168 protein-coding genes, 3 tRNA genes, 2 rRNA genes, 1 other RNA gene and 1 pseudogene are annotated in these 169,986 nt (G+C 56.9%); 79 read left to right on the top strand and 96 right to left on the bottom strand.

Annotated features, from left to right (window positions below; all coding sequences use genetic code 11):
• The coding region (locus ET34_RS21415; RefSeq protein WP_236633801.1) for a gp53-like domain-containing protein at positions 1-359 on the top strand (359 nt) is incomplete at its 5' end.
• Positions 360-375: 16 nt separating this feature from the next.
• Positions 376-798 (top strand): tail fiber assembly protein, encoded by a 423-nt coding sequence (locus tag ET34_RS0101630; protein ID WP_031518907.1) that lies wholly within the window; start codon positions 376-378, stop codon positions 796-798.
• On the opposite strand, the gene ET34_RS0101635 is transcribed toward ET34_RS0101630, so the two are convergent.
• The 18 genes and pseudogenes from ET34_RS0101635 to ET34_RS0101720 all read right to left on the bottom strand — a co-directional run bounded on the left by ET34_RS0101635 (position 770) and on the right by ET34_RS0101720 (position 10,960).
• On the bottom strand, positions 770-1,378 hold the full coding sequence (locus ET34_RS0101635; protein ID WP_031518908.1) for a tail fiber assembly protein: 609 nt from the start codon (positions 1,376-1,378) through the stop codon (positions 770-772). The two genes, ET34_RS0101630 and ET34_RS0101635, sit on opposite strands and share 29 nt — an antisense overlap.
• Complete coding sequence (locus tag ET34_RS0101640) at positions 1,378-2,472, bottom strand: phage tail protein (protein WP_031518909.1); 1,095 nt, start codon at positions 2,470-2,472, stop codon at positions 1,378-1,380. The genes ET34_RS0101635 and ET34_RS0101640 overlap by 1 nt, the downstream gene beginning before the upstream one ends.
• Positions 2,469-3,080: a phage tail protein I gene (locus ET34_RS0101645; RefSeq protein WP_031518910.1), complete on the bottom strand. Its 612-nt coding sequence runs from the start codon at positions 3,078-3,080 to the stop codon at positions 2,469-2,471. The genes ET34_RS0101640 and ET34_RS0101645 overlap by 4 nt, the downstream gene beginning before the upstream one ends.
• Entirely contained in the window at positions 3,073-3,981 is a 909-nt protein-coding gene (locus ET34_RS0101650) for a baseplate assembly protein (protein ID WP_031518911.1), read from the bottom strand. Before ET34_RS0101650 ends, ET34_RS0101645 begins: the two co-directional genes overlap by 8 nt.
• 4 nt (positions 3,982-3,985) lie before the next feature.
• A complete protein-coding gene (locus ET34_RS0101655) occupies positions 3,986-4,333 on the bottom strand; it encodes a GPW/gp25 family protein (protein WP_031518912.1) in 348 nt (115 codons plus the stop codon).
• Entirely contained in the window at positions 4,330-4,971 is a 642-nt protein-coding gene (locus ET34_RS0101660) for a phage baseplate assembly protein V (protein WP_031518913.1), read from the bottom strand. The genes ET34_RS0101655 and ET34_RS0101660 overlap by 4 nt, the downstream gene beginning before the upstream one ends.
• Before the next feature lie 106 nt (positions 4,972-5,077).
• A complete protein-coding gene (locus ET34_RS0101665) occupies positions 5,078-5,554 on the bottom strand; it encodes a phage tail protein (protein ID WP_031518914.1) in 477 nt (158 codons plus the stop codon).
• Positions 5,538-5,807: an Rz1-like lysis system protein LysC gene (lysC, locus tag ET34_RS22860; protein WP_236633802.1), complete on the bottom strand. Its 270-nt coding sequence runs from the start codon at positions 5,805-5,807 to the stop codon at positions 5,538-5,540. Before lysC ends, ET34_RS0101665 begins: the two co-directional genes overlap by 17 nt.
• Positions 5,728-6,075 (bottom strand): annotated as a pseudogene (locus tag ET34_RS21420) (Rz-like lysis system protein LysB); the annotation flags it as partial. The gene lysC and the pseudogene ET34_RS21420, both read right to left, overlap by 80 nt.
• Positions 6,072-6,581 carry a lysozyme gene (locus ET34_RS0101680; protein WP_031518918.1) on the bottom strand — a complete coding sequence of 170 codons (510 nt, stop codon included), beginning with the start codon at positions 6,579-6,581 and terminating at the stop codon, positions 6,072-6,074. The pseudogene ET34_RS21420 and the gene ET34_RS0101680, both read right to left, overlap by 4 nt.
• A complete protein-coding gene (locus tag ET34_RS0101685; protein WP_031518920.1) occupies positions 6,565-6,780 on the bottom strand; it encodes an HP1 family phage holin in 216 nt (71 codons plus the stop codon). Before ET34_RS0101685 ends, ET34_RS0101680 begins: the two co-directional genes overlap by 17 nt.
• The gene (locus tag ET34_RS0101690) at positions 6,771-6,974 is read right to left on the bottom strand and encodes a tail protein X (protein WP_031518921.1); all 204 of its coding nucleotides are present in this window, start codon (positions 6,972-6,974) and stop codon (positions 6,771-6,773) included. The genes ET34_RS0101685 and ET34_RS0101690 overlap by 10 nt, the downstream gene beginning before the upstream one ends.
• A gap of 290 nt (positions 6,975-7,264) precedes the next feature.
• On the bottom strand, positions 7,265-7,456 hold the full coding sequence (locus ET34_RS0101695) for a hypothetical protein (RefSeq protein ID WP_031518923.1): 192 nt from the start codon (positions 7,454-7,456) through the stop codon (positions 7,265-7,267).
• 147 nt (positions 7,457-7,603) lie between these two features.
• Positions 7,604-9,829 carry a replication endonuclease gene (locus tag ET34_RS0101700; RefSeq protein WP_031518924.1) on the bottom strand — a complete coding sequence of 742 codons (2,226 nt, stop codon included), beginning with the start codon at positions 9,827-9,829 and terminating at the stop codon, positions 7,604-7,606.
• On the bottom strand, positions 9,826-10,050 hold the full coding sequence (locus ET34_RS0101705) for a TraR/DksA family transcriptional regulator (protein WP_031518926.1): 225 nt from the start codon (positions 10,048-10,050) through the stop codon (positions 9,826-9,828). The genes ET34_RS0101700 and ET34_RS0101705 overlap by 4 nt, the downstream gene beginning before the upstream one ends.
• Complete coding sequence (locus tag ET34_RS0101710) at positions 10,050-10,268, bottom strand: DUF2732 family protein (RefSeq protein WP_031518928.1); 219 nt, start codon at positions 10,266-10,268, stop codon at positions 10,050-10,052. Before ET34_RS0101710 ends, ET34_RS0101705 begins: the two co-directional genes overlap by 1 nt.
• A 76-nt stretch (positions 10,269-10,344) precedes the next feature.
• The gene (locus ET34_RS0101715) at positions 10,345-10,686 is read right to left on the bottom strand and encodes a DUF5347 domain-containing protein (RefSeq protein ID WP_031518930.1); all 342 of its coding nucleotides are present in this window, start codon (positions 10,684-10,686) and stop codon (positions 10,345-10,347) included.
• A gap of 49 nt (positions 10,687-10,735) precedes the next feature.
• A complete protein-coding gene (locus ET34_RS0101720) occupies positions 10,736-10,960 on the bottom strand; it encodes a hypothetical protein (RefSeq protein WP_031518931.1) in 225 nt (74 codons plus the stop codon).
• A 136-nt stretch (positions 10,961-11,096) separates the two neighbouring features.
• On the opposite strand from ET34_RS0101720, the gene ET34_RS0101725 reads away from it, so the two are divergent.
• Positions 11,097-11,681, top strand: coding sequence for a phage repressor protein CI (locus ET34_RS0101725; RefSeq protein WP_031518933.1), 585 nt, complete (start codon positions 11,097-11,099; stop codon positions 11,679-11,681).
• 218 nt (positions 11,682-11,899) lie between these two features.
• Here the strand turns inward: ET34_RS0101725 and ET34_RS0101730 are convergent, their stop codons facing one another.
• Positions 11,900-13,192 carry an MFS transporter gene (locus ET34_RS0101730; RefSeq protein ID WP_031518935.1) on the bottom strand — a complete coding sequence of 431 codons (1,293 nt, stop codon included), beginning with the start codon at positions 13,190-13,192 and terminating at the stop codon, positions 11,900-11,902.
• 188 nt (positions 13,193-13,380) lie between these two features.
• Positions 13,381-14,151: a siderophore-interacting protein gene (locus tag ET34_RS0101735; RefSeq protein WP_031518936.1), complete on the bottom strand. Its 771-nt coding sequence runs from the start codon at positions 14,149-14,151 to the stop codon at positions 13,381-13,383.
• A gap of 242 nt (positions 14,152-14,393) precedes the next feature.
• Between ET34_RS0101735 and ET34_RS0101740 the strand changes: the two genes are divergently transcribed.
• Positions 14,394-14,894: a PadR family transcriptional regulator gene (locus ET34_RS0101740; protein ID WP_031518938.1), complete on the top strand. Its 501-nt coding sequence runs from the start codon at positions 14,394-14,396 to the stop codon at positions 14,892-14,894.
• A 148-nt stretch (positions 14,895-15,042) separates the two neighbouring features.
• Here the strand turns inward: ET34_RS0101740 and ET34_RS0101745 are convergent, their stop codons facing one another.
• From ET34_RS0101745 to ET34_RS0101755, 3 genes are all read right to left on the bottom strand, one after another.
• A complete protein-coding gene (locus ET34_RS0101745; RefSeq protein ID WP_031518939.1) occupies positions 15,043-16,599 on the bottom strand; it encodes a methyl-accepting chemotaxis protein in 1,557 nt (518 codons plus the stop codon).
• A 438-nt stretch (positions 16,600-17,037) separates the two neighbouring features.
• Entirely contained in the window at positions 17,038-18,570 is a 1,533-nt protein-coding gene (locus tag ET34_RS0101750) for a methyl-accepting chemotaxis protein (protein WP_031518941.1), read from the bottom strand.
• A 191-nt stretch (positions 18,571-18,761) separates the two neighbouring features.
• Positions 18,762-19,643 carry a diguanylate cyclase gene (locus tag ET34_RS0101755; protein ID WP_051640438.1) on the bottom strand — a complete coding sequence of 294 codons (882 nt, stop codon included), beginning with the start codon at positions 19,641-19,643 and terminating at the stop codon, positions 18,762-18,764.
• Between the two features lie 402 nt (positions 19,644-20,045).
• Here ET34_RS0101755 and ygjG point away from each other — a divergent pair, with 402 nt between their 5' ends.
• Together ygjG and ET34_RS0101765 are read left to right on the top strand one after the other, a co-directional pair.
• The gene (gene ygjG, locus ET34_RS0101760; protein ID WP_169738107.1) at positions 20,046-21,437 is read left to right on the top strand and encodes a putrescine aminotransferase; all 1,392 of its coding nucleotides are present in this window, start codon (positions 20,046-20,048) and stop codon (positions 21,435-21,437) included.
• Between the two features lie 165 nt (positions 21,438-21,602).
• On the top strand, positions 21,603-23,621 hold the full coding sequence (locus tag ET34_RS0101765; RefSeq protein ID WP_031518947.1) for an NADPH-dependent 2,4-dienoyl-CoA reductase: 2,019 nt from the start codon (positions 21,603-21,605) through the stop codon (positions 23,619-23,621).
• Positions 23,622-23,761: 140 nt separating this feature from the next.
• Here the strand turns inward: ET34_RS0101765 and rlmG are convergent, their stop codons facing one another.
• Positions 23,762-24,892 carry a 23S rRNA (guanine(1835)-N(2))-methyltransferase RlmG gene (gene rlmG, locus ET34_RS0101770; protein ID WP_031518949.1) on the bottom strand — a complete coding sequence of 377 codons (1,131 nt, stop codon included), beginning with the start codon at positions 24,890-24,892 and terminating at the stop codon, positions 23,762-23,764.
• 82 nt (positions 24,893-24,974) lie between these two features.
• Between rlmG and ET34_RS0101775 the strand changes: the two genes are divergently transcribed.
• The 4 genes from ET34_RS0101775 (at position 24,975) to sstT (ending at position 29,502) form a co-directional block, all read left to right on the top strand.
• A complete protein-coding gene (locus ET34_RS0101775) occupies positions 24,975-25,487 on the top strand; it encodes a M48 metallopeptidase family protein (RefSeq protein WP_031518951.1) in 513 nt (170 codons plus the stop codon).
• Between the two features lie 102 nt (positions 25,488-25,589).
• Positions 25,590-26,588, top strand: coding sequence for a Gfo/Idh/MocA family protein (locus ET34_RS0101780; protein ID WP_031518952.1), 999 nt, complete (start codon positions 25,590-25,592; stop codon positions 26,586-26,588).
• Between the two features lie 414 nt (positions 26,589-27,002).
• Complete coding sequence (locus ET34_RS0101785) at positions 27,003-27,971, top strand: TerC family protein (protein WP_031518954.1); 969 nt, start codon at positions 27,003-27,005, stop codon at positions 27,969-27,971.
• Positions 27,972-28,254: 283 nt separating this feature from the next.
• Complete coding sequence (sstT, locus tag ET34_RS0101790; RefSeq protein ID WP_031518956.1) at positions 28,255-29,502, top strand: serine/threonine transporter SstT; 1,248 nt, start codon at positions 28,255-28,257, stop codon at positions 29,500-29,502.
• A 26-nt stretch (positions 29,503-29,528) separates the two neighbouring features.
• Here sstT and ET34_RS0101795 read toward each other — a convergent pair whose 3' ends face one another.
• The 3 genes from ET34_RS0101795 to uxaC all read right to left on the bottom strand — a co-directional run bounded on the left by ET34_RS0101795 (position 29,529) and on the right by uxaC (position 33,071).
• Positions 29,529-30,074 carry a YgjV family protein gene (locus ET34_RS0101795; RefSeq protein ID WP_031518958.1) on the bottom strand — a complete coding sequence of 182 codons (546 nt, stop codon included), beginning with the start codon at positions 30,072-30,074 and terminating at the stop codon, positions 29,529-29,531.
• Positions 30,075-30,150: 76 nt separating this feature from the next.
• The gene (locus tag ET34_RS0101800) at positions 30,151-31,638 is read right to left on the bottom strand and encodes a UxaA family hydrolase (protein WP_031518959.1); all 1,488 of its coding nucleotides are present in this window, start codon (positions 31,636-31,638) and stop codon (positions 30,151-30,153) included.
• A 20-nt stretch (positions 31,639-31,658) separates the two neighbouring features.
• Positions 31,659-33,071 (bottom strand): glucuronate isomerase, encoded by a 1,413-nt coding sequence (uxaC, locus tag ET34_RS0101805; RefSeq protein WP_031518961.1) that lies wholly within the window; start codon positions 33,069-33,071, stop codon positions 31,659-31,661.
• 492 nt (positions 33,072-33,563) lie between these two features.
• Here uxaC and ET34_RS0101815 point away from each other — a divergent pair, with 492 nt between their 5' ends.
• From ET34_RS0101815 to ET34_RS0101865, 11 genes are all read left to right on the top strand, one after another.
• Positions 33,564-34,865: an MFS transporter gene (locus tag ET34_RS0101815; protein ID WP_031518963.1), complete on the top strand. Its 1,302-nt coding sequence runs from the start codon at positions 33,564-33,566 to the stop codon at positions 34,863-34,865.
• A gap of 116 nt (positions 34,866-34,981) precedes the next feature.
• A complete protein-coding gene (gene exuR, locus ET34_RS0101820) occupies positions 34,982-35,758 on the top strand; it encodes a transcriptional regulator ExuR (RefSeq protein ID WP_031518964.1) in 777 nt (258 codons plus the stop codon).
• Positions 35,759-36,077: 319 nt separating this feature from the next.
• Entirely contained in the window at positions 36,078-36,740 is a 663-nt protein-coding gene (gene yqjA / locus ET34_RS0101825) for a DedA family general envelope maintenance protein YqjA (protein ID WP_031518966.1), read from the top strand.
• Positions 36,741-36,745: 5 nt separating this feature from the next.
• The gene (gene mzrA, locus ET34_RS0101830; protein ID WP_390901330.1) at positions 36,746-37,129 is read left to right on the top strand and encodes an EnvZ/OmpR regulon moderator MzrA; all 384 of its coding nucleotides are present in this window, start codon (positions 36,746-36,748) and stop codon (positions 37,127-37,129) included.
• 158 nt (positions 37,130-37,287) lie between these two features.
• Positions 37,288-37,656: a DUF1090 domain-containing protein gene (locus tag ET34_RS0101835; RefSeq protein ID WP_031518969.1), complete on the top strand. Its 369-nt coding sequence runs from the start codon at positions 37,288-37,290 to the stop codon at positions 37,654-37,656.
• A gap of 36 nt (positions 37,657-37,692) precedes the next feature.
• Positions 37,693-37,995, top strand: a complete 303-nt coding sequence (locus ET34_RS0101840) for an ElaB/YgaM/YqjD family protein (protein WP_031518970.1) — start codon at positions 37,693-37,695, stop codon at positions 37,993-37,995.
• Between the two features lies 1 nt (position 37,996).
• Positions 37,997-38,395 (top strand): phage holin family protein, encoded by a 399-nt coding sequence (locus ET34_RS0101845; RefSeq protein WP_031518972.1) that lies wholly within the window; start codon positions 37,997-37,999, stop codon positions 38,393-38,395.
• Positions 38,392-38,688 carry a YqjK-like family protein gene (locus tag ET34_RS0101850; protein WP_031518973.1) on the top strand — a complete coding sequence of 99 codons (297 nt, stop codon included), beginning with the start codon at positions 38,392-38,394 and terminating at the stop codon, positions 38,686-38,688. Before ET34_RS0101845 ends, ET34_RS0101850 begins: the two co-directional genes overlap by 4 nt.
• A gap of 232 nt (positions 38,689-38,920) precedes the next feature.
• Positions 38,921-39,313 (top strand): DoxX family protein, encoded by a 393-nt coding sequence (locus ET34_RS0101855; protein ID WP_031518975.1) that lies wholly within the window; start codon positions 38,921-38,923, stop codon positions 39,311-39,313.
• 70 nt (positions 39,314-39,383) lie between these two features.
• Positions 39,384-40,370, top strand: a complete 987-nt coding sequence (locus ET34_RS0101860; protein ID WP_031518981.1) for a glutathione S-transferase family protein — start codon at positions 39,384-39,386, stop codon at positions 40,368-40,370.
• A gap of 219 nt (positions 40,371-40,589) precedes the next feature.
• Complete coding sequence (locus ET34_RS0101865; RefSeq protein ID WP_031518982.1) at positions 40,590-40,979, top strand: DUF805 domain-containing protein; 390 nt, start codon at positions 40,590-40,592, stop codon at positions 40,977-40,979.
• 10 nt (positions 40,980-40,989) lie between these two features.
• Here the strand turns inward: ET34_RS0101865 and ET34_RS0101870 are convergent, their stop codons facing one another.
• Positions 40,990-41,886, bottom strand: a complete 897-nt coding sequence (locus ET34_RS0101870; protein ID WP_031518983.1) for a LysR family transcriptional regulator — start codon at positions 41,884-41,886, stop codon at positions 40,990-40,992.
• A gap of 104 nt (positions 41,887-41,990) precedes the next feature.
• Between ET34_RS0101870 and ET34_RS0101875 the strand changes: the two genes are divergently transcribed.
• The 3 genes from ET34_RS0101875 (at position 41,991) to ET34_RS0101885 (ending at position 43,747) form a co-directional block, all read left to right on the top strand.
• Positions 41,991-42,692 (top strand): pirin family protein, encoded by a 702-nt coding sequence (locus tag ET34_RS0101875; RefSeq protein ID WP_031518984.1) that lies wholly within the window; start codon positions 41,991-41,993, stop codon positions 42,690-42,692.
• Positions 42,693-42,758: 66 nt separating this feature from the next.
• A complete protein-coding gene (locus ET34_RS22735) occupies positions 42,759-42,905 on the top strand; it encodes a hypothetical protein (RefSeq protein ID WP_413783759.1) in 147 nt (48 codons plus the stop codon).
• A 305-nt stretch (positions 42,906-43,210) separates the two neighbouring features.
• A complete protein-coding gene (locus tag ET34_RS0101885; RefSeq protein WP_236633803.1) occupies positions 43,211-43,747 on the top strand; it encodes a fimbrial protein in 537 nt (178 codons plus the stop codon).
• A gap of 58 nt (positions 43,748-43,805) precedes the next feature.
• Here the strand turns inward: ET34_RS0101885 and rnpB are convergent.
• From rnpB to ET34_RS0101905, 5 genes are all read right to left on the bottom strand, one after another.
• An RNA gene (gene rnpB / locus ET34_RS21195) (RNase P RNA component class A) lies at positions 43,806-44,184 on the bottom strand.
• A 77-nt stretch (positions 44,185-44,261) separates the two neighbouring features.
• Positions 44,262-45,407, bottom strand: coding sequence for a glycerate 2-kinase (gene garK / locus ET34_RS0101890; protein ID WP_031518986.1), 1,146 nt, complete (start codon positions 45,405-45,407; stop codon positions 44,262-44,264).
• A gap of 64 nt (positions 45,408-45,471) precedes the next feature.
• The gene (gene garR, locus ET34_RS0101895) at positions 45,472-46,362 is read right to left on the bottom strand and encodes a 2-hydroxy-3-oxopropionate reductase (protein ID WP_031518987.1); all 891 of its coding nucleotides are present in this window, start codon (positions 46,360-46,362) and stop codon (positions 45,472-45,474) included.
• 32 nt (positions 46,363-46,394) lie between these two features.
• Complete coding sequence (gene garL / locus ET34_RS0101900) at positions 46,395-47,162, bottom strand: 2-dehydro-3-deoxyglucarate aldolase (RefSeq protein WP_031518988.1); 768 nt, start codon at positions 47,160-47,162, stop codon at positions 46,395-46,397.
• Positions 47,163-47,188: 26 nt separating this feature from the next.
• Complete coding sequence (locus ET34_RS0101905; RefSeq protein ID WP_031518989.1) at positions 47,189-48,520, bottom strand: MFS transporter; 1,332 nt, start codon at positions 48,518-48,520, stop codon at positions 47,189-47,191.
• Positions 48,521-48,913: 393 nt separating this feature from the next.
• Here ET34_RS0101905 and garD point away from each other — a divergent pair, with 393 nt between their 5' ends.
• A complete protein-coding gene (gene garD / locus ET34_RS0101910; RefSeq protein ID WP_031518991.1) occupies positions 48,914-50,485 on the top strand; it encodes a galactarate dehydratase in 1,572 nt (523 codons plus the stop codon).
• A gap of 180 nt (positions 50,486-50,665) precedes the next feature.
• Here garD and rsmI read toward each other — a convergent pair whose 3' ends face one another.
• Complete coding sequence (gene rsmI, locus ET34_RS0101915) at positions 50,666-51,529, bottom strand: 16S rRNA (cytidine(1402)-2'-O)-methyltransferase (RefSeq protein WP_031518996.1); 864 nt, start codon at positions 51,527-51,529, stop codon at positions 50,666-50,668.
• 63 nt (positions 51,530-51,592) lie between these two features.
• Between rsmI and ET34_RS0101920 the strand changes: the two genes are divergently transcribed.
• The 4 genes from ET34_RS0101920 (at position 51,593) to dolP (ending at position 55,302) form a co-directional block, all read left to right on the top strand.
• A complete protein-coding gene (locus ET34_RS0101920) occupies positions 51,593-53,650 on the top strand; it encodes a penicillin-binding protein activator (protein WP_031518998.1) in 2,058 nt (685 codons plus the stop codon).
• Complete coding sequence (locus ET34_RS21430) at positions 53,608-54,003, top strand: YraN family protein (protein ID WP_072001938.1); 396 nt, start codon at positions 53,608-53,610, stop codon at positions 54,001-54,003. Before ET34_RS0101920 ends, ET34_RS21430 begins: the two co-directional genes overlap by 43 nt.
• Positions 54,004-54,126: 123 nt before the next feature.
• Positions 54,127-54,717: a DnaA initiator-associating protein DiaA gene (gene diaA / locus ET34_RS0101930; RefSeq protein ID WP_031519000.1), complete on the top strand. Its 591-nt coding sequence runs from the start codon at positions 54,127-54,129 to the stop codon at positions 54,715-54,717.
• A 9-nt stretch (positions 54,718-54,726) separates the two neighbouring features.
• Positions 54,727-55,302 carry a division/outer membrane stress-associated lipid-binding lipoprotein gene (dolP, locus tag ET34_RS0101935; protein ID WP_031519001.1) on the top strand — a complete coding sequence of 192 codons (576 nt, stop codon included), beginning with the start codon at positions 54,727-54,729 and terminating at the stop codon, positions 55,300-55,302.
• Between the two features lie 39 nt (positions 55,303-55,341).
• Here the strand turns inward: dolP and ET34_RS0101940 are convergent, their stop codons facing one another.
• Both ET34_RS0101940 and ET34_RS0101945 read right to left on the bottom strand, forming a co-directional pair.
• On the bottom strand, positions 55,342-56,379 hold the full coding sequence (locus ET34_RS0101940) for a permease (protein ID WP_031519002.1): 1,038 nt from the start codon (positions 56,377-56,379) through the stop codon (positions 55,342-55,344).
• Positions 56,380-56,464: 85 nt separating this feature from the next.
• Entirely contained in the window at positions 56,465-57,115 is a 651-nt protein-coding gene (locus ET34_RS0101945) for an NAD-dependent epimerase/dehydratase family protein (RefSeq protein ID WP_031519003.1), read from the bottom strand.
• Between the two features lie 143 nt (positions 57,116-57,258).
• Here ET34_RS0101945 and ET34_RS0101950 point away from each other — a divergent pair, with 143 nt between their 5' ends.
• Positions 57,259-57,777, top strand: a complete 519-nt coding sequence (locus tag ET34_RS0101950; RefSeq protein WP_031519004.1) for a type 1 glutamine amidotransferase domain-containing protein — start codon at positions 57,259-57,261, stop codon at positions 57,775-57,777.
• On the opposite strand, the gene ET34_RS0101955 is transcribed toward ET34_RS0101950, so the two are convergent.
• The gene (locus ET34_RS0101955) at positions 57,757-58,203 is read right to left on the bottom strand and encodes a YhbP family protein (protein WP_031519005.1); all 447 of its coding nucleotides are present in this window, start codon (positions 58,201-58,203) and stop codon (positions 57,757-57,759) included. The genes ET34_RS0101950 and ET34_RS0101955 overlap by 21 nt on opposite strands.
• Positions 58,204-58,284: 81 nt before the next feature.
• Between ET34_RS0101955 and ET34_RS0101960 the strand changes: the two genes are divergently transcribed.
• The gene (locus ET34_RS0101960; protein WP_051640443.1) at positions 58,285-58,605 is read left to right on the top strand and encodes a GIY-YIG nuclease family protein; all 321 of its coding nucleotides are present in this window, start codon (positions 58,285-58,287) and stop codon (positions 58,603-58,605) included.
• On the opposite strand, the gene ET34_RS0101965 is transcribed toward ET34_RS0101960, so the two are convergent.
• Both ET34_RS0101965 and ubiT read right to left on the bottom strand, forming a co-directional pair.
• The gene (locus tag ET34_RS0101965; protein ID WP_031519007.1) at positions 58,592-59,095 is read right to left on the bottom strand and encodes a GNAT family N-acetyltransferase; all 504 of its coding nucleotides are present in this window, start codon (positions 59,093-59,095) and stop codon (positions 58,592-58,594) included. The genes ET34_RS0101960 and ET34_RS0101965 overlap by 14 nt on opposite strands.
• The gene (gene ubiT / locus ET34_RS0101970) at positions 59,089-59,613 is read right to left on the bottom strand and encodes a ubiquinone anaerobic biosynthesis accessory factor UbiT (RefSeq protein WP_031519008.1); all 525 of its coding nucleotides are present in this window, start codon (positions 59,611-59,613) and stop codon (positions 59,089-59,091) included. The genes ET34_RS0101965 and ubiT overlap by 7 nt, the downstream gene beginning before the upstream one ends.
• 250 nt (positions 59,614-59,863) lie before the next feature.
• On the opposite strand from ubiT, the gene ubiU reads away from it, so the two are divergent.
• From ubiU to ET34_RS0101985, 3 genes are all read left to right on the top strand, one after another.
• Positions 59,864-60,859 carry a ubiquinone anaerobic biosynthesis protein UbiU gene (ubiU, locus tag ET34_RS0101975; protein WP_031519009.1) on the top strand — a complete coding sequence of 332 codons (996 nt, stop codon included), beginning with the start codon at positions 59,864-59,866 and terminating at the stop codon, positions 60,857-60,859.
• A gap of 10 nt (positions 60,860-60,869) precedes the next feature.
• Positions 60,870-61,748, top strand: a complete 879-nt coding sequence (locus ET34_RS0101980) for a U32 family peptidase (protein WP_031519010.1) — start codon at positions 60,870-60,872, stop codon at positions 61,746-61,748.
• A gap of 180 nt (positions 61,749-61,928) precedes the next feature.
• Positions 61,929-62,939 (top strand): luciferase-like monooxygenase, encoded by a 1,011-nt coding sequence (locus ET34_RS0101985; RefSeq protein WP_031519011.1) that lies wholly within the window; start codon positions 61,929-61,931, stop codon positions 62,937-62,939.
• 58 nt (positions 62,940-62,997) lie between these two features.
• On the opposite strand, the gene mtr is transcribed toward ET34_RS0101985, so the two are convergent.
• From mtr to rlmE, 18 genes are all read right to left on the bottom strand, one after another.
• The gene (mtr, locus tag ET34_RS0101990; RefSeq protein ID WP_031519012.1) at positions 62,998-64,242 is read right to left on the bottom strand and encodes a tryptophan permease; all 1,245 of its coding nucleotides are present in this window, start codon (positions 64,240-64,242) and stop codon (positions 62,998-63,000) included.
• Between the two features lie 133 nt (positions 64,243-64,375).
• Positions 64,376-66,286 carry a DEAD/DEAH family ATP-dependent RNA helicase gene (locus ET34_RS0101995; protein WP_031519013.1) on the bottom strand — a complete coding sequence of 637 codons (1,911 nt, stop codon included), beginning with the start codon at positions 66,284-66,286 and terminating at the stop codon, positions 64,376-64,378.
• Positions 66,279-66,359 (bottom strand): protein YrbN, encoded by an 81-nt coding sequence (gene yrbN / locus ET34_RS22420; protein ID WP_097563900.1) that lies wholly within the window; start codon positions 66,357-66,359, stop codon positions 66,279-66,281. Before yrbN ends, ET34_RS0101995 begins: the two co-directional genes overlap by 8 nt.
• Before the next feature lie 103 nt (positions 66,360-66,462).
• The gene (nlpI, locus tag ET34_RS0102000) at positions 66,463-67,347 is read right to left on the bottom strand and encodes a lipoprotein NlpI (protein WP_031519014.1); all 885 of its coding nucleotides are present in this window, start codon (positions 67,345-67,347) and stop codon (positions 66,463-66,465) included.
• A 116-nt stretch (positions 67,348-67,463) separates the two neighbouring features.
• Positions 67,464-69,599, bottom strand: a complete 2,136-nt coding sequence (gene pnp, locus ET34_RS0102005; RefSeq protein WP_031519015.1) for a polyribonucleotide nucleotidyltransferase — start codon at positions 69,597-69,599, stop codon at positions 67,464-67,466.
• 244 nt (positions 69,600-69,843) lie between these two features.
• On the bottom strand, positions 69,844-70,113 hold the full coding sequence (rpsO, locus tag ET34_RS0102010) for a 30S ribosomal protein S15 (RefSeq protein WP_004385056.1): 270 nt from the start codon (positions 70,111-70,113) through the stop codon (positions 69,844-69,846).
• A 152-nt stretch (positions 70,114-70,265) separates the two neighbouring features.
• Positions 70,266-71,210, bottom strand: coding sequence for a tRNA pseudouridine(55) synthase TruB (truB, locus tag ET34_RS0102015; protein WP_031519017.1), 945 nt, complete (start codon positions 71,208-71,210; stop codon positions 70,266-70,268).
• Positions 71,210-71,611 (bottom strand): 30S ribosome-binding factor RbfA, encoded by a 402-nt coding sequence (gene rbfA, locus ET34_RS0102020; protein WP_031519018.1) that lies wholly within the window; start codon positions 71,609-71,611, stop codon positions 71,210-71,212. Before rbfA ends, truB begins: the two co-directional genes overlap by 1 nt.
• Positions 71,612-71,748: 137 nt before the next feature.
• On the bottom strand, positions 71,749-74,457 hold the full coding sequence (gene infB, locus ET34_RS0102025; RefSeq protein WP_031519020.1) for a translation initiation factor IF-2: 2,709 nt from the start codon (positions 74,455-74,457) through the stop codon (positions 71,749-71,751).
• Between the two features lie 24 nt (positions 74,458-74,481).
• The gene (gene nusA, locus ET34_RS0102030) at positions 74,482-75,969 is read right to left on the bottom strand and encodes a transcription termination factor NusA (protein ID WP_031519022.1); all 1,488 of its coding nucleotides are present in this window, start codon (positions 75,967-75,969) and stop codon (positions 74,482-74,484) included.
• A 27-nt stretch (positions 75,970-75,996) separates the two neighbouring features.
• Entirely contained in the window at positions 75,997-76,449 is a 453-nt protein-coding gene (gene rimP, locus ET34_RS0102035; protein ID WP_035890779.1) for a ribosome maturation factor RimP, read from the bottom strand.
• A gap of 212 nt (positions 76,450-76,661) precedes the next feature.
• A tRNA-Met gene (locus ET34_RS0102040) sits at positions 76,662-76,738 on the bottom strand.
• Positions 76,739-76,797: 59 nt separating this feature from the next.
• Positions 76,798-76,884: transfer RNA gene (locus ET34_RS0102045), tRNA-Leu, on the bottom strand.
• A 44-nt stretch (positions 76,885-76,928) separates the two neighbouring features.
• A complete protein-coding gene (gene secG / locus ET34_RS0102050) occupies positions 76,929-77,258 on the bottom strand; it encodes a preprotein translocase subunit SecG (protein ID WP_031519025.1) in 330 nt (109 codons plus the stop codon).
• Between the two features lie 226 nt (positions 77,259-77,484).
• Positions 77,485-78,822, bottom strand: a complete 1,338-nt coding sequence (glmM, locus tag ET34_RS0102055; protein ID WP_031519027.1) for a phosphoglucosamine mutase — start codon at positions 78,820-78,822, stop codon at positions 77,485-77,487.
• A complete protein-coding gene (folP, locus tag ET34_RS0102060) occupies positions 78,815-79,663 on the bottom strand; it encodes a dihydropteroate synthase (RefSeq protein ID WP_031519028.1) in 849 nt (282 codons plus the stop codon). Before folP ends, glmM begins: the two co-directional genes overlap by 8 nt.
• A gap of 94 nt (positions 79,664-79,757) precedes the next feature.
• Entirely contained in the window at positions 79,758-81,689 is a 1,932-nt protein-coding gene (gene ftsH, locus ET34_RS0102065; RefSeq protein WP_031519030.1) for an ATP-dependent zinc metalloprotease FtsH, read from the bottom strand.
• A 120-nt stretch (positions 81,690-81,809) separates the two neighbouring features.
• Positions 81,810-82,439, bottom strand: a complete 630-nt coding sequence (gene rlmE / locus ET34_RS0102070; protein ID WP_031519032.1) for a 23S rRNA (uridine(2552)-2'-O)-methyltransferase RlmE — start codon at positions 82,437-82,439, stop codon at positions 81,810-81,812.
• A gap of 122 nt (positions 82,440-82,561) precedes the next feature.
• Between rlmE and yhbY the strand changes: the two genes are divergently transcribed.
• Positions 82,562-82,855: a ribosome assembly RNA-binding protein YhbY gene (gene yhbY, locus ET34_RS0102075; protein WP_031519034.1), complete on the top strand. Its 294-nt coding sequence runs from the start codon at positions 82,562-82,564 to the stop codon at positions 82,853-82,855.
• Positions 82,856-83,029: 174 nt separating this feature from the next.
• Here the strand turns inward: yhbY and greA are convergent, their stop codons facing one another.
• Positions 83,030-83,506 carry a transcription elongation factor GreA gene (gene greA, locus ET34_RS0102080; protein ID WP_031519036.1) on the bottom strand — a complete coding sequence of 159 codons (477 nt, stop codon included), beginning with the start codon at positions 83,504-83,506 and terminating at the stop codon, positions 83,030-83,032.
• Positions 83,507-83,760: 254 nt separating this feature from the next.
• On the opposite strand from greA, the gene dacB reads away from it, so the two are divergent.
• Positions 83,761-85,194, top strand: coding sequence for a serine-type D-Ala-D-Ala carboxypeptidase (gene dacB / locus ET34_RS0102085; protein WP_031519037.1), 1,434 nt, complete (start codon positions 83,761-83,763; stop codon positions 85,192-85,194).
• A gap of 74 nt (positions 85,195-85,268) precedes the next feature.
• Here the strand turns inward: dacB and cgtA are convergent, their stop codons facing one another.
• The 4 genes from cgtA to rplU form a co-directional block, all read right to left on the bottom strand.
• A complete protein-coding gene (gene cgtA, locus ET34_RS0102090) occupies positions 85,269-86,441 on the bottom strand; it encodes an Obg family GTPase CgtA (protein WP_031519039.1) in 1,173 nt (390 codons plus the stop codon).
• 16 nt (positions 86,442-86,457) lie between these two features.
• Entirely contained in the window at positions 86,458-87,423 is a 966-nt protein-coding gene (locus ET34_RS0102095) for a DMT family transporter (RefSeq protein ID WP_031519040.1), read from the bottom strand.
• A 95-nt stretch (positions 87,424-87,518) separates the two neighbouring features.
• Complete coding sequence (gene rpmA / locus ET34_RS0102100; RefSeq protein ID WP_024549632.1) at positions 87,519-87,776, bottom strand: 50S ribosomal protein L27; 258 nt, start codon at positions 87,774-87,776, stop codon at positions 87,519-87,521.
• Positions 87,777-87,794: 18 nt separating this feature from the next.
• A complete protein-coding gene (gene rplU / locus ET34_RS0102105) occupies positions 87,795-88,106 on the bottom strand; it encodes a 50S ribosomal protein L21 (RefSeq protein WP_031519042.1) in 312 nt (103 codons plus the stop codon).
• 257 nt (positions 88,107-88,363) lie between these two features.
• Between rplU and ispB the strand changes: the two genes are divergently transcribed.
• Together ispB and sfsB are read left to right on the top strand one after the other, a co-directional pair.
• Positions 88,364-89,335 carry an octaprenyl diphosphate synthase gene (gene ispB, locus ET34_RS0102110; protein WP_031519044.1) on the top strand — a complete coding sequence of 324 codons (972 nt, stop codon included), beginning with the start codon at positions 88,364-88,366 and terminating at the stop codon, positions 89,333-89,335.
• Positions 89,336-89,569: 234 nt separating this feature from the next.
• Entirely contained in the window at positions 89,570-89,833 is a 264-nt protein-coding gene (gene sfsB, locus ET34_RS0102115) for a DNA-binding transcriptional regulator SfsB (protein WP_031519046.1), read from the top strand.
• Positions 89,834-89,902: 69 nt separating this feature from the next.
• Here the strand turns inward: sfsB and murA are convergent, their stop codons facing one another.
• From murA to mlaF, 7 genes are all read right to left on the bottom strand, one after another.
• On the bottom strand, positions 89,903-91,162 hold the full coding sequence (murA, locus tag ET34_RS0102120) for a UDP-N-acetylglucosamine 1-carboxyvinyltransferase (protein WP_031519047.1): 1,260 nt from the start codon (positions 91,160-91,162) through the stop codon (positions 89,903-89,905).
• Between the two features lie 54 nt (positions 91,163-91,216).
• A complete protein-coding gene (gene ibaG / locus ET34_RS0102125) occupies positions 91,217-91,471 on the bottom strand; it encodes a BolA family iron metabolism protein IbaG (RefSeq protein WP_024549637.1) in 255 nt (84 codons plus the stop codon).
• A gap of 126 nt (positions 91,472-91,597) precedes the next feature.
• Positions 91,598-91,900: a lipid asymmetry maintenance protein MlaB gene (gene mlaB, locus ET34_RS0102130; RefSeq protein WP_031519049.1), complete on the bottom strand. Its 303-nt coding sequence runs from the start codon at positions 91,898-91,900 to the stop codon at positions 91,598-91,600.
• On the bottom strand, positions 91,900-92,532 hold the full coding sequence (mlaC, locus tag ET34_RS0102135) for a phospholipid-binding protein MlaC (protein WP_031519051.1): 633 nt from the start codon (positions 92,530-92,532) through the stop codon (positions 91,900-91,902). The genes mlaB and mlaC overlap by 1 nt, the downstream gene beginning before the upstream one ends.
• A 17-nt stretch (positions 92,533-92,549) precedes the next feature.
• Positions 92,550-93,101: an outer membrane lipid asymmetry maintenance protein MlaD gene (gene mlaD / locus ET34_RS0102140; protein WP_035890781.1), complete on the bottom strand. Its 552-nt coding sequence runs from the start codon at positions 93,099-93,101 to the stop codon at positions 92,550-92,552.
• Positions 93,102-93,105: 4 nt separating this feature from the next.
• Complete coding sequence (gene mlaE / locus ET34_RS0102145) at positions 93,106-93,888, bottom strand: lipid asymmetry maintenance ABC transporter permease subunit MlaE (RefSeq protein WP_031519054.1); 783 nt, start codon at positions 93,886-93,888, stop codon at positions 93,106-93,108.
• Positions 93,889-93,895: 7 nt separating this feature from the next.
• Positions 93,896-94,711, bottom strand: coding sequence for a phospholipid ABC transporter ATP-binding protein MlaF (gene mlaF / locus ET34_RS0102150; RefSeq protein ID WP_031519055.1), 816 nt, complete (start codon positions 94,709-94,711; stop codon positions 93,896-93,898).
• 222 nt (positions 94,712-94,933) lie between these two features.
• On the opposite strand from mlaF, the gene ET34_RS0102155 reads away from it, so the two are divergent.
• The 12 genes from ET34_RS0102155 (at position 94,934) to yrbL (ending at position 103,803) form a co-directional block, all read left to right on the top strand.
• Positions 94,934-95,911: a calcium/sodium antiporter gene (locus tag ET34_RS0102155; RefSeq protein WP_031519057.1), complete on the top strand. Its 978-nt coding sequence runs from the start codon at positions 94,934-94,936 to the stop codon at positions 95,909-95,911.
• 14 nt (positions 95,912-95,925) lie between these two features.
• The gene (gene kdsD / locus ET34_RS0102160) at positions 95,926-96,912 is read left to right on the top strand and encodes an arabinose-5-phosphate isomerase KdsD (RefSeq protein ID WP_031519058.1); all 987 of its coding nucleotides are present in this window, start codon (positions 95,926-95,928) and stop codon (positions 96,910-96,912) included.
• Between the two features lie 16 nt (positions 96,913-96,928).
• On the top strand, positions 96,929-97,495 hold the full coding sequence (gene kdsC / locus ET34_RS0102165; RefSeq protein ID WP_031519060.1) for a 3-deoxy-manno-octulosonate-8-phosphatase KdsC: 567 nt from the start codon (positions 96,929-96,931) through the stop codon (positions 97,493-97,495).
• Entirely contained in the window at positions 97,492-98,067 is a 576-nt protein-coding gene (lptC, locus tag ET34_RS0102170) for an LPS export ABC transporter periplasmic protein LptC (protein ID WP_031519061.1), read from the top strand. Before kdsC ends, lptC begins: the two co-directional genes overlap by 4 nt.
• A complete protein-coding gene (lptA, locus tag ET34_RS0102175; RefSeq protein WP_031519063.1) occupies positions 98,036-98,593 on the top strand; it encodes a lipopolysaccharide ABC transporter substrate-binding protein LptA in 558 nt (185 codons plus the stop codon). Before lptC ends, lptA begins: the two co-directional genes overlap by 32 nt.
• A 6-nt stretch (positions 98,594-98,599) precedes the next feature.
• Positions 98,600-99,325: an LPS export ABC transporter ATP-binding protein gene (gene lptB / locus ET34_RS0102180; RefSeq protein WP_031519066.1), complete on the top strand. Its 726-nt coding sequence runs from the start codon at positions 98,600-98,602 to the stop codon at positions 99,323-99,325.
• A 102-nt stretch (positions 99,326-99,427) separates the two neighbouring features.
• Positions 99,428-100,861 carry an RNA polymerase factor sigma-54 gene (gene rpoN / locus ET34_RS0102185; protein ID WP_031519068.1) on the top strand — a complete coding sequence of 478 codons (1,434 nt, stop codon included), beginning with the start codon at positions 99,428-99,430 and terminating at the stop codon, positions 100,859-100,861.
• 22 nt (positions 100,862-100,883) lie between these two features.
• Positions 100,884-101,171: a ribosome hibernation promoting factor gene (gene hpf, locus ET34_RS0102190; protein WP_031519069.1), complete on the top strand. Its 288-nt coding sequence runs from the start codon at positions 100,884-100,886 to the stop codon at positions 101,169-101,171.
• A 123-nt stretch (positions 101,172-101,294) separates the two neighbouring features.
• Complete coding sequence (gene ptsN / locus ET34_RS0102195; protein ID WP_031519071.1) at positions 101,295-101,780, top strand: PTS IIA-like nitrogen regulatory protein PtsN; 486 nt, start codon at positions 101,295-101,297, stop codon at positions 101,778-101,780.
• 69 nt (positions 101,781-101,849) lie between these two features.
• Positions 101,850-102,704, top strand: coding sequence for an RNase adapter RapZ (gene rapZ / locus ET34_RS0102200; RefSeq protein ID WP_031519072.1), 855 nt, complete (start codon positions 101,850-101,852; stop codon positions 102,702-102,704).
• Entirely contained in the window at positions 102,701-102,973 is a 273-nt protein-coding gene (gene npr, locus ET34_RS0102205; RefSeq protein ID WP_031519074.1) for a PTS phosphocarrier protein NPr, read from the top strand. Before rapZ ends, npr begins: the two co-directional genes overlap by 4 nt.
• A gap of 194 nt (positions 102,974-103,167) precedes the next feature.
• Positions 103,168-103,803, top strand: a complete 636-nt coding sequence (gene yrbL, locus ET34_RS0102210) for a PhoP regulatory network protein YrbL (protein ID WP_031519076.1) — start codon at positions 103,168-103,170, stop codon at positions 103,801-103,803.
• 6 nt (positions 103,804-103,809) lie between these two features.
• On the opposite strand, the gene mtgA is transcribed toward yrbL, so the two are convergent.
• From mtgA to mnmL, 4 genes are all read right to left on the bottom strand, one after another.
• Positions 103,810-104,523, bottom strand: coding sequence for a monofunctional biosynthetic peptidoglycan transglycosylase (gene mtgA / locus ET34_RS0102215; protein WP_201770410.1), 714 nt, complete (start codon positions 104,521-104,523; stop codon positions 103,810-103,812).
• Positions 104,524-104,534: 11 nt separating this feature from the next.
• On the bottom strand, positions 104,535-105,188 hold the full coding sequence (gene elbB, locus ET34_RS0102220) for an isoprenoid biosynthesis glyoxalase ElbB (protein WP_031519079.1): 654 nt from the start codon (positions 105,186-105,188) through the stop codon (positions 104,535-104,537).
• 226 nt (positions 105,189-105,414) lie between these two features.
• Positions 105,415-107,751 (bottom strand): aerobic respiration two-component sensor histidine kinase ArcB, encoded by a 2,337-nt coding sequence (gene arcB, locus ET34_RS0102225; protein WP_031519081.1) that lies wholly within the window; start codon positions 107,749-107,751, stop codon positions 105,415-105,417.
• A 91-nt stretch (positions 107,752-107,842) separates the two neighbouring features.
• Entirely contained in the window at positions 107,843-108,805 is a 963-nt protein-coding gene (gene mnmL / locus ET34_RS0102230) for a tRNA modification radical SAM protein MnmL/YtqA (protein ID WP_051640439.1), read from the bottom strand.
• A gap of 681 nt (positions 108,806-109,486) precedes the next feature.
• Here mnmL and gltB point away from each other — a divergent pair.
• The 3 genes from gltB to ET34_RS0102250 all read left to right on the top strand — a co-directional run bounded on the left by gltB (position 109,487) and on the right by ET34_RS0102250 (position 118,142).
• Positions 109,487-113,947 carry a glutamate synthase large subunit gene (gltB, locus tag ET34_RS0102235; protein ID WP_072001940.1) on the top strand — a complete coding sequence of 1,487 codons (4,461 nt, stop codon included), beginning with the start codon at positions 109,487-109,489 and terminating at the stop codon, positions 113,945-113,947.
• Positions 113,948-113,956: 9 nt separating this feature from the next.
• Complete coding sequence (locus ET34_RS0102240) at positions 113,957-115,375, top strand: glutamate synthase small subunit (protein ID WP_031519085.1); 1,419 nt, start codon at positions 113,957-113,959, stop codon at positions 115,373-115,375.
• Positions 115,376-115,655: 280 nt separating this feature from the next.
• Positions 115,656-118,142, top strand: a complete 2,487-nt coding sequence (locus tag ET34_RS0102250) for an autotransporter family protein (protein WP_072001941.1) — start codon at positions 115,656-115,658, stop codon at positions 118,140-118,142.
• A gap of 93 nt (positions 118,143-118,235) precedes the next feature.
• On the opposite strand, the gene sspB is transcribed toward ET34_RS0102250, so the two are convergent.
• From sspB to zapE, 5 genes are all read right to left on the bottom strand, one after another.
• Complete coding sequence (gene sspB / locus ET34_RS0102255; RefSeq protein WP_031519089.1) at positions 118,236-118,733, bottom strand: ClpXP protease specificity-enhancing factor; 498 nt, start codon at positions 118,731-118,733, stop codon at positions 118,236-118,238.
• 3 nt (positions 118,734-118,736) lie between these two features.
• Positions 118,737-119,372, bottom strand: coding sequence for a stringent starvation protein SspA (sspA, locus tag ET34_RS0102260; RefSeq protein WP_031519091.1), 636 nt, complete (start codon positions 119,370-119,372; stop codon positions 118,737-118,739).
• Positions 119,373-119,689: 317 nt separating this feature from the next.
• Positions 119,690-120,082 carry a 30S ribosomal protein S9 gene (gene rpsI / locus ET34_RS0102265; RefSeq protein WP_031519092.1) on the bottom strand — a complete coding sequence of 131 codons (393 nt, stop codon included), beginning with the start codon at positions 120,080-120,082 and terminating at the stop codon, positions 119,690-119,692.
• A gap of 14 nt (positions 120,083-120,096) precedes the next feature.
• Complete coding sequence (rplM, locus tag ET34_RS0102270) at positions 120,097-120,525, bottom strand: 50S ribosomal protein L13 (protein WP_024551131.1); 429 nt, start codon at positions 120,523-120,525, stop codon at positions 120,097-120,099.
• Positions 120,526-120,752: 227 nt separating this feature from the next.
• Positions 120,753-121,880, bottom strand: coding sequence for a cell division protein ZapE (zapE, locus tag ET34_RS0102275; RefSeq protein ID WP_031519094.1), 1,128 nt, complete (start codon positions 121,878-121,880; stop codon positions 120,753-120,755).
• Positions 121,881-122,087: 207 nt separating this feature from the next.
• On the opposite strand from zapE, the gene zapG reads away from it, so the two are divergent.
• From zapG to degS, 3 genes are all read left to right on the top strand, one after another.
• Complete coding sequence (gene zapG / locus ET34_RS0102280; protein ID WP_031519096.1) at positions 122,088-122,486, top strand: Z-ring associated protein ZapG; 399 nt, start codon at positions 122,088-122,090, stop codon at positions 122,484-122,486.
• 180 nt (positions 122,487-122,666) lie between these two features.
• Positions 122,667-124,034: a serine endoprotease DegQ gene (gene degQ, locus ET34_RS0102285; protein WP_031519097.1), complete on the top strand. Its 1,368-nt coding sequence runs from the start codon at positions 122,667-122,669 to the stop codon at positions 124,032-124,034.
• A 90-nt stretch (positions 124,035-124,124) separates the two neighbouring features.
• Positions 124,125-125,207 carry an outer membrane-stress sensor serine endopeptidase DegS gene (degS, locus tag ET34_RS0102290; RefSeq protein WP_031519099.1) on the top strand — a complete coding sequence of 361 codons (1,083 nt, stop codon included), beginning with the start codon at positions 124,125-124,127 and terminating at the stop codon, positions 125,205-125,207.
• A 60-nt stretch (positions 125,208-125,267) separates the two neighbouring features.
• Here degS and mdh read toward each other — a convergent pair whose 3' ends face one another.
• The gene (gene mdh / locus ET34_RS0102295; protein WP_031519101.1) at positions 125,268-126,209 is read right to left on the bottom strand and encodes a malate dehydrogenase; all 942 of its coding nucleotides are present in this window, start codon (positions 126,207-126,209) and stop codon (positions 125,268-125,270) included.
• A gap of 421 nt (positions 126,210-126,630) precedes the next feature.
• Between mdh and argR the strand changes: the two genes are divergently transcribed.
• The 3 genes from argR (at position 126,631) to yhcN (ET34_RS0102310) (ending at position 128,106) form a co-directional block, all read left to right on the top strand.
• On the top strand, positions 126,631-127,101 hold the full coding sequence (argR, locus tag ET34_RS0102300; RefSeq protein WP_024550155.1) for a transcriptional regulator ArgR: 471 nt from the start codon (positions 126,631-126,633) through the stop codon (positions 127,099-127,101).
• A gap of 368 nt (positions 127,102-127,469) precedes the next feature.
• Positions 127,470-127,733, top strand: coding sequence for a peroxide/acid stress response protein YhcN (gene yhcN, locus ET34_RS0102305; protein WP_031519103.1), 264 nt, complete (start codon positions 127,470-127,472; stop codon positions 127,731-127,733).
• 106 nt (positions 127,734-127,839) lie between these two features.
• A complete protein-coding gene (yhcN, locus tag ET34_RS0102310) occupies positions 127,840-128,106 on the top strand; it encodes a peroxide/acid stress response protein YhcN (protein ID WP_031519104.1) in 267 nt (88 codons plus the stop codon).
• A 62-nt stretch (positions 128,107-128,168) separates the two neighbouring features.
• Here yhcN (ET34_RS0102310) and ET34_RS0102315 read toward each other — a convergent pair whose 3' ends face one another.
• From ET34_RS0102315 to aaeX, 5 genes are all read right to left on the bottom strand, one after another.
• Positions 128,169-128,444 carry a barstar family protein gene (locus tag ET34_RS0102315; protein ID WP_031519106.1) on the bottom strand — a complete coding sequence of 92 codons (276 nt, stop codon included), beginning with the start codon at positions 128,442-128,444 and terminating at the stop codon, positions 128,169-128,171.
• 53 nt (positions 128,445-128,497) lie between these two features.
• Positions 128,498-129,952, bottom strand: a complete 1,455-nt coding sequence (locus ET34_RS0102320; protein WP_031519107.1) for an NAD-dependent succinate-semialdehyde dehydrogenase — start codon at positions 129,950-129,952, stop codon at positions 128,498-128,500.
• Between the two features lie 98 nt (positions 129,953-130,050).
• Positions 130,051-132,018, bottom strand: a complete 1,968-nt coding sequence (gene aaeB / locus ET34_RS0102325; protein ID WP_031519109.1) for a p-hydroxybenzoic acid efflux pump subunit AaeB — start codon at positions 132,016-132,018, stop codon at positions 130,051-130,053.
• A gap of 5 nt (positions 132,019-132,023) precedes the next feature.
• Positions 132,024-132,956, bottom strand: a complete 933-nt coding sequence (gene aaeA / locus ET34_RS0102330) for a p-hydroxybenzoic acid efflux pump subunit AaeA (RefSeq protein ID WP_031519111.1) — start codon at positions 132,954-132,956, stop codon at positions 132,024-132,026.
• Positions 132,957-132,963: 7 nt separating this feature from the next.
• Positions 132,964-133,167: a p-hydroxybenzoic acid efflux pump operon protein AaeX gene (gene aaeX / locus ET34_RS0102335; protein WP_031519113.1), complete on the bottom strand. Its 204-nt coding sequence runs from the start codon at positions 133,165-133,167 to the stop codon at positions 132,964-132,966.
• A 184-nt stretch (positions 133,168-133,351) separates the two neighbouring features.
• On the opposite strand from aaeX, the gene aaeR reads away from it, so the two are divergent.
• Positions 133,352-134,269, top strand: a complete 918-nt coding sequence (gene aaeR / locus ET34_RS0102340) for an HTH-type transcriptional activator AaeR (RefSeq protein WP_031519115.1) — start codon at positions 133,352-133,354, stop codon at positions 134,267-134,269.
• A gap of 50 nt (positions 134,270-134,319) precedes the next feature.
• Here aaeR and tldD read toward each other — a convergent pair whose 3' ends face one another.
• The 8 genes from tldD to csrD all read right to left on the bottom strand — a co-directional run bounded on the left by tldD (position 134,320) and on the right by csrD (position 146,668).
• Positions 134,320-135,765 (bottom strand): metalloprotease TldD, encoded by a 1,446-nt coding sequence (tldD, locus tag ET34_RS0102345; RefSeq protein ID WP_031519117.1) that lies wholly within the window; start codon positions 135,763-135,765, stop codon positions 134,320-134,322.
• 86 nt (positions 135,766-135,851) lie between these two features.
• On the bottom strand, positions 135,852-139,655 hold the full coding sequence (gene yhdP, locus ET34_RS0102350; protein ID WP_031519119.1) for an AsmA2 domain-containing protein YhdP: 3,804 nt from the start codon (positions 139,653-139,655) through the stop codon (positions 135,852-135,854).
• A 55-nt stretch (positions 139,656-139,710) separates the two neighbouring features.
• The gene (gene rng, locus ET34_RS0102355) at positions 139,711-141,180 is read right to left on the bottom strand and encodes a ribonuclease G (RefSeq protein ID WP_031519121.1); all 1,470 of its coding nucleotides are present in this window, start codon (positions 141,178-141,180) and stop codon (positions 139,711-139,713) included.
• Positions 141,170-141,763: a Maf family protein gene (locus ET34_RS0102360; RefSeq protein ID WP_031519122.1), complete on the bottom strand. Its 594-nt coding sequence runs from the start codon at positions 141,761-141,763 to the stop codon at positions 141,170-141,172. Before ET34_RS0102360 ends, rng begins: the two co-directional genes overlap by 11 nt.
• Positions 141,764-141,772: 9 nt before the next feature.
• Entirely contained in the window at positions 141,773-142,261 is a 489-nt protein-coding gene (gene mreD / locus ET34_RS0102365; RefSeq protein ID WP_031519124.1) for a rod shape-determining protein MreD, read from the bottom strand.
• A complete protein-coding gene (gene mreC, locus ET34_RS0102370; RefSeq protein ID WP_031519126.1) occupies positions 142,261-143,310 on the bottom strand; it encodes a rod shape-determining protein MreC in 1,050 nt (349 codons plus the stop codon). The genes mreD and mreC overlap by 1 nt, the downstream gene beginning before the upstream one ends.
• Positions 143,311-143,376: 66 nt before the next feature.
• Complete coding sequence (gene mreB / locus ET34_RS0102375) at positions 143,377-144,420, bottom strand: rod shape-determining protein MreB (RefSeq protein ID WP_012883014.1); 1,044 nt, start codon at positions 144,418-144,420, stop codon at positions 143,377-143,379.
• Between the two features lie 307 nt (positions 144,421-144,727).
• Positions 144,728-146,668: an RNase E specificity factor CsrD gene (gene csrD, locus ET34_RS0102380; RefSeq protein ID WP_031519138.1), complete on the bottom strand. Its 1,941-nt coding sequence runs from the start codon at positions 146,666-146,668 to the stop codon at positions 144,728-144,730.
• Between the two features lie 305 nt (positions 146,669-146,973).
• On the opposite strand from csrD, the gene msrP reads away from it, so the two are divergent.
• The 12 genes from msrP (at position 146,974) to ET34_RS0102440 (ending at position 158,761) form a co-directional block, all read left to right on the top strand.
• Positions 146,974-147,981, top strand: a complete 1,008-nt coding sequence (gene msrP / locus ET34_RS0102385) for a protein-methionine-sulfoxide reductase catalytic subunit MsrP (RefSeq protein ID WP_031519140.1) — start codon at positions 146,974-146,976, stop codon at positions 147,979-147,981.
• Positions 147,982-148,581 carry a protein-methionine-sulfoxide reductase heme-binding subunit MsrQ gene (gene msrQ / locus ET34_RS0102390; RefSeq protein ID WP_031519142.1) on the top strand — a complete coding sequence of 200 codons (600 nt, stop codon included), beginning with the start codon at positions 147,982-147,984 and terminating at the stop codon, positions 148,579-148,581.
• Between the two features lie 234 nt (positions 148,582-148,815).
• Entirely contained in the window at positions 148,816-149,268 is a 453-nt protein-coding gene (gene aroQ, locus ET34_RS0102395; RefSeq protein WP_031519144.1) for a type II 3-dehydroquinate dehydratase, read from the top strand.
• Between the two features lie 22 nt (positions 149,269-149,290).
• On the top strand, positions 149,291-149,764 hold the full coding sequence (gene accB / locus ET34_RS0102400) for an acetyl-CoA carboxylase biotin carboxyl carrier protein (protein WP_031519146.1): 474 nt from the start codon (positions 149,291-149,293) through the stop codon (positions 149,762-149,764).
• 10 nt (positions 149,765-149,774) lie between these two features.
• Positions 149,775-151,124, top strand: coding sequence for an acetyl-CoA carboxylase biotin carboxylase subunit (gene accC, locus ET34_RS0102405; protein WP_031519147.1), 1,350 nt, complete (start codon positions 149,775-149,777; stop codon positions 151,122-151,124).
• A 188-nt stretch (positions 151,125-151,312) separates the two neighbouring features.
• Complete coding sequence (locus tag ET34_RS0102410) at positions 151,313-151,555, top strand: YhdT family protein (RefSeq protein ID WP_031519149.1); 243 nt, start codon at positions 151,313-151,315, stop codon at positions 151,553-151,555.
• Positions 151,545-152,999, top strand: coding sequence for a sodium/pantothenate symporter (panF, locus tag ET34_RS0102415; protein WP_031519150.1), 1,455 nt, complete (start codon positions 151,545-151,547; stop codon positions 152,997-152,999). The genes ET34_RS0102410 and panF overlap by 11 nt, the downstream gene beginning before the upstream one ends.
• Positions 153,000-153,010: 11 nt before the next feature.
• Positions 153,011-153,892: a 50S ribosomal protein L11 methyltransferase gene (gene prmA, locus ET34_RS0102420; protein WP_031519152.1), complete on the top strand. Its 882-nt coding sequence runs from the start codon at positions 153,011-153,013 to the stop codon at positions 153,890-153,892.
• A 146-nt stretch (positions 153,893-154,038) separates the two neighbouring features.
• On the top strand, positions 154,039-154,779 hold the full coding sequence (locus ET34_RS0102425) for a carbonic anhydrase (RefSeq protein ID WP_031519154.1): 741 nt from the start codon (positions 154,039-154,041) through the stop codon (positions 154,777-154,779).
• Positions 154,780-155,107: 328 nt separating this feature from the next.
• Positions 155,108-156,073 (top strand): tRNA dihydrouridine synthase DusB, encoded by a 966-nt coding sequence (dusB, locus tag ET34_RS0102430; RefSeq protein WP_031519156.1) that lies wholly within the window; start codon positions 155,108-155,110, stop codon positions 156,071-156,073.
• A 25-nt stretch (positions 156,074-156,098) separates the two neighbouring features.
• Entirely contained in the window at positions 156,099-156,395 is a 297-nt protein-coding gene (fis, locus tag ET34_RS0102435) for a DNA-binding transcriptional regulator Fis (RefSeq protein WP_000462905.1), read from the top strand.
• Between the two features lie 239 nt (positions 156,396-156,634).
• On the top strand, positions 156,635-158,761 hold the full coding sequence (locus ET34_RS0102440; protein WP_031519157.1) for a putative bifunctional diguanylate cyclase/phosphodiesterase: 2,127 nt from the start codon (positions 156,635-156,637) through the stop codon (positions 158,759-158,761).
• Here the strand turns inward: ET34_RS0102440 and ET34_RS0102445 are convergent.
• Positions 158,736-159,368: a TetR family transcriptional regulator gene (locus ET34_RS0102445; protein WP_031519159.1), complete on the bottom strand. Its 633-nt coding sequence runs from the start codon at positions 159,366-159,368 to the stop codon at positions 158,736-158,738. The two genes, ET34_RS0102440 and ET34_RS0102445, sit on opposite strands and share 26 nt — an antisense overlap.
• Positions 159,369-159,746: 378 nt before the next feature.
• Between ET34_RS0102445 and ET34_RS0102450 the strand changes: the two genes are divergently transcribed.
• The 7 genes from ET34_RS0102450 to ET34_RS0102480 all read left to right on the top strand — a co-directional run bounded on the left by ET34_RS0102450 (position 159,747) and on the right by ET34_RS0102480 (position 169,178).
• Positions 159,747-160,898 carry an efflux RND transporter periplasmic adaptor subunit gene (locus ET34_RS0102450; RefSeq protein WP_031519160.1) on the top strand — a complete coding sequence of 384 codons (1,152 nt, stop codon included), beginning with the start codon at positions 159,747-159,749 and terminating at the stop codon, positions 160,896-160,898.
• A 12-nt stretch (positions 160,899-160,910) separates the two neighbouring features.
• Complete coding sequence (locus tag ET34_RS0102455) at positions 160,911-164,012, top strand: efflux RND transporter permease subunit (protein ID WP_031519162.1); 3,102 nt, start codon at positions 160,911-160,913, stop codon at positions 164,010-164,012.
• Between the two features lie 326 nt (positions 164,013-164,338).
• Positions 164,339-164,560 carry a putative periplasmic lipoprotein gene (locus tag ET34_RS0102460; protein ID WP_024548921.1) on the top strand — a complete coding sequence of 74 codons (222 nt, stop codon included), beginning with the start codon at positions 164,339-164,341 and terminating at the stop codon, positions 164,558-164,560.
• A gap of 466 nt (positions 164,561-165,026) precedes the next feature.
• A complete protein-coding gene (locus ET34_RS0102465) occupies positions 165,027-166,052 on the top strand; it encodes an amino acid ABC transporter substrate-binding protein (RefSeq protein ID WP_031519164.1) in 1,026 nt (341 codons plus the stop codon).
• A 64-nt stretch (positions 166,053-166,116) separates the two neighbouring features.
• Complete coding sequence (locus ET34_RS0102470; RefSeq protein ID WP_031519165.1) at positions 166,117-167,298, top strand: amino acid ABC transporter permease; 1,182 nt, start codon at positions 166,117-166,119, stop codon at positions 167,296-167,298.
• Between the two features lie 9 nt (positions 167,299-167,307).
• The gene (locus tag ET34_RS0102475) at positions 167,308-168,411 is read left to right on the top strand and encodes an amino acid ABC transporter permease (RefSeq protein ID WP_031519167.1); all 1,104 of its coding nucleotides are present in this window, start codon (positions 167,308-167,310) and stop codon (positions 168,409-168,411) included.
• Positions 168,412-168,419: 8 nt separating this feature from the next.
• Positions 168,420-169,178: an amino acid ABC transporter ATP-binding protein gene (locus tag ET34_RS0102480; RefSeq protein WP_031519168.1), complete on the top strand. Its 759-nt coding sequence runs from the start codon at positions 168,420-168,422 to the stop codon at positions 169,176-169,178.
• 336 nt (positions 169,179-169,514) lie between these two features.
• Here ET34_RS0102480 and rrf (ET34_RS0102485) read toward each other — a convergent pair.
• The 3 genes from rrf (ET34_RS0102485) to rrf (ET34_RS0102495) all read right to left on the bottom strand — a co-directional run bounded on the left by rrf (ET34_RS0102485) (position 169,515) and on the right by rrf (ET34_RS0102495) (position 169,907).
• A 5S ribosomal RNA gene (gene rrf / locus ET34_RS0102485) occupies positions 169,515-169,630 on the bottom strand.
• A 40-nt stretch (positions 169,631-169,670) separates the two neighbouring features.
• Positions 169,671-169,746: transfer RNA gene (locus ET34_RS0102490), tRNA-Thr, on the bottom strand.
• A gap of 45 nt (positions 169,747-169,791) precedes the next feature.
• Positions 169,792-169,907, bottom strand: a 5S ribosomal RNA gene (gene rrf, locus ET34_RS0102495).
• Positions 169,908-169,986 lie beyond the last annotated feature (79 nt).

Raw genomic sequence — 169,986 nt, forward strand, 5'->3', positions numbered from 1 at the left:
AATTACCAGATATGAGTTTTTTTGGAGCCAGTTTGAACCCAAATGGTTACCAGGCTCTGCCTTCCGGATTGATTATTCAGTGGGGAAAAGTTGCTATTGATTATACCGGCTCTCATACCGCTTACGTTGTAGCTGGAGGCAGTGTTAATAAATATACTGGCACAGGTAATTTCCCTGTCACTTTTCCCAATGCCGCATTAGTCGCATTAGGTACAAGTAATGATGTTCCTAATGCACATATTTCTTCAGTTTACGTCTCCTCAACGAGAGGCTTTATATGGTCGCATCACTCTACTCAAGCTTATTTATCCACTCCGGGTGGTGGAAATGGATTTACCTGGATTGCGTTAGGGTATTAACAAAAAGGATAGGAAAATGAAAATGCTATTTAGCCCCTCAGTCAGTGCTTTCTATGAGGCAAATTGGGAAAGAAATTACAAGGCCAATGATAATTGGCCAAACGATTTGACCGAAGTTGAAGAAAGCATATATATAGAATTCTCTCAGCAACCGCCGGAAGGAAAGATGTTAGGTGAGGTAAATAATTTTCCAGCATGGATCGACCTTCCGGGCAAAACTCAAAGTGAGATAAAGGAGATTAATGCTTCAATAAAAAACGCATTACTCTTTGACGCGATTACAAAAATAAGTATTTGGCAAGCAAAACTATTGATGGGGAGAATTAGTGATGCTGATAAAGCCAAGCTAGACGCCTGGCTTGATTATATTGATAGTCTTGAATTATTAAATATCAATGAAGCTAAAGATATTATTTGGCCGGTTCCACCGGAGGCGTAGGCCATTCGAGATCTGGAGCATCATTAGCCTCTACAGCCTTAACGTCTTTAATATAAGCCAGCCAGCTAATCAGGCTGGCTTTATTTGCTTCATCGATCAAGCCAAGCTGTAGCTCAGTCTGCCATTCGCTAATCATATTCTTTGCATCAGCCAGCAATTCTGATTTTTTTCTTTCCGCTTCGACGATCTGTTGGTTTTTCATTGCTTCGGTGTCAGTAACCCATGTTGTGCCATTCCACCGATCATATGGAGTAGCAGGTTTTAACGTGGTCAAATCATCAGGATAATCACCTAAATTATTAATTAAGACCGGTTCACCTGTTCCACACTTATAAAGTGTTTCACCGCGGTGATCGCTGATATATTCCCACCGGCCATTTTCAATGGAACGACATATTGCGTAGCCTATTTTATTTTCCAGAGGAACATCTACTACAGAGTTGGCTGGGATTCCCACGCCTGCCATCAGGAATTCATGGCTGGAGGATAAATATTCCTGTGAAAGCTCATCATAGTTGTAAACCGTGACATAACCAGACTGAGTAGCGATTAATTTATCGTTTAACTTAGCTTCAGACATTATGCAGCCCTCACAATATAATTGAATGCAATGTTGCGCGGTCGAGTTTCTGATGATGTATTTGCCACGCGTGAAGCATCATAGGTAGTTACATCCGCGCCGGATGAGGAACTGGAGCCCGCCATTTGAACATAATTTGGCCCACTTTGTTTTGCGACTGAAAAGACACCAGAAGCCTCTGTTATTGCCCCTCCACCAGTCATACTTGAAGCACGAGAACAAAATGAACCGATGATGTTTTGTAGCGCGAACGCCTGGGAGGTTAACAATCCACGCCCCGCATCCACTCCCCTACCATCATCCCAGCCACGAATAAATTCCCCGCGCAGATCGGGTAATACTCCACTGGGATAAACCGCAGCGAGTTTTGGATAACGCGCTTTATCGAATGCCGCACCGTTATATTTCAGCCAACCTGCTGGCGCGGTGGCTGATGGCCACGGTACCGGCACACCCACCGGCAGCGCGGAGCCTTCCCCCAAACCAAGGTTTTTGAGAACCTCGCCCACCAGCCCGGCGTCGGCCATTTCTTTTAGCGCGTTAGCGATTAACGGGTACTGCGGGTGCGGGTTCGCGGCCTCGACGTGCTTTTTCAGCAGGCCATCGGCATAGGCTTTTACCTCGATAACCTTGTCATCAACGTACTTACGCGTTGCCAGCACCACCGCCGGATCAATTTTCAGGGTTACCGCTTCGGTGCTGGAAACAATCAGCACCATGCGGATGGTCTGGGTGCGGCCGCTGCCTTCCTGCAGCTTCGGTTTGTAGGTTTCCGGGCAGTTCGCTACCGCAACCAGAAAACCTTCGTCATCGTAAAGGCCGATCTCGCGGATCCAGAATCCGCCCTCGTCCTCAGGGATGATCTGCTCGACGATGATTTGTCCGGGGTTGGCCGGATCGACGTCGATAAGGTTCAGCGGCGCGCGGCGCTGCTCGTGGATCAACGCGGTCTGCGCCGGGTTCGGCATCGGCAGCACGCCGTTGGCGTCGCCCACCGCAAGCTGCGTCAGGTTCAGTCTGGTGCCGAGCGCGGTGGCATTTGCCAGCCGGGCGGCTCCCTGATTGGTCAGAATGGCAAAATATTTCGCGGTCATGCAGTTACTCTCATGTTGTCAACAAGATGAATCGCCTGAGCCGGGTAGAAGCCCCCGCTCACGGTGATGCTTTCAGGCACATAGGGGTAAATCGTTAGCTCGTCGCCGCCGTAGCTGTTTGCCCCGACGAAAAACGCGCCGTCGGTACTCAGACTGATCGACAGACCAATCAGATGGCGACTGGCGGGTTTGGCATCATTAATCAGCCGCTCCAGCTCCTGAAACATTGCCTCGGTGATGCCGTTATCCTGCACGCCCACCACCAGGCGAAACGTGCCGGGTTGCTCATCGGCCTGCCACCACTCGCGGATCTGAATCAAAAACCCCAGCGGCTCCACCACGCGGCGCAGCGCGCTGATGGTGCCCTTGTGCTTGTGGATATAGAACGCCGAGGCGATGACGCTGCGCTTGGTGGCCTCAGGCCAGTTCTCGTCCCAGCGATCCACCGACAGCGTCCACGCCAGATACGGCAGCAGGTGCGTCGGGCAGCTTTCCGGGCTCCACAGAGTACGCAGCAGCACCGGCACGCGGGCAATCTCCGCCGCAGCGCGGGCGGCGGCGACTTCAAGCGTCGAGGTGCCGGGCGGCAGCAGGCGGTCATCACTCATCCGCGCCTCCGTTCAGCAGGGTGTAGCCGGTGCACCACGAGGCCTGATGCTTGCCGAGGGTGATGTCTGCGGTCGGCTCGCTCAGCTCGACGCGTTGCACCCCTTCCACATGCAGTGCGGCATAAATGGCAGAGAGGCGAATATCGCGCCCGAGGCGGTGCTGGGCGGTGACGTAGCGCTGCAGCTTTTGCGCCGCCGCATCACGTATCGGCCCCGCTTCCGGCCCCGGATAGAAGAACAGCGTGGCGTTCACCGCATAGGGCACGATCTCCGCGGCCTGCACCGTTACCCGGTCGCCCACCGGACGCACTGACTCGGCGTTCAGTGCCTGCTCAACCACTGCCAGCAGCCCGGCATCGGCCTTGCCGTCGTTCTCACGCGACAGCACGGTAATGGTGACGCTGGCCGGGCTGGGGCTCTCCACCGAGATATCACTGACGCGACCGTCGGCGCTGCGTCCGTGGTACTCGTAAGCGCCGGTTGGCCCGGCCACGCTCAGCCCTTCGAACGCCTGCTGGGTGCGCAGCCGCAGATCGCTGTCGGACTCCATCACCGCCGGCACCGGCGGGATGGCGCTGTCGTCAGCCGGGGTAATGACCAGGCGAGCCGTGTTGTTGTTGGTCGCCAGCACGTCGAGATCGCTGCCGGTGGCATAGGGGAGCATCACCGCCCGCGCCGCCTCGTTCACACGCTGACGCCACATCACTTCGCGGTATGCGTTCTCTTCCAGCAGCTTCACCAGCGGCTCGGACTCCAGCGCCAGGGTGCGGGCGATGGCCGCCTGCTCCTCAGTGGGATAGAGCGAGATCAGCGTCGCCTTACGCTCGGCGAGAATGGTTTCATAATCGAGCTCCTCGACCACATCCGGGGCGGGGAGCTGGTTCAGGTCAATGGTCGGCATAGTCTCAGCTCAGTGGAATGGTTAACGATACGTCGCCCGCGCTGTCGACCAGCTGACCGGTCAACTCAACGATCATCTCGCCGTTATAGCGGGTCTCGAAATTCAGGGTGCTCAGGGTGATACGCGGCTCCCACTTCAGCAGCGCCATGTAGCACGCCGCCATAATCTGCAGCCGCAGCGCCGGGTTCTGCGGCTGGTCGAGCAGCGCCGACAGCAGCGAACCGTAATCCCGACGCATCACCCGCGTGCCCACCGGCGTCATCAGAATGTCGCGCACGCTCTGGCTGATGTGCGCCTCATCCAGCAACGTCTCGCCCGTGGCCCGGTCCATGCCGGCATAGCTCGCCGTCATTGCGTGCCCTCCGTCCAGCTGCCGCCGCGCTGTACCGCGCCGTGACTGTGGCTGTCGATCTGCACACCGTTTGAGGTCAGCGCCCCGCCGCTGTGCGTAATGTTGCCGGTCATGGTTCCTCCTCGTTGCACCTCGATGGAGCCGGTAATCAGTCGGTTGGTGCAGACCACGTCCGGCGCATCCAGGGTGATGCGGCTTTCGGCCTTCACCAGCACCACCGGTACCGTGGCGGTAATCGACTCCGACGCGGTGACGTCTGCGGTTTTGATCCCGGCCACCTGCAACGCGCCGGTGTCGGGTTCATAAGAGAGCGTGGCCCCGTCGGGGAACGCCATGTGCCAGCCATCCGCCGAGGCGGACGGCGCGGGATGCGCGTCGGAAAAGATCCCCGGCAGGATAAACGCGGTGCTCAGTTCCCCACCGACGGCCAGCAGCATGACCTGTTCGCCAACGGAGGGCGCCCACCAGCTGCGTGAGCGTCCGGCGCGCTGGGTCAGCCACTGCAGCCAGTCGGTGGTGATGCCGCCGGTCTTTACCCGACAGCGCCCGGCGGCAAGGTCGGTTTCCACCACCACGCCGGTGCGGATCAGGTTGCGCAGTAAGCGCGAAATGTCGTGAAGCGATGCGAGTGTGTTCATAGGTTCAGGATGCAATAAAAGAGATTCAGCGACCATTTCATCCGGCGCGATGGCGGCTCACACAACGAGCGGTCTTGCGCCGGGATAAAATCCATGCGGCAGCGCGTCAGCTGCCTGATGTAGGCTGGCGGCTGACCAGCTCGTCCTTCATCCACAGCTCCACCGGCCGCGTTACCGCTGCGGGTTCTGGCGGTTCCGGCACCCAGGTGGCGTGCAGCGCCTCGCCCTGCTGACTGACCAGCGCACGCTCGGTAAGCGGGATGAGAATGGTGAGCTGCGGCGTGCCGTCTGCGGCGGTCGCGAGCTGCCAGCTGAAGCCGCCGGGCTGCTCCGGGTTCACGGGCATCAGATCCGGCTGGTTAACCCGCAGCCAGGCCAGCAGCGGCACCACCACCTCTTCCAGTTCGCCGTTAAACGGCGAGACGATGAGCCGGAGCTGATACTGCGCTTCAAACGAGAGCGTGGCGGCAAGGGTTGAGACGATACGCCCGCTTTCGGTAGTGAGACGCAAGCGGTCGGGATGGTCGCGCAGGTCCGGGATCGCCGCCGCGAGGGCCTGGCGCAGGCTAGTGGGTTTGAGCATCGAGTTTATCCTGGCAATGTTTAACGGTTTCAACCTGCAGCGCGCAGGCAATCAGCGCGCGCTCAAGCTGGTGAATATCGGCGCTCAGGTCGCCGTTAGTCTTTGGATCGCTGCCCGGCATCGGGCACAGGCTCACCCGTGGACAGGCGCTGGAGATCATCACCGGCGCTGGCGTAACCGGGGCGCTGGTGCAGCTGACGCACAGCATCAGGCAGCTCAGCGTCATACCAGCGGCGAAGCGATGCGTTTTCATGAAGTAGCCTCGTAATGGTGTGTTCCCGCCGGGCCGCCCGGGTGCCGGCAGCCTCAAGCCGCTGGCGCAGCGCGACCTGGGCACGTTCGTTATCCCGGCCCAGCATCAGTGCCGCAGCCAGCCGCGTTTCCAGCGCGCCCATCGCGGCTTTCTGGCTGGCACTGAGGGCGCTGGCCTCGCTGAGCGCCTGCGCGAGCTGACCATTTTTATGGTGCAGCCACAGCACCGCGCTCAGCAGCAGCAGCGTTAATGCAGCCAGGGTTCTCATTGCACCCCCGTCAGGCACCAGGCCTGCTCGCGGGCGCGCCGGTGCTTCAGGCCATTGCTTGCCACGCCGTTGACGTAGATCCAGCGCGGCAGCTGATGGCACGCCTGCGCCCACTTCCCGCGGCGGAGAAATCCCGCCAGCGTGGAACGGCAGGCGGCCCCGGTGCCGACGTTGAAGGCGAAGCTGACCAGCGCGTCGTATACCGGGTCGGGCATCGACACCGTTATGCAGTTCGCCAGCCGGCGCTCGGTGTGCAGCACGTCGCTCACCAGGTTGGCAGCAGCGTCGCGCTCGGTGACAGGTCGCGTCGGCGTTACGCCGGCGGTATGACCGATGCCGCTGGTCCAGACCCCGGCGCTGCACTGATACGGACGCAGGCGGCACCCCTCCAGATCGGCAATCAGCGCCAGCCCTTCCCGGGAGGTATGCAGCAGTCGAAAGTCGGGCACCAGCAGCGTCAGAGCCAGCACCGTGGCGATGGAACAGCCCTTAGCGAGTGAGTTCACGGCGCACCTCGTCGCTGCCGGATTTGATCAGCAGGTAGCTTTTGCGGCGGTAATACCAGTTAACGCCAACGGTACATACCACCCCCAGCACCCCGAACCAGGCGGCGAAATCCTGCGGCGTCATGGCGCCGAAGAACGCCAGTCCGGCGCTGATCCAGTAGGCAACAAATGAGGTAATTCTTTCCCCGGTCAGTCCCATAGGTTGACGCTCTCCCGGGTCGGCGAGGCGGGCACCTCAGGCAGTTCGACGGCGGTGCCGTGCGGCAGCATCACCCCATGCGAGGCGAGTCCCGGATTGGCAGCCAGTACACTCTCCACCACGCCCTGAGTGCGGCCGTAGTAGCGCTGGCAAATAACGTCGAGCGTGTCCCCCTGGCTGGCTATGGTTTTCATTGGCGTCGCTCCTCGTTACGGTCAGTTATCCCGGCGCGACAAAGAGTCACCGCGCCGCAGCCCGATTAGCGCCGGGCCTGAGACTATTTTCCTGCGCCGGGCAGCCGGGCGCTATCAAGGGCGGATGGAGGAAGGCAGGCACAACATTGCCGGACAACGGGCAAAAAAAAGCCCGCCGGAGCGGGCGGGCAAAGGCATAAAACCGGTATCACGGCGGCATAATGGTTTGAGTTGGCGCGGTAAGACAGCGCGGGCGTCGGCACCCGGCGGCGTAGCCTGTTACCACGGCGCTATTTGTCGATGGGTAATACGGTGAAAGTCACGGTGTAATTGCCGTCGGTCATCATCTGCCCGCCAGCCAGCTCGGCTATCAGATTTAATGCAATTTCCCTGTCTCTTTCCTGGCTGGCTCCTTCTGACGTCAGGCGCGCAATTAACTCGACGCGCTCTAACATCACCTGCTCTTTCAACCCCTGATCCACGTGACCTCCCCTACACCAAAAGCACTGTATATCTATACAGTATCACGCCAGGGGTTATTTGAAAACGTGTAATCGAACCAATCTTTCATTTTTTTATCATGCTGAAATTAAAAGAATATTCATCCATGACGCGCGTCACGTTCAGGGTCACTTTTGCGCCCGGATCGCGGCGAAGCGGGCCAGGATACGTCGGGCGTTTTGCTGGCGTTCGGCAGCCGTCTGACGCTTTGCACAGGGCGAAACGCCAAAGATTTCCCCACTGGACGATCCCCGACACCACAGGCCGTTAATACGCGCCGTGGTCCCCTTCAGCAATGAGAAACCCATGCCCGCGCTAATGCTTTCGCCGGTCATCAGCAGAATATCTGTCTGGATCTCCCGGATCGCGTCACGATCGGTGTCGCTGCCCGGAATAAAGGGCGGCCGCCGCACGGCAGTTGGCAGGCGCAGGCGGGCAGATAAGCGCCGCCGCTGACTGCGGGTGAGCGGCGTCACGCCATCCCACCGGGTATCGTCCCGATCGTGCATCGCCCCCGTACAGTTAGTGACAGAACTCCAAGAGGAGTGAGTTTGCGCCTGCGCGGCGGCGATCTTCGGCACGATTTTCCAGCGCCGGGTACGGGTCAGCAGCGGCACGTCGCGCCCCACGCCGGTATCGTATACGCCGCGCACGGCTACCTTTTCCTCGCCGTAGGGGTTACGCGCATCGTCCGTCTGATACCAGACGCGCACCTGCACCGCCGCGCGCGGTACGAACGGCCCGCCCTGGGCGGTGACGTATCCGGCCCAGTCGCCACGGTCCGCTGCCTGATGCACCGTGGCAAAATCCACGCTCAGGCCGCGCGCAGCCTCGCTGTCAGCCAGGCGGCGCAGCTCGCGGTAAACGGTGACCGGCGCGCCGCCGATAAACTGGAACTGTCGGATGTGCCAGCGTGCGGCCCACGCCGATACCGCCGCCGCGCTCTGGGTAAGCAGCCCGCCGGTTTCGCTGTCGCGTTCCCCGTCGAGGGCATAGCCGTCAACGTTTTTGGCAATGTATTTGGCGATGTACCCGGTGGCGGAGCCTTTTTCGGCGTCAATGGCAACCGCATGACAACGACCCTGGCGGGCGCGCTCATCGCTCAGCTCGTCAGCATCCTGCTCGCAGGCATAGTCAGCCATGATCGCCCGCACCTGTGCCATGTTTTCAGGGCGCATAAACATCAGCATATGCCAGTGAGGCGTGCCGTCGTGATGGGGTTCGGCGACGCGAATACCGAACACGCGGATCTGCTGGCGGTGTAAGCGAGCGCGAATCCGCGCCCAGAGCGAGGCGAACCAGCGCTGGGTCTCTGCCGGGCTGGCACCGCACCAGCGTGGATTCGGGAAGCCGGATCGCAGCGTGGCATGAAAGGATGAGGGGGCCGTCAGGGTATAGAAGTCGCCGACGTAGCCGAGGGTCTGACAGATGTTTTCGAAGCCGCGGATGCGCGTCATCAGCTCGCAGCGGCGGATCGCCGGGTTGGCATGGGAAGCGTCGTAGCGTTCAATCAGGCTGATGCGGTTGCCCTCTTCATCCTCCAGCTCCATGCCCTTTAGAAATTCACGGGTACGGCGTTTCTGCTCGCGCCATTCGCTGAGGCAGCTTTTACTGGCGTATGGCGTGCCGCGCTGGCTGACATTGCCCACGGCAATCTGCAGATGCTCGCGCCAGGCGCTGGCGATGCGGCGCAGGCGGCTGCGCCACCACAGGGCGTTGCACATGCGCAACACCGCCGGGCCAAGCTGCTCTTCACAGGCGTAGCGGCGGGTAATGCGCTCCCACGCGGGCGGGGTGATGCGAAACAGCTGGCAGAGATGGGCGGCGCGCAGATACCAGGCGTGCAGGGTTTTCAGCTCGCCCCAGTTTTCATCCGCTTCGCTGTCGATTTCACCGCGGATCAGACTGGCAATGTCCGCCGCGAGCAGATCGATGTCGGCTTTAGTCAGATCCGCCAGCCGGTTGTAGCGGGCCAGCAGATCCATCAGCCGGGTAATAAGGTAGCGGCGGTACGCATCATCGAAGCGCCAGCCAGTGAGCTCCCGCGTCAGGGTGCGCTCGATGCCGCTTGCCTGATAGCGTTCGCTCACCCGCTGCAGACGCGGCAGCATCCGCCGTCCAAAGGCAATCAGCGCCGCATTGGCTCGCGGGATACCGCGCTCGTTCGCCAGCCGGTCCATACGCTGGTAAATCCCGGCGGTGACGCAGTGAGGATGGTGCGCCAGCCAGCGTCGGGTACGCAGCAGCGTCGCGATGGTGCGGTTGCGGCGCTGCTCCTCCTCCCGGGTGAGACCGGGGCTGGTGATCGCCGGACGCGGGGCATTCCACGGCCAGGCCCAGGCAATATCACTCACACGCCGCCCCGGTAGTGCTTCTGCTTCAGCTCGGCGATCTCCTGACAGGTGACGCAGCAGCTGACGCCGGGCAGGATCGCACGCCGCGATGCCGGGATCGGTTCGTCGCAGCTTGCACAGGTCAGGCGTGATGGCCCGGTCAGGCGGCTGCGCGCCTGAACGATGTAGCGTTCGCGCGCCTCCTGCTCGTACTGCTGGGCGATATCAATTTCATCGGCCATCAGTCGATCTCCCGGGCCTGGTGTGCAAAGCGGTCGGCTTCTTCGCTCAGCAACGCTGCCGCTTCGACGCCGTTCAGCGCTTCACGACTGATTTTGCGTGCCAGCGCGTCCAGACGCCCGGCGATGGCCTGCGCCCCGCCCTTGCGCTCCTGCATTTGCGCAGCATGGATCATCAGCGCCAGCGCCTGTTCAGCGTCCGGATGGGGTAAAGTGTTCATGTATTCCACGGTTATTCTCCTGAATTCAGGCAACAGCAGGCCAGGCGGGTTTACGCCATTGCTGTTGATTAATGGATTAGTTCGGCAGGGTCAGCCGTCTGGGAAACAGGCTTACTACCGCCCGGAAGTGGTTCATCGCCGCGATCAGCGCCCGCTGTTCCTGCCGGGTGAAGGCATCCGGCGCTGCGCTGTGGCGTGCGGTGGGCAGCTTCGCAAAGTAAAAGATGGCAGCCAGCGCCCGGCAGTTATCGTGATACCCCGGGTCGCGGCGATCGCGCATCTCATTCAGGAAACGCGCCACCTCATCCCAGCCGCTGTCGCCCCAGTGCCGGGCGCGCAGCGCTGCCAGCTGGTTCAGCCCGGCAGCCCGTTCACCCGCGCTCAGCGGCACCGTGGCCGCTACACCTTCAATTGCCATCTCGCCTCCCGTCAGGCTGAAAATTCGCAATTAACGAATTCGTTATTCATTACTGCGCGTTAAGCGAAACTGCGCAGCCGCTGAGGGCTTCCACCGTCAGCGCCGCCATGTTGACTTCAACGCGGGCGCGGCGCTTATCGCCTTTATCACGAATCGGCAGACGGCCGTCGCGGATCATGTCCCGGGCAGTGCCAATGGCGGTACCGGTCAGGCGGCAGTACTCGTGCAGCGGCAGGAAAGGGGTTGGGATAGTGATTGTAATGTCAGGACGCATAAGGCAAACTCCTCGTTTCGGTTGCGCTCGGTAATAGCCAACATTATTCGCATAATCAACAAGACGAGGTCAGAATAATTCGCATTTTGCGAAGTGTCAATTCGCAATACGCATTTTGCGGAGTTCTGGATTTTAAGTGACTGATTTCAAAATTGATTTAAGTAGCGACAGTGCGTCCGTTCTGGACCGGGTCATTGAGGCGTACGGTTTCCCGTCCAAAATGATGCTGGCCCAGCATCTGGATATGGCTGCCAGCAGCCTCTCCTCGCGTTACAAGCGCGGCGGCTTCCCTGCGGATATCGTGGTGCGCTGCATGGCGGAAACCGGCGCATCGCTGGCATGGCTGGCAACCGGGGAAGGTAAAAAATTTGCCGACGACGAACCTGACGTGATGAAGCTGCCGCGTAAGAAGCTGGTTGACGGCCAGCTCTACGATGCGGGCTACGCCATGTTTGATAAGGTGTTTTTCCGCGCGGGCGTCCCGCTTCCCGCCGAGCCGTTTTGCCTGCAGGATGACAAAGCGCAGTACATTATCGATAGCACCTTCGACGACATCTACGACGGCGAGTGGCTGGTGAATATCGAAGGGAAAATCAGCGTCCGATCATTAATCCGTATCCCGGTACGCAAGGTGCGCGTCAGCGGCGTCGGCACCGCCTTCGACTGCGCGCTGGAAGATATCGACGTGCTGGGACGCGTGGTGATTACAATCGTTAACTGACCATTGGCATGGTGAAAAGCAGCGGCATACACCTTTCGAAAACTACGGTGGCGGGTGCGCAAGCTTACCCGCCCTACAGTACTTTCCAGCTCTGGGTTAATCCTTATTTCAGCACGTAGGGTGGGTAAGCGCAGCGCACCCACCTTTTGAAATCTACGATGGCGGGTGCGCAGGCTTGCTTACCCGCCCTGGAGTACTTTCCTGCCCTGGATTAATCCTTACTCCAGCTCTTTCAGGTGGTCATTTTTATTCAGCGTCATCAGCGTGCCAATGCTTATCACCGCGGTGGCCATCACGTAGTACGCCGGAATATCCAGGTTGCCGGTCTGCTTAATCAGGCCGGTAATGATAAGACCAGCGCAGCCGGAGAACAGCGCGTTGGAGAGCGAATAAGCCAGCCCGAGGCCGGTATAGCGCACGCGGGTGGGGAACATTTCCGCCAGCATCGCCGGGCCAGGGCCAGCCAGGATACCCACCAGCCCGCCGGCAACCAACACCACCAGCGCTTTCACCGCCAGCGTCGCGCTTTCCGCCTGCAGGATCTTCAACAGCGGCAGAGCCAGAATAAGCAGCAGGCCGGTGGCGACCACCATCACGGTGCGCCGCCCGATGCGGTCGCTGAGCATCCCTGCCGGAATGATGGTGAGCGCAAACCCAATATTCGAAATCACCGCAATCAGCAGCGCCTGGTTAAAGCCGGTGTGCAGGGCGGATTGCAGATAGGTAGGCATAATCACCAGATAGGTATAACCCGCCGCCGACCACACCATCACCCGGCCAATCGCCAGCAGGATGTTTTTCAGCGTTGCCCCGGCGCTGGCCTGCACCGGTGCAGCCTCGCGGCGCTGCTGCTGGCGCACAAAGCCCGGCGTCTCCTCCATGCTGACCCGCAACCAGAGCGCGACGGCCCCCATCGGCAGCGCGATAAAGAACGGAATGCGCCAGCCCCAGTCATAAAGCGCTTCCGGGCTGAGCGTCACGGAAAGCAGCGCCACGATACCGGCCCCGGCGAGCAGGCCAAGCGCGACGGTAAAGGATTGCCAGGCGCCGTACAGCCCACGTTTGCCGCGCGGTGCGAATTCGGTCATCAGCGAGACCGCCCCGCCGTATTCCCCACCGGCAAACAGCCCCTGCAGAATGCGCAGCCCGGTGATAATCAGCGGTGCGGCCACGCCAATGCTGGCATACACCGGGACCAGGCCAATCGCGGCGGTGGCAAGCGTCATGGAGATCAGCACGATAATCAGCGTTGGCTTACGGCCAATGCGATCCCCCATGCGGCCAAAGACCACCGCGCCAAGCGGGCGGAAAAAGAACGCCACGGCGAACGAGGCGTAGGTCAGGATCAGGCTGGTTAACTCCGCCTCACCTTCAAGCCGGAAAAAGTTCTGCGCGATGATGGTGGCGAGAAAACCGTAAACGGCAAACTCATACCACTCGATGAAATTGCCGATCGAGCCGGCGATTAGCGCGCGTTTGTGCGCGCCGGGGGCTGCGGTGTGATGCTGCATGGCGGAACCTCTCCTCACCCTGTTGGAATGATTATGCTGGCTGGCGGAACGGATATATCCTCCCTAAAGAATAAAATATTCCATCATAAACAGGAGCATGAAATATAATATTCTTATCGGAGTGTGAGACGGTTCACGGTGCAGGAGATGAAGCGGGGAAAATGCGGGGCGACGTGCGCCCCGACAGGTTACTTGTTGTGCCAGTAGGCGGCTGCACGCACCAGCTGGGGATCAAAGGCCTCACCTTCGAAACGGCGGCTGAGGTTTTTCACCACTTTGCCTTCCCCGGTGATCCACAGAAAATAGTCGTCATCCGGGATAGCCAACGCCGCCAGGCGTTCATCCACGGCCTGCTCGCTGTGGCCGATCACCCAGTCGATATCGACATCATTGAGATGCGCCAGATAATCCTGGCAGGCGGCGTCGGCCACGGTGACGATCGCTTTTACCACACCACGATGACCCGCCGCGCGCAGGGCTTCCAGCCTGCGGCGCAGCGCCGGCATGCCGGATTCATCGCAGACGTAAAGCTGATACCCGTAGCTCAGCGGCACCACCAGCGAGCCGCGCGGCCCGCCGATCGTCAGGGTATCGCCGGCGCGGGCGTGTTGCGCCCAGTCGCTGGCCACGCCGCCCTCATGAATGAAGAAGTCGAGCGCCAGCTCGTGACGCGCCTCATCATACAGCGGGGTGTAGTCGCGCGACGCCGGACGCACATCGTTCGGCCAGACGATGCCCTCATCGGTGACCACAGGCGGTACAAACGGCACGCCGGGCTGCGGGAAAAACACCTTGGTATGATCGTCGAAACCGCGCGAGCTGAACCCCGCCAGCGCCTCACCACCTAACACCACGCGCTGAAAACCGGCGCTGATACGCTCGTTGCGCAGCACCGTCAGCTCGCGAAAACGCAGCTCGTTACGCACGCGCTGCGGATAAACCTTACTGGATTGCGTCATTTTTTCTGCCTTCGTGAAGCGAATCGGGATCAATTACGATATATCTAAATTTGGCGTAAATGATAATGATTGCCATCCAGTCGGAATGCAAGATCTTTTTAGACAGGCTCTGTTACACAACGAGTATTAAAGACTTCCATTAAAACGCTTGATAAACAGTAAATTAGATAAATAAGGAATGAAAACTTGCATAAAAAACCGTTTTAGATATAAATAGATATATCTGTTAATGGAGTAAAATAATGCGCCACGCAACCTCTGCTGACGGCGGCCATCGTCGACAGCGCTTCTTCGGTCACGGTGAACTGCGGCTGGTGATACTGGATATCCTGACCCGTGGAGCCAGTCACGGCTATGAGCTGATTAAAGAGATCGAATCCCTGACTCAGGGCAACTATACCCCCAGCCCTGGAGTGATCTATCCCACTCTCGATTTTCTGCAGGAGCAGACGTTAATCAGCATCACCGATGAAGAGAGCGGACGTAAAAAAATTGCCATTACCGTCGCGGGCCAGCGCTGGCTGGACGAGCACAGCGAGCAGCTCGGGCAGATCCTCGATCGTATAAAGGCGCGCTGTGTCGGACATCAGTTACGCAAAGATCCGCAGATGAAGCGGGCGCTGGAAAATTTTAAAGCGGTGCTGGATTTGAAAGTGAATCAGGGCGACGTCAGCCCGGCGCAGTTGAAACAGATCGTGGCGATCATCGACGGTGCCGCGCTGGAGATTACCCGGCTGGAATAAAAAACCGGGCCTGGTAGCCCGGTGTTCGTGAGGTCAGGGGTAAGCCTGCGTATCCGCCAACGCGGCTTAGCTGAAGGTGGGGGCGCTACGCTTACCCACCCTACGCGCTTAACGCAAAAGCATCAGCCCTGCCGTCCCGGTGATACCGTTACGCCATCTCTTCACGCAGGCGGAACACTTTCACCATCTCTTTCAGGTGATGCGCCTGTTCCTGCAGTGAGGCTGCCGCGGCCACTGACTCCTCCACCAGCGCCGAGTTCTGCTGGGTGGTGGTATCGATCATGCCGATAGCGGTATTGATCTGCGAGATACCGTCGGACTGCTCGCGGCTGGCCTGGGCAATCTCCTTCAGAATGCCGTCCATCTCATCAACGTTTTTCACCATGCCGGCGATCAGGCCTCCCGCCTCTTCCACCAGCTCCATACCCTCGCGGGTCTGGCCGGCGGAGTTTTCGATCAGGCTGCGGATCTCGCTGGCCGACGAGGCGCTTTTCTGCGCCAGCTGTCGCACTTCGCCAGCGACCACGGCAAATCCACGCCCGTGCTCGCCAGCGCGCGCGGCTTCTACAGCGGCGTTGAGCGCCAGAATGTTGGTCTGGAAGGCAATCGCGTCGATCAGGTTGATGATGTCCGACATCCGGTTGGACGTGTCGTTGATCATGCGCATTTTGCTGGTGACCTGCGCCATCTTCTCGCCGTTGCTCTTCACGCCGGTGGCCGCTTCCGAAGAGAGGCGCGTGGCGTGGTTGGTATTGTCGTAGGTGTTTTTCACCGTGGCGGTGATCTGCTCCATTGACGCGGCGGTCTCTTCAACCGAGCTGGCCTGCTCTTCGGTGCGTGAGGCCAGATCCTGGTTACCGGCAACGATCTGCGAGGCGGCGCTGGAGATGCTTTCCGAGCTGAACTGCACCTCCTGCACGATCTCCTGCAGGCGGGTTTTCATCTCCATCAGCGCGCTGAGCAGCACGCCGGTTTCATCCCGGTGATGGCTCTCAACCGAGCGCGTCAGATCGCCATCGGCGATTGCCTTCGCAAACGCCACCGCCTGGCTCAGCGGCCCGGTAATCGAGCGCACGATCACCATCGCTATCACCACTGCCAGCGCGATGCACACCAGTGCCAGCGCGATCAGCATCAGGCGGTTGCTCTGGTAATCATCTGCCACGCGCGCGCCTGAATCGGTCATGCGCTTGTTCTGGATAGTGATGAGCGACTGCACCGCCTTTTTATACTCGTCCTGCAGGCCGATGGTGGTATTCATCATCTCATCCATCGCCCCGGCGCGGTTGTTCTGCTGCACGGCAGCCAGCAGGCGGAAGCGGGAGTCCAGATATTGCTTACGAATATCCTGAATACGCGTCAGTACCGCGCGGGATTCACGATCTTTCAGCGTTGTATCGAGGGACTTAATCAGGGTGGAGATATTGGCGCTGATGGCCGTCATACGCTGTTCGGACTGGCTGGCCCAGCGTTTGTCCTCATCCAGCAACAGCAGCTGCTGCACGTTAACGAAATCCTGGAAGTTTTCGATCAGCTGATTCGCTTTCACCGTGGTGGGATAGGTATCGCTGACGATCTCCTGAATATTGTTATTGGCGCTGCTTAAGCTTAATAGCGACAGCGACGAGCTGATAATCAACAGCAGCACAAAGAACGCGAAGGCGAGGATTAATTTTGTGCGAATCTTTACATCATGTAAGGACATATTTTCTCCGTAAGACTGTCGTGGTGTGGCAAACACAAATGACGTCCCGTGAGGGCAGGAAAATAAGCTGGAAGGAAAAGTTGCGCCCTCACGATCCTGAGAGGGGTTATCGGACAGCAGAAAGGTAACTTTATGAGTTTGATCGTTTTTTTCTTTGGTAAATGACCAATTCGATAGTCGGCAACTATTAATTGTGATTTATTGATCGGGGAATTGTGTTTTAGATCACTTTTTGCTTCCCGTCTCGTTATTACCAAATCGTATTTAACGCGGCGTAAAATTATCATTCCTGGCCAGGTTTTGCCTGGTACGGCGAAATATCGCCCACAATTTAATATTTATTTAACAAATTAAGGCAAAACGGGGCGTAAAACGGGAAATAAGCAGGATGGCAGGACAGATAAAAAAAGGCCCGGCCTGCAAAGCCGGGCACAGCACTTAATGTAAAACGGTAACCGCATCTTCAAGACGCTCAGCCCGATGTTTCACCATCGACGAAACCTGCGCGCTCTCTTCGACCAGCCCGGCGTTTTTCTGGGTGATGCTGTCCAGCTCCGCCACGGCGCGGGTCAGCTCGGACAGCCCCTGGGCCTGTTCAGACGTCGCGTGGCTGATCTGGCCGATAAGCTGGGTGACATTCTGCACCTGGGCCACGATATCCTGCATGGTGCGCCCCGCTTCGTGAACCTGCACCGCGCCGGACTGCACTTTGCTGGCGCTGGCGTCAATCAACTTGCGGATGTCGTTCGCCGCGTTGGCGCTGCGGCTTGCCAGATGGCGAACTTCACCCGCCACCACGGCAAACCCTTTACCCTGCTCGCCGGCGCGCGCGGCTTCGACGGCAGCGTTCAGCGCCAGGATGTTGGTCTGGAAGGCGATGTCGTTGATAAGCGACGTAATGGAGCCGATGCGCTGGGTGCTGTCGGCGATTTCATCCATCGTGCTGACCACGGTTTCCATCGCTTCACCGCCCTGGGCGGCCGCCTGGCTGGCGGCGCTGGAAAGCTTATCAGCCGCGGCGGCAGTTTCGGAGTTGTTCTGCACCGACGACGCCATCTGGCTCATGGTGGTAACGGTCTGCTGGACGTTAACGACGGTCTGACGGGTGCGCTCGTTGAGATCGTCATTGCCCTTTGCCAGCGTTTCGCTGCCGGTGCGCACGTTCACCACCTGGCTGGTGACGTCGTTGATCAGCCAGCGGCACATCAGGCCAAGCTGGCCGACAGCGCGTAGCGTCAGGCCGATCTCATCGGTACGGTTGAGGTGGTCCACGGTGTTACGCTCCCCGGTCGCCACGCGCAGTGCCTGGCGGGACACGTTTTCAATCGGCCTGGCGATCTGGGTTTCAAACAGCGCGCAGCCCAGCAGCATCACCACCGCGCTGACCGCCGCAGAGATAGCCAGCGCCGTCCCGCTCACGCCCTGTACAACCTGGGCCAGCACCAGCAAAGCGAACAGCGTTGCCATCACGCCGCGAATGCGGAAGCGCAGCGAGATGCCTGCCAGCTTGCTCAGCCAGCCCTTGCGCAGCACCTGGCCTTTGAACAGGCGATATTTCGATGTGCCTTTATTCAGCGCGTCGTACAGCGGCTCCACGGCGGCAATCTCTTCCGCGGAGGCCTGGCTGCGGATCGACATATAGCCGGTGACCTCACCCTTACGCACCATCGGGACCGCATTGGCACGCACCCAGTAGTGGTCGCCGTCTTTACGCAGATTTTTAACGATGCCGCTCCAGGGCTCGCCCTGCTTGAGGGTGTACCACATGTCGGCGAAGGCGGCTTTAGGCATATCCGGGTGACGCACCAGATTGTGCGGGCTGCCGGTCAGTTCATGGAGCTGATAGCCGCTGGCCTGAACAAAGGAGTCGTTGGCGTGGGTGATGTAACTTTGCAGGTCGGTGGTGGACATCAGGGTGGTATTATCATCCAGCATATATTGACGCTGGGTGACGGCGGGACGTGAAGACATAGCAGCTCCGTTTGGCAGGTTATCCAGTTGTTAATTGTTTTTTCTGCTTTGTTATTTCGGCGCTGTGCAGTTTTACTTTAGTTGTTAATTAAGACTGAGATCGCAAAAAGCCACATTAGCCCTGCTTTTATTATTGCTTCTGGTAACGGTTGTTTTCCTTATAGTTTCATCGTGTTAATGAATTCCATGTCTCAGAGCTGGACCATGTCTCCTTCACTGGTCGCCATTACGCAACGATTACGCCCGCTGTTTTTACCGGTATAAAGGGCGCTGTCTGCCCGTGAGAGCGCGCTGTGCAGGGAATCCTGATGCTGTACCCGGGTCAGCCCACCGGTGACGGTGACCGGCAGCATCGTCCCCTCTACCAGCACCGGGCACTGCTCCAGCTTAATGCGGATACGCCGCGCTGTTTCCATCGCCCCGCCCTCGCTGGCGTTGTTGAACAGCACCACAAACTCTTCACCGCCGAAGCGGTAGATACGCTCGCCGCTGCGCATCCCGGCTTCGAGGGTAGCGGCTACCTCGCGCAGCACATCGTCGCCGGCATTGTGCCCCCAGGTGTCGTTGATGGTTTTGAATTTGTCGATATCCAGCATCAGCAACCATAGCGCGTCTGTTTCAGCACGCAGATGAATAAAATCGAGAAACAATAAATGACGCAGCGGTAACCCCGTCAACGTATCGTGCATATTACGAAACGTGATCAGCGACTGCTTATATATATCGATGGCATTAATGAAACTCTGCTGTGCAGCGTGATAATTCTGCACTAATTGTTCATTTACGGATTTATTTATAATGCTGACCAATAATTCGCGCGCGCAGTCATGCATTTTCAGGTGGCTATGAAAAATAGCATCCACCAGATTCGGATAGCGCGACGGCTCGGTGTCGAAGCGGGAGAACCAACGGCTGAAGCAGCACAGGGTATGGGCGCTGGCATCAATGATAGTCTCATCCGGCGTGCCGCCAAGCAGGCTGAAGTGCAGCATCCTGTTGGCCCAGGCGTAATGCTCATTAATCGCGTAATTTAATTCAGAGATACTTAAATCAATATCGGAGAGATGAATCATGCCGTGTTCTCAAAATATAAAAAGAAAAACCACAAATAAATCAGCGCAAGTATATCCCGCCCGAATGAAAAAACGGTTGATTCACACAGACTTTTACAGAATCGCACACCGGGAATAATCATGAGTAAATAAGATCGCGCCCGGTTAAATAAACATAAGGGCATGTCTGCTTCACGGCGGTGCGCCGGTGCACAGCCGTGACGCAGGCGTTTCAGGCGCTGCGCGATCGCACAGCAACTCTCAGCAGGAAGCGTTGCGCAACGGCAATCGGGGCGATTAAGTTTTGTACAGCTCGCGTCTCTCCAGACGTTTATCCCGATTTCAGCTGGCCCCGCTGAAGTGGCGCAATCCCTGCAATACTTAGATCGGTATCATGAGATACGCGATCCCCGGGAGCTTATTTTGAACAGGTTACCTTCCAGCGCCTCGGCGCTTGCCTGCACCGCGCACGCACTCAACATTATCGAAAAGCAAACGTTAGACCATGAGGAGATGAAGGCACTCAATCGAGAAGTGGTTGATTATTTTAAAGAGCACGTTAATCCAGGCTTCCTGGAATATCGAAAATCTGTAACAGCTGGCGGGGATTACGGAGCCGTAGAGTGGCAGGCGGGCAGTCTTAATACGCTTGTCGACACCCAGGGACAGGAGTTTATTGATTGCCTGGGTGGCTTTGGTATTTTCAACGTGGGGCACCGTAATCCAACAGTGGTTTCCGCCGTACAGCATCAGCTCGCCAAACAACCCCTGCACAGCCAGGAACTGCTGGACCCGCTCCGGGCCATGCTGGCGAAAACCCTCGCCGCGCTGACCCCCGGCAAACTCAAATACAGCTTCTTCAGCAATAGCGGCACCGAATCGGTGGAAGCGGCGCTTAAGCTTGCTAAAGCGTATCAGTCACCGCGCGGAAAATTTACCTTCGTGGCGACCAGCCGGGCATTCCACGGCAAATCGCTGGGCGCATTGTCGGCCACCGCCAAATCCACCTTCCGCAAACCCTTTATGCCGCTGCTGCCGGGCTTCCGCCACGTGGCGTTCGGCAACATCGAGGCGATGCGCGCGGTGCTTTGCGACGGGAAGAAAACCGGCGACGACGTGGCGGCGGTGATCCTGGAGCCGATTCAGGGTGAAGGAGGCGTGATCCTGCCGCCGCCGGGTTACCTGCCCGCCGTGCGTCAGCTGTGTGATGAGTTCGGCGCACTGCTGATCTTCGACGAAGTGCAGACCGGGATGGGACGCACCGGCAAGATGTTTGCCTGCGAGCATGAGAACGTGCAGCCCGACATTCTGTGCCTCGCCAAAGCGCTCGGCGGCGGCGTAATGCCGATCGGGGCGACTGTCGCCACCGAAGAGGTGTTCTCGGTGCTGTTTGATAATCCATTCCTGCATACCACCACCTTTGGCGGTAACCCGCTGGCCTGTGCGGCGGCGCTGGCGACCATCAACGTGCTGCTGGAAGAGAATCTGCCGGGCCAGGCCGAGCAGAAAGGCGACATGCTGCTGGATGGTTTCCGCCAGTTGGCGCGTCAGTACCCAGGCCTGGTGCAGGACGTGCGCGGCAAAGGGATGCTGATGGCGATTGAGTTCGTGGACAACGATATTGGCTATAACTTTGCCAGCCAGATGTTCCGCCAGCGCGTGCTGGTGGCCGGGACGCTGAATAACGCAAAAACCATTCGCATCGAACCGCCGCTCACGCTCACTATTGAGCAGTGCGAGCTGGTGCTGAAAGCGGCCGATAACGCGCTGGCAGCGCTGCAACCAGCTGCGGCGCGCGAAACGGTTGAACAATAAGCGCTGAGGCGCCCGGTAATCCTGCCGGGTGCCTTTCACGCTCTGCCTGCCCGTGCCGTTCTTTGAATCCCATCACAATCGTCATCTCCGGTTTTTCCATTTACCGCGCTGATAGCTAAATTAGAACTCATCCGACCACATAATAAAAATAGCCTGGAAGAGACTATGAGCTACCCGTCGCTGTTCGCCCCGCTGGATCTTGGCTTTACCCAACTGAAGAATCGCGCCCTGATGGGGTCGATGCATACCGGCCTCGAAGAACACCCGGACGGTGTGGCGCGTCTGGCGGCGTTTTACGCCGAGCGTGCACGCCACGGCGTCGCGCTGATCGTCACCGGTGGCATTGCCCCCTCCCCCTCCGGCGTGGCGGTGGCGGGCGGTGCGGTACTGAATGCAGCGCATCAGGTGGCGCATCACCGTACCATCACCGACGCCGTGCATCAGGAGGGCGGAAAGATCGCCCTGCAAATCCTGCATACCGGGCGCTACAGCTATCAGCCGCACCCCGTCGCGCCTTCCGCGCTCCAGGCCCCCATCAACCGCTTTGTCCCCGATGCGTTAACTCCCCCGCAAATTGAGGCGCTGATTGAGGATTTCGCCCACTGCGCGCAGCTGGCGCGGGAAGCGGGCTATGACGGCGTGGAGATCATGGGGTCGGAAGGCTACCTGATTAACCAGTTTCTCGCGGCGCGGACCAATCAGCGTGAGGATGGGTGGGGCGGCGACTATCCGCGTCGCATGCGCTTTGCAGTAGAGGTGGTTCGCGCGGTACGGGCGCGCGTGGGGCGTGACTTCATCATTATTTACCGGCTGTCGATGCTCGATCTGGTCGAAGGCGGCGGTACGCTCGATGAAACCATTACCCTGCTGAAAGCGGTGGAAGATGCCGGCGCAACGCTGATTAATACCGGTATCGGCTGGCACGAAGCGCGCATTCCTACCATCGCCACGCCGGTGCCGCGCGGGGCGTTCAGCTGGGTGACGCGCGCGCTGAAGGCGCACACCTCGTTGCCGGTGATCACCACTAACCGCATCAACGATCCGGAAGTCGCGGATGCGATCCTGGCGCGCGGCGATGCCGATATGGTATCGATGGCGCGGCCCTTTCTCGCCGATGCCGAAATCCTCAGCAAGGCGGCGCAGGGGCGCAGCGACGAGATCAACACCTGCATCGGCTGTAATCAGGCCTGCCTCGATCGCATTTTCGTCGGCAAAGTGACCTCCTGCCTCGTGAACCCGCGTGCCTGCCATGAAACCCTGATGCCGGTTGTGCCTGCCGCGCAGCCTAAATCCCTGGCGGTGGTCGGTGCCGGTCCGGCCGGGCTGGCGTTTGCGGTTAACGCCGCGGCGCGCGGCCATCAGGTCACGCTGTTTGATGCCGCCTCGGAGGTGGGCGGGCAGTTCAACATTGCCAGGCAGATCCCCGGTAAGGAGGAGTTCAATGAAACCCTGCGCTACTACCGGCGGATGATCGAGGTCACCGGCGTCGCTTTGCGTCTTAATCAGTATGTGAGCGCCGGGGATCTGGCGGCCTTCGATGAGACGATCCTCGCCTGCGGGATCGCGCCGCGTATTCCGCCGATCCCCGGCATCGATCACCCTTCGGTCTTAAGCTATCTCGACGTGCTGCGTGACAAAGCGCCGGTGGGTGAACGGGTGGCGATTATCGGCTGCGGCGGCATCGGGTTCGATACCGCGATGTATCTCAGCCAGTCCGGCGAGGCCACCAGCCAGAACATCGCTGAATTCTGCGCGGAATGGGGAATCGACCAGAGCCTGACCCGGCCCGGCGGCCTGCGTCCGGAAGGGGCGCACCTGCCGGCCAGCCCGCGCCAGATCGTGATGCTGCAGCGCAAGGCGAGTAAACCGGGCGAAGGCCTGGGCAAAACCACCGGCTGGATCCACCGTACTACCCTGCTGGCACGCGGCGTGAAGATGCAAGCGGGTGTGAGCTACCGCCGTATTGATGACGCGGGGCTGCACGTCACCCTCGGGGATGAAGAGCGGGTGCTTGCGGTAGACAACGTGGTGATTTGCGCCGGGCAGGAGCCGCGCCGCGAGCTGGCGGATGCGTTGATGATTGCCGGTAAGCCGGTGCATTTGATTGGCGGCTGCGACGTGGCGCTGGAACTGGATGCGCGCCGGGCGATTGAACAGGGCACCCGGCTGGCGCTGGCGATCTGACGCGGCGTGGTGGGTGCGCTGCGCTTACCCACCCTACGAGGGTACAAACGCCGGAATTGTGGCGGGTGCGCTGCGCTTACTCATACCACATCATCCGATTACGTAGGGCGGGTAAGCCTGCGCACCCGCCATTAACGCACTCAGCGCTTTTTGCGCGTCTTCACCGCTTTCAGGATCACAAACTTATTGTTGGTATCAATGGTTTCGCAGTTGCCGAAGATCTTCTTCAGCTTGCGGAAGTAATCGAGATGACGATTGCCGACGATACGCAGTTCGCCGCCATACTGCAGACAGCGGCGGGCATGGTGAAACATCTCCCAGGCTACCTGATCGGAAATCGCGTGCTGCTGGTGGAACGGCGGGTTACACAGGATGGCCGCAAAGCGATCGGACTCCACGCCGGAAAGCGCGTTGTTGATCATAAACTCGCAGCGCGCCACGTCACCCGGTAGGTTGGTTTCTACGTTCAGACGGCTTGAGGCCACCGCCATCGGCGATTCGTCCACAAACACCACTTTCGCTTCCGGATTCTGCGCCAGCAGCGTCATGCCAATCACGCCATTACCGCAGCCCAGATCCACCAGCTCACCGTCGAGATTTTCCGGCAGATGCTGCATAAAGAAGCGCGCGCCGATATCCAGCCCGGTACGGGAAAAGACGTTAGCGTGGTTATGGATAGTCCAGTCGGTGCCGTCCAGTTTCCAGCTCAGGGTTTCCGGTACCTCGGCCAGCGCCGGCGCGGTGAAGGTCGGGTTGATCAGGCGCGCTTTTTTCCACGCCAGCGTGGTGGTGGTCGGCCCCAGAATTTGCTCAAACAGCGCCAGCGTGGAGTTGTGAATATCACGCGCTTTGCCCCCGGCGATAATGCGCGTCTGCGGTGTTACCACGCGGCGCAAGGCGCGCAGCTGCTGCTCAAGCAGCGCCAGGGTTTTTGGGATCTTAATCAGCACCAGCCCCGGCGCTTGCGGATACGCTGCGGTGCTGTCGAGGAACCTGACGCTCGACTCCTCAATATCGTTGAGGCGCAGGTTCTGACGGATCGCCAGCTCGCTCAGGTAAGAGTCGCTGATGCTGTACGGCTGATGCGCCGCCAGCACGCAGGAGAGCGCGCCGAATGCATCGTTCAGGATCAGGATCGGACCGACCGGCTCGTCCAGCTGTTGCAGCAGATACTCGTCCGCTGCTTCCCACGCCTGCAGTGGGTTAACGTCGTCCGTTTCCGGAAAACGCTTCAGCGTCAGGGAACGAAAACTGTTGTCTGGTTGGCTCATCGGCCCTCCTGGATGGTAAAATTTCAGCATTGGCCCCGTAGCGGGGGCGAGAGTATACCCTTTTCGCCAGTCTGAGATAAGCATGAGTGAACTGATTTACCTGCAGGGCTACCCGGAGCACCTGCTCTCCCAGGTACGCACGTTGATTAACGACCAGCGGCTCGGCGATGTGCTGCAGCAGCGTTATCCCGACCGGCACGACATCGCCACCGACAAAGCGCTGTGGGCCTACACCCAGGGGCTGAAAAACCAGTTTTTGCGCAGCGCCCCGCCGGTGAATAAAGTGATGTATGACAACAAGATCCACGTGCTGAAAAACGCGCTTGGGCTGCATACTGCGGTGTCGCGCATACAGGGCAACAAGCTGAAAGCGAAGGCCGAGATCCGCGTCGCCACCGTATTTCGCGGCGCACCGGAAGCCTTTCTGCGTATGATCGTGGTGCACGAACTGGCGCATCTGAAAGAGAAAGAGCACAACAAAGCGTTCTATCAGCTCTGCTGCCATATGGAGCCGCAGTATCATCAGCTCGAATTTGACACTCGCCTGTGGCTGACGCATCTGGCGCTGGGCAACGAGCGCCGCAGCGCTGAATAAAATCTGGAACCCGCTACGCGAATTCACTTTTCCCGCGCTGGATTTGTCATCTTTCCATGATAGTCTGCATCGATACTTAGCCAGTGGAGAAAGCGCACCTCTATGATACGTTTCGCCGTAGTTGGCACGAACTGGATCACCCGCCAGTTCGTCGATGCCGCCCATGAAACGGGCAAATTTAAGCTCACCGCTGTGTATTCGCGCAGCCTGGAACAGGCGCAGCATTTCGCCAGCGACTACCCCGTCGAGCATCTCTTCACCTCCCTTGAGGCGATGGCGCAGAGCGATGCTATTGATGCCGTGTATATCGCCAGCCCTAACTCGCTGCATGGCGAGCAGAGCTGCCTGTTTATGCGCCATAAAAAGCATGTGATCTGCGAAAAGCCGCTGGCCTCAAACCTGCGTGAAGTGGAAGCAGCCATTGCCTGCGCGCGTGAAAATCAGGTGGTGCTGTTCGAAGCCTTCAAAACCGCGAGTCTGCCGAACTTTATCGCGCTGCAGCAGGCGCTGCCGAAAGCCGGAAAGCTGCGCAAGGCGTTCATCAACTACTGTCAGTACTCGTCGCGCTACCAGCGCTATCTTGACGGCGAAAACCCCAACACTTTCAATCCGGCCTTCTCTAACGGCTCGATCATGGATATCGGGTTCTACTGCCTGGCAAGCGCTGTCGCCCTGTGGGGTGAACCGTACTCGGTACAAGCCAACGCCGCGCTGCTTGAAAGCGGCGTCGATGCCCACGGCACCGTGGTGATGCACTATGGCGATTTCGATGTGATCCTTACCCACTCGAAGGTGAGCGACTCGACGATCCCAAGCGAGATCCAGGGCGAGGCCGGATCGCTGGTGATTGAGAAGATCTCCGAGTGCCAGAAGATCACCTTCGTGCCGCGCGGTGGCAAAGCGCAGGATCTGACGCAGCCCCAGCACATCAATACTATGCTGTACGAAGCCGAGACTTTTGCCCGCCTGGTGACCGATAACGAGGTCAATCATCCGGGCCTGGCCGTAAGCCGGATCACCGCGAAACTGTTAACGGATATCCGTGCGCAAACGGGGGTCGTGTTCCCGGCAGACGACGTCAGCACAGAGTTGCCCGCGTAAAGCTTTGTAAAACGGCGCATACGTAATATTGACCGTCATAATTGCCTGTAATACTTTGTTACGAGCAAAGGGGAGTAACTTCTTCGCCGGTGGATCGTCATTACGATGCGTAACGCATCCGGTTACCGGGCAACGTAACATCCAGTTTTATATTCGCATCTGCAACGCGTTTGATGACGGGGAATCCCCTAAATAATTCGCGTTGCAGAAAGGCGGCAAGTTCGCGAATCGCCGGGAGCATACACCAGTATGTGACCGGGGTGAGTGAACGCAGCCAACGCATCTGCGGCGCGAAGTATGACGGGGATTTCTGTTGTAAGTGAGACCTTGCCGGAAGGCGAGATCCATTTGCGACAAGCGAAACGGCTGACGTCTTCCGATGTTAGCCGTTTTTGTTTTTTAAGGAATCTGTCTATGAATACTGTCGGCACCCCGCTGTTGTGGGGCAGTTTCGCCATCGTGGTGATTATTATGCTGGCCATCGACCTCCTGCTGCAGGGGCGCCGCGGTTCGCACGCGATGTCCATGAAGCAGGCGGCCGCCTGGTCACTGGTCTGGGTTACGCTTTCGCTGCTGTTTAACGCCGCATTCTGGTGGTATCTCACCGAAACTCAGGGGCGTGCAGTTGCAGATACCCAGGCGCTTGCGTTCCTCACCGGCTATCTGATTGAAAAAGCGCTGGCGGTTGATAACGTCTTCGTCTGGCTGATGCTGTTCAGCTACTTTGCGGTTCCGGCCGCGCTGCAGCGCCGCGTCCTGATTTATGGCGTGCTGGGTGCGATCGTGCTGCGTACTATCATGATCTTCGCAGGTAGCTGGCTGATCACCCAGTTCTCCTGGTTGCTCTACGTCTTCGGCGCGTTCCTGCTGTTTACCGGGATCAAAATGGCGCTGGCGAAAGAGGACGATACCGGTATCGGCGACAAGCCGGTGGTGCGCTGGCTGCGCAGCCATCTGCGTATGACGGATACCATTGAAAACGAACACTTCTTCGTGCGCAAAAATGGCCTGCTGTACGCAACCCCGCTGTTCCTCGTGCTGATCATGGTTGAGCTGAGCGACGTGATCTTTGCGGTAGACAGTATCCCGGCTATCTTCGCGGTGACTACCGATCCGTTCATTGTGCTGACCTCTAACCTGTTCGCAATTCTTGGCCTGCGTGCGATGTATTTCCTGCTGGCGGGCGTAGCGGAACGCTTCTCAATGCTGAAGTACGGACTGTCGATCATTCTGGTGTTTATCGGCGTGAAGATGCTTATCGTCGATTTCTACCATATCCCAATCGCCGTCTCGCTCGGCGTGGTGTTTGGCATTCTGGTTGTTACCCTGCTGATCAATACCTGGGTTAACCGCCGCAACGACAGAAAAAATATCGCCGGATAAGCGATAGCGCGCACCCCCTCTCCCCGCCAGGGATAAGAGGGTGCGCGACCTGTCTCATCTGCGCGGCTGCGCAAGCGGTCATAGCGTGGAATTGATGATGATGTCACAATAATGTTAACCATCAGTTAAAAAACGCGAGCAACTCGCAAACTCCAGCACTATTCGCTTCCCTCCGGTATCCATTTCCCTATACTCATCCGTGCAAACTTTTGTTACATCCTGATTAAACGTTACCCAAGAGTACGTCCAGGATGGAACCACATCATCACTGAAGGAAATTCGAATGACTACGCAATCTGATAAGGGCGGCTTGTGGCAGCGCCTGGCGCACGGCAGCCTGGTAAAGCAGATCCTGGTGGGGCTGGTACTGGGTATTGTGCTGGCCTGGCTGTCAAAACCTGCCGCTGAAGCGGTCGGTCTGCTGGGAACGCTGTTCGTTGGTGCCCTGAAAGCCGTTGCGCCAGTGCTGGTGCTGATGCTGGTGCTGGCGTCCATCGCTAATCACCAGCGCGGCCAGAAGACCAGCATCCGCCCTATCCTGGTGCTCTATCTGCTGGGCACCTTCTCCGCCGCGCTGACTGCGGTGCTGTTCAGCTTCCTGTTCCCTTCCACGTTGCAACTGGTTACCGGTGCGACAGAAATCACCCCGCCGACAGGGATCGTGCAGGTGCTGCGCGACCTGCTGCTTAGCATGGTTGCCAACCCGGTGGATGCGATTCTGAAAGGTAACTACATTGGTATTCTGGTGTGGGCTATCGGTCTGGGCTTCGCGCTGCGTCATGCAAACGATACCACTAAAAATCTGATCACCGACATGTCAGACGCCGTGACTTTTATGGTGAAGCTGGTGATTCGCTTTGCGCCGATCGGTATCTTTGGCCTGGTGGCGTCCACGCTCGCCACCACCGGGTTCAGTACACTGTGGGGCTATGCCCAGCTGCTGGTGGTGCTGATTGGCTGCATGCTGCTGGTGGCGCTGGTGATTAACCCGCTACTGGTGTTCATCAAGATCCGCCGTAACCCCTATCCGCTGGTCTTCACCTGCCTACGTGAAAGCGGCGTTACCGCCTTCTTCACCCGTAGCTCCGCCGCGAATATCCCGGTCAACATGGCGCTGAGCGAGAAGCTGAACCTCAACCGCGATACCTATTCGGTCTCGATTCCACTGGGCGCGACCATTAATATGGCGGGTGCGGCCATCACCATTACGGTGCTGACGCTGGCGGCGGTGCATACGCTGGGTATTTCGGTGGATCTGCCGACCGCGCTGCTGCTCAGCGTGGTGGCGTCGCTGTGCGCCTGCGGTGCATCCGGCGTGGCGGGTGGTTCACTGCTGCTGATCCCGCTGGCGTGCAACATGTTCGGCATCCCGAACGACATCGCCATGCAGGTGGTGGCGGTAGGCTTTATCATCGGCGTGCTGCAGGACTCCTGCGAGACCGCGCTCAACTCCTCCACCGACGTACTGTTTACTGCGGCGGCGTGCCAGGCGGAAGATGCGCGTCTGGCCAGCAACGTGCTGCGTAACTAACCTCTGCGGCTGGCGGCGCGTTGCCGTCAGCCCTCTTTCTCTGCCAGTGCCTTTTCAACCCGGAACGGGTCAATGCCCCGCTTCTGCATCCGCCAGAAACGAATAATATTCACGCCGTTCATGATCAAAAAGCTGCCCTCAATCAGGGTACCTCCAATCGATCCCAGCCAGAAATTATGAATAACCCAGCAGACGGTTGAACACCACATGACGCAGCGGGTTGTCAGCCCGGTGGTACGGAACAGCGCCCAGGTACTGGCGATAGTACCGATAACCGGCAGCAGTTCGATGGGATGGTGAAGCTTCACCAGGCCCAGCGCCAGCGTCAGGATGATAAACAGCGCCATTACCCACAGATTGCGGGTGCGCAGAGAGATCAGGGTGCGCAACGCATTCAGCCCGGCGCTCATCCCGGCGGGCCAGGCTCCCATCAGAAAAAAGTGGCCGCCAATGGTCGCGCTGTAGAACGCCAGCTGCATTTTGAAGCGGCGTTCATCGCGGTTGATAAAGGTGGTAATGCCGATCAGAAAGGCGATGACCCCAACGCCCTGGGCAAGCCAATACGCGGTCATGAAAGATCCTTGTCAGAAAAAGAAACGGCGCTTCAAATAATGAAACGCCGTTTTATCTTAGCAGAGCGGAGACGCGCTACAAAGTGACACCGCTTTTGAAGATGGCCAGTTCGCGAAAGTCATTCTTCTCGTTGCAGGTGAGCTTGCCGCTGGCGATATCGGCAATGACATCCACAAACTGCTCCAGCAGCTGCGGCATGGCGGTACCGTGCAGCAGCTGGCCGGCGTCAAAGTCGATCCAGTGCGGTTTTTTTGCTGCCAGCTCGCTGTTGGTAGCGATCTTCACCGTCGGCACAAAACCACCGTAAGGCGTGCCGCGCCCGGTGCTGAACAGCACCATATGACAGCCTGCCCCAGCCAGCGCGCTGGTAGCGACCGCATCGTTGCCCGGTGCGCTCAGCAGGTTCAGACCGTGGGTTTTCAGCCGCTCGCCGTAGCGCAGCACGTCCACCACCTGACTGGCACCGGCTTTCTGGGTGCAGCCGAGGGATTTCTCCTCCAGGGTGGTGATGCCCCCCGCTTTGTTGCCCGGCGATGGGTTCTCGTAGATCGGCTGATTGTGGGCGATAAAGTACTGTTTGAAGTCGTTGACCATGGTGACGGTTTTTTCAAACGTGGCTTCGTCGCGGCAGTGGCTCATCAGGATCTGCTCGGCACCAAACATCTCCGGCACTTCGGTCAGCACCGTGGTGCCGCCGTTACCGATGACGTAATCCGAGAAGCGCCCCAGCATCGGGTTGGCGGTAATGCCGGACAGCCCGTCCGATCCGCCGCACTCAAGACCAAACTTCAGCTCGCTGAGCTTGCCCGGCTGACGCTCGTCGTGACGCATCACGGCATACAGCTCGCGCAGATGCTCAAGCCCGGCCTCCACTTCGTCATCCTGATGCTGACAGGTCATGAAATGTACTCGCGCCGGGTCGAAATCCCCCAGCGTTTCACGGAAGGCGTCTACCTGATTGTTTTCACAGCCCAGGCCGATCACCAGCACCGCGCCCGCATTCGGGTGACGCACCATATTTTGCAGCATGGTGCGGGTATTGATGTGGTCATCGCCAAGCTGGGAACAGCCGTAGGTGTGACTGAACAGGAACACGCCGTCGGTGCCTTCGGCATCGTTGCTCTCTTTCAGAAAGCGCGTCTGGATCTGACGCGCGATGCCGTTGACGCAGCCGACGGTGGGCAGGATCCACAGCTCATTGCGGATCCCCACCTCGCCGTTGGCGCGGCGGTAGATCTCCACATCGCGATCCGTTGACTGACGATCCAGCAGCGGGTGATCCGGTTGATAGCTGTACTCATCCAGATCGCTGAGGTTGGTACGCGTATTGTGGGAGTGAATATGTTCCCCCGGCGCGATATCCGCCAGCGCATGGCCGATTGGCAAGCCATATTTGATGACGTTAGCGCCCTGCGCAATGCCGACCAGCGCAAACTTGTGCCCGCGCGCCACATCCTGACGCAGCGTCACATCCAGCCCGTCCTGGGAAATCACCGTCCCTTGCGGCAGATCGACCAGCGCGACCGCGACGTTATCCAGCGAATGGATCCTGATGTATTGCATATCAACCTCAAACAGCCAGATTAATTCAGTTCAATAGCGAAGTAGTCACGGGCATTGTTGAAGCAGATGTTTTTCACCATCTCGCCCAGCAGTGCGATGTCCGCTGGCGCTTCGCCCGCCTGCACCCAGCGGCCAATCATCTGGCACAGAATGCGACGGAAATATTCGTGACGGGTATAGGACAGGAAGCTGCGGCTGTCGGTCAGCATACCGACGAAGCGGCTTAACAGGCCGAGCTGCGCCAGCTGGGTCATCTGACGTTCCATGCCGTCTTTCTGATCGTTGAACCACCAGCCGGAGCCGAACTGCATCTTGCCCGGCATCCCTTCGCCCTGGAAGTTGCCAACCATAGTGCCGATCACTTCGTTATCGCGCGGGTTCAGGCAGTAAAGAATGGTTTTCGGCAGCAGGTTCTCTTCATTCTGTTTGCTCAGCAGCTTTGAAAGCTCCTCAGCCAGCGGGCGATCGTTGATGGAGTCGAAGCCGACATCCGGCCCTAACAGTTTGAACTGTCGCAGGTTGTTATTACGCAGCGCGCCAATGTGGTACTGCTGCACCCAGCCGCGACGCGCATACTGCGCACCGAGCCATACCAGCACGGCGGTTTTGAACTGGGCAACTTCATGTTCGCTCAGGGTTTCACCCGCCAGGCGACGCGCCAGAATCGCATCCAGCTCGCTTTCGCTGGCCTCAGCAAACAGCACCACGTCGAGCGCGTGATCGGAGACCTTACAGCCGTGCGCGGCGAAGTGATCGAGACGCTTAGTGAGCGCGGTTTCGAGATCGCTGAAGCGACGGATATCGGTATCGGATACCTGAGCCAGCGTCGCGATATAGTCGGCAAAGGTTGCCTGCTCGATGTTAAACGCTTTGTCCGGACGCCAGCTCGGCAGCACCTTAATGCTGAAGCTGCTGTCTTTCGCTACGGCGGCGTGATGCTGTAGGTCGTCCACCGGATCGTCAGTGGTGCCGACCATCTTCACGTTCATCTGCTGCATGATGCCGCGAGCAGTAAAGGCGTCCTGGGCCAGCAGATCATTGCACTGATTCCAGATCTCATCGGCGGTTTTTGGCGACAGCAGCGTGCCGGTGATGCCAAACGGGCGGCGCAGCTCAAGGTGTGTCCAGTGGTAGAGCGGATTGCCGATGGTGTGCGGTACGGTCGCGGCCCAGGCATCAAACTTTTCCCGATCGCTGGCATCACCGGTACACAACTTTTCCGCTACGCCGTTAGTACGCATAGCACGCCACTTATAGTGATCGCCTTTCAGCCAGATGTCATACAGGTTTTTGAAACGGTAGTTGTCGGCGATCTGCTGAGGCGGAAGGTGGCAATGATAGTCAAAAATCGGCTCATCTTTCGCATAATCATGGTAGAGACGGCGGGCAAATTCGGTATCTAACAGAAAATCTTCAGTCATAAACGGGGTCATAGGGACACTTCCTCTCATGCGTGACTCAGATGCTTTCACTTGATGCCGACAAAGTTATCACACCAATTATCCTGAACCACGATTAAATTCGTGAGTTAGATCAATATTAATGGACAAATTATCTACCGTGAAAGAGGTAAATAGCGCTGTAACCCGCACCATGACTGGCCTGAATCCCTCAAATTAATGACCCTGCTAAGAAAAGTGCTTTTGTGATGGCTCTCAACTTTTAAAGCTGTATGACAAGTTATCTTTCCTGCCGTCGCAATACAGAACCCACGGATTGATTTTTTACGGTGGCGTTACCGACAGGGGCGCTACCGGAATACCCAGTATGGAAGCTGATGTGAGTCACGAGCACGTTTATGGCAAGGCGCCGACCGCACCGGGCATCTCAACCGGTGCGGTCGCCCGTTAAAAAACCTACCCGGCGAGAATACAGGGAGTGTGACCGCTTCCGTACGGTAGAAAACAACGACGAAGAGGTTTCAGATGCGAAAGATTAAAGGGTTACGTTGGTACATGATCGCACTGGTGACGCTGGGCACCGTGCTCGGTTACCTGACGCGTAACACCGTGGCGGCGGCGGCCCCGACGCTGATGGAAGAGCTGCACATTTCAACCCAGCAATACTCCTATATCATTGCTGCCTATTCGGCAGCCTACACCATCATGCAGCCGGTAGCAGGCTACGTGCTGGATATCCTCGGCACCAAAATCGGCTATGCATTCTTTGCTATCACCTGGGCGGTCTTCTGCGGTGCGACAGCGCTGGCGGGAAGCTGGGGCGGGCTGGCACTGGCGCGCGGGGCGGTAGGTGCAGCGGAAGCCGCGATGATCCCGGCTGGCCTGAAGGCCAGCTCCGAATGGTTCCCGGCTAAAGAGCGTTCCATTGCGGTCGGCTATTTCAACGTGGGTTCATCGATTGGTGCCATGATTGCGCCGCCGCTGGTGGTCTGGGCGATCGTGATGCACAGCTGGGAGCTGGCGTTCATTATCTCCGGCGTGTTGAGCTTCGCCTGGGCGATGGCGTGGCTGTTCCTGTATAAGCATCCGCGCGATCAGAAAAAACTCACTGACGAAGAACGTGAGTACATTATTGGTGGTCAGGAAGCCCATCACCAGACCAATAACGCGAAGAAAATGTCGCCGTGGCAGATCGTGCGTACCCGCCAGTTCTGGGGCATTGCCCTGCCGCGTTTCCTCGCCGAACCGGCGTGGGGTACGTTCAACGCGTGGATCCCACTGTTCATGTTTAAGGTTTATGGCTTTAACCTGAAAGAGATTGCGATGTTTGCCTGGATGCCGATGCTGTTTGCCGACCTCGGCTGCATCGTCGGTGGTTATCTGCCGCCGCTGTTCCAGCGCTGGTTTGGGGTTAACCTCATCGTCTCGCGTAAGATGGTGGTGACAATGGGCGCGCTGCTGATGATCGGCCCGGGTATGATTGGCCTGTTCACCAGCCCGTACGTGGCGATTGGCCTGCTGTGCATCGGCGGTTTTGCCCATCAGTCGCTCTCCGGTGCGCTGATTACCCTCTCTTCCGATGTGTTTGGCCGTAACGAAGTTGCCACCGCGAATGGCTTGACCGGTATGGCTGCATGGACGGCGAGTACGATGTTCGCGCTGGTCGTCGGTGCGCTGGCGGACACTATCGGCTTCAGCCCGCTGTTTGCGGTGCTGGCAGTATTCGACGTCATGGGCGCTATTGTCATCTGGACCGTGTTGCAGAATAAACCGGCCAGCGAGCTGAAGGACCAGACGCTCACGGGTAAGCCCGCGACGCAACCCTGACGCGAAACCACCTAAAAAAGCCGCCTGAGGGCGGCTTTTTCATGGGCGGCGGTGGAGCGATTTGCGCAAAAGTGGTATAACAAATTCAGTTTTCCTGCCCTGTCCGGAGCCGCGCTATGGAAATAGCTGAACCACGTCGCCTTTATCAGCAATTGGCCGCTGAACTTAAACGCCGCATTGAAGATGGCGTTTATCGCGTGGGAGAAAAACTCCCCGCTGAACGCTATATCGCTGATGAGAAAAACGTGAGCCGCACGGTGGTGCGCGAAGCCATCATCATGCTTGAGGTTGAAGGCTACGTTGAAGTCCGCAAAGGCTCCGGTATTCATGTTATTTCCAACCAGGCGAAGCATCACGCGTTGCCGGATGAAAATCTGGAGTTCGCCAGCTACGGTCCTTTTGAGCTGTTGCAGGCGCGTCAGCTTATCGAAAGCAACATCGCCGAGTTTGCCGCCACCCAGGTGACCAAACAGGACATCATTAAGCTGATGGAAATTCAGGAAAAGGCGCGTCAGGAGAAGTGTTTCCGCGATTCCGAGTGGGATTTACAGTTTCACGTTCAGGTTGCGCTCGCCACACAGAACACCGCGTTGGCGGCAATCGTAGAGAAAATGTGGACCCAGCGCGTTCATAATCCTTACTGGAAGAAGCTGCACGAGCACATTGACCTGCGCACCGTCGACAACTGGTGCGATGACCATGACCAGATTCTGAAAGCGCTGATTCGCAAAGATCCGCACGGTGCAAAAGTCGCGATGTGGCAGCATCTTGAGAACACCAAACTGATGCTGTTTAACGAAACCAGCGATGATTTTGAATTTAATGCCGACCGTTACTTGTTTTCCGAAAATCCCGTTGTTCACCTCGATACCACCTCAAATACGCTAAAATAGCGTCTTTACTGGGACGAGGGTCAGCAAACCATATGTAGTGTCAGCGTTTGTAAATACCCTCGTATGCCAGCTTGTGACCCGGCAAAATCATCTGCGGCAAAGCATAAATATTGTGTCGTACACATCCGTGCTTTGTTACAATTAGATGCATTTTCACGTAATCAAGTAAGCACTTGCTCACGTATCTCATGCACAAGGAAACAGTGCGCGCATCTCACTACAAGGCAGCCCGTTTCGACCATAATCAACAACGAAAAACGTCGTGACGCTGTCCTTCTTTCGTAACCAGCGGCTTAAACCGATGTGCCAGGACGACTGAATGGAACTTTTGACTCAACTACTGAACGCCCTCTGGAGCCAGGATTACGAGACGCTCGCCAACCCGTCGATGGTTGGCATGCTCTACTTCGTATTGTTCATGATTCTGTTTCTTGAAAATGGTCTGTTGCCGGCGGCGTTTCTGCCGGGAGACAGCCTGCTGGTGCTGGTCGGCGTGCTTATTGCCAAAGGCGCAATGGGATTCCCGCAAACCATTTTGTTGCTGACCGCCGCCGCGAGCCTGGGATGCTGGCTAAGCTATATTCAGGGACGATGGCTCGGTAATACGCGTATCGTGCAGAACTGGCTCTCGCATCTGCCGGCGCATTACCACCAGCGCGCCCATCATCTGTTTCATAAACACGGGCTTTCGGCGCTGCTGATTGCACGCTTTATTGCATTTGTTCGCACCCTGCTGCCGACCATTGCCGGGCTGTCTGGCCTGAGCAGCGCGCGCTTCCAGTTCTTTAACTGGATGAGCGGCCTGCTGTGGGTGCTGATCCTTACCACGCTGGGTTATTTACTGGGCAAGACGCCGGTGTTCCTCAAATATGAAGACGCCCTGATGTCCTGCCTGATGCTGTTACCGGTGGTTCTGCTGGTGTTTGGCCTGATTGGCTCACTGGTGGTGCTGTGGAAAAAGAAATACGGTAACCGAAGCTAAAAGGGATTGTGATGAGAATTGCGCGTTCACGCCGTTCGATTATAGGATTTTCAGGCCTCGCGCTGGTGGCACTGCTGGCACTGGCCGGCTCCGTGCTGCAAAATCATGAAAGCACGCTGGCGATCCGCGCCTCCAGCCATGGCGTCAGTGTGCCGGACGGTTTCTCCGTGCTGCATCATCTTGATGCCAACGGCATTATGATAAAAAGCATTACCCCGCAGGACGATAAGCTGTTAATTAAGTTTGACTCCAGCGCCGAGCGCGACGCCGCTCGCCGCGTGCTTTACCGCACGCTACCGCAGGGATTCATCATCGCTCAGGAAGAGGAAAAATCTCCGGCCACGCTCTGGCTGCAACGCCTGCGCGGCGAAGGCCACCGCCTCGGGTAGTCTCCAGGATTCCTAATCTTTTCACCCACTTTGGGGTTTGCGCGAATACTTACTATCATTGTGTAAGCGCACCCTGAAACCGCATCTGCGCTACAGACACGCTGGAACACAACGGTGACGTCCCGTGGCGTATCGTTTAACAATGGAAGGTTTCTCTTATGAAATACAGCACCGCACTGGCTTTAGCCCTTTTATCTCTGTCTACCGCTTCTCAGGCCGCTTCACTCTGCCAGCAGAAAGAGCAAGAAATTAAGCGTGAGATCGGTTATGCCGAAAAGCATGACAACCAGAACCGGATAAACGGACTAAACAAAGCGCTGAGCGAACTGCGGGCTAACTGCAGCGACGCAAAGCTGCATGCTGATCATCAGGAGAAAATCGCGCGTCAAAAAGCTGAAATCAGCGAGCGCGAGGGCGAACTGGCTGAAGCGAAACAGAAAGGCGATGCGGACAAAATTGCCAAGCGTGAACACAATCTTAACGAGGCGCGTGCCGAGCTGAAGGAGCTGGAAGCACGCGACTACTAAGACTATGGAAACCTTTACTCACCTGGAGAGAGAATTATGTCAAAAGATAACACCGATCACCTGCGCGCTGAGTTGAAATCCCTGGCAGACACGCTTGAAGAGGTGCTGAGTTCTTCTGGCGATAAATCGAAAGAAGAGTTAACCAAACTTCGCAGCAAAGCCGAGCGCGCGCTGAAAGAGAGCCGCTACCGTCTGACTGAAACCGGCGACGTTATCGCGCGTCAGACTCGCGAAGCGGCAAGCCGCGCGGATGAGTACGTGAAAGAAAATCCGTGGACCGGCGTAGGTATTGGTGCGGCAGTGGGTGTCGTGCTGGGCGTTCTGCTGACGCGTCGCTGATATGGCAGAGTCGCGCCAACCTCAAGGGCCGGGTAAAAGCGTTCTCGGCATCGGACAGCGTATCATCACCATTATCGTTGATATGGTGGAGACCCGCGTCAAGCTGGCGGTGGTTGAGCTGGAAGAAGAGAAAGCAAATCTGTTCCAGCTCCTGCTGATGCTTGGCCTGACTATGCTCTTTGCCGCGTTCGGGCTGATGAGCCTGATGGTGCTGATCATCTGGGCTATCGATCCGCAATATCGCCTGAATGCCATGATCGCCACTACGGCAGTGCTGCTGATTCTGGCATTGATTGGCGGCATATGGACGCTGGTACGGGCGCGGCGTTCAACGCTGCTGCGTCACACCCGCCGCGAGCTGGCTAACGACAAGCAGCTGCTGGAGGATGAAGATCGATGAGTGATAAGCATGAGCGTGAACGACGCAAAGCATGGCTGTTAAGCAATATTCAACAGCAGCGTCTGGATCTGTCCGCGTCGCGTCGTGACTGGCTTGACGCCACCGGGGCTTACGATCGCGGCTGGAATACCCTGCTCAGTCTTCGCTCATGGGCAGTGGTAGGTAGCAGCGTGATGGCCCTCTGGTCCGTGCGGCATCCTAACTTCCTGCTGCGCTGGGCTAAACGGGGCTTCGGCGCCTGGAGTGCCTGGCGTCTGGTTCAGACCACGCTGCGTCAGCAGCAGCGGTATTAATCTCTCCCTCAATGGCGCGTATTCCGCGCCATTCGTTTTTCTGCGCCTCTCCCTGCCGTTTTGCTTGCTCAAGATATTTGAAGAAGATTGACAGTTTTCCTTGCTAACAATCCCTGAGCGCCGCGTTTATTATCCTCTCCATCGACAGCAATACCGGGTAATAGCCCGATTTTGCAGTAATAACAATCACCTGGCATCAACAGCCATCGTTCAGGTTTTTTGGAGAGAGAAAATGAAAAAATTAGAAAATGTGGGTGTGCTGGTAGCGCGTATCCTGATGCCGGTGCTGTTTATCGTCGCAGGCTGGGGCAAAATCACCGGTTACGCGGGTACGCAGCAATATATGGAAGCGATGGGCGTGCCCGGCTTTATGCTGCCGCTGGTGATTTTGCTTGAGTTCGGCGGCGGTCTGGCAATTCTGTTTGGTTTCCTGACCCGTACCACCGCGCTGATTACCGCTGTGTTTACGCTGCTGACCGCGTTCCTGTTCCACGGTAACTTCGCTGAAGGCGCGAACTCCATCATGTTCATGAAAAACTTCAGCATCGCCGGTGGTTTCCTGCTGCTGGCCCTGTTCGGACCGGGTGCATACAGCATCGACCGCGTACTGAATAAAAACTGGTAAGCCTTCTATACTGACTACACCAAAGCGAGGAGATATCTCCTCGCTTTTGCTGCTGAAAAAGGAGAGAGCAATGGGACAACTGATCGATGGCGTCTGGCATGACACCTGGTATGACACCAAATCAACCGGTGGACGTTTCAAACGTTCAGAATCCGCGTTTCGTAACTGGCTGACCGCCGACGGTACGCCTGGCCCCTCCGGCAGCGGCGGTTTTGCAGCAGAGAAAGATCGCTATCACCTCTATGTATCGCTGGCCTGCCCGTGGGCGCACCGCACGCTGATCGTGCGCGCGTTAAAAGGGCTGGAGCACCTGATTTCTGTTTCGGTGGTTCACCCGCTGATGCTGGAGAACGGCTGGACCTTTGGGGACGATTTCCCTGCTGCCACGGGCGACAGCCTGTACCAGCACGATTATATGTACCAGCTCTATCTCCATGCTGACCCGCACTACACCGGGCGCGTAACCGTTCCGGTGCTGTGGGATAAAAAGCAGCAGACCATCGTCAGCAACGAGTCGTCGGAAATTATCCGCATGCTCAACACCGCGTTTGACGGCCACGGTGCGCGTGCCGGGAACTACTACCCCGATGACCTGCAAAGCGAGATCGATGAGCTGAACGGCTGGATCTACGACACCGTCAACAACGGCGTATACAAAGCGGGCTTTGCCACCAGCCAGGAAGCCTATGATGAGGCCGTAACGAAGGTATTTGAGTCGCTGGCGCGTCTGGAACAGATCCTCGGCCAGCATCGCTACCTGACCGGCAACCAGCTCACCGAAGCAGACATTCGCCTGTGGACCACGCTGATCCGCTTCGATCAGGTGTATGTCACCCATTTCAAATGCGATCGTCAGCGCATCAGCGATTACCTGAATCTGTACGGGTTCCTGCGCGATATCTATCAGATGCCGGGCATCGCCGAAACGGTGGATTTCGCGCATATCCGCCACCACTATTTCTGCAGCCATAAAACCATCAACCCGACCGGCATTATTTCGATTGGGCCGCTGCAGGATCTCAACGAGCCGCACGGGCGTGAGGAACGCTTCCGCTAAGCGCAACTGGCGCGGGCTTCCCGCGCCATCCGTAGTCTTTCTCTGATTATTCCCTTTCTCAGCGTTATTTCATCCGCTTATGCGAAGCGCTTCACAGAGCGCACCCGCCCCCAGAGAAATTTTCCCACCGGCCTCTTTTTCACCACTATCCTTTAAATGATTGCTTTAAAAACAAGTGATTGTACGAATAGTAGCCGTTACGGCTAAGGCAGGTGTTGGATGGACTGGTATCTCAAGGTACTCAAAAATTACATCGGATTCGGCGGCCGTGCGCGCCGTAAAGAATACTGGATGTTCATTCTGGTCAACATCATCCTGACGGTGGTGCTGAGCATGCTCGACAAAATGCTGGGCTGGCAGCGTGCCGGTGGCGAAGGCATTCTCACCACGATTTACGGCGTGCTGATCTTTTTGCCGTGGTGGGCGGTGCAGTTCCGGCGCCTGCACGATACCGACCGCTCGGCGTGGTGGCTGCTGCTGCTGATTATTCCGGTGGTGGGCTGGCTGATTATTCTGGCATTTAACTGCCAGAACGGTACGCCGGGCGAAAACCGCTTCGGGCCAGACCCGAAACGGGAAGAGACATCCCGCACGCCTCTTGTCAGCTAGCGGGCTGTGCTCAGCGCGGGATCAGCAGTTTCGGGATCTCGCGCAGGCACCAGGCTTTAGCTTCGCCCATACTGTCGCGACGCCAGGCCATGATGATGTCGATTTCGCTGGTGGACTCGGGGCTGACGACGCGTAAACGCCCTTCACGGATGTCATTTTCCACCAGCGGCCACGGCATCGTCGCCACGCCGATACCCGCCAGCAGCGCCTGACGCTTATCATCAATGCTGCTGACGGTCAGACGCGGCTGCTTATCGAGCAGCTGCACCGTCAGCACTGGCCGTTCGCGCGCCGTATCCGCCACCGCCACCCCGCGATACTTCACACGCGTCACTTCTGAAAGCGGTTCCGGCTCCTGATGGATCGGATGGTCCGGGGCGGCTACATAGACATTTTTCAGGGTGTAGAGCTTGCGCGAGTTGATCTCTGACGAAGATCGAAAATGCATGTCCGGAGCAATCACGATGTCGGCCCGCCCCTGCTCAAGGCGCTCCCACGCCCCGGCCAGCACCTCGGTAATAATAGAGAGCTGGGTGTTGGCTTTAACAGCCAGTTTATCAAGCAGCGGGAACAGCGTGGCGGTCGGCACCAGCGCCTCGGTGACCAGCGTCAGGTGGGTTTCCCAACCGCGCGCCAGCGCTTCGGCATCGGTGGTCAGCTTGTCTGCCGCTTCAAGCAGCACGCGGCCGCGCTCCAGCAACATGCGCCCGACGTTGGTGAATTTAGTGCGATGACCGGAGCGGTCAAACAGCACCACATCCAGTTCTTCTTCAAGTTTTTGCATGGTGTAGCTGAGCGCCGACGGCACGCGCCCCAGCTCATCTGCTGCCGCTGCAAAGCTGCCCCGCCGGTCAATAGCATCCATCACCCGCAGCGCTTCCAGCGTTAATGCCCTTTCTCTGGCCATCTCACTCTCATTCAGGAAATTTGAACGTAGCCAGCAGATTAACTGGCTAACAATGCAGCGTCCAGATCCTTACCATGGGTTTAGCGTAAAAAGAGGTCAAAAACATGATTACCACGAGAACAGCCAAACAGTGCGGGCAGGCTGACTATGGATGGCTGAAAGCCCGCTACACCTTTTCCTTTGGACACTATTTCGACCCGGACCTGCTGGGCTACGCTTCGCTGCGCGTGCTGAATCAGGAAGTGCTGGCGCCCGGTGCCTCGCTGCAGCCGCGTACCTTTCCGAAGGTGGATATTCTGAACCTGGTGCTGGAAGGTGAGGCCGAGTATCGCGACAGCGAAGGCAATCACCTCCAGGCCCGTGCGGGCGAGGCGGTGCTGGTTGCTGCTCAATCAGGCATAAGCTACAGCGAGCACAATATCAGTAAGGACAGCTCGCTGACCCGGATGCAACTCTGGCTCGACGCCTGCCCGGAACGGGAAAACCCGCTGTTTCAGAAAATGGCCCTGCTCAACCAGCCGCAGCAGCTGCTGGCCTCACCGGACGGGCGCAACGGCAGTCTACAGCTGCGCCAGCAGGTATGGCTGCACCATGTGGAAATGGAAAAAGGTGAGCGGCTGACAGTCCCGCTTCACGGACCACGCGCCTATCTGCAGTCAATCCACGGCACGGTGCACGCAAAAACCGAAACGGAAGGCAAAGAAGCATTAACCTGCGGAGACGGCGCTTTTATTCGTGACGAGGCAAATATCACCCTCATCGCCGATTCGCCGCTGCGCGCTTTACTGGTAGATTTGCCGGTGTAACAAGAAGGTGCGGCTCGCTGCACCAGGAGTCATAAAATGAGTACTATCACACAGCAAAACACAGGCATGAAGTTGACTGTTTCACCCGCCTCGCAGGAAGCGTCTACACGCGCCGGAGCGCATTCAGAGTTTACCTCCGATTTTATGTTCAACGAGCTGGAAGCCATTATCGCTGAAGCCGAAGTCCGTCTGGCCGAGGAAGAAGCCGCCTGACGCACGCTCTCCGGGCGGGCCTTATGGCCCGCCTGCTCCTGCCTCCCTTATTTTGTCGCGGCTATCCTTCTCCCGATCTGACGGAAATTATCCCGCCGTCTGATAACGCACCGGCCATCATCCACGCCAGCAAATTCACGTCCACAAAAGCATCTTTACCCTGTCAGTTTCCGATTTTCCTCTCGTTTACAGTCTCTTCGCATCAAAAGCATAACGTCCTACGCACCGCACATGAAAATAGCGGCTCATGCCGGACACGATCTGGATTATGGAAAAGATGATGAGGATTATCAGAGGTAAAAAATATGAAAAAAAACGTACTCCTGGGGTTAACGCTGTTGAGCACAACCTGTCTCGCGGCGGAGGATCAACCCGCCACCTTGTCTGTCGCTGGACGTCTGTTTCGGCCTTTTAGTTGTACAGTTTCCCTGAGCCGCCCTACGGTCGATTTAAAGAACCAGGTAATTGGGAGGATACCTAAGGTCGAAACCAGCCCAATAAACACGACGTCGTCCGTCCTGGTGGTGGCTAACATTACTGGCGCAGGGTGCAAAGATTACACCAATACCAGTAATTACTACGCTCGAACGGCGCTCCGGTTTAACGGCGTAGCAGACAACAATGACAGCACCGTTCTTGCCAATACAGCAAGTGACGACACCGCCGCAAAAGGTATCGCTGTTGGTCTCTATACGCTTGAGGGGGTTCGGTTCAAAATCAACAGAAATATTCCCTTGAGTGATGGCCTATTCCCCTTCTTTATCGGAATGGTCAAAGTCAATGATACCCCCAGTACCGGTAAGGTGCAGTCATCCCTGACCGTTTCCGTAGAGCATCTTTAAGAGATTGATCTTCAGCCATCAAAGCAAAAACCCCGCCGAAGCGGGGTTTTCACGAGAATGTTGAAGCTGACCGGTAAGCCGGGTTCTGTCGTGGACAGTCATTCATCTAGACCAGCAATCGCTCACTGGTTCAAGCAGCCTACCCGGGTTCAGTACGGGCCGTACCTTGTGAACCCCTATTTGGCCTTGCTCCGGGTGGAGTTTACCGTGCCGCGAACTGTTGCCAGCCGCGCGGTGCGCTCTTACCGCACCCTTTCACCCTTACCTGATCCCGCTTGCGCGGGCCATCGGCGGTTTGCTCTCTGTTGCACTGGTCGTGGGCTTGCGCCCCCCAGGCGTTACCTGGCACCCTGCCCTATGGAGCCCGGACTTTCCTCCCCTCCGCCCGTCTCCCCCGAAGAGGACGACGACGAAGCGGCGACTGTCTGGTCAGCTTCGGCGCGAAGTATACCCTTGCCCTCTCCCGTATTGCAATCCTGTTCACCGCCGGGCGGTAATTAAGCCCGCTGCGTCCTCAGCCCGGAAGGGACATTCCCACCCGCAGCGTCGCGGCAATGTTGCGCGAAGCGCGATAAATATTGTCGGCGGCGTTTTTCAGCGCTTCGTCCAGCGTTGTGACCGAGGTCAGTACGCTGAATACCGCATCAATACCGTGCTGATGCACCACACCCACATCATCGGTCAGACTCCCGGCGATGCCAATCACCGGCTTATGGTATTTTCCTGCTACCTGGGCCACGCCCACCGGCACCTTGCCATGAATACTCTGACTGTCGATACGCCCTTCGCCGGTCACCACCAGCGTACAGTCATGGACGTGTTCTTCGAGGTTGAGCGCCTCGGTGACAATCTCAATGCCGCTGCGCAGCTCCGCGCCGAGAAACGCCATCAGCGCCGCGCCCATACCGCCCGCCGCGCCGGCGCCAGGCACCTGCTTTACATCAATACGCAGCGTCTTTTTAATCACGTCGGCGAAGTGCTCAAGGTTGCTATCCAGTTCGCGGATCATCTCCTCGGTAGCGCCTTTTTGCGGCCCGAAAATGCGCGACGCGCCCTGCTCACCGATGAGCGGATTCGTGACGTCGCAGGCGACGCGGATGGTGCATTCCTTCAGCCGCGGATCCAGCTCGCTGACGTCAATGCTGTTGAGGCTTACCAGGCTACCGCCGCCGTGACCGATCTCTTTGCCGCTGGCATCGTTCAGCCTGGCGCCCAGCGCCTGGATCATGCCTGCACCACCGTCATTAGTGGCGCTGCCGCCAATGCCGATAATAATATTGCGCGCGCCGTGTTCCACTGCATGCAGGATCAGCTCTCCGGTGCCGCGCGACGTGGTTAGCAGCGGATTACGCTTGCTTGCCGGTACCAGCGCCAGCCCGCTGGCTTCCGCCATTTCGATGAAGGCGGTATTACCGTCACCTGATAATCCCCAACTGGCCGTCACGCTTTCGCCCAGCGGGCCGGTGACGTGAGCGGAGAAAGTGGTGCCCTGCGTGGCGCTGACCATGGCATCTACGGTGCCTTCGCCGCCGTCGGCGACCGGCACGGAGACGTACTCAGCGTCGGGAAAAATCTCCCGAAAACCTTTTTCAATGGCCTGAGCTACCCCGGCGGCAGAAAGGCTCTCTTTGTATGAGTCAGGTGCGATTACTATTTTCATATTCTTCCGTGCCTGCGCGTGCCATGCGTGGAAAGGGATAACGGGCGCCTGCGCGCCCGGACCGTCAGCGGCTCACTTCGACTTTGGCAAGTTTTTCGTAATAGCAGGCCAGCGCGCTGTGGTCATCGTTGCCGTGACCGTCTGCGCGTAGCGCCTGCATCATCTCCATGACCGCCGCAGTCAGCGGCAGCTGTGCGCCTACACCGTGGGAGGTATCCAGCGCGTTCGCCAGATCCTTGATATGCAGATCGATGCGGAAGCCCGGTTTGAAGTTGCGATCCAGTACCATCGGCGCTTTCGCTTCCAGAACCGTACTGCCGGCCAGACCGCCGCGGATCGCCTGGAACACCAGTTCCGGGTTAACGCCCGCTTTGGTTGCCAGCGTCAGCGCTTCAGACATCGCCGCAATGTTCAGCGCCACGATGACCTGGTTTGCCAGCTTGGTGACGTTGCCCGCGCCGATATCACCGGTGTGCACCACCGAACCGGCCATCGCTTTCAGCAGATCGTAGTGCTTGTCGAACAGCGCTTTGTCGCCGCCCACCATCACGGACAGCGTGCCGTCGATGGCTTTTGGTTCCCCGCCGCTTACCGGGGCATCCAGCAGATCGATGCCTTTTGCCTTCAGCCCTTCGCTGATCTCCCGGCTGGCCAGCGGCGCAATGGAGCTCATATCGATCACCACGGTGCCCGCTTTCGCGCCATCGATAATGCCGTTCTCGCCCAGAGCAACCTCTTTCACGTGCGGGGAGTTAGGCAGCATGGTGATGATGACATCGCACTGCTCAGCAACGGCTTTGGCGCTGCTGGCGCTTTCGGCTCCGGCAGCGATCACTTCCGCCACCGATTCCGGGTTACGGTCTGACACCACCAGCGAATAACCCGCCTTGATGAGGTTTTTACTCATTGGTTTACCCATGATACCCAGGCCAATAAAACCAACTTTCATCGTCATAGCTTTGTCTCTCTCGTTAATGTCGGGGGTGGTTACTTTTTGAAAGCGTCACACAGTTTCTGCGTGGCGCCGCGGAAAACACCGAGGTCGCTGCCGACGGCAACGAAGGTTGCGCCCCACTCCAGGTAGCGACGTGCATCGGCCTCGACCGGTGCGAGAATGCCGGAGGGCTTACCGTGCGCTTTAGCGCGGGCGAATATATGCTGAATGCAGCGCTGCACCTCAGGGTGAGAGGCATTGCCGAGGTGGCCAAGCGCCGCGGCCAAATCGCTTGGGCCGACAAAGATGCCGTCCACGCCCTCGGTGGCGGCGATAGCGTCAACGCTGTCCACACCCTGCTGGCTTTCGATCTGCAACAGGATGGTGATGTTTTTGTTGGACTGATTCATGTAGTCCGGCACGGTGCCGAACATGTTGGCACGGTGGGAGACCGACACACCGCGGATGCCTTCCGGCGGATAGCGGGTGGACGCCACCGCCAGTACCGCTTCCTCTTCGCTCTCCACAAACGGAATCAGGAAGTTATAGAAACCAATATCCAGCAGGCGCTTGATGATCACCGGCTCGTTGGTCGGGACGCGCACTACCGGCGCACTGTGGCTGCCCTTCAGCGCCATCAGTTGCGGAATAAAGGTGGTGACGTCATTAGGGGCGTGTTCACCATCCAGCACAATCCAGTCGAAACCCGCCAGGCCGAGCACTTCGGTGCTGATCGGGTTCGCCAGCGCCGACCAGCAGCCAATCTGGGTCTGATGGGCCGCCAGCGCGGCCTTGAATTTGTTTGGGAAAATATCGTTCATCGCGTTTACCTTGCCGTAGCCGTTGCTTATTTGCGCAGTTCCATACGTTTGATGTCGCCTACCACGAACAGATAGCAAACCATCGCCATCAGTGCCGAGCAGCCAACGAAGACCAGCGCCGCGTTAAAGGAGTGCAGTTCACTTACCAGGTAGCCAATCACCAACGGGGTGACGATAGAGGCCACGTTACCGAACACGTTGAAGACGCCGCCGCACAGGCCAACAATTTCTTTTGGCGCGGTATCGGAGATGACCGGCCAGCCCAGCGCGCCAAACCCTTTGCCAAAGAAAGCCAGCGCCATCAGGGCGATCACCAGCACTTCGCTGTCGGTGTAGTTGCACAGGATGATGGTGGAGGCGAGCAGCATACCCACCACGATCGGCAGCTTACGGGCCAGGGTCAGACTCTTGCCGCGTTTAATTAAGGAATCAGAGAACACCCCACCGAGCACGCCGCCGGCGAAGCCGCACAGTGCCGGGATGGATGCCACCAGGCCTACTTTGAGGATAGACATCCCCTTCTCCTGCACCAGATAAATCGGGAACCAGGTGAGGAAGAACCAGGTGATGGTATTGATGAAATACTGGCCGAAAAATACGCCAAGCATCATGCGGTTAGTCAACATCTGCTTGATGTAGTGCAGCTTCGGACCGCCGTTCGCCCCGTCTTTCTTTTTGTGATCCATATCGACCACCGCGCCACCTTTAGAGATGAACGCCAGCTCCTCGGAGGACATACGTGGATGATCGGTCGGGTTATGGATGAACTTCACCCACATGAATGTCAGGCCGAAACCGATGACGCCCATCACGGTAAAGACGTGCTCCCAGCCCCAGGCGAAGGTCAGCCAGCCGAGCAGCGGCGAGAACAACGCCAGCGAGAAGTACTGTGCCGAGTTGAAAATCGCCGAGGCGGTGCCGCGCTCTTTGGTCGGGAACCAGGCGGCGACGATACGGGCGTTCGCCGGGAAGGACGGCGCTTCGGAGAAGCCGAGCATGAAGCGCATCATGAACATTGAGATGCCGGCCCAGGCCAGCGGCATGAAATCGACAAACCCCTGCAGGAAGGTGAACAGCGACCAGAAGAACAGGCTGTAGGTGTAAACCTTCTTCGAGCCGTAGCGGTCGAGCAGCCAGCCGCCCGGGATTTGCATCAGCAGATAAGCCCAGCCAAATGCAGAGAAAATGTAGCCCATTGATACGGCGCTGAGCTGAAGCTCTTTTGCCACTTCGGTACCGGCAATAGAAAGCGTGGCGCGGTCAGCGTAATTCACCGCGGTGACGATGAATATTATCAGCAATATTAAATAGCGGGTGGGCATCCCCTTTTTAGATTCAACAGCGGTATCCAGTAACATTATTGTAATCCTCGGCATAGAGAGCGTAATTCGGATTTTTATTTTTTGATGGGAAGTATCCCGGAGTAATTAAATAAAAGCGTTAGTGTTAGAACGCACTGAAATCCTCACCAGTATAGGCAGGCCAGGGCCATGCGGCACTGTGCATAAGCCTTACAAACTTATTAATTCAAGAATCCATCCTGGGCATTCGCACATAATCGTGGGCGCTCTGCCACAGATTTTATTTTTGCCCGTCAGGTACGGCGCGGCGCCGGGGAAATAAGTGATCGCCATCACATTCTTATTTATTCGCAGCTGACATTCTTGCGTGCAGATTCATTCATAAAAGATAACGAGCGCCACAAATAAGCTCGCTTTGATATTTACTTCTTAGCTGGAGAATAGTGAACAATGGCCGGCATCGAAATTAAACAACAGCCTCCTGCGGCGTTTTATATAAAAGTTCATGACACCGATAATGTCGCCATTATCGTCAATGATAACGGCCTGAAAGCGGGTACCCGCTTTCCTGACGGGCTGGAGCTGATTGAGCATATTCCGCAGGGCCATAAAGTGGCGCTGGAAACCATTCCGGCGCACGGCGAAATCGTGCGTTATGGTGAAGTGATCGGCTATGCGGTGCGCGAGATCCCGCGCGGTAGCTGGATTGAAGAGTCGCTGGTGGAGCTGCCGAAAGCGCCGCCGCTGAATACGCTTCCGCTTGCTACCCGCGTGCCTGAGCCGCTGCCGCCGCTGGAAGGGTATACGTTCGAAGGCTATCGCAATGCCGACGGCAGCGTCGGCACCAAGAATCTGCTCGGCATCACCACCAGCGTGCACTGCGTGGCGGGGGTGGTTGATTACGTAATTAAGCTGATTGAACGCGACCTGCTGCCGCGCTATCCGAACGTGGATGGCGTGGTGGGGCTGAATCACCTGTACGGCTGCGGCGTGGCAATCAATGCCCCGGCGGCGGTGATCCCCATCCGCACCATTCATAATATTGCGCTTAACCCGAACTTCGGCGGCGAAGTGATGGTGATCGGCCTTGGCTGCGAGAAACTGCAACCGGAGCGCCTGCTGCAGGGCACCGAAGACGTGCAGGCGATTGCGGTGGACGATGCCAGCATTGTGCGGTTGCAGGATGAACAGCACGTCGGCTTCCGCTCGATGGTGGACGACATTCTGCGCGTCGCGGAGCGTCACCTTGCAAAACTCAACCAGCGCCAGCGCGAAACCTGCCCGGCGTCTGAACTGGTTGTGGGCATGCAGTGCGGCGGCAGCGATGCGTTCTCCGGCGTTACCGCTAATCCGGCGGTGGGCTATGCCTCTGACCTGCTGGTACGCTGCGGCGGCACGGTGATGTTCTCGGAAGTGACCGAAGTACGCGATGCCATCCACCTGCTCACTCCGCGCGCCATTAATGAAGACGTCGGCCGACGCCTGCTGGAAGAGATGGAGTGGTACGACAACTATCTGGACATGGGTAAAACCGACCGCAGCGCTAACCCCTCCCCCGGCAATAAAAAAGGCGGGCTGGCGAACGTGGTGGAGAAAGCGCTCGGCTCGATTGCGAAATCGGGCAAAAGCGCCATTTCAGAAGTGCTGTCACCGGGTCAGCGTCCGACCAAACGCGGCCTGATCTACGCCGCCACCCCGGCCAGCGATTTTGTCTGTGGCACGCAGCAGGTGGCCTCCGGCATTACAGTGCAGGTCTTCACCACCGGACGCGGCACTCCTTACGGTCTGATGGCGGTGCCGGTGATCAAAATGGCGACCCGCACCGAGCTGGCGAACCGCTGGTACGATTTAATGGACATTAACGCCGGCACTATCGCCACCGGGGAAGAGAGCATCGAGGACGTGGGCTGGAAGCTGTTCCACTTTATTCTGGACGTAGCGAGCGGACGTAAAAAAACGTTTTCCGACCAGTGGGGGCTGCACAACCAGCTGGCGGTATTTAACCCGGCACCGGTGACCTGATACCACGCGGATAAAAAAAGCACGGCATGTGCCAAATTGCCGTAGGGCGGGTAAGCCTGCGCACCCGCCACCGGTGATGCTCCAGAGGTGGGTGCGCTACGCTTACCCACCCTACGCGCTGATACCACGCGGATAAAAAAAGCACGGCATGTGCCGTGCTTTTTTATTGCCGTAGCCGGGTCACTCCCCCTGCTGCTCCAGCGCGTATTTGTAGAGCGCATTCTTCTTCACGCCGTGAATTTCCGCCGCCAGCGCCGCGGCCTTCTTCAGGGGTAGCTCGGCCTGCAGCAGCGCCAGCGTGCGCAGTGCATCGGCAGGCAGTGCTTCTTCCTGTGCTTTGAACCCTTCGACAATCAGCACCATCTCGCCTTTGCGACGGTTCTCATCCTCTTTGACCCAGGCCACCAGCTCGCCGATCGGCGCGCCGTGAATCGACTCCCAGGTCTTGGTGATCTCCCGCGCCAGCACGACGTAACGCGTCTCGCCCAGTTCAGAACAAATATCTTCCAGGCTCTCGATCAGACGATGGGTGGACTCATAAAAAATCAGCGTGCGCGGCTCCTGCTCCAGCGCGCGCAGCGTATCGCGTCGCCCTTTCGATTTTGCCGGCAGGAAGCCTTCATAACAGAAGCGGTCCGACGGCAGCCCGGCAGCGCTGAGCGCGGCAATTGCAGCGCAGGGGCCCGGCAGCGGCACCACCTGCACCCCCGCTTCACGGCAGGTGCGCACCAGATGGTAGCCCGGATCGTTAATCAGCGGCGTACCGGCATCTGACACCAGCGCAATATTTTGCCCGTCCTGCAGCTTCGCCAGCAGGGTTTGCGCCTTTTGTTGTTCGTTATGGTCATGCAATGCGAAGAGGCGCGCATTAATGGCAAAATGTTGGAGCAATAAGCCGGTATGGCGGGTATCTTCTGCGGCAATAAGATCAACGGATTGCAGCACATCCAGCGCCCGCTGGGTAATGTCGCCCAGGTTGCCGATAGGTGTCGGCACGATATACAGCTTGCCCTGGGAATTCTCCGCGGAATCGTGTTGTTTCATTGTTTCGTCCGTTTTGCCGATTTACTATTGAGCATTGAGTAAAAAAATAACATTGGATACGTTATGGTACCGTCGATTTTTTATCGTTCTAACACCGCACGCTGTCTGCCGATAGTGCTGGCGACGCTGTTCTTCGCTGGCTGCGGCACCCAGGCGCCGGATCAGACTGCACCGCATATGCAAGGGAAAGCCGAGGCGGATTCCGGTTACTATCTCAACCAGATGCAGCAGGCGTCTGATGATAGCAAGACCAACTGGCAATTACTCGCCATTCGTGCCCTGCTGAAAGAGGGCAAGACCAACGAAGCCGTGACGCTGTTTAACCAGCTGCCGGAAGCGCTCGATAATCATCAGCGTAATGAACAGGCGCTGCTGGGCGCAGAAGCGAAGCTGGCGCAGCGCGACTACCCTGCCGCCACGGCGCTGCTCAATAACATCAAGCCGGGCGACCTCGAACAACCGCAGCAGGCGCGCTACTGGCACGCCGTGATTGTTGCCAGCGAGGGGCGTCCGTCGCTTTCGCTGCTGCGCGCCTTAATCGCCGAAGAGCCGCTGGTGACCGGTGCCGACAAACAGAAAAATATCGATACCACCTGGCAGACGCTGTCGCAGATGACTGCGGAGCAAGCCAATGCGCTGGTAATCAACGCCGATGAAAACACGCTTCAGGGCTGGCTCGATTTGCAGCGCGTCTGGTTCGACAACCGCAACGATCCGGAACTGATGAAAGCCGCAATCCGCGACTGGCAGACCCGCTACCCGAATAACCCCGGCGCGAAGCTACTGCCGACGCCGCTGACCAACGTGCAGAAATTCCAGCCGGCATCCGCCAATAAAATCGCGCTGCTGCTGCCGCTGAACGGTCAGGCGGCGGTGTTTGGCCGCACCATCCAGCAGGGCTTTGAAGCGGCGAAAAACGCCGGTACCAGCCCGGTGACGCCGGTCAGCGCGCCTGCAACCGCCACCGCTACTGCCGAAACGGGTACGGCAGCACAGCCGGTGCAGGCACCGGATACGGTCGCCAGCCCGTCGCAGGCGGCAGTAAACGATCTCACCAACGAACCGGAAACCCCGGACGCGCAGCCGGAACAGTCCGCCATACCGGCAGCGGCACCCACGCCAACCGCCGCCGCGCCGGCTAATCCAGGTGCCGAACTGAAGGTCTACGACACCAGCTCGCAGCCGCTGGCTCAGGTGCTGAATCAGGCCCAGCAGGACGGCGCCAGTATTGTTATTGGCCCGCTGCTGAAGAACAGCGTCGAAGAGCTGCTGAAGAGCAACACGCCGCTCAACGTGCTGGCGCTTAACCAGCCGGAAAACGTCGAAAGCCGTGCCAACATCTGCTATTTCGCCCTGTCGCCGGAAGATGAAGCCCGCGATGCAGCGAATCACATCTGGCAGGAGGGCAAACGCGCGCCGCTGCTGCTGGTGCCGCGTAGCGCACTGGGTAGTCGCGTCAGCAGCGCCTTTGCCGCTGAATGGAGCAAACTTGGCGGCGGTATTGTGCTGGAGCAGAAGTTTGGTTCCACCGCCGAGCTGAAAATGGGCATTAACAGCGGCTCGGGCATCGCCCTGACCGGTAGCCCGGTAAGCGCCAGCCTGCCGCAGCAGGAGAGCGTCACCATTGGCGGTCTGACCATCCCGGCACCACCGACCGATGCGCAGATCACCGCGGGCAGCGGCAAAGTTGATGCGGCCTATATTGTGGCAACCCAGGAAGAAGTGGCGCTGATCAAACCGATGATCGCTATGCGCGCGGGCAGCCAGAGCGGTGCTTCGCTGTATGCCAGCTCGCGCAGCGCCCAGGGTGGCGCGGGTGCCGACTTCCGTCTGGAGATGGAAGGCATGCAGTTCAGCGATATCCCGATGCTGACCGGCGCTAACCCGGCGCTGCAGCAGCAGGCGCTGGCGGCGGTGAATAACGACTATTCACTGGCTCGTCTCTACGCGATGGGCGTTGATGCCTGGTCGCTGGCGAACAACTTCTCGCAAATGCGTCAGGTGCCGGGCTTCCACCTGGCGGGCAACACCGGCGAGCTGACCGCCACCCAGGACTGCGTCATTAACAGGAAGTTAACGTGGCTCAGATACCAGCAGGGTCAAATCGTCCCGGCGAATTAACCCGCCAGCAGACAGGCGCCGCCTTCGAAACGCGCGCGCGCGCCTGGCTTGAGCGCAAGGGACTGCGCTTCGTCGCCGCTAACGTTCATGAACGCGGCGGCGAAATCGATCTGATTATGATGCACCGTCAGGTAACGGTATTCATCGAAGTGCGCTACCGCCGCTCTGCGCGCTATGGCGGTGCGGCGGCCAGCGTCACCCGCAGTAAACAGCAAAAGTTATTACGCGCCGCCCGCGTATGGCTCGCCAGACATTCCGGAAGTTTTGATACTGTGGATTGCCGGTTTGATGTGTTAGCCTTCACCGGCGACGACGTAGAGTGGATTACGAACGCCTTCACTCTGCCCTCCTGACCCGCAGGCGCCAGGCCCGTCACTCTGTTATATCGCAGGTAAGTTACGTTACCGTTCGCTTGTGCGGCTGCTGCTTCGACAGCGCGGTAGCACGCTTACCCGCTTACTTTAGTAAGGACCATCGTGCTCGAAAGAATTAAAGTCTGCTTCACAGAAAGCATTCAAACTCAGATTGCGGCGGCAGAAGCGCTGCCAGACGCAATTTCCCGCGCGGCGATGACGCTGGTTCAGTCTCTGCTAAACGGTAACAAAATCCTCTGCTGTGGCAACGGCACCTCAGCGGCCAACGCACAGCATTTTGCTGCCAGCATGATTAACCGCTTCGAAACCGAACGCCCCAGCCTGCCTGCCATTGCGCTGAGTACCGATAACGTGGTGTTGACGGCGATCGCTAACGACCGCATGCACGAAGAGATCTATGCCAAGCAGGTGCGCGCCCTCGGACATACCGGCGATGTCCTGCTGGCGATTTCTACCCGCGGCAACAGTCGTGATATTGTCAAAGCCGTCGAAGCGGCAGTAACCCGAGATATGACTATCGTCGCGCTGACCGGCTATGACGGTGGCGAACTGGCCGGGCTGTTGGGACCACAGGATGTGGAAATTCGTATCCCTTCGCACCGCAGCGCGCGCATCCACGAGATGCATATGCTGACGGTGAACTGCTTGTGCGATCTGATTGATAACACGCTTTTTCCACACCAGGATGACTAAGGAGCATTCATGAAGGCATTAACGCCACTGGCTATTCTGATTTCTGCCTTGCTGCTACAGGGTTGTGTGGGTGCCGTCGTCGTCGGCAGCGCCGCTGTCGCTACCAAAACCGCCACCGACCCGCGCACCGTGGGGACGCAGGTTGACGATGGTACGCTTGAAGTACGCGTAAACAACGCGCTGGATAAAGATGAGCAGCTGAAGAAAGACGCGCGCATCAACGTTACCGCTTATCAGGGTAAAGTGCTGCTGACCGGTCAGGCTCCGGGAAGCGACCTCTCTGCGCGTGCGAAGCAGATTGCGATGGGTGTCGATGGCGCAACCGAGGTGTATAACGAAATTCGCAGCGGCCAGCCGATTGGCCTGGGCACCGCCTCAAGCGATACCTGGATCACCACCAAAGTGCGCTCCCAGCTGCTGGCAAGCGATCAGGTGAAATCCTCTAATGTGAAGGTGACTACCGAAAACGGGGAAGTGTTCCTGCTCGGCCTGGTGACCGAACGTGAAGGACAGGCGGCAGCGGATACCGCCAGCCGCGTCAGCGGTGTCAAACACGTCACCACCGCCTTTACGATCCTGAAGTAATCTTACGCGCCCCCTCACTCCCGCGAGGGGGCGTGCTTATCAGATCAGCGCTACGCTGCCGAGAAGTATCCCGCACAGAATAACCAGCCCACCGGTAAGCCACAGTGCTTTCGCCGGGAATGATTTGCGCAGCATAATTAGCGACGGCAGGCTCACTGCTGGCAGCGTGATCAGTAGCGCCAGCGCCGGTGCCACACCCATGCCCGCCATCATCATGGTCTGCACGATGGGGATTTCGGCGGCGGTAGGAATAACGAACAGGCAGCCGGCAATCGCCATCATCACCACCCAAAACAGCGTATTGTCGATCCCGGCATCCGCATGCGGGAACAGCCAGACGCGCGCCGCACCGAGTGCCAGCACGGCCAGTACGTATACCGGTATGGTGCTCCAGAACAGGTTCCACAGCGCGCTGCCCCAGCGGCGCATAAATTGTTCGTCCGCCACGTTCTCTTCAGCAGGCATATCGACAATTACCGGAGCATCGTCTTTGGTGTAATGCTGAACCAGCAGCGCCACGCCGACCACGGTCAGGATACCCGCCAGCAGACGCACAAAGGCAAAATTCCAGCCCAGCACAAAGCCCATAAATACCAGCGTTGCAGGGTTGAGCAACGGGTTGCCCATCCAGAACGCCAGCGCCCCACCCATCGACACCGACTGGCGGCGCATACCCGCCGTCACCGGCGCAGCACAGCAGCTGCACATCATGCCCGGCAGCGACAGCAGCGTCCCAAACAGCGTGCCGGAGAGACGACGCTGGCCCAGGGTGCGCACCAGCCAGTTACGCGGGATCAGCACCTGCACCAGCGAGCCGAGGATCACCCCCAGCACCGCGGCTTTCCATACCGCCAGGAAATAGACCATCGCATAGTCGAGCGCCGCCCGGAACGGGCTGTCGCTGACGTTAGCAAGAATAGAGTTACCGATGCTGTGCGTTTCGGAGGCGGTAAAGGCTTTGCCGTAATACGGCTGCCATTTCACATACCAGAGGCCGACAATAACAACGAGAAAGAAGAGCGCGGGTTTCCACCAGACGACTGGTTTGACCGCGAGAGATGAAGACTGACCAGCCATAACATTCCTCTGAATGGATAATTTGTAATGATTTTGTTGTAAAAACCGCGCTCATACTACGCCTGGGGCTGGCGCTTGAAAAGGGCTAAATCAGCGGCGTTTGTGTGGCTTTCTCGTGCAATTGACCGGAATTCAGGATAGTTACCTCCTCTCGCGCCGGCGAAAAAGCTTCGTTTAGCAAGGCGCGGGCAACGTCGCTGGCCTGCACCGAGCGCCATTTCGCGGGCAGCAGGCGAAACAGCGGGGCAAAAAGCGACTCGCCAGGGCGTCGTTTTTCACGTTTGCCCAGCAGCAGAGAGGGCCGCGCAAGGGTAAGTCGCGGCCACTGCTGGGCGATAAGCGAGGCTTCCATCTCACCCTTCACCCGATTGTAAAAGAAGGGCGAGCGCTTGCTGGCACCCACCGCGCTAACCACCAGCATATGCTTTGCGCCGAGCCGCAGCCCGGCCAGCGCGGTGTCCACCACCAGCGTATAGTCGGCAAGGATGAACGCCTCTTTGCTCCCCGCTTCACGCCGCGTGGTACCCAGGCAGCAAAAGACAATATCAATCGGCTCCGACAGCTGCGTCAGCACATCGGTCAACTGCGGATCGCGCGGATTCGTCACTTTGCGCATCGGTGGCAGCGGACGCCGGGTCGGTGCGACGATCTGTGTAACGCGTGGGTCATCATTCAGCAGGCGAATCAAATGCCCTCCCACCAGCCCGGTCGCGCCGGTAATCAGTATGCGGCTCATCGTTGCCCCCTTTACAGATAAGTCCGTGTTGCAATGTGGTGTGCCTGTACCAGGCTTAATAACCTGTGTTTGTTAATTATTTACCATTTACGGTGAATTACCTCACAGCATGATGCATCTGAAACCAAAACAACGGAGGAAATATGAGCAAGAAGATTGCAGTCTTGATCACCGACGAGTTTGAAGATTCAGAGTTCACCTCACCGGCTGAGGCGTTCCGTAAAGCGGGCCACGAGGTGGTCACGATTGAAAAACAAGCCGGTAATACCGTGAAAGGTAAGCAAGGAGAAGCGGAAGTCACCATCGACAAATCCATTGACGATGTGACGCCGGAGGAGTTCGACGCACTGCTGCTGCCGGGCGGCCACTCGCCGGATTCGCTGCGCGGCGACGAGCGCTTCGTCAGCTTCACCCGCGACTTTGTGAACAGCGGCAAACCGGTATTCGCCATCTGTCACGGACCGCAGCTGCTGATCAGCGCCGACGTGATCCGCGGACGTAAACTGACAACCGTGAAACCGATCATCATCGACGTGAAAAACGCCGGTGCTGAGTTCCACGATCAGGAAGTGGTGATCGACAAGGATCAGCTGGTAACCAGCCGTACCCCTGACGATCTGCCCGCGTTTAACCGCGAGGCGCTACGCCTGCTCGGTGCCTGAAGGCTCGCGTAGCCAGTAGAATTTCTTACCAAAGCTCAGCGTGTTATCGGTGAACTTCAGTTCATCGAGCCGGATCTCCCAGACCGGGGCCGACATTGCACGGGCTACCGGAAAGCGGCGGCAGTAGCGGCTACGCGCCGCGTCGCTTTCCGGGCCATTCAGCAATCGAATCTCACCTTTGAACTGTATGCCGCGGATCAAGGCGACGTTTTTCGGCTGGCCGCTGATCGTGCCGGCGACCCGAGCCGCCTCCCCCGTCAGCCTGCCGTGACGCGTCCCGGTGTCGCTGAGCAGCCACAGCACCATGCTGTCTGCATCAAAGCAGTAAAAGGCATTGGCGCACCACATGTCGTCTTCTGTTGCCACGCACCAGCTCACCACATGCTGTTTCGCCAGCCAGCGGCTGATTCTTTCCCGATTCTCCACGCTCTCTCCTGTTAACTGACCCTGCCCACCTGCGCCAGGCTGTGCTAGGGTAGCGCCATGCCCGATAACGCCATAACGCTTATGTCACCCTGGTATCTCTATCTTATCCGCACCGCCGATAATCGTCTTTATACCGGCATCTCAACGGACGTGGAACGTCGCCTGCGCCAGCATCAGCAGGGAAAAGGCGCGCGCTCACTACGCGGCAAAGGGGAACTGACGATGGTGTTCAGCACGCTGGTAGGCGATCGCTCCGCCGCGTTGCGGGCGGAGTATCGTATTAAACAGCTGACGAAACGGCAAAAAGAACAACTGGTTGCCGGAAGCGTGACGTTTGGCGACCTGCTTGGTCACCAGACGTTGGGCGAGGTATGCGACGAGGCCGCCGCTACACGCGATTGAAATGTTCCTGGTACTCCACGCGGCCGCTGACGCCGTTGAGCGCGTCGTCGGCCAGCGGACGGAGCTGGAACGCTGCTTCGGCACCTGGCCAGCGACAGTGCAGGCCATACCGGGCAGCCGGTTCAAAGCCCAGACGGCCGTAAAATGCCGGCTCACCAAGGGTAACCACGGCGGCATAGCCAAACTCGTTGAGCGAATCCAGCCCTTCATACACCAGCTGGCTGCCCAATCCCTGGCCGCGGTACGCCGCATCAACCGCCAGCGGTGCGAGGCCCACCCACTGCAGCTCTTCGCCTTCCACCGCCACCGGGCTAAAGGCTACGTAGCCGACAACCTGCCCTTCATCGTCGGTGGCGACGACGCCAAGGGTTAACAGGCCATCTTCGCGCAGCTCGCGGATCAGCGCCGCTTCGGCGTCACGCTCGAAGGTACGGCGCAGCAGCGCATCAATGCCTGGCGCATCAATGGGAATTTCAACACGGATTAACATGCTTCACCTACAGAAGTAGTACGGGAGTCGGGGGCGTCACGCATACCCGCTTCGACGAAGTCGGCCATCTGCATCAGCATAAAACGCAACGGTTTTGGCATGGCGTCCAGCTCGATGGTGTCCATCAGGTTTTTAACGTACAGACCCAGCTCGGTATCCCCCTCAATAATGAGGCGGCGCTGGAAAAAGAGGGTATCCGGATCCTGCTTGCGTGCTGCGATCATCAGCAGATCGCTGGCGTCGGCGCTGAAGCAGACGTCTGCCGGCGCGTTTTCGCGTACCACCAGCCGATCGTTTTCCAGCGAGATACACCATGAGAGATCGATATCGCGCACGCTAATGCTCAGCCAGCGCCCGTCGAGAAACTCGAGTTCGCCTTCTGCCAGCGCCTTACCGAGCTGCCAGTGCAGCAGCTGCTCCAGCGCCTGACGCTTGAGCGCGAATGGCACCATTTTTACCGGCGTTTTCAGCAAAGATGGTCCGGTACGAACCAGACGCGAACGAAGTTTATTCAACACGTACCCTTCTCCTCGTAAAAAAATATCCGGACATTGTGCCATATACCCCAGAGCGAATAGCGGCATAAATCAACTATCGGCCAGTTCAGGCTACCCCTTTATGGATGCCATCAATACGTCAATAAATGCCTTAAATCAAAAATTATTCGCAAAGGGTTAACTAAAATCCCCCTTCACTTAACATTTTCGCTGCTTAAAAAACGGGCAGCGCTGCGGCGCAATGCGCCATTCCAACCATGCAGGAAATCTTATGGAATTGCTTTGCCCCGCCGGTAATCTTCCGGCCCTCAAGGCGGCCATCGAGAATGGTGCCGATGCGGTTTATATTGGCCTGAAGGATGACACCAATGCCCGCCACTTCGCCGGGCTGAACTTTACCGAAAAGAAGCTGCAGGAGGCGGTGAGCTTTGTTCACCAGCACAAGCGCAAACTGCACATCGCAATCAACACCTTTGCCCACCCTGACGGCTACGAGCGCTGGCAGCGTGCGGTTGATATGGCAGCCCAGCTTGGCGCGGACGCGCTGATCCTCGCCGACCTGGCGATGCTGGAGTACGCCGCGACCCGCTATCCGCACATTGAACGCCACGTCTCGGTGCAGGCTTCCGCGACAAACGAAGAAGCGATTCGCTTCTACCACAACCATTTCGACGTCGCGCGCGTGGTGCTGCCGCGCGTGCTGTCAATTCATCAGGTGAAGCAGCTCGCCCGGGTCACGCCGGTGCCGCTTGAGGTGTTTGCCTTCGGCAGCCTGTGCATCATGGCAGAAGGCCGCTGCTATCTCTCCTCCTGGCTGACCGGCGAATCGCCTAATACTGTGGGTGCCTGCTCCCCGGCACGCTACGTGCGCTGGCAGCAGACGCCGCAGGGGCTGGAGTCGCGGCTGAACAACGTGCTGATTGACCGCTATGCAGAAGATGAGAACGCCGGGTACCCGACACTGTGCAAAGGCCGCTATCAGGTTGACGGTCAGCGCTATCACGCCCTGGAGGAGCCCACCAGTTTGAATACGCTGGAGCTGCTGCCGGAGCTGCTGGCGGCCAATATCGCTTCGGTGAAAATCGAAGGTCGTCAGCGCAGCCCGGCTTACGTCAGCCAGGTTGCCCGCGTCTGGCGGCAGGCTATCGATCGCTGCATGGCCAACCCGCAGGCCTACACGCCACATGCCGAATGGATGCAGACCCTCGGCGCGATGGCAGAAGGCACCCAGACCACGCTGGGTGCCTATCACCGTAAATGGCAGTAAAGGAGTCACCATGAAATACTCTCTCGGACCGGTGCTCTGGTACTGGCCAAAAGCAACCCTTGAGGCGTTCTATCTACAGGCCGCAAACAGCAGCGCCGACGTCATTTACCTGGGCGAGACGGTGTGCAGCAAGCGCCGCGCCACCAAAACCGCTGACTGGCTGGATCTGGCCCGTCAGCTCGCCGGTTCCGGTAAGCAGGTAGTGCTCTCCACCCTCGCGCTGGTACAGGCTCCCTCAGAACTTACGGAAGTGAAGCGCTATGTGGATAACGGCGAGTTTCTGATTGAAGCCAACGATCTCGGCACGGTCAATATGGCCGCCGAGCGCAAGCTGCCGTTTGTCGCGGGCCACGCCCTGAACTGCTATAACGCGGTGACCCTGAAGATCCTGCTTAATCAGGGCATGACGCGCTGGTGCATGCCGGTGGAGCTGTCGCGCGACTGGCTGATCAACCTGCTGAACCAGTGTCAACAGCTCGGCATTCGCGAGCGCTTTGAAGTGGAAGTGCTGAGCTACGGCCATCTGCCGCTGGCGTACTCCGCGCGCTGCTTTACCGCCCGTTCGGAAGATCGTCCGAAGGACGAGTGCGAAACCTGCTGCATTAACTACCCCAACGGGCGGCCGGTGCTCTCTCAGGAGGATCAGCAGGTGTTCGTCCTGAACGGCATTCAGACCATGAGCGGTTACGTCTACAACCTCGGCAATGAACTGACGGCCATGCAGGGGCTGGTGGATATGGTGCGGCTCTCTCCGAGCGGCCTGGAAACGCTGGCGCTGATTGACGCGTTTCGCGCCAATGAAAACGGTGCCGCACCGCTGCCGCTGACGGCGAACAGTGACTGCAACGGCTACTGGCGTCGCCTCGCCGGGCTTGAACTGCAAGCCTGATAACAGCTCACTTTGTTAACGCGGTGACAGCACTTTTCATGCAGTATTGAAATGACAGCTTTCTGGCGGCTCGCCGGGCAAAATGCCCGGAATGAGCCAGGCTGGAAGAAGACCTTCAATCTGATGACTATGCTGTTGGCGCCGCGTCATGCCGGCAGGCAAAGAAAAAAGTGAGCCGTTATGTCTGATAAATCTACCGTTGCTTTCTCCGTACTCGACCTCGCCCCGATCCCGCAGGGATCTTCCGCCGCCGACGCCTTCAGCCATTCGCTGGATCTGGCGCGCCTCGCCGAACGCCGGGGCTACAACCGCTTCTGGCTGGCGGAACACCACAACATGACCGGGATTGCCAGCGCTGCTACCTCGGTGCTGATTGGCTATCTTGCGGCGAACACAACGACGCTGCACCTCGGTTCCGGCGGCGTGATGCTGCCAAACCATGCGCCGCTGGTGATCGCCGAGCAGTTCGGTACGCTGGATACCCTGTATCCGGGGCGTATCGATCTGGGCCTGGGGCGTGCACCGGGTAGCGATCAGCGCACCATGATGGCGCTGCGTCGTCATATGAGCGGCGATATCGATAATTTCCCGCGCGACGTAGCGGAGCTGGTGGAGTGGTTTGATGCCCGCGATCCAAACCCGCCTGTGCGCCCGGTGCCGGGCTACGGTTCGCGCATTCCGGTCTGGCTGCTCGGCTCCAGCCTGTACAGCGCACAGCTCGCTGCGCAGATGGGGCTGCCGTTTGCGTTCGCCTCCCACTTCGCGCCGGATATGCTGTTCCAGGCGCTGCACCTCTACCGCACCCACTTCAAACCGTCGGCGCGGCTTGAGAAGCCCTATGCGATGGTGTGCATCAACATCGTGGCCGCCGACAGCAACCGCGATGCGGAATTCCTGTTTACCTCCATGCAGCAGGCCTTCGTGAAGCTGCGCCGCGGCGAGACCGGGCAACTGCCGCCGCCGATTGAAAACATGGAGAGCTTCTGGTCGCCATCCGAGCAGTACGGCGTTCAGCAGGCGTTGAGCATGTCGCTGGTAGGCGATAAGGCGAAGGTGCGTCACGGGCTGGAGTCGATCCTGCGTGAAACCCAGGCAGATGAGATTATGGTCAACGGTCAGATCTTCGATCACGCCGCGCGCCTGCACTCTTTCGATCTGGCGATGCAGGTGAAGGAAGAACTGCTGGGCTGATTCTCTTTAGCGTAAAACCAGGTGGATAAGCGTCAGCCTGTCCACCTTTTTTTATGGCTTAGTTCCAGACCGGCAGCAGATCGAAGGTCGACATCAGGTGCACCAGCGCGTTTCCGATACCAAACACCAGAATCAGCACAATCATCGGCGTTCCACCCCAGACCCGGAACTGCGGGCTGCCAAAGCGTTTGCGGGAAGCACGCGCCAGCAATGCAGGAACAATTGCCGCCCAGATAGTGGCCGCCAGCCCGGCATAACCAATCGCGTAGAGAAAACCATCCGGCCACAGCAGCCCGCCGATAATCGGCGGTGCGAAGGTCAGCAGCGCGGTTTTGAGGCGCCCGAGGCGGGAGTCGTCAAATCCGAACAGATCGGCCAGATAGTCGAACAGCCCCAGCGTCACCCCAAGAAACGAACTCGCTACTGCAAAGTTTGAGAACACCACCAGCAGCAGATCCAGGCTGCGGCTGTTCAGCACGCCGCTCAGCGCCTGCACCAGTACATCAATGTTACCGCCCTTCTGCGCAATTGCGATGAAGTCATGGCGCGGAATGTTGCCCATCGTCGCCAGCAGCCATACGGCATACAGCCCCAGCGCCAGCAAGGTGCCACCGATCAGGCAGCGCACGATAACGCGCGGGTTTTTCCCGTAGTACTTCATCAGGCTCGGGACGTTGCCGTGATACCCAAAGGAGGCCAGACAAAACGGCAGCGTCATCAGCAGATAAGGCGTGTAGCTTGGGTGCAACTCCGCCACGTTAAACAGCGTCGCGGGCTCGACATGCCCCAGCAGGCTGCCAAAGGTCAGGAAGAAGGTGATCACCTTCGCCCCGAGGACAATCGCCGTCATGCGGCTGACCGCCCGGGTGGAGAGCCAGACGATAAACGCGACCACCAGCGCAAACAGCAGACCGGCCAGACGCGCCGGGGCGTTTATCGACAGTTCGCCGAACGTATGGTGCAGGATCGAGCCGCTGGCGGAGATGTAGGCGTAGGTCAGGATGTAGAGCACAAACGCGATGGACAGCCCGTTGATCCGGTTCCAGACGTTACCCAGCAGGTCGCGGGTCATGGTGTCGAAGCTGGCACCGACGTGATAGTTGAGATTGGCTTCGAGGATCATCAGCCCGGAGTGCAGCATGCAGAACCAGGTAAACACTAACGCCGCGAGCGACCAGAAGAACCAGGCGCCGGACATCACCACGGGCAGGGAAAACATGCCGGCACCAATGATGGTGCCGCCGATAATAACCATTCCGGCAAAGGTTGAAGGCGTAGCGCGGGTAAGTGCGGCTGAGGTCATGCAGTGCAGTCCTGAAAAATAATGATGTCTGTGTGCAGCATTGTACCAGTACATGAGTACATTGCAGATAAAAAAAGTCCCGATCGTAATGACCGGGACTGTATCGTTTACTTTACGCTATTAGCGCGGGTGATTATGCATCACGACGACGGGTCGGTGCGCCTTCAGGACGCGGACCACGGCTTTCACGACGCTCGCCGCCGAAGCTGCGACCACCTTCACGACGTTCACCGCTGAAGCGACGACCTTCCGGACGCGCGCCTTCGCGACGTTCACCGCCGAAACCACGACCACCGCCGTTACCACCGCGACGCTCGCCACCACCGGTGCGCGGTTGCGCATCGCCCAGCAGCTGCATGTTCATCGGCTTGTTCAGGATGCGGGTACGGGTAAAGTGCTGCAGAACCTCGCCCGGCATACCTTTCGGCAGCTCGATGGTGGAGTGAGAACCGAACAGCTTGATGTTACCGATGTAACGGCTGCTGATGTCGCCTTCGTTAGCGATCGCGCCAACGATGTGACGTACTTCAACGCCGTCATCACGGCCCACTTCAATGCGGTACAGTTCCATATCACCAACATCACGACGCTCGCGACGCGGACGGTCTTCACCACCACGCTCCGGACGATCGCCACGCGGGCCACGGTCATTACGGTCGCCACGACGCTCGAAGCGGTCATCACGCTCACGGAACTCACGCTTAGGACGCATCGGCGCATCCGGCGGCAGGATCAGCGGACGTTCGCCCTGGGCCATTTTCAGCAGTGCTGCAGCCAGGGTTTCGATATCCAGCTCTTCTTCCGCAGCCGGCTGGATTTTCGCCAGCAGGGCACGGTACTGATCCAGATCGCTGCTTTCAAGCTGCTGCTGTACTTTTGCCGCGAACTTAGCCAGACGACGCTCGCTCAGCAGTTCTGCGTTCGGCAGTTCTACTTCCGGGATGGTCAGCTTCATGGTGCGTTCGATGTTGCGCAGCAGACGACGCTCGCGGTTCTCAACGAACAGCAGCGCACGGCCAGCACGACCCGCACGACCGGTACGGCCGATACGGTGAACGTAAGACTCAGAGTCCATCGGGATATCGTAGTTAACCACCAGGCTGATACGCTCAACGTCGAGGCCACGGGCAGCAACGTCAGTAGCAATCAGGATATCCAGACGACCGTCTTTCAGACGCTCCAGGGTCTGCTCACGCAGCGCCTGGTTCATGTCACCGTTCAGCGCGGCGCTGTTGTAACCGCTGCGCTCCAGCGCTTCAGCCACTTCCAGGGTCGCGTTCTTGGTACGCACGAAGATGATCGCCGCGTCAAAGTCTTCCGCTTCCAGGAAACGCACCAGCGCTTCATTTTTACGCATGCCGTAAACAGACCAGTAGCTCTGGCTGATGTCCGGACGGGTGGTCACGCTGGACTGAATGCGCACTTCCTGCGGCTCTTTCATGAAGCGGCGGGTAATGCGACGGATCGCTTCCGGCATGGTCGCGGAGAACAGCGCGGTCTGATGTTCAGCCGGGATCTGCGCCATGATGGTTTCAACGTCTTCGATGAAGCCCATACGCAGCATCTCATCCGCTTCATCCAGTACCAGACCTTTCAGGCTGGAGAGATTCAGCGTGCCACGCTTCAGGTGGTCCAGCAGACGGCCCGGGGTACCCACAACAATCTGTGGGCCCTGACGCAGGGCGCGCAGCTGCACGTCATAACGCTGGCCGCCGTACAGGGCCACGACGTTTACGCCATGCATGTGTTTAGAGAAATCGGTCATTGCTTCAGCAACCTGAACCGCCAGTTCGCGGGTCGGCGCCAGCACCAGGATTTGCGGTGCGCGCAGGTCTGAATCAATGTTGTTAAGCAGCGGCAGAGAGAATGCTGCGGTTTTGCCGCTACCGGTCTGGGCCATACCCAGAACATCGCGACCGCCAAGCAGATGCGGAATACATTCAGCCTGGATTGGAGATGGTTTTTCGTAACCCAGATCGTTAAGGGCTTCAAGGATAGGAGCCTTCAGGCCCAGATCAGTAAAAGTGGTTTCGAATTCAGCCATGTAGTACGAGTGCCTCAGAATTAATGGCGGCCAGTCTACATAACTCATCGTGAAAATTTTCTGCAATTTTCATTAAAAGTGTGAACCGGCTCAAAGTATGTGGATTGACGAACAAACAAGCCCTCACCCGCTAAGGTGATGACTCACAAGGAAAAAATGGGCTGAAAGTTCGTCAGCTATTGCTGGTCCGATTCTGCCAGGTCTTCTTGCTCCTGGCCCAAGAGCGCTAATTCCAACAATGCGTAACGGTGCTCAACGAAGTTGTGGACGTTGTTTGCAACCGCCAGTTTGAACAGTGCCGTGGCGCTGTCCTTATCCCCCAGACTTAGGTAGTACTTACCTAAATAGAAGTTGGTTTCACTGAGATGCTCAGCGAGCGAGGTGTTATCCGTTGCGTCTGCCTTCAGGCGATCCATCAGCGTTGCTTCGCTAATGTTGCCCAGCCAGAACTCGACAATGTTCCATCCCCATTGTTCTTTATCCGACTTCTCGAAGCGCTGTTGTAACGCTTCTTTGGCCTGCTTCTCATCGAGCTTCTGCTCAACGATGTAAAGCCACAGGCTGCGGAAAGGATCATTGGGATCGTCTTGATAAAACGCCAGCAGATCATCTTGCGCTAGCTTGTCACGTCCGCCGTAGTAGAGGGCGATTCCGCGATTCAAGTGCGCGTAGTTGTAAGTTGGATCAAGCTCAAGTACAGAATCAAACGCTTCATAAGCGGCATCAAAATTGCCCGCTTGCGTTAAATATATGCCTAAGTAATTGAATACTTCAGGCATATCAGGTCGGATTGCCAGCGCTTGTGAAAAATCATTTCGCGCTAAGGCTCGCAGACCGAGACTATCATACAACACTCCGCGCTCATATAAAAGCTGTGCGCGTTCATCATCGGTTAAAGCCCGACTTGCGAGGATTTGTTCCATGCGTGCCAGAATGACTTCCTGCTGCAAACTGGGTTGCAGAGGCACCGCCAGCACTTCACTCTTACGCCAGGCAGAGTTGCTGCATCCTGCCAGCGTTAAAGCTGTCGCAACGAAACACCAGCGCAAAAAAGGCTTCATTTCCTACTCCCGACGACAACAATTGGATGAACATCCTGTTCCCCGGCTGCAAACACAGCATCATGCCGTGTAACAAACAGCTCTCCATGTTGCCATGGAGAGCTAAATGGCAAACCTTACTCGGCTTCTGGTGCAGCCGGCGCGGCCGGTGCTTCAGCAGGCTGAGACTGCTCGGTTGCTTCTTTGATGCTCAGACGTACGCGGCCCTGACGGTCAACTTCCAGAACCTTAACCGGTACTTCCTGACCCATCTGCAGGTAATCAGTCACTTTCTCAACGCGCTTATCAGCGATCTGAGAGATGTGAACCAGACCTTCTTTACCGCCACCGATGGCAACAAATGCGCCAAAGTCAACGATACGGGTCACTTTACCATTGTAGATGCGACCCACTTCGATCTCAGCGGTGATCTCTTCGATACGACGGATAGCGTGTTTTGCTTTATCGTTATCGGTCGCTGCGATCTTCACGGTGCCGTCATCTTCGATTTCGATGGTGGTGCCGGTCTCTTCGGTCAGGGCACGGATAACAGAACCGCCTTTACCGATGACGTCTTTGATCTTGTCCGGGTTGATCTTGATGGTGTGAATACGCGGTGCGAATTCAGAGATATCACCGCGCGGCGCGTTGATAGCCTGCTCCATCACGCCCAGGATGTGCAGACGCGCACCTTTAGCCTGATTCAGCGCAGCCTGCATGATCTCTTTGGTGATGCCTTCAATTTTGATATCCATCTGCAGCGCAGTGATACCTTCGCGGGAGCCCGCAACTTTGAAGTCCATATCGCCAAGGTGATCTTCGTCGCCCAGGATGTCGGACAGTACAACGTAGTTGTCGCCCTCTTTCACCAGACCCATCGCGATGCCCGCAACGGCAGCTTTCACCGGTACGCCCGCGTCCATCAGTGCCAGAGAAGCACCGCACACGGAAGCCATGGAGGAAGAACCGTTAGATTCAGTGATTTCAGACACTACGCGCACGGTGTACGGGAAAGCATCGGCAGATGGCATAACAGCCAACACGCCACGCTTAGCCAGACGACCGTGACCAATCTCACGACGCTTCGGTGAACCGACCATGCCGGTTTCGCCTACGGAGTACGGAGGGAAGTTGTAGTGGAACAGGAAGCGGTCAGTACGCTCGCCCATCAGCTCATCAATGTTCTGCGCGTCACGCTCGGTACCCAGGGTAGCGGTAACCAGCGCCTGCGTTTCACCACGGGTGAACAGCGCGGAGCCGTGAGTACGCGGCAGTACGCCAGTGCGCACGTCCAGACCACGAATCATATCTTTTTCACGACCGTCGATACGCGGCTCGCCTGCCAGTACGCGGCTACGAACAACGTTTTTCTCGATGGCGTGCAGGATCTCGCCCAGCTCGTTGTCATCCAGAGACTCATCTTCTGCCAGCAGGGCAGCGATGGTTTCAGATTTGATGAGATCAACCTGGCTGTAACGTTCCTGTTTGTCGGTGATGCGGTACGCATCGCTCAGACGGGATTCTGCCAGCGCAGCAACGCGCGCGTTCAGCGCGTCGTTCACGGCTTCTGGCTGCCAGTCCCAGCGCGGTTTACCCGCTTCTTTCACCAGGTCGTTGATGTTCTGAATCACAACCTGCTGTTGGTCATGACCAAACACCACTGCGCCCAGCATCTGGTCTTCGCTCAGCAGTTCAGCTTCGGATTCAACCATCAGCACGGCACCTTCAGTACCAGCAACCACCAGATCCAGCTTGCTCTCTTTCAGCTCAGCCTGAGTCGGGTTCAGCACGTACTGGTCGTTGATGTAACCCACGCGAGCGGCACCGATTGGGCCGTTGAACGGAATACCAGACAGAGACAGCGCAGCAGAAGCGCCGATCATCGCGACGATATCCGGGTTAACCTGCGGGTTAACGGAAACCACGGTGGCGATGATCTGAACTTCGTTAACGAAGCCTTCCGGGAACAGTGGGCGAACCGGGCGGTCAATCAGACGCGCGATCAGGGTTTCGCCTTCGCCTGGACGGCCTTCACGACGGAAGAAGCCACCCGGGAAGCGACCAGCAGCGTAAGTACGCTCCTGGTAGTTAACAGTCAGCGGGAAGAAGTCCTGGCCTGGTTTCGCTTTTTTCTGACCAACAACGGTCACGAAAACCGCAGTGTCATCCATGCTCACCATGACGGCAGCAGTGGCCTGACGGGCCATCATGCCGGTCTCAAGCGTTACAGTATGTTGACCATACTGGAATTTACGAACGATCGGATTAAGCAAAATTTTACCCTTTCTTAATGAATGACAGCACGCCATTAGCAGTGCTGTCTGGTGACCGATCTTCTTGCATCCTCGCGACTAATGACAAGTCAGACCCGCTCATTTCGGGGCACCCTTCTCATTAGCCGCGCGAACCTCTGCACGAAGATCATGCTTTGCAACAATACATTAGTTTCCGAAGAATTGCTGCGGTCAGGTCGAAAAAAGGGGCCATACAGGCCCCTTTTTCTGAAACTCGCAAGAATTAGCGACGCAGACCCAGACGCTCGATCAGCGCAGTGTAGCGTGCAACATCTTTACGCTTCAGGTAGTCGAGCAGTTTACGACGCTGAGAAACCATACGCAGCAGACCACGACGGCTGTGGTGATCTTTTTTGTGCTCTGCAAAGTGACCCTGCAGGTGGTTAATCTGTGCAGTCAGCAGGGCAACCTGTACTTCAGTTGAACCGCTGTCGTTTTCGCCACGACCGAACTCAGAAACGATTTTAGCTTTAGCTTCAACGCTTAGAGACATTTTGAACTCCAGTTTATAGATAAATAACGAGGTGCCGATCTCTAATTCAGCATCCCCAATGAACACACCGTGAAAATGTAAACATCACACAGGTGTGTTGAGCCGCAATATTCTACCTGTCGCCACCTGTTATCGCAAGGTCGCGACATCGCTTATGCGGGATACTCAACAACCAGGCGGCGCGGAGCGACACGGCCTTGATCGTCTATTTCCGCCATGCCGATAAACTTCGCGTCATCGCCTTCAGTAACGCGCACCAGCCCGTTCAACGGGGCACCCGCCACGCGTACCGGCTGTCCGTTTTTAAAGTATACGGCCACCTCAGGCAGGACGTTCACCAGCGGAAAATCCGCTGCCGGACTGTCCATCGGCATCAGCAGTGGATCGAGCAGTTCGCCCGGTGCGATGTCGCGCGCCTGCGCCTCTTCAACCAACGCATTCAGCTGCTCCAGCGTCACCATGCGCTCAATGGGATACTTACTCACCGCCAGACGACGCAGGAAGATAACATGCGCGCCGCAGCCGAGTTTCTCACCCAGATCGTCAATGATGGTGCGGATGTATGTACCTTTGGAACAGTGCACTTCCAGCTCAAGCTCATCGCCTTCGTGGCGGATGAACAGCAGCTCGTACACGGTAATGGGTCGCGCTTCACGCGGTACCACAATTCCCTGACGCGCATACTCGTACAGCGGCTTACCCTGGTATTTCAGCGCCGAAAACATGGTCGGCACCTGCTGGGTGTCGCCCCGGAAGCTTTCCAGCGCCTCATCCAGTTGCGCGGCGCTGAAGCTAACCGGACGCTCCTCGACGATCTGCCCATCGGCATCCGACGTGTCCGTACGCTGCCCGAGCTTTGCGATAACGCGGTAGCGTTTATCGGAGTCAAGCAGGTACTGGGAAAACTTTGTCGCTTCTCCGAGACAGATCGGCAGCATGCCGGTCGCCAGCGGGTCAAGCGCGCCGGTATGCCCTGCCCGGTTAGCGTTATACAAACGCTTCACTTTTTGCAGCGCGTCGTTAGAGGAGAGACCCTGAGGTTTATCCAGCAAAAGAACGCCATGAATGTCGCGACCGCGACGACGAGGACGACTCATTAGTCCTCCTTGTTGTCGTCCGGGTTAACGCGGCGAGACTCATCGTTTTTGATCACGTTACTGACGAGGTTCGACATGCGCATACCTTCTACCAGCGAGTTATCGTAGAAGAAGGTCAGCTCAGGCACGATGCGCAGACGCATCGCTTTGCCCAGCAGTGAACGGATGAAGCCAGAGGCGTCCTGCAACGCTTTAATCCCGGCGTTAACCGCTTCTTCATCTTTATCGTTGAGGAAGGTTACAAATACTTTTGCGTAAGCAAGATCGCGGGATACTTCCACGCCGGAAACCGTTGTCATCAGACCCACGCGCGGATCTTTGATTTCGCGCTGCAGGATGATAGCGATTTCTTTCTGCATCTCCTGAGCCACGCGCTGCGGGCGACCAAATTCTTTCGCCATAATAATTCTCCACACTAAAGACTAAAAAGGGGCTAAAAGCCCCTTTTGAAAATTCTTGCCGGGTGGCGCAGCGCCAGCCCGGCCTACAATATCGTTAATCTCTGTTAGTTCCGGGACATCACCCGGAACGGCAGAAATTAATCGATGCTGCGCTGGATTTCGATAATTTCGAAGACTTCGATCATATCGCCGGTGCGAACATCATTGTAGTTCTTAACGCCGATACCACATTCCATACCGTTACGTACTTCGTTGACGTCGTCCTTGAAGCGGCGCAGGGACTCCAGCTCACCTTCATAGATAACCACGTTGTCACGCAGGACACGGATCGGGTTGTGACGCTTCACGACGCCTTCGGTAACCATACAGCCGGCAATGGCGCCAAATTTCGGTGACTTGAAGACATCACGCACTTCGGCCAGACCAATGATCTGCTGTTTCAGTTCCGGAGAGAGCATACCGCTCATCGCCGCTTTCACTTCGTCAATCAGGTTATAGATGACGGAGTAGTAACGCAGATCCAGGCTTTCCGCTTCAATCACACGACGCGCAGAGGCATCGGCACGAACGTTGAAGCCAACGATGATGGCGTTAGAAGCAGCAGCCAGGGTTGCGTCGGTCTCGGTGATACCACCGACGCCGGAGCCAACAATCTTCACCTTCACTTCGTCGGTAGAGAGTTTCTGCAGCGAGTCGGAGATCGCTTCCAGAGAGCCCTGTACGTCGGACTTCAGTACGATGTTCACTTCGTGAACTTCGCCTTCGGTCATGTTGGCAAACATGTTTTCCAGCTTGGATTTCTGCTGACGAGCCAGTTTCACTTCGCGGAACTTGCCCTGACGGTACAGTGCTACTTCGCGTGCTTTCTTCTCGTCACGTACTACGGTGACTTCGTCACCCGCTGCCGGCACACCGGACAGACCCAGGATCTCAACCGGGATAGACGGACCTGCTTCAGAAACATCGCGGCCAAGCTCGTCACGCATCGCACGTACGCGGCCATACTCGAAGCCACACAGGACGATATCGCCTTTGTTCAGCGTACCTTCACGAACCAGTACGGTTGCAACCGGGCCACGACCTTTATCCAGGAAGGATTCGATCACCACACCGCTCGCCATACCGCTGCGTACCGCTTTCAGCTCGAGAACTTCTGCCTGCAGCAGGATAGCGTTCAGCAGCTCATCAACACCGGTACCCGCTTTTGCAGATACGTGGACGAACTGGCTCTCACCGCCCCACTCTTCCGGCATGATGCCGTACTGGGAAAGCTCCTGCTTAACGCGATCCGGATCCGCTTCGTGTTTATCGATTTTGTTCACTGCAACCACCACCGGCACCTGCGCCGCTTTCGCGTGCTGGATAGCTTCGATGGTCTGCGGCATCACGCCGTCGTCCGCTGCAACAACCAGAACCACGATATCGGTCGCCTGAGCACCACGAGCACGCATTGCGGTAAACGCGGCGTGGCCCGGGGTATCCAGGAAGGTGATCATGCCGTTGTCGGTTTCGACGTGGTATGCACCGATATGCTGGGTAATACCGCCCGCTTCGCCAGAGGCGACTTTCGTGGAGCGGATATAGTCGAGCAGAGAGGTTTTACCGTGGTCAACGTGACCCATGATGGTAACAACCGGCGCACGCGCTTCAGCCTGAGCACCCATATCGCGGTCGCTCATCAGCGCTTCTTCCAGCTCGTTCTCACGACGCAGGATAACTTTGTGGCCCATCTCTTCTGCGACCAGCTGTGCAGTTTCCTGGTCGATAACCTGATTGATGGTCGCCATCGCACCCAGCTTCATCATCACTTTGATGACCTGAGAGCCTTTAACGGCCATTTTGTTCGCCAGTTCAGCAACGGTTACGGTCTCACCGATAACCACGTCACGGTTAACGGCCTGCGCCGGCTTGTTAAAGCCCTGCTGCAGCGCGCTACCTTTACGCTTGCCGCCTTTACCACCGCGAACCGCTGCACGCGCTTCTTCGCGGTCAGCTTTAGATTCTGAATGCTTGTTGCCTTTCTTCGGACGCGCTGCTTTTGCAGGACGCGCACGACCACGTCCGCCTTCAACTTCACGGTCGTTATCATCTTCAGCCTGGCGAGCATGCTGAGAGGTAGTGACGTGATAGTCGGTGCTTTCTTCTGGTTTCTCTGGGGTTTCCGCCCAGTTTTTCTCGTTTTCCGCGGCCATTCGACGCGCTTCTTCCGCTACCTGGCGGGCGCTCTCTTCCAGCTTGCGGCGAGCTTCTTCCTCAGCCTTACGCTTCAGCTCAAGAGCTTCAGCTTCACGGCGGGCTTTTTCGGCCTGGGCAGTTTTGGTCATTTCGTCAGTCTGTTGATTGCTCACTTTGCTATTTTCCGCAGCTCCGCGTTTCGCGTTTTCAGCGTTTTCGCGTTTAGCCTGTTCGTCAGCTTCACGTTTAGCCTTTGCTTCCGCGTCGCGTTTTGCTTTTTCCTCAGCCTCGCGTTTAGCAGCTTCTTCTGCTTCACGACGGGCCTTCTCTTCCGCTTCACGCTGCGCTTCTTCTTCCGCGGCCAGGCGTTCAGCCTCTTGCGGATCGCGTTTTACAAAGGTGCGTTTTTTGCGGACTTCGATCTGTACCGATTTGCTTTTCCCACCGGTACCCGGGACATTTAAAGTACTGCGCGTTTTGCGCTGCAATGTCAACTTATCTGGCGCCGAACCATGTTCACGGTTCAGGTGCGTCAGCAGAGCTTGTTTCTCTTGCGCGGTTACAGAATCATCAGCTGACTTAGGGATCCCTGCATCAGCGAATTGCTGTACCAGGCGGTCCACTGAGGTCTGAATCTCTGCGGCCAGCGCTTTTACGGTTACATCAGTCATGCTGTTCCTTCCTGCTACAGTTTATTACGCGTCGTCGCCGAACCAGCAAATATTACGGGCCGCCATGATAAGCTCACCGGCTTTATCATCGGTTAACCCTTCAATATCAGACAGGTCATCTACGCCCTGTTCGGCGAGATCTTCAAGCGTACAAACACCACGAGCAGCCAGTTTGTAAGCCAGAGTACGGTCCATTCCTTCAAGATTGAGGAGGTCTTCGCTCGGCTTTTTATCACCAAGGCTCTCTTCCTGGGCAAGAGCCAGCGTCGTGAGTGCGTTTTTCGCACGGTCACGCAGTGCTTCAACGGTCGCCTCATCAAGACCGTCAATTTCCAGCAGCTCTTTCATCGGCACGTAGGCCAGTTCTTCGAGCGTGGAAAAACCTTCTTCAACCAGCATGGTTGCGAAGTCTTCATCGATATCCAGATACTTAGTGAAAGTATCAATCGCTGCGTGGGCTTCTGCCTGGTGTTTAGCCTGAAGGTCTTCAACGGTCATGACGTTCAGTTCCCAGCCGCTCAGTTGGGAAGCGAGACGTACGTTCTGACCGTTACGGCCAATCGCCTGTGCGAGGTTACCCGCTTCAACGGCGATATCCATGGTGTGCTTGTCTTCGTCAACGACGATAGAGGCAACGTCAGCCGGGGCCATCGCATTGATGACGAACTGCGCCGGATTATCGTCCCACAGCACGATATCGATACGCTCACCGCCCAGCTCGGTAGAAACCGCCTGAACACGCGCACCGCGCATACCGACACAAGCACCAACCGGATCGATACGCTTATCGTTGGTTTTCACCGCGATCTTGGCACGTGAACCCGGATCGCGCGCTGCCGCTTTGATCTCAATAACTTCTTCGCCGATTTCCGGCACTTCGATGCGGAACAGCTCAATCAGCATTTCCGGCTTCGCGCGAGTTACAAACAGCTGCGCGCCGCGAGCTTCAGGACGCACGGCGTAAAGCACGCCACGAATACGGTCGCCCGGACGGAAGTTTTCACGCGGCAGCATGTCTTCACGCGGGATAACCGCTTCCGCGTTATTCCCTAAATCAAGGGTAATGTTGTCGCGGTTAACTTTTTTGGCGATACCTGTAATGATCTCGCCTTCGTGCTCGCGGAACTGATCCACAACCATCGCGCGCTCGGCTTCACGCACCTTCTGCACGATGACCTGTTTGGCGGTCTGAGTAGTAATGCGGTCAAAGGTTACAGATTCAATCTGATCTTCAACATATTCACCCAGCGTCAGCGCCGGATCTTCGTATTGAGCTGCTTCCAGGGTTATTTCACGGGTCGGCTGAGTCACTTCCTCAACAATCACCCAGCGACGGAAGGTGTCGAAATCGCCGCTTTTACGATCGATGCTTACGCGAACATCGATTTCCTGCTCGTATTTTTTCTTGGTTGCCGTGGCCAGGGCACTTTCCAGCGCTTCAAAAATTTTCTCGCGTGGAACCGCTTTTTCGTTAGAAACAGCTTCAACAACGGCCAAAATTTCTTTGTTCATCGGGGGCCTTCGCCTCAATCCAGAATGTTAAAAGTGGGGAACCAGGTTCGCTTTCTGAATGTTGCTCAGCGCGAATACTTCATCTTTGCCATCGACCGTCACGGTAATCATTTCGCCATCTACCGCTTTAATGATGCCCTGCCATTTACGACGGTTCTGTACTGCCATTCGCAGTACCAGCGCGACTTCTTCGCCGATGTAGGTAGTGTAATGCGCCGCGGTAAACATTGGGCGATCGAGGCCAGGAGAGGAAACTTCAAGGTTGTATGCCACTGTAATGGGATCTTCGACATCCAGTACGGCGCTTACCTGGTGGCTGACATCAGCGCAATCATCAACATTGATACCATTTTCACTATCAATATAGATGCGCAGCGTCGATGTGCGTCCGCGAATGAATTCGATACCGACGAGTTCATAGCCCAGCGCTTCAACCGGTGCTGTAATCATCTCTGTTAATTTTTGCTCTAATGTGGACAAGCCCACCCCCAAGACATAAAAAAAGGGCATAAAGCCCAGTTATTCTGAAGTCAGATAACAAAAAACCCCGATAAATCGGGGCTTTATATAACTGAACCCTGTAAGTCACCATGGTGACCTGGAGCACTCTCCAACAGAATTTTTTTCAAAACCCAATGAAAAAGCGTATTCCGCTCTACACAGTATATTTGAAAAAGAACTCTAAGGGAAAGTGGTTGCGGGGGCCGGATTTGAACCGACGACCTTCGGGTTATGAGCCCGACGAGCTACCAGGCTGCTCCACCCCGCGTCCGAAAACGTGGCGAATATTACGCCTAAAATGCATAAATTGCAAGTTTTGCTGTGATTTGGTACCGAGGACGGGACTTGAACCCGTAAGCCCAATCGGGCACTACCACCTCAAGGTAGCGTGTCTACCAATTCCACCACCTCGGCACTTAGAACGCGGCATTCAGCACTACCGCGTTTGATGCGACAAATTACTGCGGGATATCACTCGTCGGCTTGGTAGGTGCCGCTGGTGTGGTCTGCTCAGACGTTGGCTGAGTCAGGTTATCCCACATGCTTCCTTTGTTCGTTTTGTTGCTATTGATATTACCCAGTACCAGGCTGATGATGAAGAACAGCGTAGCCAGCACAGCTGTCATACGGGTCATGAAGTTACCAGAACCACTTGAACCGAACAGTGTAGTGGAAGCGCCTGCTCCGAAGGAGGCTCCCATATCAGCGCCTTTACCTTGCTGCAGCATGATAAGACCTACGAGGCCAATCGCTACAATAAGGAAGATAACCAAAAGAGCTTCGTACATAATCAACCTGTTCCTTGCGGGTTAACCGCATACCAATGCTTCAAACCAGTCAATGCGGGGCTATTTGTCATTCCCCTGTGAAGCGGGTGAGAATACTAACCAAAGCGTATCGCCTTAGCAAGAGCAAATTCGTGCCAATGTATCAACTGCGGAAAAAAACGGCAACGGCGATGAATTTGTTTAAAAACAAGGCGGCATTTGCCGCCCTTTTAACCAGTCAGGTCTCTTAAACCGCCTTTACCGCATCGGCGATGCGGTGAGCAAAATCGGTGACCTGCGCTTCATCTTCACCTTCCACCATCACGCGAATAAGCGGCTCGGTACCGGATTTACGCAGCAGCACGCGGCCACGGCTGCCAAGCGCAGCTTCCACTTCTGCCGTTACGGCTTTTACCTGCTCGTTTTCGAGCGGATCGCCGCTGCCTGGGGTGAAGTGCACGTTGACCAGAATCTGCGGGAACAGCTTCATACCGCTGCAAAGATCGTGAAGCGACATGTGATTACGTGCCATTGCTGTCAGCACCTGCAGCGCCGCGACAATGCCATCACCGGTAGTGGTCTGGTCAAGCAGGATAACGTGCCCGGAGTTTTCCGCGCCGATACGCCAGCCTTTTTCCTGCAGCTTCTCCAGCACATAGCGGTCACCCACTTTTGCACGCGCAAATGGAATACCCAGCTGTTTTAACGCCAGCTCCAGACCCATGTTGCTCATCAGCGTGCCGACGGCGCCGCCGCGCAGCTGGCCCTGACGCAGGCCTTCACGCGCGATGATATAAAGGATCTGATCGCCATCGACCTTATTGCCTTCGTGGTCAACCATCATCACCCGGTCGCCGTCACCGTCAAAGGCGATGCCGAGGTGCGCTTTCTCTGCTACCACACGTTTTTGCAGCATGCGGACATCAGTTGCACCGCATTCTGCGTTGATGTTCACCCCGTCAGGCTCGCAGCCGATGGTGATGACCTGCGCGCCCAGTTCGCGGAACACGTTCGGTGCGATGTGGTAGGTCGCGCCGTTTGCGCAGTCCACCACAATTTTCATGTCGCTCAGGCTCAGCTCATTCGGGAACGTAGCTTTGCAAAACTCGATGTAGCGGCCCGCGGCATCGACGATGCGGCTCGCCTTGCCAAGCTCAGCGGAATCCACACAGGTGATCTCTTTTTCCATCTCCGCTTCGATAGCCTCTTCCACTTCATCCGGCAATTTGGTGCCGTCGATGGAGAAGAACTTAATACCGTTATCATAGAACGGGTTATGCGATGCGGAGATAACGATGCCGGCTTCCGCGCGGAAGGTGCGGGTCAGATAGGCGACGGCAGGGGTTGGCATGGGCCCGGTGAAGGATGCGGATAAGCCTGCGGCTGCCAGTCCGGCTTCCAGCGCCGATTCCAGCATATAGCCGGAGATGCGGGTATCCTTGCCGATAATGATTTTACGTGAGCCGTGGCGCGCCAGCACTTTACCCGCCGCCCAGCCCAGCTTAAGCACGAAATCCGGAGTGATCGGTGCATCGCCTACGCGGCCACGGATACCATCGGTACCAAAATATTTACGGTTACTCATAGCGTTTCTTTTCCTTCGCTGACAGTGTGGCTTCCACCACGCGCACCGCTTCCACCGTCTCTTTCACGTCATGCACTCGAATGATGTGAGCGCCCTGCATGGCCGCAATCACCGCACACGCAAGGCTGCCGCTCAGACGATCCGCAGGACCAACATTAAGCAGCTGCCCTACCATCGATTTACGCGACATCCCCACCAGTAACGGTAAGCCAAAATGGTGGAATTCTGAGAGTCGGGCCAAAAGCTGGTAATTATGGGTGAGATTTTTACCGAAACCGTAACCCGGGTCGAGCAACAATTTTTCTTTTGCGATGCCCGCCGCTTCACAGCGTGCGATCTGCTCAGTAAAGAAGCGATTCACGTCTGCAAATACATCATCGTAGTGCGGCGCATCCTGCATCGTGCCAGGCTGCCCCTGCATATGCATCAGACATACCGGTAATCCAGTCTCCGCAGCGGCTTCCAGCGCGCCAGGCAGTTGCAGGGAGCGAATATCATTGATGATGTGAGCACCCACTCTCGCTGACTCGCGAATCACCTCAGGACGCGAGGTATCAACGGAGATCCAGGTCTCAAAACGTTGGGATAACGCTTCGACCACCGGCACCACGCGCGAAAGCTCCTCATCGACACTTACCTCTGCCGCGCCCGGACGTGTCGATTCACCGCCAACATCGATAATCGTCGCGCCTGCGTTCAGCATCGCGTTGGCATGCTTCACCGCCTCAATCAGCGTGTTGTGCTTGCCGCCATCAGAAAATGAGTCTGGCGTAACGTTGAGGATGCCCATCACGTGGGGATGTGAAAGATCGAGCGATGAGCTCTGAGCGGAGAGTTTCATGGCGATTACCCTGCAAAAAACTAAGGTTAACTAAACGAGAAAAACCCCGGACCAGCCGGGGTTTGAAGAATGATAACAACGTGCCATTAACGAATTATTTATCGTCCAGTTGCTCTGACATGGTGTTGCCCGGGTTTGGCGTACGCGGTTCATCAACCGGACGCGGCGCACGCGGGGTGCCATTGCTGTCGTTGTTATTGCTGCCCGGATCTTCCCAGCCAGCCGGCGCACGAACGTCGCGGCGAGCCATCAGATCGTCAATCTGCGGTGCGTCGATGGTTTCATACTTCATCAGCGCATCTTTCATGGCATGCAGGATATCCATATTGTCATTCAGGATCTGACGAGCGCGAACGTAGTTACGTTCAATCAGCGCTTTCACTTCCTGGTCGATGATACGAGCCGTTTCATCAGACATATGTTTCGCTTTCGCGACGCTGCGGCCCAGGAACACTTCGCCTTCTTCTTCCGCATACAGCAACGGACCAAGTTTGTCGGAGAAGCCCCACTGGGTCACCATGTTACGGGCCAGGTTAGTCGCGACTTTGATGTCGTTCGACGCACCGGTAGAGACGTGCTCTGCACCGTAAATAATCTCTTCTGCAAGACGACCACCGTAAAGGGTTGAGATCTGGCTTTCCAGCTTCTGACGGCTTGCGCTGATCGCGTCGCCTTCAGGCAGGAAGAAGGTCACACCCAGCGCACGACCACGCGGAATAATCGTCACTTTATGCACCGGATCGTGTTCCGGTACCAGGCGGCCGATGATGGCGTGGCCTGCTTCGTGATAGGCGGTAGATTCTTTCTGCGCTTCCGTCATCACCATGGAGCGGCGTTCCGCACCCATCATGATTTTATCTTTCGCTTTTTCGAACTCCACCATGGAAACCACGCGCTTGTTACCGCGGGCGGCAAACAGCGCCGCTTCGTTCACGAGGTTAGCCAGATCCGCACCGGAGAAGCCTGGCGTACCGCGCGCAATGATTGCTGCGTCGATATCCGGCGCCAGCGGTACGCGACGCATGTGAACTTTAAGGATCTGCTCACGGCCACGCACGTCCGGCAGACCAACCACAACCTGACGGTCGAAGCGGCCTGGACGCAGCAGCGCAGGGTCAAGTACGTCCGGACGGTTAGTTGCTGCGATAACGATAATGCCTTCGTTACCTTCGAAACCATCCATTTCAACCAGCATCTGGTTCAGGGTTTGCTCACGTTCATCGTGACCACCGCCCAGACCCGCGCCACGCTGACGGCCTACGGCGTCGATTTCATCAATAAAGATGATGCACGGTGCAGCTTTCTTAGCCTGTTCGAACATATCACGGACACGGGAAGCCCCCACACCGACGAACATTTCGACGAAGTCAGAACCGGAGATAGTGAAGAACGGCACCTTCGCTTCGCCGGCGATCGCTTTCGCCAGCAGCGTTTTACCGGTACCCGGCGGGCCCACCATCAGAACGCCTTTTGGAATTTTACCGCCCAGCTTCTGGAAACGGCTCGGTTCGCGCAGGTATTCCACCAGTTCGCCAACCTCTTCCTTCGCTTCGTCACAGCCCGCAACGTCCGCGAACGTGGTTTTGATCTGATCTTCGGTAAGCATACGCGCTTTGCTTTTACCGAACGACATGGCACCTTTGCCACCGCCGCCCTGCATTTGACGCATGAAGAAGATCCAGACGCCAATCAGCAACAGCATAGGGAACCAGGAGATGAAGATCGTGCCCAGCAGGCTCTGCTCTTCAGGCGGTTCGCCCATCACTTTTACGTTTTTGGTCAGCAGGTTATCAAGCAGTTTAGGGTCATTAACCGGAATGTAAGTCGTATAACGGTTATTGTCTCTCTTGGTAACGTTGATTTCACGTCCGTTGATACGTGCTTCACGAACCTGGTCCTGGTTAACTTCTTGCAGGAAGGTAGAGTAATCTACCTTGCGGCCATTCGACTCGCTGGGCCCAAAGCTCTGGAACACGGACATCAGCACAACCGCGATGACCAGCCAGAGAATTAGGTTTTTCGCCATGTCACTCAAGGGATTAACCTCTTATTACAACTGTGTTAAAAACAGCGTCAGGATACTATATCTCCAGTCTCTTTCAAGCCGCAGCGGTAAGCTTCCTCGCCCCACCCTGATGCCCACTGGTTATACTTTACGCCCGGTCGCTACAATATACACTTCACGTGAACGGGCACGAGAAGAGTCCGGCTTACGAACTTTAACCTTCGTAAACAGGGAGCGAATTTCTCGCAGGTACTCATCGAAACCTTCGCCCTGAAACACTTTCACTACAAAACTACCGCCCGGTGCCAGAACGTCACGACACATTTCAAGGGCCAGCTCAACCAGGTACATTGCGCGCGGGATATCCACCGCAGGCGTACCACTCATGTTAGGGGCCATATCTGACATGACCACCTGGACTTTACTCTCGCCGACGCGCTCCAGAAGCGCTTTTACAACGGTTTCGTCGCGGAAGTCGCCCTGCAGGAAATCCACGCCAACGATAGGATCCATCGGCAGCAGATCGCAAGCGATAATGCGGCCCTTACCGCCGATCTGGGTCACTACATACTGGGACCATCCACCGGGTGCAGCACCCAGGTCAACAACGGTCATCCCGGGTTTAAAGAGTTTGTCACTTTGCTGTATTTCATCAAGTTTAAACCAGGCACGGGAACGTAAACCCTTTTTCTGCGCCTGTTGAACATATTTATCGCTAAAGTGTTCCTGTAGCCAGCGGCTGGAGCTGGCAGAACGCTTTTTACCTGTCATTTGATATTCCAGTTCAGGTTCATCGTATGCCGTCGGCTAAAACTTACACAGCTTTGGCTATTCAGAAGAGATGGCGGTAGAATGAACCGTTTTCAATCCCAACGTAAGTAAAAAATAATACGATGAATCTTAGTACTAAACAAAAGCAGCACCTTAAAGGTCTGGCACATTCGCTCAAGCCGGTCGTTATGCTTGGCAATAATGGTTTGACCGAAGGGGTACTTGCCGAGATTGAGCAAGCGCTTGAACACCATGAACTTATCAAGGTGAAAATCGCTACTGAAGATCGCGAAACGAAAACCTTAATCGTGGAAGCTATCGTGCGGGAAACCGGCGCCAGCAACGTACAGGTCATCGGTAAAACGCTCGTTCTGTATCGTCCGGGCAAAGAGCGTAAGATTTCGCTACCACGCTAAGCACGGGTCCTTCCCGGGCAGCACGTGTGCAAAATGCCACGCTCCGTTTGTCGATGAAAGGCCGCTATGCGGCCTTTTTCCATTCTTTACATTCTGACCGGACGCTTTGTCACGTTAGCAGAGTCGCCACGGTAGCAAATCTTCGGCTTATAACGGTTTCGCGACGAAACGCGCTTAAAGATACTCAACCTTTACAATTTCGTACTCAACCTGCCCGCCCGGCGTATTGATAACGACAACGTCATCCACTTCTTTGGCAACCAGGCCGCGCGCGATCGGCGAATTTACCGAGATCAGATTCTGCTTAAAATCAGCCTCATCATCACCAACGATGCGGTAAGTCTGCTCTTCATCGGTATCAAGGTTGAGAACGGTGACGGTTGCGCCAAAAATAACGCGGCCGTTGTTCGGGATTTTGGTGATGTCGATAACCTGCGCATTAGACAGCTTGGCCTCGATATCTTTAATACGTCCTTCACAGAACCCCTGCTGCTCGCGAGCGGCGTGGTATTCAGCGTTCTCCTTAAGATCGCCGTGCTCACGGGCTTCGGCGATAGAAGCGATGATTTCCGGGCGACGAACGGATTTCAGAAACTCCAGTTCCTCGCGTAATTTTTCAGCGCCTCGTAAGGTCATCGGAATCGCTTGCATGTGTTACTCCTCTTCAAACCTTCTTCCCGGGTACGATCCATCTCCGCGCTGGCGACGTCGCCAGTCCGGCAAACACAGTGCCTGCCCGGGTAAGAAACAAAAGAAAACTGACCCGGGTACAAAGCCCCAGGTCAGCCACGAATTTTTCAATATGATACCTAGTTTAACCTGAAGTTCCCTGAGGGTCATCGTTTACTTTGCAGGGCGATGCACCGTAGTATGACGGCACGTTTCCAGGCTGTAACCGCGAGATTATGCGATTTTCCAGAATTATCATCGGATTGACCACATGGGTCGCCCTGACCGTTCAGGCGGCAAACGTAGATGAGTATATCAATCAGTTACCCGCCGGCGCCAATCTGGCGCTCATGGTGCAGAAGGTAGGCGCACCCGCTCCTGAGATTGATTATCACAGTCAACAAATGGCCCTTCCTGCCAGTACGCAGAAAGTGATCACAGCCCTTGCCGCTCTGCTCCAGCTTGGCCCTGATTACCGCTTTACCACCACGCTTGAAAGCCGGGGTGAAGTGCGTGATGGCGTGCTGGAGGGCGATCTTATTGCCCGTTTCGGTGGCGATCCAACCTTCAGGCGTCAGGATCTGCGAAATATGGTGGCCGCGCTGAAACGCGCCGGCGTCGAGAAGATCAAAGGAAACGTACTGATCGACACCTCCATTTTTGCCAGCCATGACAAAGCGCCCGGCTGGCCCTGGAACGACATGACGCAATGCTTCAGCGCTCCGCCCTCCGCGGCGATTGTCGATCGTAACTGCTTCTCGGTTTCGCTATACAGCGCGCCGAAAGCCAACGATCTTGCTTATGTGCGCGTTGCATCGTTTTATCCCATCACCGTATTGAGTCAGGTCCGCACCCTGCCGCGCGGCTCTTCAGAGGCGCAGTATTGCGAGCTGGATGTGGTTCCCGGCGATCTGAACCGCTACGTGCTGACCGGGTGTCTGACCCAGCGAGCCGACCCGCTGCCGCTGGCGTTCGCGATTCAGGACGGAGCAGGCTATGCGGGAGCAATCCTTAAACAGGAGCTGACGACCGCAGGTATTACCTACGATGGCTCGCTGATGCGCCAGACGCAGCAGAACGAGCCGGGTACAGTGATCGCCAGCAAGCAGTCACCACCGCTGCATGATCTGCTGCGCATCATGCTGAAAAAATCCGACAACATGATTGCGGATACGGTTTTCCGCACCATCGGCCACAACTTCTATAACGTGCCGGGAACATGGCGAGCCGGTGCTGACGCCGTGCGTCAGATCCTGCGCACCAAAGCCGGCGTGGATCTTGGCAACAGCCTGGTGGTGGATGGGTCCGGCCTGTCGCGCCACAACCTGATTTCGCCAGCGACTATGATGCAGGTGCTGCAGTACATCGCGCAGAACGACAGCCAGCTCAATTTCATCACCATGCTGCCGCTCGCCGGTCACGATGGCTCGCTGCAGTATCGCGCTGGCCTGCATGCGGCAGGCGTGGACGGAAAAGTATCGGCGAAGACCGGTTCGCTACAGGGCGTATATAACCTGGCGGGCTTTATCACTACCGCCAGCGGCCAGCGTATGGCCTTTGTGCAGTATCTGTCTGGTTATGCCGTCGAGCCGGCGGATCAACGCAACCGCCGTATTCCGCTGGTGCGCTTCGAAAGCCGTCTCTATAAAGACGTCTATCAGAACAACTGATGCCGGTATCCCGCCCATAAAAAAACCCTCTCCGTCGGGAGAGGGTTTTATCAGGAAACGCGGTTCGGGAAGGATTACTTTTTGTAGATAAACTCTACGCCTTCGTCATCCTCTTCATCCCAGTCGTCATCCCAGTCTTCGTCATTCTCTTCTTCCATCTCATCAAGCTGCTGACGATGGTAGTCGTCCCACATAAACTCGACTTTCTCCGGCTGCGCGGCTTCGGTCGCCTGCACAATCGGGTTTTCGATAATGAAGGTCATGACGTCCCAGCACAGATCTTTCACGCCCTGCTGGCTTGCGGCAGAGATGAGATAGAACTTATCTTCCCAGCCCAGCGCCTCGGCGATAGCCTTCGCTTTGGCTTCCGCCTCGTCTTTGTCCATCAGGTCGATCTTGTTGAACACCAGCCAGCGCGGTTTTTGCGCCAGGCTTTCGCTGTATTTTTCCAGCTCGCCAACAATGATGCGCGCATTCTCAACCGGATCGGAACCGTCGATTGGTTCGATGTCGATGAGGTGAAGCAGCACGCGGCAGCGCTCAAGGTGCTTCAGGAAGCGAATACCCAGGCCGGCACCGTCAGCTGCACCTTCGATAAGCCCCGGAATATCAGCGACCACGAAGCTCTTCTCGTTATCCATACGGACAACACCCAGGCTCGGTACCAGCGTGGTAAACGGATAATCCGCCACTTTCGGCTTCGCCGCAGACACCGCGCGGATGAAGGTGGATTTACCGGCGTTCGGCATCCCCAGCATACCGACGTCCGCCAGCAGCATCAGCTCCAGCTGCAGATCGCGCTTCTCGCCCGGCGTACCCATCGTCTTCTGACGCGGTGTACGGTTAACAGAGGATTTGAAACGGGTATTTCCCAGACCGTGCCAGCCGCCCTTAGCGACCATCAGACGCTGGGAGTGACGGGTCATGTCGCCCATCGTCTCGCCGGTACCCTGGTCGATAACGCGTGTTCCGACCGGCACCTTGATGGTAACGTCTTTCCCGCGCTTTCCGGTGCAGTCGCGGCTCTGGCCATTCTGACCGCGCTCGGCGCGGAAAGATTTCTCGAAACGGTAATCGATGAGCGTATTCAGGTTTTCGTCCGCTTCCAGCCAGACATCGCCACCGTCACCGCCGTCACCGCCGTCCGGGCCGCCTTTCGGAATGTATTTTTCGCGACGGAAGCTTACGCAGCCGTTGCCACCATCACCAGCCACGACCAGAATCGTTGCTTCATCAACAAACTTCATCTTACTTCTCCGTAATTCATTCGCCTGAGCGGGCTACAGGTACCGCCGCATCATGCTTTCGCCAGCGTCCCCAAAGACGATGGCCAATGGCGGAATACATTGCGCCCGCAACCACGACAAACGCACCGAGATAACCAATCAGGTTTAACATCGGCTTCGCGAAGAGTTCGGGCCAGGCCATAGATAATAGATCCGAAAAAAGCAGCGTAAATAATGGGGTGAGCGTAACGAACGCGCTCACCTGTGCTGCCTGCCAGCGCGCCATTGCTTCCGCCAGTGCGCCGTAACCTACCAGGGTGTTAAGGCCGCAGAAGACTAAACAGGCGAGCTGCCAGTTGCTTAACTGGAATACCGTCGCCGGATCGGACAACGGAATCAGCGCTATCGTACATAAAGTGTACAGCAAAAAGAGTATTTGCTGTGACGCCAGGCGACGCAGCAGTACTTTTTGCGCCACGCCGTAGCTCACCCACACCGTGGCCGCACCGACACCAAAAATCACGCCCCAGGTGTAATCCGACAGGCGCGTGAAAATCTCGATCAGGCTGGTATTGAAAAACAGTCCCAGGCCGCAGATCAACATACAGGCACCCACTATCTGAGTGCCGCGCATCTTCTCTTTAAGGATAAAGACGCTTGCCACCATCATCCCCACCGGGGAGAGCTGGCCGATAACCTGTGACGCGGTCGGGCTCAGGTATTGCAGGGACGAGCTAAAAAGAATGAAGTTGCCAAAAAGCCCACCGGTGGCGATAGCCAGCAGCATCAGCCAGCGTGGCTTACGGAACAGCTGCATGGGCGGCAGCTTGCCTTTCAGCGCCAGAATGGCACCAAGCCCAATAGAGGCCATCAGAAAGCGGTAAAACACTACCGTTGGCGGTTCCATGACTTCAAGCACCTGCTTCATTGCAATTGGCAGTGCGCCCCAACACATCGCTGTTGTCAGCGCCAGAGCAATGCCAATACCCGCCTGCTGTTTCATGCTTTTTCCCTGCAATTAAAAATTACCGGGATCGGAATGTAAAAAGCCCCGCAACAGGTTGCGGGGCTTTCATCCGTTACCGGGACGCGAAAAACTTATTCAGCAACGATGCTGATGAATTTACGGTTTTTCGGGCCTTTAACTTCGAACTTAACTTTACCGTCAGTCAAAGCGAACAGAGTGTGGTCTTTGCCGCAACCAACGTTGGTGCCTGCGTGGAACTTGGTGCCACGCTGACGAACGATGATGCTGCCAGCAAGAACTGCTTCACCACCGAAACGCTTAACGCCAAGGCGTTTAGCTTCTGAATCGCGACCGTTACGAGTTGAGCCGCCAGCTTTTTTATGTGCCATTTAATCTGCTCCCCTGTATTAAGCGCTGATGCCAGTGATTTTCACATCAGTGAACCACTGACGATGGCCCTGCTGCTTACGATAGTGTTTACGACGACGAAACTTAACGATTTTAACTTTCTCGCCACGACCGTGAGCAACAACTTCAGCTTTGATTACGCCGCCATCAACGAAAGGAACGCCGATTTTGACATCTTCACCGTTTGCGACCATCAGAACTTCAGCGAATTCAATAGTTTCGCCAGTTGCGATGTCCAGCTTTTCCAGGCGAACGGTCTGACCTTCGCTTACTCGGTGTTGTTTACCACCACTTTGGAAAACCGCGTACATATAAAACTCCGCTTCCGCGCACACCTTTTTGTGATTCAGAGTGCGCTATAAATATTCACAATAGGGCGCGAATATTACGCAAATCGTGACGCTTTGACAAGTGCGATTGTTCATCAGTGCAGAAAAAAAACGCAACTGCCTGCGCGACGTTTCTCTTAGGCTTTTTTGCAGTACAATCTCTGCTACATTTACAATCCGTCTCCCTCCATAATCCCATTTAGATAAGTGGTAAACAGGACGATAGCCAGACTTTTGCGATGAATTTAGAAAAAATTAACGAGTTAACCGCGCAAGACATGGCCGGTGTCAACGCGACAATCCTGGAGCAGTTAAATTCAGATGTTCAGCTGATCAATCAGCTGGGCTATTACATTGTCAGCGGTGGCGGCAAACGTATACGTCCGATGATTGCCGTTCTGGCAGCGCGCGCGCTGGGTTATGAGGGCAAAGCTCATGTGACCATCGCCGCATTAATCGAATTTATCCACACGGCTACGCTGCTGCATGATGATGTGGTAGATGAGTCCGACATGCGCCGCGGCAAAGCAACGGCGAATGCCGCGTTTGGCAATGCTGCCAGCGTGCTGGTAGGTGATTTTATTTATACCCGCTCGTTCCAGATGATGACGCGTCTTGGGTCGTTGAAAGTGCTGGAAGTGATGTCAGAGGCGGTGAACGTTATTGCTGAGGGGGAAGTCCTGCAGCTGATGAACGTTAACGACCCGGATATCACCGAAGAGAGCTACATGCGCGTGATTTACAGCAAAACCGCGCGTTTGTTCGAAGCCGCAGCGCAGTGCTCTGGCATCCTGGCCGATGCGACTCCCGCCCAGGAAAAAGGCCTGCAGGATTATGGCCGCTATCTGGGAACCGCGTTCCAGCTGATTGACGATCTGCTCGACTACAGCGCCAACGGCGAAACGCTGGGCAAAAACGTCGGTGACGACCTTAACGAAGGCAAACCAACGCTGCCGCTGCTGCACGCTATGCATAACGGCACCCCGGCGCAAGCCAGCCTGATCCGTGAAGCCATTGAGCAGGGTAACGGCCGGCATCTGCTGGAACCGGTGCTTGAGGCAATGGCGAACTGTGGCTCGCTGGAGTGGACACGCAAGCGCGCCGAAGAAGAAGCCGATAAAGCGATTTCTGCCCTTCAGGTGCTGCCCGATACGCCGTGGCGCGAGGCGCTTATCGGTATCGCTCATATCGCGGTACAGCGCGACCGTTAATCCCCCTGACCTTTCCGTGCAAGTCGCGGAAAGGTTCCAGAAATTTCCTGAATACATCCTTGCCAATTCATTCCAACTCATTGCATTAATTACATTTGCTTGTGCATAACCCCACAATTTCGATCATTTTGGGAAGCATCAGGAATCATTTCGAGTATTTCATGTTATAACCCTTCCTGTAATGTGTGTTTTAACTTGCTGAACAGGTGTTTGGTGCAGCCACAGGGAGATAATATGGAACGTAAATTTGTGGACTGGCATCCGGCAGATATCATTGCCGGGCTGCGTAAAAGAGGCACATCCATGGCGGCGGAATCGCGTAAGGCGGGGTTAAGCTCCTCGACGCTCGCCAATGCGCTGAGCCGCCCCTGGCCTAAGGGCGAGCGTATCATCGCTGATGCACTCGGGACCGAACCGTGGATCATCTGGCCGTCGCGTTACCACGACCCGCGCACCCATGAGTTTATCGACCGCACGCGACTGATTCGCCACCGCTAAGGCAGCAAAAAGCCGCTGACATCAGATGCCAGCGGCTTTGTGTTTTATTACGATATTATGGGAGCAGGATCACTCGCCGTGAATACGCTCAATGTTCGCACCCAGCGCACGCAGCTTATCTTCGATGCGATCGTAGCCGCGATCGATGTGATAGATACGATCCACCAGCGTCGTTCCTTCCGCAATACAGCCCGCCAGAACCAGACTTGCTGAAGCACGAAGATCCGTTGCCATCACCTGCGCACCGGAGAGCTTTTCAACGCCGTGACAGATCACGGTATTGCTCTCGATTTCCGCATGCGCACCCATGCGGATCAGCTCCGGCACGTGCATGAAGCGGTTTTCGAAGATGGTTTCGGTAATCACACCGGTGCCTTCCGCTACCAGGTTCAGCAGGGTGAACTGCGCCTGCATATCGGTCGGGAACGCCGGATGCGGTGCGGTACGCACGTTCACCGCTTTCGGGCGCTTGCCGTGCATATCAAGGCTGATCCAGTCTTCACCGACTTCAATATCGGCACCGGCTTCACCCAGCTTCGCCAGCACCGCGTCCAGGGTGTCAGGACGGGTATTGCGGCACATTACTTTGCCACCGGAAATAGCCGCAGCCACCAGGAAGGTGCCGGTTTCGATACGGTCAGGCAGGACGCGGTAGACGCCGCCACCCAGACGTTCAACGCCTTCGATGGTAATACGATCGGTGCCCTGACCGGTGATCTTCGCTCCCAGCGTATTCAGGAAGTTAGCGGTATCGACGATCTCCGGCTCGCGCGCGGCGTTTTCGATAACGGTGGTTCCTTCCGCCAGGGTGGCAGCGGACATAATGGTCACGGTCGCGCCTACGCTCACCTTGTCCATCACGATATGCGCGCCCTTCAGGCGGCCATCAACGGAAGCCTTAACGTAGCCCTCTTCCAGCTTGATCTCGGCGCCGAGTTTTTCCAGGCCAAATATATGCAGATCCACCGGACGCGCACCAATCGCGCAGCCACCCGGCAGCGAGACCTGGCCCTGGCCGAATCGCGCCACCAGCGGACCCAGCGCCCAGATGGAGGCGCGCATGGTTTTCACCAGCTCGTAAGGCGCGCAGAAGATGTTGACCTGGCTGGCATCGATCATTACGGAACCGTTACGTTCGACTTTGGTTCCAAGCTGGCTGAGCAGCTTCATGGTGGTATCAATGTCTTTCAGCTTCGGTACGTTCTGGATCTCTACCGGCTCTTCCGCCAGCAGCGCAGCGAAGAGAATGGGCAGTGCGGCGTTTTTAGCGCCTGAAATTGTGACTTCGCCACTGAGCCGGGTCGGCCCCTGAACACGAAATTTATCCATTGAAGCAATTCTCTGTTAGCAATTCATATCCGCTGCCGGCGAGACGCCCACAGCTCAAAAACCGTTGAGTTTACGATCGCGTTCCCATTCTGCCGGGGTGTAAGCCTTAATCGATACGGCATGCATACGGTTATCGGCAATAAACGGCATCAGCGGACCATATACGGTCTGCTGTTTTTTGACGCGACTCATGCCATCGAACAGCTCACCCACTGCGATAACCTGAAAATGGCTACCGTCACCGGAGACAATCACCTGCTGGAGCGGTAATGCGTTCATCAACACGCTCTGAATTTCTTGATTTTCCATGGGCTCTATCATTCGTTGGTTAAGGAAAACAGCCAAACATCTTAGAGGAAACGGACAAAGTCTTAAATAAGCAAAAAAGCCCTTGAGCGAAACTCTCGAGGGCTTTTTAGTAACACAATGAAAATATTAATTATTTGAGGCAGGCAGCAGCGAGCTTGGTAGGTTGTAAAGCTGCGATAATGCTGTCAGGTTCTCGCTCATACCGCTGATCGTTACCGGCGTACCCGCTTCAGAGGCCAGGGCATAGAGGTGAATGATCAGCGCCAGACCGGCGGTGTCTACCCGGGTCAGTCCACTCAAATCAAGGGTCGTGACCCCGGCGCTGACCTGCTCTCTGACATCCCACAGCGGCAGCAGGGTGTCGTTCTCCAGCTCGCCGCGCAGGATCAGGCGCGTCTCTTCACGCGCCCAGCTCAAGGCCTGAGACATTATTTCTGCTGGTCCAGAGTAATCGGCTGACGCGAGATGGACTTCAGCTGCGCCGTCAGACCGTCGATGCCTTTAGTACGCAGCAGATCGCTCCACTCGTTCTGCTTGGTCGTGATCATGCTTACCCCTTCGGCAATCATGTCATACGCCTGCCAGTGACCGCTCTGGCTGTTTTTACGCCACTGGAAGTCCAGGCGCACCGGCGGACGTCCGTTCGGGTCGACGATGGTGACGCGAATCGGAATGATATTGGCATCACCCAGAGGCTGCTCCGGCGCGATCTGATAAGACTGGCCGTGATAGAGCGCCAGCGCCTGGCCATAAGCCTGCTTCAGGTACTCACGGAACGCGGCGAAATACGCCTCGCGCTGCGCCGGAGTGGCATCTTTATAATAGCGACCCAGTACCAGCGCACCGGCGTATTTGATCTGCACATACGGCAGCAGCTCCTGATCGACGATCTCGCGCAGGTAATCCGGGTTTTGGCGGATCTGCGGCTGCTCATTTTTGAGGCGATCAAAAGTTTTCTTCGCCGCATCGTTCATCAGCGCATATGGATTTGACTGGTCGGCCGCTATTGCCAGCGGAGCTACCACCACCAGCATCGCAACCATTAACAGACGTTTGAACATAGTCATTATCTCCTGAATTAGTTCACGGCACCGGGTTGCGGCGCTGCACTATTATTCTCGGGTTCCTGTCCCGGCGCATCGGCGTCATTCTTATTGTCGCCGCTGTTACTCTTGTAAAGGAACTGTCCGATAAGGTCTTCCAGCACCATTGCGGATTTGGTGTCCTGAATGACGCCGCCCTCTTTGAGGATAGACGTTCCCAGCTCAGGGTCCTCAAAACCGACGTTCAGCGCCAGATATTGCTCACCCAACAGGCCTGACGTGCGGATCGCCAGCGAACTGGTATCGGGAATATGGTTGTACTGCTCTTCAATATCCATGGTTACGCGCGGCAGATAGGTTTTCGGGTCGAGTGAAATATCAGCCACCCGGCCAATCACCACCCCGCCGATACGCACCGGTGAGCGCTCTTTCAGGCCGCCAATGTTATCGAACGTCGCGTACAGACGGTACGTCGGTTCAGTACGTAATGAGGTGACGTTGGCCACTTTGAGGCAGATAAACAGCCCGGCCAGCAGCGCCAACAGCATAAAAATGCCAACCCAGATTTCATATTTCTTCGTTTGCATGAACTTAATTCCCAAACATCAGTGCAGTGAGCACAAAATCCAGGCCGAGAACGGCCAGCGATGCGTGCACAACGGTACGTGTAGTTGCCCGGCTGATCCCTGCGGACGTCGGAATCGCATCATAGCCATTAAATAACGCAATCCACGTTACGGTAATGGCAAACACCACACTCTTAATTAAACAGTTCACCAGATCGAGGCGCCAGTCTACGGCATTCTGCATGGCAGACCAGAAGAAGCCAGCGTCGATACCTTTCCAGCTCACGCCCACCAGCGCGCCGCCCCAGATGCCGACGGCGACAAACAGGATGGTCAGCAGCGGCAGGGAGATGACCCCGGCCCAGAAGCGCGGCGAGATAACACGACGCAGCGGGTCAACCGCCATCATCTCCATGCTGGAGAGCTGTTCCGTGGCGCGCATCAGGCCAATTTCTGCCGTCAGCGCCGAGCCGGCTCGGCCGGCAAACAGCAGCGCGGCGACGACCGGCCCCAGTTCACGCAGCAGCGACAGTGACACCAGCATCCCGAGGCTGGTTTCAGCGCTGTAGGTCGTCAGTACCAGATATCCCTGCAGGCCAAGCACCATACCAATAAACACGCCAGAAACGATGATAATCACCATCGACAGCACACCGACGTTATAGAGCTGACGCATCAGGAGCGGGGCGTGCTTGCGAAATTCGGGCTTGCCGACCACGGCATTGAACAGCATCAGCCCGGCGCGTCCGAAGGTCGCGCAGCTCTTTAACCCGCGATGGCCGATGGCGGCCAGTGCATTTAACAACATGGGCGGATTAACTCCCTGTTCCAGTCAGAAGATCGTGACGATAATCCCCGGCCGGGAAGCGGAACGGCACCGGGCCATCCGCAATACCGTCCATGAACTGCCGCACGCGCGGATCGTCGTTCTGCTGCAGCGACGGAGTACTACCCTGCGCCACGATGCGCTGATCGGCAACGATGTAGGCGTAATCCGCAATGCTCAGCACTTCCGGCACGTCGTGGGAGACCACGATGCAGGTAACGCCCAGCGAGCGGTTCAGTTCCGAGATAAGCTTGACCAGCACGCCCATGGTAATCGGATCCTGACCCACGAAAGGTTCGTCAAACATGATCAGATCGGGTTCAAGGGCGATGGCCCGCGCCAGCGCCGCACGACGCGCCATGCCGCCGGACAGCTCGGAGGGCATCAATTTTGCCGCGCCGCGCAGCCCAACGGCTTCCAGCTTCATCATTACGGTGCTGTGCAGCAGCGGCTCGGGTAAACGGGTATGTTCACGCAGCGGATAGGCTACGTTTTCGAAAACGTTGAGATCGGTGAATAGTGCGCCGGACTGAAACAGCATGCTCATGCGCTTACGCACCGTGAACAGCCGCGAGCGCGACATCTCAGGGATGTTTTCGCCATCAAACAGGATCTGCCCGCAATCGGGTTGGATCTGCCCGCCGATCAGGCGCAGCAGCGTGGTTTTTCCGATCCCGGAAGGCCCCATGATGGCCGTAATTTTGCCACGCGGCACCGTCAGCGATATGTCATCAAAGATGCGCCGGTTGCTTCGGCTAAAGGTGACACCGTTGACTTCGACCAGATTTACATCGGTCTGGCTCATGACGTAATCCTTTCAGAGAAAAATTAACGGGTAAGCATGGCACCAGACGCCATCCTGAACCCCACATTTTTACAGATATTTGCTGCCAGGGGTTAGCGAAAGCTGGCATTTGTTTTACTTTTCCGGCGCATAAAGTCAGAATTACGCATCGATCGGACACCTGCCTGACCGGCAGCCGTTCCCCCTGTGGACCGACGATTATACCCGAATAAAGGATTTTTCATGCTCTTAGCTACGGCCCTGTTAATTATCGGTTTACTTTTGGTTGTCTACAGTGCCGATCGGCTGGTTTTTGCTGCCTCAATTTTGTGCCGGAGCATGGGCATCCCGCCGCTGGTGATCGGCATGACGGTGGTCAGCGTCGGCACTTCGCTGCCGGAGATCATCGTGGCGGTTTCCGCCGGTCTTAACGGTCAGCTGGATCTGGCGATGGGGACCGCGCTGGGATCGAACATCACCAATATCCTGCTGATCCTCGGCCTCGCCGCATTCCTTCATCCTTTCACGGTGCATTCTGATATCCTGCGTCGCGAACTGCCGCTGATGCTGCTGGTCAGTATGCTCGCCGGCCTGTTCTTTTATGATGGCGCGCTCTCCCGCAGCGAAGGGGTAATTCTGCTGCTGCTGGCGGCGTTTTATTTGCTGTTTATTGTTAAAATCGCCCGCCTGGCTGAAAAACAAGGCAGCGATCGCCTTACGCAGGAGCAGCTTGCGGAACTGCCGCAGGACGGCAGCGTACCGGTGGCCTGCCTGTGGCTGGGGGTCGCGCTGATCATCATGCCGATGGCGACACGTATCATCATCGATAACGCGACGGTAGTGGCGCACTATTTTGCCGTCAGCGAACTGACGATTGGCCTGACGGTGATTGCGATTGGCACCAGTCTGCCGGAGCTGGCTACCGCCATTGCTGGCGCGCGAAAAGGCGAAGATGACATCGCTATTGGCAACATCATCGGGTCTAATATCTTTAATATTGCAATTGTGCCGGGGCTACCTGCGCTGATTGCGCCAGGCACATTTGACCCACTTGCGTTCTCGCGCGATTACCTGGTGATGCTGGTGGTCAGCGTCATCTTCGCCCTGCTCTGCTGGCGGCGCTCACGCCACATCAGCAGACGCACCGGCGCCCTGTTAACCTGTGGTTTTATTGTGTGGATGGTGATGATTTTTGCGATCTCACCGCGTCTTGTTGGATAAATCGGAAACTCACTATGTCGCAGATAGATTTACCGCCGGGCTTTGACTTTCAGCAGGCAGGAAAGGATGTCCTGGAAATTGAACGTGAAGGCCTGGCGCAGCTTGACCGCTACATCAACGACGATTTTACTCAGGCCTGCGAGAAGATGTTTTACTGCCCGGGTAAAGTGGTGGTTATGGGCATGGGCAAATCGGGCCATATCGGCAAAAAGATGGCGGCCACGTTCGCCAGCACCGGTACGCCTTCCTTCTTTGTGCATCCTGCCGAAGCCAGCCACGGCGACCTCGGCATGGTCACCGCTCAGGATATCGTCATCGCTATCTCCAATTCTGGCGAATCCAATGAGATCCTGGCGCTGATCCCGGTGCTTAAGCGCCTGCAGGTGCCGCTCATCTGCATCACCAGTCGCCCGGAAAGCGCCATGGCGCGCGCAGCCGACATTCACCTGTGCGTGAAAGTGCCCAAAGAGGCGTGCCCGCTCGGGCTGGCCCCGACCTCAAGCACCACCGCAACGCTGGTGATGGGCGATGCGCTGGCGGTAGCCCTGCTTAAAGCGCGCGGCTTTACGCCGGAAGATTTCGCCCTCTCGCATCCGGGCGGCGCGCTGGGCCGTAAACTTCTGCTGCGCGTGAACGATATTATGCATACCGGCGATGAAATCCCGCGCGTCAGCAAAGATGCCACGCTGCGCGATGCGCTGCTGGAGATTACACGTAAAAACCTCGGCATGACGGTGATCTGCGACGATCTGATGAAAATCGAAGGCATCTTCACTGATGGTGACCTGCGCCGCGTATTCGATATGCGGGTTGATCTGCACCAGCTGAACATCGCCGACGTGATGACCTCCGGCGGCATTCGCGTACGACCTGGTACTCTCGCCGTCGACGCGCTCAACCTGATGCAGTCCCGCCACATTACTTCTGTCCTGGTTGCTGATGGCGACCAGTTGCACGGTGTGATACATATGCATGATCTGCTGCGCGCCGGCGTAGTGTAATGAAGGATAAGCGTGAATGAGTAACCTGAATGCGTCTCTGGCGACCTGCTACGGCCCCGTCAGCGCGCACGTAATTGAGCGGGCGGCACAGATTCGTCTGCTTATTCTCGACGTAGATGGCGTGATGTCTGACGGCCTGATTTATATGGGTAATAATGGAGAAGAGCTGAAGGCGTTTAACGTCCGTGACGGCTACGGTATCCGTTGCGCCCTCACCTCAGGTATTGAGGTGGCCATCATCACCGGGCGGAAAGCGAAACTGCTGGAAGACCGCTGTGAAACTCTCGGCATTACACATCTTTACCAGGGACAAAGCGATAAACTTGTCGCCTGGCGCGATTTACTGGATAAACTGTCAGTTAGCCCGGAAAATGTGGCTTACGTCGGTGACGATTTAATCGACTGGCCGGTAATGGAAAAAGTCGGGCTGAGCGTAGCGGTTGCCGATGCGCATCCGCTGCTGATCCCCCGCGCTGACTACGTTACCCGCATCAGCGGCGGACGCGGTGCGGTACGCGAAGTATGCGATTTGCTGCTGCTGGCGCAGGGCAAGCTTGAAGAGGCCAAAGGGCAATCCATATGAGTAAAACCAGACGTTGGATAATCGTGTTGCTCGTGCTGGCGGTGCTGGTGTTAATCGGGATAAACCTTGCCGATAACGATACCACCAGCCAGGTAACGACCAACAGCGGTGAGCCGACGTACCAGAGCGAGCAGTCCAACACGGTGGTTTACAGCCCTGAAGGCGCGCTGAACTACCGTCTGGTAGCGCAACACGTTGAATACTATTCTGACGACGCGGTCTCGTTTTTCACTAAACCGGTGATGACCTCGTTTGATAAGGCAAAAGTGCCGACCTGGTCAATCAGAGCAGACAAGGCCAAATTAACAAACGATCAGATGCTGTATCTTGAGGGCCACGTCGAGGTTAATGCCCTGACGCCCGATTCACAGTTACGTAAGATCACCACAGACAAAGCACAAGTTAACCTCGTGACGCAGGATGTTTCCTCCGACTCGCTGGTAACGCTTTATGGCACAAGCTTTAACTCCAGCGGTATGAAGATGCGTGGTAACTTACGCAGCAAGAACGCCGAGCTGATTGAAAAGGTTAGAACATCCTATGAAATTCAGAACAAACAAACGCAGCCTTAATCTGCTGCTGGCGAGCGTATTACTGGCATCCAGCCCGCTGGCGCTGGCGCTGACGGGTGATACCGAAAAGCCAATCCATATTGAATCCGATCAGCAGTCGCTGGATATGCAGGGCAACGTCGTGACCTTTACCGGCAATGTGGTGGTGACGCAGGGCACCATCAAAATCAATGCCGATAAAGTCGTGGTTACCCGTCCGGGTGGTCAGGAAGGCAAAGAAGTCATCGACGGCTATGGCAATCCCGCGACCTTCTACCAGATGCAGGACAACGGCAAGCCGGTAAAAGGCAACGCCTCGCAGATGCACTATGAACTGCAGAAAGACTTCGTGGTGCTGACCGGTAACGCCTATCTTGAACAGCTCGACAGCAACATCAAGGGCGACAAGATCACCTATCTGGTGAAAGAGCAGAAAATGCAGGCGTTCAGCGAAAAAGGCAAACGCGTGACCACCGTGCTGGTGCCGTCGCAGATGCAGGAAAAAAATGGCCAGGCCGCGCCTGAGGCCCAGAGAAAGAGTAACTGATCCGCTATGGCTACACTTATCGCAAAAAACCTCGCTAAAGCCTACAAAGGCCGCCGCGTGGTGGAAGACGTCAGTCTGACGGTTAACTCCGGCGAAATCGTCGGCCTGCTTGGCCCTAACGGCGCCGGTAAAACCACCACCTTCTACATGGTGGTAGGCATCGTGCCGCGCGACGCCGGCAATATCATCATTGATGACGAAGATATCAGCCTGCTGCCGCTGCACGCCCGCGCGCGTCGCGGGATTGGCTATCTGCCGCAGGAAGCGTCTATTTTCCGCCGCCTGAGCGTCTACGACAACTTAATGGCGGTGCTGCAGATCCGTGACGATCTCACCGATGAACAGCGTGAGGATCGCGCGAAAGAGCTGATGGAAGAGTTTCACATTGACCATCTGCGCAACAGCCTCGGGCAGTCGCTCTCCGGTGGTGAACGCCGCCGCGTTGAGATCGCCCGCGCCCTCGCCGCCAACCCGAAATTCATCCTGCTGGATGAACCCTTCGCCGGGGTTGACCCGATTTCGGTTATCGACATCAAACGCATCATTGAGCATCTGCGCGACAGCGGCCTCGGCGTGTTGATTACCGACCACAACGTGCGTGAAACACTGGCGGTGTGCGAGCGTGCGTATATCGTCAGCCAGGGGCATTTGATTGCCCACGGCACCCCTGCCGCCATCCTTGAAGATGAGCAGGTGAAGCGCGTGTATCTTGGGGAAGAGTTCAGACTCTGATACGGTAGCCATTAATGTGTATCGCCTGAACCTCTTCTGCCGCGGTGTCTCTCACCGTGATGACAGGTTCAGGTGTAAAACCTGAGGATATCCGCTCTGATTATGAAGCAAGGTTTGCAACTTAGGCTCAGCCAACAGCTTGCTATGACGCCCCAGTTGCAGCAGGCTATCCGTCTGTTGCAGCTGTCTACGTTAGAACTTCAGCAGGAACTGCAGCAGGCGCTGGAAAGTAATCCGCTGCTTGAGCAAACCGATCTTCACGACGAAATTGCCACCCAGGAAACCACCGACAGCGAGGCGCTGGATACCCGCGAAGCGCTGGAAAAGCCTGACATGCCGGAAGAGCTTCCGCTGGATGCCAGCTGGGATGAGATCTACACCGCCGGCACTCCGTCAGGCAACGGCGTCGATTATCAGGACGATGAGCTGCCCATCTACCAGGGTGAAACCACCCAGTCGCTGCAGGATTACCTGATGTGGCAGGTAGAGCTGACGCCTTTCTCTGACACCGACCGCGCCATCGCCACCTCCATCGTTGATGCCGTGGACGAGACCGGCTATCTCACCGTTCCTGTGGACGATATTCTTGAAAGCATCGGCAATGACGAGCTGTCGCTGGAGGAAGTGCTGGCGGTGCTTAAGCGCGTACAGCGTTTTGACCCCGTTGGCGTCGCCGCCCGGGATCTGCGCGACTGCCTGCTGATCCAGCTGTCGCAGTATGCCAAAGATACGCCTCGCCTCGCCGAAGCCCGCTTGATCGTAAGCGATCACCTCGATCTGCTCGCCAACCACGATTTCCGCAGCCTGATGCGCGTAACCCGGCTGAAAGAAGATGTGCTCAAAGAGGCGATGGCGCTGATCCAGTCCCTGGATCCGCGTCCGGGCCAGTCGATCCAGACCGGCGAGCCGGAGTACGTGATCCCGGATGTACTGGTGCGCAAACATGCCGGACGCTGGGTCGTCGAGCTGAATGCCGACAGCCTGCCGCGCCTCTCCATCAATCAGCACTATGCGTCACTTGGCGGCAGCGCGCGCAATGAAGCGGACAGCAACTTCATTCGCAGCAACCTTCAGGAAGCGAAGTGGCTGATTAAGAGCCTGGAAAGCCGCAACGATACGTTGTTGCGCGTCAGCCGCTGCATCGTCGAGCAGCAGCAGGCCTTCTTTGAGCAGGGCGAAGAGTACATGAAACCGATGGTGCTGGCGGATATCGCCCAGGCCGTCGAGATGCACGAATCCACGATTTCACGCGTGACCACGCAGAAGTATCTGCACAGCCCGCGCGGTATTTTTGAACTGAAGTATTTCTTCTCAAGCCACGTCAATACCGAGGGCGGCGGCGAAGCCTCCTCCACGGCAATCCGTGCGCTGGTGAAGAAATTGATCGCGGCGGAGAACCCCGCCAAACCGCTGAGCGACAGTAAACTGACAACCCTGCTGTCCGACCAGGGCATCATGGTGGCCCGTCGTACCGTTGCCAAGTACCGAGAGTCTTTATCCATCCCGCCGTCTAACCAGCGTAAACAGCTGGTGTGACTTAACCGATAAGGAAGACACTATGCAGCTCAACATTACCGGTCACAACGTCGAAATTACCGAAGCGCTGCGCGACTTCTTGACGACGAAGTTTGCCAAACTGGAACAATACTTCGAAAGGATTAACCAGGTTTATATTGTGCTGAAAGTGGAGAAGGTGACGCATATTTCGGATGCCACACTGCACGTGAACGGCGGGGAGATCCATGCCAGCGCGGAAGGTCAGGATATGTATGCCGCTATCGACGGTTTAATTGATAAACTGGCGCGGCAGCTCAACAAACATAAAGATAAACTAAAACAACATTGACTGTCCGGGCGTATAGCTGATGCGTTGACGGCTCGTGGCCCTGGCCCGAGCCGTTTCCCGCTCAATCGCCCGCACGCGCGGGCGCGGTCAGAAGCGCATCACGAGACGCTCAGGTGAAACGATATGATGAACAATGAATCCGCTCTGCAACTGAGCACCGTCCTGAATCAGGAATGTACACGAAGCGGCGTCCACTGCCAGAGTAAAAAACGCGCGCTGGAAATTATCAGCGAACTGGCGGCAAAGCAGCTCAGCCTGCCGCCGCAGGTGGTGTTTGAAGCGATACTGACCCGTGAACGTATGGGCAGTACCGGTATCGGTAACGGCATCGCCATTCCTCACGGCAAGCTGGAAGAGGACACGTTGCGCGCCGTGGGCGTTTTTGTGCAACTGGAAACGCCCATCGCTTTTGACGCGATTGATAACCAGCCGGTGGATCTGCTGTTTGCCCTGCTGGTGCCTGCCGATCAGACAAAAACGCACCTTCATACGCTGTCGCTGGTGGCGCGGCGTCTGGCAGATAAAACCATCTGCCGTCGCCTGCGGGCGGCGACCAGCGATGAGGAGCTGTACCAGATCATTACTGAAGGCAGCGATGAGACTGAATAACAAAGGCCGACACGTGGTCTGCGATGGTGCCTTCACGGTATCATCAGATGTCCGGGGGAGAGACAGTTCATGGTGCTGATGATTGTCAGTGGCCGTTCGGGCTCAGGGAAATCCGTAGCCCTGCGCGCGCTGGAAGATATGGGTTTTTACTGCGTAGACAACCTGCCGGTGGTGCTGCTGCCGGAGCTGGCGAACTCCCTGGCCGACAGGCAGATTTCTGCTGCGGTCAGCATTGATGTGCGTAATATGCCGGAATCGCCGGAAGTGTTCGAACAGGCGATGAGCAACTTGCCCGACACCTTCTCGCCGCAGCTGCTGTTCCTTGATGCTGACCGCAATACCCTGATTCGTCGCTACAGCGATACCCGTCGTCTGCATCCGCTTTCCAGCAAGAATCTGTCGCTGGAAAGCGCCATTGATGAAGAGAGCGATCTGCTGGAGCCGCTGCGCTCGCGGGCCGATCTGATCATCGACACCTCGGAAATGTCGGTGCACGAGCTGGCCGAAATGCTGCGCACCCGCCTGCTGGGCAAACGCGAACGCGAGCTGACGATGGTGTTCGAATCCTTCGGCTTTAAGCACGGCATCCCGATTGACGCCGATTACGTATTTGACGTGCGCTTTCTGCCTAACCCGCACTGGGATCCGAAGCTGCGTCCAATGACCGGCCTCGATAAGCCCGTCGCCGCGTTTCTCGATCGCCATACCGAAGTGCACAACTTTATCTACCAGACGCGCAGCTACTTAGAACTCTGGCTGCCGATGCTGGAAACGAACAACCGCAGCTATCTCACGGTTGCCATCGGCTGTACCGGCGGTAAGCACCGCTCGGTCTATATCGCTGAACAGCTGGCGGACTATTTCCGCTCACGCGGTAAAAACGTTCAGTCCCGTCATCGCACCCTGGAAAAACGTAAAGCATGACCGTTAAACAGACCGTTGAAATCACCAACAAGCTGGGGATGCATGCCCGCCCGGCCATGAAGCTGTTTGAACTGGTGCAGAGCTTTGATGCGGAAGTGCTGCTGCGTAATGAAGCAGGCACCGAGGCTGAAGCGAGCAGCGTAATCGCCCTGCTGATGCTCGACTCCGCTCAGGGCGGGCACATTGAGGTTGAAGCCAGTGGCCCCCAGGAGCAGGAGGCTCTCACGGCGGTCGTCGCCCTGTTTAATGCCGGGTTCGACGAAGAGTAATGCTTTCTTCCTTCCCTCTCTGAAAAACGCCGATCGGCGTTTTTTTTTGCCCGTCGTTTACAGATTTTCTACATTTTGTGCGCTCTTCACTTTCAGAATAAACCTTAAGAAAAACTTAAGACTCTCGTTGAAAGTTCATTTAACTAACCTGGCGATACTGGTGGTGTGTTAATAAATATTTCCAGGAAAGTCACATGATTCGTTTATCTGAACTGACCCCCCTGGGCACCGGGCGGCACCGCAAGTGTTATCCGCACCCGGATGACGCCCAGCGCTGCATCAAAATTATCTACAACAGTGGTCACGGCGGGGATAAAGAGACCCGACGCGAGCTGAACTACTACGCACAGCTGTCGCGCCGCCTGAAAGACTGGAGCGGTATTCCGCGCTACTACGGCACGGTAGAAACCGATCTCGGCACCGGCTACGTCTACGATGTGATTACCGATTTCGACGGTAAGCCCTCAATAACGCTTACCGAGTTTGCTGAACAGTGCCGCTATCCTGAAGATGTGAAGGTGCTGCGCCATATGCTGAAAGCGCTCAGACGCTATATGGAAAACAACAGGATTGTGACAATGACGCTGAAGCCGCAGAACGTGCTGTGCCGCCGTATCAGCGCCTCAGAAGTGGTACCGGTGATCTGTGACAATATCGGGGAAGGCACGCTGATCCCGCTGGCGACCTGGTCCGGATGGTTCTATCAGCGCAAGCTGGAACGCACCTGGCAGCGCTTTATGGCCAGCAAGGTTCTGGCCGCGGTACTGGAGAGTGAAAAGACGCTGCCAGCCAGCGCCAACCCGATGGAACTCTCATCCCATCAGGCTTAACGCTGTTTAGTACAGGTGATGCTGCGCCATAAAGGATTCACCACCCAGCTGGCGCATCTGGCGTAAAATCCACGCCTGACGGCGCTGTACATAGCCAGAGGGCGCATTCGCCTTGTAGCGAATCGGGTTAGGCAGCACGGCGGCAAGCAGCGCGGCCTCGCTGGCAGTCAGGCGGCTGGCGGGCTTGTTGAAATAGCGCTGCGCTGCTGCCTCAACGCCAAACACGCCGTCGCCAAATTCAGCAATATTCAGGTAAACGGTCAGGATGCGCTTTTTGCTCCACACCGTCTCGATGCCCAGCGTCAGCCCTGCCTCCAGGCCTTTACGCAGCCAGCTGCGACCGTCCCACAGGAACATATTTTTTGCCGTCTGCTGCGAGAGCGTAGACGCCCCGCGCACGCGCGTGTCGCTGCGTTCGTTATGCGCTACTGCCTGTTGGATGGCCGCCACGTCAAAACCCCAGTGCTCAGGGAATTTCTGATCCTCGGCGGCAATTACCGCCATCCCCATCCACGGCGAGATGTCATCCATACTCACCCAGTCTGAGTGCGCCACGTAGCTGAAGTCGCCGCTGAACCAGGCAGAGAGCTGCCGCTCCGCCATCACCATGGAGAACGGCACCGGCAGCACGCTGAACGCCAGAATGCCACCCACCCAGCACAGCATAACGATCGCAACCCCACGCAGCAGCCAGCGTTTGATCAGCCCAAGGGGCGACATAAGCCCTCGCTTCACTCGCAAAGCTCCAGCACGCGGGCCACCAGTTTCTCGATGCCCTGTGCAGCCTGCGCGATGTCCTCGGCCAGCATCCACGCCGGGGTGGTGACGATGCGGTTATCTTCATCAATAACGATGTCATCCACCGGGCAAGGCACATGCTCCCCGCCCATCGCTTCCACCATTTCAGCCGTATCAATATCGGTGCCGATAGTGAGGCGCAGCGGAGCCGGAATAATTTTTGGCAGCATTGCGGGGGCAATACAGATGAAACCCTGAGGTTTACCGGCCTGATGCATCGCCTGGCTCAGGCGCAGCAGATCGTCGTCGATGACGGCATCGCTGCCCGCGCTCGCTACCGTGCTGAGGTTTTTCGCTGCGCCAAAACCACCCGGCACAATCAGCGCATCCAGATCGTCTGCCCGCGCGCTGGCGAGAGGGTGAATATCACCGCGGGCAATGCGCGCCGCTTCCACCAGCACATTGCGCGTTTCCGGCATCGTCTCGCCGGTAAGGTGATTGATCACATCGCTCTGGGCTTTGTCCGGCGCGTAGCAGATCGCGGTGGCACCATTTCTCGCCAGCGCCAGCAACGTAATCACTGCCTCATGAATCTCCGAACCGTCGTAAACCCCGCATCCGCTCAGCACGACTCCGACTTTTTTCATCTCCCTGCCCTCTGGTAACACAATGATGGTTATCACAAATTTGCAATTAAACGCTAAGCGTCACACATTTTGCTGAATCATGTAACAAAACATGTGAGTTTTGCTATCTTATGTGCGACCCACGAGATACCACTGGCCGCGCCGGGCTGACAATCACTATCCAAATGGCGAAGCCACGATTTCCCTGGTGTTGGCGCAGTATTCGCGCACCCCGGTTTAGCCGGGGTCATTTTTTATGGGTCTTCTCCACCCAGGTTTTCAGCGCTGACACCTCGTGTTGCCACTCCTGTTTCAGCTCCTCAATCCATTCACCAACGTTATCCCACCACGCCGGTAAATCCGGGGACTGAATTTGCTGCGCCAGCTGCTGAAGATGGCGCAGGCCGACCGAGCCGGCGGCACCTTTAATTTTATGTCCTTCTTCAACGATGCCTTTCTGATCCCGGGCGGTAAAGTTGGACTCCAGCACCTCCAGATAACCCGGCATCATCTTCTCAAACACCGCCAGCCCGTCGGTGATCAGTTTCGGGCCAACCAGTTCGATATACTGCTCAAGCATCGGTATATCAAACAGACTCTGCTGCTTATCGTGATCCTGCTGCATCGTATCCTCCTGCTCGTCATCCCGGACGTCCCAGAATTTTTTGATGGTGGCAGCCAGCGCCGGCACCGCCAGCGGCTTGCTCAGCACGTCGTCCATCCCGGCGTCCAGATACTCTTTCTTGTCTTTCAGCACGTTGGCGGTCAGCGCTACCAGCGGTGGCAGTTCGTCTTTGCCGTAGCGCTGGTTTAACTCGCGCGAAATATCCAGCCCGGTCATATCCGGCAGCTGAATATCAAGCAGCACCAGGTCATATTCGCCGGGGCTGAACATCTCCAGCGCCGCGCTGCCGGTCATCGCTACGTCCACGCTGTTACCCAGTTTTTCCAGCACCGAACGGGCAACAATCACGTTGAGCTCGATATCTTCTACCAGCAGCACGTGCAGCGCCGGCAGCGGCATATCGTCCTCATCCAGCGTGTTTTCCACCTCTTCCGCGACGCGCGGTGCCTGTATCGTCAGGGTGAAGATCGAGCCGCGGCCCGGCTGGCTGTCGACGGTAATATCTCCGCCCATGCTTTTCGCCAGCCGACGCGATACCGCCAGACCAATACCGGTCCCGGTGGCCGGCTTGCCGCCGTTGCTGTCCTTCACCTGATAGTACATAGCAAAAATCTTGTCCTGCTCCTCCTGCGGAATGCCGATACCGGAGTCCTCCACCTCGAAGCGCAGCATGGTGCCTTTCTCATAGGCAATCCGCACCGTAACCTGCCCTTCCTGGGTAAATTTCACCGCGTTGCTGATGAGGTTCCACAGGATCTGGCGCAGGCGCGTACCGTCGGTTTTCACCATGTGCGGCAGCGGCAGCGCGGGTTCCATGACAAAGCGTAGCCCTTTTTGCTGGGCCTGCAGCCCGGCAAGGTTTTCCAGATCGGCAAGGAAGCTGGTGAAGTCTACCGGCTGGTTGTCGAGCTGCACTTTACGCCGCTCAATTTTGTCCATGTCGATAATATCGTTGAAGATATTACCCAGCGTTACCGCTGAGACGTGGATTGTCTTCAGGTATTTCTCCTGCTCGGCCGTCAGGTCGGTATCCAGCAGAATGCGGCTCAGGCCAACGATGCCGTTGAGCGGCGTGCGCAGTTCATGGCTGATGGTAGAGATGAAGGTGGTCTTATCGCGGCTGGCGCTCTCCAGCGCATCCTGATAGCGCTTACGCTCGGTGATGTCGCGGCCAAAGCCCATCAGGCCGTGACGTTTACCGACGCGGTCGTAGTACGGCACTTTGCGGATCTCAAAGCAGGCTTTGCGCCCGTCCGGGTAGTCGAGCCACTGTTCATAGGTCAGCGACACGTTGTGGCGGAACACTTTCTCATCGGTTTCCAGCACTTTCTCGGCCGCGTCAGCGCTATAGACATCATGCGGCTTCAGACCGATCAGCTGCTTCTCGCTTTTACCGGTCAGCAGCTCCACGGCGCGGTTGCAGCCGGAAAACTCTTTATCTTCGTTACGATAGAAAACCAGGTCGGGCGAGGCGTCGAGGAAGGAGCGTAGAAAAGAGGATTGCTGCTCAAGCTGAAGCTGGGTCACCTCACGCTCTTTCATTTCGATTTTCAGCTGCTCAAAGGTCGCCTGACGTTCGGCCTCAGCCTTTTCACGATCGGCGATCTCCTGATTAAGCTGGGCGATGTTGTTCTTAAGCTGAACATTCAGTTTAAGATCGCGCTCGCGCATCTCCTCCAGCTTCTCCACCAGCTTCGACAGCCGCTGGCGCGACTCTTCCAGCTGTTCGACTACCACCGAAAGAAAATAGACCGCCCAGGGGGTGATCAGCAGACCAAAGAAGATGGAGCGGATCACATCGATGCTTTCCACCTGGCCATGCAGCACCATCGTGACCGCCATCTGCACCACGATCGCCAGTACCACGAGCGCCAGGGCCAGCAGCATGGAAAACCGCACCAGCCCCAGTTTCATCATCAAATCAACATAGTACTGCGCCAACATTCGGATCTGCTTCATGTCTCTTTCCTTTGCACGCTTTGCGCCATCATACTCAATTCGCGCCGCCAGGTTGATGATAGCGCGAAAAAAGTGCGGCACGCGCCGGGGTTTAGCGGGCAATGGCTGCAGCGGTGGAACAGACAATATCTTCCGGCGCGTGCCAGGCTCGCCCGATGGCGCTGCCCTGGCCGCCATGCTGAGTAAGATAGCGATCGATCTCCACCATGCCGGTCCAGCGGTTCTCACACCACAGCGGCGCGAGTAATGTTGGCCGACGGGCGCTGGCGGACACACGATGGAAAACCACCTCTGGCGGCGTATGGCGGATCATCTCCCCGGCAATGGCCGTGTACGTTTCCAGCGCGATGGCGTTAAGCCGCCCGGCCTGCCACGCCTTTGCCATGGTGCTGCCGGTTACGATATGCAGCGGATGCAGTTTGATACCTTCCGTCCCGCTCTCCACAACGCGATCGAGCGTCACGCGATTTTCCGTCATTCCCTCCCCCGGCAAGCCCACAATAAGGTGGCAGCAGACTTTCAGGCCGCGCGCCCTGGCGCGGCGAGTGGTTTCCAGATAGCAGGCCACATCGTGACCGCGGTTGATGCGGCGCAGCGTGACATCGTGGGCGCTTTGCAGGCCCAGCTCCAGCCATATCTCCAGCCCTTGCTCGCGATAGCCGGCCAGCAGATCCAGTACGCTCTCCGGCACGCAGTCCGGACGGGTGCCCACGCACAGCCCTACTACGTTTGCCTGGCTCGCCGCCTGCTGGTACATACTGCGCAGCAGCTGCACTTCAGCCCAGGTGCTGGTATAGGCCTGAAAATAGGCGAGATAGCGCGAGGCGCGGTTGACCCTTTGCGCCTGGTGCGTTAGCTGTTCTGAGACAGAAAGGTGCTGCTGCGCTTCATCAGCAAACGAGGCGACGTTACAGAAGGTGCAGCCGCCGCGTCCGAGGGTGCCGTCCCGGTTCGGACAGCTGAAGCCGCCGTGCAGGGTAAGCTTGTGAACCTTTTGCCCATGGCGACGGGCAAGATCCCCACCAAACATATTGACTAATTTCTGTAACTGCATAATCTGAGTGACCGGCCTGAGAAAAAGGCCAAGCCTGCCATTTTAAACGTATTCCGGCGATGACATGGATCAAACGCCCTGGATACGCTTTACCTGTTGAATAATCATTCATTAAAAGCGAAATTTCACGCATTCGCAATGTGATTACTTTTGCTTATAACATTGCTCATTATTTAAGGAATATGACACAGCGAAAAAAACAGTGGCATGCTGCGTGGAGCTGAGCATTATTGGCATTTTATGCTGGTAGTCGCGCCAGTGACGCTATGGTTTGCGCTTTTTACCGCTTATCGATAGTGAGACAGATCACACTCCTCAGGCCTGATACGCTGCGCTTTTTGAATGTAAAAAAGGTTAAATAACCCTGTATATCATTAGGTTAAGCGCTCATTAGCACAATTTTGTATAAATAAGAATGCCATTTGACCTGAATCCGGATTCCCGATAAGTTGGAAATCCGCTGGAAGCTTTCTGGATGAGCGTTCTGCTCATCATATTTATGCAGTTATAGAGATTCCCTCTTAAAGCAAGTCCTCAACACTTGTGTACCGATGCGAAAAGGATAAAGAGAGGGCGACAGATGAGGTTAACCGCCTCACTTAATATCGTCGCCTTGCCCTCATTACGCCTGTGCGCAATCGGTAACGAAGGGGTCCGCAGAGCCTGGGGAGGTTCACTGATATGTTGTACGATAAATCTCTTGAGAGGGATAACTGTGGTTTCGGCCTGATCGCCCACATAGAAGGCGAACCTAGCCACAAGGTAGTGCGAACCGCCATTCACGCACTGGCTCGTATGCAGCACCGTGGCGCAATCCTTGCCGACGGTAAAACCGGCGATGGTTGCGGCCTGCTGCTGCAAAAACCGGACCGTTTCTTCCGCTTCGTTGCCGAAGAGCGCGGCTGGCGGCTGGCAAAAAATTACGCCGTCGGCATGATTTTCTTAAGCCAGGATGTCGAGAAGGCGCAGGCCTCCCGCCGCATTGTGGAAGAAGAGCTGCAGCGTGAAACGCTGTCTATCGTCGGCTGGCGTGACGTGCCGACCAACGACGGCGTGCTGGGCGAGATCGCCCTCTCCTCCATGCCGCGCATTGAGCAAATCTTCGTTAACGCCCCGGCTGGCTGGCGTCCGCGCGATATGGAGCGCCGTCTGTTTATTGCCCGCCGCCGTATCGAAAAGCGTATCCAGGATGATAAAGACTTCTACGTCTGCAGCCTGTCGAACCTCGTCAACATCTATAAAGGTCTGTGTATGCCGGCGGATCTGCCGCGCTTCTACCTGGACCTTGCGGATCTGCGTCTGGAATCGGCCATCTGCCTGTTCCACCAGCGCTTCTCCACCAACACCGTGCCGCGCTGGCCGCTGGCGCAGCCGTTCCGCTATCTGGCCCACAATGGTGAGATCAATACCATCACCGGTAACCGCCAGTGGGCGCGCGCGCGTACCTACAAGTTCCAGACCCCGCTGATCCCGGATCTCCATGACGCCGCGCCGTTCGTCAACGAAACCGGCTCTGACTCCAGCTCAATGGATAACATGCTGGAGCTGCTGCTGGCAGGCGGCATGGACATCGTGCGTGCCATGCGTCTTTTAGTGCCGCCAGCCTGGCAGAACAACCCGGACATGGACCCCGACCTGCGCGCCTTCTTCGACTTTAACTCCATGCACATGGAGCCGTGGGACGGCCCGGCAGGCATCGTAATGTCCGATGGTCGTTTCGCCGCCTGTAACCTCGACCGTAACGGCCTGCGGCCGGCGCGCTACGTCATTACCAAAGACAAGCTCATCACCTGTGCTTCCGAAGTGGGCATCTGGGATTATCAGCCGGACGAAGTGGTCGAAAAAGGCCGCGTCGGACCGGGCGAGCTGATGGTGATCGACACCCGCGTCGGGCGCATTCTGCACTCGGCGGAAACCGACTACGACCTGAAAATCCGCCACCCGTATAAAGAGTGGATGGAGAAGAACGTGCGCCGCCTGGTGCCGTTTGAAGATCTGCCGGACGAGCAGGTCGGCGCGCGCGAGCTGGACGACGATCTGCTGGCTAGCTATCAGAAGCAGTTCAACTACAGCAACGAAGAGCTGGACTCCGTGATCCGCGTGCTGGGCGAGAACGGCCAGGAAGCGGTCGGCTCCATGGGTGACGATACCCCGTTTGCCGTGCTCTCCAGCCAGCCGCGCATTATCTATGACTATTTCCGCCAGCAGTTCGCGCAGGTCACCAACCCGCCGATCGATCCGCTGCGCGAAGCGCACGTTATGTCGCTGGCCACCAGCATTGGTCGCGAGATGAACGTGTTCTGCGAAGCTGAAGGCCAGGCGCACCGTCTGAGCTTCAAGTCGCCGATCCTGCTCTACTCCGATTTCAAACAGCTCACCACGATGGAAGAGGAGCACTATCGCGCCGACACGCTCGATATCACCTTCGACGTGAATGAAACCTCGCTTGAAGCGGTGGTTAACGCGCTGTGCGATCGCGCCGAGCAGATGGTGCGTAACGGCACCGTACTGCTGGTGCTCTCCGACCGTAACATCGGCAAGGACCGTCTGCCGGTACCGGCGCCGATGGCGGTGGGCGCTATCCAGACTCGTCTGGTTGAGAAGAACCTGCGCTGCGACGCCAACATCATTGTTGAAACCGCCAGCGCCCGCGACCCGCACCACTTTGCCGTGCTGCTGGGCTTCGGCGCAACGGCCATCTACCCGTATCTCGCCTACGAAACGCTGGCGAAGCTGGTGGATACCGCAGCGATCGAGAAGAACTACCGCACCGTGATGCTGAACTACCGTAACGGCATCAACAAAGGCCTGTACAAGATCATGTCCAAAATGGGCATTTCGACCATCGCCTCTTACCGCTGCTCGAAGCTGTTCGAAGCGGTGGGCCTGCACGATGAGGTGTCGTCGCTCTGCTTCCAGGGCGTGGTCAGCCGTATCGGCGGCGCGGGCTTTGCCGACTTCCAGCAGGATCTGCTGAACCTGTCGAAACGCGCCTGGCTGGTACGTAAATCCCTCGACCAGGGCGGCCTGCTGAAGTACGTGCACGGCGGCGAATACCACGCTTATAACCCGGACGTGGTGCGCACCCTGCAACAGGCGGTACAGAGCGGTGAATACAGCGATTATCAGCAGTACGCAAAGCTGGTGAACGAACGTCCGGCGGCCACGCTGCGCGATTTGCTGGCGCTGGCCCCGCAGGGCGAGTCCGTGAGCATCGACAACGTGGAACCAGCAAGCGAGCTGTTCAAACGCTTTGACACCGCCGCGATGTCCATCGGCGCATTAAGCCCGGAAGCCCACGAGGCGCTGGCCGAAGCGATGAACAGCATCGGCGGCAACTCCAACTCTGGCGAAGGCGGCGAAGATCCGGCGCGTTACGGCACCAACAAAGTTTCGCGCATCAAACAGGTTGCCTCGGGTCGCTTCGGCGTCACCCCGGCGTATCTGGTTAACGCTGACGTGATCCAGATTAAAGTCGCCCAGGGGGCGAAACCGGGCGAAGGCGGTCAGCTGCCGGGCGACAAGGTTACCCCGTACATCGCGAAACTGCGCTACTCGGTGCCGGGCGTGACGCTTATCTCCCCGCCGCCGCACCATGACATCTACTCAATTGAGGATCTGGCGCAGCTGATTTTTGACCTGAAACAGGTCAACCCGAAGGCGATGATCTCCGTGAAGCTGGTTTCCGAACCAGGCGTCGGCACCATTGCTACCGGCGTGGCGAAAGCCTATGCGGACCTGATCACCATTGCCGGCTACGACGGCGGCACCGGTGCAAGCCCGCTCTCGTCGGTGAAGTACGCCGGCTGCCCGTGGGAGCTTGGCCTGGTGGAAACCCAGCAGGCGCTGGTATCTAACGGCCTGCGCCACAAGATCCGTCTGCAGGTGGATGGCGGCCTGAAAACTGGCCTCGACATCATCAAAGCGGCGATTCTCGGCGCGGAAAGCTTTGGCTTCGGCACCGGGCCGATGGTGGCCCTGGGCTGTAAATACCTGCGTATTTGCCACCTGAACAACTGTGCCACCGGCGTGGCGACTCAGGATGACAAGCTGCGTAAGAACCACTATCACGGCCTGCCGTTCAAAGTGACCAACTACTTTGAATTTATCGCCCGTGAAACCCGCGAGCTGATGGCGCAGCTTGGCGTGACGCGTCTCGTGGATCTCATCGGTCGCACCGACCTGCTGAAAGCGCTGGACGGTTATACCGCGAAGCAGCAGAAGCTGGATCTGTCACGCCTGCTGGAAACCGCCGAGCCGCATCCGGGTAAAGCGCTGTACTGCACCGAACATAACCCGCCGTTCGATAACGGTGTGCTGAACGGTCAGTTGCTGAACCAGGCGAAACCTTATGTGGACGAACGCCAGAGCAAGACCTTCTGGTTTGATATCCGCAATACCGACCGCTCAGTGGGTGCTTCACTCTCTGGCTATATTGCCCAGACCCACGGCGATCAGGGGCTGGCCTCCGACCCGATTAAAGCGCACTTCAGCGGTACCGCAGGCCAGAGCTTCGGCGTGTGGAACGCAGGCGGCGTGGAGCTGCACCTGACCGGCGATGCCAACGACTATGTGGGTAAAGGCATGGCGGGTGGTCTGCTGGCGATTCGTCCGCCGGTAGGTTCCGCGTTCCGCAGCCATGAGGCGAGCATCATCGGTAACACCTGCCTGTATGGCGCAACCGGTGGCCGTCTGTATGCTGCGGGCCGTGCCGGTGAGCGTTTCGGGGTGCGTAACTCCGGGGCGATCACTGTGGTGGAAGGTATCGGTGATAACGGCTGTGAATACATGACCGGCGGTATCGTCTGTATTCTCGGCAAAACCGGGGTTAACTTCGGCGCGGGCATGACCGGCGGCTTCGCCTACGTGCTGGACGAAGACGGCGAATTCCGTAAACGCGTGAACCCGGAGCTGGTGGAAGTGCTGAGCGTTGACGATCTGGCGATCCACGAAGAGCACCTGCGCGGCCTGATTACCGAGCATGTGCAGCACACCGGCTCGCAGCGCGGGGAAGAGATCCTGGCGAACTGGCCGGCGTTCTCCACCAAATTTGCACTGGTTAAACCGAAGTCCAGTGATGTCAAAGCATTGTTGGGTCACCGTAGTCGTTCCGCAGCCGAGCTGCGGGTGCAGGCGCAGTAAGAGGTCGATATGAGTCAGAACGTATACCAGTTTATTGATTTACAGCGTGTTGATCCTCCGAAGAAGCCGCTCAAGATCCGTAAAATTGAATTTGTTGAAATCTACGAGCCGTTCTCAGAAAGCCAGGCGAAAGCGCAGGCCGATCGCTGCCTCGCCTGTGGTAACCCGTACTGTGAATGGAAGTGTCCGGTGCATAACTACATCCCGAACTGGCTGAAGCTGGCCGAAGAGGGGCGCATCATCGAAGCGGCCGAGCTGTCGCACCAGACCAACACCCTGCCGGAAGTATGCGGGCGCGTCTGTCCGCAGGACCGCCTGTGCGAAGGCTCCTGTACCCTGAACGATGAGTTCGGTGCGGTGACCATCGGTAATATCGAGCGCTATATCAACGATAAAGCCTTTGAGATGGGCTGGCGTCCGGATCTCACCGGGGTGAAGCAGACCGGCAAACGCGTGGCGATCATCGGTGCTGGTCCGGCGGGTCTGGGCTGTGCCGACGTGTTAACCCGCAACGGCGTTAAAGCGGTGGTCTATGATCGCAACCCGGAGATCGGCGGTCTGCTGACCTTCGGCATTCCGGCCTTCAAGCTGGAGAAAGAGGTGATGACGCGCCGCCGCGAAATCTTCACCGGCATGGGCATTGAGTTCCATCTTAATACCGAGGTGGGTCGTGACGTACAGCTTGATGATTTGCTGAAAGAGTATGACGCGGTCTTCCTCGGCGTCGGCACCTATCAGTCGATGCGTGGCGGGCTGGAAAATGAAGACGCGCCGGGCGTGTACGAAGCACTGCCGTTCCTGATTGCTAACACCCGTCAGATCATGGGCTTTAGCGAGGACAGCGCCCAGCCTTTCGTCAATATGGAAGGCAAGCGCGTTATCGTGCTCGGCGGCGGGGATACGGCGATGGACTGCGTGCGTACCTCGGTACGCCAGGGGGCGAAACATGTCACCTGCGCCTATCGTCGTGACGAAGAGAACATGCCGGGCTCACGCCGGGAAGTGAAAAACGCGCGTGAAGAGGGCGTGGAATTCCAGTTCAACGTGCAGCCGCTGGGCATTGAGATCAACGCGAACGGCAATGTCAGCGGCCTGAAAATGGTGCGTACCGAGATGGGCGCGCCGGATGAGCAGGGTCGTCGTCGGGCGCAGATTGTGCCTGGCTCAGAGCACGTGGTGCCTGCCGATGCGGTGGTGATGGCGTTTGGCTTCCGCCCGCACAGCATGGAGTGGCTGGCGAAGCACAGCGTGGAGCTGGACTCTCAGGGGCGTATCATCGCGCCGGAAGGCCACGATAATCCGTTCCAGACCAGCAATCCGAAAATCTTTGCCGGCGGCGATATCGTACGCGGCTCGGATCTGGTGGTCACCGCGATTGCCGAAGGACGTAAAGCGGCAGACGGCATTATGAACTATCTCGAAGTGTAGAAGCAGGTTATCTGTCAGGGAGGCGCTATGCCTCCCTTTTTTTATTTTTGCGCTCTCTGTGTCCTGCATAAATAATCTAAAAAGATAATTCTCCCCTGCCCTCCTTCAAGCCATCATCCTAAAGCATATTATAAAAAATAAGAATACACGAAAGGCGGATATATATTTTACCTCCTGAAGATAGAGATTCTTCCTACCTTCACAATAGAAAAAAAAGCGCATACACTTTTCGGCCTTTAGAAGGATAACTTGTTTACTCATTATTATATGGGATGTAATTATGAATAAATCCAGAACATTCAGGAAAAATAATATCACTCGCGTTATGGGAACGATCTTCCCGATAGCGTTATTATTAACGCCAGTGATGGTTAATGCCACCACCACCATCAGTGAAGACACGGTAGATACCTACACCTTCAGTGGTGACAGCGAATACATCATTAATGAAGGCGTAAAAATTGCCACCGAAGGTACTGACATCGGTTCAGAAGTTAAAGGTAAAAGTATTACCCGCATCGAAAACAACGGCACTATTTCCAGCGAAAATGCCGATGCAATGCAGATCAATATTAACGATCAAAAGTCAGAGATGTTTACGCTGGAAAATATCGGAACCATCTCAGGTGGAACGACAGGTATTAATGTCATAAATGATAAAAATGCCACCATTATTAATAGCGGCACTATTTCCGGTAAAGATAATGCCATCACCTTTACCGGCACAGGTACTAACTCCCTGGTCCTGAATACCGGATCTGATTTACAGGGCGATGTCACCTCCACCGGCTCCGTTAATAACACCATTACCTTAAATGGCACCGGTAATGAAGAGGCAGACTTTATCGGCGTTACTAAAGGTCAGGATGGCTTCAAATCGTTAACCATGGATGGCGAGGCGTGGACCCTCACCGGCGATATCGATCTTATCGGCACCGATAAAAACAGCCTGTATGTGAAAACCGGTGCGCTGACGCTGGGCGGCGACGTAGCCAACCAGGGCGGCAGCCTGATAGACAGCGGAGCGTCCCTGCAGCTGGGTACCGGCAGCGGCAGCAATGCATCCCTGGAAGGCGATGTTGAGAACAACGGTACGCTGATTTTCAATCAGGCTGAAGACTTTACCTGGGCTAATGCTATTACTGGTACCGGGGAGCTGATCAAGCAGGATGCCAACACCCTGACGCTGAGCGGCAACAACAGCTACACCGGCAATACTGAACTCAAGGCCGGCACCACGCTGATTGCCGAAGGCGCAACCCTGGGCGCAACGGGCAGCAGTGGCACGGTAACCATCAACAGCGGTGCCACTCTGGCTTCTGCTGGCACGGTAAACAGCAATATAGATATCGCCAGCGGCGGTATCCTGGCGGCATGGAATGCAGTGAGCGGTAACAGCGTGATGGCAACCGCGACAGCAACCGGCGACACCATCAACGGCAATGTTAATAACCAGGGAACACTGCTGCTCGCCAGTGAAACCGCGGGCAATGAGTTCGTTATCAACGGCGATTACACCGGGGTACAGGGCAGTAATGTGGTGATGAATACCGTGGCCGGCGATGACAACTCGGTTACCGATCATCTGACCATCACGGGCAACAGCGCAGGTGAATCCTCCCTCACCGTTGCAAACGTTGGCGGCATGGGTGCGCAGACGCTCAACGGCATCGTGCTGATTGATGTCGGCGGCACGTCCGCAGCGACATTCACGCTCGATAAGCCGGTCGTGGCGGGCATGTGGGAGTACAACCTGAACCAGCATACTGACGGCAACTGGTATCTGGAATCAGAGACGAAGGAGCCAGATAACGGAGGAGATGACACGCCGGATATTTACCGTCCGGAAGCGGGCGTCTATATGGCGAACTACGTCGCGGCTCAGCAGATGTTCCAGCACAAACGTGACGATCGTGATCAGGTTATGCTGCGCGACGAGGACGATCTCAATACCTGGATGTACGTCAAAGGCCAATACTCTGACGGTACGATGGCGTATGACAACCTTGATTACAGCATCTCCTCCACCGTGCTGCAGCTGGGTAGCGACGTCTGGACCGGCTACCTCTCCAACGGCACGCTGCACAGCGGTTTTATGCTGGGCGTCGGCCACAGCGATACTTATGCCGATGCTAAAAACAACCCGCGCACCTCTTCCGGTAACGTTGAGGGCTACAATGTCGGGCTGTACGCGACCTGGCAGCAGGATCAGAACAAACGCCTCGGCGGCTATATTGATACCTGGCTGGCCTATCACTGGTTCGACAATCAGGTTATCGGCGACGACATGCCAGACGAGCAATACAGCAGCCAGGGCGTAGCGGCGTCTGTAGAAGTCGGGCATGCCTGGCTCCTGCCGTCCGACAGCGCTCGCACCTTTAAATTCGAGCCTCAGGTGCAAGCTATCTACAACAACCTCGATCAGAACGATCATGTTGAATATAACGGTACCCGCATCACCACTTCAGAATATGATTCGCTGACTACCCGACTCGGTATGCGCGTAGGCTATGTTGATCAGACCAACGTGGAGAACTGGCAGCCGTTTGTGGGTGCCCACTGGTTAAGCGGCAACGGTCAGAGCGATATGAACTTTAACGATGAGACGCTGGACTCTGGCGTCCCGGACAACCGCTATCAGGCTGAAACCGGTATTACCGGCAACCTGAACCCGACGACAACCGTGTCGCTGCGTGCCGTGGGTGAATGGGGAGAAAACAACTGGTCGTCCTGGTCGGGCCATGTTCTGCTGAATCACCGCTGGTAATCGATAGTAACCGGGCGGCGTACTCTGCGCCCGGTCTGGCATCAGACGTAAAAAAGCCGGCTGGTTTCCCAGCCGGCTTTACTTTTGGTCGCGTTACTTAACGACGCGAAGCGCCGGGCGCCCACCGCGCGGCGGCGGATCGTCATCTGGCGAGTCGTCGCCGTCTTCATGATCCGGCTTGTCGCCGTCGATAACGGACATCACGGTTTCCGGCTCGGCCGCAGCGGAGTCGTCGTCGTTCAGGCTCGTCATCTCGTCGTCGTAAGCCGCTTCCGGCTCAAACATGGTGCCGGCACCGTTTTCACGGGCATAGATAGCCAGCACGGCCGCCAGCGGAACGGATACCTGACGCGGAACGCCACCAAAGCGCGCATTAAAGCGCACTTCGTCATTCGCCAGCTCAAGGTTACCCACCGCGCGCGGCGCAATATTCAGTACGATCTGCCCGTCACGCGCATATTCCATCGGTACCTGAACGCCATCCAGCGTAACGTCCACCACCAGGTGGGGTGTTAACTGGTTGTCGAGCAGCCACTCATAGAATGCACGCAGCAGGTAGGGGCGGCGTGGAGATAACTGTGACATATCCACGGATTAGCCCCGCAGACGCATTTCGCGCTCGGCTTCGGTCAGCGAAGCGAGGAACGAATCACGTTCGAAGACGCGCGTCATATAGCCCTTCAGCTCTTTGGAGCCAGCGCCGCTGAACTCAATACCCAACTGCGGCAGACGCCACAGCAGCGGTGCGAGATAGCAATCCACCAGGCTGAACTCGTCGCTGAGGAAGTAAGGCTTCTGGCCAAACACCGGGGCAATAGCCTGCAGCTCTTCGCGCAGCTGTTTACGCGCGGTTTCGGCTTCCTGTGCGGAACCGTTCACCACGACATTCATCAGCGAGTACCAGTCTTTCTCGATACGGTGCATATAGAGGCGGCTTTCACCACGCGCTACCGGATAAACCGGCATCAGCGGCGGGTGCGGGAAACGCTCATCCAGGTATTCCATGATGATGCGGGATTCCCACAGGGTCAGCTCACGATCGACCAGCGTCGGAACGCTGTGATTCGGGTTGAGGTCAATCAGATCCTGCGGCAGGTTATCCGTTTCCACATGCTCGATTTCGAAGCTGACACCCTTCTCGGCCAGGACAATACGTACCTGATGGCTATAGATATCAGTAGGACCAGAAAACAGCGTCATTACCGAACGTTTGTTGGCAGCGACAGCCATGAAAACCTCCAGGTATATTCAGAATAGTACTGCTGCCAGCCACACCTGTGACCAGCCTGATTTATCGACTTGCCTGTGGTGCCGCATCTCCTTTTGTTCACTTTTTAAACAAAAGACCAGCAGTTCGCAGCATTTGGGCAGAAAATTGGATGATAGTTTACCAGATTTTGCGCCCCTTGTGGTGAAGGGATTTGGAGATTTGCTAAAAAAGCGACCAAATTCATAATGTTAGTACTGCTAAAGCTTTTTTAAGCAATAAAAAACCCGGTACAAGACCGGGTTTTTTCGCCATTCGATTCTGCGTAAGCAGAAAAGAATTAACGTTTGGAGAACTGCGGACGACGACGTGCTTTACGCAGACCGACTTTCTTACGTTCAACCTGACGAGCGTCACGAGTGACGAAGCCAGCTTTACGCAGTTCGGCGCGCAGAGACTCATCGTACTCCATCAGAGCGCGGGTGATACCGTGACGGATCGCACCTGCCTGACCAGAGATACCACCACCTTTAACAGTGATGTACAGATCCAGTTTCTCAACCATCTCTACCAGTTCCAGCGGCTGGCGAACTACCATGCGGGCAGTTTCACGACCGAAGTACTGTTCCAGAGAACGCTGATTGATAACGATTTTACCACTGCCCGGTTTGATAAACACACGAGCGGCGGAGCTTTTGCGGCGACCAGTGCCGTAGTATTGATTTTCAGCCATTGCCATAATCCCGATTAGATGTCCAGAACTTGCGGTTGCTGTGCCGCGTGGTTGTGCTCATTGCCCGCGTAAACTTTCAGTTTACGGTACATAGCACGACCCAGAGGGCCTTTCGGCAGCATGCCTTTAACCGCGATTTCAATCACACGCTCAGGACGGCGGGCAATCATCTCTTCAAAGGTCGCTTGTTTGATACCACCGATGTGGCCGGTGTGGTGATAGTACACTTTGTCAGTACGCTTGTTGCCGGTTACAGCAACTTTGTCAGCGTTCAGAACGATGATGTAATCACCAGTATCGACGTGCGGAGTGTATTCCGCTTTGTGCTTACCGCGCAGGCGACGAGCCAGTTCGGTAGCCAGACGGCCCAGAGTTTTACCGGTCGCGTCAACAACATACCAGTCGCGTTTTACGGTTTCTGGTTTAGCTGTAAAAGTTTTCATTAAAAGCTTACCCAAATAAATAGTTACACGTTGGTGAACACCCAAACGCTTAAATTCTGCTGAGGTTCACACGACATTGTCCAGTAAACCTACCCCCTCGGATATGTTTCACCGGCACACAAAAGTTTCGGGAAAAAAACTTTCTTGTAACGTGGGGTCGCAGGATTATAGAGAAGTCAGGGTCAAAGATCGACCCCTTTTTGTGATTTGGAACAGGAAATCGCGGCTCAGGGGAGATGGGATTTCTTCAGGTACTCTTCGCTCTGCATCTCCTGCAGGCGCGACAGGCAGCGCTGGAACTCAAACTGTAGCTGCGTTCCCTGATAAATTTCAGACAGCGGCACCGCAGCGCTCACCACCAGCTTAACGTGGCGCTCGTAAAACTCATCCACCAGCGCGATAAAGCGCCGCGCCTCGCTCTCCATCAGGCGGGTCATTACCGGCACCTCAAAGACCATCACGGTATGGAACTGGCGCGACAGCGCAATATAGTCGTGCTGGCTGCGGGCATCCACGCACAGCGTAGTAAAGGACACCGCCAGCGTCTGATCCGCCATGCTAAGCGTAGCCAGCGGACGATGATTGATCTCCAGCGCCGGGGACTGCTGCCGTGGCGTGCCGGCCAGCGCCAGCCAGAGCTTATCCATCTGGCGCGCGGTCTCGTCGTTAAGCGGTGAAAGCCACAGGTGCGCCTGGGTAAGAGTGCGCAGACGATAATCGATACCGGCATCCACGTTCATAATATCGCAGTGCTGCTTGATGGCCTCGATCGCCGGCACGAAGCGGGCGCGCTGCAGGCCATTGCGGTAAAGATCGTCGGGGGGAATATTTGAGGTCGCGACCAGGGTGATGCCGCGGGCAAACAGCGCCTGCATCAGTCCACCCAGCAGCATCGCGTCGGTGATATCCGACACGAAAAACTCATCAAAGCACAGCACGTCGGTTTCGGCTTTGAAGCGGTCGGCGACGATGTCCAGCGGGTCGCTCTGCCCCTGCAGGGCGCTCAGCTCATCATGCACGCGTAACATAAAGCGATGAAAATGCAGACGCTGCTTACGCGAACCCGGCAGGCTATGAAAGAAGAGATCCATCAGCCATGTTTTACCGCGCCCGACGCCGCCCCACATGTAGAGACCACGCGCTGGTACCGAGGCTTCCGTCGGCGCTTTGCGACCGAGCAGGCGGCCAAACTTCGCAATCATCCCCGTCGGGGCTGGCTCGGTCGGCAATTTTTCAGTCAGTTCCTGGAAGATGGCATCGAGCCGGCTCACGGCTTCGCGTTGAACATCATCAGGCTGGTGTGACCCTTCATCCAGGGCCTGTTGGTAGCGCGACAGCGGCGACATGCTTTGCATGGTGTTAGGGTAATTCCTTGAATTATCGGGTTACCGCCAGCAGGGTTGGCGAAAAAAAGGCCGTTCTACACTACGCGATGATGCCGCAGGATTCCACTTCTGCGGAATTAGCGGTTATAGTGGCATAATAAGGCGATGGCAGTGTGATGAGTAAGGTCCACCTCGCTGTTACTACCCTACGGAAACACAAGACAACGGGAGAAGTTCATGACCTGGGAATATGCGCTAATTGGCTTAGTGGTCGGTATCGTGATTGGTGCTGTGGCCATGCGGTTTGGCAACCGTAAATTGCGCCAGCAGCAGGCCCTGCAGTACGAACTGGAAAAGAACAAAGCGGAGCTGGAAGATTACCGCGAAGAGCTGGTCAGCCACTTTGCCCGCAGCGCCGAGCTGCTGGACAACATGGCGCATGACTACCGCCAGCTCTATCAGCACATGGCGAAAAGCTCCAGCAGCCTGCTGCCTGAAATGTCTGCGGAGACCAACCCGTTCCGCAACCGTCTGGCGGATTCCGAAGCCGGCAACGATCAGGCGCCGGTGCAGATGCCGCGCGACTACTCTGACAGCGCGTCCGGCCTGCTACGCGGCAGCGCGAAACGCGACTAATCACACCGCAGTATGCTTTTCTCCGGGCGCGTTTATCGCGCCCACTCATTCTCTCCCGCACTGACTATCCTTAATTCATCAGTCCTCTTTATCCCAGCATTGTTACCTGACTGATAATTCAATAACATCAAACTGTTTTGGGTACCTTTTCCTTATTTCAGGTTACGAGAGCCAGCAACGATGAAGAAACAAACCCAGCTGTTGAGTGCGTTAGCGTTAAGTGTCGGGTTATCTCTCTCCGCATCCTTCCCGGTTGCGGCCGCGTTACCTTCGCAAGTTCCGGGCCAGGCAGCGCTTCCAAGCCTCGCGCCGATGCTGGAAAAGGTATTGCCGGCGGTGGTCAGCGTGCAGGTTGAAGGCACGGCGGTACAGAATCAGAAGATCCCCGAAGAGCTGAAAAAATACTTTGGCGAAGAGCTGCCCGGCCAGCAGGCGCAACCTTTTCAGGGCCTCGGTTCCGGGGTGATTATCGACGCCGCTAAAGGCTACGTACTGACCAATAATCACGTTATTAACCAGGCGGAAAAAATCAGCGTTCAGCTCAACGATGGCCGTGAGTTTGAAGCAAAACTTATCGGCGGCGATGATCAGAGCGACGTTGCCCTGCTGCAGCTGCAGAACCCCAGCAAGCTGACGCAGATTGCGGTAGCGGATTCCGACACGCTGCGGGTTGGTGACTTTGCCGTTGCGGTCGGCAACCCCTTCGGGCTGGGTCAGACCGCGACCTCCGGTATTGTCTCGGCACTGGGCCGCAGCGGGCTGAATCTTGAAGGGCTGGAGAACTTTATTCAGACCGACGCCTCCATCAACCGCGGTAACTCCGGCGGCGCGCTGTTGAACCTGAACGGCGAACTGATCGGCATTAACACCGCCATTCTGGCACCGGGCGGCGGCAGCGTCGGTATCGGCTTCGCGATCCCGAGCAACATGGCCCAGACGCTGGCGAAACAGCTGATTCAGTTCGGCGAAATCAAGCGCGGCCTGCTCGGCATCAAAGGCACTGAAATGAGCGCCGATATCGCCAAAGCCTTTAACCTGGATGTGCAGCGCGGCGCGTTTGTCAGCGAAGTTCTGCCGAACTCCGGCTCGGCGAAAGCGGGCATCAAGCCGGGCGATATTATTGTTAGCCTGAATGGCAAAACCCTCAGCAGCTTTGCCGAGCTGCGCTCGCGTATCGCCACCACCGAACCGGGAGCAACGGTCAAACTGGGGCTGCTGCGCGATGGCAAACCGCTGGACGTTCAGGTAACGCTCGACAAGAGCAGCTCCTCTTCCGCCAGCGCCGAGCTGATCGCGCCGGCACTCCAGGGCGCCAGCCTGAGTGACGGCCAGCTCAAAGACGGTACAAAGGGCGTGCGCCTTGAGAACGTTGAGAAAGAGAGCGCGGCGGCGCAGGCCGGTCTGCAGAAAGATGACGTTATCATCGGCATTAACCGGGAGCGCATCACCTCGATCGCCGACATGCGTAAGGTGATGGCGACCAAACCGGCGGTGATTGCGCTGCAGGTAGTGCGCGGCAACGAGCGTATCTTCCTGCTACTGCGTTAAAAACAGAGAAAACGGACATCATCCCCGCATGTGATGTCCGTTTAACTCATGGTATGCTCCGGGCAATCGCTTACTACTCGCTAAACTCCCATGTTTCAGAAGCTCTTACGCTCGATGCTCATTGGTCTGGTTGTCGGCGGCCTGCTGCTGGTCGCAGTGCCCTCCCTGCGTAACTGGGTGCCCGACGCCGCACCGCAATACGACAGCGCCGACGAAACGCCGCTCAGCTATAACGCGGCGGTGCGTCGCGCTGCGCCTGCGGTCGTCAACGTGTACAACCGCGGCGTGAATGGCGCAACCCGCAACCAGCTTCAGCTGCGCACGCTTGGCTCAGGGGTGATCATGGACGAACGCGGCTACATCGTGACCAATAAACACGTGGTCAATAACGCCAACCAGATCATCGTCGCGCTTCAGGATGGCCGCGTATTCGAAGCACTGATGGTCGGCTCCGATAACCTCACCGATCTGGCCGTGCTGAAAATCAACGCCACCAACCTGCCGGTGATCCCCATCAACCGCAAACGCATTCCGCATATCGGCGATGTGGTCATGGCGATTGGTAACCCCTACAACCTCGGGCAAACCATTACCCAGGGGATTATCAGCGCCACCGGACGTATTGGCCTCAGCCCGTCCGGACGCCAGAACTTCCTGCAAACCGATGCCTCGATCAACCACGGCAACTCCGGCGGCGCGCTGGTAAACACCCTCGGCGAGCTGATGGGAATTAACACTCTCTCCTTTGATAAGAGCAACGACGGCGAAACGCCGGAAGGGATTGGTTTTGCTATCCCGACCCAGCTGGCAACCAAAATCATGGAGAAGCTGATCCGCGACGGACGCGTGATCCGCGGCTATATCGGTATTAAAGAGGGCCGTGAAATTGCCCCGCTGCACGCCCAGACGCCGGGTATGGAGCAGATTCAGGGCATCATCGTTAACGAACTGGATCCGGGCGGGGCCGCCGAACTGGCGGGTATTCATGTGAATGATGTCATCGTCTCGGTCAACAATAAGCCTGCGGTATCCGCGCTGGAGACCATGGACCAGGTCGCTGAGATCCGCCCCGGCTCGGTGATCCCGGTGGTGGTGATGCGCGACGATCGCAAACTTACGCTGCAGGTCACCATTCAGGAATTTAAAGAAGAAGAGACCCAGACTCCGCAGTAGCGGGCGGGCATAAAAAAACCGGAACGCAGGTTCCGGTTTTTTTTCATCAGCGAACGGGGCTTATTTGTTATTCACAAACTCTTCGCCCAGCGTGATGTCTTTTTTCAGGGTGTCGAGCATGCCTTCCAGCGCCTGCTGTTCGAACGCGCTCAGCGTACCGATTGATTTACGCTCTTCCACGCCGTTTTTACCCAGCAGCAGCGGCTGCGAGAAGAAGCGCGCGTGCTCGCCGTCGCCTTCAACGTAAGCGCACTCAACCACGCCCTGCTCGCCCTGCAGCGCGCGCACCAGCGACAGACCGAAGCGTGCTGCCGCCTGTCCCATAGACAGGGTTGCAGATCCGCCACCGGCTTTTGCTTCAACCACTTCGGTCCCGGCGTTCTGAATACGTTTGGTCAGATCGGCTACTTCCTGCTCGCTGAAGCTCACGCCCGGGATCTGGGAGAGCAGCGGCAGAATGGTAACGCCAGAGTGACCACCGATCACCGGCACGTCGATCTCCGTCGGCTGTTTGCCTTTCAGCTCGGCCACGAAGGTGTTGGAGCGAATGATATCCAGCGTGGTGACGCCAAACAGGCGATTTTTATCATACACGCCTGCTTTCTTCAGCACTTCCGCTGCGATAGCCACGGTGGTGTTAACCGGGTTGGTGATGATGCCGATCAGTGCTTTCGGGCAGGTGGTTGCGATCTGCGCCACCAGGTTTTTCACGATGCCGGCGTTCACGTTGAACAGGTCGGAACGATCCATGCCCGGTTTACGCGCCACGCCTGCGGAGATCAGCACCACGTCCGCGCCTTCCAGCGCCGGGGTCGCATCTTCGCCGGAGAAACCTTTGATTTTTACGTTGGTCGGGATATGACTCAGGTCAACCGCAACCCCAGGGGTGACGGGAGCGATGTCGTACAGAGAGAGTTCTGAGCCTGAAGGCAGTTGGGTCTTAAGTAGAAGGGCAAGCGCCTGGCCGATACCACCTGCCGCGCCGAGGACTGCAACTTTCATCCTAAACTCCTTATTATGGTTAGCAAAATCGTGCCGTTACTCCATGTGGTGGCGACCATAATTGAGAGAGTATGCAATTACAATCGTCATACGGTAAGTCTGCGACATTACGCAACCATTGGTAGCAGCAATGTATCATCGCGCACTGACCGTACCGCCCGGGTCACTACCGAAGCAACAGATCAACAGGCGGTTACATTACACCCTCATCAGACATCAAAACAACATCATTTTGATAACATTTAATTTACTTTCACCCTTATTTTCGGGACGTGATACAGGCATGTTCCTTGATAACTTATTTTGATAAAATCGTCCGCTTTCATAACATTATTTCAGGCTGCACCACCGCAGATGGTTTGCATAAAAATTCATTCATATGCATAATAATGTTGTCTCTGTCGCCATCCATGGGTGAATCATGCGTACCTCATCAAAACAAGAAGAACTCGTTAAAGCGTTTAAAGCGCTCCTGAAAGAAGAGAAATTCAGCTCTCAGGGCGAAATTGTTCAGGCCTTACAGGACGAAGGCTTCGAAAATATTAACCAGTCCAAAGTCTCTCGTATGCTGACCAAATTCGGTGCGGTGCGTACCCGTAACGCGAAGATGGAGATGGTCTACTGCCTGCCGGCAGAGCTTGGCGTGCCTACTACCTCCAGCCCGCTGAAAAATCTGGTGCTGGATATCGACTATAACGACGCCGTGGTCGTGATTCATACCAGCCCGGGTGCGGCACAGCTTATTGCCCGCCTGCTGGACTCCTTAGGTAAGGCAGAAGGCATCCTCGGCACTATCGCTGGTGACGACACTATCTTCACCACGCCGGCGCGCGGCTTTACGGTAAAAGATCTCTACGAAGCCATTCTGGTGCTGTTCGAGCAGGAACTGTAATTCACCGCGCAGGTCACGGTAGATAAAGGGGCAATTCGCCCCTTTTTTGCTATTTATCACCAGCCCTTCTTTAGCGATTAGTGCTAAAAACTACCCATTCCCTTATATTCATCACGAATATTTCACATAAACCGCACAAAAGGTTCATTTTCCGTAACCATATGATTTTCAATATATATGGCTAGAAATGTGGCTGTAAATTAACCGTTTTTATAACTATCAGCTATAAAAAAAGGCGCATTTACGTTAAAGTTTCGCAGGAAACCATTAGCATGGTATTAATTTTTCGGGTGACTAGTGTATACTTGATTTCGTGATGAGGGTCACAAAACGAACCCTCCAGAAAAATTACGACGAGGAAAACATCCATGAAAATCAAAACGACTGTAGCGACTCTGAGCCTTCTCTCCATGCTGTCTTTCGGTGCTTTTGCAGCCACCTCTATCAATGCTGATGAAGCGCAGAACCGCGAAGCTATCGGTACCGTATCACTGGGCGCGGTAGCGACCTCCCCGATGGATATGCGTGAAATGCTGAACCAGAAAGCGGAAGAAAAAGGCGCGTCTGCTTACCGCATCATCGAAGCACGTACCGGCGATCACTGGCACGCGACTGCCGAACTGTACAAATAAGTTCACCCTTTACCCTGTTTCCCGAATCAACATCACCTGCGCGGCCCAGACAAAAAAACGGCACGTTAACCCTAAGGCCGCCGGGTAATGAATTGAGGAGTTAATTATGAAAAACGTAATGAATATTGCCGCACTTGCCCTGGCTTCCGTAATGTCTTTCGGTGCCAGCGCAGAGGCCCATCTGGTCAACGCTGACGAAGCGCAAAACATGCAGGCGATGGGTAGCGTATCGGTCACTGAAATCACCGGCGCACCGATGGATATCCGTCAGGCCTTAGCGGAAAAAGCCACCAAAGAAGGGGCCAGCGCGTACCGCGTCACTGAGTTAACTCAGGGCGACCACTGGCACGCCACCGCACAACTCTATAAATAAACCCTCGTCGTCTTGTCCGACGACTTGCCCCTGCTCGCCAGGGGCTTTTTTATGCCTGCCATTCAGGCGTGACGCACGTTAAACCGCAGTTGCCCCTCCAGCTCTTCTTCCGCCTCTTCAAACAGCAGGATCAGCGCCCCGTAGCGCCGACGCTGGCCTTCTGGCAAATGGGTAAACTCGATCTCTGCCGGTAGCGGAATACCCCCGCCGGTGACCACATCCCAGAGCGCGTCCAGATCGCTCACCGGTGCCTGCTCAGGCGTCAGGGCGCGAGCGAACTGCCGATAAAAATCACTCTGATCCTCTATCTCATCAAAGTCGAAGGTATAGATATTCATGTCTGCCTCCGAATGGGCGCGCCGCACGGCACGCCCGCTGTTGTTATCATCGCTTACAGCCCACCGAGGTGAAGCGTCTTCACTTCCAGAAACTCTTCCAGCCCCAGCACCGAGCCTTCGCGACCCAGGCCGGACTCCTTCACGCCGCCGAATGGCCCCAGCTCGGTTGAAACGGCACACTCGTTTACGCCAATCATGCCGCTCTCAATCTGCGAGGAAACGCGGAATACGCGCTGCAGATTTTGCGTATAGAAGTAGGCGGCCAGGCCATACGGCGTATTGTTAGCGCGGCGGATAACCTCTTCTTCCGTAGTGAAGCGGAAGCAGGCGGCCAGCGGCCCGAAGGTTTCCTCCTGGGCGAGCGTCATCTCGTCGCTGGCGTCCGCCAGCACCGTCGGCTGCCAGAAGTTACCGCCCAGCTCGTGGGCTTTACCGCCAGCCAGTACTTTTGCCCCCTTGCTGATGGCATCGTCAACATGCTCACGCACCTTATCCACCGCTGAGCGCTCAATCAGCGGCCCGACCACCACGCCCTCATCGAGGCCATTCCCTACTTTCAGTGCGTTCACCGCCTGCGCCAGCTTCGTGACAAACTGGTCATAGACGCCGTCCTGAATAAAGAAGCGGTTGACGCTGACACACACCTGGCCGGCATTGCGGAACTTGTTCGCCACCGCACCCTGCACCGCGGCATCGATGTCGGCATCGTCAAACACGATATAAGGCGCATTACCGCCCAGCTCCATTGACACTTTTTTCATGGTCTCAGCAGCGTTACGCATCAGGGTTTTGCCCACGGCAGTGGAGCCGGTAAAGGAAATCTTACGCACCGCCTCGCTGGCCATGATGGCATCGCTGATTTCATGGGTGTTACCGGCCACCGCATTCAGCACCCCGTCCGGCACGCCGGCTTTTTTCGCCAGCGCCAGCAGCGCAAAGGCCGACAGCGGCGTGTTGTTTGCCGGTTTGATCACGCCGGTGCAGCCCGCCGCCAGCGCCGGACCGAGCTTGCGGGTCAGCATCGCCATCGGGAAGTTCCACGGCGTGATGGCCGCGACCACTCCCACCGGTTCACGGGTCGCGAAGATGCGCGAACCGGGTTTAGCGGGCGGAATGATCTCGCCGTTGGCACGCTTCGCCTGCTCGGCGAACCACTGAATAAAACTTGCCGCGTACTCTACCTCGCCTTCCGCTTCCTTCAGCGGTTTGCCCTGCTCGGTGGTCATCAGTTGCCCAAGCCAGGCTTTGTTCTCAATGATGAGCTGATACCAGCGGTAGAGGATCTCCGAGCGCTCTTTCGCCGTTTTCGCACGCCAGGCGGGAAACGCGGCGCTGGCGGCAGCAATGGCCGCTTCGGTCTCTTTCCGCCCGGCTTTCGCCACGCTTGCTACCACATCGCCGGTTGCCGGGTTAAGCACGTCGAAGGTGTCGTTCAGGGTCTGCCAGCGGCCATTCACCAGATAACCGGTCTGAAAAAGTTCGCTGTCCTGGAGTGCCTTACTTGTCATGCTTTCCTCCTGCATTAAGGTCAGAATTACGTATCCTGGCTAAGTATAGCTATAAAAAAACCGACGCTTCGGCGTCGGTTATTGGCGAAAAGAGCGCATTAGCTGTCGGTAAGCGCATGCTGATATTTGTGCAGCATCGCGGTGAGTCGCTGGACGGACTCAATAACCTGCCGCGGCGCGGCCCAGATCTCCAGCTTCTCCTGATAGATCGCCAGCTCGTCGAGCAACTGCTGGAAGTTGCGCCGCCGCTTGTCGTCGTTGCTGGCGGAAATCACCCGATCCGCCGTATTACGCAGCTGGCGATGAAACGCTGACAAATCAGCGTTAACCGGCACCGGCGCGGTACGCAGCCGCTGGTGGGCGATAATCAGATTGAGTGCCAGGCGAAACTTCGCCACGTCGCCGGGAAACTTGTTCAGCAGCAGAAACAGCTGCTGGTAGAGCGCCGGCAGATGGTTCTCTTTGCGACGCGCCTTATTGGTGGTCATCGCCGACACCGCCGCCGACACGAACTGGTTAAGCAGCGTGCGCCCTGTGCGCTCCCGCGAGTTATCGCGGATGACGAGGATCACCACAAACGCCAGCAGTGCCCCCACCAGCTGCCCAAGCGCGCTGTCGAGGAACTGGCTGAAGTGGAAGGTCATCGGATTATCCAGCACCAGAATATTAATGGTGCCGGCCAGCGCCCCCAACGAACCAAGCCGCCGCTTCTGCACTTCAATCCCGATAAAGAACGCCAGCACCGCCAGGCTGATGCACAGCAGCAGCATACTTTGCTGGGTGGAGGGCAGGATCACCAGGAAGTAGAACGCCCCGAGCGGCAGCGCCACCAGCATCCCGTAGACGAAATCGAGCGCCACCATGCGCGGATTGGGCAGGCGCATCGCCAGCGCGGTTACGACGGCAATCATCACCATCGCGCCGTTGCCGGAGGTCCAGCCGGTCCAGAGCCAGAACAGCGCACCAAGGGTACAGGAGACCGTGGTACGCCAGAAGTTGACCATCGCGTGATGACGTTCCGCCGAGGCGGGTTTGATCACCACCTCCTGATCGAGAATTTCCTCTTCGATGGCGCTGATTCTGGTGTTACCCACCACACCGCGTTTCAACAGCAGGTAGCGCGTTGCCGCGCCAATCCAGCTGTACACCGTAACCGGGGTATCGCGCTCGCCGGTCCAGATAATCACCCGGCGCATGCGTTTCAGATGGCGATGCACGTCCGTGACCGTTTCCACCGGCTCGGCAAACAGCTCCCGGAAGGTGTCCGGGACGGAGTCGGGCCGCGTGTTCTGTACCAGAAAGGTTTCGCAAGCCTGAGTGATCAACGTCAGCGACAGGGTATTGAGCGCTTTCAGCCGCCGGTTGGCCCAGGCCCAGCGTGACGACTCCATATTCAGGTTACTACGCATCCCCTCCAGCGCGGCGGTACGGCGCACCAGATCGCCCCAGGCCTTATCCACCGCTTCACTGTCGCCGTGGGCCACACAGAGCTGCATCAGGCGATACTGATCCACCAGCAGGGCATCGAGTTCGCGATCGATCTGCTGCTTGATCGAGCGCGGCGAGAACAGCAGATCCGCAACGATCGCACAGACGATCCCCACTACGATCTCACTGCAGCGCTCCACGGCAAATTGCGGTGCCAGCAGCGGCTCGGTCTGGATGGTGATCACAATGATCAGCGCAGTGTACCCCGCCAGCCCCCAGGCGTAGGAGTTTTCCACTTTCACCAGAGAAGAGATCCAGGTACAGAATCCGGCCCAGATACAGCACACCAGCAGCATCAGCCCCGGCGCGCGGATCATCGCGATAATCAGCCCAAGCGCCGCGATGCTGCCGATAAAGGTGCCGATGATACGCAACATGCCACGATAGCGTATCGCCCCCGACCAGGGTTCGCCCCCGGCAGCAAACGCCGGACCGGCGGCGACGATCGCCGCCGTCAGCACTGCCCAGCGCGGCGTTTCAAGATTGAAATGAAAGCCAACGAACAGGGCCAGCACAATCGCGGTGGCGAGCTTAAAGGCGAAGCGCACATGCTGCGGTGCAATGGAGAGAATACCCATGACGATTAACCGAACTCGCGCAGGCGATGGGCCAGTTTTCTGAACAGCGAGTCGTTATCGGTACTGCGATCCTGCTTACCGGTAATTACCACCGTTGCCGTGGTGCCCGCTGGCCAGAGCGCGCCCTGCTGCGCATCGAGGCGAATACGTACCGGCACGCGCTGCGCCAGGCGCACCCACTCCAGATTCGAATCGACGGTCGCCATGCCCTTATCATCCCGCGTGCTGCTGGCATTAGTCACACCCGCCGCCACGCTGTCAACCGCACCGTGCAGCACGGTATTGCTGCCCAGCGGCGTGATTTCCGCCCGATAGCCGGGGCGCACGCCTTCCAGCTTGGTCTCTTCCATATAGGCCATCACGTAGAAGCTGTTTTTCTTCACCAGCGCCACGGCGGTAGAGCCACGGGTAATAAACTCGCCGGTATAGACGTTCAGGTTAGTGACCCAGCCGTCAGCAGGTGCGCGGATGATGGTGCGCTCCAGATCGAGGGTCGCCAGGTCGCGCGTGGCTTCGGCGCGTGCCAGCTGATGCTGCACGGTTTGCAGCACGTTATTCGCCTGGTCGATCTCTTCCCGGGACATCGCCTGGATACCCAGCTTGTTACGGCGGCCCGCCTCGCGGCGCTTCTCATTTGCCAGCGCCTGGTAGTAGGCCACGTCGGCCTGCGCCTCCTCCAGCGCTTTCTGATAGCGCGGCCGGTCCACGGTGAACAGCACCTGGCCCTGTTTCACCAGCTGGTTATCATGAATGTTGACCTGGGTAATTAACCCGGAGACATCGGGCGCGATGGCGACCACGTCGGCGCTAAAGCGGGCGTCACGGGTCCACGGGGATTCGGTGTAATAGGCCCATGCCCGGAAAATCGCGATGAAAGCCAGTATCACCAGCACCAGGGTGATGGCCGTGCGGGATATTTTTGTTGTTAGTAATTTCACATCAACCTCAAACGAACAGGCGGGATATCAGATAAAAAAGGCAGCAGTACAGGGCGGTGTTAAACAGCGCCGGATGCCAGACGTAATCGTAAAACCCAATCGGCACCAGGACGCGGCGTAACAGCCAGAACACCAGCAATGAAACCAGCAGCTCAAAAAAAACGGGTGGGAACGACAGTCCAAACACCACAAAAACGGGAAACAGACTCATGTTGACCTTAGAACGTTGCGTGCAGGCGATAAACTTTTTAATCGTGCGCCACGCAGATAGTATGGCCAGGGAGTGGCCGGGCGAGCAGGTGGCGTGTTAGTAATGCAATGAATAATATATTACGTAACTATTTCCCTGTTATCTATAATATGTGATCTAAATCACTTTTAAGCCAGAGTGAATAATGGAACGACTAAAACGCATGTCGGTATTTGCCAAAGTGGTGGAGCTTGGGTCATTTACCGCCGCGGCCAGACAGCTGCAGATGAGCGTCTCCTCAATCAGCCAGACCGTTGCGAAACTGGAAGATGAACTGCAGGTGAAGCTGCTTAACCGCAGCACGCGCAGCCTCGGCCTGACCGAGGCGGGTAAGATTTTTTATCAGGGTTGCCGGCGCATGATGCACGAGGTGCAGGATGTGCATGAGCAGCTGTATGCATTTAACAATACGCCTATCGGTACGTTACGTATCGGCTGCTCCTCCACCATGGCGCAGAATGTAATGGCTTCCCTCACCGCCGCCATGCTCAGGGAGTATCCCGGTCTGTCGGTGAACCTCGTTACCGGTATTCCCGCCCCGGACCTGATCGCTGATGGCCTGGACGTGGTGATCCGCGTCGGCGCGCTGGAAGATTCAAGCCTGTTCTCGCGTCGCCTCGGCACTATGCCGATGGTGGTCTGCGCCTCGAAGCGCTATCTGGCGCAGTTCGGCACTCCGGAAAAACCGGCCGACCTGGCCAACCACTCATGGCTGGCGTACAGCGTAAGGCCGGATAATGAGTTTGAGCTGATCGCCCCGGAAGGCATTTCGACGCGTCTGATCCCGGACGGGCGCTACGTGACCAACGATCCGATGACGCTGTCGCGCTGGGTCAGCGCCGGGGCCGGTATCGCCTATATGCCGCTGATGTGGGTCATCGATGAGATCAACCGCGGTGAGCTGGAGATTTTATTTCCGCGCTACCAGTCGGACCCGCGCCCGGTCTACGCGCTCTATACCGAAAAGGATAAGCTGCCGCTCAAGGTGCAGGTGTGCATTAACTATCTGACGGATTATTTTGTCGAGGTGGCGAGGATTTATCAGGAGATGCGCGGGCAGTAACGCGCTGGAGAAACGTGGCGGACAAGCATGGCGCTCGCCCGCCGCACGGATTACGCCGTACCACCCACCGTCAGGCTGTCGACTTTCAGCGTCGGCTGACCCACGCCAACCGGCAGGCTCTGGCCCTCTTTACCGCAGACGCCAACGCCGTTATCCAGCGCCAGATCGTTGCCGACCATCGAGATTTGCTGCATCGCTTCAATACCGGAGCCGATAAGGGTTGCGCCTTTCACCGGCGTGGTGACCTTACCGTTTTCAATCAGGTAGGCTTCTGACGTGGAGAACACGAATTTGCCGGAGGTGATATCCACCTGGCCGCCGCCGAAGTTCGGTGCAAAAATGCCGTACTCTACGGATTCGATGATCTCCTGCGGGGTGGACTTGCCGCCCAGCATGTAGGTATTGGTCATGCGCGGCATCGGCAGATGCGCGTAGGATTCACGGCGACCGTTACCGGTCGGCGCAACGCCCATCAGACGCGCGTTCATCTTATCCTGCATGTAGCCTTTCAGAATGCCGTTCTCGATCAGCACGTTGTACTGCCCCGGCACGCCTTCGTCATCGATAGAAATGGAGCCGCGACGGTTGAGCATCGTGCCGTCATCCACCACGGTACAAAGTTCAGAGGCCACCAGTTCGCCCATCTGACCGCTGAAGACCGAGGTGCCGCGACGGTTGAAGTCGCCTTCCAGCCCGTGACCCACCGCTTCATGCAGCAGCACGCCCGGCCAGCCTGCGCCCAGCACCACCGGCAGCGCACCCGCCGGGGCGGCGACCGCAGAGAGATTGACCAGCGCCATGCGTACCGCCTCTTTTGCCCAGGCATCGGCACGCACGTCGCCGTTGGTCTCTTCGAGGAACCACTCATAGCCGAAACGCCCGCCGCCGCCGCTTGAGCCGCGCTCGCGTTTGCCGTTGTCTTCCACCTGAACGCTGACCGACAGGCGAACCAGCGGACGCACATCTGCCGCCAGCGTGCCGTCGGTGGCGGCAACCAGAATGAGTTCGTATACGCCGGTGAGGCTGGCGCTCACTTCCTGCACGCGCTTATCCGCAGCACGCGCCGCGCTGTTAACGCGTTTCAGGATGTCGAGTTTCTCTTCACGGGTCATGCTCTGCAGCGGATCGATGGCGGTATACAGGGCTTTATGCTCTACCGCGCCAAGGGTTTTCGTCCGGCCATCGCCCTGCTCGCTGACGATGCTGCGCGCGGCCTGCGCGCTCTGCTCCAGCGCCAGCAGACCGATCTGATCGGCATAGGCAAACCCGGTTTTCTCACCGCTGATGGCGCGCACGCCCACGCCCTGGTCAATGTTCCAGGAGCCGTCTTTAATAATGTTGTCTTCCAGCACCCAGGATTCGTGATAGCTGGACTGGAAATAGAGGTCGCCGTAGTCAAGACGGCGCTCGGACAGTTTGCCGAGGATGGAGAACAGATCTTGATGACTCAAGCCATTCGCAGATAGCAACTGCTCACTTACCAGGTTCAGACTCATCGTTTTGCTACTCATGTAATGCTGCCCGCGGGCAGTTAAAAAAAGGTTATCGATCGAGCTTGCGGCAATTCATTGCCGACGTCAAATCATTGCGCTTTTGCGTCGCGCGGCTGGCGCAGCACTTCATTGATCTGCGGTTTCTCAACCGGCCCGGTGATCTGGTAACGCAGAATAGAGACTTTATTCCACAGCGGGCCGAGCACGCGGCTGGCAGCAAAGACCGCCGCGCCGACAATCGGGTTCACCGCAAAGGCAGCTGCAACGCCGACGGTCGCGGAAATTTCTGGTGCCACCACCGCTTCCATATCCAGCTCGCGTCGCACCAGATTAATACTGCCTTTCATGGCGATATCCGCTTCCAGGCCGTCCACCAGCGTATCGTCGGTGTTCATTACGCCATCTTTTATCCAGGCGGTGCTGCGGATCGAATCGTAGTAGAAACCGTCGCCGAAGGTGTCGCTGAAGTCAAAGCGCAGCTTGCGTAGCAGCGCGTCAAAGCTCAGCAGACGCAGCAGCTGACCGGCATGACCGGCTCCGGCCTCCGCGATCTCTCCTTTACCAAGCCGGGTGTGCAGAATGCCGTTGAGCGAGGCGATGTCCGGCTGCCAGGGCTTCGCCCGCCAGTGCAGATCGTAATCCACATCAAACGACGACCCCTGCAGCGGCGTAGACAGCCCGAAGAAGCCCGTCGCGGCGTCGAGCTTCTTCCCTTTCAGCTTACCCTTAAGCGACGTGCGTTCGGCCCCGGGCGCGTTCACCCACTCGCCGTCGGCGGTGAGACGGGCAAAACCGGTATCCAGCAGACCGTTCGCCAGATGCAGACTGTTCCCTTTAACGGAAAAATCGCCGTCGACCCGCCCGTACTTCTGCCCGAACAGCCAGCACTCGGCGCAGCGCAGTGCCAGATCGGGCCAGCCGCTAAAGTCGATGGCCTCACCCGAGCTGAATGGCGATGCCGGGGCGGTGTTGCCGTTGGCCGCGCCCGCACTGGCCGGATTAAAGTAGAGATAGCGGATGTTCGCCAACCACGGCGCGTTGTTACGCTGCGTCAGGGTAGCGTTGATCTCGCGTCCCTGGGCATCAATCTTCAAGCCGTCTGCTTGTGGGGTGGAGACAACGCTGAGGTTGTTCCACTGCTGACCGCCCAGCGCCAGCGCCGGGGTGCGCAGCGTTACCCGCGACGGTAAGGCGGTAGAAGAACTCACCTTATCGGCCGCCCCCTGGTTGAACAGGGCCAGCCACTGTGCGCCGTCCAGCGCCGGCAGGTTCAGCTCCATACCTGGGGCTTCAGGCAGCGGCGGCAGCGTGCGGCTGTCCGAGGCCCAGATGGCGCGATCCAGCGTCAGCTTGTCGTTGAGCAGCCAGCGGCTGTTGAAGTGGTGCGTGGTGCCGGCGCTTCCGGTCAGGGTAAAGGCGCGCAGATCGCCTTCAACGTTCACCTTCACCGGCAACGGCTCACCGGCGGCCTTTTCCACTGGCGGAGGTAAGTGACTACTTACATTCTTCATATCCGCCGTGACGCTGACGTTATAGCCCGCGCTGCCCTGATACGGCAGCGTAATGCCAACGTCGCCCTTCCATGCCACGCTGCCGCCAATCTGCTTACTGACCGCTTCGGGCAGCAGGCCGGTGCGGGCAGGCTGCCAGTTACCGTCCAGATTGATACCCACCTCGAAAGCCTTCTCCTGCTCGCGAGTAGTGAAACTCACGTTAAGCGGCTGCGTGAACCAGCTCGCCTTGAGCGGGCCGCTGTCGAGATTACCGTTCTCGAAATGGAAGCTACCGCTGAGGTTTTTCAGGGTACTGTTAAGCGGTTTCACAAACAGCGCGTTGTCTTTCAGCGTGACGTCACCGCTGGCGGTGGTCATCCCGCCATCGAGCGGAATATCGAGATGTAAGCGAGCACTCACATCCCCATCAAGCTGAAGCTCATCCAGCGTGGCACCGAGCGAGTCCTGCAATGGCGTCTGTTTGAAATAAGGCCCCACCGCGCTACCCGGCCCGCTGATATTCGCATCCACCAGCAATTTTTCTGCCAGATAATCAGGAATGGTTGCCGTAACGTTGCGCCCCGTTACGCCGCCGAGTTTCATCTCGTCGGTCTTCATCCATAGCCCGTCGTTGATAAAGTCGAGCTCGATATCGAAATTATCGAGCCCTGGCCAGCCTGGCTGGAAGGCGAAGGTGGCATTGCGCAGCGGCACCAGCACTTCAAACTGCCCGTCGTTATGCTTATACGGGAAACGATGCGGGTCACCGCCGTACACCAGGGTGGCATTTTCGACCTGGCCTCCCTTGATAGCGCCGCTCAGGTAATCCACCAGATGTTTCCCCATCAGGTTTTCCGGGAAATAGCGCCAGGCTTCGCCGGCATCGTTGGTGCTGATCCCCGCCAGAATGCCGAGCCAGGGCGCGCCGTTGGCCGGCTGGGCGTAGTGGAAATCACCGCGCGCGCGTACCGCTTTTGCCGAGACATCAATTCCGGTGCCGTCCAGCCGCCAGCCGCTGGCATCTTTCTGCCATGCCAGCGTGGCGTTGCCCTCGCTTATCTCAAGCGGGGCGCGGAACACGCTTTCATAGGGCATCACCGCGTCGTGTACCGTGCCGGTCAGGGTGCCATTTTCCATACTGCCTGCGACGCTGCCGGAGAAGTGCTCAACACCGGGCAACAGCTTCCACTGTTTCCAGCGCAGATTGCTCCACCAGGCTTTAAAGCGCGTTTTATCAGTCGCCTGTAGCGGAATATCCAGCGCCAGCGCATCGATGCTGCCCGCGGGCTGCATGATGTTCCACACCTCGTTCAGACGGGGGGCAATTTTTTGCGCCAGCGGCAACAGCGCGTCGAGGCCGCTCAGCTCAAGATGGCTGGCACGCACCCGCAGCTCGTCGCTGCGCTGGTCCGCGTTGCCCGCCACGCGCTGGCCGGGGAACCAGCCCAGGGTCAGTGCGCCTTTCGGCCAGGGTTTATCATCCAGCGAGATACGGGTGGAGGGAATATCCAGCTGCCAGCCGTCACCCTCTTTCGTGACGTGAGCGGTGAGGTTATCCACCGCCAGGCGATGGGTTTGCTTATCGCCCTGCCAGCTGGCACCGCCCTGCTTCAGCCACACGTCGCCACCGGCGATATCGCCATCGCGCAGCGTCATCCAGGCCGCGAGGCTGAACCGGGCGCTACTTAGCTGAACGTTGTACTGCATCCACTTGCCGAGCCAGGGTTTGACGTCCACGTCGTCGGCCTGCATCCATACCGTGCCGCTGCTCAGCAGGCCGCTGTCGTCGCGCAGATCCATCCGCACCTGCATGACGCCATGCTGTCCGGTCAGGCTGGAGAGGCTCACCTGTCCTTCAGCGCGATGACGATCGTCGCCGTTAAGCCAGGTCAACTGGGGGATAGTCAGCTCGGCGCGCTGGCCGGAGAGCGTGAGAAAACTGATGGTGCTGTCGCGCAGATCGAAATGGTCGAACTGGCGCAGGAAGAGATCGCTCAGGCGATTGGCTTCAATGCCTTTTCCGCCGCCGCTGGTGTCGATGGGCGTGTTGGTACGCATTTGCAGCTGGTGGAACGTCAGATCGCGGAACTGCCAGCGAAAATGCAGCAGGCTCTGCCAGACATCCAGCGCCAGGGTGACGCGCTTAATATCCACCGCGCCGCCATCGCTCAGACCGATGTGAATATCGCGGGCGTCAAGCGTCGGGCCAAAGTTCTGCCAGCTGGCCTCAAGCTTGCTGGCTTCAACCAGCTGCCCGTAAGACTGGCTGATTTTCGTAAGAATAGTGGGACGCCAGCTATCCAGATACGGCAATGCCAGCCGCAAACCACTCACCAGCAGTGCGACGATAACGATAAGCGTAGCGCCTGTGAGTAGTAAAATCCCCGGCAGTCGCCTCACACATCTCTCCTTGTCTGCCGCCACAGCGGTATGCTCATTCCTCGCACCGCGCCAGCTACATCATAACCACGTCGAACTGCTCCTGATTATAGAGCGGTTCGATCTGTACTTTGACCTGCTTGCCGACGAAGATTTCCACTTCCGCCAGCGCGTGAGACTCTTCACTTTTCAGGGCTTCCGCCACCGCCGGTGAGGCGTAGACCAGGAAGCGGTCGGAATCATAGGCGTGATGCACGCGTACGATTTCACGCATGATCTCATAGCAGACGGTTTCCACGGTCTTTACCGTGCCGCGGCCGTGGCAGGTCGGGCATTCGTTGCACAGCACGTGCTCCACGCTTTCGCGGGTGCGCTTGCGGGTCATCTCCACCAGGCCAAGCTGGGAGAAGCCGTTAATGCTGGTCTTCACCCGGTCTTTGCTCAGCGCCTGCTCAAGCGAGTGCAGCACGCGGCGGCGGTGGTCCTCATTGCTCATATCGATGAAGTCGATAATGATAATGCCGCCCAGGTTGCGCAGGCGCAGCTGGCGGGCGATAGCCTGCGTCGCTTCGATGTTGGTATTGAAAATGGTGTCATCGAGATTGCGGTGGCCGACGAACGCGCCGGTGTTGATATCCACCGTGGTCATCGCTTCGGTTTGATCGATGATCAGGTAACCGCCGGACTTCAGCTCAACCTTGCGCTCCAGCGCGCGCTGGATTTCGTTCTCAACGTCAAAGAGATCGAAAATCGGCTGGCGACCGCTGTAGTGCTCCAGCTTGCTCGACATATCCGGGATGTACTCTGCGGTAAACTCCTGCAGCATCTCGAAGGTCAGGCGGGAGTCCACGCGGATGCGGTCAAGCGACGTGCCGGCAAAATCGCGCAGCACGCGCTGAGCCAGCGCCAGTTCGCCGTACATCTGGTAACGCGTCTGGTTGCGTTTTTTGCGCTCCATCACCTTGGTCCAGACGCGCTTCAGGTAAGCGGCGTCCGACGACAGGTCGGCTTCACAAATGCCTTCAGCGGCGGTACGGATGATAAACCCGCCCAGATCGTCGCAATACTCAGAGACGATACGCTTGAGGCGCTCGCGCTCTTCTTCGCTCTCGATACGCTGGGAGACGCCAACGTGGGAGGCACCCGGCATAAACACCAGATAGCGCGACGGCAGCGTGATGTCGGTGGTCAGGCGTGCACCTTTGGTGCCGAGGGGATCTTTCACCACCTGCACCATCAGATCCTGGCCCTGACGCACCAGCTCAGAGATATCGCGCACGGTGAAGTTTTTCTGCTCTTCCCCCGCCACGCATTCGGTGTGCGGCATGATATCGGAGGCGTGCAGGAACGCGGCTTTGTCCAGGCCAATATCTACAAATGCCGCCTGCATTCCGGGCAGTACCCGGCTGACGCGACCTTTGTAGATATTCCCTACGATCCCGCGGCGAGCTTCGCGCTCAATGTGAATTTCCTGAAGAATACCACCGTCAATGTAAGCAACCCGGGTTTCTGAAGGGGTTACATTGACCAATAATTCAGCCGTCATTTTTACCTCGTGCTTCACGCAGCGCGTTAACGTTAGCCAGCAGTTCCCAGGTTTCGACCAGCGGCAGACCTACTACCGCGTGATAACTGCCGTTAATTTTTCTGACAAAGCATCCGCCCAGCCCCTGGATACCGTAAGCGCCGGCTTTATCCATCGGCTCGCCGCAGGCGACGTAGCGGGTAATATCATCCTCAGACAATACTCTGAAAGTCACCTCGGTGACCACAAGACAATCAAGCAGATGGGTGCCATCAGCGATCGCGACCGCGGTTATTACCTGGTGTGTATTTCCAGAAAGGCGACGCAGCATCTCGCCGGCGTGGTGCGCATCCCGCGGTTTTTCCAGCACCTCGCCGTCGAGAATGACAATAGTATCCGCGCCCAGCACTGGCAAATCCGTCGGCGCATTCGCCACCCCAGCCCGCGCTTTGTCACGCGCCAGGCGGCGCACGTAGGCTTCTGCGCTTTCCTGCGGCTGGCGTAACTCTTCAACGTCAGTCAGCACGCGCTCAAAGGCGATGCCCAGTTGGGTCAGGAGTTCAGCGCGACGGGGCGAGCCGGAAGCGAGATACAACGTGGTCATGCTACCTCTTTATTGCACAGAAAATTGCTGACGAATTTTACGCATCAGCAGGAAGATCCACGGCCAGAGCACGCCGTTGACGACGCTGCCCCAGAACACTTCCGGGCGGAACGACACGTTGATCACCAGGAACTCGGCCCAGAACACAATCAGCTCGGCGGCGATGGAGAGCAGCATCACTACCAGCGCCTGTTGCCACAGCGCGAGGTTACGGAACAGCTGGTACTTGAGCGCCACCAGATAAGCAATGATCGACAGCGCCAGCGCCCGCACGCCCAGCGTCGATCCGCTGACCAGGTCGAGGATCGCGCCGATCACCAGCCCGGTACCGACGTTTACCCGGTGCGGCAGCGCGAGGATCCAGTAGAGCAGGATCAGCAGCACCCAGTCAGGCCGGAACACCAGGATGTTGTCCGGCCACGGCATGATCTGCAGCAGCAGGGCGATAAGAAACGAAAGCCAGATGACCCAACGTCCCTGGCTACGATAGCTTCCCACTATTGCCCTCCCGCTGCCGGCGACCTGGCCGGTGGTGAAGATGAAGGTGTGCGGGTTGCCGCGCCGTTGCTGGTGCCAGGCGCAGGCGTAATACCGGTTGCCGGGGCCGGAACCGGTGCGGGTGGCCCCATGGTATCCGGCGACGGCAGCACCTGCGGCATCATCTGCATCAGGCGTTCATTCGCCACGCGGTGCACATCTTCCGGAGTCATCGGGTTGGTCCCTTCGCGATCGGCACCCCACAGCAGCAGCAGATAGCGCAGGCGCTGCAGCCCGGCGGTCGGACGCGCCTGGATAACGGTATAGGCACGCTGGGTGTCCAGCTTAACTGACGACACCACGCCCACCGGATACCCTTCCGGGAAGCGGCCGCCGAGGCCCGAGGTCACCAGCACGTCGCCAACACGAATATCGGTGTTGGCCGGCAGATGCTCAAGTTGCAGATCGTCAGTACAACCGCTGCCCGCCGCGATAACGCGAATGTCGTTGCGCAGCACCTGAATCGGCAGCGCGTGGGTTGCGTCGCAGATCAGCAGTACCCGGCTGGTGAGCTTCGCGACCGCCACCACCTGGCCGACCACGCCTTTGTCGCTGATCACCGGCTGGCCTTCGTAAACGCCGTTTACGCTGCCTTTGTCGATGACCACCTGATCGCTGTAGGGGTCGTTAACGGTAGAGATAACCTGGGTCACCATCTTCTGCTCATCCTGACGCAGCGGCGAGCCGAGCAGTTCACGCAGGCGCGCGTTTTCCTGCTTGTACTGGCCAAGCATCAACAGCTCGCTGTTTTTCAGCAGCAGTTCCTGACGTAACGCGCGGTTTTCAAGTTCCAGCTGATCGCGTGATGCCAGGGTCTGAGAGACACCATCCAGCAGTTCACGGGGACCATTAGAGATAAAGTAGAAAGGACTGACGGCGGTATCCATGTACGTTCGAATCTGGCTGAACGTACCGAGGCGGCTGTCGGCGATGATCACACCAAGCGCCACCACTACCGCCAGAAAAAGGCGAATCTGTAGTGACGGGCCACGGCTAAAAATTGGCTTCATAGACTATGCGTATTCTCCGGCCAGACAAAAAGGGGCAGCCTCATGGCTCCCCCTCTCTGCAGCAGATTACTCTTCGCTGAACAAATCGCCGCCGTGCATGTCGATCATTTCCAGTGCCTTGCCGCCGCCGCGTGCGACACAGGTCAGCGGATCTTCTGCCACTACTACCGGAATGCCGGTCTCTTCCATCAGCAGACGGTCGAGGTTACGCAGCAGCGCACCACCACCGGTCAGCACCATGCCGCGCTCGGAGATGTCGGATGCCAGTTCTGGCGGGCACTGTTCCAGTGCAACCATCACCGCGCTCACGATGCCGGTCAGCGGCTCCTGCAGCGCTTCGAGAATTTCGTTGGAGTTCAGGTTGAAGCCACGCGGCACGCCTTCTGCAAGGTTACGACCACGCACTTCGATTTCGCGCACTTCATCGCCCGGATAAGCAGAACCGATTTCATGCTTGATGCGCTCTGCGGTCGCTTCACCAATCAGCGAGCCGTAGTTACGACGCACGTAATTGATAATGGCTTCGTCGAAGCGGTCGCCGCCGATACGCACGGAGGAGGAGTACACCACGCCGTTCAGGGAGATCACCGCCACTTCGGTAGTACCGCCACCGATATCCACGACCATAGAACCCGTAGCTTCGGAGACCGGCAGGCCAGCACCGATTGCAGCCGCCATCGGCTCTTCAATCAGGAACACTTCACGCGCGCCTGCACCCTGGGCAGATTCGCGAATGGCGCGACGCTCAACCTGGGTTGCGCCAACCGGCACACACACCAGTACGCGCGGGCTTGGGCGCATGAAGCTGTTGCTGTGAACCTGTTTGATGAAGTGCTGCAGCATCTTTTCAGTGACGAAGAAATCAGCGATAACGCCGTCTTTCATCGGGCGGATAGCGGCGATGTTACCCGGCGTACGACCAAGCATCTGTTTTGCTTCATGGCCGACAGCGGCAACGCTTTTCGGTGAACCGGCGCGATCCTGACGAATAGCCACAACGGAAGGCTCATTCAGAACGATGCCTTGTCCTTTTACGTAAATCAGGGTATTCGCAGTACCCAGGTCAATGGACAGGTCATTGGAAAACATGCCACGAAATTTTTTAAACATACTAAGGGATAATCCTGAAAGCTGGGGCGGAAGAGAAAATCCGCTTACTTTACCAACCACACGAGGCAGCGACAAGGCGCAAAAACGTTCTGCATCGGTGAAAAATAGTGCAGTTCATTTCCTTTGTAACATCCTGAAATATCGCCTGATAACACCAGAAAAAATAAGGATTTCCGGGCTGCGACAGGTCGGACAAGACAATGAGCGAACTGGCATAATTATGCTGCGATAAACCTTCCGTCAGGCCTGGTTGCCCCCTCAGGTTGCAGCGCGCGTTATTCTACGTGAAATCACGTTAAACGGCAGGTCAAACCGAATATCTTTGCAAATATTTTTTCACCCCGGTGTCGAGGGGTTGCGACGCCGCGATATATTCGCCCTGCCCGCCTGCCACGCCCATTTCTACCAGGGTTTGCCACTCGCTTCGCGTACGAATTCCGGTGGCAAAGAGTTGGGTTTGCGTGCCGCTGCAGGACTCCACCAGGCTTTGAATAAACAGCTGGTTCTCGGTGCGCTTTTCGATGTTGCGTACCAGACCGGGGTCGAGCTTAATCAGTTCAACGTTAAGCACCTTAATCCAGTTAGTGCTAACCACGGTTAAACCGGCCTGAATGACAGCCACGCGCACGCCCAACGCCTTGATCAAACGGACAATCGGCTGAACTTCGCTGATGTGTTGACACACGGCAGCCTCTGCAAGTTCAAAAATAATGCGCTGACGCTGCGATTTTTCACATTCGAGCAACGCATCGCGCAGCCAGCGCTGGAACGTGGGGCGAATCAGCGAGTCAACCGAGACCGGCATCGCCAGCGTCTCTTCAGGCCAGAGCGCCAGCAGCGGCAGCACGCGGCTGACCTGCTGCGTATCGTACTGCTCCGCCAGCCCAAACTGTTGCACCAGCGGTTTATACTCCGCCGAGCTCACCTCTTCCTTGCCATCGAAGATGCGGCACATGATTTCCCGATGGTGCACGCTGCCATCTACATTAATGGCGGGCTTCTGGTAGAAACGCGGGCCGCCGCGCTGCAGCGCCTGTTCGATCAGGGTGCGCCAGCGCACGTTGCCGCGCCCTTTTTCCGGCAGCATGTTGTCATACACCGCCCAGCTGTTGCCGCCCTGCAGCACCGCGTTGCGGGTCGCCATACCGGCATGCTCCATTACCTGCTCGGTGGTTTGCCCGCTGCGCCAGGCGCAAATACCGATGTGGATCATGTCGCTGCGATCCAGCATGCGCGTCGGCGGCAGCGAGTCCACGGCGTTAAGCAGCTGGCTGGCGATGCCGTCCGCCTCTTTCAGCGTCCGGTGCGGCAGCAGTACGGCAAAATCGCTGCGGAAGTAGCGCGCCAGCAGCGCACCGGGGTAACGCATAATAAAGGTAGAAAGCATGTTGATCAGAGTGAACAGGTACTCTTCAACCGCCACGCGTCCCCAGGTGTCGGCGAGGGTATCGAAGTCGGGCAGGCGAATGATCATCACCACGCCGTGGGTTCCCACCTTTTCCGGATCTTCCAGCAGCGTGCCCAGCTGGTTATCAAAGAACAGGCGGTTATTCAGCCCGGTGCGAGTGTCCTGTGCGGCATGGGCGCGGATCAGCGTATCCATGCGGCTGCGCTGCTCACCGGCGTTTTCGATTTCCGCCAGCAGCATATCAATGGCGTAGCTGGCCTGAGTTGGCGGTTCGTCCGGGGAACGCTGCACCCGCGCACCACGCTCGCCGCGAATAATGCACATTGCCCGGCGCTCCAGTTGCTCATGGCCGATAAACTGCCGGCGCTGCCAGCGTAGCGCAGCCACCAGCATGGCGATGATGACCAGCATGGCAATGCTCAGCGGTGCGGAGGTTTTCAGTGACTGAAAATAGCTCGCCATCGGGTCCTGCCAGCTGAACTTCAGCGTCATTCCCGGTACTTTCAGCAGCGGGACGTCCGTGGCAAGGGCGTCATCTTCCCGCTCCTCGTCGTTGAGGCCGGGAGAACGATGGTAGTGAAACAGTGTGCTGTCGCCCTGCTGAAAAGTGATGCTGTTGATGTCGGCCGGGATCATCAGTTCATCAAGGCGTTCGGTCAGCCGCTCCGGTGGATGCGTAACCAGGTGGTTATCAAGCAGAATGGCAACGGTCTGGACGCGCTGCTCTGCGCGCGCCTGCACGGTGTAATAAAAGCCGACCGTACACCCAATGAGAGTGACGAGGATTGCCAGCACCGTTAGCAGGGTAACGAGGGCCGAGAGTTTCGTCGTTAAGCGCATCCTTGTGTCAACTCCGTCAGATTACAGGTCTGTGGCACCCGGCGGGGCCGCGAAAAGGGGCGTGGCAACGCGTCTGTTGTCACACTGGCGAGAAAACATGCATAGTAGCAAACATAGCAGGGCTATACCGAGCATTTCCAGTAAATGCCCGCCGCGCTTGTTGTTTTTATGAAAAACCTCAGGCCGAACGCGCGCATTATAAAAATTTTTACACTTTCTTAACCCGAGTTGTCGCGCGCTTACTGACTCCCTGTCATGATGAATATTATTGTCTTTTCCCCCTCCGGGAGCCTACGGGAGTCGCCATGAAATTACCGCGTCGTCCTCTGACGGAAGCGGATGTTACCGCTGAGTCAGCCTTCTTTATGCAGCGTCGTCAGGTACTGAAAGCGCTGGGTATCAGTGCCGGTGCGCTGGCGCTATCTTCGCCGGCGCAGGCAAGTCTTGTTGACTGGTTCAAAGGTAATGAACGCGCCAAAGCCCCCGCCGGCAAGGCGCTGGAATTTGCGAAACCTGCCGAATGGCAAAGCACGCTGGCGCTCACCCCGGAAGACAAAGTCACTGGCTATAACAACTTCTATGAGTTCGGGCTGGATAAAGCCGACCCGGCCGCCAATGCGGGCAGCCTGATTACAAATCCCTGGACGCTCAAAATAGAAGGAGAAGTTGGCAAGCCGCTGACGCTCGATCATGACGACCTGACCCGACGCTTCCCGCTGGAAGAGCGCATCTACCGTATGCGCTGTGTGGAAGCCTGGTCCATGGTGGTGCCGTGGATTGGCTTCCCGCTGCATAAGCTGCTGGCGCTGGCCGAACCCACCAGCAACGCGAAGTACGTGGCGTTTCAGACGCTCTATGCCCCGGAGATGATGCCGGGTCAGCAGGATCGCTTTATCGGCGGCGGGCTGGAGTATCCCTACGTTGAAGGCTTACGTATAGATGAAGCGATGAATCCGTTGACGCTGATGACCGTCGGCGTGTACGGCAAGGCGCTGCCGCCGCAAAACGGTGCGCCGCTGCGTCTTATCGTGCCGTGGAAATACGGTTTCAAAGGCATCAAATCTATCGTCAGTATCAAGCTCACCCGCGAACGGCCGCCGACTACCTGGAATCTTTCTGCGCCGAACGAGTACGGTTTTTATGCCAACGTCAATCCGCATGTAGATCATCCGCGCTGGTCCCAGGCCTCGGAACGCGTCATTGGCTCCGGCGGTATTCTCGACGTCAAGCGCCAGCCGACGCTGCTGTTTAACGGTTATGCCGATCAGGTAGCCTCGCTCTATCGTGGCCTGGATCTGCGGGAGAATTTCTGAGTGCGACTGACCGCGAAACAGATTACCTGGCTCAAAGTAGCGCTGCATCTTGCTGCGTTTTTACCCTTTCTCTGGCTGATATTTGCGATTAACGCCGGGGCGTTCAGCGCCGATCCGGCGAAAGATATTCAGCATTTTACCGGCAGGATGGCGCTAAAGCTGCTGCTGGCGACCCTGCTGGTCACGCCGCTGGCGCGACTGGGGAAACAGCCGCTGCTCATCCGCACCCGTCGGCTGCTGGGATTATGGTGTTTTGCCTGGGCTACGCTGCATCTCACCAGTTATTCGCTGCTGGAACTCGGTATCGACAACCTGGCGCTGCTCGGCCAGGAACTGGTTACCCGCCCCTATCTACTGCTCGGCATTATCAGCTGGGTGATACTGCTGGCGCTTGCCGTTACGTCCACTCAGGCGATGCAGCGCAAGCTGGGCCGTAACTGGCAACGTCTGCACAATTTCGTCTATCTGGTCGCGATCCTCGCGCCGGTTCACTACTTATGGTCAGTGAAAATCCTCTCGCCCCAGCCGCTGATCTACGCCGTGCTGGCGACGATACTGCTGCTATGGCGCTACAAGAAGATTCGCCAATGGTTCCGATAACGCGCAGAATCTGCGGCCTTTAGCGCAAATTTCTTATTCCATGCTGTGATAACGTAGCCGGGGTTTGATTATCTTCCCTGATAAGACCAGTATTTAGCTGCCAAATGCTACGAAATCGTTATAATGTGCGACTTTGGTTTTTACCAGACCCGATTTTGACGGTCAAAAGGTGACAACCATGCAACATGGGTATATTTTGTAAATTGCCTTAAATTTGCAGGAGATTGCGGCACGATGGCGGATAAGTTTCACATTTTGCTTTTGAACGGCCCGAACCTTAACATGCTCGGCACCCGTGAACCGGAGAAGTACGGCACCCTGACTCTCAACCAGATTGTCAGCCGTCTCACCGCAGAAGCACAGTCGTTAGACGTGACGCTTGATAGCCTGCAATCCAACGCTGAGCATGAGCTGATTGACCGAATTCATCAGGCTAAAGACAACGTGGACTATATCCTGATTAATCCGGCCGCATTCACACATACCAGCGTTGCGATCCGTGATGCGCTGCTGGCGGTGAGCATCCCGTTTATTGAGATCCATCTCAGTAACGTGCATGCCCGCGAGCCGTTCCGCCATCACTCATATCTTTCAGATATTGCTGCCGGCGTGATCTGCGGATTTGGCGCCGACGGTTATACCTATGCACTACAGACGGCGGTAAAACGCCTGTCACAAACACACTAAACAAAGAGTACGGAACCCACTCATGGATATTCGTAAGATTAAAAAACTGATCGAGCTGGTTGAAGAATCAGGCATCGCTGAACTGGAAATTTCTGAAGGCGAAGAGTCTGTACGTATCAGCCGCACACCGGCCAATGCAGGCTACCCTGTGATGCAACAGGCGTATGCCGCACCGATGATGCAGCAGCAGCCCGCGCTGTCCAACGCTATCGCGCCTGCCGTAACACCGGCCATGGAAGCGCCTGCCGCAGCGGAAGTCAGTGGTCATATCGTACGTTCCCCGATGGTTGGTACGTTCTACCGCACCCCAAGCCCGGACGCGAAAGCCTTCATCGAAGTGGGCCAGAAAGTGAATGTCGGCGATACCCTGTGCATCGTTGAAGCGATGAAAATGATGAACCAGATCGAAGCTGATAAAGCGGGCGTGGTTAAAGCCATCCTGCTGGAAAGCGGCCAACCGGTAGAATTTGACGAGCCGCTGGTCGTCATCGAATAACGAGGCGCACATGCTGGATAAAATTGTTATCGCTAACCGCGGCGAGATTGCACTGCGTATTCTTCGTGCCTGTAAAGAGCTGGGCATCAAGACTGTGGCTGTGCACTCCAGCGCGGACCGCGACCTGAAACACGTACTGCTGGCAGACGAAACCGTGTGTATTGGCCCGGCCCCGTCTGTTAAAAGCTACCTGAACATCCCGGCTATCATCTCTGCGGCGGAAATCACCGGCGCGGTGGCGATTCACCCGGGTTACGGCTTCCTCTCCGAGAACGCCAACTTCGCCGAGCAGGTTGAGCGCTCCGGCTTTATCTTCATCGGTCCGAAAGCCGACACCATTCGTCTGATGGGCGACAAAGTGTCTGCGATCACCGCCATGAAGAAAGCTGGCGTACCGACCGTACCGGGCTCTGACGGCCCGCTGGGCGACGATATGGATAAGAACCGCGCCCATGCCAAACGCATCGGCTATCCGGTGATTATCAAAGCCTCCGGTGGCGGCGGCGGTCGTGGTATGCGCGTTGTGCGCAGCGATGCCGATCTCGAACAATCCATCAACATGACCCGTGCGGAAGCGAAAGCCGCTTTCAACAACGACATGGTGTACATGGAGAAGTACCTCGAGAACCCGCGTCATATCGAAATCCAGGTACTGGCTGACGGCCAGGGCCAGGCGATCTATCTGGCTGAGCGCGACTGCTCCATGCAGCGTCGTCACCAGAAAGTGGTTGAAGAAGCGCCGGCACCGGGCATCACTCCGGAACTGCGTCGCTACATCGGCGAGCGCTGTGCCAAAGCCTGTGTCGATATCGGCTACCGCGGGGCGGGTACTTTCGAGTTCCTGTTCGAAAACGGCGAGTTCTACTTCATTGAGATGAACACCCGTATTCAGGTAGAGCACCCGGTTACCGAAATGATCACCGGTGTGGACCTGATCAAAGAGCAGCTGCGTATCGCTGCCGGTCAGCCGCTCTCCATCAAGCAGGAAGAAGTGACCATCAAAGGCCATGCGGTGGAATGCCGTATTAACGCCGAAGATCCGAACACCTTCCTGCCAAGCCCGGGTAAAATCACGCGTTTCCACGCGCCGGGCGGCTTTGGTGTGCGCTGGGAATCTCACATTTACGCGGGCTATACTGTGCCGCCGTATTACGATTCCATGATCGGCAAACTCATCTGCTACGGGGAAACCCGTGACGTGGCGATTGCCCGCATGAAAAATGCGCTGCAGGAGCTGATCATCGACGGTATCAAAACCAACGTTGAACTGCAGATGCGTATCATGAGCGACGAGAACTTCCAGCACGGTGGCACCAACATCCACTATCTGGAGAAGAAACTCGGTCTGCAAGAGAAGTAATTTCTCGCACCGAAAGGCCGGTGATTGTGCCTGCCGCGTAACGCGGCAGAACCACAGTCCCGGCCTTTTTCTTTTTTTAGCCGCAGCCCGTTGCCATGCGGTACAATCGCCGCTTTGTTAAATCATGCCCTCCACTACGGCAGTAATGTAAGTGCTTACTGACGTATGCAGAGGCGATGGGGACGACAATGGACAAACGTTTTGTTCAGGCCCACAAAGAGGCCCGCTGGGCGCTGTGGCTCACCCTTTTCTATGTCGCTGCCTGGATACTCGGCAGCTGGCTACCCGACTCCACGCCGGGCATCACCGGCCTGCCACGCTGGTTCGAATTCGCCTGCCTCGCCATTCCACTGCTGTTTATCGTGCTGTGCTGGCTGATGGTGAAGTTCATCTATCGCGATATCCCGCTGGAGGATGATGATGCAGCTTGAAGTGATCCTGCCGCTGGTGGCGTACCTGGTTATCGTGTTCGGATTATCCATGTATGCCATGAAGCAGCGCGCCACCGGCACCTTCCTGAATGAGTACTTCCTCGGCAGCCGCTCAATGGGCGGCGTGGTACTGGCGATGACGCTCACCGCCACCTATATCAGCGCCAGCTCGTTTATCGGCGGGCCGGGGGCAGCGTACAAGTACGGTCTTGGCTGGGTGCTGCTGGCGATGATCCAGTTGCCCGCCGTCTGGCTGTCGCTGGGCATTCTTGGCAAGAAATTCGCTATTCTGGCGCGCCGTTATAATGCGGTAACGCTCAACGACATGCTGTATGCGCGCTACCAGAGTCGCCTGCTGGTGTGGCTGGCAAGTTTCAGCCTGCTGGTGGCGTTTATCGGCGCGATGACCGTCCAGTTTATCGGTGGCGCACGCCTGCTGGAAACCGCGGCGGGCATCCCCTATGAAACCGGGCTGCTGATCTTCGGTATCAGCATTGCGCTCTACACCGCATTCGGCGGCTTTCGCGCCAGCGTGCTGAACGACACCATGCAGGGGCTGGTGATGCTGATCGGCACTATTTTGCTGCTGATCGCCGTGGTTCACGCCGCCGGTGGCCTGCACAGCGCCGTGGATAAGCTCACCGCAATCGACCCGAAGCTGATTTCGCCAGAGGGTGCGGAAGATATTCTCACCCCGACCTTTATGACCTCGTTCTGGGTGCTGGTCTGTTTTGGCGTGATTGGCCTGCCGCACACCGCTGTGCGCTGTATCTCCTACAAAGACAGCAAAGCGGTACATCGCGGGATGATTATCGGCACCATCGTGGTGGCGATCCTGATGCTGGGCATGCACCTTGCCGGGGCGCTGGGACGCGCAGTGCTGCCGGATCTTAACGTGCCGGATCTTGTGATCCCGACGCTGATGATGCACGTGCTGCCGCCGTTTGCCGCCGGGATCTTCCTCGCCGCGCCAATGGCTGCGATCATGTCGACGATCAACGCCCAACTGCTGCAATCTTCGGCGACCATCATCAAAGACCTCTATCTGAATCTGCGCCCGGAGCAGTCCGCCAACGAAGCGCGTCTGAAGCGCATGTCGACGCTGATTACGCTGGTGCTGAGCGTGCTGCTGCTGCTCGCCGCCTGGCGTCCGCCTGAGATGATCATCTGGCTGAACCTGCTGGCGTTTGGTGGGCTGGAAGCGGTATTCCTCTGGCCGCTGGTGCTCGGGCTGTACTGGGAGCGCGCCAACGCCGCAGGGGCGCTGAGCGCAATGGTAACGGGCGGGGTGCTTTACGCCATCCTGGCTACGCTAAAGATACAATGGCTGGGTTTCCACCCTATCGTGCCATCACTGCTATTGAGTCTGCTGGCCTTCGTCATCGGCAACCGTTTTGGTCGCCCGGTGGCCGCGCCGGTAGCCGTTTCACCAACTGATAAATAAAGAGTTTTGCCATGCCCTGGATCCAACTGAAAATTAACACCACCGGTGCGCACGCCGAAGAGCTGGGCGATGCGCTGATGGAAAGCGGTGCGGTGTCCGTGACCTTCCAGGACACGCACGACACGCCGGTATTTGAACCGCTGCCAGGCGAAACCCGTCTCTGGGGTGATACTGACGTTATCGGCCTGTTTGATGCCGAAGCGGACATGAAAGAGACCATCGCTATTCTGGAAGGCCACCCGCTGCTGGCCCCTGGTTTCCATCATAAAATTGAGCAGCTGGAAGACAAAGACTGGGAGCGCGAGTGGATGGACAACTTCCACCCGATGCGCTTCGGCGAGCGGCTGTGGATCTGCCCGAGCTGGCGCGACGTGCCGGATGATAACGCGGTCAACGTGATGCTCGATCCGGGTCTGGCGTTCGGCACCGGCACCCACCCGACCACCTCGCTGTGCCTGCAGTGGCTCGACGGCCTCGATCTGGCCGGCAAGACGGTGATCGACTTCGGTTGCGGCTCCGGCATTCTGGCGATCGCGGCGCTGAAACTCGGCGCGGCAAAAGCGATCGGGATCGACATCGATCCGCAGGCGATCCAGGCCAGCCGCGATAACGCCGAGCGTAACGGCGTCTCGGAACGTCTTGAGCTTTATCTGCCGCATAACCAGCCGGACAACATGCAGGCGGATGTGGTAGTGGCGAATATCCTCGCCGGTCCGCTGCGCGAGCTTGCGCCGCTGATTAGTGTCCTGCCGGTAAGCGGTGGCCTGCTGGGGCTGTCCGGCGTACTTGCCAGCCAGGCGGAGAGCGTGTGCGAAGCCTATGAAGCACAGTTCGCTCTCGACCCGGTGGTTGAGAAAGAAGAGTGGTGCCGTATCACGGGCCGCAAGCAGTAATTCCTCCGGGCGCGGCGCTCTGCCGCGCCCGTTGTATTATCCGCACTCTTTATACGCCTTTTCGTTTTTCGTCGCGAGTACAATGACGCGCCCCAGTTATTCAACGGGCAAACCCACTGTTAAAACCCATTCACCGGACGAATAAAATGAAGATGCGTTTCGCTAAAGCCGCGATCGTAATGGCGGGCCTGATGCCTGCGCTGGTCTTTGCCGCTCACTGGAGCTACGAAGGCGCTGAATCTCCTGAACACTGGGGAGAACTCAACAGCGAATACAAAGCGTGCCAGACCGGCCAGAATCAGTCTCCTGTCGATATTGATAAGACCGTTAAGGCCGCTATCGCTCCGCTGGCGATGCATTACACCGAAGGCCCGGCAAGCTTGCTGAACAATGGCCACACCATTCAGGCCAGTTTCAGACATAACGACGCCAACACTATTACCCTTGATGGCGTTGAGTGGACCCTGCAGCAGTTCCATTTCCACGCGCCGAGTGAAAACACGGTTCACGGCAAGCATTACGCGATGGAAATGCACCTGGTGCATAAATCGGTTACCGGAGACGCTGCTGTGGTGGCGGTGATGTTTGATGTCGGGGCTGAAAACGCCGCGCTGGCCGACCTGTGGAAAAAAATTCCGGACGGCGTCGATAATAGTGAAACTCTGACCCGCACTATCGATCTCAATGCCCTGCTGCCCGCCGATAAAACCTTCTGGCGCTTCAGCGGCTCTCTGACCACGCCACCGTGCTCAGAAGGGGTAACCTGGCTGGTACTGAAACACCCTCTGACGCTCTCTGCGGCGCAGCTGGCGCAGTTTAAAGCGGTCATGCACCATGACAACAACCGTCCGGTACAGCCGTTGCACGGTCGTCTGGTGGTAGAATAAGCGTTCTGATTACGTTTTCCTGTCATTAAGCGAACCGGGTGGATTCTTGCAATACACCCGGTTTGTCTGAAAAAACAACAAAATATATCTCAGATTTATCATTCAGATGCCTGAAAACCTGCCTGCGGGGAGGAAATTATGTCTGGATACACTTTAAGCGATTTAACATAACCGCATGAAATGTCTCACGAATTAACATGCGTTATCGCCCTGCTTATCGCTTCAATGATCTACAACAGTGGATTGTTCAAAGTTTGGCCTTTCATCTGGCGTAAAAAATGCGTAATATACGCCGCCTTGCAGGCACAGTATGGTCATTTCTTAACTCATGCGCATTGGACACCACCAGCTTAGAAACCGCCTGATAGCAGCACCGATGGCTGGCATTACTGACAGACCGTTTCGGACGCTTTGCTATGAGATGGGTGCCGGGCTAACCGTATCCGAGATGATGTCCTCTAACCCGGAAGTATGGGCGAGCGATAAATCCCGACTGCGGATGGTCCATGTGGATGAACCAGGTATCCGCACCGTGCAGATTGCCGGTTCAGTACCTGAAGAGATGGCGGCAGCCGCACGTATCAACGTGGAAAACGGCGCCCAGATTATTGATATCAATATGGGGTGCCCGGCGAAGAAGGTGAATCGTAAGCTGGCAGGCTCAGCGTTATTGCAACATCCGGAGTTGGTCAAATCCATCTTAACCGCGGTCGTTAATGCAGTAGACGTGCCCGTCACCCTTAAGTTTCGCACCGGCTGGGATACCGCCAACCGTAACTGCGTAGACATTGCCCGACTGGCTGAAGAGAGTGGTATTCAGGCGCTGACGATACATGGCCGCACCCGCGCCTGTTTGTTTCAGGGCGACGCAGAATACGATTCGATTCGGGCAGTTAAGCAGACAGTTTCCATTCCGGTTATTGCGAATGGCGACATTACTGACCCGCTTAAAGCCAGAGCCGTACTGGACTATACAGGGGCAGATGCTCTGATGATAGGACGTGCAGCTCAGGGAAGACCCTGGATCTTTCGGGAAATCCAGCATTATCTGGACACTGGAGAGTTGCTCCCTCCCCTGCCGCTGGCAGAGGTGAAGCGCTTGCTTTGTGCGCACATTCGGGAACTGCATGACTTTTACGGTCAGGCAAAAGGGTACCGAATCGCGCGGAAACACGTTTCCTGGTACTTGCAGGAACACGCTCCAGACGACCAGTTTCGGCGCACATTCAACGCCATTGAGGATGCCAGCGAACAGCTGGAGGCGTTGGAGGCATACTTCGAAAATTTTGCGTAAACAGAAATAAAGAGCTGACAGAACTATGTTCGAACAACGCGTAAATTCTGACGTACTGACCGTTTCTACCGTTAACTCTCAGGATCAGGTAACCCAAAAACCCCTGCGTGACTCGGTAAAACAGGCACTGAAGAACTATTTTGCTCAACTGAACGGTCAGGATGTTAATGACCTCTATGAGCTGGTACTGGCTGAAGTAGAACAGCCCCTGTTGGACATGGTGATGCAATACACCCGCGGTAACCAGACCCGTGCTGCACTGATGATGGGTATCAACCGTGGTACGCTTCGCAAGAAGCTGAAAAAATATGGCATGAACTGATTTTTGAGTTCTGACCTTAAAAAAGCGCTTAATCACTTAAGCGCTTTTTTTGTTTTCGCGCCCTGACGCAAATTTTTTTCCCCTTCCGCATCCCCTTTCACAGCGCCGTTTTTCCCCCTGATTTGCGCGGGGTTTTAAAGTGCTTTGCGGCTCTCAGAGACAGTGATACTGTCTGTGCCCCTTGACCAGACTATGCTTTGGTATGGCGAGATAAACGGGCCTTGTGAGTCGATATCATGATGATGGTGAGTCATTACAACCAGTTCCTGGTGGTTATGTCGTTTATTGTTGCCATCCTGGCAGCCTATACCGCGCTCAATATGGCGGGTCGTATCTCAATCAGCAGTACCAAAGCCGCGCGTCTCTGGCTGGTCGGCGGCAGCCTGTCGATGGGCATTGGCATCTGGGCGATGCACTTCATCGGCATGCTGGCGATGGAGATGCCGTTTACCCTCAGCTATGACCTGTCGATAACCGGCGTTTCTATGCTAATTGCCCTCGGTGCGTCGCTGTTCGCACTCTGGCTGGTCAGCCGCAGCCGCCTGTCCCGGGTAAGCCTGCTCGCGGGTGCCAGCGTGATGGGATGCGGCATTGCGGCGATGCACTATACCGGTATGGCGGCCATGCATATCCAGCCAGGTATCCGCTGGAATCTCTGGTGGGTCGCGCTCTCGGTGGTGATCGCCTTCTCAGCTTCTGTTGCCGCGCTGTGGCTCACATTCCGCCTGCGCCAGCTGACGTCCGGCCAGGCCGCGCTGCTGCGTATCGGCGCCGCCATCATTATGGGCATCGCTATCGCCGGTATGCATTACACCGGCATGATGGCCGCCGACTTCCCTCACGGCAGCCACGCCACCGAGCGCGGCGTTGACAGCAACTGGCTGGCGATTCTGGTCACCGTCGTCACGCTCTCAATTCTTGGCATCACCCTGCTGGTTTCCCTGTTTGATGCCCGGTTACAGGCGCGGACGTCCCTGCTGGCATCTTCCCTTGCCGAAGCCAATCGCGAGCTGGCCCAGCTGGCGCTGCACGATACCCTGACCCGTCTGCCTAACCGCGTACTGCTCGAAGATCGCCTGGCGCAGGCGGTGAGCAAGGCGCAGCAGGAAAACAGCGGCTTTGCGCTGATGTATATGGATCTGGATGGTTTCAAGGCGGTCAACGACGCCTGGGGTCATGACACCGGTGACAGGCTATTGATTGCGGTAACCGAACGCCTGACCCAGCATCTGAAGGGGCAGTACACGCTGGCGCGCATCGGCGGGGATGAGTTTGTGCTGCTGGCTGAAACCGCTGCGCCTGACGATGCCGCGTCGCTCGCCAGCTCGTTGGTACAGGCAATTGCCGAGCCGTTTACCATTTCACCCTGCGAAGCGATGGTTACGCTCAGCATCGGTATCGCGCTCTGGCCTCACGATGGCGAAACCCCGCGCGAGCTGATGTTCAATGCCGATGCGGCCATGTACCACACCAAACACAACGGGCGTAACGGCTACCACTTTTTCCAGCCGTCCATGAATGCCCTTGCCCAGACTCAGCTGCAACTGATGAACGATCTGTGGCAGGCCGAAGCGCGCAATGAGCTGCGGCTGCGGTATCAGCCAAAATTTCAGGCACCTTCCGGCCCGGCTATCGGTTTCGAAGCCCTGCTGCGCTGGCAGCATCCACAGCGCGGCCTGCTGACGCCTGACGTATTTCTGCCGCTGGCGGAAAAAACCGGCGTCATTGTCTCGATTGGCAACTGGGTGCTGAATGAAGCCTGCCGCCAGCTCAGCGAGTGGCGTGACGCCGGCCATACCGACTGGTCGATGTCGGTCAACCTCTCTGCCGTACAGTTTGAACAGCCCGCGCTTATTGATAACGTGGTGGATTGCCTGTCGCGCCACCGTATTCCGCCCGAGATGCTGATTCTTGAAGTAACGGAAACCACGGCGATGAGCGATCCGGATGAGAGCGTCCGCCTGTTGACCGAGCTGACCACCCTCGGCGTAAAAGCCTCCATCGATGACTTCGGCACCGGCTATTCAAGCCTGCTCTATCTGAAGCGTCTGCCCGCCAGCGAACTGAAAATTGACCGCGCCTTCGTCAACGAGCTGCGTGCCGACGGGGAAGACGCCACGATTGTCTCGGCGATTATCGCGTTGGCGAGAACCCTCAATCTGCGGGTGGTGGCCGAAGGTGTCGAAACGCCGGAACAACAGACGTTTCTTACCGAGCTTGGCTGCCATACGCTGCAGGGCTATTTACTCGGCAAGCCACTTGACCCACACGCTATCGCAAATATTGTGAAAAATGAGCCGCAGCGCTTAATTGATCCGGTACATGCATCTGAAAAGTCATTCAGTATTCAGCCTGAGGTTGAGTAACCGGAAACATGTGCCATAAATTTTCCACCAGCGCGGGCGCCCTGGCGGCAAGATCAAATCGCTGTGGGTGTAATAGCCACTGGCGTACAATACCGCTTAGTGCGCCGCGTAACAGAATAATCATTTCAGGAATATCAGCATGGGGTGAAATATCTCCATGCTGAATACAGCGCCGCAGCCAGTATTCCAGCATTTCATTATTCATCCCCAACATAGCGTGGATTTCGATATCATCTAATGCACTGTCGCAACGCTCGTACTTACAGCATAATATTTCCATCAGCGCTTTTTGCTGCGCATCCTGCGCAATCAGACGCAATGCGATAATAAACACTTCGCTGAGATAGCGCAGCGGCGTTGTTTTTAACGCGCGGGGAAGCTTTTCCTGTAATACCCGCTGTAACCGCGACTGTTGCTTCCAGATTTCATCGAAGATTTGTTCTTTGCTGTCGAAATGCCAGTAAAGCGCGCCGCGCGTCACCTTTGCCGCTCCGGCTATATCGCCGAGGGTCGTTTTCGCCACGCCCTGCGCGGCGAACTGCGCAATGGCGGCATCGATAAGCTGCTGTCGCGTTTGTAAGGCATCTGTTTTTGTTTTCCGTGCCATAATAAACGAACCTGTAAAAAATGAATTATCGGGAAAGGTAAACCACCGACGCTATATTGCCATTGGCTTTATTTTCTCTCATGGCTTTTTTAGTAACAAAATTAATAAATACTTACGGCGAATGCTTTCCGATGAAACATAGAAATTAAAAATAAATACCACCCATATAAAATATATAAATATGTAAGCGAACGTCAGAAAATAATAACCAATACACTAAAGCCATTCTTAAAACGCCATCCCTCCTTCAGCAAACATCGCAAAAAAAGCGATCCGACTTACATCACACTTATATTATTTGTAGGATACGCCAGAAAATCACACCCTGAGTATTTCCCCCCACAGAACATTCGGTGTTTATTGTTTTAAGGAACGGCAATGACAAAGCAAGTCCGGGTATTTTTATATCCTCTGTTGGCAGGCATTATCACGGCACTGTTATCCGGTTGCGATGATGGTATTAAGGAAAACCAGCCGCCGGTGCCTCAGGTGACGGTGCATACCGTTGTCCCTGGTCCACTGCCACTAACCACCGAGCTGCCCGGCCGCACCGCAGCCTGGCGCATTGCTGAAGTTCGACCTCAGGTGAGTGGCATCATCCTCAAACGTAACTTTGAAGAAGGCGGCGAGATCGCCGCCGGCGACTCGCTGTATCAGATCGATCCCGCCACGTATCTTGCCGACGTAGAGAGCGCAAAAGCCAGCCTTGCCAAAGCCCAGGCCAGCGCAGCGATGGCCCATCTCACCCTGAAACGCTATGCGGCGCTGCAGGGAACGCATTACGTCAGTAAGCAGGATTACGATCAAGCCGCGGCCAATGCGCGCCAGGCGGATGCCTCCGTGCTGGCATCTCGCGCCGCGCTGGACAGCGCCCGAATTAATCTTGCCTGGACCAAAGTCACTTCCCCCATCAGCGGTCGTATCGGCAAATCAAGCGTCACCGAAGGTGCACTGGTACAGCAGGGTCAGGCTGCAGCGCTGGCAACGGTCCAGCAGCTCGACCCTATCTATGTCGATCTTACCCAGTCGAGTAACGATTACCTGCGCCTGAAAGCGTCGCTGCAACAGGGCACCCTGAAGCGCAGCGAAGGCAAAAGCAACGTGACGCTGGTGCTGGACAGCGGTGAAATCGCCCCGCAGAAGGGTACGCTGGAATTCTCCGACGTTACCGTCGATGAAAGCACTGGCTCCATTACGCTGCGCGCCGTGTTCCCTAACCCTGACCACACGCTGCTTCCCGGCATGTTTGTTCGCGCCCGCATCGACCAGGGTATTCAGCCTAACGCGATGCTGGTGCCGCAGCAGGGCGTAACCCGTACTCCGCGTGGCGAGGCGGTGGTGATGATTGTGAATGCCCAGGACCAGGTGGAATCGAAGGTGGTGGACGCCAGCCAGGCGGTTGGCAACAACTGGCTGGTGAGCGCTGGCCTGAAGCCAGGGGATCGCGTGGTGATCAGCGGTCTGCAGAGAATACGTGCGGGCATGAAGGTCCACGCCAGCTCTGACACTGCTCCGCAGTCGGCACAGTAAGGAGCCAGATCCATGTCCAATTTCTTTATCGAGCGCCCCATTTTTGCCTGGGTGCTGGCGATCGTGCTTATGATTGCCGGTGCGCTGTCCATCATGTCGCTTCCGGTAGCGCAATATCCCTCCATTGCCCCACCGGCGGTGGCGGTATCGGCAACCTATCCTGGGGCAGACGCGCAAACGGTGCAGGACAGCGTGACACAGGTTATCGAACAGAACATGAACGGCATCGATAATCTGATGTACATGTCATCCACCAGCGACTCGGCGGGTAACGTGACGATTACCCTGACCTTCGAATCCGGTACCGATCCCGATATCGCTCAGGTCCAGGTGCAAAATAAACTGCAGCTGGCGATGCCGCTGCTGCCTCAGGAAGTACAGCAACAGGGCATCGGCGTGGAAAAGGCGAGCAGCGGTTTTTTACTGGTCGCCGGTTTTTTATCTGATAACCCTCGCCTGACGCAGGAGGATATTTCCGACTACGTTGCATCTAACGTTAAAGACAGCATCAGCCGTACCAATGGCGTCGGCGACGTCCAGCTGTTCGGCGCGCAGTTTGCGATGCGTATCTGGCTCGATCAGCATGCGATGAACAAATACCTGCTGACCACCGCCGACGTTGTCACCCAGATTAAAACGCAAAACAACCAGATTGCCGCGGGTCAGCTTGGCGCAACGCCCGCCGTGCCAGGGCAACAGTTGAACGCCTCCATCATCGCGCAGACTCGCCTGACGAGCCCCGAAGAGTTTGGGCGCATTACCCTGCGCGTCAATCAGGACGGTTCGGTGGTACGCCTGAGCGACGTTGCCCGTATCGAACTGGGCGGCGAGAACTACAACATGGTGACTAAAATCAACGGCCAGCCGGCAACGGGGCTTGGGATCAAACTGGCCACCGGTGCTAACGCCCTTGATACCGCTGCCGCCATCAAATCCCGTCTCGCCGAATTGCAGCCCTTCTTCCCACAGGGTATGCGTGTGGTCTACCCCTATGACACCACGCCATTCGTGAAGATTTCAATTCATGAAGTGGTCAAAACCCTGGCGGAGGCTGTCATTCTGGTCTTCCTGGTGATGTACCTGTTTTTACAAAACATCCGCGCCACGCTTATCCCGACCATCGCCGTGCCGGTGGTACTCGCTGGCACCTTCGCCATCCTCAGCGCGCTGAATTACTCCATCAATACCCTCACCATGTTTGGTATGGTGCTGGCTATCGGCCTGCTGGTGGATGACGCCATTGTGGTGGTGGAAAACGTCGAACGCGTCATGGCAGAGGAGAAGCTGCCGCCGAAAGAAGCAACCCGGAAATCGATGGGACAGATTCAGGGTGCGCTGGTGGGTATCGCAATGGTGCTCTCCGCCGTCTTTATTCCGATGGCCTTTTTTGGCGGCTCCACCGGTGCTATTTACCGTCAGTTCTCTGTTACCATCGTTTCGGCAATGGCGCTGTCGGTGCTGGTGGCGCTCATCCTGACGCCGGCGCTGTGCGCCACGCTGCTCAAACCCGGCGGGCACAAGAGCAAAGCACGCTTCTTCGTCTGGTTCGATAAAAAGTTCGATGCCAGCGTCAACCACTACACGAAAAGCGTCAGCGGTATTTTGCGCAGTACCGGACGTTACCTGCTGCTGTACGTGCTGATCGTGACGGGTATGGCGGTGCTGTTTGTGCGTCTGCCCACCGCCTTCCTGCCCGAAGAGGATCAGGGCGTCTTTATGACGATGGTGCAGCTCCCGGCCGGAGCTACGCAGACCCGTACCCAGCAGGTGCTGGACCAGATTAGCCATTATTATCTCACCGATGAGCAAGCCAACGTCGATACCGTGTTTACCGTGAGCGGCTTCAGCTTCAGCGGCCAGGGGCAGAACGCCGGGCTGGCCTTTATCAGCCTGAAGCCCTGGGAGGCGCGTCCTGGTGAAGAGAACAGCGTGGGCAGCATCATCAAACGCGCCACCCACGCTTTTGGCGCAATCCGCGATGGCTTCGTCTTCCCGTTCAACCTGCCGGCGATTATCGAGCTGGGTACAGCGACCGGATTTGACTTCGAACTCATCGACAAAGCGAATCTCGGACACGAGGCACTGACTCAGGCACGTAATACGCTGCTGGGGATGGTCGGCAAGCATGGCGATCTGCTGGTCAGGGTGCGGCCCAACGGGCTTGAAGATACGCCACAGTTCAAGCTGGACGTTGACCAGCAAAAAGCCCAGGCGCTGGGCGTATCCCTGGCGGACATCAACCAGGCGATCTCCACCTCGTTAGGCGGAACTTACGTTAACGATTTTATCGATCATGGGCGTGTGAAGAAGGTTTACGTTCAGGCCGACGCGGCGTTTCGTATGCTTCCGGCTGACATTGACGCCATTTACGTGCGCAGCGCCAGCGGGGAGATGGTGCCTTTCTCTGCGTTCAGCTCATCGCACTGGATTTACGGCTCGCCGCGCCTGGAACGTTTTAACGGTTCACCCTCGATGGAGATCCTCGGCGAAGCCGCACCAGGCAAAAGTACCGGCGAAGCGATGGTCCTGATGGAGTCGCTGGCAAAAACGCTGCCTGCGGGTATCGGCTATGACTGGACCGGGATGTCTTATCAGGAGCGACTGTCAGGCGATCAGGCTCCCGCACTGTACGCCATTTCGCTGATCGTGGTGTTTCTCTGCCTGGCGGCGCTCTATGAAAGCTGGTCCATTCCGTTTTCGGTGATGCTGGTGGTACCGCTGGGTGTGGTAGGCGCTCTGCTTGCGGCCTCGCTGCGCGGCCTGAACAATGACGTCTATTTTCAGGTTGGTCTGCTGACGACTATCGGGTTGTCGGCTAAAAACGCCATCCTGATTGTCGAGTTCGCAAAGGACCTGATGGAGAAAGAAGGTAAAGGTGTTATCGAAGCGACGCTGGAATCGGTACGCATGCGCCTGCGGCCAATTCTCATGACCTCGCTGGCATTTATTCTCGGCGTGCTGCCGCTGGTTATTAATCGCGGGGCGGGCAGTGGCGCGCAGAATGCCGTCGGTACCGGAGTGATGGGCGGAATGCTAACCGCAACGCTGCTGGCAATATTTTTTGTTCCGGTATTTTTCGTCGTCATTCGCCGACGCTTTGGCGGGGCACAATAAAAATGCAGGGCGCTACGGCGCCCTTTTTAATGCCTTGAAAATAATAATATTATATTGAAATGCTGTGATTAACTCGCTACTGTTTATGTCGCCCAGGAATGCACCTGGTTTTTAATTTCCTGTGCTATTTTTTTGTTTTCTTCATTAAATCTCCACAATCAATTGCCTGTCGGCCCTGTCTCTCCACACTTTTTACAAATATTACCGTTTGCAACCATTCCCCTTTCGGGGCGTTACTGCGAGCGTGGTAATTTAATCAGGCTCCACCTGCGATTAAGCTCCTCTGGAAACGACGGCGTGGATAATGATTTTATTGAGGTAACGCCATGAAAAAACTAATTGCTGTTGCACTACTTTCTACCGTACTGGCTGGCTGTGCTCACGACTCCCCCTGCGTGCCGGTCTATGACGATCAGGGCCGCCTGGTGCATACCAATACCTGCATGAAAGGTACCACTCAGGATAACTGGGAAACCGCAGGCGCAATCGCTGGCGGTGCCGCAGCGCTGGCTGGTCTGACGCTCGGTATTATCGCCGTGTCTAAATAAGTTATTACGCGCGGTTCAGGCCGCGCGTATCATGTTGCTTTATTATGGTGCAGGACAGTTTCATAAGGTAAAAATTTGGCATCATATTTGTTCAGCAAATTCTCTGCGTTATTCTCTCTTTGCCTTACTACCTCTTTCTGCCATTTTTACGTGCAGTCTGTCACAAAGCGCGACCACGCCTTTCCCGGCACATATTTATCTCCTGAATTATTCTTTGCACATTGTTTCGTAAAGTAACTATTTTGCTCCAAAATGTGGCGCAGGTTGAATTTTTGCACCATAACAGCGCGCGGAATTAAATTTTTCCTGTCTACACTGAGCTTATTGCGCCTGCGCTCGTTATCCCCTGCCCTGGCGCAAACCTGGCATTACCTTTGCTTAATAGATTACGGCCAATGCCACAGACAGGTAATGGCGTGCTCACGCCACATACATATAACGATAATTCCGCCACACAGGATGCTTTATGAAAAAGATGATGATTGCGACTCTGGTTGCTGCAGGCGCGATGCTGGCCGCTACCAGTCAGGCACACGCCGGTGCGACTTTCGATGCGGTTAAAAAGAAAGGTTTTGTGCAATGTGGGATAAGCGATGGTCTGCCGGGTTTCTCTTACGCGGATGAGAGCGGCAAGTTTACCGGGATCGATGTGGATGTCTGCCGTGGCGTGGCTGCTGCAATGTTTGGCGATGACACCAAAGTTAAATACACCCCGCTGACGGCAAAAGAGCGTTTCACCGCGCTACAGTCGGGTGAAGTGGACGTACTCTCTCGTAACACTACCTGGACCTCTTCACGTGATTCCGGCATGGGCATGTCTTTTACCGGCGTAACCTACTATGACGGTATCGGCTTCCTGACCCATAACAAAGCAGGACTGAAGAGCGCTAAAGAGCTCGACGGCGCAACCGTTTGCATCCAGGCCGGTACCGATACCGAACTAAACGTGGCGGACTATTTTAAAGCCAACAAGATGAAGTACACCCCGGTCACCTTTGACCGTTCCGATGAATCCGCCAAAGCGCTGGAATCGGGTCGCTGCGATACCCTCGCGTCTGACCAGTCGCAGCTTTACGCTCTGCGCATAAAGCTCAGCGATCCGGCGGAGTGGATCGTACTGCCAGAGGTCATCTCTAAAGAGCCGCTGGGGCCGGTAGTACGCCGCGGTGACGATGAATGGTTTGCCGTGGTGCGCTGGACGCTGTTTGCAATGCTGAACGCTGAAGAGATGGGTGTGACCTCGAAGAACGTCGATGAAAAAGCCGCTAATCCGGCAACGCCGGATATGGCGCACCTGCTGGGTAAAGAGGGCGATTACGGCAAGGACCTGAAGCTCGACAACAAATGGGCTTACAACATCATCAAAAAAGTCGGCAACTACGCGGAAGTATTCGAGCGCAACGTTGGCTCTGAAAGCCCGCTGAAGATCAAACGTGGCCAGAATAACCTCTGGAACAACGGCGGTATTCAGTACGCGCCGCCGGTACGTTAATGCTGTAGCTGTAACGGGCACTGCACTGGCAGTGCCCAGCCCAAGTTCCGACTGAGGTTTTCCTATGTCCCTGCGCCGCCCAACCGTAAAAGGTGCGTTCTCCTTTTCGAACCCTGCGGTTCGTGCCTGGCTGTTTCAGATACTCGCTGTTGTTGTGGTACTGCTGATTGCGGCTTATCTGATCCATAACACCATCACTAACCTGAGCAATCGCGGTATCACTTCCGGGTTTGCCTTTCTCGACCGTGCTGCAGGCTTCGGCATCGTCCAGCATCTGATTGATTATCAACAGGGCGATACCTATGGCCGCGTATTTCTGGTCGGGCTGCTGAATACTCTGCTGGTATCAGCGCTCTGTATTGTTTTCGCCTCAATTCTCGGATTCTTTCTTGGTCTGGCCCGGCTTTCTGATAACTGGCTGCTGAGAAAAATCTCTACGGTATACATTGAGACGTTTCGTAATATCCCGCCGCTGCTGCAGATCTTCTTCTGGTATTTCGCCGTGCTGCGTAATTTACCTGGCCCGCGCCAGGCAGTTGACGCGTTCGATCTCGTTTTTTTAAGTAACCGTGGGCTGTATATCCCTGCTCCACAGCTGGGTGAGGGGATGGGAGTCTTTCTGGCGGCGGTGCTCATTGCCGTAGGTGTGACCGTTGGGCTTTACCGCTACAACAAAACGCACCAGATGAAAACTGGCCAGCTGCGCCGTACCTGGCCCTGGGCAATCGCTCTGCTGATCGGTCTGCCAGCGCTGGCTCACGCCCTGTATGGTGCGGCGCTGCACTGGGATATTCCGGCCCTGCGCGGCTTCAACTTCCGTGGCGGTATGGCGCTTATCCCGGAACTTGCCGCATTAACTCTGGCGTTATCGGTCTACACATCGGCATTTATCGCCGAAATCATCCGCGCCGGGATTCTTTCTGTCCCGCATGGGCAGCACGAAGCCGCTCGTTCGCTCGCCCTGCCCAACCCGGTGACGCTGCGTCAAGTGATTATTCCGCAGGCAATGCGCGTCATCATTCCGCCGCTGACCAGCCAGTACCTCAATATAGCCAAAAACTCGTCACTGGCTGCGGCCATTGGCTATCCCGATATGGTGTCGCTGTTTGCCGGAACGGTACTTAATCAGACCGGACAGGCGATTGAAACCATCGCCATTACCATGTCGGTCTATCTCATTATCAGCCTGTCAATTTCACTGCTGATGAACATCTATAACCGGCGTATTGCCCTCGTTGAGCGCTAAGGAACCATGATGACAAAAGCTATTCTGTCACCGCCGGTGCGCCAGGCCTCACAGGGGTCGGGTCGTACGCTGCACTGGGTGAAAAAGAACCTCTTTTCCAGCTGGAGCAACTCGCTGCTGACGCTGTTCTGCCTGTGGCTGATGTGGGAGCTGATTCCCCCGCTGCTGAACTGGACAATCTTCCAGGCCAACTGGTTCGGTACCACCCGCGCTGACTGTACGAAGGAAGGTGCCTGCTGGGTGTTTATCCATCAGCGTTTCGGCCAGTTTATGTATGGGCTCTATCCACACGATCAGCGCTGGCGCATCAACCTCGCGCTGATCGTCGGCCTGATTTCCATTGTGCCAATGTTCTGGAACGCGATGCCGCGTCGCGGACGTTACATTGCCTGCTGGGCGGTGATCTATCCGGTTGTGGTCTGGATATTGCTGTATGGCGGCTTTTTCGGGCTGGAGCGGGTAGAAACACGCCAGTGGGGCGGCCTGACGCTGACGCTGATTATCGCCTCAGTGGGTATCGCCGGCGCGCTGCCGCTCGGCATCCTGCTGGCGCTGGGACGACGCTCCACCATGCCGGTGGTACGCATTCTGTCGGTGATCTTTATCGAATTCTGGCGCGGCGTGCCGCTTATTACCGTGTTGTTTATGTCGTCGGTGATGCTGCCGCTGTTCATGGCGGAAGGGACCAGCATTGATAAGCTGATCCGCGCCCTGGTCGGGGTAATTCTGTTTCAGTCCGCTTACGTTGCAGAAGTGGTGCGCGGCGGGTTGCAGGCGCTGCCGAAAGGGCAGTACGAGGCGGCAGAGTCGCTGGCCCTCGGCTACTGGAAAACCCAGGGGCTGGTTATTCTTCCCCAGGCGCTGAAGCTGGTGATCCCGGGCCTGGTGAATACCATCATCGCACTATTCAAAGACACCAGCCTGGTGATCATTATCGGCCTGTTCGATCTCTTCAGCAGCGTACAGCAGGCGACAGTCGATCCCGCATGGCTGGGGATGTCGACCGAAGGCTATGTTTTTGCTGCGCTGGTCTACTGGATCTTCTGCTTCAGTATGTCGCGCTACAGCCAGCATCTTGAAAAACGTTTTAACACCGGGCGTACACCGCATTGAGGGATCCCATGAGCACAATGATAATACAGCCGACCGACGCGATGATTACGCTTGAAGCGGTGAACAAATGGTACGGACAATTTCATGTCCTGAAAGATATCAATCTGAACGTTAAGCAAGGCGAGCGCATCGTTCTCTGCGGCCCTTCGGGTTCAGGAAAATCAACAACGATTCGTTGTATCAATCATCTTGAAGAGCATCAGCAGGGACGCATCGTGGTTGATGGAATCGAGCTGAATGAAGACATCCGTAATATAGAAAAGGTACGGCAGGAAGTGGGCATGGTGTTCCAGCATTTTAACCTGTTCCCTCATCTAACCGTGCTGCAAAACTGCACGCTGGCCCCGATATGGGTACGCAAGATGCCGAAGAAAGAGGCAGAAGCACTGGCGATGCACTACCTGGAACGGGTGCGTATTGCCGAACATGCGCATAAATATCCGGGGCAGATTTCGGGCGGCCAGCAGCAACGTGTGGCGATTGCCCGTTCCCTCTGCATGAAACCCAAAATTATGCTGTTTGACGAGCCGACTTCGGCACTGGATCCGGAGATGGTCAAAGAAGTACTGGATACCATGATTGGCCTGGCTGAATCCGGGATGACCATGCTGTGCGTGACGCATGAGATGGGCTTTGCGCGTACCGTGGCAGACCGCGTTATCTTTATGGACCGCGGTGAAATCGTTGAGCAGGCTCCCCCGCAAGAATTCTTCGCCAACCCGAAATCAGAACGCACCCGCGCGTTCCTCTCGCAGGTTATTCATTAATAAGTCATATGGCCTGGTTAAGCCCTGCTCCGGTGAGCGGGGCTTTTTTATTGGCTTAATACAGTGGTGAATGCAGCGAGTTCAAATGAGAAATCTGTTTACGAGCTAGAGGAAACAGAAAAGACCACGCTTTAATCCTTAATCAGAACGCACCCGCGCATTTCTCTCAAGCTACACGTTAATAAGTAATGCAGTCTGGCAAGACCTTTTTCACATGAGGGGCTTTGTTATTGATTTGATACGGTGGTAAATGCAGCGAGTATAAATGAGAGTTCCGAACTGCAGAGAAACAAAAAAGCCCCATGCTTTCGCATGAGGCTTTTTTGTTTGTTTGATGCCTGGCAGTTCCCTACTCTCGCATGGGGAGACCCCACACTACCATCGGCGCTACGGCGTTTCACTTCTGAGTTCGGCATGGGGTCAGGTGGGACCACCGCGCTACAGCCGCCAGGCAAATTCTTTTCTAACGTGCCGAACTTTAACCTAATAAAGTGGTGCTGATACCCAGAGTCGAACTGGGGACCTCACCCTTACCAAGGGTGCGCTCTACCAACTGAGCCATATCAGCACACTAATTCTTAAAACCTGATGTTTTCAGATTTTTTAATTTGATGCCTGGCAGTTCCCTACTCTCGCATGGGGAGACCCCACACTACCATCGGCGCTACGGCGTTTCACTTCTGAGTTCGGCATGGGGTCAGGTGGGACCACCGCGCTACAGCCGCCAGGCAAATTCTGTTCGCTTACCGCCTCGCGGCCATAAGCTTTAATCCGTCTCAAGCTGAAAATCTCTCAAATCCAACACCAA

The organism is Siccibacter colletis (assembly GCF_000696575.1).
GTDB lineage: Bacteria > Pseudomonadota > Gammaproteobacteria > Enterobacterales > Enterobacteriaceae > Siccibacter > Siccibacter colletis.

Bases quoted from the DNA above. Each gene is read 5' to 3' on its own strand.
- ET34_RS0101630 (WP_031518907.1), top strand. From the start codon at position 376: ATGAAAATGCTATTTAGCCCCTCAGTCAGTGCTTTCTATGAGGCAAAT.
- ET34_RS0101635 (WP_031518908.1), bottom strand. From the start codon at position 1,378: ATGTCTGAAGCTAAGTTAAACGATAAATTAATCGCTACTCAGTCTGGT.
- ET34_RS0101640 (WP_031518909.1), bottom strand. From the start codon at position 2,472: ATGACCGCGAAATATTTTGCCATTCTGACCAATCAGGGAGCCGCCCGG.
- ET34_RS0101645 (WP_031518910.1), bottom strand. From the start codon at position 3,080: ATGAGTGATGACCGCCTGCTGCCGCCCGGCACCTCGACGCTTGAAGTC.
- ET34_RS0101650 (WP_031518911.1), bottom strand. From the start codon at position 3,981: ATGCCGACCATTGACCTGAACCAGCTCCCCGCCCCGGATGTGGTCGAG.
- ET34_RS0101655 (WP_031518912.1), bottom strand. From the start codon at position 4,333: ATGACGGCGAGCTATGCCGGCATGGACCGGGCCACGGGCGAGACGTTG.
- ET34_RS0101660 (WP_031518913.1), bottom strand. From the start codon at position 4,971: ATGAACACACTCGCATCGCTTCACGACATTTCGCGCTTACTGCGCAAC.
- ET34_RS0101665 (WP_031518914.1), bottom strand. From the start codon at position 5,554: ATGCTCAAACCCACTAGCCTGCGCCAGGCCCTCGCGGCGGCGATCCCG.
- lysC (WP_236633802.1), bottom strand. From the start codon at position 5,807: ATGAAAACGCATCGCTTCGCCGCTGGTATGACGCTGAGCTGCCTGATG.
- ET34_RS0101685 (WP_031518920.1), bottom strand. From the start codon at position 6,780: ATGGGACTGACCGGGGAAAGAATTACCTCATTTGTTGCCTACTGGATC.
- ET34_RS0101690 (WP_031518921.1), bottom strand. From the start codon at position 6,974: ATGAAAACCATAGCCAGCCAGGGGGACACGCTCGACGTTATTTGCCAG.
- ET34_RS0101705 (WP_031518926.1), bottom strand. From the start codon at position 10,050: ATGGCCGATGAAATTGATATCGCCCAGCAGTACGAGCAGGAGGCGCGC.
- ET34_RS0101710 (WP_031518928.1), bottom strand. From the start codon at position 10,268: ATGAACACTTTACCCCATCCGGACGCTGAACAGGCGCTGGCGCTGATG.
- ET34_RS0101715 (WP_031518930.1), bottom strand. From the start codon at position 10,686: ATGGCAATTGAAGGTGTAGCGGCCACGGTGCCGCTGAGCGCGGGTGAA.
- ET34_RS0101720 (WP_031518931.1), bottom strand. From the start codon at position 10,960: ATGCGTCCTGACATTACAATCACTATCCCAACCCCTTTCCTGCCGCTG.
- ET34_RS0101730 (WP_031518935.1), bottom strand. From the start codon at position 13,192: ATGCAGCATCACACCGCAGCCCCCGGCGCGCACAAACGCGCGCTAATC.
- ET34_RS0101735 (WP_031518936.1), bottom strand. From the start codon at position 14,151: ATGACGCAATCCAGTAAGGTTTATCCGCAGCGCGTGCGTAACGAGCTG.
- ET34_RS0101740 (WP_031518938.1), top strand. From the start codon at position 14,394: ATGCGCCACGCAACCTCTGCTGACGGCGGCCATCGTCGACAGCGCTTC.
- ET34_RS0101745 (WP_031518939.1), bottom strand. From the start codon at position 16,599: ATGTCCTTACATGATGTAAAGATTCGCACAAAATTAATCCTCGCCTTC.
- ET34_RS0101750 (WP_031518941.1), bottom strand. From the start codon at position 18,570: ATGTCTTCACGTCCCGCCGTCACCCAGCGTCAATATATGCTGGATGAT.
- ET34_RS0101755 (WP_051640438.1), bottom strand. From the start codon at position 19,643: ATGATTCATCTCTCCGATATTGATTTAAGTATCTCTGAATTAAATTAC.
- ET34_RS0101765 (WP_031518947.1), top strand. From the start codon at position 21,603: ATGAGCTACCCGTCGCTGTTCGCCCCGCTGGATCTTGGCTTTACCCAA.
- rlmG (WP_031518949.1), bottom strand. From the start codon at position 24,892: ATGAGCCAACCAGACAACAGTTTTCGTTCCCTGACGCTGAAGCGTTTT.
- ET34_RS0101775 (WP_031518951.1), top strand. From the start codon at position 24,975: ATGAGTGAACTGATTTACCTGCAGGGCTACCCGGAGCACCTGCTCTCC.
- ET34_RS0101780 (WP_031518952.1), top strand. From the start codon at position 25,590: ATGATACGTTTCGCCGTAGTTGGCACGAACTGGATCACCCGCCAGTTC.
- ET34_RS0101785 (WP_031518954.1), top strand. From the start codon at position 27,003: ATGAATACTGTCGGCACCCCGCTGTTGTGGGGCAGTTTCGCCATCGTG.
- sstT (WP_031518956.1), top strand. From the start codon at position 28,255: ATGACTACGCAATCTGATAAGGGCGGCTTGTGGCAGCGCCTGGCGCAC.
- ET34_RS0101795 (WP_031518958.1), bottom strand. From the start codon at position 30,074: ATGACCGCGTATTGGCTTGCCCAGGGCGTTGGGGTCATCGCCTTTCTG.
- ET34_RS0101800 (WP_031518959.1), bottom strand. From the start codon at position 31,638: ATGCAATACATCAGGATCCATTCGCTGGATAACGTCGCGGTCGCGCTG.
- uxaC (WP_031518961.1), bottom strand. From the start codon at position 33,071: ATGACCCCGTTTATGACTGAAGATTTTCTGTTAGATACCGAATTTGCC.
- ET34_RS0101815 (WP_031518963.1), top strand. From the start codon at position 33,564: ATGCGAAAGATTAAAGGGTTACGTTGGTACATGATCGCACTGGTGACG.
- exuR (WP_031518964.1), top strand. From the start codon at position 34,982: ATGGAAATAGCTGAACCACGTCGCCTTTATCAGCAATTGGCCGCTGAA.
- yqjA (WP_031518966.1), top strand. From the start codon at position 36,078: ATGGAACTTTTGACTCAACTACTGAACGCCCTCTGGAGCCAGGATTAC.
- ET34_RS0101835 (WP_031518969.1), top strand. From the start codon at position 37,288: ATGAAATACAGCACCGCACTGGCTTTAGCCCTTTTATCTCTGTCTACC.
- ET34_RS0101840 (WP_031518970.1), top strand. From the start codon at position 37,693: ATGTCAAAAGATAACACCGATCACCTGCGCGCTGAGTTGAAATCCCTG.
- ET34_RS0101845 (WP_031518972.1), top strand. From the start codon at position 37,997: ATGGCAGAGTCGCGCCAACCTCAAGGGCCGGGTAAAAGCGTTCTCGGC.
- ET34_RS0101850 (WP_031518973.1), top strand. From the start codon at position 38,392: ATGAGTGATAAGCATGAGCGTGAACGACGCAAAGCATGGCTGTTAAGC.
- ET34_RS0101855 (WP_031518975.1), top strand. From the start codon at position 38,921: ATGAAAAAATTAGAAAATGTGGGTGTGCTGGTAGCGCGTATCCTGATG.
- ET34_RS0101860 (WP_031518981.1), top strand. From the start codon at position 39,384: ATGGGACAACTGATCGATGGCGTCTGGCATGACACCTGGTATGACACC.
- ET34_RS0101865 (WP_031518982.1), top strand. From the start codon at position 40,590: ATGGACTGGTATCTCAAGGTACTCAAAAATTACATCGGATTCGGCGGC.
- ET34_RS0101870 (WP_031518983.1), bottom strand. From the start codon at position 41,886: ATGGCCAGAGAAAGGGCATTAACGCTGGAAGCGCTGCGGGTGATGGAT.
- ET34_RS0101875 (WP_031518984.1), top strand. From the start codon at position 41,991: ATGATTACCACGAGAACAGCCAAACAGTGCGGGCAGGCTGACTATGGA.
- ET34_RS22735 (WP_413783759.1), top strand. From the start codon at position 42,759: ATGAAGTTGACTGTTTCACCCGCCTCGCAGGAAGCGTCTACACGCGCC.
- ET34_RS0101885 (WP_236633803.1), top strand. From the start codon at position 43,211: ATGAAAAAAAACGTACTCCTGGGGTTAACGCTGTTGAGCACAACCTGT.
- garK (WP_031518986.1), bottom strand. From the start codon at position 45,407: ATGAAAATAGTAATCGCACCTGACTCATACAAAGAGAGCCTTTCTGCC.
- garR (WP_031518987.1), bottom strand. From the start codon at position 46,362: ATGACGATGAAAGTTGGTTTTATTGGCCTGGGTATCATGGGTAAACCA.
- garL (WP_031518988.1), bottom strand. From the start codon at position 47,162: ATGAACGATATTTTCCCAAACAAATTCAAGGCCGCGCTGGCGGCCCAT.
- ET34_RS0101905 (WP_031518989.1), bottom strand. From the start codon at position 48,520: ATGTTACTGGATACCGCTGTTGAATCTAAAAAGGGGATGCCCACCCGC.
- garD (WP_031518991.1), top strand. From the start codon at position 48,914: ATGGCCGGCATCGAAATTAAACAACAGCCTCCTGCGGCGTTTTATATA.
- rsmI (WP_031518996.1), bottom strand. From the start codon at position 51,529: ATGAAACAACACGATTCCGCGGAGAATTCCCAGGGCAAGCTGTATATC.
- ET34_RS0101920 (WP_031518998.1), top strand. From the start codon at position 51,593: ATGGTACCGTCGATTTTTTATCGTTCTAACACCGCACGCTGTCTGCCG.
- dolP (WP_031519001.1), top strand. From the start codon at position 54,727: ATGAAGGCATTAACGCCACTGGCTATTCTGATTTCTGCCTTGCTGCTA.
- ET34_RS0101940 (WP_031519002.1), bottom strand. From the start codon at position 56,379: ATGGCTGGTCAGTCTTCATCTCTCGCGGTCAAACCAGTCGTCTGGTGG.
- ET34_RS0101945 (WP_031519003.1), bottom strand. From the start codon at position 57,115: ATGAGCCGCATACTGATTACCGGCGCGACCGGGCTGGTGGGAGGGCAT.
- ET34_RS0101950 (WP_031519004.1), top strand. From the start codon at position 57,259: ATGAGCAAGAAGATTGCAGTCTTGATCACCGACGAGTTTGAAGATTCA.
- ET34_RS0101960 (WP_051640443.1), top strand. From the start codon at position 58,285: ATGTCACCCTGGTATCTCTATCTTATCCGCACCGCCGATAATCGTCTT.
- ET34_RS0101965 (WP_031519007.1), bottom strand. From the start codon at position 59,095: ATGTTAATCCGTGTTGAAATTCCCATTGATGCGCCAGGCATTGATGCG.
- ubiU (WP_031519009.1), top strand. From the start codon at position 59,864: ATGGAATTGCTTTGCCCCGCCGGTAATCTTCCGGCCCTCAAGGCGGCC.
- ET34_RS0101980 (WP_031519010.1), top strand. From the start codon at position 60,870: ATGAAATACTCTCTCGGACCGGTGCTCTGGTACTGGCCAAAAGCAACC.
- ET34_RS0101985 (WP_031519011.1), top strand. From the start codon at position 61,929: ATGTCTGATAAATCTACCGTTGCTTTCTCCGTACTCGACCTCGCCCCG.
- mtr (WP_031519012.1), bottom strand. From the start codon at position 64,242: ATGACCTCAGCCGCACTTACCCGCGCTACGCCTTCAACCTTTGCCGGA.
- ET34_RS0101995 (WP_031519013.1), bottom strand. From the start codon at position 66,286: ATGGCTGAATTCGAAACCACTTTTACTGATCTGGGCCTGAAGGCTCCT.
- yrbN (WP_097563900.1), bottom strand. From the start codon at position 66,359: ATGAAAATTGCAGAAAATTTTCACGATGAGTTATGTAGACTGGCCGCC.
- nlpI (WP_031519014.1), bottom strand. From the start codon at position 67,347: ATGAAGCCTTTTTTGCGCTGGTGTTTCGTTGCGACAGCTTTAACGCTG.
- rpsO (WP_004385056.1), bottom strand. From the start codon at position 70,113: ATGTCTCTAAGCGTTGAAGCTAAAGCTAAAATCGTTTCTGAGTTCGGT.
- truB (WP_031519017.1), bottom strand. From the start codon at position 71,210: ATGAGTCGTCCTCGTCGTCGCGGTCGCGACATTCATGGCGTTCTTTTG.
- rbfA (WP_031519018.1), bottom strand. From the start codon at position 71,611: ATGGCGAAAGAATTTGGTCGCCCGCAGCGCGTGGCTCAGGAGATGCAG.
- infB (WP_031519020.1), bottom strand. From the start codon at position 74,457: ATGACTGATGTAACCGTAAAAGCGCTGGCCGCAGAGATTCAGACCTCA.
- nusA (WP_031519022.1), bottom strand. From the start codon at position 75,969: ATGAACAAAGAAATTTTGGCCGTTGTTGAAGCTGTTTCTAACGAAAAA.
- secG (WP_031519025.1), bottom strand. From the start codon at position 77,258: ATGTACGAAGCTCTTTTGGTTATCTTCCTTATTGTAGCGATTGGCCTC.
- glmM (WP_031519027.1), bottom strand. From the start codon at position 78,822: ATGAGTAACCGTAAATATTTTGGTACCGATGGTATCCGTGGCCGCGTA.
- folP (WP_031519028.1), bottom strand. From the start codon at position 79,663: ATGAAACTCTCCGCTCAGAGCTCATCGCTCGATCTTTCACATCCCCAC.
- ftsH (WP_031519030.1), bottom strand. From the start codon at position 81,689: ATGGCGAAAAACCTAATTCTCTGGCTGGTCATCGCGGTTGTGCTGATG.
- rlmE (WP_031519032.1), bottom strand. From the start codon at position 82,439: ATGACAGGTAAAAAGCGTTCTGCCAGCTCCAGCCGCTGGCTACAGGAA.
- yhbY (WP_031519034.1), top strand. From the start codon at position 82,562: ATGAATCTTAGTACTAAACAAAAGCAGCACCTTAAAGGTCTGGCACAT.
- greA (WP_031519036.1), bottom strand. From the start codon at position 83,506: ATGCAAGCGATTCCGATGACCTTACGAGGCGCTGAAAAATTACGCGAG.
- dacB (WP_031519037.1), top strand. From the start codon at position 83,761: ATGCGATTTTCCAGAATTATCATCGGATTGACCACATGGGTCGCCCTG.
- cgtA (WP_031519039.1), bottom strand. From the start codon at position 86,441: ATGAAGTTTGTTGATGAAGCAACGATTCTGGTCGTGGCTGGTGATGGT.
- ET34_RS0102095 (WP_031519040.1), bottom strand. From the start codon at position 87,423: ATGAAACAGCAGGCGGGTATTGGCATTGCTCTGGCGCTGACAACAGCG.
- rpmA (WP_024549632.1), bottom strand. From the start codon at position 87,776: ATGGCACATAAAAAAGCTGGCGGCTCAACTCGTAACGGTCGCGATTCA.
- rplU (WP_031519042.1), bottom strand. From the start codon at position 88,106: ATGTACGCGGTTTTCCAAAGTGGTGGTAAACAACACCGAGTAAGCGAA.
- ispB (WP_031519044.1), top strand. From the start codon at position 88,364: ATGAATTTAGAAAAAATTAACGAGTTAACCGCGCAAGACATGGCCGGT.
- sfsB (WP_031519046.1), top strand. From the start codon at position 89,570: ATGGAACGTAAATTTGTGGACTGGCATCCGGCAGATATCATTGCCGGG.
- murA (WP_031519047.1), bottom strand. From the start codon at position 91,162: ATGGATAAATTTCGTGTTCAGGGGCCGACCCGGCTCAGTGGCGAAGTC.
- ibaG (WP_024549637.1), bottom strand. From the start codon at position 91,471: ATGGAAAATCAAGAAATTCAGAGCGTGTTGATGAACGCATTACCGCTC.
- mlaB (WP_031519049.1), bottom strand. From the start codon at position 91,900: ATGTCTCAGGCCTTGAGCTGGGCGCGTGAAGAGACGCGCCTGATCCTG.
- mlaC (WP_031519051.1), bottom strand. From the start codon at position 92,532: ATGTTCAAACGTCTGTTAATGGTTGCGATGCTGGTGGTGGTAGCTCCG.
- mlaD (WP_035890781.1), bottom strand. From the start codon at position 93,101: ATGCAAACGAAGAAATATGAAATCTGGGTTGGCATTTTTATGCTGTTG.
- mlaE (WP_031519054.1), bottom strand. From the start codon at position 93,888: ATGTTGTTAAATGCACTGGCCGCCATCGGCCATCGCGGGTTAAAGAGC.
- mlaF (WP_031519055.1), bottom strand. From the start codon at position 94,711: ATGAGCCAGACCGATGTAAATCTGGTCGAAGTCAACGGTGTCACCTTT.
- ET34_RS0102155 (WP_031519057.1), top strand. From the start codon at position 94,934: ATGCTCTTAGCTACGGCCCTGTTAATTATCGGTTTACTTTTGGTTGTC.
- kdsD (WP_031519058.1), top strand. From the start codon at position 95,926: ATGTCGCAGATAGATTTACCGCCGGGCTTTGACTTTCAGCAGGCAGGA.
- kdsC (WP_031519060.1), top strand. From the start codon at position 96,929: ATGAGTAACCTGAATGCGTCTCTGGCGACCTGCTACGGCCCCGTCAGC.
- lptC (WP_031519061.1), top strand. From the start codon at position 97,492: ATGAGTAAAACCAGACGTTGGATAATCGTGTTGCTCGTGCTGGCGGTG.
- lptA (WP_031519063.1), top strand. From the start codon at position 98,036: ATGAAATTCAGAACAAACAAACGCAGCCTTAATCTGCTGCTGGCGAGC.
- lptB (WP_031519066.1), top strand. From the start codon at position 98,600: ATGGCTACACTTATCGCAAAAAACCTCGCTAAAGCCTACAAAGGCCGC.
- rpoN (WP_031519068.1), top strand. From the start codon at position 99,428: ATGAAGCAAGGTTTGCAACTTAGGCTCAGCCAACAGCTTGCTATGACG.
- hpf (WP_031519069.1), top strand. From the start codon at position 100,884: ATGCAGCTCAACATTACCGGTCACAACGTCGAAATTACCGAAGCGCTG.
- ptsN (WP_031519071.1), top strand. From the start codon at position 101,295: ATGATGAACAATGAATCCGCTCTGCAACTGAGCACCGTCCTGAATCAG.
- rapZ (WP_031519072.1), top strand. From the start codon at position 101,850: ATGGTGCTGATGATTGTCAGTGGCCGTTCGGGCTCAGGGAAATCCGTA.
- npr (WP_031519074.1), top strand. From the start codon at position 102,701: ATGACCGTTAAACAGACCGTTGAAATCACCAACAAGCTGGGGATGCAT.
- yrbL (WP_031519076.1), top strand. From the start codon at position 103,168: ATGATTCGTTTATCTGAACTGACCCCCCTGGGCACCGGGCGGCACCGC.
- mtgA (WP_201770410.1), bottom strand. From the start codon at position 104,523: ATGTCGCCCCTTGGGCTGATCAAACGCTGGCTGCTGCGTGGGGTTGCG.
- elbB (WP_031519079.1), bottom strand. From the start codon at position 105,188: ATGAAAAAAGTCGGAGTCGTGCTGAGCGGATGCGGGGTTTACGACGGT.
- arcB (WP_031519081.1), bottom strand. From the start codon at position 107,751: ATGAAGCAGATCCGAATGTTGGCGCAGTACTATGTTGATTTGATGATG.
- mnmL (WP_051640439.1), bottom strand. From the start codon at position 108,805: ATGCAGTTACAGAAATTAGTCAATATGTTTGGTGGGGATCTTGCCCGT.
- gltB (WP_072001940.1), top strand. From the start codon at position 109,487: ATGTTGTACGATAAATCTCTTGAGAGGGATAACTGTGGTTTCGGCCTG.
- ET34_RS0102240 (WP_031519085.1), top strand. From the start codon at position 113,957: ATGAGTCAGAACGTATACCAGTTTATTGATTTACAGCGTGTTGATCCT.
- ET34_RS0102250 (WP_072001941.1), top strand. From the start codon at position 115,656: ATGAATAAATCCAGAACATTCAGGAAAAATAATATCACTCGCGTTATG.
- sspA (WP_031519091.1), bottom strand. From the start codon at position 119,372: ATGGCTGTCGCTGCCAACAAACGTTCGGTAATGACGCTGTTTTCTGGT.
- rpsI (WP_031519092.1), bottom strand. From the start codon at position 120,082: ATGGCTGAAAATCAATACTACGGCACTGGTCGCCGCAAAAGCTCCGCC.
- rplM (WP_024551131.1), bottom strand. From the start codon at position 120,525: ATGAAAACTTTTACAGCTAAACCAGAAACCGTAAAACGCGACTGGTAT.
- zapE (WP_031519094.1), bottom strand. From the start codon at position 121,880: ATGCAAAGCATGTCGCCGCTGTCGCGCTACCAACAGGCCCTGGATGAA.
- zapG (WP_031519096.1), top strand. From the start codon at position 122,088: ATGACCTGGGAATATGCGCTAATTGGCTTAGTGGTCGGTATCGTGATT.
- degQ (WP_031519097.1), top strand. From the start codon at position 122,667: ATGAAGAAACAAACCCAGCTGTTGAGTGCGTTAGCGTTAAGTGTCGGG.
- degS (WP_031519099.1), top strand. From the start codon at position 124,125: ATGTTTCAGAAGCTCTTACGCTCGATGCTCATTGGTCTGGTTGTCGGC.
- mdh (WP_031519101.1), bottom strand. From the start codon at position 126,209: ATGAAAGTTGCAGTCCTCGGCGCGGCAGGTGGTATCGGCCAGGCGCTT.
- argR (WP_024550155.1), top strand. From the start codon at position 126,631: ATGCGTACCTCATCAAAACAAGAAGAACTCGTTAAAGCGTTTAAAGCG.
- yhcN (WP_031519103.1), top strand. From the start codon at position 127,470: ATGAAAATCAAAACGACTGTAGCGACTCTGAGCCTTCTCTCCATGCTG.
- yhcN (WP_031519104.1), top strand. From the start codon at position 127,840: ATGAAAAACGTAATGAATATTGCCGCACTTGCCCTGGCTTCCGTAATG.
- ET34_RS0102315 (WP_031519106.1), bottom strand. From the start codon at position 128,444: ATGAATATCTATACCTTCGACTTTGATGAGATAGAGGATCAGAGTGAT.
- ET34_RS0102320 (WP_031519107.1), bottom strand. From the start codon at position 129,952: ATGACAAGTAAGGCACTCCAGGACAGCGAACTTTTTCAGACCGGTTAT.
- aaeB (WP_031519109.1), bottom strand. From the start codon at position 132,018: ATGGGTATTCTCTCCATTGCACCGCAGCATGTGCGCTTCGCCTTTAAG.
- aaeX (WP_031519113.1), bottom strand. From the start codon at position 133,167: ATGAGTCTGTTTCCCGTTTTTGTGGTGTTTGGACTGTCGTTCCCACCC.
- aaeR (WP_031519115.1), top strand. From the start codon at position 133,352: ATGGAACGACTAAAACGCATGTCGGTATTTGCCAAAGTGGTGGAGCTT.
- tldD (WP_031519117.1), bottom strand. From the start codon at position 135,765: ATGAGTCTGAACCTGGTAAGTGAGCAGTTGCTATCTGCGAATGGCTTG.
- rng (WP_031519121.1), bottom strand. From the start codon at position 141,180: ATGACGGCTGAATTATTGGTCAATGTAACCCCTTCAGAAACCCGGGTT.
- ET34_RS0102360 (WP_031519122.1), bottom strand. From the start codon at position 141,763: ATGACCACGTTGTATCTCGCTTCCGGCTCGCCCCGTCGCGCTGAACTC.
- mreC (WP_031519126.1), bottom strand. From the start codon at position 143,310: ATGAAGCCAATTTTTAGCCGTGGCCCGTCACTACAGATTCGCCTTTTT.
- mreB (WP_012883014.1), bottom strand. From the start codon at position 144,420: ATGTTTAAAAAATTTCGTGGCATGTTTTCCAATGACCTGTCCATTGAC.
- csrD (WP_031519138.1), bottom strand. From the start codon at position 146,668: ATGCGCTTAACGACGAAACTCTCGGCCCTCGTTACCCTGCTAACGGTG.
- msrP (WP_031519140.1), top strand. From the start codon at position 146,974: ATGAAATTACCGCGTCGTCCTCTGACGGAAGCGGATGTTACCGCTGAG.
- aroQ (WP_031519144.1), top strand. From the start codon at position 148,816: ATGGCGGATAAGTTTCACATTTTGCTTTTGAACGGCCCGAACCTTAAC.
- accB (WP_031519146.1), top strand. From the start codon at position 149,291: ATGGATATTCGTAAGATTAAAAAACTGATCGAGCTGGTTGAAGAATCA.
- accC (WP_031519147.1), top strand. From the start codon at position 149,775: ATGCTGGATAAAATTGTTATCGCTAACCGCGGCGAGATTGCACTGCGT.
- ET34_RS0102410 (WP_031519149.1), top strand. From the start codon at position 151,313: ATGGACAAACGTTTTGTTCAGGCCCACAAAGAGGCCCGCTGGGCGCTG.
- panF (WP_031519150.1), top strand. From the start codon at position 151,545: ATGCAGCTTGAAGTGATCCTGCCGCTGGTGGCGTACCTGGTTATCGTG.
- prmA (WP_031519152.1), top strand. From the start codon at position 153,011: ATGCCCTGGATCCAACTGAAAATTAACACCACCGGTGCGCACGCCGAA.
- ET34_RS0102425 (WP_031519154.1), top strand. From the start codon at position 154,039: ATGAAGATGCGTTTCGCTAAAGCCGCGATCGTAATGGCGGGCCTGATG.
- dusB (WP_031519156.1), top strand. From the start codon at position 155,108: ATGCGCATTGGACACCACCAGCTTAGAAACCGCCTGATAGCAGCACCG.
- fis (WP_000462905.1), top strand. From the start codon at position 156,099: ATGTTCGAACAACGCGTAAATTCTGACGTACTGACCGTTTCTACCGTT.
- ET34_RS0102440 (WP_031519157.1), top strand. From the start codon at position 156,635: ATGATGGTGAGTCATTACAACCAGTTCCTGGTGGTTATGTCGTTTATT.
- ET34_RS0102445 (WP_031519159.1), bottom strand. From the start codon at position 159,368: ATGGCACGGAAAACAAAAACAGATGCCTTACAAACGCGACAGCAGCTT.
- ET34_RS0102450 (WP_031519160.1), top strand. From the start codon at position 159,747: ATGACAAAGCAAGTCCGGGTATTTTTATATCCTCTGTTGGCAGGCATT.
- ET34_RS0102455 (WP_031519162.1), top strand. From the start codon at position 160,911: ATGTCCAATTTCTTTATCGAGCGCCCCATTTTTGCCTGGGTGCTGGCG.
- ET34_RS0102460 (WP_024548921.1), top strand. From the start codon at position 164,339: ATGAAAAAACTAATTGCTGTTGCACTACTTTCTACCGTACTGGCTGGC.
- ET34_RS0102465 (WP_031519164.1), top strand. From the start codon at position 165,027: ATGAAAAAGATGATGATTGCGACTCTGGTTGCTGCAGGCGCGATGCTG.
- ET34_RS0102470 (WP_031519165.1), top strand. From the start codon at position 166,117: ATGTCCCTGCGCCGCCCAACCGTAAAAGGTGCGTTCTCCTTTTCGAAC.
- ET34_RS0102475 (WP_031519167.1), top strand. From the start codon at position 167,308: ATGACAAAAGCTATTCTGTCACCGCCGGTGCGCCAGGCCTCACAGGGG.
- ET34_RS0102480 (WP_031519168.1), top strand. From the start codon at position 168,420: ATGAGCACAATGATAATACAGCCGACCGACGCGATGATTACGCTTGAA.